At 34.0% G+C, this 207834-nt stretch carries 196 protein-coding genes, 8 tRNA genes and 1 other RNA gene (1 of these 205 cut by a window edge); 107 read left to right on the top strand and 98 right to left on the bottom strand.

Annotation, left to right across the window (positions count from 1 at the left end):
- Positions 1-796: 796 nt before the first annotated feature.
- The 6 genes from K0R77_RS11670 to K0R77_RS11645 all read right to left on the bottom strand — a co-directional run bounded on the left by K0R77_RS11670 (position 797) and on the right by K0R77_RS11645 (position 7097).
- Entirely contained in the window at positions 797-2431 is a 1635-nt protein-coding gene (locus K0R77_RS11670) for a hypothetical protein (RefSeq protein WP_300352402.1), read from the bottom strand.
- A gap of 115 nt (positions 2432-2546) precedes the next feature.
- Positions 2547-3341 (bottom strand): SDR family oxidoreductase, encoded by a 795-nt coding sequence (locus K0R77_RS11665; protein WP_300352400.1) that lies wholly within the window; start codon positions 3339-3341, stop codon positions 2547-2549.
- A complete protein-coding gene (locus tag K0R77_RS11660; protein ID WP_300352398.1) occupies positions 3342-4010 on the bottom strand; it encodes a hypothetical protein in 669 nt (222 codons plus the stop codon).
- Positions 4011-5237 (bottom strand): 3-phosphoshikimate 1-carboxyvinyltransferase, encoded by a 1227-nt coding sequence (locus K0R77_RS11655; protein ID WP_300352396.1) that lies wholly within the window; start codon positions 5235-5237, stop codon positions 4011-4013. It lies immediately after the preceding gene.
- Positions 5238-5302: 65 nt separating this feature from the next.
- Positions 5303-5629, bottom strand: coding sequence for a nucleotide pyrophosphohydrolase (locus K0R77_RS11650; protein ID WP_300352395.1), 327 nt, complete (start codon positions 5627-5629; stop codon positions 5303-5305).
- A 52-nt stretch (positions 5630-5681) separates the two neighbouring features.
- A complete protein-coding gene (locus tag K0R77_RS11645) occupies positions 5682-7097 on the bottom strand; it encodes a hypothetical protein (protein WP_300352394.1) in 1416 nt (471 codons plus the stop codon).
- Between the two features lie 186 nt (positions 7098-7283).
- Between K0R77_RS11645 and K0R77_RS11640 the strand changes: the two genes are divergently transcribed.
- The 7 genes from K0R77_RS11640 (at position 7284) to guaB (ending at position 13665) form a co-directional block, all read left to right on the top strand.
- Positions 7284-7535: a type B 50S ribosomal protein L31 gene (locus K0R77_RS11640; RefSeq protein WP_129535844.1), complete on the top strand. Its 252-nt coding sequence runs from the start codon at positions 7284-7286 to the stop codon at positions 7533-7535.
- Positions 7536-7798: 263 nt separating this feature from the next.
- Complete coding sequence (locus tag K0R77_RS11635) at positions 7799-8959, top strand: GlmU family protein (RefSeq protein ID WP_300352390.1); 1161 nt, start codon at positions 7799-7801, stop codon at positions 8957-8959.
- 97 nt (positions 8960-9056) lie between these two features.
- Positions 9057-9566, top strand: a complete 510-nt coding sequence (locus K0R77_RS11630) for a sigma-70 family RNA polymerase sigma factor (RefSeq protein WP_300352389.1) — start codon at positions 9057-9059, stop codon at positions 9564-9566.
- Positions 9541-10200, top strand: a complete 660-nt coding sequence (locus K0R77_RS11625) for a hypothetical protein (RefSeq protein ID WP_300352387.1) — start codon at positions 9541-9543, stop codon at positions 10198-10200. The genes K0R77_RS11630 and K0R77_RS11625 overlap by 26 nt, the downstream gene beginning before the upstream one ends.
- Before the next feature lie 69 nt (positions 10201-10269).
- On the top strand, positions 10270-11538 hold the full coding sequence (locus K0R77_RS11620) for a DUF4252 domain-containing protein (RefSeq protein ID WP_300352385.1): 1269 nt from the start codon (positions 10270-10272) through the stop codon (positions 11536-11538).
- A gap of 14 nt (positions 11539-11552) precedes the next feature.
- Positions 11553-12053: a DUF4252 domain-containing protein gene (locus K0R77_RS11615; RefSeq protein WP_300352383.1), complete on the top strand. Its 501-nt coding sequence runs from the start codon at positions 11553-11555 to the stop codon at positions 12051-12053.
- A gap of 151 nt (positions 12054-12204) precedes the next feature.
- Entirely contained in the window at positions 12205-13665 is a 1461-nt protein-coding gene (guaB, locus tag K0R77_RS11610) for an IMP dehydrogenase (protein WP_300352381.1), read from the top strand.
- Between the two features lie 71 nt (positions 13666-13736).
- Here guaB and K0R77_RS11605 read toward each other — a convergent pair whose 3' ends face one another.
- The 4 genes from K0R77_RS11605 to K0R77_RS11590 form a co-directional block, all read right to left on the bottom strand.
- A complete protein-coding gene (locus tag K0R77_RS11605) occupies positions 13737-14255 on the bottom strand; it encodes a thioredoxin domain-containing protein (RefSeq protein WP_300352379.1) in 519 nt (172 codons plus the stop codon).
- Between the two features lie 5 nt (positions 14256-14260).
- The gene (locus K0R77_RS11600) at positions 14261-14725 is read right to left on the bottom strand and encodes a redoxin domain-containing protein (RefSeq protein WP_300352377.1); all 465 of its coding nucleotides are present in this window, start codon (positions 14723-14725) and stop codon (positions 14261-14263) included.
- A 28-nt stretch (positions 14726-14753) separates the two neighbouring features.
- Positions 14754-14951, bottom strand: a complete 198-nt coding sequence (locus tag K0R77_RS11595; protein WP_300352375.1) for a KTSC domain-containing protein — start codon at positions 14949-14951, stop codon at positions 14754-14756.
- A gap of 114 nt (positions 14952-15065) precedes the next feature.
- Positions 15066-16136: a DUF4407 domain-containing protein gene (locus K0R77_RS11590; protein WP_300352374.1), complete on the bottom strand. Its 1071-nt coding sequence runs from the start codon at positions 16134-16136 to the stop codon at positions 15066-15068.
- 228 nt (positions 16137-16364) lie between these two features.
- On the opposite strand from K0R77_RS11590, the gene K0R77_RS11585 reads away from it, so the two are divergent.
- Together K0R77_RS11585 and K0R77_RS11580 are read left to right on the top strand one after the other, a co-directional pair.
- Positions 16365-18260, top strand: a complete 1896-nt coding sequence (locus tag K0R77_RS11585) for a zinc-dependent metalloprotease (RefSeq protein WP_300352372.1) — start codon at positions 16365-16367, stop codon at positions 18258-18260.
- A 93-nt stretch (positions 18261-18353) separates the two neighbouring features.
- On the top strand, positions 18354-18761 hold the full coding sequence (locus K0R77_RS11580; RefSeq protein WP_300352370.1) for a hypothetical protein: 408 nt from the start codon (positions 18354-18356) through the stop codon (positions 18759-18761).
- 1 nt (position 18762) lies between these two features.
- Here K0R77_RS11580 and ruvC read toward each other — a convergent pair whose 3' ends face one another.
- Positions 18763-19317: a crossover junction endodeoxyribonuclease RuvC gene (ruvC, locus tag K0R77_RS11575; protein WP_300352413.1), complete on the bottom strand. Its 555-nt coding sequence runs from the start codon at positions 19315-19317 to the stop codon at positions 18763-18765.
- 89 nt (positions 19318-19406) lie between these two features.
- Between ruvC and K0R77_RS11570 the strand changes: the two genes are divergently transcribed.
- Genes K0R77_RS11570 through K0R77_RS11560 form a run of 3 tightly spaced genes read left to right on the top strand, consistent with a single transcriptional unit; the run spans position 19407 to position 21252 of the window.
- Positions 19407-19886, top strand: a complete 480-nt coding sequence (locus tag K0R77_RS11570; RefSeq protein WP_300352369.1) for a hypothetical protein — start codon at positions 19407-19409, stop codon at positions 19884-19886.
- A gap of 2 nt (positions 19887-19888) precedes the next feature.
- A complete protein-coding gene (locus K0R77_RS11565; RefSeq protein ID WP_300352367.1) occupies positions 19889-20545 on the top strand; it encodes a M64 family metallopeptidase in 657 nt (218 codons plus the stop codon).
- Positions 20536-21252 carry a T9SS type A sorting domain-containing protein gene (locus tag K0R77_RS11560; RefSeq protein ID WP_300352365.1) on the top strand — a complete coding sequence of 239 codons (717 nt, stop codon included), beginning with the start codon at positions 20536-20538 and terminating at the stop codon, positions 21250-21252. The genes K0R77_RS11565 and K0R77_RS11560 overlap by 10 nt, the downstream gene beginning before the upstream one ends.
- 55 nt (positions 21253-21307) lie before the next feature.
- On the opposite strand, the gene K0R77_RS11555 is transcribed toward K0R77_RS11560, so the two are convergent.
- A complete protein-coding gene (locus tag K0R77_RS11555) occupies positions 21308-21829 on the bottom strand; it encodes a 2'-5' RNA ligase family protein (protein ID WP_300352363.1) in 522 nt (173 codons plus the stop codon).
- Positions 21830-21917: 88 nt separating this feature from the next.
- Here K0R77_RS11555 and K0R77_RS11550 point away from each other — a divergent pair, with 88 nt between their 5' ends.
- Genes K0R77_RS11550 through K0R77_RS11535 form a run of 4 tightly spaced genes read left to right on the top strand, consistent with a single transcriptional unit; the run spans position 21918 to position 23585 of the window.
- Entirely contained in the window at positions 21918-22241 is a 324-nt protein-coding gene (locus tag K0R77_RS11550) for a PadR family transcriptional regulator (RefSeq protein ID WP_300352361.1), read from the top strand.
- Entirely contained in the window at positions 22238-22849 is a 612-nt protein-coding gene (locus K0R77_RS11545; RefSeq protein ID WP_300352360.1) for a hypothetical protein, read from the top strand. Before K0R77_RS11550 ends, K0R77_RS11545 begins: the two co-directional genes overlap by 4 nt.
- 11 nt (positions 22850-22860) lie before the next feature.
- The gene (locus tag K0R77_RS11540) at positions 22861-23238 is read left to right on the top strand and encodes a hypothetical protein (protein ID WP_300352358.1); all 378 of its coding nucleotides are present in this window, start codon (positions 22861-22863) and stop codon (positions 23236-23238) included.
- A complete protein-coding gene (locus K0R77_RS11535; RefSeq protein ID WP_300352357.1) occupies positions 23235-23585 on the top strand; it encodes a hypothetical protein in 351 nt (116 codons plus the stop codon). Before K0R77_RS11540 ends, K0R77_RS11535 begins: the two co-directional genes overlap by 4 nt.
- A gap of 20 nt (positions 23586-23605) precedes the next feature.
- Here the strand turns inward: K0R77_RS11535 and K0R77_RS11530 are convergent, their stop codons facing one another.
- From K0R77_RS11530 to K0R77_RS11515, 4 genes are all read right to left on the bottom strand, one after another.
- Entirely contained in the window at positions 23606-24316 is a 711-nt protein-coding gene (locus tag K0R77_RS11530) for a diphthine--ammonia ligase (protein WP_300352355.1), read from the bottom strand.
- A gap of 14 nt (positions 24317-24330) precedes the next feature.
- A complete protein-coding gene (locus tag K0R77_RS11525; protein ID WP_300352353.1) occupies positions 24331-25101 on the bottom strand; it encodes a hypothetical protein in 771 nt (256 codons plus the stop codon).
- Positions 25102-25185: 84 nt separating this feature from the next.
- A complete protein-coding gene (locus K0R77_RS11520; RefSeq protein WP_242803615.1) occupies positions 25186-25383 on the bottom strand; it encodes a hypothetical protein in 198 nt (65 codons plus the stop codon).
- 108 nt (positions 25384-25491) lie between these two features.
- A complete protein-coding gene (locus K0R77_RS11515; protein ID WP_300352350.1) occupies positions 25492-28839 on the bottom strand; it encodes a methylmalonyl-CoA mutase family protein in 3348 nt (1115 codons plus the stop codon).
- 336 nt (positions 28840-29175) lie between these two features.
- On the opposite strand from K0R77_RS11515, the gene K0R77_RS11510 reads away from it, so the two are divergent.
- The 4 genes from K0R77_RS11510 (at position 29176) to rpsB (ending at position 31476) form a co-directional block, all read left to right on the top strand.
- Complete coding sequence (locus K0R77_RS11510; protein ID WP_300352348.1) at positions 29176-29508, top strand: hypothetical protein; 333 nt, start codon at positions 29176-29178, stop codon at positions 29506-29508.
- A gap of 169 nt (positions 29509-29677) precedes the next feature.
- The gene (gene rplM, locus K0R77_RS11505; protein WP_047445148.1) at positions 29678-30133 is read left to right on the top strand and encodes a 50S ribosomal protein L13; all 456 of its coding nucleotides are present in this window, start codon (positions 29678-29680) and stop codon (positions 30131-30133) included.
- Positions 30134-30138: 5 nt separating this feature from the next.
- Complete coding sequence (gene rpsI, locus K0R77_RS11500; protein ID WP_047445146.1) at positions 30139-30525, top strand: 30S ribosomal protein S9; 387 nt, start codon at positions 30139-30141, stop codon at positions 30523-30525.
- 183 nt (positions 30526-30708) lie between these two features.
- Positions 30709-31476, top strand: coding sequence for a 30S ribosomal protein S2 (gene rpsB, locus K0R77_RS11495; RefSeq protein WP_047445142.1), 768 nt, complete (start codon positions 30709-30711; stop codon positions 31474-31476).
- A 77-nt stretch (positions 31477-31553) separates the two neighbouring features.
- On the opposite strand, the gene K0R77_RS11490 is transcribed toward rpsB, so the two are convergent.
- The 10 genes from K0R77_RS11490 to tsf form a co-directional block, all read right to left on the bottom strand.
- Positions 31554-31964 (bottom strand): DUF6759 domain-containing protein, encoded by a 411-nt coding sequence (locus K0R77_RS11490; protein WP_300352343.1) that lies wholly within the window; start codon positions 31962-31964, stop codon positions 31554-31556.
- A gap of 2 nt (positions 31965-31966) precedes the next feature.
- Complete coding sequence (locus K0R77_RS11485; RefSeq protein ID WP_300352342.1) at positions 31967-32692, bottom strand: DUF6759 domain-containing protein; 726 nt, start codon at positions 32690-32692, stop codon at positions 31967-31969.
- Positions 32693-32707: 15 nt separating this feature from the next.
- A complete protein-coding gene (gene trmB, locus K0R77_RS11480; protein ID WP_300352340.1) occupies positions 32708-33385 on the bottom strand; it encodes a tRNA (guanosine(46)-N7)-methyltransferase TrmB in 678 nt (225 codons plus the stop codon).
- 94 nt (positions 33386-33479) lie between these two features.
- A complete protein-coding gene (locus tag K0R77_RS11475) occupies positions 33480-34262 on the bottom strand; it encodes a DUF6759 domain-containing protein (protein ID WP_300352338.1) in 783 nt (260 codons plus the stop codon).
- A gap of 168 nt (positions 34263-34430) precedes the next feature.
- Positions 34431-35219, bottom strand: coding sequence for a hypothetical protein (locus tag K0R77_RS11470; RefSeq protein ID WP_300352337.1), 789 nt, complete (start codon positions 35217-35219; stop codon positions 34431-34433).
- A gap of 136 nt (positions 35220-35355) precedes the next feature.
- Positions 35356-38775, bottom strand: coding sequence for a T9SS type B sorting domain-containing protein (locus tag K0R77_RS11465; protein ID WP_300352335.1), 3420 nt, complete (start codon positions 38773-38775; stop codon positions 35356-35358).
- 113 nt (positions 38776-38888) lie between these two features.
- A complete protein-coding gene (locus K0R77_RS11460) occupies positions 38889-41717 on the bottom strand; it encodes a gliding motility-associated C-terminal domain-containing protein (protein WP_300352333.1) in 2829 nt (942 codons plus the stop codon).
- Between the two features lie 141 nt (positions 41718-41858).
- Positions 41859-44939: a T9SS type B sorting domain-containing protein gene (locus K0R77_RS11455; RefSeq protein ID WP_300352331.1), complete on the bottom strand. Its 3081-nt coding sequence runs from the start codon at positions 44937-44939 to the stop codon at positions 41859-41861.
- A gap of 78 nt (positions 44940-45017) precedes the next feature.
- Positions 45018-48917: a gliding motility-associated C-terminal domain-containing protein gene (locus tag K0R77_RS11450; protein WP_300352329.1), complete on the bottom strand. Its 3900-nt coding sequence runs from the start codon at positions 48915-48917 to the stop codon at positions 45018-45020.
- 195 nt (positions 48918-49112) lie between these two features.
- Positions 49113-49940, bottom strand: coding sequence for a translation elongation factor Ts (gene tsf / locus K0R77_RS11445; RefSeq protein ID WP_300352328.1), 828 nt, complete (start codon positions 49938-49940; stop codon positions 49113-49115).
- 147 nt (positions 49941-50087) lie between these two features.
- Between tsf and K0R77_RS11440 the strand changes: the two genes are divergently transcribed.
- On the top strand, positions 50088-50789 hold the full coding sequence (locus K0R77_RS11440; RefSeq protein ID WP_300352326.1) for a DUF6759 domain-containing protein: 702 nt from the start codon (positions 50088-50090) through the stop codon (positions 50787-50789).
- 228 nt (positions 50790-51017) lie between these two features.
- Here K0R77_RS11440 and K0R77_RS11435 read toward each other — a convergent pair whose 3' ends face one another.
- The 3 genes from K0R77_RS11435 to K0R77_RS11425 all read right to left on the bottom strand — a co-directional run bounded on the left by K0R77_RS11435 (position 51018) and on the right by K0R77_RS11425 (position 54733).
- Positions 51018-51974, bottom strand: coding sequence for an acetyl-CoA carboxylase carboxyltransferase subunit alpha (locus K0R77_RS11435; RefSeq protein ID WP_300352325.1), 957 nt, complete (start codon positions 51972-51974; stop codon positions 51018-51020).
- A gap of 47 nt (positions 51975-52021) precedes the next feature.
- A complete protein-coding gene (gene gltX, locus K0R77_RS11430) occupies positions 52022-53749 on the bottom strand; it encodes a glutamate--tRNA ligase (RefSeq protein ID WP_300352323.1) in 1728 nt (575 codons plus the stop codon).
- A gap of 75 nt (positions 53750-53824) precedes the next feature.
- A complete protein-coding gene (locus tag K0R77_RS11425) occupies positions 53825-54733 on the bottom strand; it encodes a glycosyltransferase (RefSeq protein WP_300352321.1) in 909 nt (302 codons plus the stop codon).
- 92 nt (positions 54734-54825) lie between these two features.
- Between K0R77_RS11425 and K0R77_RS11420 the strand changes: the two genes are divergently transcribed.
- From K0R77_RS11420 to K0R77_RS11405, 4 genes are read left to right on the top strand one after another with little or no spacing between them, the layout of a single operon-like run.
- Complete coding sequence (locus K0R77_RS11420) at positions 54826-55170, top strand: phosphomannose isomerase type II C-terminal cupin domain (RefSeq protein WP_300352320.1); 345 nt, start codon at positions 54826-54828, stop codon at positions 55168-55170.
- A 12-nt stretch (positions 55171-55182) separates the two neighbouring features.
- Positions 55183-56364: a glycosyltransferase gene (locus K0R77_RS11415; RefSeq protein WP_300352318.1), complete on the top strand. Its 1182-nt coding sequence runs from the start codon at positions 55183-55185 to the stop codon at positions 56362-56364.
- Entirely contained in the window at positions 56364-57017 is a 654-nt protein-coding gene (locus tag K0R77_RS11410; protein ID WP_300352316.1) for a glycosyltransferase, read from the top strand. Before K0R77_RS11415 ends, K0R77_RS11410 begins: the two co-directional genes overlap by 1 nt.
- 8 nt (positions 57018-57025) lie before the next feature.
- Positions 57026-58249, top strand: a complete 1224-nt coding sequence (locus tag K0R77_RS11405; RefSeq protein WP_300352314.1) for a glycosyltransferase family 1 protein — start codon at positions 57026-57028, stop codon at positions 58247-58249.
- Between the two features lie 7 nt (positions 58250-58256).
- Here the strand turns inward: K0R77_RS11405 and K0R77_RS11400 are convergent, their stop codons facing one another.
- The 11 genes from K0R77_RS11400 to pdxA all read right to left on the bottom strand — a co-directional run bounded on the left by K0R77_RS11400 (position 58257) and on the right by pdxA (position 68797).
- A complete protein-coding gene (locus tag K0R77_RS11400) occupies positions 58257-59468 on the bottom strand; it encodes a glycosyltransferase family 4 protein (protein ID WP_300352312.1) in 1212 nt (403 codons plus the stop codon).
- A gap of 4 nt (positions 59469-59472) precedes the next feature.
- Positions 59473-60417, bottom strand: coding sequence for a hypothetical protein (locus K0R77_RS11395; protein ID WP_300352310.1), 945 nt, complete (start codon positions 60415-60417; stop codon positions 59473-59475).
- Positions 60417-61403: a hypothetical protein gene (locus tag K0R77_RS11390; RefSeq protein ID WP_300352308.1), complete on the bottom strand. Its 987-nt coding sequence runs from the start codon at positions 61401-61403 to the stop codon at positions 60417-60419. Before K0R77_RS11390 ends, K0R77_RS11395 begins: the two co-directional genes overlap by 1 nt.
- A gap of 84 nt (positions 61404-61487) precedes the next feature.
- Positions 61488-62444, bottom strand: a complete 957-nt coding sequence (locus K0R77_RS11385) for a lipopolysaccharide core biosynthesis protein rfaS (RefSeq protein ID WP_300352306.1) — start codon at positions 62442-62444, stop codon at positions 61488-61490.
- 15 nt (positions 62445-62459) lie between these two features.
- Complete coding sequence (locus K0R77_RS11380; RefSeq protein WP_300352304.1) at positions 62460-63467, bottom strand: glycosyltransferase family 9 protein; 1008 nt, start codon at positions 63465-63467, stop codon at positions 62460-62462.
- Position 63468: 1 nt separating this feature from the next.
- Complete coding sequence (rocD, locus tag K0R77_RS11375; RefSeq protein ID WP_300352412.1) at positions 63469-64713, bottom strand: ornithine--oxo-acid transaminase; 1245 nt, start codon at positions 64711-64713, stop codon at positions 63469-63471.
- Positions 64714-64767: 54 nt separating this feature from the next.
- Entirely contained in the window at positions 64768-66123 is a 1356-nt protein-coding gene (accC, locus tag K0R77_RS11370) for an acetyl-CoA carboxylase biotin carboxylase subunit (protein WP_300352302.1), read from the bottom strand.
- A 94-nt stretch (positions 66124-66217) separates the two neighbouring features.
- On the bottom strand, positions 66218-66700 hold the full coding sequence (gene accB / locus K0R77_RS11365; protein WP_300352300.1) for an acetyl-CoA carboxylase biotin carboxyl carrier protein: 483 nt from the start codon (positions 66698-66700) through the stop codon (positions 66218-66220).
- Positions 66701-66824: 124 nt separating this feature from the next.
- The gene (gene rpmF, locus K0R77_RS11360) at positions 66825-67031 is read right to left on the bottom strand and encodes a 50S ribosomal protein L32 (protein WP_047445089.1); all 207 of its coding nucleotides are present in this window, start codon (positions 67029-67031) and stop codon (positions 66825-66827) included.
- 69 nt (positions 67032-67100) lie between these two features.
- Positions 67101-67622, bottom strand: a complete 522-nt coding sequence (locus tag K0R77_RS11355; protein WP_300352298.1) for a DUF177 domain-containing protein — start codon at positions 67620-67622, stop codon at positions 67101-67103.
- Positions 67623-67705: 83 nt separating this feature from the next.
- Positions 67706-68797, bottom strand: coding sequence for a 4-hydroxythreonine-4-phosphate dehydrogenase PdxA (pdxA, locus tag K0R77_RS11350; protein ID WP_300352296.1), 1092 nt, complete (start codon positions 68795-68797; stop codon positions 67706-67708).
- A gap of 49 nt (positions 68798-68846) precedes the next feature.
- On the opposite strand from pdxA, the gene K0R77_RS11345 reads away from it, so the two are divergent.
- The 3 genes from K0R77_RS11345 to K0R77_RS11335 are packed head-to-tail and all read left to right on the top strand — an operon-like array spanning position 68847 to position 71588.
- On the top strand, positions 68847-69443 hold the full coding sequence (locus K0R77_RS11345) for a riboflavin synthase (protein ID WP_300352294.1): 597 nt from the start codon (positions 68847-68849) through the stop codon (positions 69441-69443).
- On the top strand, positions 69433-70887 hold the full coding sequence (locus tag K0R77_RS11340; protein ID WP_300352293.1) for a HAMP domain-containing sensor histidine kinase: 1455 nt from the start codon (positions 69433-69435) through the stop codon (positions 70885-70887). The genes K0R77_RS11345 and K0R77_RS11340 overlap by 11 nt, the downstream gene beginning before the upstream one ends.
- Positions 70887-71588 carry a methyltransferase gene (locus K0R77_RS11335; RefSeq protein WP_300352291.1) on the top strand — a complete coding sequence of 234 codons (702 nt, stop codon included), beginning with the start codon at positions 70887-70889 and terminating at the stop codon, positions 71586-71588. The genes K0R77_RS11340 and K0R77_RS11335 overlap by 1 nt, the downstream gene beginning before the upstream one ends.
- A 46-nt stretch (positions 71589-71634) precedes the next feature.
- On the opposite strand, the gene K0R77_RS11330 is transcribed toward K0R77_RS11335, so the two are convergent.
- Both K0R77_RS11330 and rpmH read right to left on the bottom strand, forming a co-directional pair.
- A complete protein-coding gene (locus K0R77_RS11330; protein ID WP_300352290.1) occupies positions 71635-72345 on the bottom strand; it encodes a cell division ATP-binding protein FtsE in 711 nt (236 codons plus the stop codon).
- A gap of 156 nt (positions 72346-72501) precedes the next feature.
- Positions 72502-72660, bottom strand: coding sequence for a 50S ribosomal protein L34 (gene rpmH / locus K0R77_RS11325; protein ID WP_034679005.1), 159 nt, complete (start codon positions 72658-72660; stop codon positions 72502-72504).
- Positions 72661-72859: 199 nt separating this feature from the next.
- Here rpmH and K0R77_RS11320 point away from each other — a divergent pair, with 199 nt between their 5' ends.
- Positions 72860-73864 (top strand): bifunctional oligoribonuclease/PAP phosphatase NrnA, encoded by a 1005-nt coding sequence (locus K0R77_RS11320; protein WP_300352288.1) that lies wholly within the window; start codon positions 72860-72862, stop codon positions 73862-73864.
- A 105-nt stretch (positions 73865-73969) separates the two neighbouring features.
- On the opposite strand, the gene K0R77_RS11315 is transcribed toward K0R77_RS11320, so the two are convergent.
- The 15 genes from K0R77_RS11315 to tilS all read right to left on the bottom strand — a co-directional run bounded on the left by K0R77_RS11315 (position 73970) and on the right by tilS (position 86410).
- Positions 73970-74761, bottom strand: a complete 792-nt coding sequence (locus K0R77_RS11315) for a patatin-like phospholipase family protein (RefSeq protein ID WP_300352286.1) — start codon at positions 74759-74761, stop codon at positions 73970-73972.
- 47 nt (positions 74762-74808) lie between these two features.
- On the bottom strand, positions 74809-75630 hold the full coding sequence (locus K0R77_RS11310) for a hypothetical protein (RefSeq protein WP_300352284.1): 822 nt from the start codon (positions 75628-75630) through the stop codon (positions 74809-74811).
- Between the two features lie 9 nt (positions 75631-75639).
- Positions 75640-76422 carry an alpha/beta hydrolase gene (locus K0R77_RS11305; RefSeq protein WP_300352283.1) on the bottom strand — a complete coding sequence of 261 codons (783 nt, stop codon included), beginning with the start codon at positions 76420-76422 and terminating at the stop codon, positions 75640-75642.
- A gap of 9 nt (positions 76423-76431) precedes the next feature.
- A complete protein-coding gene (locus tag K0R77_RS11300; protein WP_300352282.1) occupies positions 76432-76959 on the bottom strand; it encodes a hypothetical protein in 528 nt (175 codons plus the stop codon).
- Positions 76960-77022: 63 nt separating this feature from the next.
- A complete protein-coding gene (locus K0R77_RS11295) occupies positions 77023-77547 on the bottom strand; it encodes a biopolymer transporter ExbD (RefSeq protein WP_300352280.1) in 525 nt (174 codons plus the stop codon).
- Positions 77548-77759: 212 nt separating this feature from the next.
- Complete coding sequence (locus K0R77_RS11290; RefSeq protein ID WP_300352278.1) at positions 77760-79832, bottom strand: cytochrome c biogenesis protein CcdA; 2073 nt, start codon at positions 79830-79832, stop codon at positions 77760-77762.
- A gap of 51 nt (positions 79833-79883) precedes the next feature.
- Complete coding sequence (locus K0R77_RS11285) at positions 79884-80936, bottom strand: D-alanine--D-alanine ligase (RefSeq protein ID WP_300352276.1); 1053 nt, start codon at positions 80934-80936, stop codon at positions 79884-79886.
- Positions 80911-81621 carry an NRDE family protein gene (locus tag K0R77_RS11280; protein ID WP_300352274.1) on the bottom strand — a complete coding sequence of 237 codons (711 nt, stop codon included), beginning with the start codon at positions 81619-81621 and terminating at the stop codon, positions 80911-80913. The genes K0R77_RS11285 and K0R77_RS11280 overlap by 26 nt, the downstream gene beginning before the upstream one ends.
- Positions 81622-82134, bottom strand: a complete 513-nt coding sequence (locus K0R77_RS11275) for a DinB family protein (protein WP_300352272.1) — start codon at positions 82132-82134, stop codon at positions 81622-81624.
- Positions 82127-82495: a DoxX family protein gene (locus tag K0R77_RS11270; RefSeq protein ID WP_300352270.1), complete on the bottom strand. Its 369-nt coding sequence runs from the start codon at positions 82493-82495 to the stop codon at positions 82127-82129. Before K0R77_RS11270 ends, K0R77_RS11275 begins: the two co-directional genes overlap by 8 nt.
- A 12-nt stretch (positions 82496-82507) precedes the next feature.
- A complete protein-coding gene (locus K0R77_RS11265; RefSeq protein WP_300352268.1) occupies positions 82508-82852 on the bottom strand; it encodes a DM13 domain-containing protein in 345 nt (114 codons plus the stop codon).
- Between the two features lie 101 nt (positions 82853-82953).
- Positions 82954-83403, bottom strand: a complete 450-nt coding sequence (locus K0R77_RS11260; RefSeq protein ID WP_300352266.1) for a YHS domain-containing (seleno)protein — start codon at positions 83401-83403, stop codon at positions 82954-82956.
- An 86-nt stretch (positions 83404-83489) separates the two neighbouring features.
- Positions 83490-84452, bottom strand: a complete 963-nt coding sequence (locus K0R77_RS11255) for a redoxin domain-containing protein (protein WP_300352265.1) — start codon at positions 84450-84452, stop codon at positions 83490-83492.
- A gap of 105 nt (positions 84453-84557) precedes the next feature.
- Entirely contained in the window at positions 84558-85106 is a 549-nt protein-coding gene (locus tag K0R77_RS11250; protein WP_300352263.1) for a sigma-70 family RNA polymerase sigma factor, read from the bottom strand.
- Positions 85103-86410, bottom strand: a complete 1308-nt coding sequence (gene tilS, locus K0R77_RS11245; protein ID WP_300352261.1) for a tRNA lysidine(34) synthetase TilS — start codon at positions 86408-86410, stop codon at positions 85103-85105. Before tilS ends, K0R77_RS11250 begins: the two co-directional genes overlap by 4 nt.
- Positions 86411-86497: 87 nt before the next feature.
- Between tilS and K0R77_RS11240 the strand changes: the two genes are divergently transcribed.
- From K0R77_RS11240 to K0R77_RS11220, 5 genes are all read left to right on the top strand, one after another.
- Positions 86498-87331: an OmpA family protein gene (locus K0R77_RS11240; RefSeq protein WP_300352259.1), complete on the top strand. Its 834-nt coding sequence runs from the start codon at positions 86498-86500 to the stop codon at positions 87329-87331.
- A gap of 345 nt (positions 87332-87676) precedes the next feature.
- Entirely contained in the window at positions 87677-88324 is a 648-nt protein-coding gene (locus tag K0R77_RS11235) for an O-methyltransferase (protein WP_300352257.1), read from the top strand.
- Positions 88325-88410: 86 nt separating this feature from the next.
- Complete coding sequence (locus K0R77_RS11230; protein ID WP_300352256.1) at positions 88411-89127, top strand: C40 family peptidase; 717 nt, start codon at positions 88411-88413, stop codon at positions 89125-89127.
- A 2-nt stretch (positions 89128-89129) separates the two neighbouring features.
- Positions 89130-89600, top strand: coding sequence for a DUF1648 domain-containing protein (locus K0R77_RS11225; protein ID WP_300352254.1), 471 nt, complete (start codon positions 89130-89132; stop codon positions 89598-89600).
- Positions 89601-89602: 2 nt separating this feature from the next.
- Complete coding sequence (locus K0R77_RS11220) at positions 89603-90841, top strand: glycosyltransferase N-terminal domain-containing protein (RefSeq protein ID WP_300352253.1); 1239 nt, start codon at positions 89603-89605, stop codon at positions 90839-90841.
- Here K0R77_RS11220 and K0R77_RS11215 read toward each other — a convergent pair.
- The gene (locus K0R77_RS11215) at positions 90833-91459 is read right to left on the bottom strand and encodes a deoxyuridine 5'-triphosphate nucleotidohydrolase (protein WP_300352252.1); all 627 of its coding nucleotides are present in this window, start codon (positions 91457-91459) and stop codon (positions 90833-90835) included. The two genes, K0R77_RS11220 and K0R77_RS11215, sit on opposite strands and share 9 nt — an antisense overlap.
- Positions 91459-92211, bottom strand: a complete 753-nt coding sequence (locus K0R77_RS11210) for a glycosyltransferase family 2 protein (protein ID WP_300352250.1) — start codon at positions 92209-92211, stop codon at positions 91459-91461. The genes K0R77_RS11215 and K0R77_RS11210 overlap by 1 nt, the downstream gene beginning before the upstream one ends.
- Before the next feature lie 146 nt (positions 92212-92357).
- Here K0R77_RS11210 and K0R77_RS11205 point away from each other — a divergent pair, with 146 nt between their 5' ends.
- From K0R77_RS11205 to K0R77_RS11155, 11 genes are all read left to right on the top strand, one after another.
- Positions 92358-92831 (top strand): lipocalin family protein, encoded by a 474-nt coding sequence (locus K0R77_RS11205; RefSeq protein ID WP_300352249.1) that lies wholly within the window; start codon positions 92358-92360, stop codon positions 92829-92831.
- Between the two features lie 182 nt (positions 92832-93013).
- Positions 93014-95827, top strand: a complete 2814-nt coding sequence (gene leuS / locus K0R77_RS11200) for a leucine--tRNA ligase (protein ID WP_300352247.1) — start codon at positions 93014-93016, stop codon at positions 95825-95827.
- A gap of 239 nt (positions 95828-96066) precedes the next feature.
- Positions 96067-96930 (top strand): MotA/TolQ/ExbB proton channel family protein, encoded by an 864-nt coding sequence (locus K0R77_RS11195; protein WP_047445039.1) that lies wholly within the window; start codon positions 96067-96069, stop codon positions 96928-96930.
- A gap of 60 nt (positions 96931-96990) precedes the next feature.
- Positions 96991-97599 (top strand): biopolymer transporter ExbD, encoded by a 609-nt coding sequence (locus K0R77_RS11190; RefSeq protein ID WP_300352245.1) that lies wholly within the window; start codon positions 96991-96993, stop codon positions 97597-97599.
- A gap of 12 nt (positions 97600-97611) precedes the next feature.
- Positions 97612-98181 carry a biopolymer transporter ExbD gene (locus K0R77_RS11185; protein ID WP_300352243.1) on the top strand — a complete coding sequence of 190 codons (570 nt, stop codon included), beginning with the start codon at positions 97612-97614 and terminating at the stop codon, positions 98179-98181.
- A 24-nt stretch (positions 98182-98205) separates the two neighbouring features.
- Positions 98206-99048, top strand: coding sequence for an energy transducer TonB (locus K0R77_RS11180; protein WP_300352242.1), 843 nt, complete (start codon positions 98206-98208; stop codon positions 99046-99048).
- 72 nt (positions 99049-99120) lie between these two features.
- Positions 99121-99318: a C4-dicarboxylate ABC transporter gene (locus K0R77_RS11175; RefSeq protein WP_367182736.1), complete on the top strand. Its 198-nt coding sequence runs from the start codon at positions 99121-99123 to the stop codon at positions 99316-99318.
- Entirely contained in the window at positions 99311-100180 is an 870-nt protein-coding gene (locus K0R77_RS11170) for a PstS family phosphate ABC transporter substrate-binding protein (RefSeq protein WP_300352240.1), read from the top strand. The genes K0R77_RS11175 and K0R77_RS11170 overlap by 8 nt, the downstream gene beginning before the upstream one ends.
- Before the next feature lie 91 nt (positions 100181-100271).
- Positions 100272-101921 carry a tetratricopeptide repeat protein gene (locus K0R77_RS11165; RefSeq protein WP_300352238.1) on the top strand — a complete coding sequence of 550 codons (1650 nt, stop codon included), beginning with the start codon at positions 100272-100274 and terminating at the stop codon, positions 101919-101921.
- Positions 101922-102003: 82 nt separating this feature from the next.
- Positions 102004-102723, top strand: coding sequence for a bacillithiol biosynthesis deacetylase BshB1 (gene bshB1 / locus K0R77_RS11160; protein WP_300352236.1), 720 nt, complete (start codon positions 102004-102006; stop codon positions 102721-102723).
- A 37-nt stretch (positions 102724-102760) separates the two neighbouring features.
- A tRNA-His gene (locus K0R77_RS11155) sits at positions 102761-102837 on the top strand.
- A 98-nt stretch (positions 102838-102935) separates the two neighbouring features.
- Here the strand turns inward: K0R77_RS11155 and K0R77_RS11150 are convergent.
- On the bottom strand, positions 102936-103271 hold the full coding sequence (locus K0R77_RS11150; protein ID WP_029295477.1) for a DUF3276 family protein: 336 nt from the start codon (positions 103269-103271) through the stop codon (positions 102936-102938).
- A gap of 99 nt (positions 103272-103370) precedes the next feature.
- Complete coding sequence (locus K0R77_RS11145) at positions 103371-105032, bottom strand: ABC transporter ATP-binding protein (protein WP_300352233.1); 1662 nt, start codon at positions 105030-105032, stop codon at positions 103371-103373.
- Positions 105033-105122: 90 nt separating this feature from the next.
- Here K0R77_RS11145 and K0R77_RS11140 point away from each other — a divergent pair, with 90 nt between their 5' ends.
- The 5 genes from K0R77_RS11140 to K0R77_RS11120 all read left to right on the top strand — a co-directional run bounded on the left by K0R77_RS11140 (position 105123) and on the right by K0R77_RS11120 (position 109532).
- The gene (locus tag K0R77_RS11140) at positions 105123-106028 is read left to right on the top strand and encodes a transcription antitermination protein NusB (protein ID WP_300352232.1); all 906 of its coding nucleotides are present in this window, start codon (positions 105123-105125) and stop codon (positions 106026-106028) included.
- Positions 106029-106039: 11 nt separating this feature from the next.
- Positions 106040-106546, top strand: coding sequence for a DUF1573 domain-containing protein (locus K0R77_RS11135; RefSeq protein ID WP_300352231.1), 507 nt, complete (start codon positions 106040-106042; stop codon positions 106544-106546).
- Between the two features lies 1 nt (position 106547).
- Positions 106548-106907: a preprotein translocase subunit YajC gene (yajC, locus tag K0R77_RS11130; RefSeq protein ID WP_300352230.1), complete on the top strand. Its 360-nt coding sequence runs from the start codon at positions 106548-106550 to the stop codon at positions 106905-106907.
- A 215-nt stretch (positions 106908-107122) separates the two neighbouring features.
- On the top strand, positions 107123-108673 hold the full coding sequence (locus K0R77_RS11125; RefSeq protein ID WP_300352229.1) for a hypothetical protein: 1551 nt from the start codon (positions 107123-107125) through the stop codon (positions 108671-108673).
- 124 nt (positions 108674-108797) lie between these two features.
- A complete protein-coding gene (locus K0R77_RS11120; protein WP_300352228.1) occupies positions 108798-109532 on the top strand; it encodes an SDR family NAD(P)-dependent oxidoreductase in 735 nt (244 codons plus the stop codon).
- Here the strand turns inward: K0R77_RS11120 and K0R77_RS11115 are convergent, their stop codons facing one another.
- The 9 genes from K0R77_RS11115 to K0R77_RS11075 all read right to left on the bottom strand — a co-directional run bounded on the left by K0R77_RS11115 (position 109533) and on the right by K0R77_RS11075 (position 117527).
- Positions 109533-109880, bottom strand: coding sequence for a hypothetical protein (locus K0R77_RS11115; RefSeq protein WP_300352227.1), 348 nt, complete (start codon positions 109878-109880; stop codon positions 109533-109535).
- Positions 109881-110096: 216 nt separating this feature from the next.
- Positions 110097-112010: a DNA ligase D gene (gene ligD / locus K0R77_RS11110; RefSeq protein ID WP_300352226.1), complete on the bottom strand. Its 1914-nt coding sequence runs from the start codon at positions 112008-112010 to the stop codon at positions 110097-110099.
- A gap of 38 nt (positions 112011-112048) precedes the next feature.
- Positions 112049-112651, bottom strand: a complete 603-nt coding sequence (locus K0R77_RS11105) for a DNA polymerase ligase N-terminal domain-containing protein (RefSeq protein ID WP_300352225.1) — start codon at positions 112649-112651, stop codon at positions 112049-112051.
- Positions 112651-113436, bottom strand: coding sequence for a Ku protein (locus tag K0R77_RS11100; protein ID WP_300352224.1), 786 nt, complete (start codon positions 113434-113436; stop codon positions 112651-112653). The genes K0R77_RS11105 and K0R77_RS11100 overlap by 1 nt, the downstream gene beginning before the upstream one ends.
- Positions 113437-113507: 71 nt before the next feature.
- On the bottom strand, positions 113508-114239 hold the full coding sequence (locus tag K0R77_RS11095; RefSeq protein WP_300352222.1) for a carbon-nitrogen hydrolase family protein: 732 nt from the start codon (positions 114237-114239) through the stop codon (positions 113508-113510).
- A gap of 44 nt (positions 114240-114283) precedes the next feature.
- Positions 114284-116038, bottom strand: coding sequence for an aspartate--tRNA ligase (gene aspS / locus K0R77_RS11090; protein WP_300352220.1), 1755 nt, complete (start codon positions 116036-116038; stop codon positions 114284-114286).
- A gap of 142 nt (positions 116039-116180) precedes the next feature.
- A complete protein-coding gene (locus K0R77_RS11085; protein WP_300352218.1) occupies positions 116181-116618 on the bottom strand; it encodes an ankyrin repeat domain-containing protein in 438 nt (145 codons plus the stop codon).
- Between the two features lie 111 nt (positions 116619-116729).
- Complete coding sequence (locus K0R77_RS11080) at positions 116730-116933, bottom strand: helix-turn-helix transcriptional regulator (protein WP_300352216.1); 204 nt, start codon at positions 116931-116933, stop codon at positions 116730-116732.
- A 3-nt stretch (positions 116934-116936) separates the two neighbouring features.
- Positions 116937-117527: a DUF2975 domain-containing protein gene (locus K0R77_RS11075; RefSeq protein WP_300352215.1), complete on the bottom strand. Its 591-nt coding sequence runs from the start codon at positions 117525-117527 to the stop codon at positions 116937-116939.
- A gap of 126 nt (positions 117528-117653) precedes the next feature.
- On the opposite strand from K0R77_RS11075, the gene K0R77_RS11070 reads away from it, so the two are divergent.
- Both K0R77_RS11070 and K0R77_RS11065 read left to right on the top strand, forming a co-directional pair.
- Positions 117654-119048 (top strand): MATE family efflux transporter, encoded by a 1395-nt coding sequence (locus K0R77_RS11070; protein ID WP_300352213.1) that lies wholly within the window; start codon positions 117654-117656, stop codon positions 119046-119048.
- An 87-nt stretch (positions 119049-119135) separates the two neighbouring features.
- Complete coding sequence (locus tag K0R77_RS11065) at positions 119136-119249, top strand: 30S ribosomal protein THX (RefSeq protein ID WP_300352212.1); 114 nt, start codon at positions 119136-119138, stop codon at positions 119247-119249.
- A 60-nt stretch (positions 119250-119309) separates the two neighbouring features.
- On the opposite strand, the gene K0R77_RS11060 is transcribed toward K0R77_RS11065, so the two are convergent.
- Both K0R77_RS11060 and K0R77_RS11055 read right to left on the bottom strand, forming a co-directional pair.
- Complete coding sequence (locus K0R77_RS11060; protein WP_300352209.1) at positions 119310-119966, bottom strand: DUF937 domain-containing protein; 657 nt, start codon at positions 119964-119966, stop codon at positions 119310-119312.
- A 121-nt stretch (positions 119967-120087) separates the two neighbouring features.
- Entirely contained in the window at positions 120088-120597 is a 510-nt protein-coding gene (locus tag K0R77_RS11055) for a DUF2480 family protein (protein ID WP_300352207.1), read from the bottom strand.
- Positions 120598-120706: 109 nt separating this feature from the next.
- Here K0R77_RS11055 and lpxB point away from each other — a divergent pair, with 109 nt between their 5' ends.
- The 12 genes from lpxB (at position 120707) to K0R77_RS10995 (ending at position 142062) form a co-directional block, all read left to right on the top strand.
- A complete protein-coding gene (lpxB, locus tag K0R77_RS11050) occupies positions 120707-121813 on the top strand; it encodes a lipid-A-disaccharide synthase (RefSeq protein ID WP_300352205.1) in 1107 nt (368 codons plus the stop codon).
- A gap of 56 nt (positions 121814-121869) precedes the next feature.
- On the top strand, positions 121870-123639 hold the full coding sequence (locus K0R77_RS11045) for a ComEC/Rec2 family competence protein (RefSeq protein WP_300352203.1): 1770 nt from the start codon (positions 121870-121872) through the stop codon (positions 123637-123639).
- Between the two features lie 144 nt (positions 123640-123783).
- Positions 123784-124446: a succinate dehydrogenase cytochrome b subunit gene (locus K0R77_RS11040; protein WP_300352201.1), complete on the top strand. Its 663-nt coding sequence runs from the start codon at positions 123784-123786 to the stop codon at positions 124444-124446.
- Between the two features lie 15 nt (positions 124447-124461).
- The gene (locus K0R77_RS11035; protein ID WP_300352199.1) at positions 124462-126474 is read left to right on the top strand and encodes a fumarate reductase/succinate dehydrogenase flavoprotein subunit; all 2013 of its coding nucleotides are present in this window, start codon (positions 124462-124464) and stop codon (positions 126472-126474) included.
- A gap of 24 nt (positions 126475-126498) precedes the next feature.
- Positions 126499-127266 (top strand): succinate dehydrogenase/fumarate reductase iron-sulfur subunit, encoded by a 768-nt coding sequence (locus K0R77_RS11030; protein ID WP_300352197.1) that lies wholly within the window; start codon positions 126499-126501, stop codon positions 127264-127266.
- A gap of 137 nt (positions 127267-127403) precedes the next feature.
- Positions 127404-128936: a TlpA disulfide reductase family protein gene (locus K0R77_RS11025; protein ID WP_300352195.1), complete on the top strand. Its 1533-nt coding sequence runs from the start codon at positions 127404-127406 to the stop codon at positions 128934-128936.
- A gap of 157 nt (positions 128937-129093) precedes the next feature.
- The gene (rlmD, locus tag K0R77_RS11020) at positions 129094-130500 is read left to right on the top strand and encodes a 23S rRNA (uracil(1939)-C(5))-methyltransferase RlmD (protein WP_300352193.1); all 1407 of its coding nucleotides are present in this window, start codon (positions 129094-129096) and stop codon (positions 130498-130500) included.
- A gap of 41 nt (positions 130501-130541) precedes the next feature.
- The gene (locus K0R77_RS11015; protein WP_300352192.1) at positions 130542-133016 is read left to right on the top strand and encodes a zinc-dependent metalloprotease; all 2475 of its coding nucleotides are present in this window, start codon (positions 130542-130544) and stop codon (positions 133014-133016) included.
- 7 nt (positions 133017-133023) lie between these two features.
- Positions 133024-133488 carry a DUF6452 family protein gene (locus tag K0R77_RS11010; protein WP_300352190.1) on the top strand — a complete coding sequence of 155 codons (465 nt, stop codon included), beginning with the start codon at positions 133024-133026 and terminating at the stop codon, positions 133486-133488.
- The gene (locus K0R77_RS11005) at positions 133454-134113 is read left to right on the top strand and encodes a DUF6048 family protein (protein WP_300352188.1); all 660 of its coding nucleotides are present in this window, start codon (positions 133454-133456) and stop codon (positions 134111-134113) included. Before K0R77_RS11010 ends, K0R77_RS11005 begins: the two co-directional genes overlap by 35 nt.
- 226 nt (positions 134114-134339) lie before the next feature.
- On the top strand, positions 134340-137300 hold the full coding sequence (locus tag K0R77_RS11000) for a reprolysin-like metallopeptidase (protein WP_300352186.1): 2961 nt from the start codon (positions 134340-134342) through the stop codon (positions 137298-137300).
- Between the two features lie 316 nt (positions 137301-137616).
- Complete coding sequence (locus K0R77_RS10995) at positions 137617-142062, top strand: GEVED domain-containing protein (RefSeq protein WP_300352184.1); 4446 nt, start codon at positions 137617-137619, stop codon at positions 142060-142062.
- 137 nt (positions 142063-142199) lie between these two features.
- On the opposite strand, the gene coaE is transcribed toward K0R77_RS10995, so the two are convergent.
- The 4 genes from coaE to ruvB are packed head-to-tail and all read right to left on the bottom strand — an operon-like array spanning position 142200 to position 145269.
- Entirely contained in the window at positions 142200-142829 is a 630-nt protein-coding gene (gene coaE, locus K0R77_RS10990) for a dephospho-CoA kinase (protein ID WP_300352183.1), read from the bottom strand.
- A 2-nt stretch (positions 142830-142831) separates the two neighbouring features.
- Positions 142832-143698: an MBL fold metallo-hydrolase gene (locus K0R77_RS10985; protein WP_300352181.1), complete on the bottom strand. Its 867-nt coding sequence runs from the start codon at positions 143696-143698 to the stop codon at positions 142832-142834.
- Between the two features lie 14 nt (positions 143699-143712).
- A complete protein-coding gene (locus K0R77_RS10980) occupies positions 143713-144243 on the bottom strand; it encodes an FMN-binding negative transcriptional regulator (RefSeq protein ID WP_300352180.1) in 531 nt (176 codons plus the stop codon).
- Between the two features lie 3 nt (positions 144244-144246).
- Positions 144247-145269 carry a Holliday junction branch migration DNA helicase RuvB gene (gene ruvB, locus K0R77_RS10975; RefSeq protein ID WP_300352178.1) on the bottom strand — a complete coding sequence of 341 codons (1023 nt, stop codon included), beginning with the start codon at positions 145267-145269 and terminating at the stop codon, positions 144247-144249.
- 288 nt (positions 145270-145557) lie between these two features.
- Between ruvB and hutI the strand changes: the two genes are divergently transcribed.
- The 4 genes from hutI to K0R77_RS10955 all read left to right on the top strand — a co-directional run bounded on the left by hutI (position 145558) and on the right by K0R77_RS10955 (position 150234).
- A complete protein-coding gene (gene hutI / locus K0R77_RS10970; protein WP_300352176.1) occupies positions 145558-146784 on the top strand; it encodes an imidazolonepropionase in 1227 nt (408 codons plus the stop codon).
- Between the two features lies 1 nt (position 146785).
- Positions 146786-147886, top strand: a complete 1101-nt coding sequence (locus tag K0R77_RS10965; protein WP_300352175.1) for a DUF695 domain-containing protein — start codon at positions 146786-146788, stop codon at positions 147884-147886.
- 14 nt (positions 147887-147900) lie between these two features.
- On the top strand, positions 147901-148815 hold the full coding sequence (gene hutG, locus K0R77_RS10960) for a formimidoylglutamase (protein ID WP_300352173.1): 915 nt from the start codon (positions 147901-147903) through the stop codon (positions 148813-148815).
- 126 nt (positions 148816-148941) lie between these two features.
- Positions 148942-150234, top strand: coding sequence for an aldehyde dehydrogenase family protein (locus K0R77_RS10955; protein ID WP_300352171.1), 1293 nt, complete (start codon positions 148942-148944; stop codon positions 150232-150234).
- Positions 150235-150291: 57 nt separating this feature from the next.
- Here the strand turns inward: K0R77_RS10955 and pyk are convergent, their stop codons facing one another.
- From pyk to K0R77_RS10920, 7 genes are all read right to left on the bottom strand, one after another.
- Positions 150292-151737 carry a pyruvate kinase gene (gene pyk, locus K0R77_RS10950; protein WP_300352170.1) on the bottom strand — a complete coding sequence of 482 codons (1446 nt, stop codon included), beginning with the start codon at positions 151735-151737 and terminating at the stop codon, positions 150292-150294.
- Positions 151730-152203: an IPExxxVDY family protein gene (locus K0R77_RS10945; RefSeq protein ID WP_300352168.1), complete on the bottom strand. Its 474-nt coding sequence runs from the start codon at positions 152201-152203 to the stop codon at positions 151730-151732. Before K0R77_RS10945 ends, pyk begins: the two co-directional genes overlap by 8 nt.
- Positions 152181-152945: a ribonuclease III gene (gene rnc, locus K0R77_RS10940; protein ID WP_300352166.1), complete on the bottom strand. Its 765-nt coding sequence runs from the start codon at positions 152943-152945 to the stop codon at positions 152181-152183. The genes K0R77_RS10945 and rnc overlap by 23 nt, the downstream gene beginning before the upstream one ends.
- 11 nt (positions 152946-152956) lie before the next feature.
- On the bottom strand, positions 152957-154201 hold the full coding sequence (fabF, locus tag K0R77_RS10935) for a beta-ketoacyl-ACP synthase II (protein WP_300352164.1): 1245 nt from the start codon (positions 154199-154201) through the stop codon (positions 152957-152959).
- A gap of 30 nt (positions 154202-154231) precedes the next feature.
- A complete protein-coding gene (locus tag K0R77_RS10930) occupies positions 154232-154471 on the bottom strand; it encodes an acyl carrier protein (protein WP_002976354.1) in 240 nt (79 codons plus the stop codon).
- A 328-nt stretch (positions 154472-154799) separates the two neighbouring features.
- The gene (locus K0R77_RS10925; protein ID WP_300352163.1) at positions 154800-156581 is read right to left on the bottom strand and encodes an alkaline phosphatase; all 1782 of its coding nucleotides are present in this window, start codon (positions 156579-156581) and stop codon (positions 154800-154802) included.
- A gap of 24 nt (positions 156582-156605) precedes the next feature.
- On the bottom strand, positions 156606-157733 hold the full coding sequence (locus K0R77_RS10920; RefSeq protein WP_300352161.1) for an alkaline phosphatase: 1128 nt from the start codon (positions 157731-157733) through the stop codon (positions 156606-156608).
- A gap of 276 nt (positions 157734-158009) precedes the next feature.
- On the opposite strand from K0R77_RS10920, the gene K0R77_RS10915 reads away from it, so the two are divergent.
- Positions 158010-160784 carry a SusC/RagA family TonB-linked outer membrane protein gene (locus K0R77_RS10915; protein ID WP_300352159.1) on the top strand — a complete coding sequence of 925 codons (2775 nt, stop codon included), beginning with the start codon at positions 158010-158012 and terminating at the stop codon, positions 160782-160784.
- Between the two features lie 24 nt (positions 160785-160808).
- The gene (locus K0R77_RS10910) at positions 160809-162545 is read left to right on the top strand and encodes a RagB/SusD family nutrient uptake outer membrane protein (protein ID WP_300352157.1); all 1737 of its coding nucleotides are present in this window, start codon (positions 160809-160811) and stop codon (positions 162543-162545) included.
- A gap of 92 nt (positions 162546-162637) precedes the next feature.
- Here the strand turns inward: K0R77_RS10910 and K0R77_RS10905 are convergent, their stop codons facing one another.
- On the bottom strand, positions 162638-162808 hold the full coding sequence (locus K0R77_RS10905) for a lmo0937 family membrane protein (protein WP_117584646.1): 171 nt from the start codon (positions 162806-162808) through the stop codon (positions 162638-162640).
- 303 nt (positions 162809-163111) lie between these two features.
- On the opposite strand from K0R77_RS10905, the gene K0R77_RS10900 reads away from it, so the two are divergent.
- The 4 genes from K0R77_RS10900 to K0R77_RS10885 all read left to right on the top strand — a co-directional run bounded on the left by K0R77_RS10900 (position 163112) and on the right by K0R77_RS10885 (position 166762).
- Positions 163112-164407, top strand: coding sequence for a phage integrase SAM-like domain-containing protein (locus tag K0R77_RS10900; RefSeq protein ID WP_300352155.1), 1296 nt, complete (start codon positions 163112-163114; stop codon positions 164405-164407).
- Between the two features lie 248 nt (positions 164408-164655).
- Positions 164656-164937, top strand: a complete 282-nt coding sequence (locus tag K0R77_RS10895; RefSeq protein ID WP_300352153.1) for a helix-turn-helix domain-containing protein — start codon at positions 164656-164658, stop codon at positions 164935-164937.
- A 170-nt stretch (positions 164938-165107) separates the two neighbouring features.
- Positions 165108-165455: a hypothetical protein gene (locus K0R77_RS10890; protein WP_300352151.1), complete on the top strand. Its 348-nt coding sequence runs from the start codon at positions 165108-165110 to the stop codon at positions 165453-165455.
- Positions 165456-165535: 80 nt separating this feature from the next.
- The gene (locus K0R77_RS10885; protein ID WP_300352149.1) at positions 165536-166762 is read left to right on the top strand and encodes a BT4734/BF3469 family protein; all 1227 of its coding nucleotides are present in this window, start codon (positions 165536-165538) and stop codon (positions 166760-166762) included.
- Between the two features lie 33 nt (positions 166763-166795).
- On the opposite strand, the gene K0R77_RS10880 is transcribed toward K0R77_RS10885, so the two are convergent.
- The 8 genes from K0R77_RS10880 to K0R77_RS10845 form a co-directional block, all read right to left on the bottom strand.
- The gene (locus K0R77_RS10880) at positions 166796-168721 is read right to left on the bottom strand and encodes a hypothetical protein (RefSeq protein WP_300352148.1); all 1926 of its coding nucleotides are present in this window, start codon (positions 168719-168721) and stop codon (positions 166796-166798) included.
- Positions 168711-169229: an ABC-three component system middle component 5 gene (locus K0R77_RS10875; RefSeq protein WP_300352147.1), complete on the bottom strand. Its 519-nt coding sequence runs from the start codon at positions 169227-169229 to the stop codon at positions 168711-168713. Before K0R77_RS10875 ends, K0R77_RS10880 begins: the two co-directional genes overlap by 11 nt.
- Positions 169216-169794 (bottom strand): ABC-three component system protein, encoded by a 579-nt coding sequence (locus K0R77_RS10870; RefSeq protein ID WP_300352145.1) that lies wholly within the window; start codon positions 169792-169794, stop codon positions 169216-169218. The genes K0R77_RS10875 and K0R77_RS10870 overlap by 14 nt, the downstream gene beginning before the upstream one ends.
- On the bottom strand, positions 169794-170153 hold the full coding sequence (locus K0R77_RS10865; RefSeq protein WP_300352143.1) for a hypothetical protein: 360 nt from the start codon (positions 170151-170153) through the stop codon (positions 169794-169796). The genes K0R77_RS10870 and K0R77_RS10865 overlap by 1 nt, the downstream gene beginning before the upstream one ends.
- Positions 170154-170622: 469 nt before the next feature.
- Entirely contained in the window at positions 170623-170970 is a 348-nt protein-coding gene (locus K0R77_RS10860; RefSeq protein ID WP_300352141.1) for a hypothetical protein, read from the bottom strand.
- 17 nt (positions 170971-170987) lie between these two features.
- On the bottom strand, positions 170988-172076 hold the full coding sequence (locus K0R77_RS10855; protein ID WP_300352139.1) for a hypothetical protein: 1089 nt from the start codon (positions 172074-172076) through the stop codon (positions 170988-170990).
- Positions 172077-172312: 236 nt separating this feature from the next.
- The gene (locus K0R77_RS10850) at positions 172313-173359 is read right to left on the bottom strand and encodes a hypothetical protein (RefSeq protein WP_300352137.1); all 1047 of its coding nucleotides are present in this window, start codon (positions 173357-173359) and stop codon (positions 172313-172315) included.
- A gap of 2 nt (positions 173360-173361) precedes the next feature.
- The gene (locus K0R77_RS10845; protein WP_300352135.1) at positions 173362-174615 is read right to left on the bottom strand and encodes a hypothetical protein; all 1254 of its coding nucleotides are present in this window, start codon (positions 174613-174615) and stop codon (positions 173362-173364) included.
- A gap of 382 nt (positions 174616-174997) precedes the next feature.
- Here K0R77_RS10845 and K0R77_RS10840 point away from each other — a divergent pair, with 382 nt between their 5' ends.
- A complete protein-coding gene (locus tag K0R77_RS10840) occupies positions 174998-175540 on the top strand; it encodes an antirestriction protein ArdA (RefSeq protein WP_300352133.1) in 543 nt (180 codons plus the stop codon).
- 58 nt (positions 175541-175598) lie between these two features.
- Positions 175599-176081, top strand: coding sequence for a recombinase family protein (locus tag K0R77_RS10835; RefSeq protein ID WP_300352131.1), 483 nt, complete (start codon positions 175599-175601; stop codon positions 176079-176081).
- A gap of 355 nt (positions 176082-176436) precedes the next feature.
- On the opposite strand, the gene K0R77_RS10830 is transcribed toward K0R77_RS10835, so the two are convergent.
- Positions 176437-176859, bottom strand: coding sequence for a very short patch repair endonuclease (locus K0R77_RS10830; RefSeq protein WP_300352129.1), 423 nt, complete (start codon positions 176857-176859; stop codon positions 176437-176439).
- 293 nt (positions 176860-177152) lie between these two features.
- Here K0R77_RS10830 and K0R77_RS10825 point away from each other — a divergent pair, with 293 nt between their 5' ends.
- The 5 genes from K0R77_RS10825 to K0R77_RS10805 are packed head-to-tail and all read left to right on the top strand — an operon-like array spanning position 177153 to position 182651.
- Entirely contained in the window at positions 177153-177395 is a 243-nt protein-coding gene (locus K0R77_RS10825; RefSeq protein ID WP_300352127.1) for a helix-turn-helix transcriptional regulator, read from the top strand.
- Entirely contained in the window at positions 177382-178623 is a 1242-nt protein-coding gene (locus K0R77_RS10820; protein ID WP_300352125.1) for a DNA cytosine methyltransferase, read from the top strand. Before K0R77_RS10825 ends, K0R77_RS10820 begins: the two co-directional genes overlap by 14 nt.
- Positions 178624-178632: 9 nt before the next feature.
- Positions 178633-179334, top strand: coding sequence for a hypothetical protein (locus K0R77_RS10815; RefSeq protein WP_300352123.1), 702 nt, complete (start codon positions 178633-178635; stop codon positions 179332-179334).
- 3 nt (positions 179335-179337) lie between these two features.
- The gene (locus K0R77_RS10810; RefSeq protein WP_300352121.1) at positions 179338-180876 is read left to right on the top strand and encodes an AAA family ATPase; all 1539 of its coding nucleotides are present in this window, start codon (positions 179338-179340) and stop codon (positions 180874-180876) included.
- Entirely contained in the window at positions 180876-182651 is a 1776-nt protein-coding gene (locus tag K0R77_RS10805; RefSeq protein ID WP_300352120.1) for a hypothetical protein, read from the top strand. The genes K0R77_RS10810 and K0R77_RS10805 overlap by 1 nt, the downstream gene beginning before the upstream one ends.
- A gap of 171 nt (positions 182652-182822) precedes the next feature.
- Here K0R77_RS10805 and ssrA read toward each other — a convergent pair.
- Positions 182823-183222, bottom strand: a transfer-messenger RNA (tmRNA) gene (gene ssrA / locus K0R77_RS10800).
- A gap of 159 nt (positions 183223-183381) precedes the next feature.
- On the opposite strand from ssrA, the gene rpsU reads away from it, so the two are divergent.
- The 10 genes from rpsU (at position 183382) to K0R77_RS10750 (ending at position 186913) form a co-directional block, all read left to right on the top strand.
- Positions 183382-183579: a 30S ribosomal protein S21 gene (gene rpsU, locus K0R77_RS10795; RefSeq protein ID WP_034702010.1), complete on the top strand. Its 198-nt coding sequence runs from the start codon at positions 183382-183384 to the stop codon at positions 183577-183579.
- Between the two features lie 78 nt (positions 183580-183657).
- On the top strand, positions 183658-184545 hold the full coding sequence (locus K0R77_RS10790) for a tyrosine-type recombinase/integrase (RefSeq protein WP_300352118.1): 888 nt from the start codon (positions 183658-183660) through the stop codon (positions 184543-184545).
- The gene (locus K0R77_RS10785) at positions 184542-184832 is read left to right on the top strand and encodes an HPF/RaiA family ribosome-associated protein (protein WP_300352116.1); all 291 of its coding nucleotides are present in this window, start codon (positions 184542-184544) and stop codon (positions 184830-184832) included. Before K0R77_RS10790 ends, K0R77_RS10785 begins: the two co-directional genes overlap by 4 nt.
- Before the next feature lie 97 nt (positions 184833-184929).
- Positions 184930-185010, top strand: a tRNA-Tyr gene (locus tag K0R77_RS10780).
- A gap of 85 nt (positions 185011-185095) precedes the next feature.
- Positions 185096-185168: transfer RNA gene (locus K0R77_RS10775), tRNA-Gly, on the top strand.
- 89 nt (positions 185169-185257) lie between these two features.
- Positions 185258-185338 (top strand) — tRNA-Tyr (locus K0R77_RS10770).
- Between the two features lie 85 nt (positions 185339-185423).
- Positions 185424-185496 (top strand) — tRNA-Gly (locus K0R77_RS10765).
- Positions 185497-185538: 42 nt separating this feature from the next.
- A tRNA-Thr gene (locus tag K0R77_RS10760) sits at positions 185539-185610 on the top strand.
- A gap of 198 nt (positions 185611-185808) precedes the next feature.
- A complete protein-coding gene (locus tag K0R77_RS10755; protein ID WP_300352114.1) occupies positions 185809-186615 on the top strand; it encodes a hypothetical protein in 807 nt (268 codons plus the stop codon).
- A gap of 210 nt (positions 186616-186825) precedes the next feature.
- Positions 186826-186913: transfer RNA gene (locus K0R77_RS10750), tRNA-Ser, on the top strand.
- Positions 186914-187062: 149 nt separating this feature from the next.
- Here the strand turns inward: K0R77_RS10750 and K0R77_RS10745 are convergent.
- Positions 187063-188295 carry a hypothetical protein gene (locus tag K0R77_RS10745; RefSeq protein ID WP_300352113.1) on the bottom strand — a complete coding sequence of 411 codons (1233 nt, stop codon included), beginning with the start codon at positions 188293-188295 and terminating at the stop codon, positions 187063-187065.
- A 10-nt stretch (positions 188296-188305) separates the two neighbouring features.
- Entirely contained in the window at positions 188306-189649 is a 1344-nt protein-coding gene (locus tag K0R77_RS10740) for a DUF4270 family protein (RefSeq protein WP_300352112.1), read from the bottom strand.
- 227 nt (positions 189650-189876) lie between these two features.
- Here K0R77_RS10740 and K0R77_RS10735 point away from each other — a divergent pair, with 227 nt between their 5' ends.
- The 6 genes from K0R77_RS10735 (at position 189877) to K0R77_RS10710 (ending at position 195243) form a co-directional block, all read left to right on the top strand.
- Positions 189877-190860, top strand: coding sequence for a kelch repeat-containing protein (locus K0R77_RS10735; protein ID WP_300352110.1), 984 nt, complete (start codon positions 189877-189879; stop codon positions 190858-190860).
- On the top strand, positions 190853-191158 hold the full coding sequence (locus K0R77_RS10730) for a DUF4907 domain-containing protein (RefSeq protein ID WP_300352108.1): 306 nt from the start codon (positions 190853-190855) through the stop codon (positions 191156-191158). Before K0R77_RS10735 ends, K0R77_RS10730 begins: the two co-directional genes overlap by 8 nt.
- 76 nt (positions 191159-191234) lie before the next feature.
- Positions 191235-192278, top strand: a complete 1044-nt coding sequence (locus K0R77_RS10725) for a sensor histidine kinase (RefSeq protein ID WP_300352107.1) — start codon at positions 191235-191237, stop codon at positions 192276-192278.
- 2 nt (positions 192279-192280) lie between these two features.
- Complete coding sequence (locus tag K0R77_RS10720) at positions 192281-192991, top strand: LytTR family DNA-binding domain-containing protein (protein ID WP_300352105.1); 711 nt, start codon at positions 192281-192283, stop codon at positions 192989-192991.
- Between the two features lie 206 nt (positions 192992-193197).
- Positions 193198-193878 carry a response regulator transcription factor gene (locus K0R77_RS10715; RefSeq protein ID WP_300352103.1) on the top strand — a complete coding sequence of 227 codons (681 nt, stop codon included), beginning with the start codon at positions 193198-193200 and terminating at the stop codon, positions 193876-193878.
- Positions 193879-195243 (top strand): ATP-binding protein, encoded by a 1365-nt coding sequence (locus tag K0R77_RS10710; protein WP_300352101.1) that lies wholly within the window; start codon positions 193879-193881, stop codon positions 195241-195243.
- 3 nt (positions 195244-195246) lie between these two features.
- On the opposite strand, the gene K0R77_RS10705 is transcribed toward K0R77_RS10710, so the two are convergent.
- Positions 195247-196086 carry a GLPGLI family protein gene (locus K0R77_RS10705; RefSeq protein WP_300352099.1) on the bottom strand — a complete coding sequence of 280 codons (840 nt, stop codon included), beginning with the start codon at positions 196084-196086 and terminating at the stop codon, positions 195247-195249.
- Positions 196087-196224: 138 nt separating this feature from the next.
- Between K0R77_RS10705 and K0R77_RS10700 the strand changes: the two genes are divergently transcribed.
- The 3 genes from K0R77_RS10700 (at position 196225) to K0R77_RS10690 (ending at position 201858) form a co-directional block, all read left to right on the top strand.
- Positions 196225-197466 (top strand): TolC family protein, encoded by a 1242-nt coding sequence (locus tag K0R77_RS10700; RefSeq protein ID WP_300352097.1) that lies wholly within the window; start codon positions 196225-196227, stop codon positions 197464-197466.
- A gap of 2 nt (positions 197467-197468) precedes the next feature.
- On the top strand, positions 197469-198551 hold the full coding sequence (locus K0R77_RS10695) for an efflux RND transporter periplasmic adaptor subunit (RefSeq protein WP_300352095.1): 1083 nt from the start codon (positions 197469-197471) through the stop codon (positions 198549-198551).
- 208 nt (positions 198552-198759) lie between these two features.
- On the top strand, positions 198760-201858 hold the full coding sequence (locus tag K0R77_RS10690) for a CusA/CzcA family heavy metal efflux RND transporter (protein ID WP_300352094.1): 3099 nt from the start codon (positions 198760-198762) through the stop codon (positions 201856-201858).
- Positions 201859-201947: 89 nt separating this feature from the next.
- On the opposite strand, the gene K0R77_RS10685 is transcribed toward K0R77_RS10690, so the two are convergent.
- Complete coding sequence (locus tag K0R77_RS10685; RefSeq protein WP_300352092.1) at positions 201948-203447, bottom strand: DUF4394 domain-containing protein; 1500 nt, start codon at positions 203445-203447, stop codon at positions 201948-201950.
- 246 nt (positions 203448-203693) lie between these two features.
- Here K0R77_RS10685 and tuf point away from each other — a divergent pair, with 246 nt between their 5' ends.
- The 7 genes from tuf to rplJ all read left to right on the top strand — a co-directional run.
- On the top strand, positions 203694-204908 hold the full coding sequence (gene tuf / locus K0R77_RS10680) for an elongation factor Tu (RefSeq protein WP_047444879.1): 1215 nt from the start codon (positions 203694-203696) through the stop codon (positions 204906-204908).
- Positions 204909-204963: 55 nt separating this feature from the next.
- Positions 204964-205034 (top strand) — tRNA-Trp (locus K0R77_RS10675).
- 13 nt (positions 205035-205047) lie between these two features.
- Positions 205048-205251, top strand: a complete 204-nt coding sequence (gene secE / locus K0R77_RS10670) for a preprotein translocase subunit SecE (protein ID WP_267599498.1) — start codon at positions 205048-205050, stop codon at positions 205249-205251.
- Positions 205252-205269: 18 nt separating this feature from the next.
- Positions 205270-205812: a transcription termination/antitermination protein NusG gene (gene nusG, locus K0R77_RS10665; protein ID WP_047444878.1), complete on the top strand. Its 543-nt coding sequence runs from the start codon at positions 205270-205272 to the stop codon at positions 205810-205812.
- Between the two features lie 328 nt (positions 205813-206140).
- A complete protein-coding gene (rplK, locus tag K0R77_RS10660) occupies positions 206141-206584 on the top strand; it encodes a 50S ribosomal protein L11 (RefSeq protein WP_047444876.1) in 444 nt (147 codons plus the stop codon).
- An 11-nt stretch (positions 206585-206595) separates the two neighbouring features.
- Entirely contained in the window at positions 206596-207288 is a 693-nt protein-coding gene (gene rplA, locus K0R77_RS10655) for a 50S ribosomal protein L1 (RefSeq protein WP_162088343.1), read from the top strand.
- Between the two features lie 17 nt (positions 207289-207305).
- On the top strand, positions 207306-207834 hold the 5' portion of the coding sequence (gene rplJ / locus K0R77_RS10650; RefSeq protein WP_300352088.1) for a 50S ribosomal protein L10. 68 nt of this gene lie beyond the right edge of the window; the window shows 529 of its 597 coding nt (coding positions 1-529); it begins with the start codon at positions 207306-207308; its stop codon lies off the right edge, out of view.

Below are 207834 nucleotides of genomic sequence, written 5' to 3'. Positions count from 1 at the left end.
TTTTAAGTCTCATACTGTATTGTATGAGACTTTTTTTTGGTATCAACTTAATTGACAATATAATTTAATAGATTGAAGATGTAGGATAGACCTATAAATTGATCTAAACCTTTTTTTAAAATCAAGTAGTAATTAATAATTCATCATTCCATATTTAAAATGAAAAATACATGAAATTGTATGATAGATGCTGTTATCCAATTTTGTCAGAAAATTAGATTTGGTTAAATCTCTTTCAGAATAGATTTTACTAAATCTTTTAATAATCTTTATTACAAGTTTCTAAAGCGATATGTATTTGAAAGCGGTTACTGGTGTCAGAAGAAGTTTAGGCGGATAAGTTCATACACTATATCCTATTCTGATGTAATTATGTTCATTAGAATAATTTCTGTTATTTTTCATTTATAGTAAAGATTAAACTTTCAGAAATGTTTTATCAACTCTAAATGACTACCCCAGCATGAGATTGGAAGAAAGTTCTTGTAAAGTAAATGTTTTTAGATTTTCTGATGAAGTTTTAATATTTTAATAAATATATTTCTGTCTTTCAACAGAGAATTTATAATCTGTAACCTCGTGATGAGATAAATTGAGACCAGTTTATTTGATACAAAACAAAATAATATTATAGTAAATTTAGGGCTTTACGGCTTAACTTGCGAATATTGTCTTCAAATAATCTTCTTTAAAATTTCTTCTAACAAATTTTTTTTATCATTTTTTTGAGCCGTAACAAACTCATATATTTCTAACAAAATCGACAAAATATTAAGGTTGTCAGAATCAAAGATGACTAAAATCTACTCAGAATCCCCCAATGGATCTTAATATCATTGAACTTAAAAGGATTTCCGAATTCATTACCGTTTGACAACTGGAAACTCATCAAACCAATTGGGATAAAGAAGTTAAAACCAAGCCCGACGCTATACAATTTTGGCTTCACATTGAGTGATTTGTTGTTAAGCTGTCCATATTGCCCAAAAACATCAAAAAATGCCTGATTTCCGATGAGATAGCGATATTCTAAGCTTCCGTAATAGTAAAAATCTGCAGCAAGAGAACTTTCATTGAAACCCCGAAGAGAATTCCAGCCACCAAAACGGTAGAGTTCGTTAGCAGAAAAGTCAATTTTAGAATCCATCATTGCGCCTTCTGCTTTGATGTTGAGAAAGTGATTTCCGTTGATATGATAATTATGTTCACCAAAAAAATAGAACTGATTTTGTGGAGCTGTGATATTATCTTTGGTATAAACGGTCGTAAGATAATCGTAACCACCGTTTATTTTTGTCTTGTAAAGAAATAAATCAATGTCAGTAGGTTCCACCATTTCAAACCAGATTCCGATTCCTTTTTTGTTATAATCTTTTCCCTGAACGTAAAGAGAGTCGATGATTGTTGAGCTTTCAAAAGTTCCTCGCAGACCGATTTTGTTTCGGCTGTTCAGGTGGTAATATAATGCTGGAAGTGCCTTTACGTTGGCAAAAGTTGAATCTTGTCTGAATATATTTACTTTCATATTCAAGCCAACATTAGATTTAAAAAGATAAGGAATATCCGTCTGAAGATCAAAATTTTGACCTTTATCCGGATTTCGTTGCCAATATAAATTGACGGTTTCAAAACCGTTGAACATATTTCTGAAATTGACATTCAGCGTTCCGTTTAAAGTGAATTTTTCTGTTTTATCGTTCCCAAAACCAATGACACCATCAAAACTGTTGGTCTTCTTCTTTTCCATAAAGAGATAAATCTGGGTAGAATCTTTCGTAAAAAGTGTTTGTGGTGGTCGTTCAAGACTTACAAATGCATGACTTTGGAAATTTTTATTAATGGCAATTAAATTTTTATCATCGTAAGTTTTTCCTTTAAATTCTTTCTCAAGATTTTTCATAAACCTTTTGGGAACTCTTGAGTAGCCTTTTACTACAAAACCATCAATCGTTCGTTTGTCATTTTTATTGATGTCAAGTTCTACAATTGGATAGCCATCTTTTTGACCTTTGTATTTTGATTTGATCCTGCTGAATGCAAAACCTTCATCAATATATTTTTTGTTGATGACTTTTTTGGTTGAATCTAAATTTTTAGTAAAAAATTCTTTCTCGATTTTGTGTCTGTTCACAATAGAATCAGAAAGTGTGACAAATGTTTCGTTGAAGTTTTTTCCTTTGTTGTAAAAGATTTCTGTGCTGTCTCCTTTTATTTTTACTTCTTTCAGTTCTGTGAAAAAATAATTGCTTTGCGCCAAAGAATCGAGAAATTTGGCGGCTGAAAGCGAATCTTTGACCTTTTTTTTGACTTTTGTGTCAGAATCGATCAGGAAATAATGCTTCTTCTGCGCTTGTACAAAAACGCAGAACAACACAAAAAATATGTTTAGAAATAACTTCAACGAATAGAAAATATAATTTTTGTTTGTCATTCCGTAGGAATCTAAGCAACGGTTTTTAAAATAAAAAGTTTAGATTCCTAAGGAATGACAAAAATGCTGTTTTAATTTGGGAATTTTTATTTTAAAACTTGTTTAATAACTGAATCTATGACAGTTTATTATATTTCTTCATTAAATTCTCATAAGTTCCCTGCGGAAGAATCCATTTCAAAGGAACTCCGATTTTCTGACCGAATTTACCGAAATAATAATGAGCTTTCCACTTATTTTTAGTTAAAAGTGTATCAACATATTCTGCAACTTCCGAAGGTTCTGTTCCGTCACCGACATGAGAATTCATCAAAGCGTAAACTTTATTAAAAACAGTTGCATAAGGTTCGGAAACTTCTGTTTTCACTCTGTTCTCTGCAATATTGGTTTTAATATCTCCTAAATGAAGGGAACACACCTCAATATTCCAAGGATAAACTTCATATCTCATTGCTTCGGTTACTTTGTCTAAAGCAGATTTTGAAGCAGAATAAAATCCACGGAAAGGTAATCCCATCTCACTTCCAATGCTGGAAATATTTATGATTTTTCCAAATTTATTCTCTCTCATTTTAGGTAAAACAGCGCTCATCATTTGAACAGCTCCGACAAGATTCAGATTAAATAATTTAAGAATATCTTCTTTCGTAGAATCTTCTACAGCACCTACCATTCCCATTCCAGCATTGTTGATAAGAACATCGATTCTAGTTTCCGTTTTCAGAACTTCAGCAATTGCATTCTGAACGGCATCGTTATCTGTAATATCGGTTGGGATTGATTTAAAATGTTGACTTTCGGTAAATTTTCGGCTCAAACCGTAAACTTGGTGACCTTTCTTCCCGAAATATTCTGCTAAAACGAAACCGATTCCTGAGGAAGTTCCGGTAATGATGATTGTTTGTGACATTTAATAATAGAAATATTTATTTGAATTAGGAATTTTGAATTTATTTTCTCCTGGTGTAAAATTATTCATTTTTACAAGAGAACCGAGTTTATGAATGAATTCTTTGTGATAATCATTGGGCTCAGTTTCATTTTCTCCACAAGAAGAATATTGTTCATCAATAATTGTTTTTCCAGTTGAAAAATTAATTTCATTTAAAATGTAAAATTTACAAGTGTCATCAAATCTGTTTATAGAACCAATCAGATGAAAATCATTATTTTGAAAACGGAATGTATGTTTATATCTCTGCGTATGTCTAGAATTTGTCATAAATTCCTGATCAATAACTAAACGATTATTTTTCACTGAGAGAGTAAGCACATTGTATTTTGGATCAAAACCAGTTTCGGAAGCAAAAAGGACTGTTGAATTTTTTTTCCATATTTTCAGTTTCCCATTGATTTTTTTTAAAATGAAAAGTTCTCTTTGATCACCTTTACTAAAATTGAGATCAATTTTTTTATCAGTATTAGAAACAATGACGATTTCATCTTTTCCATCTTTATCGAGATCTCCTTTGATCTCGAGCATTTTTTTATAACCTTTCGGAATGACAAAGTTTTTCAATTCCTGAGAGTAAGAAATTGTGAAGAGAAAAATTGTAATTAACGAAAATAAATTCTTCATTTAATTTGAATTTAAAATCTCTGCTAAATCTTCCCAAAACATTGGGTAAGATTTTTCTACTACATTTCCATCTTCAATATGTATTTCTTTGACTAAACAAAACGGCGCAAAACTCATCGCCATTCTGTGATCCTGATACGTTTTAATTGAAATATTTTTTTCCGCATCCTTAAACGCTAATGATTTTATCGTTGAATCTGTAATTTCAGTTTCTGTTCCTAATTTTTTTAATTCGTTATGTAAAGCTAAAAGTCGGTCAGTTTCTTTTACTTTCAAAGTTCCCAGTCCTGAAATTTCAAAAGGTATTTTTAATGCTGCTGCTGTTACACAAAGTGTTTGTGCGATGTCCGGGCAATTATTCATGTCCAAAACAATTTTTTCCGGAAAAGAAAAATCCGGGTATGGCTGAAGCGTAAGTTGATGGGTGTTTTCAGAAAAAATGGTTTTAATTCCAAAAAAGCGTTCATAGATATCAGCAATCGCAGAATCCCCTTGTGTAGATTCTTTGTAAAAGCTTTTAAGATGAATTGTTTCTCTTCCAATCGCAGCAAAAGAGTAGAAATAAGACGCAGAACTCCAGTCACTTTCCACTTCATAATTGATTATTGTTGAATGATTATTGGTAAATGATTCTACTTTGATTGTGTTACCTTCAAAAGTATTTTTAATTCCGAATCGGGTTAAAATATCCAAAGTCATTTCAATATAAGACCTTGAAGTAATTTCCCCAACCAGATTGATTACTAAACCGTTTTCTAATTTCCCGGCAATCAATAGAAGAGAAGTGATAAACTGACTCGAAATATTTGCCGGAATATCTACTTTCGACTGAATAATGTTCTTTCCTGTAATTTTCAGAGGTGGGAAACCTTCATTTTCTAAATATTCAATGTCTGCTCCCAAATTTTGCAAAGCTGAAACAAGATTTTTGATCGGTCGTTCTTTCATTCTTCCGGAACCTGTGAGGATAGTGGTTTTTCCTTCCTGAATCGAATAATAAGAGGTCAAAAAACGCATCGCCGTTCCTGCGTGATGAATATCAACGGTCTCTAAGTTTTGGCTTAATGCTTTATTAAGCAATTGTGTATCCTGAGAATTGGATAAATTCCCGATTTTTATATTTGAAAATAAACTTTCCAAAATCAACAAACGATTCGAAATACTTTTCGAACCGCTGATTTGAATGGTTTTATTTCCTGTTAATTTTGATTTTTCAAGCTTCTTCATTATTTCTTCTTTTTAGACTTAAATATCAGATCTTAGACTAATATCTAAATTCTAACATCTAATTTCTATTTCAATTTCTCATTATTCTGATGGCGTTCTTTATCGCGGTCAGTTTTTACTTTCATTTTTTTATCGAAAGCTTCCTGCAGATTGGTTCCGGTTTGATTGGCTAAACATAAGGTGACAAATAAAACATCAGCCAACTCTTCGCCCAGATCTTTGGTTTTGTCGCTTTCCTTTTCGCTTTGTTCTCCATATCTTCTGGATATAATTCTTGCAACTTCGCCTACTTCTTCCGTCAGCATTGCCATATTGGTCAGCTCGTTAAAATAACGGACACCAATAGTTTTAATCCATTCGTCGACTTGCTGTTGCAGATTTGTAATTTCCATTTTTTTAAAAACCAGGCTAAAAGTTTAAAGGAACAAGTTAATTTCAATTATCTTACTGATAAGCTCCTAATGTTGGATTAGTAGTTCTCGTAACACCTACAATATCTGTCGGAACTGTTGCAGCGATTAAAACCGAACCCTTATTTCTAGCAGGGGAATCTGCTTTTACACGTAAGTTCATTTGTGCTACGAAATAATTAACAAATTTAGGATCTTCATTCTTAACGCTTTGAATAACGCTATTTGTAGGGTTGTTTTCAAACATATATCCGGCACCGGAAACTCCACTGTATTTTATGGATGAGTTTTGAATTAAGTACTGAAACTGGTTCATACCAACTTTTTCCAGAACTATTGAATTATCTCTGTCCGAATAAACAATACTGTTGAGAATATTTAAATTTTGCAATGCTCCGTAAACAGTTTGCCCGTTTTCTTCTTTAAATTCATTGGTGGCAAAAATTCCCAATCTGTTAAGAGAGCCCATTGTTCCGGAATAATTGGCAATCGTTGCGTGGGTGTAAGAATGATTTCCTCCTTTGAAAATTCCGATAGCAGATTCTCCACAGTTATTCATGACTAAATTACTTGCATTGACCGTCGATGCAACTGCATAAATTCCGTATTCCTGGAATGTATGGATGAATGAATTTTTAATCGTTGCGGTGCTTTCTCTTAAATCCAAACCATTTGTTCCTCCGAAAAGTCTGGTGTGATTCATATTTAAAAGAGAACCGGCTGCCATTCTGATAGAGTTCCAGTTTTTTGGAATTGTATCGTAATAGGGATCATTTCTGTCTCCCCGCATGATTACCTGCTCACTCTGAGTTCCATTAATATTTAGAATACCACCTGCGGCAACTTTCATTCCACTGTTTTTATGAAAATAAACTTTTGTTCCTGCCTGAATATCTAAGGTAATGTTTTGATCTATTGTAAGATCACCATATATTATTTTAGCTTTATTATTTGTCCAGGTTGTATTACTGCTTAAGATATTAGGATTCGAAGGTGTCTGAATAAAAAACTCAGCATCCTGAACCACAGAAAATAAAGTAACGTGTTGCTGACCAACCGGACTTGTAAAAATCACGCGGTCCTCAGCAATTGCTTCCGGACCTGTCGCTTGTGGTGCAATTTCAACGAAAATATACAGACTGTCTTTCTTTCTCAAAGGCACATTGGTAAATTCATGTCCTGTTTTTCCGTCAACATTGATCTTATATAAAGAAGCAGCACCTTTTTCAAGATTGATTTTCGGGATCATGATGTCTTTGTCTTCGTTATTATAAACTTTCACAGCATAGGTTTCAGATCTCACCTGGTGATAAACCGTATCACAAAATACGGTATCTCTTGAAAAGCTAAGTTCCTGAGACGGCGCATCAAAAGAAATCTCATCTTTATTACAAGAAACTGCAAAAACAAGCATCCAGAAAGAACAAAACAGAAGTAATTTGAATTTCATCGAAAGTAAAGTTTAATATAGATTTCAAATTTAACGAAAATACTTCAATTTTCATATCCTTAAAAAATTATTGCTCAAGTATTTGTATATTATAAAAAATATTGTATTTTTGCAACCTAAAATTTAGCAGAGAAATACCATTACTATTTCGAAAGCAAAACTTTAATTTTTTAAAAAAATTGTATTATGAAAAAAGGAATTCACCCAGAAAATTATAGACTTGTTGTTTTCAAAGATATGAGTAACGACGAGGTATTTGTAGGAAAATCTACTGCTGAAACAAAAGACACTATCGAGCACGAAGGTGTAGAATACCCATTGATCAAAATGGAAATCTCTTCTAGCTCTCACCCTTTCTACACAGGAAAGACTAAATTAGTTGATACTGCAGGTAGAGTAGATAAGTTCATGAATAAATACAAAAAATTCTCTAAGTAATTTTTTGTTTTAAAAATATTTAAAGTCTCCCAAATTTTGGGAGACTTTTTTTATTATCTTTTTATTGATGAATTCTTTAAATTAACGCTTTTTTTAATTTTTAAAGTAATGTTTGTCATTCCGGAGGAATCTAAATTCTGTAAATTATTTAATGCTTAAATCATAAGAATAACTGAAGTTTTCCCTTTTACTATTTTTAGTATTTGTATTTTTGTTGAACATTGAATATCTCAAATTATAAACTTTAAATTTAAAACTGAACGATGCAATTAGTATTTTCAGATGCACAATATTGGGAAGATTTTCTTCCGCTTACTTTCACCCGTCCTGTTGCAGAAATGCGATGCGGAATTCTTACGTTCTCCGAAAGATGGCAGAAAATCTTAGAAAAATCAGAAGTTTCTTACTTTACCGAAAATTATCTTCAGGGTAAATTTAAAAATCCGGAAGATGTTGAAAGTTTGTTTTTGGTAACGAATTTTTTACCGAATGAAACAGTGATTCAGCAAATTAAAGATTTGAAATTGGGTGAAGCTTTGGTTTATGAAGATGAATTGATTGCTGCAAAAATCAATATGAAGGGTTTTTCTCTGAATCAAATAGAGAAAATGACTGACATCAAAGAAGAATTGATTTTCTTTAAAAAGCCAACCGACCTTTTTACTTATAATGATAAAGCAATTGATTTTGATTTTGAATTATTAACGAAAGGAAAAACTTCTCAGGAATTGTCTTCCACTAACGGATTTTTGGGCGACAAAAAAGATTTGTTCATAGAAGAAGGTGCACAAATTGAATTTTCAACAATCAATACAAAAACCGGAAAAATTTATATAGGCAAAAATGCAGAAGTGATGGAAGGTTGCAATCTTCGCGGTCCGATTGCGTTGTGTGAAGAATCCAAATTTAATTTAGGAGCAAAAATTTACGGAGCAACTACGATTGGTCCGCATTCTAAAGTGGGTGGCGAGGTTAATAACATCATTATTTTCGGATATTCTAACAAAGGTCACGATGGTTTTGTAGGGAATTCTGTAATCGGAGAATGGTGTAATCTTGGTGCAGATACGAATTCTTCAAATCTGAAAAATAATTATGCTAACGTAAAACTTTGGAATTACAGAACCAAACATTTTGAAGATACTGGTTTGCAGTTTGCTGGTTTAATTATGGGAGATCATTCTAAAACTGCTATCAATACCCAATTAAATACGGGAACGGTGATTGGCGTCGCTTCCAATATTTTCAGAGAAGGATTTCCGCCAAATTTAATAGAAAACTTTTCTTGGGGCGGATTTAAAGATGATGAAAGATTTAAATTAGACAAAGCCTACGAAGTTGCCGAGAAAGTAATGGCAAGAAGAAAACTGCCTCTAACAGACGATGACAAGGCAATTTTGAAACATATTTTTAATGAATATTAGACCATATAATAATGAAACTTCAAACTTTTTTGAAGTTTTTTTGTTTTAGATGTAATATATTTCAGTTTTTAGATGTCTTACTTATAGAAACAAACTTATGACCCAAGAGACTTTCAAGAATACGGTTTTCACTCTCAAAGATGAGATGTATCGTTTTGCGAAAAGGTTTGTCATGAGCAGCGATGAGGCTGAAGATGTAGTGCAGGATTTAATGATCAGGTTTTGGCAGAAAAAAGAGGAGTTGGAACAGTTTGGAAATTTAAAATCCTATGCATTAAAATCTGTCAAAAACGAATGCCTCAACCGATTGAAACACCACGATGTGAAGTTAGGCTTTGCAGATTTGCAGCTTCACCGGTCGGAACTCTACAGTATGGATGTGAATAATCTGAAGGAGCATATTATTGGTTTTATCAATCAGCTTCCTGAGAAACAGAAAATGGTCATTCATTTGAAAGATGTAGAAGAGTATGATGTGTCTGAAATTTCTGAAATGCTGGAAATGGAAGAAAATGCAGTAAGAGTCAATCTTATGCGGGCAAGACAAAAAGTAAAAGAACAAATCTCACAACTGATGAGCTATGAGCAACGAACAATATCAGGATAAATATAAAGAAGTCTTAAACGACTTAAAAGAGGAAAAAATGAATTGGGATTTTGAAGATTTTCTTCAAAAAGCAGAAGGTAATACACATAATGAGGCAGAAATTATTCCCATCAGCAAAGCCAAGCCTTCATTTCCAAAATGGTTTTGGATGGCAGCAAGCGTAGTTTTGATTTTTTCTGTCGGTTTTATTTTTAATAATAACCAAAATGCAGAAGTAGAAAATCAGGCGCAATTGGTTGCAAATGAAATTCAAAAGCAGAAATCTGATTTTATTAAAGAAAATCATGAACATCAGACTCAGGTTGCAGTCCTTAGCAGTGACTCAATTTCAGGAGCCAAAAAAGATTCCATTTTTCAGGAAAGTTCTCTGGCTGAAGTAGATGTTTTAGATAAAATTCTTTCTAAAAAAAGCAGAATTAAAAAGGAAACAAAGCCAAGATATGTCAGCAATACGGCTGTTAAAAGTATAAAAGATTCCACAGGATACAGAGATTCTTATGTTATCGTCAACGGTAAAAGAATCGATAATATGGAAGAAGCCATTAATGTTACAAAATATTCGTTTCAGGTTGTTGCAAACAATGTCAATCAGGCATTGGCACAGCCGAAAGTAATGGATAATGTAGAATACTAATAGAACAATCAATATAGATTACGCAACTGATCAGGCGGATGGTAATCAACTAAAATTTAAATTAAAGTCATGAAAAAAATATTCATCATATTCGCACTCGCTTTTTCACATTTTTTCAATGTGTATGGGCAAAAGGAAAAACTGGATCAGCTTTTTGATAAATACCAGGAAGTAGAAGGTGTCACTTCAATCAAAATTGCAAAACCAATGTTTGGGATGCTCAGCAATCTCAATATTGCAGATTCTGAACTGGATCAGATTAAACCTTTGCTTGCCAAAATCAATGGCTTGAAAGTTTTAATTACCGAAGATTCGGACAATGCAAAAAATCTTATCAATATTTCTCAGTTAAATAAAGAAATCACGTCTTACCTCAAAAACATGAATTACAACGAAATCATGTCGGTGAATAATGGCGAAAGCAAAATCAAATTTCTTTCTTCTGAAGCTAAAGACGGAATTCTTGAAGATATTCTGTTGAGAATTGACAGTGGTGGAGGCGAAAATATTCTGGTAATGCTGGATGGTAAACTTTCGATGGATGATGTCAATAAAATCATCAATTCAAGTGAAACCCATACAACTTCATCTACAACTTCTACAACAAGAAGCAACTTTAATTCAGAAAGTACGTCGTCTTATCTTAACGGAGAAAACAGAAATGTGGGTGATTTTTCAGGAATCGACGTAAGCACAGGAGTAAATGTGGTTTTCAAACAGGAAAACGCAACCAACGTAAAGGTTTATGCAGATTCGGATAAGCTTCAGAATATCATTACAAAAGTTGAGAACGGTGTTTTGAAAGTCTATATCGATAACAAAGGTGCAAAAAAAATGAAATTTAAAAACCTGAGCGTTAATATTTCTTCTCCAAAAATGGATGGTATAAAAACATCTTCAGGCTCTACTTTTACGGTTGTGAATTCTATTAAAGAAAACAATCTGAGAATTGATGCTTCATCAGGGTCTAGTGTTGTGGGAAAATTTACGGTCAACAACACAACAGATCTTACCGCAAGTTCGGGTTCTAATGTGAAAGCCAATATTACTTCCGGAAAGATTATGTTAAAAAGCTCAAGCGGTGCAAGTGCAAATGTTGAAGGAAATGCAGATTTCGGGATGTTTGATGTGAGCAGCGGAGCGGTTTGTAAAGCAGAAAATCTTCGTGTAAATGTAGCAGAGGTAGAATCTACATCAGGGAGCAGTGCTTCGGTAAATGTACAGGTTAAAATGAGAGTAAAAGCGTCTTCTGGTGGATCGGTAAGATATAAAGGAAACCCAAAAATTGATTCTGATGTCAGTAAAGTATCTGGCGGAAGTCTTTCATCAATCAACTAAATAATTCTAAAGCCATGAAAATCTTAAAATCAATCTTCGTTGCCATTTGTACAATGTTTCTGATGCAATCGTGCATCGTTTCAGAAAAACCGAATATGGCATTTTTCTCAAAGTCAGAATATGATTATAAAGGAGCAAAATTCGTAAGCATCAATGTACCTCTATTTTTAGCTAAACCATATATCAAAAAAGCTTTGAGGGAAGAAGGTGACAATGAAGCCGTCATTGCATTGGTGAAAAAAGTCTCTAAAATAAAAGTGCTCACCGTAGAAAACGGAAACAAAAAAATGCTGAAAGATTACGCCAGTTATTTAAACGATAACAATTACGAAGAGTGGGCAACCATAAAGCATGATGGTAATAACGTCAATATCAGAGTAAAACAAAATGGTGAATCTATCAAGAATATGTTGATTACCGTAAATTCAGATAAAGATTTGGTTTTTGTGGATGTCAAAGGAAGTTTCACTCCAGATGATATTTCTCAAATGATCAGTCATGTTTCAGATAAATAATTTCATATTAACTTATTTTATATTAAAAAAGTTGCAGTCATTAAGATTGCAACTTTTTTAATATAATTTACTAATTGTTAAGTTTTATTTAAACTATTAAAAAGCATTTTCGTATCTCACTAAAAAATCTTAATTTTGCAAGAAAGTAAAGATGTCTATTCATAACAAAATTGTAGAGACAGCCATCACTTTCGATGACGTTCTTCTCGTACCTTCTTATTCAGAAGTTTTACCTAACCAGGTTTCTTTAAAATCAAGACTTACCGATAAAATCACGCTTAATGTTCCTATAGTTTCTGCTGCGATGGATACTGTTACAGAAGGCGAACTGGCTATTGCACTGGCAAGAGTTGGAGGTTTAGGTTTCATACACAAGAACATGACGATTGCTGAGCAGGCTGCACAGGTAAACCGTGTAAAGCGCTCGGAGAACGGAATGATCTCTGATCCTGTAACTCTTACAAAAGACCATACTTTGGCTCAGGCTAAAGAAACAATGGCTAAATATAAAATTTCTGGTCTTCCTGTTGTAAATGCAGATAATGTTTTAATAGGAATTATTACCAACAGAGACGTGAAATATCAGGAAAATCTAGATATGAAAGTGGAAGAGATTATGACGAAAAATAATCTGATCACTTCTGATAAAAATACGAATCTTGAGAAAGCTAAAGAGATTCTTCTTAAAAACAGAGTGGAAAAACTTCCTATCGTTGACAAAGAGAATAAGTTAGTTGGTTTGATTACCATTAAAGATATTGATAACCAGTTAGAATATCCAAACGCAAACAAAGACGAAAATGGCCGTCTGATCGTGGGAGCAGGAGTTGGAGTAGGTGAAGATACAATGGACAGGATCGCTGCTTTGGTAAAAGCCGGAGTTGATATTATTGCCATTGATTCTGCACACGGTCATTCTAAAGGAGTTTTAGATAAAATTTCAGAAATCAGAAAGGCATATCCGGATCTAGATTTGGTAGGAGGAAATATTGTAACAGCTGAAGCTGCAAAAGATTTGATCAAGGCCGGTGCAAACGTTCTTAAAGTAGGAGTTGGTCCAGGTTCTATCTGTACAACAAGAGTTGTTGCGGGTGTTGGAGTTCCTCAATTATCAGCTATTTATAACGTTTACGAATATGCTAAATCTAAAAACGTAACGGTAATTGCAGATGGAGGTGTTAAACTTTCGGGTGATATTGTAAAAGCAATTGCAAGTGGAGCAGGAGCCGTAATGGTTGGTTCTCTTTTAGCTGGAACTGATGAATCTCCGGGTGAAGAAATTATTTACCAGGGAAGAAAATTCAAAGCTTATCAGGGAATGGGAAGTCTTTCTGCAATGAAAAGAGGCGGAAAAGAAAGATATTTCCAGAGTGAAGCTAAGAAATTTGTTCCGGAAGGTATAGAAGGAAGAGTTCCGCACAAAGGGAAGTTGGAAGATGTGATTTTCCAGTTGACAGGAGGTCTTAGAGCCGGAATGGGATATTGTGGCGCAAAAGATATTGAAGCTTTACAGAAAGACACCAAAATGGTGATGATCACAGGAAGCGGATTGAAAGAATCTCATCCACATGATGTTATTATCACTCAGGAAGCTCCGAATTATTCTTTATAAAACTAAATTTTAAGATAAATAAAAACTCACAGAATTCTGTGAGTTTTTATATTTTGCTGAAACTGGAATTTTTAATTTGAAAGTAAAGAAGAAAGAGAAGCCTCGGTTCCGTCATACCCTTCCCATTTTTCGCCATTCACGAAAAATGAAGGTGTTCCGTTGACTCCGCTTCTTACACCGCTTTCGAAATCTTCTTCGATTTTCTTTTGTAATTCGTCACTTTTGATGTCTTCATTCAATATATCATCGTCAAGTCCAACAGTTTTTACCAGTTCTTCTAAAGATTCTTTGTCAACACTACCGTGATTTTGAAAAATTAGATCATGCATTTCCCAAAATTTCCCTTGTTTTGACGCAGCTTCGGCTGTCACAGCGGCAGCCATTGCGTTTGGATGAGCATCTTTCAAGGGGAAATTTCTGAAAACAAAAGCGACTTCCTTTATATTTTCATCAACAAATTTTTTAACGATTGGAAAGGCATCTCCGCAATGAGCACACTCATAATCTCCATATTCTACCAAAACTATTTTTGCGGTATTAGGATCTCCGACGATATGATCATTTTCATTTACTGGAATAGTTAAAGACATATTTTCTATTTTTTGGTTAATGTTTCTAATGCTTCGATAATGCCGTCCGCACCGGGATTTATTCCATCCGGAGACAAGTAACTCCATTGAATGATTCCTTCACTGTCGATTACAAATAAACCTCTTTGGGAGGTTCCGTTTTCTTCATTATAAACTCCGTAAGCTTTGGAAACTTCGCCTTTCGGGTTGAAATCTGCTAAAAGAGGATAATGCAGTTTTCTGTCTGAGCTGAAAGCATCGTGACACCAAGAGCTGTCAACCGAGATTCCTACAATATCTGCATTGTATTTATGGAAAATACTGAGCATTTCGTTATATAGCACAACCTGATCTCCACAAACAGGGCTCCAATCAGCAGGATAAAAAACTAAGATTAAATTTTTGCCTAAAAAATCAGAACGTTTAAGTTTCTGATCCGGAGTTGCGTTTAATTCAAATTCAGGTGCTGAGGTTCCTTTTTCTAGTATCATAATATTTTGTAATTGGTTTAAATTTAATTCAGGATATTTTTCTGAATCTGAATTTTCGTTTGATAACTGCATTCAGAAACTGTCCTTTTGATTTTGCCGCTCTGAATTTCTCGAAAATCTCCTGCGGAACTTTTAAGTAATCATAAATCGAGCCTGACTGATATATAATTCGTAATATTTCAGTTTCGGGAAAATAGAAATAATGATTGACGACACTTGAAGGCATAATTTGTTGTCTGCAAATAATATTCCTTTCACAAGATTTAGAATAAATTTAATGTTGAAGTTTCATTGATTGAAACAAAAAAGCCTTTCAATTATTGAAAGGCTTGTATTAAAATTATTTTTTGAGATTATCTTTAAAATCATCGATCCGGAAATCGGTTAGGAAATTACCTTTTTCAATTTTTTCTTTTGAATACAATCTGAAATCATTTTCAGTTTTTTCTAAAAGGTAATCATAAGGTCCGACCTGGGAAATTAATTTAACTAAAACCGGAGAAATCTCAAGACAGATAAAAAGACCCATAATAAATGCGGCGGCTGTTGCAATAATGGCTGAATTTTTTCCTAATTCATCCAAAGCCTGAAGTCTCGCTGCAAAACCATTAAATTTATCCTCAATAGTTTCTGTTGATTTTCTTTCGGTTTCCAAATTAGTATAGACTTTTGAGATTTCTTTGTCTAAATAGTCTAATCTTGGAGCTGCCTGTTTCTGGTAATTTTCAAGATCAACCCTGCGTTGTTCTTTCAGTTCCTGTTTTCGTTTGGCATTGGGTCCGAAGCCTTCTTTCCCGCTCGTCAAACCTGACTGTTTTCCTAAAATTTCTTTTTCAAGTTCTACTGCTGCAGAATCGTATGACTTCTGATATTGAGCGATTTTTTCTGTAATTTGTTTTTTCTCTGTATCAAATGGTCCGCTTTGCTGAAGAATTCTTCCGCTCATCTCGCCCTGAAGTTGCTTTTTGTTTCTCTGAATAATGGTATTCAGTTGCTTATTCACTTCTTTTTCGAAAATTTTAAGCTCTAAAGGTTTCGAAATAATAATTCCTAAAAATGTCGCCAAAATCAATCTCGGAATTGACATTAAGATCTGATTCCACCACGTACCGGTTTTTTTAATAGATGAAACAATATACCGGTCAAGATTAAAAATCATTAGACCCCACAAAACTGCGAATCCAACAGAAATCCAGATATCATCGAATATCGTATACATTGCATAACCTGCAGACAATGTTGCAAAAATTGCAGTAAATAATACGATACCGCCGATACCGGAGAATTTATTCCATTCGCTGGGCGTTTTTCTGAGGATATGTATGTTTCCTCCTGAGCAGATCATCAGAAATTTTTGAAACCAATTAATTTGATGACTGTTCTGATTTATAGTTTGTTGAATGTTTTTCATTATTGAAAATTTATACAAAATTAGTATTAAAAATCATACCATTGTTACAAATAGTAATATGTTTTACCAAGTATAGAGAAATTGCTATTTAAACGATTAAATTTTAATTTAATATCTATTAATTAATGTTAAATATTAAGATATCTTTAAATTTTATCACTTTATATAATTAATAATTGGTAAAAAAATGATAGGTTTGCAGCCAAATATTTAAAAATAATAAGAAAAATGAAAAGAATCAGTACCATTTTAGTACTTATGTTTTTTATTAATTCATTTTCACAGGATTTACATAAAGACTGTGGCTTTGATGTGGTAATGAAAAAAAATGATGAAAGATATCCTGATTTAAAAAGGAAAAGAATAGAAGCTGACCAAAAATTTTACGATGATAAACAATCTCTGCTTGCAAAATCTGGCGCTACCACATCATGGAACGGGCTTTACACCGGGCAGGTTTATGAAATTCCTGTCGTAGTACACGTTATAGAATCTCAAGCTGCGGCAAATACTAACCTTGCAGTTACTGATCAGGAAATTATTGATTGGATTGGCAGAGCAAACAGTATGTATGCCACAACTTTTGGTAATGGGTTCTATCCGGAAGGGAATGGTCCTACAGGAGGAGCAGTAATGCCTTTCAGACTTGTACTGGCAAAAAGATCACCGAGCTGTATGCCAACTACGGGAATCATAAGATATAATGGAAGCACAATTCCTTTGTATGATACGAGAGGTGTGAAAATGTCAAGTAACAGTGGTGCGAGTGATTATGCTATCAAAAATCAGTTGGCTCCACATTGGCCGGAAAATTCTTATTTTAATATTTATGTAGTAATCGGTTTTGATGGGCAGCAGCAATTATCATACGGATTAATGGGATATGCAATGTTCCCGGATTCTTATGATTATAGTTACGAAAGTTTCATGAAAGTTGCAACAATCAAGAATACTAATGATACAACGCTTACTCACGAGCTGGGTCATGCTTTTGGTTTGTATCATACCTTTCAGGGGGTTGCTTACACCAACCAAACCAGCTGTCCTGTAAACAATAATTGTGCAACAGATGGTGACAGAGTGTGTGATACCTCTCCATCAAGAAGTATGTATGGCGTGAATGTTCCAAATAATAATGCCATCGATCCTTGTACAAGCCAGAATTATGACGGAACACAGTATAATATTATGAATTATACGAATGTTGAGCGAAAATTTACCGATGGGCAACGTGACAGAGCAGTTTTGATGATGATGGAATACAGAAAAAATCTTCTTAATTCACTAGGAGCCAAAGATCCGGCGACAGTTATTCCATCACCAGTTTCGGTAGTAAATGCGCAATGTAATCCTGTAGGTATTGTGAATGCCGCTAATAATAATTTTGCGATCGGACCGTACAGAGTGGTTTTCGGAAATATCAACAGCCTTACAAACGGCTATGATTCTGATGAAGCAAATCCTGTTTATTATGCAGATTATGCAAATGCAACTTGTATAAGACCAGCTTATGCTACAGAAATTCCTGCTACAACTGCAACTCCTTTAAAGATTACTTTTATGAATGGTTTTAATCAGGCAGATAAATTTAGAATTAAAGTCTGGATTGATTATAACAATAATGGATCCTTTGAAGATGCGGAATTGGTTACCAACACTTTGTCTGGTGTTATGACAGCAGGTGCGGCAAGTACGCTTACTGTGAATGTAATTCCATCAGCAACTGCAGTACAAAATACATATTTAAGAATGAGAGTTGGGGTTGATGCAGCTACATTAAATTCTGTAGTTCTTCCTGAGTTTACATCTTGTTCTCAATTACAGTATGGTCAGGTCGAAGATTATGCGGTTAAAGTATTAGGATCCTTATCAACTTCTGAGATTAAAAATCAATCAGAAACTAAGATTGTTTATGTAAAAGCAGATAACAAACTTCAGCTTTTTGGTAACAGCAATGCTAAGTTTCGTGATTATCAAATCTATGATATGAGCGGAAAACTGATACAGAAAGGAAATTCTAAAACAAATGAAATTCAGATCAACCAACAGTTAGCTAAAGGAACATACATTGTCAGTTATGCTGACGGCGATCAAAAAGGATCAAAGAAATTCCTTAATAATTAATTTACAAGAAGCCCTTTTTTTAAAGGGTTTCTTTTTTATATCTAAATTAGCAATATGAAAAAATTGTTGAGCATATTATTTTTTAGCTTACTTATGATTAGCTGTCAATCGCAGAAGATTGCAATTAATACAACAGATGAAAATAAAGCAAAATTTTTCTTAGGTTCCTGGAAGTTTGTACAGAAAAACTATAAAGAGGGAAATGAAACAAAAATTTATCCTCTTCATGAATGTATGAAAAAATATGAACTGGTTTTTAAAAATGAAAATCAAAAAACACTGATGACTAAAATATTTGCGACAGGTAAAGATTGTAAAATAAAAAGCCAATCTGATACCGTTTTAGTAAGCATAAGCGAAAGTAATTTTTCGTATGCAGAATATGATCTTAAGAAAAACGAACAGTATAAGATCTACTCACAGGATAAGTTTTCAGTTATTTACAATGATATTATTAATGGCAAAGTGACAGAAATTGAAGACGTTTATCAAAGAAAATAATTTACTTCAACCGATCAGGGTTTTGCTTCAAAAAGCTATCCCAACCCGTGTAAGATTTTATATCGGCAATGGTTCCCGAGTTGAAATGATGACAGACGGCAACTGCCAATCCGTCGGAAGCATCAAGATATTTGGTGGGAAATTCTTTTAAATTTAAAAGGCTTTGAAGCATTCCTGCAACCTGTTCTTTACTTGCATTCCCATTTCCGGTGATTGCCATTTTTATTTTTTTTGGAGAATATTCAGTAATAGGAATATTTCTATGCAGACTTGCCGCCATCGCAACACCTTGAGCACGACCTAATTTCAACATCGACTGTACGTTTTTGCCAAAGAAAGGAGCTTCCAGTGCTACTTCGTCCGGATGAAACTCGTCAATAAGAGCCAATGTTTTGTCGAAAATATATTTAAGTTTTGTTTCGTGGTTCGGATATTTTTTCAAAATAAGCTCGTGAATAGAAATCATTTCCATCTTCCCTTTTTTTACCGAAATCAGACCAAAACCCATAATGGCTGTTCCCGGGTCAATACCTAAAATTATTTTCTCTGTTGGAATCATTGGGTCAAAGATATAACATTCTTCATTTTTATTAATTATTTCAATCAACATATCCATACTTTTTATAAATTAGTAAAAAAACTACCATGATAAAATTGATTAGTTTATTGACTGTCAGTGTTTTGTTTTTATGCGGAACAGGTTATGTTAAAAGCCAGTCTCAGACTGTACAAAAAACAGGTACTAAAAGGGAAAATCAGATTTCTTATTTCTTTTTTAAGATCTATAAAGACAGTTCCGGTTTAGAAAAAATTTCTTTAGTGGAAAGAAAAACCGTTCAGGGGAAAATGAAATCAATACCTTTTTTTAATGCTGATGAAGTAAAGCACGGAGATTTATTGGTCACCTTGACTGATTCAAGAGGAAAAGAAATCATAAGACAAAATATTGAAGATCCTTTGAATCCTGAATTGGAAAGCTTTGGTGATAAGATGGAACGACACAAATTGAAACTGAACGAAAGTGAATTTAGCATACGATTTCCATATTCCGAAGAGATAAAGTCTGTGAAAATTGAAAAAATCACCGATTCTACGAAACAATTACTTTTCACTCAAAACTTTTAATCATGAAAAAATATTTATCGATTCTGTTGATGAGCAGCTCATTTTGTTTTTCGCAGACATTTGACACTGTACCATTATTACAAAACGGATCAAATGATAAACGAATTAATATAGCGGTTTTAGGAGATGGTTTTACCTTGGCTCAACTTCCTGCTTTCGTGACTTCAGCCCAAAGTACTGTTGATTATCTGTTTACAAAAAGTCCTTATACGGAATATAAAAATTATTTTAATGCTTATGCTGTAAAGGTGATTTCTGCTGAAAGTGGTGTGAAACATCCCGGAACAGCAACGGATGTTAATGAACCGGTAATTCCGGTATCAAATCCTAATAATTATTTAGGATCTACGTTTGATGTGAATGTTCACAGATGTATTTACAGTAATACCACAAACAAAGTTGCTCAGGTTTTGGCAGCGAATGTTCCGGATTATGACATTACTTACGTTCTTGGAAATTCTACTGAATACGGTGGTTGTGGCGGAACTTATGCTTTTGCATCGTTAGCTTCAGCTGCAAACGAAATTGTAGTGCACGAATTAGGTCATTCTTTTGGAAATTTAGCAGAGAATATTGGTTTTCCGGTACCGGAGAATCTCCCAATAAAACTCAGAATTCAAATCCTGCCACCATCAAATGGAAAAATTGGGTGGGTTTAAATTCGGTAGGTGTTTTTGCTCATGCTGAAAGCCCGACATGGTTCAGACCGCACCAAAGTTGTGAGATGAGGTATCTTAATCAGCAGTTTTGCTCAGTTTGTAAAGAAAGAATCATTGAAAAAATTCATACATTGGTTTCTCCTGTAGATTCTTACACTCCTGCGAATACGAGTACAGTCAATGCAAATGCGAACGTTACTTTTACTGTGAATGAAATCCTTCCGATTCCAAATACATTGGTCAACACATGGACTTTGAACGGAACCATTCTAGCTGCAACAACGAATACTTTAACAATTACTCCTGCTCAGCTTAATAACGGAAACAATACCTTGCTTTTTTCAGTTACAGATAATACTGCATTGGTGAAAACCGACAATCACAGTACTGTACATTTTACCAACGTTTCCTGGATTTTAAACAAAACAACTTTAGGTACCGCAGAAATAAAAGCGGAAGAAAGAAGATTTACAATTTATCCAAATCCCGCAAATACAGAATTTTTCATCAGAGGAAAATCAGATTTTTCTAAAGATTTAAAAATTAATCTATATGATGCATCCGGAAAAATGATTCCCGCAAAATTTGAGTTGAAAGACGCAACAACAGTTTATGTAAATATCCAAAATCTTCCTTTAGGAGTTTATACAATGACAGCAACTGAAAATAAAAATTTAATTATTTCTCAGAAAATTATCAAAGAATAAAATTTTTAGATATAATTAAAACTAAAACCGACTTTTCAGGTCGGTTTTTTCAATGCTAAGAAAATTTCTTTTCTGCAATTGGAACCCATTTTCCGTCGTGACGAAGAAGTGTGATTTTATCAACGAAGAATTTAGTTTTAAATTCTTTTTCTTTATAAATTTCCCAGGCTTTCAGATAATTTTCCCAGGTCAGATCTCTGTAACCAACTGTAACGTGAGGGTTAAAAGAATAATTTTTAAAATTAAATCTTTCTTTTACCTTTAAATATAAATCCTTTAGACTTTGATTTTCTTCCGGTTTTACAAATAAAACAGGGTTTTTGGGATTCGGAAAACTACCGAAGCCATTTAATGTAATTTCAAAAGGCGAAATATTGGTGTCAATTTTTTGAAAAGCTTCATGAATATCATTTTCTAAATCCAATTCTCTTTCGAAAGGCGGAAATAAAGTGATATGTGCATCATTTTTCAATGCTTTGGAATTACTAAAATTTAAAGCTAAATCTTCTTTAAAAACCTTTACCTCATCAATAATTTCCTGATGCGGATAAATAGCGATGAAATACATTTTTTTCATACTATAAAAATAAACTTTTTAAAATTATTGATTAAAATTTCATACATAAGAAAATTATACATAAATTTGTTATGTATAAACTCGAAAATTGAAAAAGAACAGTCTTTACAAGGGAACATTACAAAACATCATTTTGAAATTACTTTCAAAAGAGGTAAAAATGTATGGTTACCAAATGACTCAACGTGCAAAAGAACTGACAAAGGGTGAACTTGAAATGACAGAAGGCGCACTTTATCCTTTGCTGCATAAGTTGGAAGGTGACGGTTTGATTACTTCTGAAATTCAGAAAATCAACGGAAGAGACCGGAAATATTATCTTTTAACAGATAAAGGAAAAAAACAGCAGGCTACTCAGGAAGCCGAAATGAAAACCTATCTTTTTAACCTTAATACTATTTTCAATATATGATCAGCATTATTCAACAGCAGGAAATCAAATCTTTTCTTCAGAAAAGGAATCTGAGTCCCGTTATTTCTAATGAAATTTACGACCATTTTATTGTTCAGATTTCAGAACTTATGAAAAATAATCTGAGTTTTCAGGAAGCATTTCTCAAAACAAAACTCGATTGGCAATCTGAACTGGAGATGGTAAAAGCAGATCTTTTTTCGTTCAAAAAAATTGCGAAAATTGAGAAAACCGTTTTACAGTCAAGATTCAGAAATATTATTCTTTCATCAACAGTTTTTACGATGTTTGGATTTGCGGTATTATTTTTTTTGAATGATTATTTTTATCTGATGCAGATTGGTCTGCTGGTTACACTGGTTTGCCTTCTTCTTTATAATTTTATTTTCAAAAAAATGAAATTTAGAGAGTATTATGAGTTGAGCTTTCATCCGTTAATTTTACGAAACCTTATTTTAGGATCTGTTTTGTTTTTTGGAGTAGGCTATTTTACTCAAAGTATGAATTTTTGGGAAGTGGGGATCAACAAAATATTTCTGATTTATGCAATAGCAGTACAAATTCAATTATTGTATTTCAGAACTAAAAAAGTAAATGTTTTATTATAAAATTTACAATAATGAACTCTGCAGAAGAAAGAGAAATTGATGATTACCTGATTCTAAACAGACTTCCACTTGATATTTTGCTGGAAGTGCGTGACCATATGATTTCACAGGTTTCAGATCTTCAGGTCAGAGAAAATCTCGATTTCGAGAAGGCTTTTTTAAAAACTAAAATTGCCTGGGAGCCGGAATTTAAAATGACGAAGTATTTCTTTTTTTATACAGAAGAAATTTCTGTCCTCGAGAAGAAAATTGTAAAAACTAGATATAATTATATTTTAAGGAAATCTTTTGCTATTGCATCTTTGTTTTTTGTGATCAATTTACTTACGATCTTTTTTCTAAAACACAGGATTTTTATGGTATTCTATTTAAAATACAAAACGGATTGATCTTTTTTGTTCCAATTGCACTTTGGCTTCTAAACTATAAGAGCAGAAAATTTTTCAGAACTGATTACAAATATAAAGGGAAATTATTTTATACAATATATCAGCAAAATATTACACTGCTTATAGTTTGTCTTTCTTCAATGGGACAGATTGTTATGCATAAAGGAGGATCTGCGTTCCAATTTTTTAAAACTGATCTTCCGGTAGACATTGTTTCTGTTTCATTAACTCTTTTAATTCCTTTTTTAGCACATACTATTTTGATTTTTGGAGCAATTAATTTATTTGAGCATAACAAAACTTTAGAAAAAATTCAGAGTTTCATTAAAATTTCGGAAACTGATTAAGTATAAAAAGTAAATCTTTTTTATTTTGAAATCAAATCACAAAACCAGAATACATATTCTTCGTTATGATCTTGAAGATTTGATTTTGGTTTCGGGTATGTTTTTTTAACGACTTCTCCAATTTCAAACAGAATTGGATTTTTAAAAATCGGTCCGTCAAAAGTGAAGGTATGAAATTCTCCGTTTTCTCCGCAAGGATCAACATTTTTTGGTAAATCTTTAATGAAATTTTTATCAATAATTCTTCCGGCAAAACTTTTATCAAGATATGTTTCGTTGACACAAGTGACAATTGTTTTAAAGCCAAGATCTAAAAACTCGTTGATAAGGTTGGTGGTATCACTTTTCCAAAGGGGGAAAACGGCTTTTATTCCGATGGATTGTAATTGATCTTCACGATATTTTCTTAAATCTTCGAGAAAGATATCTCCGAAAATAGAATGACTTACACCTATGGATTGTATTTCTTCCATTGTTTTACTCATAATTTCACGGTATTCTTCCATGGAAGGGTCTTTCGGCAGTTCCATTTTAATTAAATTTAAACCTAAACTTTCAGCTTGTCTTTCTAAAAGAGAAGCACAAACACCGTGCATAGAAATCCGCTCGAATTCCTTATTAATGCTTGTCAGCAAAGAAATGACTTCAAATTGGTCTTCCTTTAAAATTTTATATAATGCAAGCGCAGAATCTTTTCCGCTGCTCCAGTTGAAGATGGCTTTGGGCTTCATAAATCCATTGTGTTTTATTTTGCATCATTCATTTCTGCCTCGAACTGTGCTAATCCAGCTTTCGTACTTCCTTTGTCAGTACCTTTTTGCCATTCTTTCTCTGCTTTTACTTTATCACCCAAGCTGTAGTAATAACTTCCTAAAGCTGTATGGCCTTCCACTTCGCCCATACTGATGATTTTCTGTCCCAATTTGATGATTTCAGGATTTTGTTTTGGCTTTTTTGTTTTGCTCGTCAAGACTGCACCCATTCCGCCAATATCTTCCATCACCATCAGTCCAAATTTCTCCATACAGGCTTTTGCTAAACCTCTATTGCATAAATCGTCAATGGTTTTGGTATAATTCCCCATTGCACTTTCGTCAAATAGTTTTTCCAGATCATTGCTTTTAGCTCTGGTCTTCTTGTAATATTCATACAGAAGTTGCGCATTTCTTTTAGCTGAAGCATCGTCTTTTCTGTTATTTTCTGCAATGCTGTCTTTCTTCAAGTCCCATTTTGTGTTTTTTACCCAACTTGAATTACCGCTCAAACGGTTTTTAGCAATTTTAAATATAAAAATATCCTTATCCGGAAATACTACCACAGAATCGCCTTTTACAAAATAATCACCTTTTCCGTATCCTGCGATATCCACTTTCCCATTGCCATCAAAAGCAAAATAAGAATATAAAGATTCTTTAGATTGGGTCATAAAATAACCTTGAAGATTGTTGTCAGCTTCTTGTGCATTCAATAGTACGCTGGAAATTATTCCCATCAGTAATAAAATATATTTTGTCATTTGAAAATTTATGAGAGTAAAAGTAAGAAAAAACATCAAAGAAATTTCTTGAAGGTTTTCTGTAGTGACAAAGTTTAAATTAAGCTATTTGCTTGGTGGTTTTCCAAAATTATTTAGATTACTAATCTCTGTTTTTTCACGTTCCGCAGCCTGTCTTTTTTGCAGTTCTTCAGAATTTCTATCGACATCGCTTTTTTGAGGAACTTCCATCGGATAAGATTTACACGAGACAGCAGATCCCATTAAGTAAATTGCTGAAATTGTTCTGATAAAACTTTTCATTTTTAATATTTCTTAAAGTAAAAGTACAAAAAACCTCAAAGAAACTTCCTTGAGGTTTAATTTATATTTAAAACAGTTAGCAGTTAAAGCAATCTGCCTGACACGGGCCTACATATTTCTACGATATTTACCGCCTACTTCAAACAAAGCATTGGTAATCTGCCCAAGCGAACAGTATTTCACGGCATCCATCATGACGTTAAATAAATTCTGCTGATTGATGGCAGCGTGTTGTAAAGTTTTCAGAGCGGCTTCGGATTTATCTTCATTAGATTGTTGGAAGTTGTGAAGCGTTTCAATCTGAACCTGCTTTTCTTCCTCAGTTGAACGGATAACTTCTCCGGGACGAACCGTTGGCGAACCATCTTTTCCTAAGAAAGTATTTACTCCAATGATTGGATACTCTCCTGTATGTTTCAACCATTCGTAATGCATCGATTCTTCCTGAATTTTCGAACGTTGGTACATCGTTTCCATTGCACCAAGAACACCGCCTCTTTCTGTGATTCTGTCGAATTCTGCATAAACCGCTTCTTCAACAAGATCCGTTAATTCTTCAATAATAAATGAACCTTGAAGCGGATTTTCGTTTTTCGCTAATCCTAATTCTTTATTAATAATCAACTGAATCGCCATTGCTCTTCTTACAGACTGCTCAGTCGGCGTTGTAATCGCCTCGTCGTAAGCATTGGTGTGAAGTGAATTACAATTGTCATAGATTGCGTAAAGTGCTTGAAGCGTCGTTCTGATATCGTTGAAATCAATTTCCTGAGCGTGAAGTGAACGCCCCGAAGTTTGAATATGATATTTCAGCATCTGGCTTCTTTCGTCTGCGCCATATTTCAGTTTCATTGCTTTTGCCCAGATTCTTCTTGCTACACGTCCGATCACTGAATATTCAGGGTCGATACCATTGGAGAAGAAGAATGATAAGTTTGGTGCAAAATCATTGATATCCATTCCTCTTGACAAATAATATTCAACATAAGTGAAACCATTTGCCAATGTAAATGCCAACTGAGAAACCGGATTCGCACCCGCTTCTGCAATGTGATAACCGGAAATTGAAACCGAGTAGAAATTTCTTACCTTTTCTGTGATAAAATATTCCTGAACGTCACCCATCAGTCTCAAGGCAAATTCAGTAGAGAAAATACACGTGTTTTGAGCTTGGTCTTCTTTTAAAATATCAGCCTGAACGGTACCACGAACGGTCGCGATTGTTTTAGCTTTAATTTCGGCGTAAGCTTCAGCAGGAATAACTTCATCTCCCGTGATTCCTAGTAATTTTAAACCTAAACCATTATTGGAAGGAGGTAATTCTCCGTTATATTTTGGTCTTTCTAAACCTTTATCGTCGAATTTTGCTTTTAAAGCTTTTTCAACATTCGCTTCCAATTTATGTTCAGCAATATATTTTTCAACATTTTGGTCGATGGCAGCGTTCATAAAGAAAGCCAACAACATCGGAGCCGGTCCGTTGATCGTCATTGAAACAGAAGTCATTGCATTTACCAAATCAAATCCGGAATACAATTTTTTCGCATCATCCAACGTTGCGATAGAAACTCCCGCATTTCCGATTTTACCGTAAATATCTGGTGGAAGAGCAGGATCTTGTCCGTAAAGTGTCACAGAGTCAAATGCTGTTGACAAACGTTTAGCATCCATTTCTGCAGAAACATAATGGAATCTTCTGTTGGTTCTTTCAGGTCCGCCTTCTCCCGCAAACATTCTCGTTGGATCTTCTCCTGTTCTTTTGAAAGGATAAATTCCGGCTGTATAAGGGAATCCTCCCGGAAGATTTTCCTGACCTTTCCATTTAATTAAATCTCCCCAATCGGTGTATTTTGGTAATGAAATTTTAGGAATTTTTAAATGAGATAGAGATTCTGTTGAGGTTTCAACTTTAATTTCTTTTCCACGTACGAAGTATGAATAAAATTCAGCTTTGAAAGCCTCTTTCGTATCGTCCCAATTTTTTAGGAAGTCGATATTTTCCTGTTGAAGGTCTTTTTCAGCTTTTTGATATTCGGCATCTAAAGTTTCGTTAGAAAGGAATTTTTTCACCCCTTCAATGTGATACATTTTTCTTGCTAATTCTGCCTGTTTTTCAACATTAGCATCGTAAATTCTATTATTTTCAACAATTTCAGATAAATAACGAACTCTTTTCGGAGGAATGATCGTGATGTCTTCAGAAACTTCCTGTTCAACAAAACCTTGCAGGTTTAAACCTGAATATTTCTCGTTAACTTTTTCAACTAATCTATTGTATAAATCAGTCGTTCCGTGATCGTTGAACTGTGATGCTTTTGTCGAATAAACCGGCATGTCATCCAACGGACTTTCCCACAACAAATGGTTTCTCTGGAATTGTTTTCTTACCGCCTGAAGTGCGTCAAGCGCGCCACGTTTGTCAGATTTATTTAAAGCAACTAAATCTGCGTAATCTAACATGTCGATTTTTTCCAACTGCGTGGAAGCACCGTATTCAGGAGTCATTACATACATTGAAACATCCGCAAAATCAGAAACTTCCGAACCTGATTGACCAATACCTGAAGTTTCCAGAATAATTACGTCTGGATGAGCCAATTTCAATACATTTAATGCTGAATGAATGAACGGAGAAACAGAAACGTTGTTTTCTCTTGTTGCCATCGAACGCATATAAACTCTAGGATCATTGATTGCGTTCATACGAATTCTGTCTCCCAAAAGCGCACCTCCGGTTTTCTTTTTCGAAGGGTCAATCGAGATGATCGCAATTTTTTTATCTGTATTGGAACGTAAGAAACGTCTTACCAATTCATCTGTCAATGAAGATTTTCCGGCTCCACCTGTACCTGTGATCCCGATAATTGGGATATTTAAATCTTTTGATTTTTCGTCAATTGCTTTTACTAAATCCGGTTTTTCTTCTGAGAAGTTTTCAACAGCAGAAATGATTTTTGCAATACTTGTAGAATTTTCAAAACTGATTGAATCTAAATCATTTGCTGTCACATCTTTTCCTGTTGCGAAATCTGATCTTTTAACCAAATCATCGATCATTCCTTGTAAACCAAGTTCACGACCGTCATCCGGAGAATAAATTCTGTCGATTCCATAAGCCATAATATCCTCGATCTCTTCTGGCAAAATTACACCGCCGCCGCCGCCGAAAATTTTGATTTGCGGAGAGTTTTTTTCTCTTAAAAGGTCATAAATATATTTGAAATATTCGTTGTGACCTCCCTGATATGAAGTTAGTGCAATTGCATTTGCATCTTCCTGGATCGCTGTGTTTACAACCTCTTCAGCCGATTTATCGTGACCAAGGTGAATGACTTCGCATCCCGTTCCCTGAATGACACGGCGCATAATATTGATGGCCGCATCATGTCCGTCGAATAACGATGCGGCAGTCACGATTCTTACTTTGTTTGTTGGAGTATATTTTTGGGTTTCCATATTGATTGTAGAAAATTTCTAAGTTTCCAAATATAACAATTTAATAAAAACTTATTTTAATTATTCAAGATATTGATTTTTAAATAGTTAAATAAAATTTTAGAAATGCAAGTTTCCTGTTTTAAGTTTTAAAAAAAACTTTGTCTTTCATTGAGATTAAAACGCAATGGAAGACAAAGAAAATTAAATGTAATGCCGCAGTCAAGATAAACAAGGCCGTTTCACTTATTTTCGAAATACAAAGTTTTTAAAATGTACAGCGGAAAAGGACTTATTTAATTGTAAGAGTTTCTTCTCAAAATAAAATTCGTTATTTTTGCATCATATTAAAATGGCATGCAGAAAGCACTGATGTATTTCGCTTTGGGAACGGTTCTCAGTTTTGTGATCAATTATTTTTTCATCAGCAGTGAAAATATTGGTTTAGATATTTTTTATGCGATTGCTTTCGGCTTGGCTTGGGGATTGTCTTACTATCTTGATACTCCGAAATTTACTTTAGTTCAAAAATTACTCAGTTCTTTTGCGGCAATGGGACTATTGGTTTTAATTGGTTCGTTGATATTCAATCTAGAATTGGCAATTCCTGCTATTCTGAAATTCTCTACGGTTTTTGTGGCGTATTATTTAATTGCGAGTTTCAGAGCCAATAAGTCTTTGCGTAATTAATATTGCTTCAAAAATTCTTTTGTGAAAAATGGTCTTTACAATATTTGATCTGATCATATATTATAGATGCGGATTTATTAAGTTTAAATATGTTTTCACAATCTAAAAATAATTTGTACCTTTGCACACCCTTATGGGGAAAATTATGTTTAATCTTTAACTAAAACGTGTGAATACATTAAGTTACAAAACTGTTTCAGCGAACAAAGCTACTGCAAATAAAGAATGGGTTGTAGTAGACGCTGAAGGACAACCGTTAGGAAGACTAGCTTCTAAGGTTGCAAAGATTTTGAGAGGTAAGCACAAAGCAAACTTTACACCTCACGTAGATTGTGGTGATAATGTTATTGTTTTGAATGCTGGGAAAGTTACACTTTCCGGAACCAAGTGGGAAGACAAGACTTACATTTGGCATACAGGTTATCCTGGAGGTCAAAAGTCTATGACGGCTACTGAACTTCTAAAGAAAGATTCTTTAAAAGTATTGGAAAAATCTGTAAAAGGTATGCTTCCAAAAACTAAATTAGGATCTGCTTTGTTCAAAAACCTTTATTTATATGAAGGAACTGAGCACAAGCATGAAGCTCAACAGCCTAAAACACTTAATATTAACGAATTTAAATAATTAATATGTCTATAGTTCACAAAATCGGAAGAAGAAAGACTTCTGTAGCAAGAGTTTATGTAAAACCAGGTTCTGGTGTGATTACAGTAAACGGTAAAGATGCTGCAACTTATTTCTCTACAGACGTAATGGTTTATAAATTAAATCAGCCGTTTATCCTTTCTGAGACTGCAGGTCAGTATGATGTTACCGTAAATGTTTTCGGTGGTGGTAATACAGGTCAGGCAGAAGCTATCAGATTAGGTATTTCTAGAGCGCTTTGCGAAATCAATGCTGAGTACAGATTGTTATTGAAGCCTGCAGGTTTACTTACAAGAGATGCAAGAATGGTAGAAAGAAAGAAACCAGGTCAGAAAAAAGCAAGAAAGAGATTCCAGTTCTCAAAACGTTAATTTTCAGACTTCAGATTCAGGATATCAGATTTCAGAATTTTTTCTGTCTGTTGTCTTATATCTGAAAGCTATTTATCAAAACAAAAAAATTGCCCGTTACGTTTAGCATCCAAACACTTCTCCCATCTAAAGAAGTCGTTGATTGTTTAAGAAACGGAAAGTAAACTAACAAAAACAGAAAACATGGCAAAAGCAAATGTAAAAGACCTTCTAGAGGCTGGTGTACACTTCGGTCACATGACTAGAAAGTGGAATCCAAATATGGCTCCATACATTTTTATGGAGAAAAATGGTATTCACATTGTAGACTTACATAAAACAGCTGTTAAATTAGATGAAGCGTGCAGCGCTTTAGAAAAATTAACTTCTGCAGGTAAAAAAGTTCTTTTCGTAGCTACCAAAAAGCAAGCGAAAGAAGTAGTTGCTAAGCACGCTGCTGAACTTAATATGCCTTATATTACAGAAAGATGGCCGGGAGGTATGTTAACGAATTTCGTTACAATCAGAAAAGCTGTAAAGAAAATGAACTCTATCGACAAAATGAAAAAAGACGGTACGTTCGAAACTTTATCTAAAAAAGAAAGATTACAAGTTGACAGACAAAGAGCTAACTTAGAGAAAAACTTAGGTTCTATCTCTGACATGGTACGTCTTCCTTCTGCAATCTTCGTTGTAGATATCATGAGAGAACACATCGCTGTAACTGAAGCTAAGAAATTAGGTATTCCAGTTTTCGGTATTGTTGATACAAACTCTGACCCAAGAAAAGTTGACTTCGTTATCCCAGGAAACGATGATGCTTCAAAATCTATCGATATGATCTTAAACGTAGTTTCAGATTCTATCAAAGAAGGTCAGTCTCAGAGAAAAGCTGATAAAGAAAAATCTAAAGAAGAAGGAGAAGTAGTATCTGCTGATAAAGATGCAGATTTCGACGCTGCTGCTGAATAATTAAAGGTTTTATCTTTAAAATAATAAAATCCGCTAAACTAAGTTTAGCGGATTTTTTATGTTTTTATTTAAAATTTTTAATCTAAAAGCTTTACAGAATAAGAATCTGAAATGAATTTTGAAGTCTGATAAGAAGATTTACAAACCATTCCAGATAATTTATACGTTTGATTTTTAGGAATCATCACTGAACCGATTTTTCCTTTTCCAATCGGGATTCTTTTAAAATAATTATTTCCGCTTACAGTCAAAACCATATTGCAACGTGAAGTATTTTCGACAGTTAATGCTGTTTTAGCTTCTTCGGAAGATGCGCCGTTAAGAAGATAGGTGAGAACTTCCGCAGTTTCAGATTTATAGGTTTTTAAAACTTCCTGATATTCCCGTTCTGTGTTTGACGAAGAATTTGAGCCGGGATAATTATTGTATGTGGGAGCACAACTGTTTAAAATAAATACAATTGCTGAGCATACAAACAATCTTTTCATGTTTACTTTTTCTTCTTTTTTTGTTTGGCTAAATTAGTTTTTTTTATTGGATATTTTTCGTCTGAATCCTTTCTTAGATTACTGTTTAAAGCTAAATTTTTATTTTCATTAAATTGTTTATACTCAGGATTATTAATCACTACCTGAATATTTTTCCTGATCTGTTTTTGTGAGGTATATTTTACATCGCAGACATTTCCGGAAATAGAGTAGTTGTCTTTATCTAAAACAATAAAATTTTCGTTGTGAGAAGGAACAGCCAGATTATAAAACTTTTTACCATTGATTTTTAAAACCATATTGCATTCAGAATTATTTCTGAAAAGCAGAATTGCTTCATTGCTGTTGATGTTTTCATTAAACATCGTATTGAGCAGTTTTATGGTTTTCTCCTTATGCTCGGAAGTAGTTTCGGCGATTAGCTTTTTAAACTCTTCAGAATCATCAGAAATGCTTTTCCCTTTCAGGCTTTGCGGAAACTCTGTGATAATGGGCCGTACTTCCATTGGTTTTGCAGTAAGTGCACCTTTCGTCCATTCTTTATTTCTAAGCGCAATCAGCTTAGATTGCAAAATATGTTTTTTGGGATCTTCGGGATGTGCTTTTTTCAAATATTCTTCAATCTCGGTAATGTTTGTGTTTTTTAAAATATCGTCACTATTTGCGCTTTGTGTTGAACATGATAGTGTGAGAGAGAAGAATAAAATGATGAGGGGATTTTTTTTCATCAAGTTATTTTTTCATTAATTAATTCTGAATTTTATGTATGTAATTGTTTTTCCTTTAGCAGAAAAAAGTTCTTCGTAATAGGTTCTGATGTCTCTTAAATGAGGCGTATTCGGATCATATTCCAATGCTCCGTAAATATCGTGGTGAGCCGAGATAATTTCATAACCGGCACCTTGCAGATAGCCCAAAGTATACCCATGCAGAAATTCTGAATCGGTTTTGAGATGGATGATTCCGCCTGGTTTCAGGAATTTTTTATATCGTTCAAGAAAATCAGGGTGAGTCAGTCTGTGTTTTGTACGTTTGTATTTAATCTGCGGATCCGGAAAAGTGATCCAGATTTCGTCAACTTCATTTTCAGCAAAAAAATGATCTACCAACTCGATTTGAGATCTCAAAAAAGCAACATTGTCCATGCCATTATCGACAGCTTCTTTTGCTCCAAACCAAAATCTGGCACCTTTGATGTCAATTCCGATAAAGTTTTTTTCGGTAAATGTTTTGGCAAGTCCTACTGTATATTCGCCTTTTCCACAGCCTAATTCTAAAACGATAGGTCTGTCGTTTTTAAAGAAATCTTTTCTCCAATTCCCTTTGAGTTCAAAACCGTTAATGGCTTCTTCTCTTGTCGGCTGAATGACGTTTGGTAATATTTTATTTTCTGCGAATCTTGCTAATTTGTTCTTACCCATGTTTAAATATGAAATCCCGCAAAATTAGCAAAAATAATATAGAATTCATTGATATTTAACGCTAAAAGAAAAAAGCTGAATTTGTTTTCAGAAACTACTTTTTTGAAGAACTTCCCAAAGCAACCATCAATGGTTTTTGAATGGTTTTCTGCGATGCATATTGAGCACCGCAAACAATACTTGTCAATAGGTAATCACCTTTTTGTATTACGAGAGAATTATCACCGCCTGCAGGAACCGGAAGTCGGTATTTTGTAGTTCCGACACCTTCAATTCTGACAATGATGTTACAGTCAGATTTATTTTCGATCATGATGATACATTCTTTTGCGTTGGGATCATTATCGAATAAAGAGTTTAGTATTTTAACAGTTTTGTTTTTGTGTTCTATCGGGTTATCTGCCATAAGCATATTAAATTCTGTTGCTTCTGTATCGGCAATGACTGCGGTAGTTTTTGCAACTGTAGGAGATGCTACAAAAACGTTTTTGGGTGAGCTTGGTGTGTAAACAATAGCTGACTGACCAACCTGTAGCTCTCGCTGATATTTTGCGATCTGTTTTTGCTTGATGATGGCATTCATCTCATCAAAAGTAATTTTTGTAGATGGTTTTCTTTTGAGCATAGCCAGCCAATCCTGCATTTGTCTTACTTTCTGATCACCCGGAGCCGCATTTTTGATGTATTCTTTCATAAGATCCATTACTTTTGGTTTCATAACCGATCTTCTAGGATCATCGGGATGAGCGTCTCTCAGGAAAGCATTGATTTCGTATATATTTTTACTTTTCAGAATGTTGCTGTAATCCTTACCCTGTTTTTGGGCAGATAAGCAGATAAATAGGAGTGTTGTAAAAACTAAAAGTAACTTTTTCATTTAATATTACATTAAGGCGATTGAAGTTATGTTTTCTTCAAATATTTGTAAAGAGGTGATGTGATTGGTTCTTAACACCATAAAATTAGACATATTTTTAAAGATTGAAAAAAAAGAAGGCTAAATTTTTAAGAAAAAAATGTTTAAACTTCAAATTCCGGAGATATTTTACTTAACGACCTCCTGTAAGTGTGAATTTCTTAACCTTCTCTGATAGATGGGCATGTATTTTTCGATTGGAAGTTTCACAGCTTCAAAATTTCCGGTTTGTACGTAAACTTCTACATTTTCTGAGGTATAGACGAACTGAAGAAAATTGTCAATCAGATTTTCAGGAATTTTAAATCTTGTGAAGTAGTCTTTTCCTAAGTAATTTTTGATCTGCGTTACAGAATTGGTCATTCTTTCGTAAGCTACATAACGCTGTTTTTTCTTTCTTTCACCCGATAAAATATCAAAAATACTTTCTAAACTGAAAGTAAGACCTCCATCCCTTAAACCGGCAACAGGAAGCTGTGGTGGGGTGCCATCACCTTTCGGCTCGGGAAGACCGATCACTTTCTTCAATGCGTAAGCTTTGTCTTCTTTTCTCAATGAATTGACATCATACCTCAGATTTCCGGTTGGTCGGAAACGGTTGATCACTACTTCCTGGATGTCATGGTAAGCAACTTTTAGCTCAACTAAATTACGGTTGCTGAAACTTTGTGGCGAAAGCTTTATATCTTTCCTCTCGGTAACAATTGATGTAAAACGGATCACATCTTCAGGATTCGCCTGAATGGTAAAATCTCCGTTATAATTGGTAAGTACGGTTTTGTAAGTAGTAAGATTGGTCACATAAACCTGATTAAGATACAATACAGAGTTGTCTCTTAAAAAAACCTGACCCGAAAAAATCTGTGCATTAATTTTAGCAATAAAAATCAATAACAAAAGGGTAATTACTTTATTCATATAATGTGCAAAATTACACAACAAAAGCATCATTATTTAATATTACTCCCTTTGAAACAGGTTAAAATTATATTAAACTTTTATTTAAACTGTTAATGAATGTTATAAAACGGTGATTATCATTTAAAAACTTAGTTTATTTGTCCCACAGACTGTCATTTCTGTTTTTCACCAAGAGCCAACTGCTATATTTTACATTAGTTACATTTCCAGATTCTGTCCAGCTTATAAAATACCAATAAGTAGCTGTAGACACAGGTCTTCCTTTCATCTTTCCGTCCCATGTAAAATTGTTTGAAGGTGCACCTCTGAAAACTTCTGCTCCGTATCGGTCAAAAATTCTGAATTCAAGATTGTCTTTGCTCATCAGTGCTGAATAATCAATATCATCATTGTGACCGTCTCCGTTTGGTGTAATGGTGTTGATCAAATTAATAATAACAAAAGTTTTTTCTACAACGTCACATCTTTGGGAATCTCTGATATAGATTTTATGATTGCCGGTTGTCACATTATAAAAAACATTTGAACTTTGCCAGGTATTGTTATCCAAAGAATATTCGTAAGGTGGAACTCCACCGCTTACGCCGATAGTTACTGTCGATCCGTTAATGTCGATAGATGTAATAACCGGTAAAACAGATTCTGAAACATTCACAAACTGTTTGTAAACACAGCCGTCAAAAGTAAGCTCTACCCAATAATTTCCTGCAGCAACATTCGTAATTGATGGAGTAGTAGCTCCTGTGCTCCAGAGATATGCTGTAAATCCGGAACCTGCATCTAATGTGGTTGTAGTTTTGGGACAGATTAATTTATCAACTAAAATATCAGATTTTTTAGGAGTTTTAAGAGTGATTCTTAAAGTTGCAACATTCGGACAGAATCCTGCTTTTTCAAATCTTATGTAATAAGTCTGTGTTCCTGTAAGTGTTACCGCACCACTGATCGCAGCTGTATCATTCTGGGCATCGGCTAAAGTTGAATGATAGCTTACTGTTACTAAAGGGTCTGCTGTAAACTGTGGTAAAAACTGCGCAAGATTGACAGGTTTAATTCCATCTAAATCATCGTCACAGAAGTTAGTGACTACAGAAGTCGTCAGTAAAGGAAGTCTTGTTCCGACTGTAAAATTGATCGGCTGTATAACGGGTGCACAGCCATCCGGAGAATCTACACGAATATAAATCGTTGTGTTTGCAGTGTAGCTCCAGTTATTGGGAAGAATATTGTTATTTCCGAGATTCGCATCTGTAAGTAATGCATAATATCTTACATTGGTAAAATATGTTGGATTATTCAGAATCAAAAGGGTAATGTCTGATAATACTACATTCACTGTTCCATCAAGATTTTCATCACATTGAGCTCCAAAATTTCCAACTGTAACTACAGCAAGAGGGAATAGATTAAGCGTAATCTGCGCAATATTTTTACAGCCTGTTGGATTTTTAACTACAACATAAACAATTGTTCCATTTGGAGCAGAATAGGTTGTCGGCACAAGAATTTGTCCTGTTGCATTTTCTGTTTGTGCAGCCAATAAACTTGTGTAATAAGTTTTTATGACAGGATTATTTGTAGTGACATTTGCTGTTGTTAAATCAAATATTCCGACGCCATTTACATTACATACTGTTAATGTTGTATTGGTAACAGTTACAGGCTGAATGTTTATCGTTACAGTTACCGATTCGCAATCTGGAAATTCAAGATCGTTTCCGCAGAAAGTGTAAGTAAATGTATCTGTTCCGCCTGCTGAAGGATTGGTCGCTGTGTACGTAATAACTCCCGTTGTAGTATTGATAACAGCAGTTCCCAAAGTTGGTGCTGTAGTAATAGCTACAGTTGATACTACCGGAGTTTGTGTAGAAGTAGTAAAGGTTGGTACAATGGTTTTAACATCACAAATGTTATAGTTTGCAGTGGTTAGTTTTAAACAGTTTAAAACTTTATATTGAGCCGTTACAAGTGGTGCACAACTTCCCATCGTTACAGAACAAGTGTAATATCCAGATTGTATCGGAGTATAAGATGTTCCGGTTGCACCCACAATCAATATTCCGTTTCTGTACCATTGATAAGTTTCGTAAATAATAGGGTCGACTGTTAAAACAATTCCCGGAACGCAGTCTCCTCCTGATTTGATAATAACAGGTTGTGTGGAAAACCCTGCAAAGAAACCTCCATATCCTACGGCGTCACTTCCTGCCGTAATTCCTGCCGTAATTGCTTTCGTAGAAATGACGGTAATCGTTCCTGTCGTATTTGGAATCCCGTAAGTTACCCATGCATTTAAACCTGTCATATCAAAAGGTCCTGTCGTGGCAGGAGGAGTTACCCCATTAACAGTAACAGTTGCACCTCGTTCTGTGACTAAATTTAATTTTGTCGGGATATTGAGTATTCCTGTTGGGTTGACATTAGAATGTACAAAATTTTCATTAATAAATCCGATCTCGTTGATCTGTTTAGGAAGATAACAGCTTAAAGCTGGTATAAAGTTGAATCCACCGGTTGCAATTTCGGTTCCGCTCACAGAATCTCCCGCCAAAAGCTGATATACATATGCATTTTTGGTTGTTCTGATGTACATATTGTAGTGAGTGGTTCCTTGCAGCTGATATTTCGTGTCAGGAACTACATAATACTGTCCGGTATTTAATGTAGTAATCGGTAATCCTTCATTATTAAGGAAAATTTGAGTATTATCCTGAGTTGCAATCACCAAAGCACCTTCCATATTGCTTCCAATGCTTCCATTCCCTTTTACTAAGGCAAACTGAGTTCCCAATTGCTCAACAGGTACAGACTGATCCATTAAAATATCTGAACTTAAAGGTGCATTACCCGAATATTGACCGTTGAAGTTTCCATTGGTAATATTAACGGGTTTATCTGCTGTGATTTTTGCACCGATAAAACCGTCAAAATTTCCTGCAATATCTCCGATACCGTCGATGATATAAGATTGTCCTTTATTGAGAATAAAAGTCATTGTAGGATTTGTGGCTCCGGTTGTTCCGTTAGAAAACTGTACGGTTGGTTTATATCCGGAAACTGTAACTGTAGTATTGTCTTCTGTTGCTAAAACGCTGGTCATAAAATTCAGAATAACATTGCTTACCGTTATAGGAGCATTGGCAACATAGAAATTTTTTCCGGTGGAAGGAATTCCTTTCGAAGTGATAATTTCAGCATGATTAAAAACAGAAAATCTCAGGTTTGCATAAAACGGAAAATCTGCTTTCAGATATAAACCTTTCGTACCCGGAGTAAAAAGATCTGTCTGTAAGGTGGTGATGATATAACTTCTTAAAACATCAAATTTCTGAGGATTGTTTTTACTAATAGTAACGGTTCCTATCACAACGTTATTGTTATAAATAGTTACTGCAAACGGCGTTGTGCGATTTGTGGAAAGATATAAGTTTTGATACGGATTCGGGTTTCCCGTTCTGTCTACCATTGGTGCAAACCAATGTTCCCTATCCAATTGTGCGAAAGAAATAGAGAATATATAAAAAATAAGAAAAAAAGATAGAATTTTCTTCATTCTGTATTTGATTTTATCACAAATTTAATAATAATATGTGTTGAACCATTTAAAAATACATAAAAAAACCACGATTCTGCATCGTGGTTTTAATAATATTTTGAAAAAATTGATTATTCTCTGTTTTTAACTAAGATCCAACCTGAGAATTTGATCGGAGTTTTGTTTTTAGATTCATTCCAGCTGATATTGAACCAGTAATTTCCTGTAGAAACTTTTTTGGTTTTATTGATGGTTCCATCCCATTTATATCCAGTGTCTTTGTTTCCTTCAAAAATCTTAATTCCATATCTGTCAAAGATTCCTAAAACTAAATTAGGTTTATTGGCAAGAGCAGAATAATCTAAGATATCATTTACTCCGTCACCGTTTGGTGTAATTACATTCACAATATTCGGAACGGTAATCGTAACCTCTATCGGTGTACAGTCAAAACTGTCTTTTACATAAACCGTTGTGTCACCTCTCGGAAGATCAGTAAAGACATTAGAATCCTGCCAGTTGATATTGTCTGTTGAATATCTGTAAGGTGCGGTACCTCCTACAACAAATACGGTAATGTCATTGTTGGTAATATCAATATTAGAAATCACAGGCTGCTGCGTAGGATATACTTTTACAGTTTGTCTTGTGATACAGTCTCCTGTTTTTAGGTCTACCCAATATGTGCCAACACTTACATCAGAAATTGTTTGAGTAGTTGCACCTGTGCTCCAGGTATAACCGCTAAATCCAGGACCTGCGTCTAATGTTGTTCTGTTTTCTATACAGATTTCTTTATCAACTAGAACCGCAGATTTCACTGGAGGCAATACAACTAACGTAATCATTGCAACTCTGTAGCAGCCATTGGCATTGCTTACTCTGACGTATACAACACCATTTGGTGCAATATAGTTGGCTGGAGTTAAAATCTCATTCGTCTGATTATTCGCATCCGTCAATGAAGGATAATATTTTTTTGTAACCCCAAGCTGAGTGGTAACGCTTGCATTGGTAAGATTAAATTCTCCTGTTGCAATATTGCTTTCAAGGTAACAGGTTCTTAAGGTTGCATCATTTACAATAGGGCTCTCAGAGATGGTAAGCGTTAATGTGATCTGCTCGCAATCTACAAACTCAGGATCATTTCCGCAGAATTTGTAGGTGATGGTATCTGTACCTGCAAATCCGAAATTCGGAACATATCCGATTACACCTGTCGTAGGATTAATGATTGCAGTACCATTGGTAGGCGGAGTAATAATCTGTACGGTACTTGGAACAAAAGTCTGTGTAGATGAAGTAAATGCAGGAACAATGTTTAAATATCCTTCACATACTGTTTTAGCAGCAGTTGTCTGCTGTAGACAAGTAAATACTTTATATACAGGAGTAATTGCTGGCGGACAAGAACCTACTGTGATTCTTACCGTGTAATTTCCTGATATTACCGGCGTAAATGAGTTGCTATTGGCTCCCGGAATCGGAATGTCATTTCTAAACCATTGATAAGTATCATAGCTGTCATCAACTTCCAAAACCAATCCCGGAATACAGTCTCCTGTTTGTTTTGCAATAAGCGGAATAGAAGAGAAGCCTGCAAAGTATCCTCCATATCCTGAAGTACTGTATCCACCATTGATACCTGCGGTAACAGCTTTATTTGAAACTATTGTTAAATTACCCGTAACGCCTTCTAATGCATAAGTTACCCAGTTGGTATTTCCTGTTACCGGATAGGGTCCTTGTGCCGCAGTAGGAGCGACGTTGTTAACTGTAACGGTAGCTCCCGCTTCTGTTAAAATATTTAATTTAATGATTGTACCAGAAGGCATTACACTAGCTCCACCGGTACCAGTAGGCATTTCGTTGATTTTCCCTATCTCATCAATTTTTCTTGGCAAGAAACAGTTTAGTGGAGGTATATAATTGAATCCGCATGTTGCATTACTTCCATTTACAGACACCAATTGATATAAATACACGTTTTTGGAAGTACTTACAAACATATTTCTGTGAGTGCCTCCCTGTAAGATGTAATCGCTCCCTGAAATTCTATACCATTGTCCTGCGTTAAGAGTTGCTGCAGGTGTAGCAGAACCATTCAGGAAAACCTGTGTGTTGTTTTCTGTTGCAACGACAATTCCTCCTTCAATATCAGAAGCATTAGGAGATCTGCTCTTAACCATTGCAAAGGTATTGCCGAGTCTTTCTACAGGAACAGACTGATCTAAAATAATATCAGCACCCTGGCTGCTTGCGGCTCCAAAATTCCCAAGTACATTGCCATTGGTTAAAGTTATTGGTTTATCTGCAACAATTTTAGCTCCTATAAAACTCTGCATGTTTGCAGCCGGACTTCCCGACCCTGCAAATATGAAAGATTGACCCTTGTTTAGAGTAAAAGTATGCGTATTGGTTGTTGGTGTTGCTCCGTAAAAAGCTACGGAAATAGTATTGCTCCATGTAGCGGTTACGGTCGTGTTGTTTTCTGTCGCTAAAACTCCTGCTGTAAAGTTGTTTCCTGTACTTGTAAAAGGAGATGGAGTGTTGGCAACGAAAAATTCTTTACCAATTCCGGCCTTACCTTTACTCGTGAGGATTTCGGCGTGCGTTGTACTGCTTACAATTCTTAGAGTACAGTAAAAAGGTTTTTCACCATTCAGGTATAATCCTTTGTTAATAACGGTGAAGCCTTCTGAAGTACTTGTTGCAGAAATATTTGCAGCAGATACAATGTAAGTTTGCGGGCTACCTTTACTGATCGTCACTGTTCCCAATGCAATGTTATTGCTGTAAACGGTTACTACAAAAGGAGTTACCGAATCTGTAGATAAGTAAAGGGATTGTGTGACACTGGAGGAAGCGTAAAAAGGAGCTATCCAATGCTCTGTGTCTCTTTGAGCAGAAACATTGATGCCCGTAATCATTAGTAGAAAAATGAGTAGAAATTGTTTCATAAGCTTAGAATTAGGATTTTTACAAAAATAATGTAAAAAACGATATGTTTTCAGAATTTTTTCTAAATATTCTTATTAATGTTTAAAAAATAAGCCACAACGAAGAGTTGCGGCTTATTTTTTATAATAATTAAATGTATTTTATTCTCGGTTTTTTACGAGGATCCATCCTGTATATTTTACAGGGGTTTTTTGCGAATTTGGTTCAGTCCAGTTGATGTGATACCAATAAGTTCCGGTAAGAATTCCTTTTCCTGCAAATTTTCCGTCCCATTTGTAGTTATTTAGCTTATCACCGGTAAATAATTTGTTTCCGTATCTGTCATAGATTACAAATGTAAGGTTTCCTTTATAGGCTAATTCGCTGTAATCCAATACATCATTTACATTATCTCCGTTAGGGGTAATTGCATTGACCAGGTTAGGCACTGTCATTTCTACAGATATAGGAGTACAATCAAGAGCATCTTTCACGTAGAATGTGTGTTGACCTCTTGAAAGATTGGTAAATACATTAGAATCCTGCCATGTTGTAGGTGCATCAATTGCATATTTGTACGGTGCAGTTCCGCCTTCTACAATTACTGTTGCAGTATTATTTGATATTTCAATAGATGTTATAACAGGTTCATTTGCTTTTTTGACACTTACAGACTGTTTGATAAAACATCCTTCATTCTGAAGAATTACCCAATAGTTACCTACAGGAACTCCCTGAATAGACTGAGTCGTTGCGCCATTGCTCCATTCATAAGACTGATATCCTGGTCCTGCATCTAAAGTCGTTCTGTCATCAATACAGATCAATTTATCTTTTAAAACTGTTGACCTCTTTGGAGGAGTTACTTTCAGATTGATTTTAGCAATTGCATAACATCCGTTTGAGTTAAACACTCTAGCATAAACAAAACCGTTACTTGAGATATATACCGTAGGAGTAGGGCTCATAATTTCGTTAGTTCCGTTACTTGCATCTGTGAAAGTTGGATAGTATTTTTTAGTAACCGGAGTTTCATTCGTAATTACTGCTGTAGTAAGATCAAAAGCTCCCTTAGTTTCATTGTTTTCGATAAAACAAACTGTCAATGTTGCCTCGTTCACTACAGGAGTAGGGTAGAAGTCTAAGGTGATTTTTGCAGTACCTACACAACCTTCAGAAGTGGTAACTCTTACATATACAGATCCTGCTCCAGAGAAGTAATTTGTAGGGTTGCTGATTTGATTTGTATTTGCATTAAGATCAGCTAAAGTCGGATAGAATTTTTTAGTTGTCGGTACTGAATTATCTGTGACATTAGCAGTCGTAAGATCAAAATATCCATTTCCTGCATATTGACATGCCTTGATCGTTCTGTCTGTCAATACAAATGGTACTAAGTTTAAATTTAAAGTAATTTGCTCGCAATCAATAAATTCTGGAGCGTTACCACAAAATTTATAAACAATTACATCTGGTCCCAAATATCCTGGTTGAGGAATGTAGGTGATCACTCCAGTTGAAGGATTTATAGTTGCTGTACCGTGTGTCGGCTGAGTAATGATTGTAACAGTACTTCCTAAAGGTGACTGGGTAGAATTTGTGAAAGTAGGTGTGATTACTTTGGTTCCACAAATATAGACTGATTGAGTAGTTTGCGTTAAACAAGTGAAAACTTTAAATACAGGCGTTGTAAGAGGGATACAACTTCCAACTCCGACTATTACGGTATAATCGCCAGCTGCCACCGGCGTATAGATATTTGATGTTGCACCAGGAATTGCTACTCCGTTCAAATACCATTGATAAGTTTCATAACTGTCATCAACCTCAAGAACAATGCCGGGAACACAGTCACCAGACTGTTTAGCAATTACAGGAATTGATGAGAAACCTGCAAAATATCCGCCATAGCCATAAACTCCGCTACCTCCAATAATTCCAGCTGTAACAGCTTTAGTAGATTGAATTGTTAGGTTTCCGGTTACTGCAGGTACGGTATATGAAACCCAGTTTGTAGTACCTGTTACTGGGAATGGTCCTTGTGAAGCTGGAAGAGGAAGCGTGTTTACAAGAACAGTTGCGCCTGCTTCAGTTAATATATTTAATTTTACGTCAGGAGTAATTCCAGGCATTTCTCCAATCTTTCCTATTTCGTCAATTTTTCTGGGTAAGAAGCAGTTTAACGGAGGTACATAATTATAACCAAGCGTTGCGCTATTTGTAGGAACACCGGCAAGTAATTGATATACATACACATTTTTACTTGTTTTTATATGCATATTGTAATGACCACTTGCAAGCTGGTTGATCCACATATCATCATTAATACGATAGCTCTGTCCTTCATTAATAGTGGCAGCTGCTGTTCCGGAACCATTAATGAAAATCTGAGTGTTATCCTGCGTTGCAATGATTAACGCTCCTTCCATCCCTTGTCCTATATTTCCATTTCCTTTTACTAAAACGAATTCATCTCCAAGTCTGTTAACAGGAACTGACTGATCCATAACTATATCTGAACCACCAAAGCTTGTTGCAATGGCAAACTGACCGTTCATATTTCCGTTCGTTACTGAAATCGGCTTATTCGAAACTATTTTAGCTCCTATAAAGCCTGTACTATTTGTTGCATTACTTCCCGAACCTTCAATGATGTAAGATTGACCTTTATTTAAGGTAAACGTTAATGTTGCTGGTGTTGGTGTTGGTCCGGAAAAAACAACAGTTGGGCTATAGCCCGAAACGGTAACAGTCGTAGCGTTTTCTGTAGCCATAATGCCGGTTGTAAAATTATATATGCTGCTGGTTTGTGTTAATGGCACATTAGCTGCATAAAATAATGTACCAATACCAGCTTTTCCTTTAGAAGTAATGATTTCGGCATGACTTGCTACTGAAAATCTTAAAGTTACATAAAATGGTTTAGTACCTTTCATGTACAAACCCATGGGTTTAGCGGTAAAACAGTCAGATGCTGAAGTAGTGATAATCTGAGATCTTTCTGTAATAGGAAAAGTTTGCGGACTACCTTTACTTACGTTTACAGTTCCAATTACAATATTATTATTGTAAATATCAACAGGAAAAGGTGTTACAGAATCTGTAGAAAAGTAAAGCACTTGTTGACCGGTTGATGAAGCTCTGTCCATCATGGGGGCAATCCAGTGTTCTGTATCTCTTTGTGCAAAGAGGGAACTGAACGTCGTAAAAACTAATATAAAACTTAGTAGAAATCTTTTCATAATTATGGAATTAGGATTTCTACAAAATTAGAATAATATTTAATATATTGTTAATAAATGCTAAAGAAAATTTAAAATTTATTCTCTATTCTTAATTAATAGCCATCCGGAATACGAAACTGGTAATTTTGTGTCTGGTTCTGTCCATTTCAAAATATACCAATAAGTTCCGGTTGAGAGGGTTCTTCCGCTGACTTTTCCGTCCCAGATATAATTTTTATCTGAAGATTTATAAACAGGTGATCCATAGCGGTCTACAACTTCAATGCTTACATTTTGTTTTAATCTGAGCTCAGAATAGTTTAAAGCATCATTATGCCCATCACCATTTGGAGTGATTGCATTCACAAGATTGAGAATCAGGAATTCTTTTATTACTGGTCGACAACCATCTGCTCCCAAAACATAAGCCGTATGTGGTCCTCTTGTAAGCCCGCTGAATATGTTTGATGACTGGTAATCAATTCCGTTTAAAGAATATTGGTAGGGAGCTGTTCCTCCTGTAACATTTATCGTAGCATTTGATCCTGTTACCTGAATGCTTGTAATGACGGGTGATTGAGCAGTTGTCACGGTTACCTGTTGTCTGTAAATACAACCGTTAAACCCTAAATCAACAAAATATATTCCTGCACCAACTGTGATTGAAGGTGTTGTGGCACCGGTGCTCCACAGATAAGAAGTAAATCCGGCTCCTGCATTCAAGGTTGCCTTTTCATCAGAACATACAACCTGATCTCTTAAAGTATCTGATTTTTTTCCTGATTTTAAGGTGATAGTGAGCGTTCCGGTATTCGGACAGGCGTTACTGCTTGTGAATCTTATGAAAAATGTTCCGGTATTTGTAATTACCTGTTGTGCGGGAATTGCATTTGTTCCGGCTTGTGCATTGGCTAAAGTCGTATGAAAGGTTAAAGTAACTGCAGGATCTGTTGTAAACTGATTTTTATAGTCATTAAGATTCACATTTTCAGAACCATTGAGATCATTATCGCAAACTTGTGTGTTTACTGTATTTGTGATCAGAGTCACTTTATTGCCGATTGTAAAGTTGATCTGTCCGAAAGCAGGAGGACAATTGGTGTTGTTTTCTACTCTTACGTAAACTGTCGTATTGGCAGTATAAGTCCAGTTTACGGGTAAAGTATTGTTGTTCCCGGCGTTTGCATCGGTTTGATTTAAATAATATTTAACTGTGAAATTGGCAGAGTTTGTTACAATCTGAGGCGTTACAGTACTGAAATTGACAGATATAATTCCATCAAAATTATCATCACAGATATTTGCATTAAAATTAGCAGTATTGATATTAGGAACTGCATTTACTTTTATAGCCAAAGTTCCTGTGTTAAAACATTGAGTGCTATTGACAAATCTTAAATAATAAGTTCCTGTTATACCATTATTTATTGTTTGCGTTACTGCAATAGCGTTTGTTCCTGCCTGTGCATCAGCCAATGTATTGTGGAAGGTTACAGTTGTTGCAGGATCTGTTGTAAATAGATTTTTATAGGTATTTAAATTCACGGTTTCAGATCCGGTCATATCTGTATCGCAAATTTCTGTTGTGTAGGTAGATATAAGTAAAGGAACTTTGTTTTTAAGTTTAAAATCAATTTGTCCGAAAGCCGGAGGACACCCGTTTGTACTTTCGACTCTTACATAAACAGTGGTGTTGGAAGTATAGCTCCAGTTGACGGGTAAAGTATTATTGTTTCCTGCGTTTGCATCCGCTTGACTTAAATAATATTTAACTGTGAAACTTGCCGGGTTAGCAACGATTTGTGGTGTAACGGCAGCAAAATTTATATTGATAATTCCATCATTGTCATCATCACAAATATCTGCATTATAGGTGGTTGTGTTAATGTTTGGAGCAGAATTTACTGTTAAATTGATCTGTGCAGTTTTTGAACATCCGAAAGATGAAGTTACCTTAACATAAACAATTCCCCCGTTTGAAACATAAGAAGCAGGAGTAATTTGTGTGGTTAAAGCTGCATCCGAAAAATAAGTTGCCGTAGTTCCGGAATCAGGCGTCACTACCGCTGTGGTTAAATTAAAAGTTCCGTTGGTTCCGCTGTTTGTACATACGCTCAATGAAGTGTTGTTTACCTGTAGAACGTCAATATTGAGAATGACTTTAAAATATTCAAAAGCAGCAGGAGTTCCGTTACCTTCAATGTAATAAGTGAATGAATCGGTTGTATCATTAGTCAAACCCGGGTTTGGAGTATAAGTAATCTGACCGTTTGCAGGATTTACAGTTGCAGTTCCTGATGTTGGCTGTACAACAACATTTGTATGAATTGGTGCAATTACCTGTGTAGAATTTGTAAATGCCGGAACAATTGTTTTCGTATTACAAGATCCTATGTTGTAAGTTGTCGTGGAGATTGGTGGACACAATGTGTAGTTGTAAACATTAGTGAGTTTAGACTCGCAGTTGTTTTTTGTGACCAGACAAGTGTAATTTCCTGCACCGTAAGTTTCAGGATTGATAAAATAAGTAGTAGCTCCGGGGATAGGATTCCCGTTAAGGAACCATTGATAACCGTCGTAGGTATTATCTACCTGAAGGATAATTCCGGTCAAACAATCTCCGGTCTTTGAAATTACAGGAACCGATGAAAATCCTGCAAAATATCCGCCATAACCAACTGCGCCACTTCCTCCGATGATTCCTGCGGTTACAGATTTTGTGGAGTTTACGGTAATATTCCCTGTGATATTCGGAACAGAATATGATACCCAGTTTGCATTTCCTGTAACAGCATAAGGTCCGTTTCCTGCTGCGATAGGGTTTCCATTAATGGTAACAGTTGCTCCGGTTTGAGTGATGATATTTAGTTTTGTGTTGTAAGCCTGAGATCCTATATTGTTGATAAAGCCAATCTCATCAACTTTATTAGGTAAAAAACAGCTTAAAGGCGGTATGTAATTAAATCCTCCTGTTGCGTAGATTGTTCCGGTTGATACACCCGCCAACAATTGATAAACATACATGTTTTTCGTAGAGGAAATTCCCATATTGAAATTATTATTTCCCTGATTGACATAATAACTCCCCGGAATCATGAAATATTGCCCTGCATTAAGGGTGACTCCGGCTGGTGCACCATTTATATTAAAAGTCGTATTGTTTTCTGTGGCAATTACCAGAATTGTCTCCATGCCCGAAGTTGCGGGACCATTTCCTTTTACTACAACAAAATCTTTACCCAATCTGTCGACAGGAACTGCCTGATCCATCAGAATATCATTGTTGGTGAAATTCTGATTGGTATAAATTGCATTAAAATTTCCGTTGGTTACCGAAATAGGTTTTGTCGCAACAATTTTTGCTCCCACCAATCCGGTGAAATTTTCAGGACCATCGATACTTACAGCATCTAAAATATAAGATTGTCCTCTATTAAGTGTAAACGTTCTTGTAGGAGATGAAATTCCGTCTGCGAAAACGACAGCAGGATTATAGCCAGAAACAACCACCGTTGTATTGTCTTCTGTTGCGGTAACTCCTATTGTAGAGTTGATATAATATTCTCCGGCAGTAAGAGGAGCCATTGCTGCATAAAAAGTGGTTCCTAATCCGGCTAAACCTTTTGAGGTTATAATTTCGGCATGATTGGTTACTGAAAATCTATAGTTTGCAAAGAATTTTTTAGGACCTTTCACATACATTCCCATCGGAACCGGGGTAAAGAGATCTCCCGAATTGGTTGCCAATAAAAAATTTTGCGGAATACTTACCTGTACAGGATTTCCTTTGCTTACCGTTACTGTGTTGTAAAGTGTATTGTTGTTGTAAATCTGGACAGAGAATGGAGTGGTTTCGTTCGTCGACAGATAAAGAAAACTCTGAAGACCTGAAGTTCCTGCTCTTGCCGACATTGGGGCAAACCAATGATCAGTATCCAATTGAGCATTTACCAATAAACAAAGAAATGTACAAATACTTAGTAAAAATTTTTTCATGCCGGATTTAAAAGGGCGACAAATTTAAGTATTAATAATCAAAATATTATATTAATTTTTTAACATATTTTAATGTTTTTTCAAAATGTGAATTTTTTAAAGTAAACTTCATAATTTGTTAATGTTTACAATTTGCATGAAGCAAAAATCCCGATGAAAAATTCACCGGGATTGTATATTTGTTTGAAAGGATGATTAAGCTAAGCTTACTCTTACAAATCCTGTAACTTTCAAGTCTGCGTTTACAGATTTTACGTAATCAGCAACAGAAATAGAACTGTCTTTGATGAAATCCTGGTGTACCAAAGTATTGTCTTTGTAGAATCTCTGCATTTTACCTTTCAGGATATTGTCGATAATATTTGCAGGCTTACCTTCTTCAGTAAGTTTGTGTCTTTCGATTTCCAATTCTTTATCGATAGTTTCCTGAGAAACTTTAGTTTCGTCAAGAGCGATAGGGTTCATTGCAGCAGCCTGCATAGAAACAGCTTTAGCAACTTCGTCAGCACCGTCTACTTTTGCAGAAAGTGAAGTGATTGCAGCAATTTTGTTTCCAGCGTGGATGTAAGCTCCCAGGAAAGGTCCTGTGATTCTTTCGAATGCACCGATCTCGATTTTCTCACCGATAACTCCAGTTTGCTCGATTAATTTCTCAGCAACAGTCATTCCGTGGAAATCTGTAGCCAATAATTCTTCTTTAGTAGCAGCGAAAATAGCCATTTCAGCAATTTCGTAAGCTAACTCGATGAACGCTTCGTTTTTAGCAACAAAGTCAGTCTCACAGTTTAAAGAAATGATAGTACCTAAAGTGTTATCTTCATTTACTCTAGCGATTACAGCACCTTCAGAAGATTCTCTGTCAGCTCTGTTTGCAGCTACTTTCTGTCCTTTTTTTCTAAGGATATCTACTGCTTTTTCGAAGTCTCCTTCTGCTTCAACTAAAGCTTTCTTGCAGTCCATCATACCTGCACCTGTTTGGTTTCTCAATTTTGCTACGTCTGCAGCAGCTGGTGAATAAGACATAATATTTATTATTTTTTTATTTAAAATTATGATTAACTTTAATAGTTTATTTTAAAGATGTGCAAAGATAATGATTTTAATGATAAACTAAAAAATGACTTTTCACGTTATAGTATTATTTAATAAATTTTTAAAGGTTTTTACTACATGAAGAAATTATTTCTAATCTTATTCCTCTCTATATTCTGTCTGGGCTTCTCTCAAAAAAAGAAAAAAGCCAAAACCAAAGTGGTTGCCGAGAAAGAAACGGTCATTATATATACAGAAACTGAAGCTGAAACTTCTAACGAGCCAAGAATCATCGCAGGATTTCTGAAACAGAATCCGGGTCATGCACGCACAGATTTTTTTAAGAAAAGACTGATCACCATTATTATGGCAGATAATTCTCCTGAAGCCAAACCAACAATCAAGCCATTAAGTAAAGATAAAATTGAAAAGATTGTTAGCAACAGTGAGCTTAATAAAGGAAAAGAGATGGCAGCCAATACAGGAAGTGCTGCCAAACCCGAAAGAAATGTGAGCTATGCAAGCTTGGGAAGCACAAGCAAGAAAGCCGAGCCAAGTGATAAAGCAAAGAAAACAGCTAATATGCTTACTCATATTTTCAATCATGATCCCAGTGATAAAGAAGCCTACATTAGTATCAAAAATAAATCAAACTGCCGGTTGATTGTAAAAATAAGCGGCAAAAAATACTATAACATTGATGTTCCTGCCAAAGGGCAGAATTTTATTCTCATAGAAAAGGGAGAGTATGTTTTGACCACAATGGTATGTGATGCCAAATATTCTTCGCTGAAAAAAATTCACAGAGATATTGAGATCCAGCTGGATGTGGCAGAGTAAAAATATAAATGATTTCCAATATTTAATATTCGATTCACTCGCAAAGTTTGTCATTCCGGAGGAATCTCTACAAAATTTGCTTAGATTCCTCCGGAATGACAAACTAAGTGGGTAATAATAAAAAATAAATAAAACATAGAAACATAGATTTAATAGGAGAAGCCTTGCAAATTTGCAAGGCTTCTCCTATTATTAACTTTAAAAATTAATTTATTAAAAATTATTATTTTATCCTTTAAATTGCCCCATCGCAATAAATTTATCTTGTCTTTGGGTTTCCAGTTCTTTGCCTGTGAATTTTGAGAAGGCTTTGATGTTTTGCAAAATCGAAGTCTTTAAATTCAAGTAAGTAGTTTCTGGATCGTAATGAGCTCCACCAAGTGGTTCTTCAATGATTCCGTCGATGAACTTTTCTCTTAAAGCATCTTTTGGGGTCAGATTCAATGCATTGGCAGCATCTTCTTTGTGATCCCAGTTTCTCCATAAGATTGAAGAACAGCTTTCCGGTGCAATTACAGTGTACCAAGTGTTTTCTAGCATATATACTTTGTTACCAACACCAATTCCTAAAGCTCCGCCACTCGCTCCTTCACCGATAATGTAAGTGAAAATAGGAGTTTTAAGCATCGTCATTTCAAAAATATTTCTTGCAATGGCTTCACCTTGTCCTCTTTCTTCAGCTTCCAATCCAGGGTAAGCTCCCGGTGTGTCTACTAAAGTGATCACAGGAATTTTGAACTTTTCGGCTAATTTCATTAGCCTTAAAGCTTTTCTGTATCCTTCAGGATTCGGCATTCCGAATCTTCTGTGCTGTCTTTCTTTGGTCGTTCTCCCTTTCTGGGTGCCGATAATCATGATTTTCTGACCGTCTAAAGTAGCTAAACCTCCGATCATCGCAGGATCATCTGCAAAGTTTCTGTCACCGTGAAGTTCCAGAAAGCTTCCTTTGTCTACCATTCCTTTGATATAGTCGATAGTATAAGGGCGATCCGGATGACGCGATAACTGTACTCTTTGCCAAGGTGTAAGATTTCCATAGATTTCTTTTTTCTTATCTATAATCTTATCCTCGATCTGACTGCATGCTAATTTTACATCAACACCACTTTCTTCTCCTACCAATGAACAGGTTTGATACTGATCCATCAGTTCTTTTATAGGAAGTTCGAAACTTAAATATTCCATTCTTGAAGTAAATTAAATCTTTCAAATTTATGAAAAATTATGCAACTCTATTTAAAATTATTTACAGCATTGTTTATTCTGGCTGTACTTTCTTCTTTACCAACGAGTTCCAAAATATCCGGAACGTCCGGACCTTTCAATTCCCCAACTAAGGCTAAACGCAACGGCATCATCACTTTTCCCATTCCTACACCTTTGTTTTCTGCAAAATCGTGTAAGTTTTGCTTGATATTTTCTGATGTGAATGCTTCGAGTCCGCTCAGCATGACAGAAAATTCAGTTAAAAGGTCTGAGGTTTCATCGTTCCATGCCTTTTTAGACGCTTTTTCATCGTAAGAAGTCGGAGCTTCAAAAAAGAATTTTCCGTTTTCGTAGATGTCTTTCGGGAAAGTGGCTCTTTCTTTCATCAGATGAATGATCTTCAATAATTTTTCGTCCGAAGTATTTAAATTTAAATCTGAATTTTTTAAAATTTCAAGCAATTCTTCATCCGATTTCAATTGAATATACTGATGATTAAACCACTCAGATTTTTCTTTACTGAATCTTGCACCGGCTTTGTGAACTTTATTTAAATCAAATTCTTTTGCCATTTCTTCCAAGGTCAAAATTTCTTTATCATCAGCAGGAGACCAGCCTAAAAGTGCAACCATGTTGATAAATGCTTCAGGAAGATAGCCGTTTTCTCTGTAACCTTGAGAAACATTTCCAGTTGCGGGATCTGTAAAATTTAAAGGAAATACAGGAAATCCGAATTTGTCGCCGTCTCTTTTGCTTAATTTTCCCGAAAGACCCTTCTTCAAAAATTGTTTTAAAGAGGCAGTTACTTCATTGTCTTTCTCATTTTCATTCAACATAGATTTAAATCTCGGACTTTTCACTTCTGAAAAGAATGATTTGATAATTGCAGCTGATTCGTCAAAAGAAAACTGGCTGTTTTTTGTTACAAATTCTTCTGTAAAAGATTTTGTGATGCTGTCAATATTATCTTTATTGATTAACGTTGAAACGTCAGGTTTTAAAATCAAAGAAAGGTGAGCAAACTCAGGAGCTTTCCAACCCATTGCTTCATATAATAAAGTATGTAAACCTAAAGAAGGCAACCATTCTTCACCGCGAATGACGTGGGAAATTTCCATTTCGTGATCATCGATGATGTTGGCGAAATGATAGGTTGGCATTCCGTCATTTTTCACTAAAACTTTATCGTCTAAAGTATTGGTATTCACTGCAGAATTTCCGCGGATAATGTCTACTAAACCTAAAGTTCTGTCAACAGGCATTTTGAATCGTACAACATAGGGGGTTTTTGCATCCAAAAGCTTTTGAACTTCTTCTTCAGAAAGTGCAATGCTGTTTTTTAAACGGTTTCTGGTCTTGTTGTCGTAAGAGAAAACTTCTCCATTGGCTTCAAATTCAGCACGAATGGCGTCCAGTTCTTCAGCAGTATCAAAAGCAATGTAAGCATAATCTGTTTTTAAGATCTGCTCGGTGTATCTGTCGTAAATGTCTCTTCTTTCTGATTGTCTGTAAGGTGCAAATTTTCCGCCTTTTTTGGGGCTTTCATCGGGGATAATTCCGCACCATTCAAGAGCTTCTTCAATATAATCTTCGGCTCCTTCTACGTATCTTGCGGTATCGGTATCTTCAATTCTCAATACAAATTCACCGCCCTGATTTTTTGCAAAAAGATAATCATACAATGCAGTTCTTACACCTCCCAAATGCAAAGGTCCTGTAGGACTTGGTGCAAAACGGACTCTTACTTTATTCATTTCTTTGAAATTAAGGTGCAAATTTAAGCATTTCAAAAAAGTTTATCAGTAAAAGAAAGCCTTTTTTATAAAAAACTATTTGATGTTTTTTAGTAAAATATAATTTTTGTATTCGCCGATTCTTATTTTAAGTAAATCTTCTAAAGGTTGTACCAATTTATCTTTTTTGTCCCAAACTGCCTGAGATTTATCGTGCTCGAAAACAAAATCGTGATTGGCAATTGCCTGCGTCATTACTTTTGGATGTGTTCCTAAAAATTTTCCAACTCTGTCGACTGTATGATAATTGTATTCTTCTTTCGGTGTTTCAACCAATTTTTCATCTTTATGACCGTAGTAATATTCAAAATTATTGGCTTTGAGCATCATTTTTTTTCTTGATCTCACAGAATTATAGTGGTAAATCGGAGCGTCAAGACGCAAAACTTTTAATTTTTCTCCTCTTTCACTGCCATTTAAATAGCCTTCATTAGATTTAAACTTTCTAAAACCTTGTGAATCGATGTAAGATCTGATCTCAGGATTATTTTTAAAAATTCTGATCTCGTTTTTATGTACTGCTCTACTGTTTCTGATGTGATTGTAATCTCCCCAAAAGTGAAGAAATGGCTGTAAAAAGCCTTCGACAACAGGATTGTCATTGTATTTTTTAATATTTTCAAGAATTTTGGGCAAATCATTTTCATGAATAACTTCGTCTGCCTGAATATGAAAAACCCAGTCACCAGTTACATGCTCTAAGCCAATATTGGATTGTTGGGCAAAAATTTTACCGTGCTGCTTCAGATTGTCATCCCAAATGGTATCAACGATTCTAATTTTAGGACTGTTTAAATTTTCAATAGCTTCTCGGGTTCCGTCTGTGGAATCTCCTACAACTGCGATAAATTCATCACAAACAGGTAAAACCGATTGAATGGATTCTAAAAAAGGAACACCATACTGGAAGCCATTTCGTACATATCCGTAGCCGCTAATTTTCATTTTATTAATTTTATGCAAAATTCTTATTTTTTTTTAAATAATACGAGATTTATAATTTAAGTTTTTACTTTTGTATTTAAAGATTAGAGATAATGTTAGAAATTGGTGAAAGACCTTGGGGGAAATATTTTGTTTTGGCAGATGAACCTCATTATAAATTAAAAAGAATAGAAGTTAATCCGGGTCAGAAATTATCATATCAGTATCATCATAAAAGACAGGAACAATGGACGATTATCGAAGGTGATGCTACAGTTGTGCTTGATGATAAGGAGATTTCTTTGTCTTACGGAGAAAGCATTTTTATTCCTTTGGGTGCAAAGCATAGAATGATGAATCTCTCTGACAAACCTGTTGTATTTATAGAAGTGCAAACCGGAACTTATTTTGGAGAGGATGATATTGTGAGACTGGAGGATGAGTATGACAGGAAGTAAGCAAAAAATTTAATGGAACATGATATTTCTTTCTTAGTTGGACTGAAGAATAATTTAGAATATTCTAAATTTTTTTACGAAAATGTGAGAAAATTATACCCGTTTGTAGAAGTTGTTTTTGTGAGCTATGGAAGTACAGACGGGACCAATGAATGGTTAGATAGTTTACAAGATCCCTTCTTGAAATATTATCATCACAACGAGAGCAAAACATTATCAGATACCTACAACAAAGCGACAGAAATATCGACAAAAAAGTTTGTATGTTTCCTTCACAACGACATGGTTGTCGGTGAAAAATTCCTCAATAATCTATCTGAAAACCTTTCAGAGAATGATATTAATTTTTATAAAGTAATAGAACCGCCAATATTCACAGGAGATTTTCGTGATTGGAAGTTGACAAAGGATTTTGGTGATGATATTCATACATTCGATTTTCAGAAGTTTTTTGATTTTGAAAATGAATATATCTCAGGAATAAACAGCTCTAATACTCCTACAGAACACACTTCGTTTTTTTTATGTGTTAAAAGATCTGTATTATTAGAAATCGGTGGATTAGACAATCTGTTTAACCCGATGTTTTGTGAAGATGATGATCTGATTATCCGGTTAAAATTATTAGGTCTGAAAACCGTTCAGCTACATACTGCTTTGATTTACCATTTTGTAAGTAAAACTTCAAGATTTTCGGATGAATACAAAAGCAAAACAGAAGCAATTGAACACAAATCCCAAAGAAATTTTATCAGAAAGTGGGGAAGTAAAAACAATGCGACAATTCCTATAAAATATGATGTAGGGATCGTTTTGAGAAAAGGAAATATTGATCAACTATATCAATTAGAACCTCTGGCAAAAACTGTTTACGTTGATTTTCTATATGATGATTACATCAAGAATGAACAAACTCAGACAAAGTTTGATTTAAAAGAAAGAATAAAGCCACTCACCAAAATTCAAAATCATGATGTAATGATATTTGTTGACGGCAAAGCTTTTAACGGAAAAACACTGAATTCAATTTTAAATCTTTCTCTTCTTATTAAAGAAAATAAAAAGAGTTATCTTAATCCAAATATTTTCATTAAATCGTTTTTGAAAATCGTAAAACCTTACCGTCCGTTAATATTTTTTAACCAACCGGAAAGAATAGAAAAATCACTCATCTTTAAAAACATGGAAATTTAATGAAACTGCTAAGAAAAATATTGCCGCTGCCAAAAATATCCTATGCAATTACTGTTAATAATGAAGCCGAGGAGATTACGAAGCTTTTGGATGTTTTACTTCCTCTCATTGATAAAAATGATGAGGTAATTGTTTTGCAGGATATTACTAAAAAAGATCAGAAAGTCGCAGATATTTTAGATACCTATGGAGAAAGAATTATCAGAATTGAGGCACGTCTCGATGGTGATTTTGCAACATTTAAAAATAATTTGATCAGCACTGCAACAAAAGATTATTTATTTCAGATAGATGCCGATGAAATTCCAAAAGAATCTTTGATAAAAGAAATAAAATATTATCTGTTTAGAAAAAGGAAGAAAGATGTTTTTATGGTTCCAAGAATAAATATCGTCAACGGAATTACAGATGAGCACGTTAAGCAATGGAACTGGCAGGTGAATGATCAAGGATACATCAACTATCCGGATTATCAACACCGTATTTTTAAGCTTAATAAAGGAATTAAGTGGGAAAATAAAGTACATGAAAAGCTTTGCAATTATGAAAAGATTATAGGTTTGCCGGCTGCTGATTACTCTATGTGCCTTTTTCATATTAAAGAAATAAAAAGGCAGGAGCAGCAAAATGCTTTTTACGATACCATTGTATAAATATTCTTATGAGCATAAAAGTAATTTTAGATGCCGATGTCATTGCAGATTTCTACAAAGATAACCGTACTGGAATTTTTCGGGTTGCATTAGAACTCTTCACAAAATTATCCAAGGAAAAAAAGATTAAAACATTTTATTCCCATCTAAGTTTATTCCATAATAATACATCAACAAAAGAACTTGACCGATTTTTTGAAGAAAATTCTATCAAAATAACAGCCGCAAATATTAGGAGCAAAAGAAAGTTTTTGCCACTCAGAAAAGAAAAACTCTTCAGATATCTTTATAAGAAATTGGGAATTTATAATTTTGAAAACAAGCATTTCGAAGATGTTTTCAGAAATGCCCAAATCTTTCACTCTTTTTATTATCCTATTAATGACGGAATTAGAAAGTATACAAATTTAAAGAAGATTGTTACTGTTCATGATTTGATACCCATACTTTTTCCCGAATTACACTTTACTTCAAGTCTCATCAAAGATATTATCGCAAGTATCGGAGAAGATGGTTATGCTGTTTGTGTCTCAGAAAATACTAAAAAAGATTTACTTGAATATGCTCCATATCTCAATCCGGAACATGTTTTCGTGAGCTTATTAGCGGCGTCAGAAGAGCTTTTTTATGTTTGTAATGATGACGAAAAGTTTAATGTAATTGCAGAAAAATATAAACTTCCTGAAAAATATTTTTTGAGTGTAGGTACTTTAGAACCCCGTAAAAATGTAGATCATGTTATCCGTACATTCCTCAAAGTGGTAAAAGAAAATAACATTGATGATCTCGGATTGGTTTTGGTAGGAGCAAAAGGTTGGGATTACGATAAAATTTTTAAGGAATATGATAACGCCGAAGATTTGAAAGATAAAATCATTATTACCGGTAGAGTTCCGGATGAAGATCTTGCAAGTTTATACAGTCATGCTCATTCCTTTTATTATATGTCTCTCTATGAAGGTTTTGGTTTGCCACCTTTGGAAGCAATGCAATGTGGTGTTGCAACCGTTACTTCCGACACTTCATCGTTACCGGAAGTTGTAGGAAATGCCGGAATTGTGCTGAACCCCAATGATGTAGAATCACTTAGTGAGACTATGCTTAATTTGTATAAAGATGATAATTTGCGAGCTTTTTATTCTCAAAAAGGGTTAGAAAGGTCCCAAATGTTTTCCTGGGAAAAATGTGCAGATGAGCATGTCGAAATTTATAAAAAAATAGCAGAAGCTTAATAAGCCCTTAATCAAGCATCTTAAAAATTTCCTCTTTCTGAGCATCAATAGAAAACGGATAGATACCTTTTTCAGAATTAAAATGAAGAGTATTCCACAATTCTTTATCGGTGCAAATCGCTACAATGTTATCTGCAAATTTCTGGTAATCTTCATTACCTGCGATCAATGCGGTAATTCCATTCTCCAAAAACATTCCTTCGGCACCGATTTCGGTCGTTAAAACAGGAAGTGTATATTCCAGAGCCTGACCGATTTTTCCTTTTACACCTGCACCAAATCTAAGTGGGGAAACAGATGCAAAACATTTTTCATAATATGGAATAATATCTTCCACATAACCGGTAACTTCAAATTTTTCAGAGTTCATTTTCTGGATAGATTCCGGAGCCTCAGAGCCAATAATTGTAATCTTTAAATCAGGTAAAACTTTCCATACCAAAGGCATAATTTGGTTGTACAAAACTTCTACAGCATCTACATTAGGATCATGAAGAAAGGTGCCGATAAAGAAAATCCCGTTTCGTTTTTCGAAAGGAGGCATATCTTCCGGCTGTACTTTCAGATTGTGTACGTTGCTTACTGTAAACAGTTTAGATTTATCTACAAAAGCTTGCATAAATTCTTTCTCCTTATCACTGATGACGGCGATTTTGTCTGCTTTTTTACTGAGCTCGGTTTCAATATATTTGTAACGTACTACTTCTTTTGCCCTGTTTTTATCGTACTTTATCTCAAGACCTCTTTCCATTCTCAGGTAATGAATATCCACCATATCATAAATAATCTTTGCCTGCGGAGCTTTATTTCTGAAAAAATCTAAATAATATTCAAATAGTTCAGGTCTGTGACACCAGACAAAATCGATTTTGGGAAGAAGATTGTTGATGAAATATTTTTTACCTTTCAAAATTCCATACTTATTAATGAAGGGCGTATAAACCGTTACATTATGATTATTTAGATTTTTGATGTATTTTTTTGAGTCAACATTCGGGATGGCTTTTCTCCAGTCGACAAGATAGACATTGTAATGTTTTGCCAGAAATTTTGCAATTTCTGTGATTCTGTTTGATGCAGAATCTTTGTCAAACGTAGGGATTTGGCTGTCAACAATAAGAATCGTTTTTTTACTGTCATCATGAGGAATTATCTTTTCAGCTAAAGGATAATACTTTTTGACGTGAATGTAATTTTTTATCTTTCTTTTGATTCCCATTGTTTTATAGTTTAAATATTTTTTTAGTGAAATTCTTCAGACTGTACTTGGCAAGGATATCTTCATGAATTTCTATATAAGAAAGGTCGAGAAATGTTTTAATTTCATCAATGTCAATGTTATTACTGTCAATAACGAGTATATTATTCGGATGATAAAAATCAAAATTCTTTACCGTTTCGTTTGTTGTAATAAGCTTTTTGCGATAGCCTAAACTTTCAAAAGTTCTGAAAGAAAGTCCTTTCTGGTCAGCTCTCTGGAAGTCTATCATTGCTTTCGACTGCGAAATTAATTCTTTTGTTTCAGACAGCGAAATGTATTCTGTAGTTGAAATCAAATGGGGATAATTCAGCTTTTCAAACCAAAATAACACAAAATAGATTTTCAAACCTGCATCATGCAACAATTTTGAAATTTTGTCTATCTCATTGATTCTTGAATCATATGATGAAATATTGAAAATATCATATTTCAGTTTTTGTTGCTCAATTGTTTTATCATAAATAAAATTTGAGGTTTCTATAAAATTATACTTTTCAATATCTTCTTTTTCGTAGGAATAGATTTCATCAAAAAAATGGACAATTTCCAATTGTTTAGGATATTTTGTACAACTATCATAGTAATACGCAATGAAATTTTCTGTTTTATTTTTTAAGTCTTTCAGCAACGAAACATCCAAAAGATCAGGGCGAATTATGAAAATAATATCTTGTTTTTCAGTGATCTGCTGAAGAATTTGATTCTTGAAAAAATCTTTTTTAATGTTTTTGCCAAAAATTTTAGTGATCCCATTTCTTATTTTAACGGCAAGATTTGGATACTTAAATTTGATCGTATCTGTTTTAATATCAGTAACAATCACTTCCGGATAACTTTGCAGTTCTTTGACTACAAAATCGATGTATCCGTAAGCAAAAGGATATATTAAGGTGATTTTCTTTGACATTATCTAAAAATTTCTTTCAGCTTCTCCTCAAATACAGCTTCTTCATTCAGCACCACGTTTTTATATGTTTTAAAATTAAGAATATGACGAGAATAATTGTCAAAAATACATTGTATCTTATTCAGAATAGCCGGAATTTTTTCTGAACTAAAATCAAATTTATACTCATCCGGAATCATCAGGTCTTCATAATAAGCTGAAGAACCATTTCTTCCCGAAATAATGCAACAGTCCTGAGAAACGGACTCGCGAAGCATTTTATCGCGACCCGGATTCTCGCCGAAATCTACATATAAAAGTGACTTTGCCATCAAATCTTTTATTTGATTGGCATTCATATTCTGAATGGGAATCCACGTCAATTCAAGGGAATTTTTAATCAGTTCTGAAATCTCGTTTTTTCCTTTTTTAGGATTGTACAGTATGGTTTTATTGGAAAGATCTTTATTTATAACTTGATCTTTATTTAAAAATATCGGATTGATGTAATCACACACATAATCGATCTGATTTTCCGGAATATTGTGATCTTTCAGATAAACGCTTGATCTGTATGACTGCGCCCACTGAAAAACATTCGGAATATTTTCAAAATGATATTCTTTATCATCCTGTTTGTAAAATAATTTTGTAAAAAAACTCTGTTTTCTTATTCTGTAATCCATCAGGATCTTGTAAAAGTCAACACTTAACCACCAAATTACTTTTTGACTTTTCGGGTATTTCTTTATTAAAAACGTCATCGATTCCGGAATGATCAGAATATTTTCGGGACTGTCTTCGAATTTATGTATTTCCTGAGTTTTATAAATGTCATAATTTTTCGCTTTTGCATTTTTTCTTTGAGGAATATAATGCATAAAAACGTTGTCATAGTTTAACTCATACAACTTATTGGAAAGCTGATGCAGAGCTTCCGGACCACCTGTAACTTTTCTCGGAGGGCAGAATATGATGATTTTGGAAGTGCTTTTATAAGAAATCATAAAGAAAATCAGTTAATAATTTTGCAGTATCACAAGCAATTTATGCCTGTTTCGATACCATTAATTTTGTAAAATTACGACATATTACTCAACCAGTTCGTCAACCCAGTTTTTGATAAGATATTTATTTAAAATATTTGGTGGAATATCAACGTAAGACGTTTCAAAAAAAGCAGCAGGAATTTTAATATCGTCTGTATTTTCGATTACAAATATATTGTCAGGATTGTAAAAATCATAATTGACAATATCTTTATTTGTGGTAATCAGTTTTTTCTTTAAACCAAGACTTTCAAATACCCTGAAACTCAATCCTTCCTGACCGTTTCTGCTTACATCGAGCATTATTTCTGATTCTTCCAAAAGCTGATTGTTTTCCTCGATTGACAGAGGCTTTTTTGAAAATTCAATATATGGTTCTCCGTTTTCTTTTGATGTGAAAATAATAATTTTACTTTTTATATTCATATCATACAACACTTCGGCTATTTTTTTTATAATTGGATACCTATTATCAAACGAGCTGATATTGAAGACTTTATACGTGTATTTTTCAGGTACGCTGTCAATGGTTTTGTAAATAAAATTGGTCTTAAATCTAAGATTGTACTTTTGGCAGTCCTTTTTTTCAAAAGAAAAAACTTTATCAAAAAGGGAGAGAATATTTTTGGTTTTCGGATATCTGTTGATAGAATCACTGATAATCAATACAGATTGACGGGATTTTTTGTTAACGGCTTGTATCGTTTTTTTAGATAAGAAATCAGCTTTTATATAAATGCTGGTGTCAATTAATTTTATATTTTTAATTTGATCCAAGATAACTTGGTTATAATGAATATGCTTAAGATTTGATATCCCTAAGTTTTTTGTGAAAAAATTGAGTGCTTTATGATAAAAACTCGGGTACCTATACCTGAAACTGTAGAAATTAATATGATTAACTTCATAATTTTTCTTCTCCAAAGCATCGGCAATGTATTGATTAAATCCCCAATTATCGTATGTGATCAGTAATATGATTTTTTTGTCTCTTTGCATTCTTTATTTCAGTTGTTACCCAATAGTGTGATCCAAAAAGTCTTCCAAATCGTTTTTTAAAAAAGTAGGTTTAAAATCGGTATATTTTTTAGAATCCGGTACAAAGTCTGTTATATGCAAAAATTTATCCAATTCCGGTTTGCTGGTCCATGCCCAGTCTGATTTACGGATATGTGGCGAAAAAATAGTAAATGTAGGAATACCAAGAGATTTGCTCACATTTGTTGCTCCGCCTTCATTGCCGATTAGACATTTGCACAAGCTTGTGACAGCAGCAAACTCACGAAGATTTTTAGTGTCAAAATTCTTTACAATTGAGGTTTTTGCCTCTTCAGAAAGCTTAGAATATAAAGTTTCAAAAAGTTCTTTCTGAGAAGGCAAATAATTGCACAGTATTTTTGCAGCAGGTTTATAATGAGCAATATATTCAAGTAATTCTGCCATATATTCGACAGGATATGTTTTCTCGTCTGAGCTTCCAAAAGTGCTTATCATGATCAGATTGTCTGTTGATGATAATCCTTTTTCACTCAGAATTTGATGTGCATTTTTAAGCTCATCTTCCTGTATATAGACTTTTGGAAAAATTTCCTGGAACGGAATTCCCAGCGGCTCCAACATCTGCAAACGATGTTCAATTCCTAAAGTCGTATTTTTTGATTTTACTTTCGTTGATCTTTTTACAGCGTGATTATAAAAAAACTGCGTGTATTTTTTGAAAAAACCGATTCTTGTTTTCGCTCCGGAAAAAAAAGTAATGATAGCCGTCTCTATTTTGGAATACAAATCAATCACCAAATCAAATTTATGCTGATTCAATTCAGACAAAGTTTTGCTGGGCCCATCGCTGCTGAAAAACAGAAAATGATCAATGTAAGGATTCCCGATCAAGATCTGAGCGTGCTTTTCTTCCAAAAGAAAGCTGATTTCAGAGTTGGGATATTTTTTTTTCAGTAAAGGCAGAATTGTGCTTGTCACGAGCACATCGCCCATGAATTTTTTCTGAATGATTAAAATCTTCATATTATCCGCCAAATTCCAAAACCGTTTTTTCGATTATTTTTACACAGTCCAGTAACTGTTCTTCTGTGATAACCAAAGGTGGTGCCAATCTGATAATATTTCCGTGGGTTGGTTTTGCAAGAAGTCCGTTTTCTTTTAATTGTAAACAAAGATTCCAGGCTGTTGAACTTTCCGGAGTATCGTTGATCAGAATTGCGTTTAGTAATCCTTTCCCTCGTACTTTGGTAATCAAATCAGACTTTTCAATTAACTTTTCAATTTCGGATCTGAAAAGCTGCCCCAATTCTTCTGCTCTTTCAGATAATTTTTCATCTTCCACCACATCCAAAGCCGCAATTGCAACTGCACAGGCAATCGGATTTCCACCAAAAGTAGAGCCGTGTTGTCCGGGTTTGATTACATTCATGATCTCATCATTTGCCAAAACTGCCGATACGGGATACATTCCGCCGGAAATTGCTTTTCCAAGGATTAAAATATCAGGTTGCACGTTTTCGTGATGACAAGCTATTAGTTTTCCTGTTCTTGCAATTCCTGTTTGTACTTCGTCTGCAATAAAAAGAACGTTGTGCTTTTTACATAATTCGGAAGCGTTTTTAAGGAAATTTTCGTCCGGAACGTAAACTCCGGCCTCACCCTGAATAGGTTCAACCAAAAATGCTGCAATGTTTTGAGCATCATTTTTTAAAACTTCTTCTAAAGCTGTAAGATCATTATATGGAATTTTTACAAATCCCGGAGTAAAAGGTCCGTAGTTTTTGTTGGCGTCAGGATCGTTTGAGAAAGATACGATCGTTGTCGTTCTTCCGTGGAAGTTGTTTTCACAAACTACAATTTTTGCTGCGTTCTCTGAAATTCCTTTTACTTCATAACTCCATTTTCTGGCTAATTTTACTGCAGTTTCTACAGCTTCAGCACCGGAATTCATTGGTAAAACCTTATCAAAACCAAAAAGAGTAGTGATTTTTTTCTCGTATTCTCCCAAACTCGAATTGTAAAATGCTCTTGAAGTCAAAGCTAATTTTTTAGCCTGATTTACTAAAGCGTCCACAATTTTAGGGTGTGAATGTCCTTGGTTTACAGCAGAATAAGCTGAAAGGAAATCGTAATATTTTTTACCTTCAACATCCCAAACGAAAACACCTTCACCTTTATCTAAAACCACAGGAAGCGGATGGTAATTGTGTGCGCCATATTTTTCTTCGAGTTCGATAAAGTATTGTGAGTTTTTTGTTTGAAGTCGAATGCATAAAAAAACCGCCTCAAAACTGAGACGGTTCAAATTTATTTTAGAATAATCTTAATGATTATCATATTTCTTATCCATTACAAAACTCTCCATGAATTTTGTCGTGTAGTTTCCTGAAAGATAAGCTTCATCTTCCATCAATTGTCTGTGGAAAGGAATGGTAGTTTTTACTCCTTCTACATAGAATTCTTCCAAAGCACGTTTCATTTTTGCAATCGCTTCTTCACGGGTTTGAGCCGTTGTGATCAATTTTGCAATCATAGAATCGTAGTTAGAAGGAATTGTGTAACCAGAGTAAACATGAGTGTCAACTCTGATACCATGTCCACCAGGAATGTTTAATCCTGTGATTTTCCCCGGAGAAGGTCTGAAATCTGCATAAGGATCTTCTGCATTGATTCTGCATTCGATAGAATGTAATTTCGGATAATGGTTGATTCCTGAAATAGGAGTCCCTGCTGCCAAAAGAATTTGCTCTCTGATCAAGTCGTAATCAATAACCTGTTCAGTAATTGGGTGCTCAACCTGAATTCTGGTGTTCATTTCCATGAAATAGAAATTTCTGTGCTTGTCAACAAGGAATTCGATTGTGCCAACACCTTCATAACCGATAAATTCTGCTGCTTTCACTGCTGCTTCACCCATTTTCTCACGAAGTTCGTCAGTCATGAATGGGGAAGGAGTTTCTTCAGTTAATTTTTGGTTTCTTCTTTGTACAGAGCAGTCTCTTTCAGAAAGGTGGCAAGCTTTACCAAATTGGTCACCTGCAACCTGAATCTCGATATGTCTTGGCTCTTCAATCAGTTTTTCCATGTACATTCCTCCGTTTCCGAAGGCTGCCACTGCTTCCTGAATTGCAGATTCCCAGTGTTCTTTAAGATCTTCTGCTTTCCATACAGCTCTCATACCTTTACCGCCACCACCGGCAGTAGCTTTGATCATTACGGGATATCCTGTTTCTTCTGCTGTTTTTACTGCGTGCTCGTAAGATTCGATCAAACCTTCGGAACCCGGTACACAAGGTACGTTTGCAGCTTTCATGGTAGCTTTAGCATTTGCTTTATCTCCCATTCTCTCAATTTGCTCAGGACTTGCACCAATAAATTTGATGCCGTTTTTCTGACAGATTCTTGAGAAGTTAGCGTTTTCAGATAAAAAACCGTAACCTGGGTGAATTGCGTCTGCATTAGTGATTTCTGCTGCTGCAATAATGTTTGGGATTCTCAGGTAAGAATCTTTGCTCATTGGCGGACCGATACAAACGGCTTCGTCAGCAAATCTTACATGAAGACTGTCTTTATCAGCAGTGGAATATACCGCAACAGTTTTGATTCCCATTTCTTTACAAGTACGTAAAATACGCATTGCGATTTCGCCACGATTGGCAATTAATATTTTTTTGAACATCTCCTCTGAAATTTTAAATTTTAAATTTTGAATTTTAAATTATTTTAAATGAAACAATTTTCATCTAAAATTATAATCTTTCATCTAAAATTCCTTAAGATGGATCTACTAAAAATAAAGGTTGATCGTATTCAACCGGAGTAGCATCGTCAACTAAAATTTTAACGATTTTACCGCTTACTTCAGACTCGATTTGGTTGAATAACTTCATTGCTTCAATTACACAAACAACTTTTCCGTTTGATACCTCATCACCTACGTTGATGAAAACATCTTTATCCGGAGATGGTTTTCTGTAGAAAGTTCCGATCATTGGAGATTTAATAGTTACATATTTACTATCGTCAGAAGCCGCTTCAGTTTTTTCCGTAGATGGAGAAACAGCAGCAGGAGCGTGACCTGGAGCTGTTTGCTGAGGAGCTTGCTGATACATTGCCGGTTGAGCAACATAGCTTACTTCGTTCCCTCCAAGCGGTGTTTTAATAGTAATTTCGAAATCTTTAGTCTTGTATTTTACTTCTGAAACCTCAGCTTTAGATACAAACTTGATAAGATTCTGTATGTCTTTAATGTCCATAAAATTGATATTTGATTTGTCGTCAAAGATACCAAAAAAAGACAAAAAGCAACAAAAAACCACTCATTTTTATTAAAATTGAGTGGTTTTTGTATTAAATAGAGGTTTTTAAGGTAAAAAGCTCTTAGTTTTCTTCTGTAGTAGTTTCTACTGTTTTTTCCAATACTACTTTTCCTCTATAGTATAATTTTCCTTCATGCCAGTGAGCTCTGTGGTATAAATGCATTTCTCCTGTAGTTGCATCTTTTGCCAATTGAGGAACTACTGCTTTGTAATGAGTTCTTCTCTTATCTCTTCTTGTAGACGACTGTCTTCTCTTTGGATGTGCCATTTTGTAATAACTTTTTTAATTTGATGAGCGATGAGATCTTTGCATCATCTCATCATATTATTATTATTTTTAATTTTTATCTTTTAATTTCTTCAAAGCTTCCCATCTCGGGTCAACTTCCTGTTCTTCTTCTTCAACTTCTTTCGGGCTGAATTTTTCAAGAATTGCCAAATCTTCATCACTGATATTCGGTGATATTTTTTTCATAGGTATTGAAAGTGCTACATTCTCATAAATCAAATGTGCTACGTTGAATGCGTGATCGTTTGCAAGGATTGTTACTACATCTTCCTCGCTGTCGTCATATTCTTCTCCGAATTTTACTAAAATACCGATCTGGTTTTCAATGGGGTAGTCAAAATTATCGTTTGTAATGTCACAAACCAATTCTACTGTTCCATTTACTTTTACTTCAAATTCTAAAAATGTAGTGTGTTTGTTTAAAAATACTTCTACATCGATTTTAGGATTTGTAAATTCCTGTTCAGTGTCGAATAATTGAAAGAACTCTTTATCTATCTCAAACCTGAACTCGTGCTTACCGATTTTCAGTCCGGAAAAGCTTATATCGTAGTTTCTTAACTTGTCCATAAAATGAGTGTGCAAAAATATGCATTTATTTTAATATTACAAATAAAATAGGTAACAAAATTAATTTTAATTGAGTCAACGATTTACATTTCGCTTTCTACAGGAAGATCTTCGTCTATTCCGTTGTCTGAAGGCATTCTTCTTGGCTGAAGTCTGTTGCTCATCATTGCTTTATAATCGCTTCTGTTTTTAAAAATCTTAATCGCCATGAAAATTGCTTCCATAAAACTCTGTTCATCGGCAATATTTTTCCCTGCAATATCATATGCAACACCGTGATCGGGCGAAGTTCTTATAAAAGGAAGTCCTGCAGTATAATTTACACCTTCTTCATAAGCTAAAGTTTTGAATGGAGCCAAACCTTGGTCATGATACATTGCTAAAACAGCATCAAAGTTTTGATATTTGCTCGGCTGGAAAAAACTGTCAGCAGGAAATGGTCCGAAAGCCAGAATTCCCTGGTCTGAAAGTTCTTTAATAGCAGGCGAAATAATTTCGATCTCTTCATTTCCGATCACGCCGCCATCTCCGGAATGTGGATTTAAACCTAAAACTGCAATTTTCGGTTTAGAAATAGAAAAATCTTCAATCAAAGTTTGGTTTAAAGCCTTGATTTGTTTCTTTATTTTTTCTTTTGAAATATTTTCAGCAACCTGAGAAATCGGAATATGATGAGTAGAAACGGCAACTTTCAAACCGTCAGTTACCAAAAACATCAATCCTTTTTTGTTGAATTTTTCTTCAAAATAACCAGTGTGTCCTGCGTGTTTGAAACCCATTTTTACCATTTCGTCTTTATTGATCGGTGCGGTAACCAAAACGTCAATTTCACCTTTCATCAAAGCTTCTGTTGCAGCTTCTAATGAGTCAATTGCCATTTTGGTAGATTCTTCTGACGGTTTGCCCAATTCCACATTAGAATTATCTTTCACCAAATTAAGCATATTCAGTTTTCCGTTTTGAGCCTGCGAAGTTTCTGTGATGTAGTTGAAATTCAGATTAAGTTTGAAAATGTTCTTCTGGTAAGTGAATAATTTCCCTGAGCCAAAAATAATTGGGGTAAAAAAGTCGGTGATGGTTTTGTCTTTTAGAGATTTCATGATGATTTCCGGACCGATGCCGTTGAAGTCACCAATTGAAATTCCTACTCGTACTTTATGGTTTTTTGGGCTCATTTTGATTATATTTGAAGATTATAATTTTACAAATTTAGCAAAAAATAATATGTTCACAGGAATTATTGAAGCGATAGGAGTTATTGAAAAAATTGAAGAAAACGGCAGCAATATTAATTTTACTCTAAGCTGTCCATTTACCCATGAATTAAAAATTGATCAGAGTTTGGCTCATAACGGTTGTTGTCTTACGGTAGTTGAAATTACCGGGAGTCAATACGTTGTTACTGCGATCAATGAGACTTTAGAAAAAACCAATTTAGGAAAATGGGAAGTGGGAAGTGTGGTGAATCTTGAGCGTTGCATGATGATGAACGGCAGGCTCGATGGTCATATTGTTCAGGGGCATGTAGATCAAACCGGTGAAATAATTGATATCGAAAACAAAGATGGCAGCTATTTTGTTACTGTACAGTATAATTCAGAAGGAGGCTTCGTAACGGTTCCGCAAGGTTCAATCACAGTAAACGGAATCAGTCTTACTGTTGCCAAAAGTGGTGATTTTCAGTTTTCTGTTGCTATTATCCCTTACACCTGGGAATTTACCAATATGAAAAATGTTAAAATCGGAGATAAAGTCAACCTTGAATTTGATATCGTTGGTAAATACATCGCTAAATTAATTAACAAGCAGAATGTCGTTTAATAAATATAAAGGATATAGTTTAAGAAACCGGGTTTTTTTTGGTTTCTTACTCGTATGTCTTTTGAGTGTTGCTGCTTCCTCATTGGTTCCTTACTTTGTTTTGAGAAATAATTCTCTGCAGCAGAGTAAGATTGATATGCAGGAGAAAACCAATGCAGTGATGAGATTTTTGGATTATGCAGTCAGTCTGTCGACGGTGCATACGGAAGATCTTCCGGCAGTTTTGAAAAACAGAATTTTCGAAATCGCAGATATCAACCAGCACGATATTATTATTTATGATCTTAAAGGAAATTATTTACTTTCCAACAGGGATGAAGCATTAGTTAAACAGAAGAAAATTCCTCTTAAAATTGTTAATAAACTGCTTTCTACCGAATCCAGATATGATTTTAGGGAAGTTGATGAGTCGAAAGATGCTGTTTTTACATCTTCGTATTTGTTGTTGAAAAACAATATGTTGGAGCCTGTAGGGATTATTTATATTCCTTTGTATCATAATGAGTCGGCTTATCTTGATGTGCTTCACAAATATGTGGTTTATATTTTAATTGTAGATATTTTACTGATTGTTTTCAGTATTTGGCTGAGTTGGGTAACTTCTGCAAATCTTGCAAAAAATATTACCAAGTTTTCTGATATGATCACTCGAATAACGCTTTTTGAAAATGAAATGCGTCCTATTAAATATTATAAAAATGATGAGCTGAATGCGCTGGCAAGGGCTTATAACAGGATGATTCTTCAGATTCAGGATCAGAAAGAAAGACTTCGGTTTAAGGCATCTGAAGAAGCTTGGCGCGAAATGGCAAAACAGGTTGCCCATGAGGTGAAAAACCCTTTGACACCTATGAAACTGACCATCCAGAATTTTGAAAGAAAATTTGATCCGCAAGATCCGAATGTCAATGAAAAAGTAAAGCAATTAAGCAAAACAATGGTTGATCAGATCGATTTGATTGCAACTGTAGCTTCAGCATTCTCTGAATTTGCCAAACTTCCAGAAAAAAATAACGAGATCATCAATCTTAATACTGAAATTGAAGATATTCTAAGAGTTTTCAACGATGATCTGATTTTTGTGCATTCTAATAAGAGCAATATTATGATTAATATGGATAGGATTTATCTGTCCAGAATCATTACCAATCTGGTTACAAATGCACAACAGGCACAAAGTGACGACAGAAATCTCCTGGTAAATGTAGATATTGAGCAACACCAAAGAAAAGTAATTATTTCAGTTCAGGATAATGGAATCGGGATTGCTGAAAATATGTTTGAAAGGATTTTCGAGCCCAATTTTACTTCAAAAAATAGCGGAATGGGCTTAGGTTTGTCAATGGTCAGGAAAATGGTGGAAGACTACAAAGGTCAGATCACCGTAAAATCTGAACTTGGAAAAGGCTCTACATTTATCATTACACTACCTACAAATCTTTAGTGAAATCTTTTAAATTTAAACGATTTGAAATTCAACAATCTGCCGACGTTTTCCGGGTGGGAACAGATGGTGTTTTGTTGGGTGCTTTGGCTAATATTGATGTTGCTGAAAATGTGCTAGAAATCGGAACGGGAACGGGTTTGATTTCTTTAATGCTTTCCCAAAGAAATGTATCGGCTGACTTTTTAGGAATTGACATCAATCAAGAAGCGGTACATCTTACAAAACTTAATTTTGAAAATTCTCCATTTAATGTAAGATTAAAAAATATTCTTCAGGATTTTAAAACTTTTGAAACTGACGAAAAATTTGATCTTATTATTTCAAATCCACCTTATTTTGAAACTTCAGATTCTGTAAAAGATAAAATTGCAAGACAAACTGTTGAGCTAAATTTTCGACAATTGATCTCAAAATCAGCCAATTTACTTTCAGAAAATGGGATTTTTTCTGTGGTTATTCCTTTTGAGGCAGGAGAGGATTTTATAGAAATATCAAAAGAAAGTCAATTGTTTCTCAACCGAAAAGTTAATGTTTACGGAATTGAAAATTCAAAAATAAAAAGATTGATTCTTGAGTTTTCTTTAAATGAAAGTGAACTCCATGAATCTGATTTTATCATAGAAAAAAGTCCGAGAGAATACTCGGACCAATATCTTGAACTCACCAAAGAGTTTCATGTTTTTAAAAATAGAAGTTAGATTTTAGAGGATAGAAATTAGTTTAATTTAAATCTCTGACCACTTTTTATTCGAATAATTCTGCTGTATCAAGCACAGAAACTTTTCCGTCTTCACATCTGATTGCTTCTCCCGGAAAGTTCTGAATCATGTGATAATCATGTGTTGCCATTACAACAGCCGCTCCGTTATCGGCAGCAACCTGCTTTAATAAAGTCATGATTTCGTTAGAAGTTTCAGGATCTAAATTTCCTGTCGGCTCATCGGCTAAAATCAGATCAGGATGATTCAATAATGCTCTTGCGATCGCAATACGTTGTTGCTCACCTCCGGAAAGTTCGTGCGGCATTTTGTGCTTCTTGCCTTTCATATTTACACTTGAAAGCACTTCATTGATACGTTCGTCCATCTTTGCTTTGTCTTTCCATCCGGTAGCTTCCAAAACAAATTTCAGGTTTTTTTCAACGGTTCTGTCAGACAGCAGTTGAAAATCCTGAAATACAATTCCCAGTTTTCTTCTCAGATTGGGAACTTCTGAAGCTTTTAATTTGGCTAAATCAAATCCTACCACTTCGCCGTGTCCTGCAACCAACGGAATGTGTCCGTATAAAGTTTTCAGAAGCGAGCTTTTTCCGGAACCTGTTTTCCCGATAAGATAGCAGAATCTGCCTTTCTTGATGTTCAGATTAACATCAGTAAGCACGGTAAAATTTTTCTGTGTAATTTTTGCGTGCTGCAGATTGATGATATTGTCTCCGGAGATATTTGTATGTGGCATAAATTCAATTTTTAGAGGCTTTTTCTAAAATATTTTTTCAGATTTTAAAAATAGAAAAAAGAAGCTTTATAAACCTAAAATTTAGGAAAATTTAACAACAAAAAATGCTTGAAAAAACTTATTTTCAAGCATAATCTGTATATTGTAAGTTAAGAATTATCTCTTAGCTCTTGCAGAACTAACAGTAAGGCTTTTTCTACCTTTAGCTCTTCTCGCTGCCAATACTCTTCTTCCGTTTGGCGTAGACATTCTTTCTCTGAAACCGTGTTTGTTTCTTTTCTTTCTTTCTGATGGCTGGAACGTTCTTTTACTCATTACTATATATTTTAGTCGTAATTATCTATTAATTTTCAGGTTGCAAATATATGTATATTTTTATTAAGTGCAAATATAATCTTAAATTATTTTAATGAACTATGATGTTTCGTGAATACAATCTTCGAAAACGGATTTATACTTTTTAAAGATTCATCCGCATAAAAACTTTATCTTTGAAAACTCAAATTTAAAAAAGATGTTTACACCTGCCGAACTTTTAGAAATCAATCAGCTTCTTATTCCGGAAAATAAAATCGTGATTCTTACCCATTACAATCCGGATGGTGATGCTATTGGTTCAAGTTTAGGTCTAAAACATTACTTACGTGCAAAGGGAATTGAAGCAGAAGTCGTTACTCCAAACGATTTTCCGAAATTTCTGAAATGGATGCCCGAAGCAAAGAAAAACATCATTGGAGAATATAAAAGAAAAGTAGCTTTTGATCTCATTAACGAGGCAGATGTGATTTTCTGTTTAGATTTTAACTCTCCCGCAAGAATCGGAATTTTAGGAGATTGGTTGATGAAAGCAAAGGCGAAAAAAATTCTTATCGATCATCATCAGCAACCTGAAGATTTTGATTTTGTGTACTCTGATACAGTAATTCCTGCAACGTGTCAAATGATTTATCATTTTATTGAGGCGATGGATGATGAAGATTTGGTCAATAAAGAAATTGCCGAATGTCTTTATACAGGAATTATGACCGATACCGGAGGTTTTCGTTTCCGTTCGACGAGTGCAGCGACCCATAGAATTGTGGCAAGTTTAATTGAAAAAGGAGCGGATCCTTCTGTGATTACTTCAAATACCTGGGACACAAACACAGTTTCACGTTTACATTTGTTGGCTTTAGTTTTAGGTAGAATTGAGGTTGTAAATAATGGTACAGTAGCAGTTTTATCTTTAACGAGAAAAGAACTTCAGGAATACGGTTTCCAGAAAGGTGATACAGAGGGTTTTGTCAATTACGGATTAAGCATTGTCGGCGTAAAAATGTCGGCGTTCTTCATGGAAGATCTGTATGAAGATTTTATTAAAATCTCTTTCAGAAGTAAAGACGATATGGATGTTAATCAGTTTTCGAGAAAATATTTCAGCGGTGGTGGTCACATTAATGCAGCCGGAGGAAAATCTATGGAATCTTTGCCAGACACGATTGAGACTTTCAAAGCGAGAGTAGCTGAAGAGAATTTGTAGATAATTTAATCGCCACGTTTGTCATGCTGAAAGCATCTAAATAATATTAAAGTATTGTTGAGATTCCTGCGGAATGACAAACTATTTTTAAATAATAGAATTCACTTAAATTCTCTTATACCCTTTTTCTTCAAGTTCTTTACAAGTGTAATCATAAACTTCTGAAAACATATCATCAAGAAATCTTTTATTGAATAAGCTGAACTTGGTCATTTTCGGCGGATCTAAAAATATATCGCAAGACTGAGCTTTAGAATAAACAGATTTGGCAATGGCTAAATGTAAAATACGGTCAAATTCTTTCATCAAACTCATATTTTCAAGGCTGTCATAGCTGATGGAATTTACGTGGGAGCCAATCAGGAAATCACATTTATCAATAATAGGTTCTATCGGCAAATTGTCTAAAACTCCACCATCTACGTAAATTTTTTCGCCCATTCTTACGGGTGGTAGCACAAAAGGAACACTCGACGAAGCCAAAAGCGGACCGAATAATTCGCCTTCTGAAAAGAAATCAACGATGCCGTGCGTCATTTCTGTAGCTGCAACATAAACGGGAATTTTTAAAACCTTAAAATCATCTTCCGGAAAATAATCCATCAATAATTTCATGATAAATTTTGAACTGAAAATTCCGTTTTTCGAAAGCTTTAAATAAGAACGTGAGAAAAAAGTTGTTTTTTTGACAATTTCCATCATTTCATCAGGAGACGTTCCGATGGAGTAGAATGCTGCAATGATAGAACCTGCACTCGTTCCTGAAATAATTTGAGGCTTCAGATCATATTCTTCCAAAGCTTTGAGAACGGCAATATGTGCAATTCCGCGCATTCCGCCGCCGGATAAAGTAAGACCGATTACCGGTTTTTTTTTGTTGAAAGAGAATAATCCCATTGAGAATTTTAAACGTTACTAATGTACAGATTTTTTATAAAAGAAGATTAAGGTTCATCGCATTCCGAATCAATTTTAATGAACAGGGCATTAAACTCGTTATACATTTTTTCATCATGCAGAGGTCTCTCAATGTAATTATTTGCACAGTTTCCCCAACCAAAAGTGATTAGATCGATCATTGCATAATCTTTCCAGTTTGAGGAAGTGAGATGATTTTCAAATTCTGTGATAATTCTTTGCGGATTGCCGTTTCTTTTACTCATTTCCTCACGAAGTTTTCGCCATTCAGTAATCAGTTCTTCATCGTTTGAGTTTACAGCTTTAGCGAAATTTATACAATTTCCTGTAAATTTATTATTAATCAAAACAGATGGGTCAGAATAACTCACAATCTGAATTTTTTTCTTTTCATAATCTTGATGAAGTTCTGTGTAGCTTAATTTTTTAATGTTTTGCCAATAGGGAACATTGACAATTTTGAGATTTTCGATCATTTTTTTATTTCCGGCAAAATCTTTGTCGAGTTTGGCTAAAATCAAATCTTTATCACGTCGGATTTCTTCTAAATCATTCAGATTAAAAACGGAAGGTGTATTTAACGAAATTCCGCTCATTTGAAACCACAATTTGTAAGTTCCTTCTATTTCTTCACGGGAATATTTTGTAGGATCAAAATAACCTTTACTGTCGCAAAGATCTGTGACGAAAGCAAAAACTTCAGGCTGAGTTGTTTTCGGAGTTAAAGAATCTTCGGTTGTTTTTTGTGCAACAGAAACTGTATCTTTTTTCTGATTGACAGAAGATTTCGCTTCTTTTTTGCAACTTAAAAACGAAATGAAAAGCAATGAAAATATCCAAATTCTCATAAAGGATTTTTATAAAAGAAATTTTTTCGGAAGATGGTGAAGCAATTCTGTGTTGATGATTTCTGCACAAATGCTGGGTTTTTCCCAATGTCCGTTATGTCCGCAATCGAGAAGGTAAGATTTAATGTTTGTCCTATCCGGAAGATTTTTAATGGTGTTTTCAGTTTTCACTGCGTTGTCGTGTTTTCCGGCGAGAATTAAAATTTTTGCTTCCAGATTTTCGAGAACATGCTTTTTGTCTGTTCTTGCAACCATACCTTTTACACAGGCTAAAGCTCCGAGATTATTGGTAGAAAGTGCAATTTCTAAGGCGGTTTCTATTTTTCCTTCAAGAACATCTCTTTCGTTCTGATTAAATAAATTTGGAATTCCCGCTCTTGCATAATGTGCAAAGGCATCTTTAATAATTCTGTAACTTTTTATTCTTTGCTCTTTTTTCTCTTCGTCATCTGCAAAATAGGTTGAAAAGAATAAAGTAAGACTTTTTAGATTTTCAGGGAATTTTTCGGCAAAAGCTAAAGACGTGTAACCTCCCATAGAATGACCGAGAAGGTGGATTTTATCTAAATTTTCATGATCAACTACTTTTTTTACTTCTTCAGCCATGAGTTCCATCGTGTGAACTTCAGCTAAAATATCAGATTTTCCGTGACCCGGAAGATCAATTTTTAATAGAGTAAAATCTTTGGAAAGATGGTTTTCCATATCACTCCAGATGCTGAGGTTTTCCATAAAACCGTGAAGCAAAACCAAAGTTTCTTTTCCGTTTCCTTTTTTTTCGAAGTTGAGCATAACGTAAAGTTAAAAATGAATGTCAATATAATCAACAAAACCCGAGCCATTGACCATATCCTGAAGTCTGTAAGTTTTTCCGCCATCTTTTGACATGAAAGTTTTTGTCCCTTTTCTTGTGTATGGTTTTCCGTTGTCGTTGTCAGAAATACTTTGAGTAATTTCTCCTGTGAAATTCATGCTTTTAGGTGAAAGAACCTGTGCGAATCCTTTTAAAGTAACGGAATTTTTGCCCGATTTAATGTCTCCTGAAAGAGTATAATTGTCTCTTTCGCCATCGATTTTAGTGAAATTTACTGATCCTGAATATTTAGGCGAACTGTCATTCTGATAAACGAATTTGTGACTGCCGCTGAAATCTCTGAAACGGTTTTTGCTGTTTAAAGCTTTTATGCTGTCGTTGATTTTCGTTCTGGCTTCGTTGATAGAATCTACAGTTTTTGTACTGTCGGAAAGTTGACCTGTTTTTTGAGATTCTTTTTTAGAACACGAGAATGTGAGAATTCCTGCAATGGCTATGATTAAAGTTTTTTTCATCAATGAATAAATTATATTCTCAAATTTAAATAAAAAAAGAGCATTATAAAAATGCTCCTCGGTTTATTTTGTTACGTTTTCGTAAACTTTCTTTTCCCAGGGTTTGATGTCGGTGATTCCGTATCGTTCTTTTTTGGAGATTGCAATGTTATCTAATACATCAACGAAATTTTTGTAGTTTGCATCGTCAGTTGGTTTGATGATGATCGTGAAAATTTCTTTCTTAGGAGCTTTGCTATATGCTTCGGAAATAATTTTTGAAATCTGTACTCCACTGAAATCAGTTTCTTTCAAATTATTTGTGGTTAAATCTTTCTCATTACTTTGATGATAGAAAACTCTATTGTCTTTTCCAAGAATAAATGTAACTTGATTTTTATCGCCAATAACTTTATCATTAATTGGAATTGGGTTCGGATCTTTTGCGGGTAAACCAAGATCCATCACGTTGGGTTTTGTAAAGTTGGTGGTAAACATAAAGAAGGTAATCAATAAAAACCCTAAATCCACCATTGGAGTCATATCAACTCTGATTGGTTTCTTTTTTTGTTTTCCTCCTTGTTTTTCTTGTGCAATCACTTCAGCCATAGTAGTATTTTTAATGTTAAACAGATTTTAATAAAGATTGATATATTGTTCTCTATTTTTAAAAATCTATGCAAAGTTTATACCTAAATTTATGAATTGTTAACTATTTTTTATTTAAATGAAATGTTTTGCATAATTGTGAATAAAAAAACTTTGCGTTATAAAAAAACTCACACCTTTCGATGTGAGTTTCTGTTATTTTAAATCTGAAATTATTTATTTTTTTTATAAAAATTGACCCCGCATTCAAGGAATTTTTTGAAATCCTCTTTCGGCATATATCCGGAAACCGGAGTGTTGATTACTTTTCCGTCTGGAGTTATCAAAACATAATGCGGTTGAGAATTATTATTAAAATTTACCTGTTGGAATAGGCTCCATCTGTCACCGATTGTTTTTACTCTTTTCACTTGTCCTTCACCCAAATCAATTTTGGTTTTCTGATCTTCAGGAAGTTCTTCTTTGTCGTCTACATAAAGAGAAGCAAGAACAACATCGTTCTGCAAAATCGGTAAAATATCAGGCTCGCTCCACACGAATTCTTCCATTTTTCTACAGTTTTCGCAACCGTAACCTGTGAAGTCAATCAAAATTGGTTTGTTTTCTTTTTTAGCTAATTCGATGGCGTTAAAGAAATCATGTTCAGGTTTCATTCCAAGAATTCCGTCTTTTTCATCATGGAAATAACTTACGTTCAATGGAGGTAAAATTCCACTTAATAATTGCATTTTTGGTCTTTCTGAAGGAATTAAACCCTGAATTAGATAAATCACAAAACCAATTCCTAAAACTCCTAAAATCTTTCTTGTTAAAGAAATTTTCGGTTTTTTATCATCGTGCGGAAATCTGATTAATCCGAATAAATATAATGCTAAACCGATCCCGACAACGATCCAAATTCCAATAAAAAGTTCTCGTTTAATTAAGAAAGTTTTTGAAACTAAATCTGCCTTTGATAGGAATTTTAAAGCTAAAGCTAATTCGATAAAACCTAAAACAACTTTCACGGTATTCATCCAACCTCCCGATTTCGGAAGACTTTGTAAAGCCTGTGGAAATAATGCTAAAAGTCCGAAAATAATCGCCCAAGCCAAACCAAAACCTGTCAAAGCTAAAGTTAAAAGCGTTGGAATGTGTGATGACCCGGATAAAGATCCTCCTAATAAACTTCCCAAAATAGGACCTGTACAAGAGAAAGATACAATCACCAAAGTCAGAGCCATGAAGAAAATACCGATAATTCCTCCCGCTTCTTCTGCTTTTGAAGATTTGTTTGCAATTGAACTTGGTAACGAAATGTCGTAATATCCAAAGAAACTTCCTGCAAAGAAAATAAAGATGATAAAGAACACTACATTCAGCCAAACGCTTGTAGAAATTTCGTTGAAGATATTTCCTGCAATCCCGTCAATTAAATGGAAAGGGACACTTAATAAAACAAAAATCATCAAAATGAAAAATCCGTAGATCAATGCATCTCTTTTTCCTTTTGCTTTGTTTTGGCTTCCTTTTGTAAAGAATGAAACCGTCAAAGGAATCATAGGGAAAACGCATGGCGTCAATAAAGCGATCAATCCGCCAATGAATCCTAAGAATAAATACATCCAGTAATTTTCAGATGCTACAACCGCTTCATTTCCACAATCTGTCAAAGGTTTTTTGAAATCTATTGACGCTATTTTTAATTGTTTAGGATCAAGTTTTGAAGTTTCTGTTACAGTAATTTCACTTTTTGTTGGATTTTCAACGACAGTTTCCGTAGTTTTTACAGTATCTTTTATCGCTTCAGTTGGCGCAACAGTATCTTCTGAAACTCCTTTTGGCGTAATTTTCTGAGTGAATTCTAAAGTGTTCGGAGCCAGACAAACTCTGTCATCACACGTTTGGTAAGTAATTTCAGCAACAACTTCTCCCGGTTTTGTTCCGTCTTTTAATTTAAATTTCTGTTTAAAACTTGCAGCATTAGAGTAAAAAATGATCGTTCCGCCAAAAGCCTCAGAAAATTCTTCGTGCTTTTTTCCAACTTCCTGGAATTTCCCGATCAGTTCTATATTTTTACCCGAAACGATATATTCTGTTGGAATTCCCGTATCTTCAGGAATGTCTCTTGAATAAATATGCCATCCACTTTCCAAAGTTGCATTTAAAACAGCTTCATATTGATTGTTGCCGATTACATTAATAGTAAACTTAAATTTTACGGGGTTTTTAATTTGTGCCGAAAAAGTAAAAGTAATAAAGAAGAAAAGGAGAAACGAAATTTTATGAATCGAAGAGAATCTCATATTTTTATTTTATGTAAATACTATTATACAAAAGTAGTTGTTTTTTGCAGATTAATCAACTGAAGAAAGCTTCCTCAGCTTTTTTTCTATCGCCAGATTATTTCTCAGAGCTGAAAAACCTTCTTTAATATCCAAGTAAGGAAACCCTTTTTCGTGATTTTTTCTGCTGATTTCCGCCATTATTTTCCAATGTTTGGTAATTTCTCTCCAGGCAAAAAATAAGGAATGTTTTGGGTCGTACATATGTGTTGGTTCGCTTTTAGCTCCATTTATTTCTATGATTTTAAAGCTTTTGCCTTCTTGCAAAAGTTCTAGATTTTCATACATTACATCCAATCTTCCGAAATAAAAACCATTTACTTTGGTGCAAATTTCATCTATTTTTTGCACTAATGTTTCTGTAACCTCGGTTGAAATATCTATAAATTTTGCACCTCTGGTATGACTTCCAAAAGGAATTAAAATAATTTCTTCGTTTTCAGGAACTGTTTTCTGCATTTCGCTTCCCATTTTTTGTTCTATGGCTTTGATTTGGAATGCGCTTCTAGGATTATCCATTACCAGTTCTTTCAATGTTTTTTCACCGTTTCCTTTTACCGATAAAAATTCTTTTTTCACCATTCCTGTGATTTTTCCCGATTTTTGATCTGGAAAACGGTGATAGAAAATGCCGACTTCATTCTGATAATTTATTTTTTCCTGAATCAAAAAATCGCAGTCACTACTGTTCTGATAAATTTTTAATTCATCAAAATTTTTGATTTCGGCAACACCCAAGCCTTTCAACCCGATATTTGGTTTTACAATAATGGGAAAATCAATTTTTTTTGATTGCAATTCAAGCAAAATTCTTCGAAATTGAGTTTCTGAAGATGTGAAAACAGTTTTTGGGATCCAGTTTTTGGGAATCAGATCGTAGATTTCTTTTTTGCTTTCCATTGCCATTCCGCCATATTTTATAGAAGGATTGGCTCCGTGGAAGAACAACAATGTTCTTGCTCTATACGCACAATACAGCCAAACCGGAAAAAGCGGCAGGTAAATGGAAAAAGTAGACCAGTATTCCCAATGTGCAATTTTATGAAGGCGATGTTTGAGATTCATTTTTAAGGGAAATTTTTTCGGGTTGTGAATCTGGGTTGAGTCGGTCGTAATGTTTAATAGTCATTTCAGCGGAAATAACGAGTTGCGTTGTACTGATAGTTTGTATTGTATTTTGCCTTTTAATGGTAATGCCGTTTTCGAGATCATCGGTTTTTTGATGATGAAAATCCCAAATTGTTTCTTCGGAAATTGTTTTTTTTAGAAGAAATTTCTGAAAAATTTGCTTCCTTTTTTCTCTTGCCGATTCATCATACAAAGTAGCGGAAGACCAAATTTGTGGACGATTACTATCTAACATTTTAAAATGTCTTTCCGAACCATTCCAGCGAAATTCTGCCAATTGTTTTTGCTGAAAAATGGCTAATGTAAAAGGTTCAATGTTTTCTAAATCAATTAATTCTATTGAGTTGAAAATGTTTTTTTCCTCTATCAAATCCAAAACAATCAGTCCTCGGCTTTTTCGGTATTCTGCCTGTCTTTGATGATTTTCAAAAGCTCCGTTTAATAAAACGATGGCATTTCCGTTTTCGGAAACCACAAACCACGTTCCGTTTTTGGTGGCATCTTTCGGATAAAAAACACCTTTTTCATGATGGATTTCCTGTGCGGAACGATTGGGTTTTTCGTCCCGGTTGGATGTCAGAACAATCTTATTTTTAAGCGAAAAATACGTTACAGTACACATTTAATTCAGATTTTGAGTTTCTCTGTATTGAATCGTTGAAGGTGCAATTCCGAAATTTTTGTTGAGCAGATGACTCATTTTAATCTCGTTAAAAGCTACTTTTATCAACGCCTGATGATGAATGCAATGCTCAATATTGTACACCATCTCTCTGTAAAAGTTGGTAGGAATTTCGATATGAGTTTCACCTATTGTTTGTTGTAAAATAAGATTTTTATTTGGCAAGTTGATCTTAGAAATAATTTTTGAAATAGCTTCAATGGCTTTTTCCGGATTTTGTTCTAATTCTAATTTCCGCTTTCTCTCATCATAATTAATCACTTTCGTAGAATAAGAATTGAGTAATATTTCTAAAAACTCTATGCTGTGACGGGTGTGTGCGCCAATCGTTGCGCCATCCAAACTTGGGATGGCAAGAGTGTAAATTTCCTGTGATATTTTCCGCAATGCATTTTGCTGTTCGGTAAGAATATCGAGCAGAAGCAGGAAAATCGAAGTGTCGTTGCTATGCATTTTTTGTTTTTTTGAATTTAAACAGTAATACAATGCAAAAGATAAAAACGGTTAACGCCAAGAAAAAAAGTTTTCCGCCATCATTATTCGTCTCAATTCCTATAATGAAAATGTGTGATGCTATTGCTCCGATCATCGTGAAAAACCCTAATAATGCGCCCCAAAATGTGGTTCTTGGATTGAGAATTAAAATTGCTGTGATGAGCTCTAAAACTCCGGAAAACAGTCTTCCAAAAGGTTCTGCATTAAGCTTTGAAAAAATGGCAACAGAATCCGGATGTGCTGTAAATTTGAAGAACAAAGTCTGTAGTAAAATAATAGCGGGAATTAATCGGAACGCCCAATTGATGTAATTTTTCATAGTTGTGTATTGTTATTTTTGTAGTAATGCGTAAGAAAATAAATGGTTGTATTGTTGGCAATGAACAACGACGTATTTGTATTCGTCAAAATTCACTACGCTTGTAAACGTATAAGTTTGTGCGCCGTTTACCGATTTTAGCTTTCCGAGAGAAACGAACTGTGATGGTTGTTGTTCTTTGCTTACATAAACGTACAAATCGGGTCCGTTGTTTACCAAAAAAGCCTCATCAAAAGCTAAAGTAAAAACGCTGTCTTTTTCATAAATTTTGGCTTTTCCCTTCACGTTATTTCCGTAAGATCCCTGCATAAAATTACCTGAATATTTTAAGACTGCATTTTCGGGAGCTATTTCCATAAATCTTCTGTTGCGGTATTTTCTCGGATGCAGGAAACCAGAAGGAATGATGCGAATATTAAGGTGATCATTGTTTTCATAATAGTGTCTTTTAATGAATATTAATTGGTTATTTTTTTCCAGTTTTGGTCAGCGTTTTTTTTCAGCTTGGCTTCGTTTTTATTCCAGGAAGTGAGGGTATTGTTGAATAACTGATTGTAGAACAGGTGGGTTTTTCCATCAATTATTTTAAAAGTGGTAGGATTAATTTCTACTTTTTCGCCATAATCTCCCATCGCAAAAGCACACCAACCACCATAAACAGGTTCGTATTTGGAAGGATCTTTTTTCAGGAGTTCTTTGTTTTTTGCAGACGACGTGTAATAAATAGCTCCGTTTACATTAACGGCAAATTCTTTTTTTCCTTTTACGCCTTTTTTCTGTTCGATATAAGAAACAGGATCATAGCCCTGAATTGCTAGCTTGTTTTCCAAATTTCTATGTTCTGTTTTTTGTGCAAATGCTAAAAAAGGAAGTAAGAAAACGAGAATGAGTGTGATGTAATTTTTCATAAATAGATGTTTTATTTTTATTGATTGTTTTTATTGTTGAATGTTTGTAGTGTGACCATAATGAAGTTCAAGCAGCCAAAAAAAAGTTAGAGTTGATCTAAGATATCTTTCAAAGAAGCTCTTTCTTTGTAGTCGGGATTGAAATGTCGCCAAATGATTTTTTGATTTTCATCTAAAATAAAGGTTGCAGAAACGGGCAATCTGCCAGAATCATCCGAACGGCTTTTCTTAAAATCATCTCCCAATTGTTTTTCGTAGAAATCCAGTGTTTTTTTCTCAGGTGTGTAAAGCACATCAAAAAGTTCTGCGATTTTATAATTTTCATCATATAAAACGGAATATGCAGTTTTGGTTTTGTTGACGGTTTTTGCTATAAATTCTGGTTTTTCAGGAGAAATGATAACCAGTCTTGTGTTGTTCAACTGTAATTCGGGCGCAAGATTTTGAAGGCTCTCGATGTATTTGTTACAATAGGGACACCATTGCCCACGAATAAAAACCAAAACTGTTTTCTTTTTTTCCAGAGACAATGAAAATGTTTTCTCAAACTGATCTTTTGCAGAAAAATCAGGAATGGTTTCGCCTACCATTTTGCCCTTCACTTCGTCTAATGTTGGTGTTTCCTTGTTGGTAGATTTTTTATTGATAACCGATTGTCCTACATTCAGAAATTGTGTGGCGTTGTAATATCCGTAGTCATATTGAACCAATTCTCCATTTTCATCCAAAAATAGGAAAGACGGATAATTTACGATTTTGAATTTTTTGGCTAGTTCTGTTCCTTCTTTTTCGGCATCAATGTAAAGGCTGATGAAATTTTTATTGAAAAACTCTCCCAATTCTGCATCAGGAAATGTATTTTTTTTCATTAGTTTACAAGGACCGCACCAAGCGGTGTACAAATCGATGAAGATGAGTTTGTTTTCCTGTTTTGCTAGTTTTTTTGCTTCTTCTAAATTTTTTGCCTGAAAATTGATTCCGGTTTTAATTTGTGCATTAAACGAAATGACTGCCAAAAAGAAGAATGTATAAATTATTTTTGTGAACATAAGATAAAGTATTTACCTAGAAGTTCCCAAAAACAAAAAAAATCACCCGATCAAAAGGTGATTTTTTTAAATTTTATTTAAATTGTTGATAATCAGATATTAAAATTATCTTCTTTTTTTTATTTTTCTAATTTGTTCTACACATTTGTGCTTTTGATTTTGTGCGTTGTGTTTGCTGGTATACTTATATTTTTCCCTTATCTCTTCGATATCTTTATTTTTCATAAAAATATCGTGGATGAGGTTTTGACAATGCGCTGAAATTCCATTTATATAATCGTTAAGTTTATCCCAATAATCTCTTTCGTTTTCTATGGCCTGGTTGATTTCTTCTTTGTTTTCAAAATAATAAATTTCGTGCATTTCCACGAAAAAGTTTCGGTTGCGAAGTTTTTTCAGCCATAGATTTTTAGAAATTCCGGTAACGTAATTGGCAAGACAAGTATAAGCTTTGAAATCATCCTCGTACAATTTTTCATACAAGATGATCAATGCATCCTGAAAAACATCTTCTGCGTCTTCCATACTTCCTTTGTTGGCAAGAACAAATTTGCGAGTATAGCCGAAATATTTTTTATACAAAACCCCAAAAGCAACATTATTATCTTTCTGGAAATCTTCTATTGCTAAGGAATTGGTTGCTCTTTTATTCATACAATTCTAAGAACTTTTTGTGTTTTTTCTGTCAGGGTATATCTTTTATCTTGTCTAAATGGAATTACACCTAAAACGCTGTCATTTCCATCAGTCAAAATCCATATTTTTTCTTTAGCTAAAATAGATATTTTTTCGTCTCTAAAAAATTTAGCGATTTTTTTTCTACCTTTCATTCCGATAGGATAAAAATAATCTCCATTTTTCTTTTTGCGAAGCTTTAATGGAAAAATCAGTTTTTTAGCATCAAATTCCCATCGAAATGTTTCCGGTATTTCCTGAACTCTGTCAATTATATCAGTTAGATCAATTTCAATGGTGCTTTCATTAAAATCAAATGATTGAATTAAGATAAGATCTTCCGTAATTTCTGTTTTCTTTTTTAATTCGTTGAAAATTAATTCATTTCTATTGATAATTAATTGATAATGAGCAGAAAAGAAACGGCTTCCGGTCTCTGCGGTGAAGATTTTTTTAATCTCCTCCACTTTATTAAAACCACATTTTTTCAGGATTTCAAATTTCACAAAATCGCTTTCAAGATTGAGTTTTTCTTTATCTAAAATTTTATTTTCCTTGTTTGAAATTGTAACTTTTTTTTCAATTTCTACAATCTGTTGCTGAACAAAATCTTTGGTCTGATTTAAATATGATAAAGACTTCTTAAAATTCTCCAGAAAATGATCATTCGTTTCCAGAAGTTTAGGAACCAATTCATTTCTGATCTTATTCCTTAAGTAATCACTTTTTTTGTTCGAAAGATCTTCGCGGTACGCAATATTATTTTCTTTGGCAAAATCATAAATTTCATCTTTAGAAAAATGCAAAAGCGGACGCAAAATTTTATTGTCGTTTGCAGGAATTCCACTCAAGCCTTTAATTCCTGAAGCTTTAGATAAATTAATAATAAAAGTTTCAAGCTGATCATTGAGATGGTGTGCAGTTACTAAAAATTCTAAATTTTCTTTTTCCTGAATTTGCTTAAAAAAATCATATCGAAGTTCTCTCGCCCAAAGTTGAATAGAATTGTCGGGTTTTTTATCTTGTTCTGAAACTTCATATAAATGAAATTTAATCTCATTTTTAAAACAGAAATCTTCGACAACTTTCTGATCAGAATCAGAATCTTCGCCACGTAGTTTGTAATTGACATGCGCAACCTGGAAATTTAAACCTAAAGCTTTGAAAATGAAAGCTAAAACCATTGAATCCGCACCTCCGCTAACTGCTAAAAGATAGTGCTGGTTTTCCGGAAATGCAATAAGATTTTCGAGTTGTTTTTTGAAGGTTGATTTTTCCAGCATGAGGCTCAGAATTTCTTTTGTACAAAGATAAACCATATAATTAAAATGAATTTTCCTAAATTTGGATCGTCTAAAAAAAGATTATTTATGAAGATTATTAAAATTTTAGCAGTTTCTGCAATGGTGTTGGGTGTAACATCTTGTGTAAGTAAAAAGCAGTATGACGCTCTTAGCGGCAACTACAAACAGTGTATCGAAAATATCGGTGAAAGACAAAGAGAAATTCAGGAATTGAAGTCTCAGAACTCAAGTTTGACCGGTGAAAATAATTTATTGAAAAGTCAACATGATGCTTTGAAATCATCTCTGGATGCATGTCTTTCAAATACAGGAAAAAGCTCTGCAAACATTGATAAATTGGTCGGAGAGATCAATTCTTCAAATATGTATATCAAACAGTTGATTTCTTCCAATGCGAAGAATGACAGTTTAAATTTAGCTTTATCAAACAAGCTGAAGAGATCATTGGATAACGTAACTGATGATGATGTTCAGGTGAAAGTATTAAAAGGTGTGGTAATGATTTCTTTGTCAGACAAATTATTGTATAAAACAGGAGATTACAATGTTTTGCCGGCAGCTCAGGAAGTTTTGGGTAAAGTAGCTAAAGTGATCAACGATTACGACAAATACTCCGTATTGATCGAAGGTAACACAGATAACGCTCCGTTAAGCTCTGCAAATCTACCAAGAGACAACTGGGATCTTTCTGCATTAAGAGGTACGGCGATTGCAAAAGTATTGCAAGGTCAGTTCGGTGTTGATCCGGCGAGAATTACTGCAGGTGGACGTTCAGAGTACAATCCTAAAGCGACCAACATGAGTGTTTCCGGAAGAGCGGAAAACAGAAGAACAGAAATTATCATTATGCCTAAACTCGATGAGTTTATGAAATTGATGGATATTGCTCCAAAGAAATAATTGTCAGAAAAATAACAAAAAAGAATCCCGATAAATTTTATCGGGATTCTTTTTTTTTGATCACGTCTTCTTTTTTACTTTTTAAGATTGCCTTCAAAAGCAGATGACGCTCTCTTTTTAAAGGGAATTTTTTTCTGAAGGATCAATTTGTTTCATCACTTAATCTTTAACCAAGTTTTTTTAATAAATCTTTTTTCATCATTGGCTTCTTCGTATGGCAAATCTACCGCTAAAAACGATTACAAAACATCCGTGTTTTTACGGTATTTTAGATTAAATATTGGGGATTATATTTCTTCAAAAATTATTAATATTTAAGTAAATTTGAATCTTAAAATTATCAGAATGAGCTTTTTTGAAGAAGAAAACCCTGAAATGGACAGGTATTTGGAAAATCATGCTTCTGCAGAGCCGGAAATTCTCAGGAAACTGAGAAGAGAAACGTTCCTGAAGACAACACAACCGCACATGATTTCCGGTTATCAGCAGGGAAGATTACTTACTATCATTTCAAAAATTTTACAGCCGAAGAATATTTTAGAAATTGGCACTTTTACAGGTTATGCAGCACTTTGTTTAGCTGAAGGATTGTCTAAAGACGGTAAGCTGACAACTTTGGACGTAAACAAAGATTTGGCATATTTACCGGAAAAATATTTTGCGGAAAGCAATTTTTCTGAGCAGATTCATTTTAAAATTCAGGATGCAAAAGAATTTTTGAAAGAAACGAACGAAGTTTTTGATCTTGTTTTTATTGATGCCGATAAAGAAAATTATGCAGAATATTTCAGATTAATTAAATCCAAAACAAAATCAGGATCGGTTGTGATGTTTGACAACGTGCTTTGGTACGGAAAAGTTTTAGAAGAAAATCCAAAACAGAAATCTACACAGGTCATCAAAGAACTTAATGATTTGGCAGCGAAAGATGACGATTTTGAAAATCTTATTTTACCTTTGCGTGACGGAGTAAATCTGCTTCGCAGGAAATAATTAAAAGATTTAAATATTAAATAATTAAAATATTCACCCCTCTAATTTTTTAATCTTTAAATCATTCAATCTTTTAATATAAAAAAATGGATAAAGGAATTTGTGTTGTGACAGTAGCGCCGATACGTGCAGAAAATTCTGACAAAGCAGAAATCGTTACAGAAATATTGTTTGGCGAAAGTGCAGATATCTTGGAAGTCAATAAAAACTGGACTAAAATAAAGATGCATTACGACGGGTATGAAGGTTGGATGGACACCAAGCAAATAAAACCTGTTGCCGATGAATATCTTACGAGCCGTAAAATTACTTTGATTACAGAAGATTTTGCTTCTATAATGACCAATGATGGGCGTACTTTGCTTTCTATGGGCTCTGAAGTTGAATATCCTGCTGTTGCGTCAAGACGGAGCCATGACGTAAGAGAAAGTATTGCCTTAACTGCAAGAGAATTTCTGAATGTTCCTTATTTATGGGGTGGGAAAAGCTTTTTTGCAGTCGATTGCTCTGGTTTTGTACAGTTGGTTTTTAAAATTCACAATATTAAGCTTCCGAGAGATACTTACCAACAGGCTGAAGTCGGAGAGGTTTTGAGTTTTGTAGAAGAAAGTCAACCGGGAGATCTTGCTTTTTTTGAAAATTCTGAAGGCAAAATTATTCACGTCGGAATTATGCTTGAAAACCAAAAGATTATTCATGCTTCAGGAAAAGTGAGAATCGATACGTTGGATTCTACAGGGATTTTCAATAAAGAATTGAATAAGCATACACACAAATTAAGGGTCATTAAAAATGTAATCTAATAATGAAGACTTCAAGTTTACTTTTATCAATAAATATAATCCTGCTTGTTTTTATATGGGTTTTCGTAGGAGTTAATTATGCAGGTTTACCGGAAACGGTTCCTTCTCATTTTGCGGTTAACGGAAATGTAGACGGAGAAAGTGAAAAACGGGCAATCTGGTTTTTACCGGGGATTGCAACATTTCTCTTTTTACTGCTTGTCGGTATTCCAAGAAATCCCGATTCACCAATGTTGAATGTTCCCGGTTCTTACCGGAATAAAGAAAGTTTGAAACTTTTCGCATACAGCATATTACTTCCGATATTGTTTTTATTAGCAGATACAGTTGTGGAAAGTATTCTTATTGCACAAGGCAAATTGCAGGAAATGAGCAATGCAGTTTTTGTTTTGTTAACTCTTTTATTGATTGTAGTAGGCATACATATTTTCAAAATGATAAAAGAAAGTCAATCAGAAAAATCTAAAATTTAAAATTGAATTTTCTTTACAACATATTCATTTATCTTCTCATCTTCGGAATGAAAGTTTTTTCGTTGTTTAATGATAAAACTAAAAGAGGCGTTGAAGGAAGAAAAGAATCTGTAAATCGCATAAAATCTGCTTTTTCAGCCTCAGATAAAGTTATTTGGATGCATGCGGCAAGTTTAGGCGAATATGAGCAGGGTTTACCGGTTTTAGAAAGGCTTAAGGATGAGTTTCCAAGTCATAAAATTTTGATCACATTTTTTTCGCCTTCAGGTTATGAAAATGTTGTTAAAAAGAAAAGTATTGCCGATGCAATCTGTTATTTACCCTTTGATACAAAGAAAAATATAAGAGAATTTATTTCTCACATTAATATTGAACTATTTTTTACGGTGAAGTATGATTATTGGTATAATCTTCTTGCCGAACTTAAAAATAATGATGTAAAAATATTTGTGATTTCAGCATTATTTTATGAAAGTCAATCATTCTTCACTTCATATGGAAGATGGTTTGTAAAACAGTTGCAAAAAAATGTTGACTGGTTTTTTCATCAGACCCAACATTCTTATCTTTTAGCTAAAAGTATTGGTTTGACAAATGCTTCGGTTACGGGTGATACAAGATTTGACAGGGTGAAACATCTGAAAACCCGGGATAATCATATTGATTTTATTAAAGAGTTTATAGGTGATGAAAAAGCAATTGTCTTTGGAAGTTCGTGGCAGGCTGAAGAGAAAATAGCGAAAATGATTTTTGGGAAAAATCAGGATGTAAAATTAATTATTGCTCCCCACGATTTAAAAAGAGTAGAAAATTTAAAAGAAATCTTTCCAGATGCAATCCTTTATAGTAATTTAAAGAATTCTCAAGCCCTTCAATTCCCGAATTCTCAAATACTTATCATTGACAGCATCGGTTTGCTTTCAAAACTGTATTCTTATGCAGATATTGCAATTGTTGGGGGTGGGTTTCACGATTCCGGGTTGCATAATATTCTTGAGGCAGCAGCTTTTGGCGTTCCTGTAATTTTCGGAAATCATTACATGAAAAATCCGGAAGCGGATGATTTAATCAAATTTGATGGCGGAAAATCTTTTGAACATGAAAATGAAGCTGCAGAATTTGCGCTTTACCTTTTAAATAATGATGAAGAATTAAAAAATATGTCAGAAAATGCCGGAAAGTTTGTGGCTGAACAACCGAATTCTTCAGAGCTTATTATACATAAAATTCTATCACTTTAGAAATCCCTGGCTTTTAATATCTTTCACGAGCAAATCCAAATGGTCAGGAATTTTATCAATCGTTAACCAATTAAAATCAAAACTATTATTGATGCAGAGTTTTTCCAGATATCTGTTCTCATGAATTTTTGATTCTATGCTTTCTAATATTTCGTTAAGCTCCATCCAGTAATCTTCGTCAAGTTTTTTAATCGAAATAATGGCTTTCAGAAGTTTATTGATCAGATAAATATAAAGTTTGTAAATATTATCAAATCTTTGGTGATTAAGTTTGTCATTACTTTCTAAGATTTGATTGACAAGAAATAGTTGCAGATAGATGTCTCCGAACTTATCAGTTGTAATTTTTACGTGCTCGGTAATTTCTGCGCTTATTTTTCTGATCAGAACCAAAAAATATTTAGGATTTCCAATGTATTTTGAGGCCAGAAGAATTCTCTCTTCAATCTGTTCTTCCATTTGGGATCTTTTCTGATCTGTTGTTTCAGTATCAATCAGTTCAAAATAAAGTTTTTTTGACAAAAGTTTATCCTTTTTCAACAAACGGAAAATCAAACGGTCTTTTTCTATTGATGAGAAATTGCTCAGTGCAGCTTTAAATTCTTTCGAATATTCCATTAGTTAAAAATTTTAGAGTATTTCAAAAATCCGTTAAAAGCCCAATTTGCAGTATAATACAAAGATTTTACTGTAGAGAATTTCATGAAATCTTTATAAACCAAATATTGATCTTTTATAATATTCTGTTTTTTCCTTGAAACACTTGTGGGATGCATTCTATATTTTGCCATAGTTTTCGGAAGTGGTTTTCCTTCAGGAATTTTTTTAAGCAGATTGAGCCACATTACATGATCTTCGCGTTTGCTTCCTTCTGGGAAAAATTCTACACCGACTCTTTTAGAATCATACATTGATGAAAGTAAAGAAAGACGACAGGTTTTTAACAAATTATCAAACGTAACAACTTTATCTGCTTTGAAGTCCTCAATTTTAGGTTCTAAATTCTCATCACATCTTGCATAAGTAGAGTAGGCAATCTCAGCATTTTCTTTTTTCATAAAAGCTATCATTTCTTCAAGAAATTCAGGTTCCCAAAAATCGTCGGCATCCAAAAAAGTGATAAATCTTCCGGTTGCGTTTTTTAACGAAATATTTCTTGCGTGTCCTGCACCACCATTTTTTTTTGCTATTGTCAGTTTTATCCTGGGATCGTTGATTTTCTGAATAATTTCTACAGAATTGTCAGCCGATCTGTCATCCGTAATCAGCCATTCCCAATCTGTAAAAGTCTGATTCTGTACAGAGCTGATCGTTTCTTCCAAAAATTTTGAAGAATTGTAGCAGGGTGTTATGATCGAAACTTCAGGCATTCAGTATTTTTTGCAAATATAAGGCTTTGAAAATGGTCTTTAAAAGAGCTGTTTTTGAAAAAATGTAAATTATGATTCCAAAATTCAAAAAAAATGATGGAGTTTTAATAAAAAATCATAATTTTATGCCTTGAAAAATTTGATCTATGAAGAAATTAGCATTATTGTTTGCAGGTTTATCATTAATGGTAGCTACTACCGCATGTAACGATGACGACGAAACTGTGCAGGAGTTTCCAATCGTGGGAACCTGGAAACCGGTAGCAGAAGTGAGAACTGAGGTTGATCTTGACGGTGTCGGGGTTTCTGATGAAATTACTTATACTACCTGTCAACAGCAATCTACATGGGTTTTTAATGAAAATGCTTCCGGGAAAAGAACAGATAAAGACGAAGTGGGTAGTTCTTTGGCTTGTACAACAATCAATCAACGTAACTTCACTTACGTTTATACCAAATCTGATAAGAATTTCGAAATAAAATATCAGGGAACTGTAGTTTCTGAAAAAGGTCAGGTTGTTGATCTTAATGCTGAAACGATGAATATCAAATTTGTGGATGATACCGATCCTACTGTGTACAAAACCACAACACGTACTTTTAAGAGAATTGCTCAATAATATTTAAGAATTTTTATTACAGTCAATCAATCTCATCTTCGGATGAGATTTTTTTATGAATTATTGCTGTAATTAATTAAAATTAAATTTCCAATTCTTTTAAAATCATTAAATTTGTGAATCTTGATTTAGAATTAAAAAATCTAAAGTCTAAAATCTAACATCTAATATCTTATAAAAAAGTGTTTTACGATCATCAGCAGATAGAAAAAAAGTGGCAGAAATATTGGGAAGACAATCAAACCTACAAAACTTCCGATAAAACAGATAAACCGAAATTTTATGTTCTCGATATGTTTCCATATCCTTCAGGAGCGGGGCTTCACGTAGGTCATCCTCTTGGATATATTGCGTCAGATATTTATGCGAGATATAAAAGACATCAGGGTTTCAATGTTCTCCATCCTGTTGGTTACGACAGCTTCGGACTTCCTGCTGAACAGTATGCAATTCAGACTGGGCAACATCCGGCAATTACAACGGAGCAAAACATTACGAGATACGAAGAACAATTAAGAAAAATAGGTTTTTCATTTGACTGGAGCAGGGAAGTGAGAACTTCTGATGCTTCTTATTATAAATGGACGCAATGGATTTTCATTGAATTGTTCCATTCCTGGTATAATAAAAATACAGACAAGGCAGAATCGATCTCAACTTTGATCAGACATTTTGAAGAAAAAGGAACAGGAGAGTTAAGTGCCAATCAAAACGATGAATTAAATTTCACTGCAGAAGAATGGAAAAATGCTTCTGAGATTGATAAAGAAGATATTTTATTAAATTATCGTTTAGCCTACAGAGCTGAAACGACTGTAAACTGGTGTCCGGCTTTAGGAACAGTTCTTGCGAATGATGAGGTAAAAGACGGAAAATCCGAAAGAGGGGGGTTTCCTGTTTATCAGAAAAAAATGATGCAGTGGAGCATGCGTATTTCTGCATATTCTGAAAGATTATTACAAGGTTTAAAAACTTTAGACTGGCCTCAACCATTGAAAGATTCACAGGAATACTGGATCGGAAAATCTCAGGGAGCTCAGGTTAGATTTAATGTTGAAAATCATGATGAGATCGTTGAGGTTTTCACAACTAGACCTGATACAATTTTCGGAGCGACTTTTATGGTTTTAGCTCCCGAAAATCCTTTAGTGGAAACAATTACTACAGCTGAGCAAAAAGTTGAGGTTGATACTTATATCGAAGAAACTTCAAAGAAAACTGAGCGTGATAGAATGGCAGACGTGAAAAACGTTTCAGGTGCTTTCACGGGAAGTTATGCGATCAATCCGTTTAGCGGAGAAAAAATGCCGATCTATATTTCAGATTATGTTTTGATGGGTTACGGAACAGGAGCTGTAATGGCTGTTCCTGCACATGACGAGCGTGATCACAGATTTGCAAAGAAATTTAATTTAGAAATTAAAAAAGTTGTAGAAACTGACGAAGATATTCAGGAAAAATCTTTTGATTCTAAAGATTCTGTGTGTGTAAATTCTGATTTCTTGAATGGCTTAAATTATAATAATGCAAAGGCATTAATTATAGACGCGATTGAGAAAAAAGGAATCGGTCACGGAACGACAAATTACAGACAGCGTGATGCGATTTTCTCAAGACAGCGTTATTGGGGAGAGCCAGTTCCAATCTATTATAAGGATGGAATGCCTTACACGTTGCCGACTTCTGCATTGCCGTTAGAACTTCCTGAAGTTGAAAAATATTTACCGACAGAAGACGGAGATCCGCCATTAGGAAATTCAAAAACTTTTGCTTGGGACGAAGCAAACCAAAAAGTGGTTGCTACAGATTTAATTGATGATAAAACTGTTTTTCCTTTAGAATTATCTACAATGCCAGGTTGGGCTGGAAGCTCATGGTACTTCTTAAGATATATGGATCCGAAAAATCATGAGGTCTTTGCTAATAAAGAGCTTTCGGATTATTGGGGACAGGTAGATTTGTATATTGGTGGAAGCGAACACGCAACCGGTCACTTATTATATTCTCGTTTTTGGAATATGTTCTTAAAAGACAGAGGTTATATTAATCAGGATGAGCCTTTCCAGAAGTTGATCAATCAGGGGATGATTTTGGGGATGAGTGCGTTTGTGTATAGAATCGGGGGGACTAATCAATATGTTTCTAAAAATTTAGCAAAAGATTATCAGACTCAGTCAATCCATGTTGATGTATCTCTATTAAAAGGAACATCTGATGAATTAGATACTGAAGCTTTCAAAGCATGGAGACCAGATTACGCTGACGCAGAATTTATTTTAGAAGACGGAAAGTACATCACAGGTCGTGAAGTGGAAAAAATGTCTAAGTCTAAATACAATGTTGTAAATCCTGACGATATCTGTGAAGAATACGGCGCAGACGGTTTAAGATTATACGAAATGTTCTTAGGTCCGTTGGAGCAATCTAAACCTTGGAACACGCAAGGACTAAGCGGAGTTTATGGCTTCCTGAAAAAATTCTGGAATTTATACTTCAACGAAGATGCTTTTGAAGTTTCAGAAGAAGAGCCGACAAAAGCTGAATATAAAATTTTACATACTTTAATAAAGAAGGTTGTTTATGATATTGAAAATTTTTCTTTCAATACGTCAGTTTCTTCATTTATGATCGCTGTCAACGAGTTACAGAAAATAAAATGCAACAAACGCAATATTTTAGAACCTTTAGCCGTTATTATTTCCCCGTATGCTCCGCACATCTGTGAAGAGGTATGGAATTTGCTTGGTCACAGCGGGTCGATTGAATTTGAAAAGTTCCCGGAACTGAACGAAGAATATTTAATTGAGGACGAAATTAATTATCCGGTAAGTGTAAATGGTAAGATGAAGTTTAAAATTTCTCTTTCTGCTCAACTTTCGGCACAAGAGGTTGAAGTTTTAGTGCTTCAAAATGAAAAAATGAAGGAAATTTTGGAAGGTAAAACCCCTAAAAAGATTATTGTAGTGCCGAAAAAAATAGTAAACATTGTAATTTAAAACAAATTTAACATTGGTAATTTCAAAAAATTAAGCCCTTAATGTTTTTGATTTTTTAATGTATTTTCAATTAATGATAAAAATCAGTAATATTTTTAGATATAATTACAATATCGGAATCGTATTAAATTTTCGTTATCAAAAAAAGACAAAATGTTTATTTAAGACTATTGCATTTTAAGTAATTTTGCCTTTATTTTACAACTTTAAAATTTTTAAACAATATAATTTAGTTAAATATGGAAATGAATGTTTCAAAAAATGATGAGCAAGTAGTTGCTAAAAAAGCAGGGGGTCTTAATCCGGCTGTAATTATTCCTATTCTATTAGTTATAGGAATTTGTATTTATTTATTCGTTCTTGGTAGCCCAGGAAATTTTAAAGATGCAGATAAACTAGGAAGTGGTTCTGTTGCTTTTTCAAGTGTTGAAGGGAAAGACATTCACCCAGAGTCGTTTTTGGGAATTATCTACAAAGGAGGGGTTATCGTACCGATCTTGATTACTTTCATGATCACTGTAATCGTTTTCTCTTTCGAAAGATATTTTATTCTTAGCAAAGCTGCTGGAAAAGGTAACTTAGATAATTTCGTAGTAAAAGTAAGAAGCTTACTAAACCAAAACAGAGTTGATGAAGCTTTAGAAGAGTGTGACAGACAGGAAGGTTCTGTAGGTAATGTAGTAAAAGAAGGTCTTACAACTTACAAGGCTTTATCAAATGATACTACATTAAATAAAGAACAAAAAATGGTTGCTCTTAATAAAGCTATCGAAGAGGCTACTACTCTTGAGATGCCAATGCTTGAGAAAAACATGATGATTCTTTCTACTCTAGGTACAGTTGCAACATTGATCGCACTACTTGGAACAGTAATCGGGATGATCAAGGCGTTCTTCGCATTAGGTTCTGGAGGTGGTACTCCTGATGCTGCTGCACTTTCTACAGGTATCTCTGAAGCATTGATCAATACAGCTTTAGGTATTGGTACTTCTGCAATTGCGATTATGCTTTATAACTTCTTTACATCAAAAATTGATGGATTGACTTACAAGATCGACGAGATCGCAATGAGCATCCAGCAGTCTTTCGCAGAATTCAACTAAGAATTTTGTAGCAAGATATTTGCATTGTAAAAAGAAGTTTAATTAAAAATAAATAATATAATGGCGAGAGTCAAACCAAAAAGACATGGGGTAGTTACGGATATGACGGCAATGTGTGACGTTGCATTCCTTCTACTTACGTTCTTTATATTGACCACTCAGTTTAAGAAACCTGACGTGGAGCAGATCAAACCGCCATCTTCAATCTCAGAAAAATTACTTCCTGATGCTAGTTTAATGACTATCAATGCCACTCCGGACGGAAAATTTTATTTCCAACCTGTGGATAATGCATCAGAAAGAGTACAGCTTTTAGATAAAATGGGACAAAAGTACGGTGTTGCTTTTGATAATAAGCAAAAAGCTGCATTTCAAAGAGTTCAGGCAATTGGGGTTCCTATGAACCAGCTGAAAAGCTATTTGGATTTGCCGGAAGATGCGCAGAAAAGTTTTAAGAGTCCTACAGGGATTCCTATGGATAGTACTAATAAACAATTAGTTGACTGGGTAGAGCAAAGTTTAAGCGTTAATCCTGATTACAAGTTAGCAATCAAAGGTGACGTTACGACGGAGTATCCTAAAGTTAAAAGTTTATTTGAGGGTTTAAGAGATATCGATTTTCTTAAATTTTGGTTGATAACGTCACAAGAAGGTAAACCTAATGAATAATATCATTTAGAAATGGCAGAAGTACAAGTACAGGAAAAAGGCGCCAAAGGCGGCAAGGTACGTTCCAAGAAACAGAGTACCAGAGTTGATATGACTCCAATGGTGGACTTGGGTTTTCTATTGATTACCTTCTTTATGTTCACAACCACATTCTCTAAACCGAATGTTATGGATTTGGGTCTTCCGGCAAAACCGAAAGAAAATACTCCGAAACCACCTCCAACTGAGATTAAACTTTCAAATTCAATTTCATTATTATTAGGTAAAGACAATAAGATTTTTTGGCATCAGCAAGATAATACATCTTTAACTGATCAAAATCTTAACGAAACTACTTTTGATAGAGAAGGAATCAGAAAGATCATAGAGCAAGCAAAGAATAGTGCGGCTGATAGAACTAAATTTACAGTGATTATCAAACCGACTGACGATGCAGTGTATAAGAACTTTGTAGATATTCTTGACGAAATGGCTATTACCAAAAGTGAGCAGTATGGTGTTACTGATCTTAAGCCTTGGGAAAAAGCTATTTATGATAGAAAAGTAGGAAATCCAGCTGGTGCTGCTCCTGCAACAAAGTAATTTAACCATTAAATTTGAATTACAATGGCAGATGAAAATGTATACAGTCAAAATCTTTCGTTAGACGAGATTGTATTTGAAAATAGAAATAAAAGTTATGGTGCGTATGATATCAGAACTCAGTATCCTAGATTACTGACGAAGTCTTTTATCATCGGTACATCATTATTCCTGGTGGCTGCTTTATCTCCTTTTATCTATCTTACTATTAAAAATATGAATGCGGCTGACGAAGTTCAGGTGAAAGCAGATTTAGTAGAGATTTTACAGGAAGATAAAATTATAGAAGAGCCAAAAGAAGAAGAACCACCTCCACCACCTCCTCCAAAAGAGGAAGAAAAAATTGAGGTAATTCAAAACGTAGTTCCGGAACCGGTGAAAGCTCCTAAAATTGAGACTCCACCACCGCCGATTTCTAAGCAATTAGAAACTCAGACTGGATTAGTTGCTCAAGAAGGGGTAAAAGCTCCTGCTTACACACCACCGCCACCGCCACCATCTACAGGGACTAAGGCTTCAACAGCTGAAGTTAAACCTCAGGTGAGTGACACTCAGGTGTATAGTGAGGTTGAGCAGACCGCAGAATTCCCTGGAGGAATCAATGCTTTCAGAAATAAATTTCAAAATAGCTTTGACGGTTCAGCGATGAACGGTGATGAAGGAGCTGTTAAAACTGAAATTACTTTCGTGGTTGAAAGAGACGGAACTATTACCGATGTAAAAGCTAATGGTAAAAATTCAGACTTTAATTCTGAAGCGGTTAGAACCATTAAGTCAATTAAAAATAAATGGACTCCTGCAAAAATCAACGGTCAATCTGTTCGTTACAGATTCAGATTCCCGGTATCAATGAATTTTGAAGGTTAATATTTATCTTAAATACTATTAAAAAAGAGAAGCAATTGCTTCTCTTTTTATTTTTTTTAATACTTTTGTTATATGATGTTCAATTGGTTATCCTTAGTCACAGGATTGTTTTATATAGTTCTCGGAATTGTAATAATTATTTACAAATTCTTCTTTACACTTTTAGAGCCTGCTGTAGCTTATCCGCTTGGCGGATTGGTAATGCTGTATGGTGTTTTCAGAATATGGAGAGCCGTTTCAAAAATTAGAAATACCGATGATCATGAATAATCTGAAATCACTGATATTTTTACTATTGGTTCTCACGGTAAGTTGTTCAAAAAAAGAAGATAAATCCCCGTCTTATCACAAAGGAGATATGACCATATTAACGGATGAATCTTTCAAAAGTGTTACTGAAGCATTGGCTGATGGATATATGATTAATTATCCTGAAACTAAAATTAAAGTAGTTACTAAAAAAGAAGATTTAGGTTTCTTAGATCTTTTGAATGATAAGGCTAGAATTGTTGTAATGTCAAAAGAACTTTCTGCTGAAGAAGTAAAAGCTTATGAGGAGCAGGCAGATCTTAAATTCTTACCCGCAAAATTTGCAGCGGATGCTGTAGTTTTTGTTGTTCCTAAAAATTCTCCGAAAACAAGTATTACGATGGAGGAAATTGCTCAGGGAATGCAATCGGATGATAAAAACTTTATCTATGACGGTGCAAATTCAAGTAATTTAAATTTTGTGGCACAAAAACTTAAAAAACTTCCAAAGGATTTAAAATATTCTATTATTCCCGGAAGTACAAATGTTATTGAGGAATTAAATAAATATCCGGACAAAATAGGGGTAGTGGGCCTAAATACAATCAGCAGACCTTATGATAAAAATGCGGAAAAATTGAGAGAGTTCATCAAGATCCTTCCGGTTGAGACTGGTGGAAAATTGTATTCTCCAGATTTTGAAGGTTTACGCGAAATGAAATATCCTTTTACCAGAGTGTTATACTTTTTAACAAATGAAGGGAATTTTAACATTGCCAGCGGTTTTATAAGATACTCATGCACACAGTTAGGACAAATAATTGTGCAAAAAGAGGGCTTACAGCCGTATAATATTTACAGACGAGAAGTTCAGATGCGTTAAATAATATTAAATTCATCTGATTACCAATTTAATTCGTTTATTTTGGTCTGAAAATTGTGGGTTGATAATAGTTCAATTTAGAAAATATATAATGAAAGATATAATGATTATGAATGTAAAGAAGATTGCTTTTGGAGCAGCGGTTGTATTTTTTAGCAATTTTACGATTGCACAAACATTACAAGACGGTATCAACAGCATCGACAGTGATAAATTTGCTCAGGCAAAAAACAATTTCACTCAGATGATTGCTAAAGAGCCAAAAGCAGAAAATTATTTCTATTTAGGAAATACTTATTTAAGACAATCTGAGCCGGACTTTGCTCAGGCAACTGAAAATTTTAATAAAGGTCTTGCTGCAGACAACAAAAGTTATTTAAATAAACTTGGTTTAGCTACGGTTAAATTAGGTAAAGGTGATAAAAGTGCTATTGCTGAAATTCAGAAAATAGTTACAGATTCAAGAGAAAAAGATGCTGAAGTTCTTTTCAGAGCAGCAGAAGCTTTGACATTGTTTGAAAAAAATAACTCTCCTGATTTAGCAATTCAGTTTTTGAATAAAGCAATCGAAAGGGCAGCTAAGAAAGAAGTTCCTGCAAATTATTACTATACTTTAGGAGATGCTTACAGATTAAAGAGGATTCCTGGTGATGCAATGTCTGCGTACGACAAAGCTTTACCTTTAGCCAAAAACAAAGCTTCGGTTTATACAAGAATCGGAACACTTTGGATGGCAGCTCAACAATGGCAACAAGCTAAAACAAGTATTGAGAAGGCAATTTCTACAGATCCAACATATGCGCCTGCGTACAAAGCGTTAGCGGCTTATAACATCAAATACCAGGAAAATGCAAAAGCAACTCAGGATTTGATTAATTATACAAAATATGCTGATGAAGATCCTTATACTCAGTTGGAGATTGCTAAATTGTATTTTACCAATGAAGATTATGCCAACTCAAAATTGATTTTAGATAAGATTTTTGATAAAATTAATGATCCTATTAAATTCAAATTGAGAGCATATGTAAACTATGCAGACGGACAATATGCAGAAGCAAAACAAAACATGGACACTTTTGTTTCTCAAGCCGAGAAATCGAGAGTGCAGCCTGCAGATCAAGGTTTGCAAGGTCTTATTGCTGCAGGTTTGGCAAAAACAGAAACTGATGCTGCGAAAAAAACAGCTTTAATGACTGAAGCTCAGCAAAAAGTAGCAATTGCTAAAGCGGCAAAAGATGAAACGATGAAGTGGGATATGGAACTTGTAAAAATTGCTGGCGGTGGAGCTTCTCAATCAGCTGTAGATGCAGGACCAACTAATCCTCAAATTGAAGCATTGAAAAAACAGGTTGCTGCAAATGCTCAGGATTCTGATGCTTTGTACAAATTGGCAACAGCTTATCAGGATGTTAAAAACTGGAACGGTGCCATCTTAACGTGGCAGAAAATGAGTACGCTTTTACCGGACTGGGCTCCTGCGTACTACAGTTTAGGATATGCATACCAGCAGGCTACAAATAACGATGCTGCAAAGATTGCTTATGAAAAATATATCACTACAGTAAAACCTGCAGAAGTAGAAGCTAACAAGCAGACTTTAGCTTATGCTTACTTTGCGGTTGCATATTTATCTAAAGATTCTGATGTAGCAAAAGCAAAAGATTATGTTGCTAAATCTTTACAGTTAGATCCTACTTATCAGGATGCTGTAAAATTAAATACAGAGATCAACAAATAATTTAATTTTTAAATTATACATATTAAAACTTCCCATTCTCAATGTTTGGGAAGTTTTTATTTTAAATCTTATATTTGAAACTATGAAAACAGACATACTTGCTTTTGGTGCACATCCGGATGATGTTGAATTAGGTTGTGGCGGAACAATTGCCAAATTAATTTCAGAGGGTAAAACCTGTGTAATTATTGATCTTACTAGAGGTGAACTTGGAACTCGCGGAACTGATGAGATAAGACATAAAGAGGCAACCGAATCTGCAAAGATTTTAGGAGTTTCTGCCAGAGAAAATTTGGGAATGAAAGATGGTTTTCTTGTTAATTCTGAAGCGTATCAATTGGAAATAGTAAAAATGATCCGTAAATACCGTCCGGAAATCGTGTTAGCGAATGCAATTGATGACAGGCATCCGGATCACGCAAAAGCAGCGAAATTAGTTTCAGATGCGTGCTTTTTAGCTGGTTTAAGAAAGATAGAAACAATTGTTGATGGAGAAAATCAGGAAGTGTGGAGACCAAAGCAAATTTTCCATTATATACAGTGGAAAGATATTAAGCCGGAATTTGTAATTGATATATCAGAACATCTTAATAAGAAATTGGAAGCTTGTATGGCTTTTAAAACACAATTTTACGATCCGAAATCTACAGAGCCGGAAACTCCAATCACTTCAAAAGACTTTTATGAAAGCCTGACTTATCGTGCTCAGGATTTAGGTAGGTTATCAGGAGTCATTTATGCTGAGGGATTTACGACTGAGAAGCTGATTGCAATGAAAAATTTTGACGGAATTGTTTTGTAATTAAAAAATATATCCTATATTTGCACCACCAAAAACGGTGATTGTAGCTCAGTTGGTTAGAGCGCCGGATTGTGGTTCCGGAGGTCGGGGGTTCGAGACCCCTCATTCACCCCATAAAAAACACATTTTCTTTTGAAAATGTGTTTTTTTATTCTAAAAAAGCATCTGAAAAGATGCTTGATTTTTTTATATAATAGGTTAGTTTTTTTGATTTAAACTTCGTCGTCAGAATCAATAGTGTAAGTTCTGCTTTTGAAATCTTTATCATGTTTTTCAGATATTACATCTTCACCTTTTTCATTAATGATAAAATCTGTAGATTCATTAAACATTTCCTGAAAGCTTTTAAAATCTTCTTTATAAAGGTAAATTTTATGCTTTTCGAATGTAGCCTCCCCATTCTCCCCGAAATTCTTTTTGCTTTCGGTAATTGTAAGATAATAATCTCCTGCTTTCGTCTCGCGCACATCAAAGAAATACGTTCTTCTTCCTGCTTTTAACACCTTCGTGAAAATTTCATTCTCATGGCGTTCCTTGTATTCACTCATTATTAGATATTTTTTAATCTTGTTAAGAACAAATATAAAATATTTCTTTTAATCACAAAATTTTTTTTATGATTTATTTAACAATTACGAAAGAAACAGCTAAGCGGGTATAAAATTGGTAATTTCAGTAAGATTAATGATTTTATCTGCACGTTGAGCACTAGACTCTCTATGAGTGATAATTATGGAAGTTGCGTTATGAATTTTTGTATCTATATTTTTCAGAATATTCTGTTCGGTTTCCGTATCTAAAGCTGATAGAGAATCGTCAAAAATGATAATATTAGGATCTTTTATTAATGCTCTTGCAATACAAATTCGCTGTTTCTGTCCTCCTGAAAGCATTACTCCACGTTCTCCGACCATTGTTTTATAGCCTTCTTTGAATTCTACAATGTTTTTGTGAACGTCTGCTATTTTAGAATATTCTACCACTTTTTCGTGGGAAGGATTGTCGATTGAAAAGCCAATATTATGCTCAATAGAATCTGAAAACAGGTAACTTTCCTGTGGAATATAACCGATAAAATTTCTGTAATTATCGAGATTATGATCTTTCAGATTTTTCCCATCAATTAAAATTTCTCCTTCTGTCGGATCAATCAATCTGCATAAAAGTAGGGCTATGGTCGATTTTCCGCTTCCGGTTTTACCCATTATGGCTAAAGATTGTCCTGCATCAATTTTAAAACTTAAATTTTCTAAAGCCTTAATTCCTGTATTAGGGTAAACATACGATACATTTCTAAATTCGATATCTCCTTTGATCGGATAATTTTCAAAGTTTTTGTTAACCACTTCAGATTTTTTATCCATGAATTCATTGATTCTCTGCATAGAAGCTTCCGCCCTCTGATTAACCGAAGTTACCCAACCAACCATAGAAAAAGGCCAGATCAGAATATTAATATACATAAAGAAATCTGCAATTTTGCCTACCGTTAATTCTCCTGCAATATATTTTTGTCCGCCGATTAAAATAATGGCAACATTCAATAATCCGATTACAAATAAAATAATAGTAAAAAAATAGGCTTCAGTTTTTGCCAAGTCTAAAGCTTTGTCCTGATAATCTGTGACCTTTGCGCCATAGTTTTTTTTAATATAATTTTCTTTAGCAAAAAATTTAACGACACGAATTCCGGAAAAGCTGTCCTGTACAAAAGTGGAAATTGCAGACTGACTTTTCTGCATGATTTTTGACTTTTTATTGATGATCGAACTGACTTTGAAAATGATGTACGAAAGAATAGGTAATGGAAATAAAGTCCAGACAGTCATCGATACATCTGTTTTCAACATATAAATACAGGTGATTGTCAATAAAACTAATAAGTTCACCACATACATCACACCGGGACCAAGATACATTCTTACTGCTACAACGTCCTCACTCAGACGATTCATTAAATCTCCCGTTGTAGTCGTTTTATAATCTGTTAAAGATAAATCCTGGTAATGTCTGTAGATTTTATTTTTAAGTTCATATTCTATCCTTCTTGATGCCACAATAATGGTTTGTCTCATCATAAAGGTGAAAAATCCTGTAAGAAGCGAGCAGCCTACAATAATAGCTACATAAATAAGCACTTGTTTGTTGAAGCCTAGACTTCCTGTTTTTGTAAGTTCATCTACAGATTTTCCTACAAACTGTACTTTATATATATTGAAAAAATTGCTGGCAATGATGAAGAGTAACCCCCAAAACAATAATATTTTGTGCTTCCAAAAGTAAGGGTTCAGAGTTTTTAAAGCTTTCATAAACTTTTGCAAATTTACAAAAATAGAGTCAGACTAGGAATTTCATAAATTTTAAATTTTGTATCTTTGCACCCATAAAAAGCTCTTTGAATGTTAGGAAGAAGACAAATCCGTGAAAAAGTAGTAGAAAGTGTGTATTCTTACTACCAAAATCCAATAAAATTTGATGTTTTAGAGAAAAACATGTTCTATGGAATAGAGAAAATCTATAATCTCTATATTCTTGAAATCAACTTTTTGGTATCGCTGAAAAATTTAGCAGAAAACCAGATGGAAATTGGTAAGAATAAATACATTAAAACTGATTCTGAAATCAACCCCAATCAAAAATTTATTAATAATCAAGTATTAATAAAATTAGAAGAAAACCCTGAAAGACTTTTCTTCTCCGGGCAGCATGCTGATTTGAAATGGGATTTGCATGATGATTTCTTGGTAAGAACATTCCAAAGAATGACTTCAGGGAAACGTTATCAGGATTTTATGAAAGAAGATGGATATTCTTTTGATGATGATCAGAAATTTATTGGGAAATTATTTTTGAGATATGTTGCAGAGAATGAAGACTTTCATGATTATGTAAGCGACAGAGAGTTGACTTGGGCAGATGATATTCACATTGCAAACTCGATGGTTCAGAAAACTATTGGTTTCATCAAAGAAAATGAAGAAAGCCGAACTTTAATTAAAATGATTAAAGATGAAGAAGATAAAAGCTTTGCCGGCAAACTGTTGAGGGATACGTTAAATAATTGGGAAGTAAATGAGAAAAAGCTTTCTGAGAGATTAGAAAACTGGGATTTGGAAAGAGTGGCATTGATGGATAAAGTCATCCTGACAACAGCTATTTCTGAACTAGATAATTTTCCTTTTACACCTTCAAGAGTCATTATCAATGAATATATTGAGATTGCAAAAGTATTTGCTACAGATCGTTCAAATATATTCATTAACGGGATTTTAGATAAATATTGTAAAGATTTAAACAGAATATAAACAAAATAAAAATGAAAAAGTCGTTATCAATTATCGCTTTGTCTATCATAGGCTTTGGTTTGGTTTCTTGTAAAAAAGAAGAAAACAAAGAACTTCAAAACTCAGAAACAATAGCAAATACATTGTCGGGTGATTCTTTACCTCACAAGACACATACTTCTGTTGCAGGAGAAACTGCTACACCTGTAGCTTCTAATCAGCCACTAACAACAGTTGCTTTGTCAGAAAGTAATTTTGATTTTGGCACGATCAAAAAAGGTGATAAAGTAAATCACGTATATGAAGTAACCAACACAGGGAAAAATCCTTTAGTAATTTCTGAAGTGAAGCCAGGATGCGGATGTACTGCTCCGGAATTTACAAAAGACCCAATTTTGCCGGGTAAAAAAGGAAAAATTACTTTGAGCTTTGATTCATCAAGTTTTGACGGAGCCGTTCAGAAATTTGCAGATGTTTATGCAAATGTTGAAAAATCTCCTATTAAGTTAACGTTCAATGCGAACATTCAACCTAAATAATATGTTAACAGTATTTTTACAAGCCGCACCAGCTGGAGGATCTTCTCCAATGATGCTTATCATGATGGGTGTGATGTTTGTCGGGTTTTATTTCCTGATGATCAGACCTCAGATGAGAAAACAGAAGCAGGAGAAAAAATTTCAGGAAGAGCTTAAAGTGGGAAGCAGAGTAGTGCTTACTTCTGGTCTTCATGGTAGAATTGCTCAAATCCAGGAGGATGGAGTAGTAATTGAAACGCTTTCAGGAAAGCTTAAATTTGAAAAAGCTGCCATCTCAAGAGAATTTACAGATGCTCGTTTCGGAGATAAAGCTACAAAGACTACAGATAAAAAAGAAGTAATAGAAACTGAAAAGAAGTAGTTTCCAGTTTTAAAATCATATTGCGAATCGGCGCGGTGACCAAAGGTCACCGCGCCGATTCTTTTTTGATAATGTCATTCTGAAAATATCGACATTTTAAACTTTTTTTAGCTTTATTTCATGATAATAAAATTGGTTTTATCTGTGAAAATATGGTTGAACTTAAACATAAAAAAATATCTTTACAGACTGAAATTAAAAAAACTAACAAAACCATGAAAAAAACTCTATTCTGCTTTGCTTTTATCTTACTAAACATTATTTCTTTTGCGCAGGGAATTCAATTTCAAATTAAAAAAAGCGATGTTTTCAAAGATGAATACAAGCATTCATCAATCGTTCTTGTGGAAGATGACGGAAAAGATGGAGTAGTAATTGTCCGCTCTTATGTGGGTGGAGTATTTTCATCTGGATCAGGTTACTATTTTGAACATTATGATTCTAATCTAAAGCTGATAAAAGAATTTGAATATGAAATAAAATATTCGAAAGCGGTAAGACAGAGTTCTGTTTTGGGTGTAATCATGGATGGTGATAAGGTAAATATCATCGACTTTATATATGAAAAAGACCAAAAAGCCTATATCTGTTCTGCGATGTCATCAAATGTAGACGATTTTAATTTTAAAAAAACTGAATTATTCCGGGTAAATAGTGATGAAATAAAGCAATTTGTTTTTTTTAATTCAGGAGTTTTTGATGGTGATTCGGGTGCAAGCATGATTGTCAACGAAAATCGTACAGCATTTGCGGTGACGGTAGACATTAAAGATAAAAATGCTGAAACACATCGTATGTTTATTTTTGATAAATCGCTTCAGAAAAATATTGATCATACTTTTAAAAGAGAAATGAAAGACAGAAAATTCGTTTATGAAAATATAGATGTTTCCAAAGACGGAAAAACAATTTACATTCTTGGGAAAGTATATACTGACGAGAAAAAGAAGAAAAAAGAAGGCGGAAAATATCAATATGAATTAACAAGTATAACGAGTGAAAACGAAAAAACACAAGTTTTTGACTCTGATGAACATTTTGCGGCATCCTTAAAAACTATTGTTTATGAAGACCGTTTGGTTTGCCTTGGTTTTTATTCTGACAGAAGAGATTACAGATTTAAAGGTATTTGTTATTTTGAGCTTAATCCCACAACTTTAGAAATCAAAAAGGTAAAATACAATCCGTTTACAGAGCAATTTATGGTTGACAAATACGGAAAAGACAAAGATAAAGAGTTGAAAAACATTTCATTCAGAAAAATAATTACAGATCAAAAAGGAGATATTATTTTCAATGCAGAAGAGTTTTATATTACTTCAAATTATTTTTCGAATCCATATGGAGGAGGTTATACACGTACAATTTATCATTATGACGATATCGTGAGTGCAAGAATCAACCCGAATGGCGAAATTGTCTGGGCAAGAAATATCAACAAAAGACAAAAAACCGACGGAGATGAATCTTATATTTCTTATACTTCAACTGCTGTTGGTAACGATGCCTATTTTTTCATCAATACAGGTGAAAAAGTAAGAAAACTAAGCAACGACAGAATCCAGTTTGGGCAAACCAGCACCAAGAGATCAAATCTTAACATGATCAGAGTCAACCAAAACGGAGATTTTGATTATCAGGAAATTTTAGATGATAAAGACAATGAAGTTCCGTTTATGGTTTCAAATGGCGTTCTTTCAGGAGATTCTATTTTCTTCATTGGAAGAAGAGGAACGAAAAAACAAATTTTGAAAGTGTCTTTATAAAACTAAATTATAGTCAGGATTATTTCGCTTTTTATGATGTCATCTCATTCAGTTATAATCGTTAAGAATTCGTGTTATCGTGAAAATATTTGTAAAATTTGTGTTTAAAAAATATCTTTACCTGATGAATCAAAACACAAACAAAACCGTTCTCATTTTAGGTGCCAATTCAGATGTTGCGAAACAATGTATTTTGCAATATTTAGAAAAAGGATTTTCTATTATTGCAGCTTCCAGAAATACAGAATCTCTAGAGACTTTTATTCAGAAAAATAATTTAGACACATCAAAAATTATGGTTTTGAGTTTTGATGCAGAAGACTTTAATTCTCACCAGAAATTTTATAACGAACTTTTAACAAAACCTCATATTGTAGTTTACGCAGCCGGATTTTTAGTTGATAATGAAAAGGCTTTGAGAGATTTCAAAGGAGCTCAACAAATGATGGTTACCAATTATATGGGAGCCGTTTCTATTTTGAATATCATTGCAATGGATGAGAGCAATAAAAATTTAGAAAGAATCATCGGATTATCCTCACTTTCGGGCGTTCGAGGTAGAAAGAGCAACTTTGTTTATGGGAGCACAAAAGCAGCTTTTACAACGTATTTAGCAGGTTTAAGACAGGAATTAGCTTCACGAAATATTAAGGTTAATGCTTTAGTAATCGGTTATATCAGAACAAAAATTAATGAAGGATTACAATTGAATGAATCTTTAATTATGGAACCTGATTATGTTGCAAAACATATTGTGAATGCCGGAAATTCTTTCAAGATTGTCCCGAATTTTAAATGGAAGATTATTTATTTAATTCTGAAAATTCTGCCGGAAAGTCTGGTGGCGAAACTTCCGTAACTATTTTGATTTTCTTTTCAAAAACTCTAAAATATTGTGATACTGATCTGTTTCTTTCTTCTCCACAATATAGGTAAAAGGGTTACCAATTTCAATCTTTATATAAATGGTTTCATTCGAGACATCATAAGAAACATTTTTCCAGATACTTCTGAGGTCAAACTGTTCACTTTTAATATAGAATGATGCCTCATCAAAATACAGTTCTATTGTCGTGTTAAATTTTTTGAAATCCTCGATATATGTATTGATCTTAGAAATATAATTTGCTTTATTAAAAAAGTATATGACAATATATAAAATACTGATAATAGGTATGAAAATTCCAAGAAACTGTAGAAAATCCACTCTGCTTCTTTCTGGTTTAAAGAGAGTATCTATAATTATTAGAAAAAAAATAATAAACACAAAGTATTTTAATATGGTTGGCAATTTTTTCTTCCAAGAATAGAAATAGTAATTCTTAAGCTGATTTCGCGTAATATTTTCATCAAAGTTTATTAAAACTTTTAGTGAGTTTTCCATTAATAGTTATTTGAGCAAAAATATCAAAAATTACTCATTCTACAACAATTCCAACGCCTTCATCATATCAATTCCCTTACCCAAAACAGGTTTAAACAAATCACCTTTTTCTTTAATTCTTTCCAAGGCATTATGAATATTAAAATCAGTCGGTTTCAAACCGGGCTTCAATTCTTCCCATTCCAATGGCATGGATACAGAAGCTCCTTCTTTTGGTCTTAAACTATAGGCGCTCGCCAACGTTTGTCCGGTTCTGTTTTGCAAATAATCGAGATAGATTTTTTTGTTGTCTCTTTTCTGTAGACTTCTTTCTAAAGTCGTGATTTTCGGAAGCTTTTCATTAACCTGTTTCATCAAAATATGGGCAAAATCTTTCACTTGGTCAAAATCATATTTCCCACCCATCGGAATGTAAATGTGAATTCCTGTACTTCCGGAAGTTTTACAATACCCTTTAATTTTAATAGATTTTAAGACCTCATTCACCTGTAAAGCCGTCTCAATTACATCATCAAAATTATTTTTTTTCGAAGGATCAAGGTCTAAAACCATAAAATCAGGATGCTCCAAATCAGGAAGCGAACTGTTCCAGGGATTGAAATCGATGCAGCCTAAATTATTGAGATAAGCCAAAGTGGCTTTGTCATTACAATAAACATAATCGATGTTTTTATCAGTAGATTCCGAATAAACTTCTGTTGTTTTTATCCAATCGGGAATATTGTCACTTGCATCTTTTTGATAAAAACTTTGCTCTTCAATTCCATTAGGGAAACGGTTTAATGACAATGGACGGTTTTTCAAATGCGGTAAAATATAATTGGCAACAGATTGATAATATTCGATCACATCACCTTTTGTAATGTCATCTTTTGAGAAATAAATTTTATCCTGATTGGTTAATTTTACTTTATGTTTATTCAGTGTGATTTCCTTTTCTTTTTCGGAAGTTGAAGTTTTTTTTGAAGGTGTCTTGGCTTTCATTTCTTTTGGTTTTTCATTAATTTGACTCATTTTATTCGTTGAATCTGCGATTTCTTCGGGATTTTTATCTTCACGGATCGCAACAAAGACAGGATGCCGGAAGATTCCGTCTTTGGTAATTTCGGAATATTTAATTTCGCAGACTAATTCAGGTTTAATCCAGGTTACAGGCGCATTGGTTTTAGGAGTTATTTCAAACGGAGAGGTTTTTAGGATTAATTTTTTTAATCTTTCATAAAGCAGATTCAATGATTCTTTATTAAAACCTGTTCCTGTGTGTCCGGAATAAATCAATTTTCCGTCAATATATTTCCCTAAAATTAAAGCTCCGAACCCTTCCCGGGAACCACGTGGTTCTGTAAATCCACAGATAATAACTTCTTCAGTATTGGTGAATTTTATTTTCAGCCAATCCGAATTTCTGCTATTTTCAATATATAAACTGTCTGCTTTTTTGGCAATCATTCCTTCCAGCTCCATTTTTTTCATTTGATTAAAAAATTCGATGCCTTTTTCAGGAATATGGTCACAATATTTGATGACATCGGTTTCAATCAAGGCTTCTTTTAAAAGTTCTTTTCGCTGAATTAGAGGGATTTCTTCTGTAGAATGACCATTGAGCCAAAGCAAATCGAAAACCTGAAATGTCAAAGCTAAATCAGGATTGTCACCTACTTGCTGAAGTAGTTGAAAGTTTGGTCTTCCGTTTTCATCATAAGCTACAATTTCTCCATCAAGGATCATTGTATGCTTTTGATTTTTAAAATCTAGCGAAACTTTATTGAAGTTTGACAAAAAAGAAATACCATTTCTGGAATAGAAAAGTGGTTCGTCTTTACTGAGATCGGCAACTGCACGATAACCGTCCCATTTTATTTCAAAAATCCAGTCTTCATTATCAAATGCTTTTTCAAAAGATTTGGCAAGCATTGGTTTAATAAAATTCTCTAATTTTTTTTCGTCAATCAAAGAATTGAATCGTTGAAATTTAGGCTTTGTTTCTGAAATTATGATTTCTTTTTGTTGCTTTTCAGGCTTTTTTTTTCCTCTAAAAATTTGGTGACCTGAGAATTTTTGGAAATGTTTTCTTCTGCATCATAATGTTCTTCTGCAAAATCGTCTTTATGTTTAATTAAAAGCCAAGCGTTGTTTTCGGCATTTTTCATTTTAACTAAAGCAAATTCACCTTTCAGTTTTTTGCCGTGCAGAACGAATTTCAATGAACCTGCTTTTAATTCTTTCAACAATTCTTTTTCGTCAGAAAGCTTGCTCGTATCGTCCAAAGGTTCGTATGTTCCGCTGTCCCAGACTTCCACTTGTCCGGCTCCGTAATTTCCTTCGGGAATATTTCCTTCAAAATCTTTGTAATCATAAGGGTGATCTTCTACCATCATCGCCAGACGTTTGTCTTTAGGATCCAGTGACGGACCTTTCGGAATTGCCCAACTTTTCAAGACGCCTTCCATTTCTAACCTAAAATCATAGTGAAGACGTGACGCGGCATGTCTTTGAATTACAAAAATAAGTTTGTCTTTGCTCTTTTTTGCTTTACCTTTGGGTTCGGTGGTTTCGTCGAACTTACGTTTTTCATTGTAATCTTTGAGAGCCATTATGAAGCATTTTTAGATTTTGGACTTTGTAAACTGGCTTTTAATTGAGCCATCAAATCAATCACTTTCCCTTGTTTGGCAGGTTCAGACTTTTTAAGCTTTACGGATTTCCCTTTTGCTTTTTTCTTAATAATTTTCAATAACTCTTCGGAATATGTGTTTTTATAAACAGCAGGATCAAATTTTTCGGATAATTGTTGAATAAGGTTTTTTGCCATTTTAAGTTCGGCAGGTTTCGGAGCTTTCTTAGCAGGAATTTTTAAATCTTTGTAATCTCTGATTTCCTGAGCAAACCGCAATCTGTTTAAAACCAAAATTTCATCGTTGTAAGGACGGATCATTCCAATCGCTTCACTGTCACGAAGAACAAATGTTCCTATACCGACCATTTTGGTTTCTGATAAGGCTTTTATCAGAAGTCTGTAAGCACTTTCTCCATTTTTTTGAGGCTCAAGAAAATAAGGATTTTCAAAATAAACACTGTCAACTTCAGCTTCTTTTACAAAATGTTCTATGGAAAGAATTTTGCTTTTTTCGGGACTTGCTGCTTCGTAATCTTCTTCATCCAAAACGATGTATTTATCGTCCATAAGATAGCCTTTTACAATGTTTGCCCACTTGACTTCTTTGCCCGTTTTTTCGTTGACTCTTTTGAATTTGATATTAGAAAAATCAGATTTATCGAGCATATCGAGATCCAATTTACTGGTTTCTGTCGCAGAATAAATCTTTACAGGAATATTGACTAAGCCAAAACCAATGGCACCGTTCCAAATTGCTTTCATTGTCGTTTATTTTGTGTAAAACGTACAATGATTATGCCGAGTGAAAAAATAGTAAGAGGATAAGTAGAAAATTATATTCTATAAAATTTTTCAACTTGATTACTTTCAGTATTTAAAATTATAATTCCCTCATTTTTATTATCTAGCTGATCTATCAAATTTCCATCATTATTCCAAACACTAGTTTTTCCTGCACAGACATATCCTCCTGATTCACCTACGAAATTTGCCATCAAAACAGTCATGGTATATTTTTTTGCAATATCTGATAATTTTATCAGGTCATCATCTATACCGTTTATAGAATTGAGGACACTTGCAATATAAATATTTGATCCTGCCTCATAAGCTTCATAAGAATGCGTAGGATCAGATATATCATAACATATTGCCAGTGAAATTTTATTTTGTAGTATTTCTAAGTGGCAAAAGCCATTGCCTTTTGAAAAAAATTCTACTTCTGTTGGGAAAAGATTGCGCTTTGAATAAATCTCCCTTCTTTTTTTAGGATGGAACATGATGCAACTTATAAATAATTTACCTTCTGATTTCGTAGGCATTCCAATCCAAATGGAAATACTGTTTTTATCTGAAATATTTTGAAAATTATTTAAAATAGGGTCTTCATAATGAAGTGAAAGCTGTTCGGCTAATCCAGGTTCATAACCTGTAATGGAAAGTTCCGGAAATATAATTAGATCAGTACCATTATTAATTGCAATGTCAATTAATATTTTGTGTTTCTCAATATTACTAAGAATATCTCCTTTTATTGGTTGTATTTGTGCTGCTGCGATTTTCATTTTTCATCATTAAAAAAGCGGAGAAAAAAATCTCCGCTTCTAATTTATGCTTTTAAATTTAATTTCAATTCCAATTCATCGAGTTGTTCGTTGGCAATCGCAGCGGGAGCATCGATCATCACATCTCGTCCTGAATTATTTTTTGGGAAAGCGATATAATCTCTGATCACTTCATTTCCGTCAAGAATCGCTACCAAACGATCAAATCCGAAAGCCAAACCACCGTGCGGCGGCGCGCCGTATTTGAAGGCATTCATCAGGAATCCGAACTGTGCTTCTGCTTCTTCTTTCGAGAACCCTAACAAATCAAACATTCTTGACTGTAAATCTTTATCAAAAATTCTGATAGAGCCACCGCCGATCTCGTTTCCGTTCAAAACCATATCGTAGGCATTGGCTCTTGCTTTTCCCGGATCCGTTTCTAGTAAATGAATATCTTCCGGTTTTGGAGAGGTGAAAGGGTGATGCATCGCATGATAACGTCCGCTTTCTTCGTCAAATTCCAATAACGGGAAGTCAACAACCCAAAGTGGTGCAAATACGTCGCCTTTTCTTAATCCCAAACGGTTTCCAAGCTCCATTCTCAACGCGGAAAGTTGAGTTCTTACTTTATGTTCGTTTCCTGAAAGAATTAGCATTAAATCTCCTTCTTTCGCTCCGAATTTCTCGATGATTTTTGCTAAATCTTCCTCGTTGTAGAATTTATTTACAGAAGACGTTTTCACTCCGTCATTTTGGAATTTAGCCCAAACCATTCCTGAAGCTCCGATCTGTGGTCTTTTTACCCAGTCAACTAGCTCGTCGATTTGTTTTCTTGTGTAATCTGCGCAACCTTCCACATTGATTCCGACAACCAATTCAGCATCATCAAATATTTTGAAATCTTTTCCTTTTACTAAATCGTTCAACTCCACGAATTCCATTCCGAAACGGATATCCGGTTTATCATTTCCATATTTCTGCATCGCATCAGCGAACGTCATTCTTGGGAAAGTTCCGAATTCCTGACCGGTAATGTCTTTAATCAGCGTTTTCGTCATTCCTTCAAACACGTTCATCACGTCTTCCTGCTCTACAAAAGCCATTTCACAATCGATTTGTGTAAATTCAGGCTGTCTGTCAGCTCTCAAATCCTCATCACGGAAACATTTCACGATCTGGAAATATTTATCCATTCCACCAACCATTAACAATTGTTTGAAAGTTTGTGGAGACTGTGGCAATGCATAAAACTGTCCCGGATTCATTCTGCTTGGTACAACAAAATCTCTCGCTCCTTCCGGAGTAGATTTGATTAAAACCGGAGTTTCAACCTCGATAAATCCTTCGTCTGAAAGATAATTTCTCACTTTCTGCGCCATTTTGTGACGGAAGATCAATTTATCTCTTACCGGAGCTCTTCTGATATCCAGATAACGGTATTTCATTCTTAATTCTTCCCCTCCGTCCGTTTCGTCTTCAATGGTGAAGGGCGGAAGTTGAGATTCATTAATAACTTCTAATTTTTCAACTAAAATTTCAATTTCTCCTGTTGGAATATTGGGGTTTTTGCTTACTCTTTCGATGACGCGTCCTGTAACCTGAATTACGAATTCACGTCCCAATTTTTTCGCATTTTCCATCAATTCTGCTGTAGAACGGTCTTGGTCAAAAACCAACTGAGTAATTCCGTAACGATCCCGAAGATCTATCCAAATCATAAATCCTTTATCACGAATGGTTTGTACCCATCCTGAAAGTGTAACTTCTTCATTAAGATGTTGAAGAGATAATTCTCCGTTTGTGTGCGATCGAAACATTTTTTTTAGATGTTAGATATTAGACTTTAGATATTAGGCTTTCAAGTGCCTAATTTTCGTTGGCAAAGATAAGGTTTTTAGGGGGTTTAAAAACAAAAAAAACTTCCCGTAGGAAGTTTAAGACAGTAATATTGAACTGTTTTTATTTTAAAAGACTTGTAAGATTGGCTTTTTCATATTTCACCGAAAAGTCTTTGGCTGTTTCTCCGTTTGCATTTTTCAGATTTTTATCTGCTCCTTTTGTTAATAAAGATTGAGCCATATCTGCTTTTCCGTATCTCGCAGCTACCATCAATGGTGATTGGTTGTTACAAAGTCTGTTAACATCGGTAGTGTTGTTTAGCAAGAAATTGAAAATATTCTTCCTTTCGTATTTTACACTTAGCGCAAGAAGATCATACGAGTTTTCTTTGATGGCAAAACATTTATTAAAGTCATCTTTCTTAAAAACTTTTTTAAAATCCTGAAGATTATCAGTCTGGAAGATTTTCATTTGTTCTTTAGAGACCTGCTGTGCAAATAATCCGTTTGCAAAAATTGAGATCGCAAGAAGTAAAGTAGCCGATATAATCTTTTTCATAAAAACTTATTTTATCAATTAATATACAAATCTAATATTTTTTTTGATATATTTTATGAATTAATTGGCGATTTGATGATGCGGTTCTTTTTTTTTGGAACAGAATTTAAATTACTTTGCATATTCAAGCAAATCTCCTGGTTGACAATCTAAAATTTTACAAATCGCTTCCAAAGTTGAAAGTTTTACCGCTTTAGCTTTTCCTGTTTTAAGTATAGAAAGATTCGCCTGAGTAATTCCTATTTTCTCGGCAAGTTCCTGAGATTGCATTTTCCTTTTCGCCAACATGACGTCTACGTTGATTATTATTGGCATAATTTATATGGTTAAATCGTTTTCTGATTGCAGTTGATGTCCTCTTTTGAAGAATGCTGTAATGAAAAGTAAGATAATTCCTAAAAATAGAAATGCAAATGAAGTCATTAACATACCTCCTTCAAGCCCTGTTCGGAAAATAAAGATCCAAATCAAAAAATACAATGGTGCATAAAGTAAATTGATAATAGAAAAAGTTTTTAAATGCTTAATAATTGTTTCATTAAATAACTCTCTCCGACTTAAATCCCCAAAAGTTTTATAACCGTAAAAGAAAAAAAGACTGAAAAAAATGCTTTGAAATGTGTGAAATATGAATCTGTTCAACGTAAAAAAACCTGTCATCATCTGTTGATCTGAAAAAGGATATTTAAATCTGAAAAATACATATTTTCCTTTTTCATAAGATGCATAATCTATTTCATCATTTACATAAAAAGTTTCTGAAAGAAAATGATGTGAAGTTGTCCAGTTATAATATCCAATTCCAAATCCAAGCGTTTGGTAAATAAGATGAAAGAGAAAAATAATAAATAATACCAAGAATAAATAACTGATAATTGTAGATACTGATTTTTGTCCTAAGAGTTTCATTTGTTTTAATATTTTATTATTGCAAATATATAATTAATTATTGTAAAACAATAATTAATTATTAAAATTATTTTATTTTAAATTAAATTTTTTGAAATCGTATTTTTAAGACCGATTAATTTTAAAATGAAAAAATATTTAAATTTTCTGAAAAAAGCATTTAGTGAAGAAGAAACTGACTATACTAAAATCAGTATCCGAAGTGCTGTTCTTCTTTTAGCAATTCCGATGATGCTGGAAATGGCAATGGAATCTGTTTTTGCTCTGGTTGATCTTTATTTTGTCGGCCACCTCAAAGAAAGCGGTTTCGCCATTCAAACTGTTGGTCTTACTGAATCTGTACTCACGATTATCTATTCGATAGCAATCGGGATGAGCATGGCTGCAACCGCAGTCGTGGCAAGAAGGATCGGGGAGAAAAATCCTGAACAGGCTTCCAGAAGTGCTGCGCAGGTAATTTTGGTATCTTTTGTCATTACTTCTATTTTAAGTTTGCTAGGAGTAATTTATGCAGAAGATATTTTGATTTTGATGGGTTCAAAACCGGATGCTGCAGCTTACGGAAAAGATTTCACCAGAATAATGATGGGGAGCAGTGTGATCATTATGCTTCTGTTTTTAATCAACGGAATTTTCAGAGGTGCAGGAAATGCAGCAATCGCCATGAAAAGCTTGTGGATAGCCAATATCGCCAATATCATTCTTTGTCCGATTTTAATAAGAGGATTGGGTCCGATTCCTGCGATGGGTTTAACGGGAGCGGCAATTGCAACAACGATTGGCAGAAGTACAGGAGTTCTTTATCAGTTGTATCATATTTTTATTGCAGATTCTTTAGTGAGAATTAAAACAATTTATTTTAAACCTGATTTCAAATTAATCACATCCATCGTTAAAATTGCGATGCCCGGAATATTTCAGTTTGTCATCGCATCATGCAGTTGGATTTTTCTTGCGCAATTGGTTGCAACAACCGGCGGTGAAGATGCTTCAGCAGGTTATCAGACAGCACTTCGTCTCATGATGTTTTTTATGCTTCCCGCTTGGGGATTGAGCAATGCGGCTTCAACTTTAGTCGGACAAAATATGGGTGCCGGTGAAATGTTGCGTGCGGAACAGTCTGTCATGAAAACTGTAAAGTACAACGTAATTTTTATGCTTTCTGTAAGTCTTATATTTTTTCTTTTGGGAGATTTCCTTGTTGGATTTTTCACAGAGCAAATTGAAATAAAGAATTATGCTAAAAATGCACTGCACATTATGAGTGTTGGTTTTGTATTTTACGGAATAGGAATGGTAACTATCAACGCTTTTAATGGTGCAGGCGATACGTGGACACCGACCTGGCTAAATTTTTTCGGATTTTGGATGTTTCAGATTCCTTTGGCTTATGTGCTTTCAAAGTATTTTGAATTGGGACCTAAAGGTGTTTTTATTTCAATTCCGGTTGCAGAAACATTCATTACCATCGTGGCTTTTATTTTATTTAAAAGAGGCAAATGGAAAAATGTGAAAGTATAACTTATTTATTATGAAATATTTAACGGTGTGATCTTTTGACTTCTAAGTATTAATTTCTAACTTCGTAGTCAATCAAAATTTATAATTATGGGAAAAGGAGACAGAAAGTCTAGAAAAGGTAAGATTATCTTGGGAAGCCACGGAAAGAAAAGACCGAGAAAAGCTTCAAAACCTTATCCTGCTGAAAAAGCAAAAGACTAAAAACAAAAATAAAAAGACCGAAGATCAATCTCCGGTCTTTTTTTATGATTTAAATTGAAATTATTTTCCTCCGAAAAGCCCGCCAAGAAGATCTCCCAATCCACCTGGTTGTTGCTTTTGCTGCTGTCCGCCACCAAGTACACTTCCTAAAATGTCATTCAAGGGATTTCCTGAAGATTGCGATTGCCCGCCTCCTAAAACGCTTCCCAAAATATCGTTCAAGGGACTTGACTGTTGCTGCTGTGCCTGATTTTGAGCACCACCCAAAATTCCTCCTAAAAGATCACCAAGACCTCCTGCTCCAACATTGTTTTGCTGTTTTTCTTTACCGATGTATCCCATAATGACAGGAGCAAGCATTGCTAAGATCGGACCGATTTTATCGATAGAAATTCCGGTATTTTGTGATAACTGGTTTTCTACAGTATTTTTCTGATTTCCAAAAACGTGAGAAAGAATAGAACCACCTTCATCCTGTCTGTTGTCAAGTAGAGAAGTGTCGTCCAGAATGCTTCCGTCGTGATCTTTATCTAATGCATTGTTCAAAGCTTCAGCTTCTTTTGCATCCTGAGATTTGTTTCGAAGATAAGAAATGACAAGTGGAGTAGCCACTGCCAAAAGCGCAATAATTTGATTTTTGCTAATTCCGAACTTGCTTTCTGCCTGTTCTGCTACCTGATTTCCTGTGTTTCCTGTTAAAAGGTCAATTAGACTCATTGTTTGTGTTTGTTTTATTTGTTAGAATGCCAAAGTTATCAAAAAAAAATCTACCACAAATTATTATGGCAGAATTTTTTACTTAATTCTAAATGATTTTGCAAATATTGAGATTGAGCCTCTAATTTTTAAAAATAGGAACATTCGAACATGCTTCACCAAACATCAGTGATTTTACGATCGGTTTCAGCTTTTCTACCAGTTCAATATACGCATTTTCAGGGATTTCTTTGTCAGAGCATCCTTTTACCAAAACTCTTTTTTCTTTTAAATCAGAAAAATCATGTTGCTGAATTGCATGATGCATCAGAATTACTTCCAAATCTTCTTTGGTGCCGAAAATTATTTTTCTCGTCACATCGGTCAGCTTTGCCGTGATCAGGAAATACGCCCAAAGCGGAACGATTGCATCTGCAGAATTGTAGATGTATACATAATTGTCTGCGTAATAATCAGGATCGATTGCTGCTACTTTTTCACGGAAATCTTTTTCTTTAAGAATCATTTCCATGAAGAGAAAATCTTTCAGATCGATTCCTTTTCTGATTCCCTTCGGAACCAAATCGGTAAGGTCAAAATTTACTAATCCGCTTGATGCAACTTTATTTTTTATTTCAAATTCGTCTGACATTTTTTATCATTATCTTTGAAGCAAATTTACTTAATTATAATTTGAATTTTGATGTTTGAAACTGTCATTTCAATAGATAAAATCATTCATTGTATATCAATTATCATTCATGAAATATTATATCATTGCAGGTGAAGCTTCCGGAGATTTACACGGAAGTAATTTAATGAAATCTTTGAAGCAAAAAGATCCCAACGCAGAATTCAGATTTTGGGGTGGTGATTTGATGGGAAAACAAGGCGGAACTTTGGTGAAACATTACCGTGATCTTGCTTTCATGGGTTTTCTTGAGGTCGCAATGAATTTAAAGACAATTTTAAATAATATTAAGTTCTGCAAAGCTGATATCAGAAACAACAGACCTGATGTTTTGATTTTGGTAGATTATCCTGGCTTTAATTTAAGAATTGCAAAATTTGCTAAAAAGCTTGGAATCAAAGTTGTCTATTATATTTCGCCGCAACTTTGGGCCTGGAAAGAAGGCAGAGTTGAAATTATCAAAAAATATGTGGATGAAATGATGGTGATTCTTCCTTTTGAAGAAGATTTCTATCATAAACACAATGTAAAATCTCATTTTGTAGGTCACCCGTTGCTTGATGCAATTTATACTCTTCAAGATATTGACAATGAGGTTTTTAAGAAAGAAAATAATCTAAACGAAAAAGAAATCATTGCACTTCTTCCCGGCTCCAGAAAACAGGAAGTTGAAAAGATGCTGGAGATAATGCTCTCAGTGAGACCTTATTTTAAAGATTATCAATTCGTTATTGCGGGAGCTCCAAGTCTGGATAAAAATTTCTATCAGAAATATGTAGATGAAAATGTGCATTTTGTTTCTAATAAAACATACGATCTATTGCGATGTTCAAAAGCTGCTTTGGTCACTTCGGGAACGGCAACTCTTGAAACAGCTTTATTAAATATTCCGGAAGTAGTCTGTTACCGTGGAAGCAAGGTTTCTTATGCTATTGCTAAAAGGTTGGTGAAGCACATTAAATATATTTCGCTTGTCAATCTTATTATGGGTAAAGAAGTTGTTAAGGAGTTGATTCAAAGTGAGTTAAATACTAAAAATCTAGTCGGGCAATTGAAGCTTATTCTTGAAGGTGAAAAGAGAAATCTGATGCTTGAAGAATATGAAATTTTGAGAAGTAAACTCGGTGGAAAAGGAGCAAGCGATAATGCTGCAGATATTATTTTAAAAATTAAATAAAATTTTTAGGAATAATTTCAATTTTTTATTACTTTAGTAGTACAAAATGATGAAAATTGAACAAACAGCCACTTCTGATTTTAGTTTGCTGCTTTATCCTTGGAATTTTATTTCAGGATTATTTTTCTTTTAAGCAAAATTTTATTCTCGCTTTTGCGTTGGTTTGTATTCTGATTACAATCTCAACCTTTTTTAAGTCATTTTTCGTAACAAAAATACAGTCTGTTTTACTTTCGATTTTCTTTTTTTGCTTTGGAATTTGTATACATTTTTTGAACTTTCCTCAAGAACCGCAAATTTCTATTAAATCTAATGAAACGATCATTTTTAAGATTTCTAAAAAACTAAATTCTACTGAAAAGAATAAAAAGTATGAAGCAATTGTTGAGGTTGGAAAAGAGAATTTTAATTCTATAATATTAGTTCCAAAAGATAGTAAAGAGCTTGACTTTGAGTATTATTACAAGAGTAAGGTATTGGTAAGCAAACCAGAGTCTCCGAAGTATGATTTTCAATTTGATTATGCTCAATATCTTCATCGGAAAAATATTTTTCATCAATGCTATATTAATGATGAAATAAGTTCTGCATTAAGAAATGATCTTTCGTTTGATGAGAAAATCCGTCAGAAGAGATTGGAGGTTTTACAGAAGATCAATCAGTCTGAGATGTCGCCGAAGAGTCAGGAGTTTTTAAAAGGAATTGTTTTGGCAGACCGTACAGAAATTGATTCTGAGACTTTGCAAGATTTCAACAGGTCAGGATTGGTGCATTTTCTTGCAATTTCGGGAACGCACATTGTTGTTGTTTTCGGAATGCTTTATTTTATTTTAATGAAAATTTTACCATTAAGGTTTAGAAAATTTGTAATTGTTTTGAGCCTGATTTTTATTTGGGTTTTTGCATTATTTATCGGGTTTGGAAGTTCTGTAGTTCGCTCATGTTTAATGCTTACCGTATATTTTATCTACATTTTGCTACAACGGAAGCCTGATCTTCTGCATTCTTTGGCACTTTCTGCGTTTATAATTCTGATTATTGATACACAACAGTTTTTTGATGTAGGGTTTCAGTTGAGTTTTTTGGCGGTTTTGGGAATTTACTGGCTGAATCAGCCTATTCTGAAACATCTGCCGAAACAGGATAATTATATTAAAAAGATAATTTACAATACGGTTTCTATTTCAATTTCGGCTCAGGTGGCGACGCTTCCTTTAGTTTTGTGTTATTTTCATCAGTTTTCTTTTATTTCAGTTATTGCCAATTTTTTTATCGTTCCTTTTTCGGAGATGATCATTATTTTTTCATTTGTAATGACAGGTTTGATGGCTTTAGGATTAGATTTTGGTATTGTTAATATGATTTATGACTTCATTATTGATGTTTTATTAAAAGTTATTCATTGGTTTGCTGATTTTGATTCTTTGTTTTTTGAGAATATTTCAATGAATTGGTGGGAAGTCTGGATATTGTTTGTAGTTATTTATCTTTTGAGATTTGTTGTCATTAAATATGATTTTAAAAATAGCTCTCGATTTTTTTTAGTGGTCTTAATATTTTTAATCTTGAGAGTTTCCTTTTCAATTTTCGAAAACAATCGTGAAGAGGTTCTGATTCACCAATATAAAAAAGATGTAGTGTTTTCGGTAAAAAAAGGAAATGTTGTCTGCTTCTGGATTAAAAATTTTGATGATCGGAACAAAATTCAACGACATATTATTAGCCCTTACAGTTCATCCCGTAGAGTAAAAAATATTATCATTAAAAAACTTCCGGCTTCATCTGAAAAGGTTGTTTTCAATAATAAAATTTATGATTTGAGATAATATTGAATTTTTAAATTTTCCCCGATTTATCTATGTTTTTCATTGTTATTTAGAAAGATTACAAACTGTCTAATAGTGAGATTTCTCACTTTTTAGTTTTGTTGACATTCCTTAATTTTGTGGAAAATCAAATTTAAACTCAATATGGCAGGTTTAACAAGTTCTTCGATAGGTAGAAAATATGCTATGGCACTTTCAGCGATGTTTTTGCTGATCTTTTTGTTGATGCATTTATCTACCAACATGACATCTGTTTTTAGTGAAGATGTCTTTAATTCGGCTTCTCATTTTATGGGCTACAATCCGGCGGTTCAGTTCCTGATGCAACCTATTTTAATGTTTGCTGTGATATTCCATTTTGTGATGGGATTCATTCTTGAAATAAGAAACAACAAGGCGCGTCCTATAAAGTACGCTGATAATAAGGGTTCTGCTAATTCTACCTGGATGTCTAGAAATATGATTATTTCCGGTGCTGTTATTTTAGCTTTCCTTGCTTTACATTTCTATGACTTTTGGTTTCCTGAAATGAACTTCAAGTACATCGAAGCAAACACGCCGGACGAAACGAGATATTGGGCTGAGCTTCATCGCAAATTTCATGATCTTTGGAGAGTGGTATTGTATGTAGTTGCTTTCGGGTTGCTTGGTTTGCACTTATCTCATGGTTTCCAGTCTTCATTCCAGTCAATTGGAGCAAGACATCCAAAATATACTCCGGTTATCAAGGCTTTCGGAAATTGGTATTCAATCCTTATTCCGCTTGGTTTTATTTTTATTGCAATTTTTCATTACGTAACTCAATAATATCAATATACTAATATGAGTAAATTAGATTCTAGAATTCCAGCAGGTCCTCTTAAGGATAAATGGAAAAATCATAAAGACCATATGAACCTTGTTGCGCCTAACAACCGTGATAAAATTGATATTATTGTTGTAGGTACAGGTTTGGCAGGAGGTTCTGCAGCAGCTACTTTGGCTGAGCAGGGATACAATGTAAAAGCATTCTGCTACCAGGATTCTCCAAGAAGAGCGCACTCGATTGCGGCTCAGGGAGGTATCAATGCAGCTAAAAATTATCAGGGTGATGGTGACTCTACATACAGATTGTTCTATGATACCATAAAAGGTGGTGACTACAGAGCGAGAGAGGCAAACGTTTACAGATTGGCTGAAGTTTCTGCAAATATTATCGACCAGTGTGTTTCTCAGGGAGTTCCTTTCGGGAGAGATTACGGCGGTCAGTTAGATAACCGTTCGTTTGGTGGGGTTCAGGTAAAAAGAACTTTCTACGCAAAAGGACAGACTGGTCAACAGTTGTTACTGGGCGCATATTCTGCAATGAGCCGTCAGATTGGTAAAGGCAGGATCAAAATGTACAACCGTCATGAAATGATGGAACTGGTAATTGTAGACGGAAAAGCGAGAGGAATCATCGCAAGAAATCTTGTAACAGGTGAAATCGAAAGACATTCTGCTCATGCTGTTGTAATTGCTTCTGGAGGTTATGGAAATGTATATTTCTTATCTACCAATGCAATGGGATCAAACGTTTCTGCGGCTTGGAAAATTCATAAGAAAGGAGCGTATTTTGCAAATCCTTGTTATGTACAGATTCACCCGACTTGTATTCCGGTTCACGGAACACAGCAGTCTAAACTGACTTTGATGTCTGAATCATTAAGAAACTCAGGAAGAATCTGGGTTCCTAAGAAAATTGAAGATTCAGTAGCGATCAGAGAAGGCAAATTGAGACCTGAAAATATTAAAGAAGAAGATAGAGATTATTATTTAGAGAGAAGATATCCTGCATTCGGAAACTTAGTGCCTAGAGACGTTGCGTCGAGAGCTGGTAAGGAAAGATGTGACGCTGGTTTCGGAATCGAAAATAATGATACTAAAGAAGGTGTTTATTTAGATTTCTCAACGGAGATTATCAAAAAAGGTAAAGAAGCCGCTATCGAAAAACATATTCACAATCCTACAGATCAGCAAATCTATGATTTAGGAAAAGCTTGGATTGAGGAGAAATACGGTAACTTATTTGTAATGTATGAAAAGATTACAGCTGATGATCCTTACAAAACGCCAATGAAGATTTATCCTGCAGTTCACTACACAATGGGTGGTGTTTGGGTTGATTATAACTTACAGTCTACAATTCCTGGATGTTTCGTAATCGGTGAAGCAAACTTCTCAGATCACGGGGCGAACAGATTGGGAGCTTCTGCTTTGATGCAAGGTTTGGCAGACGGATATTTCGTACTTCCTTACACGATTGCAGATTACCTTTCAGCAGACATCAGAACAGGAACAATTCCTACGACTTCTGGTGAATTTGACCAAGCTGAAAAAGAAATTAAAGAGAAAGTAGATTTCTTCTTAAATAATAAAGGAACTCATTCAGTAGATTATTTCCACAAAAAATTAGGACACATTATGTGGAATAAGGTGGGAATGGGAAGAACTCCTGAAGGTTTAAGAGAAGCTATTGCTGAAATTGCTCAGGTGAAAAAAGAATTCTGGAGCGATGTAAAAGTTCCTGGTGATGCAGATGGGATGAACACTGAGCTTGAAAAAGCGTTTAGAGTGGCAGACTTCATCGAACTTGGACAATTGATGGCTATCGACGCATTACACAGAAACGAATCTTGTGGAGGGCACTTCAGAGAAGATCATGCTACTCCTGAAGGTGAAGCAGAAAGAGATGATGTTAACTTTAAATATGTTGGAGCTTGGGAATATCAAACAGATGATATCACAACAGAAGTTCTGCACAAAGAAGACTTGATCTACGAAAACATTGAAGTTAAAGCAAGAAGTTACAAATAATCTCCAACCTATAAATAAATAATTATGAGTGCAAAAAAAGGCCTTCATCTTACCCTAAAAATTTGGAGACAAAAAAATAGCAAAACTAAAGGTCAGTTTGAGACCTACAAAATATCAGATGTTTCTACAGATTCTTCATTCTTGGAGATGTTAGACATTCTGAATGAAAACATTATCAACGAAGGAAAAGAGCCTATCGCTTTCGACCACGACTGTCGTGAAGGAATCTGCGGAATGTGTTCTCTTTACATTAACGGTAGAGCTCACGGTCCGGATACAGGAATTACGACGTGTCAGCTTCACATGAGAATGTTCAAAGACGGTGAAACCATCGTTATTGAACCTTGGAGAAGTGCAGCGTTCCCGGTTATTAAAGACTTAATTGTAGACAGAAGCGCATTCGACAGAGTAATGGCTGCAGGTGGTTTTATTTCGGTAAACACTTCAGGGAATACTTTGGATGCCAATGCAATTCCGGTTCCTAAAGAAGATGCAGACAAAGCAATGGATGCTGCAGCTTGTATCGGTTGTGGAGCTTGTGTTGCTTCTTGTAAAAACGGATCAGCTATGTTATTCGTTGGTGCTAAAGTTTCTCAGTATGCTCTTTTACCTCAAGGTAGAGTAGAAGCAAAACGTAGAGTTCTGAACATGGTGAAAGCTATGGATGAAGAAGGTTTCGGTAACTGTTCAAATACAGGAGCTTGTGAAGTAGAATGTCCTAAAGGAATTTCTCTTGAGAACATCGCTAGAATGAACAGAGAGTACATGGCTGCAATGGCAGACAGAGGATAATGTGTTCAAAAAATATATTTAAGATTTCGTCTTCTTCAATGAAGGCGAAATTTTTAGTTAAATCTTTCATAAAATCAATTATTAAATAGCAGTAAGTTTATTGAAAAACTTATTTTTGCCTAATTAGAAAATCAAAAATGAAAAAATATCTTTTGTTGTTTGTCATTGCAATATTTGTAATGTCTTGTTCAAAAAAAGTTGAAGTAAAAGGAAAAATTGCAGGAAGTGCTCCTCTAGAAAGAGTAGAATTTGTAGAAGCTTCAGGTGTGGCTACTTTGCCATTGATTAACATGGGTCTTGATAAGGACGGAAATTTCGCAGGAACTTTTGAAGCTCCTAAAAACGGAATGTATGTCATCAACTATGCAGGAAAACAAAACCTAATCTTCCTTAAAGGCGGTCAGTCTGTAAACATCTCAGGAAGTGCAGCTACATTTCCGAACGAATATGTTGTAACAGGTGATGCTAAAAATGATAATGATTTCTTCCAGGCTAGTCAGAAATTTCTTTCAACTTACGGTCAGGGGTTGAATATTCAGGAATTGATGGCAGGTGACGAAGCGAAGTATGTAAAAGGAATGCAGAAGATTGAAGCTGATATCAATAAAAATATCGATGAGAATGTAAAAAAATACAATCCGGGTAAAGAAGTAGTAGAGTGGAAAAGAACAGATGCTAAAACGGCAATTCTTAATCTTATGGTTAATTATGAAATGACGAAAAAGCAAATGTCTGGAAACCCTTCTTTCAAACCAGGAAAGGTATTTACAGATTATGAGAACAAATTAAAAGAAAACAATGACGAAATGGTGAAAACAAGCCCTTTCTACAGACAGTATCTTTTAACAAAAATGAGCCCTGATTTCCAAAAATTTGCTGAAGCAAAAAGCAAAGGAAAAACAGATATTACAACTTCAGAATTGTTTAATGATTTCTTGAAGTCTCAAAAAGAGGTTTCTCAAATTACGAAAGATTATCTATTGGCATTTGTAATGGCGCAATCCGATATTCATCCACAAACTCCAGCTAAAACGACTGATAAGATCAAAAAAATTATCGAAGAAGATATTAAAGATGCAGGAATCAAAGCTGATATCAAAAAGATGCAGTTTACAATCAACGGATTTAAGATCGGTGATGACGCTCCAGAAGCTTCATTAGTAAAAGCAGATGGTTCAGCTTATAAATTAAGTGATAACAAAGGAAAGCCTTATGTATTAGTTTTTTATGCATCTTGGAATCCTTACATTGCTGAAGGTACAGTTCCTGTATTGAAAGAAGTGGTGAATTTCTATAAATCTAAAATGAATTTCGTTTTCGTAAACCTTGATGATACCAAAGATCAATTTACGAAAACCAGCAATGCAATGTTGAAGGGAATTCAAGGAACTAATGTTTATGCAGAAGGAGGTCTTAATTCTGATATCGCTAAAAAATACGGAGTGTACGGATTCAAATTGCCAAACTTCATTGTAGTAGATAAAAACGGTAAAGTTGCAAGCAGGTCTTTTGTTAATTTAGGTGATGCAGACTTGATTACTGTTTTAGACAAACAAACAGGTCTTTCTGCTCCTAAAGTTGCTCCTCAGCAGCAAATGATGCCACAAATGAATATGCAGCCCGCTCCTCCAGTGGAAGGTGCTCCTCAGCAACCGGCTCAGACAAAATAATAAAACTTATACAATAGAAAAAAACCTTGTCTTCGGATAAGGTTTTTTTTATTGTATTTTTGCAATGTGAAACCGAATGGTGAATCAGTTTATAGAAAAAATAGAAAATTTACGGAGCTGAAAATAGAAAGTTGACTCCGTAGCGATAGAAATTGTTATGAGAAAGAAGAAAGATGTCATTCTTGAAAATATAAAATTGTTTGCCGCAGGTGCAAAAGGTGTTGCGATCGGAAAAACTGAAGAAGGAAAAACCGTTTTGGTTTCGGGAGCTATTCCGGGAGATGTAGTGAATGCAAGAGTGAAAAAGTCAAAATCAAAATATTTTGAGGCTGATGTAAAAGAGATTGTTGAGAAATCGCCGTTCAGAGTAGAACCGAAATGTATTCATTTTGGGACTTGCGGAGGTTGTAAGTGGCAGAATATGAGCTACGAGAAACAACTTGATTTTAAACAGGAAGAAGTTTACAATAATATTAAAAGAATCGGTGGGATTGATGATTTTGAAACTGTTCCGATTTTAGGTGCAGAAGAACAATATTTCTACAGAAACAAGATGGAATTTTCTTTCTCCAATGCAAGATGGCTGACTCAGTACGAGATTAGTTCTGAGGAAAACTACGGAAGCAGAGACGCTCTTGGTTTTCACATTCCGGGAATGTGGAGCAAAATTCTTGACTTAAAAGAATGTTGGTTGCAGGAAGATCCCTCGAACGCAATTCGTTTGGCAGTTCGAAATTTTGGAATTGAAAATGGCTTAGACTTTTTCGATGTTAGAGAGCAGAAAGGTTTTCTGAGAACTTTAATGATGAGACAAAACTCGAAAGGAGAGTGGATGGTTTTATTTCAGTTGTACAGGGAAGAAAAAGCAAACAGAACGAAACTTTTTGATTATTTACTAGAGTTATTCCCTCAAATCAAAACTTTGGTTTACGCAATCAATCCAAAACAGAATGATTCTATCTACGATTTGAATGTAGAAACTTATTTCGGTGAAGGATTTTTAATGGAAGAAATGGATGGTCTTAAATTTAAAATAGGTCCAAAATCTTTCTTTCAGACCAATTACAAACAGGCTTTAGAATTATATAGAAAAACTCTTGAATTTGCTGATTTGAAAGGTGATGAAATAGTTTACGATTTATATACAGGAACCGGAACGATTGCACAATATGTTGCGAGAAACGCAAAACACGTCATCGGAATTGAATCTGTGCAGGAAGCAATCGATGCTGCAATTGAACATGCTGAATTAAACGGTTTGACCAACACAACATTCTATTGTGGAGATATGAAAAATGTCTTCAATGATGAATTTATGGAAAATCATCCGAAAGCAGATGTATTAATCACCGACCCGCCAAGAGATGGAATGCACCAAAAAGTAGTGGAGCAAATTTTAAAACTAGCCCCTGAAAAAGTAGTTTATGTAAGCTGTAATTCGGCAACTCAGGCAAGAGATTTAGCCTTAATGAAAGATCACTATACTTTGGTGAAAATTTTACCTGTTGATATGTTCCCACAAACTCATCATGTAGAAAATATTGCGTTATTGGTGAAAAAATAATTATTTAAATTTGAATAGATAAAATCAAAATATTATTGAATATGATAAAGAACTGTAAAGCATTCTTCTTATTAGCAGCTTTAGTTTTCTGCCAACAAAACTTATTTTCGCAAGAAAAACCTAAAGATTCTGTTGCTGCAAAAACAGATACTGCAAAAGTAAAAAAAGACGATAAAAAGAAAAGCCTGATCAAACCTTTTAAAGAAATCATTACCGATAAAGCGGTTTCTGATCAAGGGGTTTTTACAGTTCATAAAGTAGACGACAAATATTATTTTGAAATTCCGGATTCTATGTTGAAAAAAGAATTTCTATTGGTGACAAGATTAACGAAAGCTGCTGCGGGAATGCGTTCCGGAACTTCAGGTTATGCAGGAGATCAGATCGGGCAGCAAGTAATTGCTTTTGAAAAAGGTCCAAAAGATAAAATTCTTTTAAGATCAATTTCCCATGTTGATTATGCAAAAGATTCTACTTCAGATATGTACAATTCGGTAACGAGAAACAATGTGCAGTCTATTATAAAATCTTTTGATGTAAAAGCTTACGGAATTAAGAAAAACTCGTCTGTTATTGAAGTAACTGATGTTTTAAATACTGATAACGAACTGACTTCTTTTTCTGTTTGGTCTAAAGATTCTTACAGAGTCGGAGTTTTTCAGAAAGATATGTCATTTGTGAATTTTGTTAAATCTTTCCCGACAAATATTGAAATCAATACCACTAAAACTTTTGCAAGAACTTTAGGAACTCCTGCGACTCCGGCTATTCCGGGGCGACCGGCTCCGAAAATCAGTGGAAATTATACAGTAGAAATTAACTCTTCATTTGTTCTTCTTCCGGAAAATAAAATGCAGTCGAGATATTTTGATCCGAGAGTTGGATATTTTACGGTTGGATACACAGATTTTGATCTTGATCCTCAAGGCGTAAAAAGAATTTCTTTAGTTAAAAGATGGCGTCTTGAGCCAAAACCCCAGGATTTGGAAAAATACAATAGAGGAGAATTGGTAGAACCTGCAAAACCGATTGTATTTTACATTGATCCTGCAACTCCGAAAAAATGGGTTCCTTATTTAATACAGGGAGTAAATGATTGGCAGAAAGCTTTTGAAAAAGCCGGTTTCAAAAATGCAATTGTTGCAAAAGTTCCCGATCCGAAAGTAGATACAGAGTGGAGTTTGGAAGATGCAAGATTTTCGGCGATTGTTTACAAGCCTTCAGATGTTCCGAATGCTTCAGGTCCTTCAATTGCAGATCCAAGAACAGGTGAAATTCTGGAAAGTCATATCAACTGGTATCATAATGTGATGTTGCTGTTGAGAAACTGGTATTTTGTACAGGCTTCGCCAAATGATCCGAGAGCGAGAAAAATTGAATTTGAAGATAAATTAATGGGTGAGTTGATCCGTTTTGTGTCTTCTCATGAAGTTGGACATACTTTAGGTTTGAGACATAACTATGGTTCAAGTTCGACGGTTCCTGTTGAAAAATTGAGAGATAAAAAATGGCTGGAAAAGAACGGTCATACTCCTTCAATTATGGATTATGCAAGATTTAATTATGTTGCACAACCGGAAGACAATATCGGTGATGCCGGAATTTTCCCGAGAATCGGAGACTACGATGATTGGGCAATTGAGTGGGGCTATAAAAGATTTAATCAATTTAAAACTCCGGATGCAGAAAAAGAATACCTGAATCAGTGGGTAATTAAAAATCTTAAGAATGAAAGACTTTGGTTTGGTACAGAATCCAATCCTTTAGATCCAAGATCACAAAGTGAGCAAGTGGGTGATAATGCAATGATTGCAAGTACATACGGAATCAAAAATCTGCAAAGAATTGTTGATAATTTAGAAAAATGGACGAAAACTCCAAACGAAGATTACGCAAATCTTGATATGATGTACGATCAGGTGACAACACAGTTCAGAAGATATTTGGGACACGTCTCAAAATATATCGGCGGACAAATGGAAACTCCGAAAACTGCTGAGCAATCTGGAGCAGTTTATGAAGTTGTAGCTAAAAAAGATCAGAAAGAAGCTATGAAATTTTTAAATGAAAATATTTTCACAACTCCTCAATGGCTAATCAAAAAAGATATTTTTGAGAAAACAGGAAAAACTCCTGTGAAGACAATTGAAGAAATTCAGAATGGTGTTTTGGGAAGAATTTTAAGTCCGATGGTTTTGCAGAATATGTATCAGATGGAAGCCGTTGAGCCGAATACTTATTCTGTGATTGAATTGCTTGCAGATTTAAATACTTCAATTCTTAAAAATGAAAATGCAGATATTTACGGAAGAAATCTTCAGAGAAATTATATCGATTCTTTAATAAAACTCGTTGATAATAAATCCTCAGACAAATCTGATGTTTCTGCTTTGATAAGAGGAAATTTAAATACAATCAAAAAAGAACTTTCAGCAAAACCAGCTTCAGATTTGGTGAATAAATATCATTATGAAGATTTGGTTTTCCGTATTGAAAAGGCTTTAGATCCAAAATAATTTAAAAATGAAAAGATTACTGTCATTTCTTATATTATCACTTATAATGATTTCCTGTGGTGGAGACGACGACATCTGTGAAAGCGGAGAAGGCACGCCGAGAATGAAAATCATGTTTAAAAACGCAGACAAGATCACAACATTAGATTCCGTGAAAGTATATGTTGATTACGGAGTGAGAACTGTTGATCTTGGATGGAGCAGAAATGCAGATTCAATCTTAATTCCGCTTCGTGTTGATGATTCTCCTTACACCGAATTATTTGTGAAAACCCAGAGAAAAGGAGATTCATCAAAAGTGCGTATAAATTACACCACAAAATCAATTTACGTTTCACCAGGTTGCGGAGCTAAGCTAAATTACGAAAATGTAAGCGGACAATTATTAAAAGCAACTCCTGTCGTAAAAATAGAATCTGGACAAAACTTTATTCAAAATGAAGAAAAAACTAATCTTTACCTCGTTTTTTAGTCTTTTGGGACTGCTGTTTTCTGCACAGGAAAAGAAGGAAGCCGTAAAAGAAAAATGGAAATATGAACCCAACTTTATGGTTGGTGTTGATGTTTTGAATACGGGTGTTTCATTTTTCTCAGACAGACAGTTATTTCAGGGTTTTGTTTCATCAAAAATAAAAGACAACATCCACGGAATTGTGGAAGCAGGATTTGAGAAAAATATTTATCAAAAAAATGGCTACGATGCAACTGCGAACGGTCCTTTTTTCAAAATTGGAGCATTTTATATGTTGGCAAAAGACCGCGAAAATGAATTCAATGGTTTCTATGGAGGAGCAAAAATAGGAGGTTCATTTTATAATCAGGAATATTTTGCAATTCCGATTCGTGGTTTTGGTGGAAGTAGTTCATCTATTTCTTTGCCGGCATCATCACAGTCATCTTTTTGGCTTGAAGGAACAATTGGTGGAAGAGTTCAGCTTTTTGAATCCAATTTTTTCATTGACGTAAATATGCAGCCAAGATATTTGATGGTAACTTCAAAACAGGATGAAGTTGTTCCTATGATCGTTCCCGGTTTTGGAAGAAGTTCTTCTAAATTTTTGATGGGATTTTCTTGGAATATTGCGTATAAGTTTTAAAAATATTCAATTATATTAGGTCCGATAGTTAATATATAAGAATAAGTTGTTTTTCTCTTGCAAACTATATATAGATCAATATATAATGTAAGAGATTGCAATATTATAAGATAATTTGAAAAATATTATAATTTTTATTTTGTGATTTTAACATAATTACTAGTATATTTATGTATATGTAGTAATTTAAAAGCAGTATATTTGAAAATTAATAATAATTCATTTTATGAAAAAATTCATTACTACTTTATTTTGTAGTGTAATTGGTGTCTCTGCTTTCGGACAATGGACTTCCACTACAGTAAAGAGAGGGTCTCAAATTGACCCTACACAGATACAATCTCATTATAAGTTAGATCTTAATAAAATTAAAAATCAGCTTAAGGATGCTCAAGAGACGGGACCCAATGCAAAATCTGTTGAAATTTTATTACCAACATTAAGAGGGAAAATAGAGAGATTTGCAGTATACAGTTTCCCTGTAATGGTCAAAGACCTTGCTAATCAATATGATCTGGGATCTTATGTTGGTGTGGGTATTGACGACCCATCAAAATTTTTAAGATTTTCTGTTGCTCCTAATGATTTTCAGTCGATGATTATCAAAGATGGAAAATATGAATTCATTGATGCCCAAAATGCTGACAAAACCATTTATGGAGTTCATACAAAATCTGAAACGCCTAATGGTAAAAGTTTTACTTGTAGCACATCGGAAGATCCTATATCTGTAAATCAATTGGGACAACTGAAGCTTGCCGGACAATCTTTTAACAATCAACCTACAGATTTCGCAAAAAGTTCTGATAAAAAATACAGAACGATGAGATTGGCAATTTCAGCTACTGGAGAGTATACCGCTTTCCATGGTGGAACGGTTGCGTTAGCACTTGCTGCCATCAATGCAACAATGACAAGAGTAAATGGAGTATTTGAAAAGGATTTAGCTTTACATTTAAATATTCAGAATTTTCCAAATATCATTTATACAGATGCTGCTACAGATCCGTATACTGGAAATTTGAATGTTCAATTGCAACAGACATTAACAGCTAATGTTGGTAATGCAAATTATGATATTGGCCATGTTTTCAATGCAGCGGGTAATAACGGAAATGCCGGTTGTATTGGTTGTGTATGTATTAATCCTGCTACATCAACTACTACTGCGAAAGGTTCTGGTTTTACTCAAAGTACAAGTCCTGTAGGGGATACATTTGATATTGATTTTGTAGCTCACGAAATGGGTCATCAATTGGGTGCTAATCACACTTTTGCTCATAGTATTGAGGGATCTGGAGTAAATATGGAGCCGGGATCAGGATCAACAATTATGGGATATGCAGGTATTACAAATGCAAATGTGCAGATGAATTCTGATCCATATTTTCATGTAGCAAGCATTGTACAGATTCAGAATAATTTAACGGCTAAAACTTGTGATGTAGAAACAGTAATTACAAATAATCCTCCAACAATTGCAGCGCTTCCTACTTACACTATTCCGAAAGGTACTGCGTTTGTACTTACAGCTTCAGCAACTGATTTAGAAAATGATCCATTAACATATACTTGGGAAGAGTTTGATGATGCAGGAGCTGTAGTAAATGGAGCAATCACAGGAGGTCCAATTACAGCAGCGAATTTAGGGAATACTACTTATGGAGCATCATTTAGATCATTTTCTCCAACAGCAAGTCCTACAAGATATTTTCCTAAGTTATCATCAGTTTTAAATGGTGTTTTAAATAATGCAAATAATGGATGGGAATCAGTTTCAAATGTAGAAAGATCATCTAGTTTTGCTGTTACAGTAAGAGATAATAATCTCAATCCGTTGGAACAGCAGACTCGGTCTGCACTTCAGACAATCAACGTAGGAGCTGATGGTCCGTTTAAATTGAATGATCAGTTTCAATACGGATATAGTAATTTGTCTTCTCCAATTTTGTGGGATGTAGCAAATACTTCTGTCGCACCATATAATGTGACAAATGTTAAAGTAGATTATACAACTGATAATGGTACAACTTGGAATGTGTTGTTTGCTTCAACTGCAAATGATGGTACAGAAAATTTTATATTTCCTGCTTCTTTAAATAATCAAAATATTAAATTAAGAATTTCTGCAATAGGAAATGTTTTTTATGCAGTAAAATCTGTTTATGTTACAACAAGTGTAGGATGTGGGGCAGCAATAAGTGGTATCAATATTACTAATGTTACTTCAAATTCAGCTGCTATTAATTGGGCTCCCGTAACGGGGGCGGCATCTTATGTAATTAGATATAAAAAAACTACTGATACTGCATGGCAACAAACAACATCTTCTACAAACACGGTAAACCTTGCAAGTTTGACGGCAAGTTCAGTTTATGAAGTGCAAGTTGCTTCAGTATGTGGAACCCAATCTCCATTCTCTGCAAGTACAAATTTCACAACATCGGCTACAACATATTGTACTGTTTCAGCTGTTAATTCGCAGCAATATGAATATATATCTAATGTAACTTTATCTAAAAATTCGGTTCCTTTATTTACAAATACATCAGGACCATCCAATTACACAAGTTATACTGCAAATGTTGCTCTTCAGCCTAATTTGGCTACAAACACTTCATATGACTTATCAATTACAGTAACAGATCCTGATTATGATACAGCTGTTGTGTTCATAGATTTTAATAAAAATGGAGTCTTTGAAAATTCAGAAAGAGTTTTGAATTATCCTGTAGCAGTACCAACAGCACCAATTACAGGTTCATTTACCGTTCCTGGTAATCCGGTTTTAGATCAGCCATTAAGAATGAGAGTGATTTTATATTACGCAGGATCAGCTAATGCAGGAGGTTCATTAGGCACGGCTTTTGCTGGATGCGGAACATTTAATTATGGCGAAGTAGAAGATTATAATGTTGTGGTAAGTAGTGCGCTTGGCACTAATGACTTGAATATTAATCATAATGGAATTCAGATTTACCCTAACCCGGTAAGTGATATTTTGAATGTGACTAAAGTTTCTGACAAAGCAACTTATAAAATTTACAGTGCAGCAGGTCAGTTGGCAAATAGTGGAAATATTATTGACGGGAAAATTAATGTAACCTCTTTAGTTAAGGGTACATATGTAATTTCTATTGAAGATAAAGGAAAAGAAAGTTTCAATTCTAAATTCATCAAGAAATAATAAATTGCTTTTAACAACTAAAAATCCTCAAGTTTACTTGGGGATTTTTATATTATAATCATAACTGGGTTTTTGATGTAGTTACTATAAAAAAAACGAGTAAATATATTACCAAATAATAAAAATTGTTTAGATTTGTAGTTAATTTAAAAATAATTGATGCCTATGACAAAATCGTTTACTTTTTTAATTCCTTTTCTGGCAACAGAACATGATATTCTTAATGGGAGAGGAGGTCTCAAATTACACATTAATACACTAATTAATTAACATATGTATAATTCTTGTATTCTAATCTATTTTAATAATTAATAAGATGAAGAAAATTTTACTAATTCTAACCTTTATGTTGGCTTTTATGCCTAATGTATCAGGTCAGACTGGGCAGATTGGAACCGGTACAGCTTCAATGACCGAGCTTCCTATAAATTCCTGCTGGGGTTACAATTATTCTCAGCAGATTTACACTGCAGCAGAAGTTACTGGAGCTATCGGAACCAGTACTCTGATTACAAAAATCAGATTTCATGTTTCTGCAATTCCTACAGGAACGCAGGCAAACTATAATCAGTGGGTAGTTTACATTGGTAACACTGCTCAAAACGATTTCGCAACGACGACGAGCTGGGTGCCGTTGGCAAACTTATCTCAGGTTTATTCAGGTACATTACCTGCAATGACTGATGGTACTTGGGTAGAATTACCGCTTGCAACTCCATTTACTTGGGACGGAATAAGTAATCTTGTAGTAGCGGTAGACGAAAACTCTGCAAACTGGAGCTGTACTCAGAGTTGGGGAAGTTATACCGCAGGGACAAATAGGGGAATGTTATACCGAAATGATTCAACAAATCCGAATCCTGCTACTCCTCCAACAGCAACTTCAAGACACAATACAATACCAAGAATACAGTTAGTAGCATTTGATCCTGCACCTTGTACAGTGGCACCTCCTACGGGAATAACTGTAAGCAACCTTACATCTACTACTGCTACTGTGTCATGGAATGCAAATGCAAACGCAACATATCAGGTAAGATATAGATCGCTGCCTGGCGGAGCATATACTACCGTTACTATACCGGCTCTTACCAATACGTATACGATTCCAGGTTTGACAGAACTTGGCAATTATGAGGTAGAAGTTGCTACAATTTGTGGAGGTACTCAAGGAGCTTGGTCTGCTGCAGTACCTTTTACAACTCCTGTTATATCTTATTGTACAGGTACTTCTACAAGTGTTGCTGATGGTTATATAACGAATGTTACTGCAAATGCTACCAATTCTTACACAATGAGTAGTAATTCAGGATCATCTTTCTATACAGATTATAGCACAGATCCTACCAGACTAATTACCTTTGTTAAAAATTCTACAGGTAATACGGTTTCAGTGACGAAAACTTGGCCAGGAACTCAGTGGAGTTTTGGTACAGGAGTTTGGATTGATTACAATAGAAATGGAGTTTTTGAAACAACCGAACAGGTTCTAAATTCTCCAAGTAATACAACTTCACCGGTTGTAAGTCCCGGATTTACAATTCCGGCAGGAGTATATAATGGACCACTTACTACTCGTATGCGTGTTGTAATAAGAGAATCTTCTTCAGCAACTGCGTGTGGTTCTTTCACATGGGGTGAAGTAGAAGACTATGCTGTTAGATTTGTTGATTTACAGCCTTGTACTACTGCGCCACCTACTAACATTTCAGTTGGAAATATTACACCTACTTCTGCTACCGTTTCATGGCTGGCTACCGCAGGTGCTACTTATGTAATTAGATACAGAACTGGTACAGGATTGTGGACTACGGTAACGCTTAGTACACCTCCGGTTAATATCTATAATATATCAGGTTTAGCAGAGTCAACCACTTATGAAGTACAAGTAGCTACAATATGTGGTGGAGTTACCGGTGCATTCTCGCCAAGTACAAATTTCACTACTCCTGCAATTACTTATTGTTCAGCAGCAGCTACAAGTGCTGACGAATATATTGCTAACGTAACTGTTACCCCTCTTGGTTTACCAGCTATGGTAAGCAATTCGGTGATGGCTACGGCTGCGCCGTATTATTCAGATTATACGGCAGATCCTGCTAGATTAGTAACACTAATTAGAGGTACGGTAGGAAATAACATCTCTCTTACTAAAGTTTGGCCGGGTACTCAGTTTGCAGCAGCAGCAGCAGCTTGGATCGATTTTAACAGAAACGGTATTTTTGAAACTTCTGAAAGAATTTTAACTGGAGCGAGTAACACTACATCAGTAGTTACCGCATCATTTGGATTCCCTACGACACCAGGTTCTGTATATGGTGGAAACTTAAATACCAGAATGAGAGTTATAATAAGAGAAAATACCGATCCAAGTCCTTGTGGTAACTTCTCATGGGGTGAGGTAGAGGATTATGCTGTTAAATTTATAGACTTACAGCCATGTACAACCGCTCCTCCAACCAATATTACTGTCACTAATATGACTGCAACAACAGCATATGTATCTTGGATGCCTACAGCCAACGCAACATATGTTATTAGATATAGATTAAGTCCTTCAGGTCCTTGGCTTCCAAGTGCTGCTGGTCTTACCTTACCGGCGGGAACACCAACAGGACAAAGTTTTTATACTATACCAGGTCTTACTGAGCAGACCACTTATCAAGTACAAGTTGCTACAATATGTGGAGGTGTTACCGGAGCGTTTAGTTCTTCTGTGAATTTCACAACGCCACCGCTGACGTATTGCCCTATGGTTGGTACAGGTACTAATGATTACATTTCAAATGTTAAAGTTACTCCTGTGAATTTCCCTGTGATGGATAATACTTCTTTACAGACCAATTACATCAGCTACAATACGCCACCAACATTGATTAACTTAGAAGTTGGATCTTTTGGAAATCAATTATCAGTGTCTAAGGCTTGGGTTGGTACAACCTTTTCTGATGCTGTAGATGCTTATATTGATTATAACAGAGACGGGATTTTTGCAGCTAATGAAAAAATCATGACCTCTGCATCAAGCACAACGACTCCTGTAACGGCTACATTCGATGTTCCGGCAGCAGGACCAGCTATCTATGCAGGACCACTTACTACAACAATGAGAGTTATTCTTAAAAGAAATAGCGGATCAGTGATGTGTGTTGATCCGGCAAATGGTGAAGTAGAGGACTATGCAGTTAAATTAAGACCTTGTAGTAATGTTGCTCCAACGAATGTAACTGTTAATTTAATTACTCAAAATTCAGCTTCAGTTAACTGGACATCTGCGCTAAATAATAATGCGTTTGTATTAGAATATAGAGCAGTAACAAACCCTGTTTCTCCATGGATTCCTATTAATGCTTCTGTTTTAGCAGGTAACCCTCCTGTACAACTTACAGGGTTAACTCCTGCAACTACGTATGAGGTTAGAATTGCTGCAAAATGTGGAACAGGTGGCTTAGGAGCTTATACTCCAATTAAGCTTTTCACTACAAGATGTGATCCTACTCCTCCAAATGTCACTATTACAAATATTACTCCAACATCAGCAGTTGTTACCTGGAACCCAATTGTTCCTAGTGCAACATATCTGATAAGATATAGAGTTGTTGGTACAGGAACTTGGATCGCTGTTACAGCTCCGGCTCCTCCTGCAAACTCTGTTACTCTTACAGGATTAAGCTCATTTGTTACCTATGAAGTACAAGTTGCTAATCAGTGTGTAGGTGAAACTACTCCAAACCCATGGTCAAATCCACAGGTATTTACTACGGTTAGGATTTGTGAAATACCTCCTCCAGGATTAACCATCACTACATTGACACCAACAAGTGCTGAAGTAACTTGGACTGCATTTACTGGTGCGGGGGCTACAGGTAGTTATATTTTGAGATACAGAAAAGTAGGTATTCCTAGCTGGACGACTGTGACTGTCAATACAAATACATACACAATTACAGGATTGTTGGAATTAACGAAATATGAGATGCAGGTTGCAAACGTTTGTTCGGGTACACCGGGTAACTTTACTCCTCCTTATTATTTCACAACACCAACAGTTGTTTATTGTCCTATGACGTCAGCAAATTCTGCAACAGAATATATTTCGAAAGTAACTGCGAAGCCTACGGGTAAACCGGAAATGATCAACACAACTCCTGCTTCAAATTATTCAGACTTTACAGGAAATCCTTTGAAGTTTATTGAAATGATTCAGGGATCAGCAGGTAACCAGATTACAATTGATAAGACGTTAACTAATGGTGCAAATGCAGGAGTAGCAGTTTGGATTGACTTCAACAGAAACGGTTATTTCGATATTAACGAAAGAATCTTAGCTGACGGTCCAAACACAAATCCTACAGCAAGTGCAACATTCAATGTTCCTGCTGATGCATTTGTAAGTATGACAGATTACAAATATGTTGTTATGAGAGTGGCAATGCAGAAAGATGGAATTCCTGTAAATTGTACCAACTTTGCGAATGGTGAAGTGGAAGATTATACAGTTAGAATTTCTAAACAAAGCGTTGCAAACGCAGTAAACCAAACGGATATTTTAATCTATCCGAACCCGGTAAGCACTGTTTTAAATGTAAAAAATATCAGCAAAAAAGCTAATTATAAAATTTACAGTGCAGCAGGACAATTGGTTTCAAGCGGATTGATCTTAAACAACAAAATTGACGTTAGCAGACTGATCAACGGATTATATGTTATCGACATAGAAGATGTGAAAGGTACTGTACAAAAGAAATTTATTAAAGAATAATTTAATAACTTCTAAATAATAGAATAAGCTCTCAGAAATGAGAGCTTATTTTTTTTTACGATAATGAATATCTATAAATATTAACAACAAAAAAACTCGCTGATCAGCCAGCGAGTTTTGTTTAATAATCATGAATTTCATTCAATTTCAAAAATGATTTTCTCAGTTTGTTCCCGAAGATCATCAAGATTGGTATTGTTGTAAATGACGAAATCTGCCATTTTTATTTTATCCTTTTCGGGCATCTGATTATTCATTACAGATTCAACTTCACGATAAGTTTTTCCGTCTCTGTCCATCACTCTTTTAATTCGGATATTGTCTTCGGCAGTTACCAAAAGAGATTTGTAACATTGAAGATGAAGTTTCAATTCAAATAATAAAGCTGTTTCTTTAAAAACAAGATATTTTTTCTGCTGAGCTACCCATTGTTCAAAGTCAATACGTACTGCAGGATGAATAATACTATTGAGCTGATGTAATAATTCATCATTATTAAAGACTTTTTCACCAACAAATTTGCGGTTGTATAAGTCATTTTCATCATAAGAGTCATTACCCAAAAGATCTTTGATTCTTTGCTTTAAATCAGCATTGTCATTAACGATCGTCTTAGCTCTGACATCTGAGTAATAAATAGGAAAGCCGCAATCTTCAATGAACTTTGCAACAGTAGTTTTTCCGGAACCAATTCCGCCTGTAAGACCTATAATTTTTGAGGCAGAATCAGGTTCGTCTTTTTTTGTTTCAGTATTTAATTCTTCCATACCTAATAACCAAAAATTTCATTAAAGCTAAACGTTTCATCCAATCGTACACCCTTCTCAGTCATTTTAAGGCTTGCCAATTCATTGTGAGCATCATGTTCAAAAAACAGCAGATAATCATTGTCTACACATTGTTTCAAAAATTTAGCTTTCTCTTCAATCGTCAATAGGGGTCTTGTGTCATAACCCATCACATAAACTTGAGGAATGTGTCCTGCTGTCGGAATTAGGTCAGCTGCAAAAACAATGGTTTTTTCCTGATACTGTATTACAGGAAGCATCTGCTTTTCGGTGTGGCCATCTACAAAGATGACATCCATTTTAAGATCTGGAGCAAAACCATAACTTCCGTTGGCTGGTAATGGTAAGAAACCTAACTGACCGCTTTCCTGAATAGGTAATATATTTTCTTTTAAAAAACTTGCCTTTTCTCTTGCGTTTGGCTCAGTCGCCCATTGCCAGTGATTTTCGTTGGTCCAGAACTGAGCGTTTTTAAATGCAGGTCTGTAGCCGGTTTTGTCATCATTCCATTCGATTGCACCGCCACAATGGTCAAAATGTAAATGGGTTAAGAAAACATCGGTAATGTCTTCTTTTACAAAGCCGTATTTTTTTAAGTTTTTATCTAAATTATCATCGCCCCAAAGAGAATAATGACCAAAAAATTTATCATCCTGCTTATTTCCAAGACCGCAGTCTACAAGAATGAGTTTTTTTCCGTCTTCAATTAATAGAGAGCGGGTTCCCAATTCAATTAAATTTCTTTCGTCTGCAGGGTTGGTTTTTTCCCACAGACTTTTCGGGACGACTCCGAACATTGCGCCGCCGTCGAGCTTGAATTTTCCGCATTGGATAGGATATAGCTTCATATAATAGATGTTATTTAATTTTTTATTGATTTCATTTGATTTGCAATTTTTCTGCTGTTTTCATCCTCAGAATTTTCCAGATTAGAAATAATGTGCTGAAAATCTGCTTCCTTTCTGCTTTGAGAAAGTTTTTGCTGAATAAAAATTTCAGTAGGGAAAATCTTAATACCGAAAGCGCCTTTTATTTCTTTTTCTACAAAATCTTTACCCATATTTTCTACTAAAACCAGACATTTTTGAGCTTTTTCGTATTTAGCTGTAAGTCTTTCAAGATGATCATACCAACTGCTCGAAATGTAAGTGTGTGCTCCTAAAAAATCGCACAGAACTTCATCACCATCATTCAATATTTTTGCTTGAGGATTGGCTTTGGAAATATGGGTTTCTATATAAATCTGTTCCAGATCATTTTCGTTAAGCATCATCATAGAATGAGTTGCTCTTATTTTATCCTTTGAAGAAATGAGCAATGCAAATGCATTTTCTCTGATGATTTTTTTCATCAGATTATGATCTTCACTTCTGTATAATTTAGGAACAAACATAGTTTAAAATAATTCTCCCGGACTTCTGGGAATGGCAATATTCAAATGGCGGTATGCTTTTTCGGTAACTTCACGTCCTCTTGGAGTTCGGATGATAAAGCCTTCCTGAATCAGAAAAGGTTCATAAACTTCCTCTAAAGTCTCCGGATTCTCAGCAATTGAAGTTGCAAGAGCTGAAATTCCTACAGGTTTACCTTTGAAATTTTCAATCATGACACGCATAATTTTATTATCCATTTCGTCTAAACCAAATTCGTCAACATTTAAAGAATTTAAGGCATATGTGGTAATATTAATTTCAATTTCACCATTTCCTTTAATTTCCGCAAAGTCACGAACTCTTCTCAATAAAGCGTTTGCTATTCTTGGTGTTCCGCGGCTTCTTCTTGCAATTTCAATGGCTGCATCTTCATAAATGGTCACTCCCAAAACTCTTGCACTTCTGATGATAATCATCGAAAGAAGCTCAATCGTATAATATTCTAATCTGCTTTGAATTCCGAATCTTGCCAGCATTGGTTTTGTCAGCATTCCGCTTCTGGTGGTTGCGCCAACTAATGTAAAAGGATTCAAACCGATCTGAACGCTTCTTGCATTCGGACCTGTTTCAAGCATGATATCAATTTTGTAGTCTTCCATTGCAGAATATAAATACTCTTCCACAATGGGAGAAAGTCTGTGAATTTCATCAATAAAAAGCACGTCGTTCTCTTCCAGATTGGTAAGCAAACCTGCCAAACTTCCGGGTTTATCCAAAACAGGTCCCGAAGTGATTTTACAGTTTACGCCCAATTCATTGGCAATAATATTGGCTAAAGTAGTTTTGCCTAAACCTGGAGGACCATGCAGTAATACATGATCGAGTGCACCACCACGATTCTTTGCGGCGGCTACAAAAACTTCTAGATTTTCAAGTGTTTTTCTTTGTCCGGCAAAATCTTTGAAACTTTGCGGACGAATTTTCTCCTCCTGTATCAGTTCGTCTTGGGAAAAATTTTCCTTATCAGGATGTAAAAAATCTGGCATTAATTCATTTCATTTACCTCAAAGATAGGAAAAAATGAGGTTAAGATTGAGGATGAGATTAGATTATTTGAAGATAAGTTTTTGATATAAAGACTCATTGCCACAACAAAGCATATGACGAAAAAGAATTGATATATTTTGAGTATTTTTGAGAGAGAAAAATTTTTAAGATAAAAATTTGTATTTACCATTATTAAGATTGTTGCGGAATGAAAACTGTACATTCTTTCAGTGAATCTGGGATGAATGAAAAATAATGCTTTTTATCTAAAACTTAACCCCTATTTAATGAAATTATTTGGACCTTTCAAGCAGCTTGTAACACTTGCGGATCTTCCTTTAAGAGGGAAAATTTCTGATGTGCAACTTGAGATTATTGTCGATGGAGGAATTTTAGTTAATGACAGTAAAATTCAAAAAGTCGGAAACTTTGAAATTTTGAGATCAGAAAATCAAAATATAGAAATTGAACACATTGAAGGCGAACAAATCGTTTTACCTGCATTTGTAGATTCGCACACCCATATTTGTTTTGGTGGAAATCGTGCCAATGATTTTGCCATGCGAAATGCAGGAAAAACATATCTGGAAATTGCAGAAAATGGAGGTGGAATCTGGAGCTCGGTTCAACATACAAGAAATGCTTCCGAAGAAGAATTATTAAAAACTTTACTGGAAAGGATCAATATTTTGACTGATTTAGGAATTACAACTATTGAAGTGAAAAGCGGATACGGATTAGATGTTGAAAATGAATTAAAGATGCTTAGAATCATCAAAGAAGCCCAGTCTCAAACTCAGGCGACTTTGGTTCCGACCTGTCTTTCTGCACATCTGAAACCGAGAGACTTTAAGGGAGATAACAAAGCGTATTTAGATTATATTTTAAATGAAATTTTACCCAAAGTAAAAGAAGAAAAATTATCTGATCGTGTTGATATTTTCATTGAAAAATCAGCGTTTCAACCAGAGGAGAGTAAAGAGTTTTTGTTAAAAACTAAAGATTTAGGTTTCCAAATTACGGTTCATGCAGATCAGTTTACGCCTGGAAGTTCGAGAATTGCCGTTGAAGTTGGAGCAAAATCGGCAGACCATTTGGAAGCGACAATTGATGAAGATATTCAATTTTTAGCACAGTCAGATACGGTAGCTACTGCTTTGCCTGGTGCAAGTTTAGGCTTGGGTGAAAAATTTACTCCTGCAAGAAAATTATTAGATGCAGGTGCAATTTTAGCAATAGCAAGTGATTGGAATCCTGGTTCTGCACCAATGGGAAACTTAATTACACAGGCTTCGATTTTAGCAACATATGAAAAATTGACTACGGCAGAAGTTTTGGCAGGAATGACTTTCCGTTCTGCTTTTGCACTTGGCTTGGAAGATAGAGGAAGATTAGAGAATGGCTTAAAAGCAGATTTTGTGACTTTTAAGACAGATAATTTCCAGAACGTATTGTACAATCAGGGAAGTTTAAAAGCGGAGAATGTTTTTATAGATGGGATAAAAGTAAAATAAGATGAGATTGTTTGATAAAGTTTTCGGTAAAAAAGAGGAAAAGACCAATCATGAAATTTCAACTTATCAGGATTTTTGGCGTTGGTTTTTAACTAAAGAGAAGGAGTTTTATGAAGTAGTAAAAGACCGTGTAAATATCGAGAAAGATTTTTTCGAGGTTATTGCTCCTAAACTTCGCCATATCAATGAAGGCTATTATTTTCTTACCGGAATGAGTGATGATTCTACGGCAGAGCTTATCATCACTGCGGAGGGAGACATTAAAAATATTGTTTTTGTTGAAGAACTCATTGATGCTGCTCCAAAATTAGAAAACTGGAAATTTACGGCGTTAAAACCGGAAATGAATCTGGATAGCGGAATCAGCATGGACGGTCATGAATTCACAACCGAAAATATTTTCTTCTATGCGAATGAAATGGAAGGTTATCCGGACGAGATCGATATTACTTTTGTGTATGAAAATCTGACTGAGAAAAATAAAAATTCTGTTGTAAACGGAGTTTGTATCTTTTTAGATAACTTTTTAGGTGAGTTAAATTTTGCAACGCAAATTGATACATTTAATGTGATCGGAAAAAATGAAGCATCGGAGCAACTCGTTCCTGTGACTAAGCTGAAAGATTTTTTGCAATGGAGAGAAAGAGAATTTACAGAAAAATATAAAAACGTAAAAAATTTTGATGAAGAAGATAAGTTTTCCATTTTTGAGGCGAGTTTGCAAAACGGACTTCCGCTCATTGCCGCAATTAATACTTCATTGTTAGAATATGATTCAAAAGCTTCATATCCATGGATTTCGGTATTGAAAACACATTACAACGGTGAAAATAATAACGGACTTCTGGAGAAAGATGATTATGAAAAATTGACTGATATCGAAGAAAAATTGATCGAGGAACTTAAAAATGAAAACGGACATTTATACATTGGCAGGGAAAGTGCAGATAATATAAAAGAAACTTACTTTGCAAGTAAAGATTTCAGAGAGCCTTCCAAAATTTTTCATAAAATAATGAAAGATAATCCTGAATATAAAATGTCACTTGAAATTTACAAAGACAAATATTGGCAAAGTTTCGAACGCTATAATATCAATTAAATGGATAAAAAAATATGATCTGGCAAGGAAGATTAGACGGAGAAGAACCATTGTTTCACAGACTTTTTCAGCGTGTACAGGAAGCAGAAAATCATGATCTTATTATAACTAATGATTTCGTTTTGCACGGTTTTGCTGTGGATGAAGGTGTAAGAAGAAATAAAGGTAGAGCAGGAGCGAAAGATGCACCGGATATTATCAGAAAAAATATGGCAAATTTTCCTGTCATCATGCCTGATTTTTCTATGCTTGATTTTGGTAATATTACCTGTGAAGATGGGGATTTAGAAAAAGCTCAAAATGCTCTTGCGGATAATGTTGCTCAGGTTTTGGCGAAAGGAGCAAAATCTCTTGTTTTGGGCGGAGGTCATGAAGTTACCTTTGCCCATTATTCAGGAATCAGAAAGGCATTTCCAGATAAGAAAATCGGAATTATCAATATCGATGCTCATTTTGATAACAGAAAACCCGAAGATGGGGTAGGAGCAAGTTCAGGTACAGGATTCTGGCAAATTGCTCAGGAAGAAAATAATCATACGTTGCATATCGGAATTCAGAGGAATTCAAACACGTTAAAATTGTTTGATACTGCTCATCAACTCGGTATGAAATATATTCTTGCTGATGAAATTTTTTTTGAAAATCTTCCTTCGGTTTACGAACGTATCAACGAACTTGTAGAATCAGTTGATGTTTTGTATCTCACGGTTTGTATGGATGTCTTCAATGCTTCAATCGCACCCGGAGTTTCTGCCGCAGCGTACAACGGATTGTTTACAGATGCAGCATTCATGCATTTTTACAAACATATTTTAAAGAGCGAAAAACTTGCCGCATTAGATGTTGCAGAGGTGAACCCCCAGTTTGATATCCAGGACAGAACGGCAAGACTGGCTGCAAGTTTAGTAAATGAGTGGCTGATGATTTGAAAGACATATTTGCAATAGACAATATCATTTTTTTAACAAGAACTAAGGTACATATTTTGTTGCCTTCAATATGCCTATTCCAAAGGCTTAAAAATTCATTTTTTTGAATTTAAATGTAATTACAATATGGAACAATCAATAGAAAATAAACTGATCAAAGCTGATGAAGCTTTTAAAAAATGGAAAAGCGTATCATTTGCAGACAGACAAAAGCTGATTGCAAAAGCTGCAGAATTATTTAAAAATAAATCGGAAGAATTTGGCGAAATCATTACCAGAGAAATGAATAAACCCATTTCACAATCCATCTCAGAAGTGGAGAAATGTGCTTTGATGATGAATTATTATGCCGAAGCTGAAAATGTTTTAAAGTCTGAAAAAATTGATTCCGAATATTCTATCGCAGAAATCCATTATGTTCCGAAAGGTGTAATTCTGGGGGTAATGCCTTGGAATTTTCCGTTCTGGCAAGTTTTGAGGTTTGCAATTCCTGCAATTTTAGCTGGAAATACTGTTGTTTTGAAGCATGCCTCTATTTGTTTCGGAAGTGGCAATGCGATTGAAAAAGTATTCATTGAAGCTGGTTTTCCTGAAGGTGTTTTTCAGAATTTAGAAGTTGGGCATAAAGAGGTAAAAGGAATTCTTGAACATTCTGTTATTAAAGGAGTAAGCCTTACCGGAAGTGAAAAAGCAGGTGCAGAAGTTGCATCGATTGCCGGACAGAAAATTAAAAAATCTTTACTTGAGCTTGGCGGAAGTGATGCTTTTATTGTTTTGGATGATGCAGATTTAGATGAAGCTGCAAAAGTTGGCGCATTGGCAAGACTTCAAAACTGCGGGCAGACTTGTGTGGCTGCAAAAAGATTTATTATTCAAAAAGATATAGAATTTGATTTCTTACCAAAATTTATTGAAGAATATAAAAAGTATGCTCCCGCAGATCCGATGAAGAAGGAAACAAAATTGAGTGGAATGGCAAGAGCAGATTTGGCAGATGACTTAGAGAAACAATATCAGAAAGCTTTGGATAACGGTGCAGAAGCTATTATTCCTTTGGAAAGAATTTCTGACACCGAATTTAATCCGGGTTTAATCAATGTAAAAGAAGGTAATCCTATTTTGCAGGAAGAATTGTTCGGACCACTTGGGATGGTAATGATTTCGGAAAATGATGATGAAGCTTTAGAAATGGCAAACAATATTCCTTTTGGACTTTCAAACTCAGTCTGGACGAAGAATGCAGATCGTCAACAGTTTTTCATCAATGGTTTAGAATCCGGAACTGTGAATATCAATAGGATGACGAGCTCTGATCCGCGATTTCCATTCGGTGGAACAAAATCTTCAGGTTACGGAACGGAACTTTCTTTATTGGCTTTAAAAGAATTTGTCACCGCAAAAACAGTTTTAGGAAAATAGCAACATAAAAAAACTCTCGAAAATATCGAGAGTTTTTGCTTTTTTATATCAAGAAGATTAAATAGTCGTTAATCTCAATGTATTCGTTTTTCCTCCTTCGTATGATGGAGTTGCGTTAATATTGATTACGAAATCTCCGCTTTCAATATAACCGTGGTTATGAGTCAGCATATTCACCTGAATTATGGTTTCATCTGTAGATTTATTCATATCATAATGATAAGCACGAACTCCCCAAAGCAGGTTCAACATTGTAATTACACGTTTGTTGGCGCTGTAAACGATAATGTGAGAATTGGGTCTGTGCGCAGAAATCTGAAACGCAGTATATCCTGAATTCGTTAAAGTAACAATTGCTGAAACGTTTGTGCTTTTTGCAATTCTTACCGCTGCAAGACAAACTCTGTTGGTGATAAATCTCTCGTCGATACAGTTGAAGTCTTTTTCGATCGGTTCATTTTTATGCTGGTAAAAATTAGTCTGCTCAATATTCTGAACGATTTTTGCCATGTTTTCAACCACCTGAATAGGATATCTTCCCACGGAAGTTTCACCTGAAAGCATCACTGCATCTGCGCCATCTAATACAGAATTTGCAACGTCGTTTACTTCAGCTCTTGTTGGTGTCAGACTGTTGATCATCGTTTCCATCATCTGTGTAGCGATGATTACCGGCTTAGAGTAAAATCTTGCTTTCTCAACCAATGTTTTCTGAATAGCAGGAACTTCTTCCATCGGAACTTCTACACCAAGATCTCCACGTGCAACCATCAATCCGTCGCATTCTAGTAAGATCTGATCAATATTTTTTACTCCTTCAGGTTTTTCAATTTTAGCAATGATCGGTGTTTTTAGTTTACCGTTTGGATGCTTAGAGATCAATTCTTTCAAATCAATAATATCCTGAGCATGACGTACAAAAGATAGAGCAATCCAGTCAACTTCCATGTCAAGCATGAAATTGGCATCCAAAATATCTTTTTCGGTCAACGCAGGAAGCGAAACATTGGTATTTGGAAGGTTAACTCCTTTTTTAGAGCTCAATGGTCCTCCTTGGATAGTTTTCGCCTTTACGGTATCTATTTTGTTGGTTTCAAGAACTTCTAAAACAAGTTTACCATCATCAATCAAAATTCTTTCCCCAACGTTTACATCCTGAGGAAACTGCTGATAGGTCATGTAAACTTTTGTAGAGTCTCCTTCGATCTTTTCATTGGTAAATGTCAAGACATCTCCCGGATTCAGGTATGAACCTTCTTTTACTACACCAACTCTTAGTTTTGGACCTTGTAAATCGGCTAAAATTCCTACAGAATATCCGTACTCTTTATTAAGGTCTCTGATGGTTTGAATATTGGTACGAACCAAGTCGTAATCAGCGTGTGAAAAATTTATTCTAAATACGTCAACACCAGCTTTCATTAATCCTAACATTACTTCCTTTGAAGAGGAAGCTGGCCCAAGTGTTGCGATAATTTTTGTCTTCTTTAAATACTTATTCATAATACTGTATTATTTGATAAAGTTCTTCTTCAGAACTCAGATTGTAATCCTGAATTGGAAACACAAGATTTTCAGGCAGCAAAATTACGGAAAAATCAGTAAATTGTTCCGGACTATGCAGAATATATTCTACTTCTGTCTGATTATTTAATAAAAACTTAATGTTTTCTTCTTCTGAGAAGAGTTCAGTTTGTAATTTTTTTTGATTACTTTCTGAAGATTTGTTTGAAATAAATGTGAAGCAAGTCTTTGTAAACTTGTGGTATGCCTCATATCTCGGAAAAAAATAATCATAATAAACACCGTGAAAAACGAGATCCTTAATTCTTGAAAATTTAAGATCGTTACTTTGATTTATTTTAAAAAAAAACTCGTGATCGGGTATATTTTTGGCTAATCTTACCAAACCTATGGTAATATCTTCAAATTCTATATCGTCAAGATCATACAGTTTTTGGATTTCCAAGTATATTTTCTTTTTTATTCAAAATATAAAATGCTCTCTGCGCTGCTTTTTCTTCTGCCTTTTTTTTGGAAGTTTCGGTTGCGTTGGCAATTTTTTCTTCACCCAGCCACACATGGCAGCGGAAAACAATGCTTTTGCTTACCTGAATTTCTTCACAGGTTTCATACTTGATGTTGAGCTTTTTCTTTTGACTCCATTCCAGAAGAAGACCTTTATAGCTCACAATCTTGTTTTCGAGCTTATTGATTTCTGATGGCGTAAGAAGTCTTTCCAATACGATTTTTTTGCATGTATCATATTGAAAATCAAGATAAACAGCTCCCACTAATGCTTCAAAGAGATTTCCTGCGATATTTTCTCCTAAAGCAACAGAAGCGTTGTTTTTTTGTAAAAGACCGGTAAGTTTTAAATCTTCTCCTAATTTATTGAGATTTTTCCTATTTACAATCTTAGATTTCATCTGCGTCATATATCCTTCGTTACCTTTAGGATAAGTGCTAAACAAATGACATGAGACAATTGTACCCAAAACAGAATCTCCCAAAAATTCAAGTCTTTCGTAGTTACTGTCTTGATTTTTAGAAGAACTTTTAATAGAAAAAGCTTCGCGGTAAAAGTTAATATTCTGAACGGGTGTGCCTAAAATTTTGTTAAGCTCCATGCTCAGGAAATAGTCTCTTTCCGATAATACTTTTTTTCTTTGTTTGAGAAGGAATTTAGAAAAGTATTTCTGTAACTCCATTCAGTTGATAATTAGATTTTCTTGAAAAGAACGCAAGCGTTGTGACCACCAAACCCAAAAGTGTTACTCATAGCTACTTTCACATCTTTTTTTACAGCTTTATTGAATGTAAAATTCAATCTGCTGTCGATTTTTTCATCATCAGTAAAATGATTGATTGTAGGAGGAACAATACCGTGGATAATAGATCCCAAAGCAGCAATAGCTTCAATAACTCCGGCTGCACCCAAAAGGTGACCTGTCATTGATTTTGTAGAATTAATCTGAATGTCATAAGCATGCTCACCAAATAATTTTGAAATTGCGCTAGATTCTGCAAGATCTCCTAATGGAGTAGAGGTACCATGCATATTGATATGGTCTACTTCATCAGCAGTTAATTCTGCATCTTCCAAGCAATTTTTCATCACCAGATAAGCTCCCAAACCTTCAGGATGTGGTGCTGTCATATGATGTGCGTCTGCACTCATTCCACCACCCAATAATTCTGCATATATTGTTGCACCGCGCTTTACAGCGTGTTCATATTCTTCAAGAATGATTGCTCCTGCACCTTCACCCAAAACAAAACCATCTCTGTCTTTGTCAAAAGGTCTTGAAGCTGTTTTCGGATCTTCATTTCTCGTAGAAAGTGCCATCATAGCATTGAAACCACCAACACCACTTGCTGTAACGGCAGCCTCAGAGCCCCCGCAAACAATAACGTCTGCCTTTCCTAGCTGGATCAGCATTTTAGAATCAATCAATGCATTTGCAGATGAAGCACAAGCAGAAACAGTAGTGTAATTGGGACCATGGAAACCATATTCAATTGAAATATGTCCCGGTGTAATGTCCGCAATCATCTTAGGAATAAAGAATGGGTTGAATCTTGGAATATCTGTATTTGCCCACCCTAAAACCTCAGTTTCAAAAGTTTCTAAACCACCAATTCCGGAACCCCAGATTACTCCGACTCTGTTTTTATCTACATTGTCTTCCATAATCCTTGAATGTGCAACTGCCTCTCTTGCAGCTACCATACCAAGTTGAGTGTTACGATCCATTTTTTTAGCATCTTTCTTATCGAAATGATCTAACGGATCGAAGTTTTTCACCTCACAAGCAAACCTTGTTTTAAAGTTTGTGGCATCAAAAAGAGTAATCGGAGCGGCTCCGCTCTCGCCTTTTACAAGACTTTCCCAGTATTCATTCGCATTATTACCGATGGGTGTTAAGGCGCCAAAACCGGTTACAACTACTCTTTTTAATTCCATAAACTTTGTAAATTTCTTTGTTGAAGAATATTATTTATTTACTACTTCTTCAATATAAGCAATAGCGTGCCCTACAGTAGTAATTTTTTCTGCTTGGTCATCAGGGATCTGAATGTTAAATTCTTTTTCAAATTCCATGATTAACTCAACGGTATCAAGTGAGTCAGCTCCTAAATCATTTGTGAAGCTAGCCTCTGGAGTTACCTCTGTTTCTTCAACGTCAAGCTTATCAGCGATGATAGCTTTTACTCTTGATGCAATGTCTGACATAGTAAATTATTTTTTTAATTGTTAGATTGTGCAAATATATAAAATTCTTTAGGATAAAACATTTTTTTAGTCTTTTTTGTCGAGCAATACCGCTTATTTTATTGTATCACACTTTAGTATTTTAGTTTTCAGGTGTTTATCATTTAATTTAAATCTACTCCATAGTGATGATATTTTAGTTTTTTAAATATCAAAACATTTTAGTTTAAATTTTTATTAAAATTTACGTCAAAACTAAATTTTTAAGACCTAATTATTTATCTCAATTAATATTTTGCAATGAAAATATAGTGAAAAAATTATCTTTAAATTGTATTTGATCAGACTTCTATTTGATCTTTAAAGCTTTTAATATTTTGTGAAAAATTTCGTTGTTCTCGTATACTCCAATGAACGTTTCTGATTGAGGTCCGTAGGAAAACACAGGGATCAGTGTCGCAGAATGATCCTCTGTCGTAAAATCTCCTTCAATAGTATTGGTTTGTAAGTCTCCGTGCGGAATGCTGAATCCTCCGGTTTCATGGTCTGCAGTAATTATGATCAATGTTCCCGGATTTTGGTCTGCAAACTGTACTGCTTTTGTAATAGCTCTGTCAAAATCAATTCCTTCTGTGACGATAGTTCCGGTATTGTTGCTGTGACCTCCGCTGTCGATCTGTGCAGCCTCAATCATGATAAAGAAAGGTTTGTTTTTGGAATTTAGATATTGTAATCCATTTTCAACGAGGTCAGAGAGAATATTTCCTCTACCTTTTAAAATTGACGGAACAGCATTGTCTGACATGTAATATGCTAAACGTTGTGCCTTATTTTTTCCTATACTTTCAGGTGTTTCTGCGATTGTGAACTGTGGAATATCTGAAACTTTTGATTTTCCGCCTGCGGCAAAAAAGGTGAGTTTGCTTTTTGATAAATCCTCAGCAATTTCTTTTTCCATTCCACGGTCTTTTTGATGAGCGTAGAATGCGGAAGGCGTTGCACCGATGATTTCATCTGTGGTGATCACTCCTGTGTTGAATCCTTTTTTAGATAAAATTTCAGTAATATTTTCAATGGCTTTTCCATTAGAATCTATACCGATGAATCTGTTTTTGGTTTTCTTTCCTGTTGCAAAAGCAGAGGCTCCGGCTGCGGAATCGGTTGAAAAATTATCTGTAGAAGAAGTTTTAATTAAACCGATATTTTTAAGTTGCGTCAAAGTCAGCTGACCATTATTGGCTAAAACTGATGATGAGATTTGCGAAAGTCCGTTTCCGTCGCCGATCAACAGGATGACATTTTTTACAGGAATGTTTTTGTTTTTGTAGAGAAATTTTGGGGTGTAAACTTCTGAGAAAATGTTGTTTTTAAAAGTTCTGGTTTTTAAAGTTGAAATATATTCAACGCAATCTTTCGGTTTGTCGGTATTAATGTAATCAACACCTGCGTTGACAAAAAAGTTCCACGAAGTTTTAGAGTTAGGAATTGCCCAGAAGCGGATCGGTTTTTTGAAAGACTTTGCTTCTTTAATGATGTTCGTTACTTTTGGAAGGTCTTCTTCTGTCAATCCGCCTTTACCGTTCCACTCTGAATATTGTTTGAAATTTAAACTGATCAATGCTACCTTTTCCAATTGTTGAGGAGTAAGGTTTTTAAGATTTTGATAATCAAACTTTATAAATTCAGGATAAGAAATAAATTCTTCTGGTTTCGGCTGATTTCCTGAAATGACAAAACTAAATATCTTCTGATTGATGATTTTTGGATGCTTCTGAATTTCAGAAATGATTTTTCGCAACGTTGTTTTTGCATCGGTTTTAATATCAATTAAAATCTGAACAGGCTGCTGCAAATTCAGATTCATATCTGATGTCTGTTCGATTGGCTTTAAATATAAAATTTCAAACGTTTTTTCTTTTGAAATTGATTTTTTATCGTGCGCCACGAATAATTCGTTGTTTTCTAAAATGACATCTGCTTCTATAGACTGCGCACCAGCTCCCAAAGCGTACCAGAACGGGATTTTCTGTTCATAATCATTGTGAGAGTGCGCTTTTGGAGTTTGTGCTGAAATGTTTATTCCTATTAATAAGAATAGAAGAAAAACTACTTTGTAATTTTTAAATAACATATTTGCTTAATTTAAAATTGAAAACTATTTAATTTTAACTCCCGATTTTTTCAATGCACTGATGAGCTTATGATAAATCGTATTGTTTGGATAAACGCCTGAAAATAATTCTTCACCTTTTCCCATCGCAAAAACGGGAACTAAAGCTGCAGTATGTTGATTATCTATGAAATTAATTTGTACTTTATCTTTTGTGTTTTTCTCTTTTCCGGTTGCAGGATCTTTTTCTATGAATTTTCCGATGCTTGCACCACCTGTTTCGTGATCTGCTGTAACTACAAGAAGTGTATTTGGGTTTTCTTTGATGAATTTCATGACCACCCCAATGGTTTTATCAAAATCAAGAACTTCTTTTACCATCATTTCACCATCTTTTGCATGACCTCCCCAATCGATAAATGAACCCTCCACCATCAAAAAGAATGGCTTTTTGTTTTTAGATAAGTAATCTAAAGCAGTTTGTGTAGCTTCGGGTAAAAAATCTCCTCTTCCCTGAACTTTATTGGGCATTTCATCCTGCGCTAATAAATAAAAGTTGTTTTTGTTATTGACGGGTTTGGAAAGTTTTAGAGTATCAATATTGTAGTTGAGTTTTGCAAAATCATTTAAAAGATTTTTCCCGTCTTTTCTTTTGTTGAAAAATTTTAAACCACCGCCTGCTAAGAAATTGACGTTGGCTTTTACAAGATCAAGTGCGATATCTTCGTGTAAATCTCGGTCTTTTACATGAGCATAATAGGAAGCAGGAGTTGCGTGGGTGATGCTTGTAAGACTTATCAATCCTGTTTGATAATTTTTTTTCTGAAGCTGTTCTAATATAGTTGGGAGAGCTATTGAATCTTTATTAACGCCGATTGCACGTTTGTAAGTTTTTTCCCCTGTTGATAAAGCCGTTGCTCCTGCAGCAGAATCTGTCACCCAATCACTGGTTGAAGAAGTTTCTGAAAGTCCTACAATTTTAAATTTTTGAAAATTAGGTTCTGAATTTCCAAAATAGAATGCTGAAGTGACTTGAGAAACACCCATTCCGTCACCAATCATGAAAATAATATTAAGAGGTTTTTGTGTTTGAGCTTTAAATAATGCTGTAAAAAGAAGCAAAGATAATAATATTACTTTGTTGGATTTAGTAATTGTGTAAATGAATTTCATAATGATTGAATTTTTGATAATTTATTTAATGTGAAATCAGTGTGCAAAATTACTCACCAATCATGTTGCAAAAAATATGATGAGAAGCTTCAAAGCTAATGTTAACAAGTATTTTGCTGATTAAAAGTTTCTTATGGAATATGGTGGTTTAAAAGTTTATGTAAATTTAATTTTCGGCAACAAAATTCACATTGTATTAACTTTTTTATATTCATTTGTTAAAGCTTAATTAACATATTCTGGCGTTTTGCAAAGCTAATTTTGCACAAAAAAAGAATGAAACGTATTTATCTCGTGCCAACTGTTTTGATGAGTTGTGTCAGCTTAACATTTGCGCAAAAAAAAGAATCCGATACTATCAACAGTGAGGGTAAATTGAAAGATATTGAAGAAGTGGTAATGGTAGGATACGGAAGTCAGAAAAGATCTGATGTCACCGGATCCGTAGGATCTGTAAAAAGCGAAGATTTTAATAAAGGAATGGTTGCAAATGTTGGCCAGTTACTTCAAGGGAAAATTGCAGGAGTAAATGTTACCAATATAAGTGGTGAACCGGGAGCCAATCAAAATATTATCATCAGAGGAGTTGGGAGTTTACGTTCTGGAACTACGCCACTTTACGTAATCGACGGTTTTGTAATTGATAACAGCACAACCGGACCCGCTAATAACCCGATGAACTTCATTAATCCTGATGATATTGAATCTATGGATATTTTAAAAGATGCTTCTGCAGCTGCAATCTATGGTGCAAGAGGAGCCAATGGAGTTATTATCATCACTACTAAAAAAGGCAAAAAAGGAAGAACTCAGATGAATTTTTCTTCCAATCTCACTATTTCCAATCTTGCCAACAAAATGAATGTTTTCGGTGCAGATGAATTCAGAAGACAGGTAATTGCTGCCGGAGGAAAATTGGATGATATGGGAGGAAGTACTGATTGGCAGGATGAATTAACAAGAACAGGTGTTTCTAAAAATGTAAATTTTTCAACATCAGGAGCCACAGATACTTCAAATTATTATGCAACTTTAGGATATGAAGATCAGGAAGGAATTCTATATAACAGTAATCTGAAAAGATATTCCGGACGTGTAAATGTTTCACAAAAAGCATTTGACGGAAGAGTAAACATCGATTTCAACTTAAACGGAACGAGAACCGAAAACAACAGACCGAATGCAACGGATGTAGTTTCCACCATGCTTACTTGGAATCCTACTTATCCGGCTTATACCAATGGTGCGCCAACGACGGTGTTCAACAATGGTGCTTTCAATCCGCTGATTCGTCGTGAAATTTATAAAGATTTTACAACAAATAACAGAATTTTAGCCAACATCTCTCCTTCGGTAGAAATCATTAAAGGTTTAACGTATAAATTAAATTTAGGCATTGATTATTCTGCAGCAGAAAGAATTATTCAAAATATTCCCCATGCTATTCCTTTAGAGGCTGGAAATTTAAATCTAAGCAATTATTCCAACAACAACACTCTTGTAGAAAATACATTAGCCTATAAGTTTAAAATCAACAGTCATGATTTTAATGTAATGGTAGGACATTCTTATCAGAAATTACTGCTTACTTCAAGAGGATCGTATTATCAGAATTTTCCAAACAATGGAATAGAACCGCAATATCAAATTCCCTCATTACTTCCCGCAGATTTAACTAAGGTAACATCAACAGTTGTTGCTAATAAAAATGAGCTACAGTCTTGGTTTGGTAGAGTAAACTATGGCTATCAAGATAAATATCTCTTAACAGCTACCTTAAGAGCAGACGGATCTTCTAAATTTGGAGCGAATAACAAGTATGGGTTTTTTCCTTCAGTTGCCGCAGGTTGGAATATTTCTAAAGAAAGCTTCATGGAAAATATAAGCACAATCAATAACTTAAAATTGAGAGCAAGCTGGGGTAAAACAGGAAATCAGGAAATTCCGGGTAAAGTAACAAAAAGAAGTTATCAGGCTGATTCCAACGGAACTGCACAAGCAACTTACCCTCTGAACGATAGTGGAAATTATCCTGTAGGAGTTTATCTGGTAAGAGCCGACAATCCAGAGCTTCAATGGGAGGTAACTACTCAAACCAATATTGGATTAGATTTTGGAATTTTAAATAACAGATTAACGGGTACTGTTGATTTCTTCAACAAAATTTCTGATAATATTATTTCAATAATAAATACTGTAGATCCTGTAGAGCCGGCTCCAACAATGTGGAAGAATATCTCAAATATGAAGATCAAAAATACAGGTTTAGAACTTACGCTGAATTATAATAGTGATACAAGCAAAGCTTTCACTTACAGCGTTGGCGGAAACATGTCTTTCATTAAAAACAAAGTAACAGATTCTCCCTACAAAGTAATTTCTACGGGTGAAGCTCAAGGTCCGGGAACAACTAATGCTGTGATCAACGGATATGTCAATAATGAACCAATCGGAACATTCTACGTAAGAGAATTTTTAGGTATAAATGCCAATGGTACAAACATTTTCAGAGATGTAAACGGAGACGGTATCATTACAGATAACGACAGAGTAGCGGCTGGAAGTGCATTGCCGGATTTCACTTACAATATCAATCTAAAAGCAGCTTACAAAAATTTTGATTTAGGGCTAAATTTCAATGGAGTAGCAGGGAATATGATTTATAACAATACGGCATCTACTTTATTTTCAAGAGGGAGACTGGGAATTTCTCAGAATACTACAGATGCGGCAACTCAGTTTCCTAATGAAAGCTTAAACAACACCAATGCAATCTCTACAAGATATCTGGAAAAAGGAGATTTCTTAAGATTAAACAACGCAACATTAGGTTATAATTTAAATCCTCGATTACTTGGAATTGGTGAGCATATCAGAAACATTAGATTCTCTGTAACAGCTCAGAATCTATTTATCATCACCAAATATTCAGGTTTTGATCCGGAAATCAATACGGGTCTTTCTCAGGGAGGAATTCAGTCATTCGGGATTGATTACGCAACGTATCCTAAAGCAAGAAGCTTTGTTTTTGGCGTAAACGTAGCATTTTAATTAATTATTTAAAAAAAAGAAAAAATGAAAAATAAATTTTTAATCTCAATAATCAGCTTAAGTACTCTTGCTGCAGTAGGATGTACAAACCTTGATGAACAGGTAATCGATGAATCATTGGAGGCAATAACTGCTACGCCTGTAGAATCTTTTATTGCTGCTGCTTACGGTCCGCTTCCTGATGCATTTACCCATACCAAAAATTATGGTCTTCAGTTGATCAGTTCAGATCAGGCGATTCTTCCGCCAAGAGGAAGTGGAAACGACTGGTACGACGGAGGAAAATATATTGAGCTTCACCAACATACAACCACAACTACAAATGTTGTGGTGTCGCAAACTTGGGATGCCATGAGATTGATGATTTCAAGAACAGTTACAGCCATTGAAAAACTTCAGCCTTTAGCGGCAACAGATGCAAATGCGGCAAGAGGAGTTTCTGAAATGCGTGCTTTGAGAGCTTACTATAATATGTTGATGCTTGATTATTGGGGAATTGCATTTAAAAAAGATAACAGCGGTCAAAATTCGGAAATCTTAAGAAGGCAGGAAGCAATTTCTTATATCGAAAGCGAATTTCTTGCGGTAGTAAATAATCTTGACAATACAAAAGGTCCGGGAAGAATGTCTCAGGCTTCTGTTAATGGTTTCTTGGCGCAGCTTTATCTTAACGCAGGAGTTTACAGAAATCCTTACGGAACACCGGTTTTCTCTGCAACGGATATGGATAAAGTGATAGAATATACAAATAAGGTGATTAATTCAGGTTTATTTTCACTTTCTCCGGAATACTTTGCAATCTTTGATGATAATAACCATTCAAATAAAGAATTAATTTTTGCAATTGATCAGCGTCAAGACCTCAACACATCACACAACAGATTAGGTTACTGGTCATTATCAGGAAGTCAATATCCTTTAGCGGCTTTTCCTAAAGCTAACGGAACAGACGGGCCTGCAATTACATCTGATTTTTACAATACTTGGGTTCAGGCTTACGGAAGCACAGATCCGGCTCAGGCAGATGCTAGGTTTTACAAAGAGAACTTTACAGTGCCACAGAATTTGCAGAATTTAACGGGAGTTACTCCTGCGAATGATGCGAATCATTATTTCCTTGTCAATGGTTCTACATATGAAATCAACAGGGGGATTCAGAGAGGAGTTCAATGGGGACTGAGAAATGCTTCAAACGGGCAGCCTTTCCAAACTGTTAATGGACAATATAAAATATATCCGATCATTGAACAGAGAAATGGATTTGTAAATTATGTGAATCATACTCTGGATATTGATCTTGAAAATCCGAATAACAAAGATTATACGGATGGTTACAGGGTTTCAAAATACCAGTTCAGCAGAACGTCGGATACCGGAAGAAACAGAGGGAATGCTGATATTGTTCTTTTACGTTTAGCTGATATTTATTTAATGAGAGCTGAAGCTCAATTAAGAAAAGGAAATGCAGGGGCAGCTTTAGCAGATGTGAATTTGGTAAGGGCTTCAAGAACGGCACGTCCGCAAGTAACTCCACCTGCATTGACTTCAATCAGCCTTGATTTGCTTTACCGTGAAAGAGGTTTTGAATTTTATTGGGAATATTCAAGAAGAACGGATATGATCAGATTTGGACATTATGAAGATATTTATACATCTAAAACCAATACTGACGTAAGAAAACGATTGTTCCCAATTCCTCAATCGGCAATGGACGGTGCTTCAAGTGTTCCTGGTTATCTTGTACAGAATGAAGGATATTAAAATAAATTTTAATTTTTCACTTATACTTTCAAAGAAAAATACCAACAGTATTGTTGGTATTTTTTTTCTTTCTAATAGTTTAGTGTAAATTTTTAATCAAGCGGTTTTCTTCCGCTGATAATATTGTAAAGAACTACAATAATAGCAATTACAAGTAATACATGAACTAAAGAACTTGTACCGATTCCCGGAACGACATTAAGCATTCCTAAAAGCCAAACGATGATACAAATAACTGCGACTAACCATAGTAAACTTCTCATAATAATAATTTTTTGGGTGTTATGATTTATTATTAGCATATACCGTGCCTTTTTTATGACGAGGTGCAATTTGTGGTATGTACAAATAAAAAAGGGAATTCAAAAAAATAAATTCCCTTTAGTTTTAAAGTGGAGTTGGAGGGACTACAATTTTGTGTTTGTATTGATTTTGTTGGTTTATCTGTAGTGTGTTAAATCATTTATTATTAGTATATTAGCAAAGTTAAATAAAATGAAGTTCAAATAGATTCAAAAATTTCGGATACAATTTCGGATACAATTACGTAAAAACATTGATTATATATGGCATCAGTTAGTTACTATTTACGCAGTAAGGTACAAGATAAAGATTGTACGGTTTGGCTACGCTTTAGAGATAAGGGAATAGATTTGAAAGTTCCAGTTCCTTACCTGAGATGTAAACCCAAGGATTGGAAGGATGGTAAATGTAAAATACCATCAAAAAAAATGTCTGCTGAAGATTTAGATACATTAAATGTTCGTCTTTTGAAATTGGAAGGTGATATACTTTCAAAATTTAGTGCAGAGAAACCTGATGATTATATTAAAGAGTGGTTAGAGAATGTTATCGACCCTGTTAAGGCTCTTAAAATTGAAGAGGCTTACTCTGATGAGATCATTGTTTTTATTGACGATTATATAGCTTTAAAAAGAGCTCAGAATACATCAGAATCAACAGTCAAGAAGGCTAATGTTGTAAAGAATTTACTAATTAGATATATCGAAAGCAGAAGACATAATCGTAAGACATTCAAAACTTTAAAATTTAAAGATTTAGATAATTCTTTTAGAGTTGATTTTGAAAAATATTGTAATGATGAACATTATAAGATTTCAACAACCTACAGAAATTTAAAGTTTGTAAAGATGGTCTGCAAAGTGGCGGAATCTTTTGATATTGAAATTAATAGGCATGTATGGGGATGGAAGTTTGAAATTGAGAAGGCTACTAAGGATTTACCAAAATCGATATATCTTACCCAAGCAGACTTGCTTAAAATAGAACAGACAGAGATGCCTCATGAATATTTAGAGAATGCTAAAGACTGGTTAATTATTGCTTGTAATTGTGCGCAACGTGTCAGTGATTATTTAAGATTTACTTCAAATATGATTGTGGTTGATGATGGAGGTCAGAAATATATTGATTTTACTCAACAGAAAACAAAGGCTAAAATGAAAATTCCTTTATTAAAAAAGGTTCAGGAAATTTTAGATAAGCGAGATGGTGAATTTCCTAGACGAATTTCGGATGTAAAACTTAACCTATATATAAAGGAAGTTTGTGAAATAGCTGAGATAAACGAAATGATTTACAATGGAGTTGTAAAAACTAGCGTTAAAGATGGTAAGAATATCACTCGTAAAGTGTTCTCTGAATATCCGAAGTGGCAGTTGGTTACGTCCCATATTGGACGTAAGAGTTTTGCTTCAAATTTTTACGAGATTATTCCTACGACTTATTTACTCAATTTTACTGGGCATAAGACCGAAAAACAGCTACTTAACTACATAAATAAATCAGAGGTAGAGAAAGCTAAATCCACTGCAAAGTTTTTTAGTAATTTAGGATATTGATAGTATTTTGAAAATTTCGACAATTTGGCATGATATTTGTAATTGTATAAATAGACCTAAGCATACTACAGTATAGTATGTATAGGTCTTTTTGTTTTACGAAAGATTCGTGAAACCTTGAGTTTGTTATTACTGCCTTCAAGAGGGTGGTATTTTTTTTAGGAGGAAATTTTGGTAAGTATAAAAAATCAGTTGTATCAAAGTTTCGTCTAACTATAAATTTGTAAAAAATAAATAAATATAATATTATGAGCACAATTACTATGTTACATGTTTTAAGAGAAGAACTAATTAAAGAATTTGGAAGCATGTTAAAAACTGAGTTGCAAAAACTTCAAGTTGAAAAACAACCACAAACTGAAAAAGCTGTTTACACACGACAAGAAGTGAAAGAGCTTTTAAACGTTAGCTATGGAACTCTTTGTAATTGGAATAAGAACGAAGTTCTAAAGCAGGTAAAAATAGGTAGTCGTGTTTATTATTCAAAGGCAGATGTCTTAGCTACCTTTGATAACATTCAAAAAAAATAAAATCATTACAAGAATCTTTGCTAATAAAATATTATATGATTAGTAAATTCTTATAAAATTTAAGCAATTAATGAATTAGTACGTCCATAATTTTAATTATGGAAGGTATTGTCATGTTTAAATTTTAGTTAACAACTGTTTAATAGTCTATAAATCAACAAATTAAATATATGGAAAAACTATATAAAATGCGAAAAAGTATAAAAAAGAGTATATTTCGCCATCCAGTAGAAGTGACGAAAAATCAATTTAAGCAAAATAGTAATCTGAATTTTACAATGGTTAGCAAAACAAAAATTTGGGTTTATAAAAATTTAGATGTTGTTGCTGATATCTATATAAATGAAGAAAATCGAAATAAAATTTATGCTGAAGTCGATATTAACCCATATTCAAATATCAATTTTCAATTAATTGATAAAGAATTCAGGAGTTTTTTGTACGATAAGTGGACACGGAAACAATACAACAAACTTGAAACTATTGAGCTTTTTAGTAAAACGTATTTTGATAATTAATATTAAAAAAGATAAATACTAAACAGGATAAAAATTTTAATAGTTTAAAATAAATATTATCATAACAAAAATTATTCAATATGTTTTCAATTATAAAAAATGTGAGAAATAGAAATATTATTGGGCAAATAAATTCTATTGCGGAATTCGTTGAATTTCTTAAAGATGATAAAAGAGAAGAAGTATCATTAATCATGAAATTACGCAACTTAAAATGTAAGAACAAAGAATATCAGGCAATAAAAGTTGAGTTGCCGTCAATTTGTTTCAACTATAAATTCAAAAATAATTATATTAATACGGAAAATGCGGATAATTCTACAGGGTATTTGTATTTTGATATTGATGGAACAGAAAGCTTTGATTATGATACAACATATATTACGGCATTGTGGAAAAGTGTGGGTGGTAATGGATTTGGATTATTAGTCAAAGTAAAAAACTTAATAAAAGAGAATTTTAAAGTTAGCTACGAATACATAGTTGATTTGTTGGGTATACCTTATGATAAATCATGTAATGATTGTAGTCGTGTGAACATTATAAGTTTTGATACAGAAGCATATTACAACGAGAATGCAAATGAAATTGATTTATTGGAGTTTAATAAGACTATTATATATCCAATTAAAAAACTCCCCCATTATAGTAGTAATAAAATTAAATTTTTAGGTTACGACCATGATGGGGGTAAAATTAGATTCAATAACTTGTCTGACGTTTTAGATGAAAAAGATTTTAAATTTAATAAAGAGGGTTATTATGATTTCGGAAAAGAAAAAGTGGAGTATTGTAAGTGTTATACACCTCATACAGTTGTTCCACAAGGATTAAGGAACAGCAGATTAAGTGCATATGCTTATTGTATTATTTCAATAAATCCCAATGCTAATTTTACCTCTTTTAAACACTATATACAGCTTTTTAATAATAAGTACTGTAATCCTCCTCTTGATATGGCAGAGGTAAATAGTATGGTTACTAAAATTTATAATTCAAGGGGAAAGATTGAACCTAGGAATAATGCAGAAAGAAGAATCATTTATGGTGATGAAATAAAAACCTTTTCTCAAAAGCTAAAGATCAATGGTAAAGTTTTGGGAGAAGATAGGTCTAAGAAAACGTTTAATGAGCTACTAGACTTTGTATTAAATTGGAATCACGAAAAGTATCCGAAAATCACTCAAAAATCACTCATAGAAGTGTCGGGTAAAAATAAAAAAACAGTTGAAAAATACTATCGTAGTGTCCTTAATAAGGTCAAAAGATTAAAGAATGATAGTTTAAGAAATAAAGTAGTAGAGTAATTTTTCCTACTTATATTACATTTAAAACAATGTTTATTTTGGGATATTTTTCAAACTTGGATTTAATTTAGAGTAATATTCACCTACAACTAAATCACTGTTTTCTAATTCCTCCGTAATATAAGATGTTGTGTATATCATTTGATAACTCGATGGATCATAATCCTTCAACCTCTCAATAAGCAAGTGTTGAAGATTTTGTGCTCTTTTCATTTCAATACCTTTGTCTTCCATATTATCAGCAAAAATAAATCTTGGATAGCGCATCTGAGACACTCTCAATGATGCTAAGAATATGGCAAATCTAGCAGATACCTTTAAATAGAAATTAGAACTTGCAGAATATTTAGAATATTTATTTGAGAGAAAAACCAAATTGTTTGAATAATCGATAAAGAAATCACTTGCATTTTTAAATTCATCTTGTCTGTCAAGATCATTGTTTAATAAATAAACGCCTTCTTCTCTTACTATATTGGTAATTTCTTCTTTCAACTTTTCTTGCTTGGCTTCAGTCTGAAAGATATATTTTTTTAAGAAGTTTATTTCATTTTGAAGATGGGCTCTTTTTTGTAAAAGCTGATTGTAGAATTCTGCATTTTCCAACATGGTTCTAAGTTGTAATATTTCCCCCTCAATAAAACCTTTATTACTGTTTAGCTGATCTATCGTTTCTTCACTAAAGGATTTAACGTCTTTCAATGCGTCATTAACTTGTTTCTGTAAATCTTGTAATTTTCCAATTTCAGCGATATATTTTGATTTTAGTTCTAATAAGCTTCTTTTATTGAGCTCCAAAAGCTTTGTTGACTCGTTTATTTGGAACCCGATTTCAATTTCCATTCTTCTTGCTTGAACAACACCAAAAGATTCATCTATTGGCTCTTTACAAAGCTTACAAGCAGATTCGTTGCTCGACTTAATTTTGGATAAACATTCTGGACAATATTCTAAGGGTAAATGTCCTAAAAATTCTCTTGTATTAATAGAATTTTTTAATGCTTTTATTTTTTTGTTTAAAGTTTCTACAAAAAATTCAGAATCTTGTATTTCGTTGTTTAATACATTAATATTACTTTCCAATTCAGAAACAATTTTTCTCTGGATTATGGATTCTTCATTTAGTTTTTGAAATTCTAATTTTGTGTCTTCTTTATAGTTTGCTTCTTTTTCTTTTGTGCGAATTGCAATAATTTCTTCTTGGATTGATGAAATCTCTATCTCCTTATTTTGTATTTGTGTTTCAATATGTGTTGGGTTTAGTGATAAAGCATCAGTAAAGAAATTAGATGTTGCTTTTATCTCGCTTTTAGTTGATTCAAATTCTTTTTCTGCAATTATTAAACGCTTCTTGTTTTCATACAGCTCTTCGCTGTATACCCCCAACAGTAAGTCTGATACTGTTTCTCTAGTAAGTTGACTGTCAAAATGTTCATAGTAGAATAGAGAACTCGTAGGAGAATCTTGATCAATGTACAAAAGCCTAAGAATTTGATGAAATGTTATATTACTATCCCCCTTAACGGTTGGTAAATCAAGAAGGTCAAATAATATATTTGAAAAACTTCTTACATTATCTGTTGTTCTGTATCCGAATTTTTGCCAAGTCTTTCCTTCAAGAGGCGAAAAACTTTCATCCATTGCTCCCCAATAAAAATACATTGGAGTTTGTGTATTGATCTTTCCATCTTCATCTTTGACAAGTTCCCGTTTTACAGTAAAAACAACGTTATTCATTTCAACTTCTGCAATGACAAAAGAACATAAACGTGCTTCGGGAACAAAGTCACCGAAAGCGCCTCCTAAAACAAAAAAAATAAAATGTGTTATTGTTGATTTTCCACTACTGTTATCTCCTCGAATGATATTTATTCCTTTATGAAATTTTTCATCATAAGCAACTTCTCCGAGTTCTGTCAGAATGTAAAGTCTTAATAAAAAAAGATTATTACGCATCATATCTACTTTCCATTAAACTTGTTCTACTTTTCAGTCCATTTTCACCAAATAAAGAGATTTGATTGAAATGCCCTGTCATCAACGAGATGACGTTTTTTTCTTTTGGAGTAAGCTCATCAAAATTATTAACAAATTCAGCTAAAATATCTTTATTTAATATTTTCACTCTTTGTTGATTAATAGATGACTTGTCAATTATTCCGTAAGAAGCAATACAGTTTAAGGCAGCAAGTTGATAAGGTTTTATTTTTTCAAAAACTTTTCTGTTCTCATAAACTTTTTCATAAGGGTTATTTGAATCCTTTATAAATTCTTTACGAAGTTTTCTAATGTCTGATTCTGTTTGTTTTAGTTTGATCTCGTGTATTTTGCTCGGGAATAATAAGTAGAAATCCCAAATTCTAATTCTTTCTACTTCTATTTTAGTTCCATTTTCAAATTTGTTAAGAAAATGAAGAATTCTAAAAATTGTATGATAAAGATCAAAAGCTTGATTATATACTATCATAATTTGTCCAATTTAAATGACATTGTCCAGTTAAATAATAGATCATTCCAAAAATATCTTCAGCATCATAGTTAAGAACTTCATCATTTTCACCTTCAATATTAATCACATCTAAGACAGGTTCAACAACTTTTTTAACAACTTCTTTTAAAATATCATCTTTACAGGTTTGATTGTTGATGAGAGGAAGAATATGGGTTTCAAAATCCATTTTTATTTTTCCAAATAATTGGCTGTCAATCCACTGTGCGGATTCGAAAAATTTGTTTAGCTCTAACTTTTTTGCGTATTTTTCTTTTTTTCTAGTAGCTTCAAGTATCTCACTATCTCTAAAACCTCCATCTTTCAATTTTGTAGGCATATCAATTCCATCCCGACTTGTAAGATAATATTTTAACGATTCCATAATTCCATCATATCTTATATCGGTAGCAACTTCTTTGTTAAGCTTTTCGAATCTTTTTGAAAATCGTGTTTGCCTAATTAAGTAAATTGAACCTTCATTTGACGAAATATTCAATTGTTGCTGGATTGGACTATCTTTATTTTCTACATTCTGACCCATTACATTTGAATGCTACCTGTATTACTTTGAATGTTAATTTGTTTTTGAACTTCGGTGTTATTATTGATATTTTGTTGAGAATATGAATTTAACTGTTGATTTCCATTTTCAATAGCAACAGTTAGTTCTTCTTTATACTGTGTATTATTAGAAAGCTCTTCTTCGATTAGATTAATCAGTTTAGTTTTCTCATCTTCTGAATTAATATTTGTTGGAATTTCGATATGTTTCTTTCCGAAGGGGCGCTTGATGACCTCCCAAAGATCTTCGCCAACTTTTTCTGCTATGCTTTCACCTGTTTTAAGCAGGAATGGAGAAGCTAAAGTTAATGCTGTTGTAATTAATGTAATTGGTTCCATTTTGAGGTTATTGTTTTTAATTGTCCGCTAAAGCGTTAAAGTTAATGAAGGAATTCTGAAGCTTTTTAGCCAAAATTATTAATTACTTTTTGTTGCATCTAAAATATAAATAATTTATTAATAATAATTCGAATGCTTTAGTTTGCAAGTTTACAAATATTTTTATCTAACAAAAAACGGTTTTCCTTAATTTGGATTGATATTTTTATTTCTAATGTAATAGTACTCTTCAAAACGTCAAAACCTGTCGTATTAACACAGGTTTTGAGTTTTTAGCTTTTTTGTTGAATGAAATACTTTTTCAATCTGGTAGTCACGAGTTTTAAACCATACATTAGAAAGTAAGCGCAACCGACATACAAAGCAAAGTATGTTAATAGTATCAAAATAGAAGATACGTCATCCCAAAGGGTGTGTTGCTTAAATTTTAATGCTGGAAAACAATTTGTTTGTGTTTGAAACAGCATTATCATTTTGTGCTATCAAAGGAGTTTTCATAATTTTTAGAAAACACGGAACCCATGCGTTTATATTTCATTTCTTTTCCGAGAATACACACAGAATACAACCCATTCCCCTTCTGCTCAGACATACGCAAGAAAACAACATCTTTTTCATCACAGTCATTTTCAACTGCGATATGCTTTCTAAGGTCACTTATAGTTGCATCTACTTTTTTCAAAAAAGATTGGATTTTCTTGTCAGGCTTCGGTTCTTGATAATTTGTAGGCAAATCACACTTCTTAGCTTTCTGTTTCTCCTGTGCAAAATAAAGTGTTGGTAACGCTAATACAAGCGTAAATAATAATTTCTTCATGATGACATTTTTTATTGTTAATTGTTTTGATTGATATTTAGTATTTTTTCTCGTTCAATACTCGCTTCTGCATAAGAATCAAAAATCTTTAATTCTCTATTGGTGATATTGTAAAAGCTATTTGAATCAAGAAATTTCTCCTTTTGAATTTGGTCTAATTTTTTGTATTTTTCATCTTCCGATATATCGGTGAGTTCAAAAATTTCACTTGCAGTTTTTGTATAGTCATACTGTTCGTAGTATTTGTCTACTATGTAAACACTTTTTGATTGCTTTGATTTTAAATAGAATATAGCAATACCGTAGTAACTTTTATTTTCAGTAATCGGTGATGAGTAAGTAGATGAATCACTCTTAATATTCTCAATCGATGAAGTTGTGTCAACTATAAAATTTCTTTCTTTGGGAATCGAAGTAGAATCAATGGTATCATAAATAGTATTTGCTTCGGCAGATGTATGATTGTTATTACATCCTCTCACAAATAAAATAATTATTCCTCCAACAAATAGACAGATGAGAAAATACTGTAATATTGTAAATGCTGCAGATTTTCCTGCATCAACGATTGTTGTTTTATCTGCTTTTTGTATATGTACTGATTTGTTTCTAATTTTTTTGATGAAGGCGGTCAAAGATTCGTCATTATAACTAAAATCCGCAGGTTTAATATTGTTGTAGTTATTCTTTGGGTTGGTCAACAGATGATATCTGAAATATTCGGCATCATATCTTGACCTTAACTGTGAATCTTTTAAAATTTCATGAGCTTCGTGAATTTCATCAATAACTTTATTATTATTCAACTTTAACAACTTACTGTAAGCAAATTCAATTTCTTTTAGATTCGAACTGCTTGAAATGTCTAAAATATTATAGTAATCTTTAAAACCAATAATGCTTTTATTAACTTTTTTTTCAACGTTGTCATTTGTTGAGTGGTCTTTTTTCCAAATAACAGTTAAAGCTGCTAATAATCCTAATACAATAATGACCCCTAAAACTCCAGGTCTATTATTAGAATTTGTATTTGAAATAGCAGCTATTATTAATGAGGTAATAAATATAGCTCCTACACTGACTAAAATTTTGGCAATCTTGTTCATATGATGCTAGTTTGATTTTAGGCAATAAAAAAAGTGTGAGCAATTCACACTTCGTATAGGAGGTATTTGGCGTAACCCACAAACACAAAAGCAGAACGCCCACACAGTCGTGCGGTGTTCAACTTTTTGCTTTTGTGATGTATTTTTAAAATCGCCAAATTTTCCTATACAAAGCAAATAAGTCTACACTTATTTATTTTTCGTTAATGTCTTGCGCAAAACTACAAATTTTGTTCCTAATCTTTATCTTGTAAAGGTAATTTTCCTTGCACTTGATAAGATGGACTAAAAAATTGTGTTCTGTCAATACTGAAATAATCTAAGAAAACTGATATTATCGCTTTCATAATAGAATCTAAATTGTTAGGAGCAATAAAATCAATTTTAAATGCTATCTGTTCAAAACTTTTTGCCCAATTAAAAACTCCCTTCAATATTTCATTCTTCGAGAAAAATTCACTCAGAATTGCATATTGTGATGAGTTAAGACTGTCATTGTAATAGTTTCGACTTTTCCCAGAAAGAGCTACTGCAATATTAATTATTTCATCGACCCCATCTTTTCCTAAATTTCCATAATTTAAGCCATCTCTTAAATGTTCATTTTTTTTATTTGTTTCTAGGAACGTTATATCTTTAAGGATAAAATCCATCATAATGAGTAAATGCGAAATTATAATATAGGCAAACCTCGTTGCATCTTCTTTTTTTTGCACATCAGTTATAATTGTTTCAAATAGATATTGTAACATGAAAAGATTTGAATTAAATCCTGAATAATCTAATTCATTCAAAAGTTTCGACTTTGAATTTTCGTATAAAAACCTCCAATCCTTATTTGGAAATTTTTTATAGCTTTTATTTTTCGCTAATCTAATTGAAAATTCCTCTTCGGTAAGTCTATCAATTAAGCCATTGTTTTTCAACTTTGAAATGAAATTCCCATCAAGAACAATTGTTTCGTGTAATAAACCAAATTTTTGAACAATAGGTTTGTTGTCTGTCGTTGCAACAATACATTTGTCAAAACCTAATAATTTTTTTAGACCATTTACCCATAAAATTCTTTCAAACGCTTGAGGTGTCTTTTTGTTTTTAATATCAACATTTATTCGTTCTCTACTAAGAGTTGATGACCTGTCGTAGAGAAATAAATCTACATCTGTGATATCATTGTTCTCGTATCTATATTTAATTCCTCTAGAGACGAAATATCCCAAATTAAGAAAATAATTTCTTAATAATTCTTCAAGCAATTCCCCTTTTGAAATTTTATTCTCCATAATTATTTTCTAAAAGTTCTTAAAATATCTTGCACATTTTTCTTTTCAAGTCCAGTTTGTTTTTTTCTATGCAAAGTTCGTTTTTCCTCTGGACCAATGTAATTTGTAACATTACCCGAATAAATGTCCGTTTTAAGCAAGGTATCCTCTGCTGCATCTCCAAACTCCAATACTTTAAGTGCTAATTCTCCAATATCTTTTTTAAGCAAGGTCATATAATACATATTACTAGAAGATGAATGTGACCTTAACTCAATAACTCTCTTTAATTCTAAAATTTTATAATCTTCACCAATGGCTGTTGCTGGTCCTACTTCAAAACCTCGTACTAATTTTTTTATAAGTGCTTGAAGCATTGTTATTTTCCCTCTACCATAAGAACTGAAGTTCATTCCATAATACAAAGATGACACAAAAGCTTTTGCTAAATCTAATGCATCTTCTTCGAACGGATTACCAAATTTAGCAAAAGCTGACGGTTTGGTTACAAATGTTTGCGTTTCTGAAGCATTACTAACTTCATTTAAGTCATAAAATCCTATTGATTGTAATTTAGACATTAGTGTATCACCTAAAATTTGTTCAACTTTTATCTTTGATAAACAACCAGTTGTTGACAACAGTTCGTCTACCTCAGATATGTTTGCAATATCTTCTCTTTTTAAGCTACTTAAAACAATTTGGGTTTTTTGAATGTCATCACGTTTAAATAAATTTCCATTAAAATAAAGTTTTTCTTCCTGTAAATTCTCATGGTCGATAAATCCTATTTCGTCAACTTGGCTAAAAAGATTGTTAGTGTCATTAGAGGACAGGCTATAGTTATCAGATATATATTCTCTTAACGTTTTATCGTTTTTAGGTTGTTCCGAAACATGTTCTGATAAATCTATTAGCGCTCTCTGTAGATTAGTGGGTGATGTATTATCAAAAATATCTGAAGTATGTGAGAGTACTGCTGCTGTCGTTACCCCTAAAACTGATATAGAGCCATCTTTGGCAACATCAATATAATTACCTCTTTCAAGCACTTTTTTAATCGTGTCAATTTCAGTTTTCTTTACATTCGAAACTTTGGCAATTGCATTTACTTTGTCATTAGAAATTTCACTTTCCATATCAGAAGCAGATAAATTTGATAAGAAAAGACCACTCTTTCCTGCTAATTCCACATCTTCAAAATCATATGCACCTGTGATATCAATCAATTTTTTAGTATGGTTTATTAGCCATGCTCCCTTAGTTTTCTTGTTCATGTTATTAATTTGTTTTTATGGTTAGTTTTTTCAAATATACAATATATAAAGATAGAGTAGGTATCTAAGCAAAGACACCCCCTCCTAGGGCAAGTTTTCGATAGTACCCCCCACCTCTGAAAACTCGGTTAAAAGTTTTCGCAACATCTTAAAACCTGTGAACTTTTCTCAATATTTTTAGACTACAATCCAGATTTAGAACGGATTTCAAAACATTTCAAACGCATTCAAAATATTTTAGCTGTTTCATTTAAAAGTATGCTAAATTTAGAACGTTTGGCACGGTTCCAGTAATCTTAAAGCAACAAAAAACCCCATCAATATTGAGACTATTGAATGGGGTACGTAAAATAATCTTAACGCTAATTAAAATTTACTTACAATGACAAAGGTAAAAAAATGTTTAGATACTTTTAGTGTCTACATCGGAACGTACAGCAAGTATTGTTCTGGAAGCATCTACGGAGCTTGGCTTCAATTATCAGACTATTCAAATTATGACGAGCTTTTGCAAGCTATGCGAGAACTTCACCAAGATGAAGACGACCTAGAATTTATGTTTCAGGATTACGAATGCTCTGAGTTTTTTATCAAACAAAAGCTAATTAGTGAATGCCATCTATCGTCAGACATTTATGAAATAGCCGAACAAATCGACAATTCTGATTTTGATTTTGAGGTCATAGAAGCCTATGCAGACTGTATGAGTTACTACCATAAGGACATAGAGCAATTATTAGAGAGCCTTTCAGATTCTTATTACGGAGAATTTGATTCGGACGAAGATTTTGCACAGACTACTTTAGAACAAGATGGTTCAATTCCCGAAAATCTTCCTTCATATATTTATATTGATTGGCAAACTACTGCAAGAAACTTGATGTATGATTATATGAGTTCAAATGGATATTATTTCAGAAATTAATTAACATAACAATCTTTGCACCTTGCTTATTGCAGGGTGCTTTTTAACAATTTTCGGCATGAAGGCAAGATATATTAGAATCAGTACAGGAGCGCAAAACATAGCAAGACAGGAAGAAAAACAATCGAAAGATGAAAAAGTGTACATTGATATTGTTAGCGGTTCTGTACCATTTAAGAACAGGGAACAGGGAAAGGAACTTATAAAAGCAATAGAGAAGAATGAAATAAATTACATTTCTGTAAGTTCGATTGATAGGTTAGGACGTAATCTTTATGACATTCTTACAACTTTGGAATTTTTCAAAGAAAAGGGCGTTATAACCAAAGTAGAGAATCTGGGATTAGAAAGTCTTATAAATGGTAAAGAAAATCAGGCGTTCAAACTTATTATTTCTGTTATGGCTAATATTGCCGAAATGGAGAGGGAAACTATTTTAGAGCGTCAACGTGAGGGTATCGCAATTGCGAAAGCGAAAGGAATCTATAAAGGACGTGAGAAAGGTTGGAGAGTGTTGAAGATTTTCTATCCAAGTATATAGGAGTAATAAAAAGTCTTAAAAAGGGAAACTCGATAAGAGATACTGCCAAAATTTGTTCTGTGAGTATTGGAACTGTTCAAAAAGTGAAAAACTACATGTGATATGAGAAGGGTGAAGCACTCAACAAAGTTATATTTTTCAATAGTGACAGATAAGAAACAACGTCAAAACAAATGTTTTTAACATTTGGAAATGGTAATCTCCTTATTATTCTATATGTTTAAAATAGTACTTTTATTCTGATGAAAAATTTGATGCTTGTTGTGTATTTTTCATAAGATAATATCTGCTCAGAAGTTTTCAATTTTCTTAAATATTTAAATATCGATTAAAATTAATAGATCGGAGATCAAACTTATCTCTCTGTACTAATTATACATTCAATTAGCTTTTCTAGTGTATCCTCTAGTTTATCTTTTTTTAGTTTGCATTCCCATACTGTTATTACTTTCCAACCTGCTGTTATCAGTTTTTCATTATTAATTATATCTCTTTCAATATTTCTATTTATTTTACTAATCCAAAAATCAGTTCTAGTTTTAGGAATAACATAATATTTGCAGTTATTATGTCCGTGCCAAAAGCATCCATTAACGAAAATAATAGTCTTGTATTTTTTTAAAACTATATCAGGTTTACCTGGTAGAGTTTTAACATTTAAACGATATCTAAATCCTTTAGCAAAAAGTTTTTTGCGAAGCAGAATTTCAGGAGTTGTATTAACACTCCTTATTTTACTCATATTAAAACTTCGTTGTTCTTTAGTATGTCTGTCCATATACTTTTTATTTTGTACAAAAACTGTGACAAATAATAATATTAGTTCAATATATTGCACTATTAGAGAGAAATTGTATCTTTACTAATTATAAAATCCGTGAATAAAAACACAAGAAATAAGTCATTTAAATAGATGCTATTGGAGAAAATAAAATTTAAACCAACTTCATTAAAAGATATCACATTAGGAGAATCATAATGTTGTACATGCTATAATAAGATTGGATTAAAAAGTGTAATTAAAGAATTTTGTTTCACTAGAGATATTGGTAAATTCTGAAATTAATTTATATGAAACTAGATGAAGAATTTCTTCTACAGAGAAGAGGAGAGTTAGGTTGTCGTTTGAAAGAAATTAGAGAAAAAAGAAATCTAAAGCAAGAGCAGTTGGCAGATATAATGGAAGTAAATAGAACTACCATTTCTAAGATTGAAAGTGGGAAATTCAATTGCAGTTATGATTACATATTGAAGTTTGCCAATGCGTTGAGTTTTAGTATTATTTTAGAAGAGAGATTTAATGAAGAAATATAATTTTATTGATTTATTTGCAGGTTGTGGAGGGTTAAGCGAAGGATTTTTACAAACAAATAAATTTAATGCATTATCTCACGTCGAATGGGAATTGCCAATGATTAGTACATTACGACATCGTCTCGTTGAGAAGTGGAAGCATTCTATGAATGATAGTTACAAAAAAGTAATTCATTTTGATCTTCAAAAAACAGAAGAGTTATTAAATGGCAATTGGAGTAAAGAATCCTTTGACAGTTATTCAAGTACCAATGATGTCAAATTATCTTTTAAAGGTATGGATGGTATTGTAGGTGACGAAAAAGTTGATTTGATAATTGGAGGTCCGCCATGCCAAGCTTATTCTATTCATGGCAGAGCAACGGATAAAAATTCAATGGATAATGATTACAGAAACTATTTATTTGAATCTTTCGTTAAAATTGTAAATCATTATAAGCCAAAAATATTTGTTTTTGAAAATGTTCCAGGAATGCTTAGTGCTAAACCTGGTGGAGTTAAAATTACAGAAAGAATTTATCAAGCTTTTAGAGATATTGGATATAATATTTTAGAACCCGAGAAATTGTCACAAGCTGTTTTTGATACATCTAATTTTAAGGTTCCACAGAATAGAAAAAGAGTGATTTTAGTAGGATTACCCAGTGATTCTAAAATAAAATTGCAGGAAGTTTATTCTAAAATAAGGTTTAAAGAAGATATAACTAATAAATTAACTGTGTACGATGCTATTGGAGATTTACCTAAACTTTATCCGTTAGAGAAACCAATGAAAATAGATGGTAAAAATTTTTCTCATACGTATGATAATAGTGTTATACCGAACCATATACCAAGATTTCATAACTCAAGAGACATAGAAATTTTTCGAGAATGGGTTGGGAATAATATGAATAACTATTCACAACATCAAAAGATCGAATATTACTACCAGAAGACTAATAAGTCCACCTTATATAGTAAATATAAAAATTTAGAGTGGAAAAAACAATCACAGACAGTTGTTGCTCATCTTGAAAAAGATGGATTAATGTTTATCCATCCAGATGCTGAGCAAGCTAGAAGCATAACAGTTAGAGAGGCTGCAAGATTAATGACTTTTCCAGACGATTTTAAATTTATTGGTAGTACTGCGAAATGTTATAAAATGATAGGGAACGCCGTTCCCGTAAATTTTGCAAAAATAATTGCAACATCAATTAGTGAAATTCTTGATGAAAAATCTTAAATTTAAAGTATGAATGTTTTAATAGCTTGTGAAGAAAGTCAAGCAGTATGTAAGGAATTTAGAAAATTAGGAATAAATGCATTCAGTTGTGATATTTTACCTTCAAGTGGTGGTCATCCTGAATGGCACTTCAAAGAAGATGTTTTTAAAATTATAAATTCGAAAGGTGGTATAACCGAAAATTGTGACAAAGTCAAAGTGAAAAAATGGGATTTGATGATAGCACATCCTCCTTGCACATACCTGTCCGTAAGTGGCGCCAGATGGTTTTATCATCCAGATGATAAGGATTTACCTGTAGAACAAAGAAGACCGCATCCCAGGTTCCCAAATAGGGCATCAGACAGAGAAGATGCTTTGGATTTTTTTATAAAGTTGTTAGAAGCGCCAATTGACATGATAGCTGTTGAAAATCCAGTTGGCATAGTAAGTACAAGATACAGAAAACCCGATCAAACTGTTCATCCCTGGATGTTTGGTGATGAAGCTTCAAAAACTACTTGTTTGTGGCTTAAAAATCTACCACCGTTGGAATCAACAAATATAGTAGGTAAAGGAGAACGGGTTGTATTATCGAGTGGTCGCTCACTTCCCAAATGGTATTCTGATTCGTTCAACACAAAGATTTCAACAGAACAGAGAAGAACATTACGTAGTAAAACATTTGAGGGCTTTGCGAAAGCAATTGCTGCTCAATGGTCAAAATTTTAAGCTATGATATATATTAGAAATATTTTTAGACAAGATTTAAGAGATGGTAAACAAATAGCATTTCCTAAAGAAGTTTCAAACCAATTTTTTAATTTTTCTTATCAAGATGATGATCCTGATAGAAATCTAGTTTTTATCTATAAAGAAAGCAATACTGAAAGTCAGTTTTATATTTTTAATAACACAAATATTACTACCCGATTATACGCTGCTGGAACTGAATCTAGAATTGATGGAGAATTAAAAAGATTTCTAATAGATAAACTAAATGCTGTAATAGATGATAAAGTATTGTTTAGAAAAATAAATGATAATAAATATGAATTTGAATTTATTCCTAGTAGTTTGCCAAAACATGATTTTATAGTAAGCTTAATAGGAAATAAAAATCATGAAGTTTTACTATTGGAATCAGCAGTATCCACTTCCGATGGAGAAGACTCTACAGATCCTATTCTCTCATCTATTTCTGAAGAAAAAAAAGATAGCAAATTTCAGCCGCAAAACAAAATCTATTTCGGTCCCCCTGGTACAGGTAAATCTTATGCAATAAAAGAGTTCCTAAAATCCAATAATGTTCCCGCTTCTAATTATTCAAGGGTAACCTTCCATCCAGATTATGACTATGCATCATTCGTTGGAGGATATAGACCATTTACAGATAAAGACGATGGCAATATAAAATATAAATTTGTTTCGCAGGTTTTTACAGATTTATATGTTAAATCTTGGGAGAATTTCAATAACGAAAACTATTTCTTAGTCATTGAGGAAATAAATAGAGGAAATTGTGCTGAAATTTTTGGAGATATTTTTCAATTATTAGATCGTAATCCTGAATACAATATTGAGCCCTCTTCTGAATTAAGAAATTACCTAATTGAAAAAGAGAAGGAAATAAACAAAAATAAAAAAGAAGGAACAGAGGATATTAAACTATTATTTGATGGCAAATTACAAATGCCCGATAATTTATCAGTTTTAGCATCAATGAATACTTCTGACCAATCACTTTATCCGATGGATTCAGCTTTCAAGCGAAGATGGGATTGGGAATACATCCCTATCAATACCAAATGTCAAAATTCGAATTTTACAATTGAAATTCATAGTAATCATCAGTATTCTTGGTTAGAATTTTTAGAGAAAGTGAATATAAGTATTTATAGCGTGACCAAATCAGAGGATAAACAGTTGGGGAATTGGTTCATCAATGCTGAAAAAACTAAAAAAATTATTGAAAAAGATATATTCATAAATAAAGTGCTATTTTACTTATGGAATGATATTTTTAAAGATGAAGTATATCATCAAGACAATATTTTTGTAAAAAAAAGAGAGGATGGTTCTAAGGATAAAGATATTTCGTTCAACGACTTCTACAATAAAGATGAACAAAATAATCTTTTAATTCATTTATTTGAAAGAGTTTTAAAAATATCTAAAGTTCAAAATGAACCTGAAAGAAATGTAGATAATCAGGAAACTGGTAATACAGAAATAGAAAGTGAAATTGCATCCCAAGAGTTAGATAGTAACTAATGAAAATTTTATTTGAAGGGGGTAAATATGATATCGAGAATCTAAAAAAATGTTTTGGAGATAAATTCTATCATCAAATCGGGAATTTTGGGTATATTGATGTAGTGGGCTATTATCATTCTAATGATAATAAGCTATATTATTTCTTGCCTAAACTTTTTATTACAGAAAATGATTTCTTCTTAAACACTGGCATTCATTACCATACTCTTTTTTATGATAATATTGACGAGCTATTGGAGAGAAATATTACTTTACTAAATTGGTTTCGAAAATTTCTTATTCTTTTCTATAAATCTCTTGCTGAATATAAGAATAGGGTTAATAACAGAATCGTAGAGCTTGGCGAAACTCTGCAGTTGAGTACAAATCTTGAAAACAATGAATTTACTTTTTTGGATCTAGTTTTAACTTTATTGAATTTTTACAAAAAAAATAAAGAATTTTTCATTTTTCATATAAAAGAACAAAAATCAGATAAATATAAAAAAGTTAGTTGGAGCAAAACTATAAAACAGCAGCAACCTATATTCATTGATAATATACCAATTTATAATAATCTAAATACAAAAGCGAAAAAGGTTAATAATGACGAAATATTGATGACTTATTTTTATTCTGTACTAAATCATTTAAAACACGAATATAAGATTGATATTACTATTGATTCTCCATATACATTAATAAAAGGCGAACGTTTTAAAAATCTATTGGAAAATGGTTTGTATAAAATTAAAAAAGTTCGAGATAACTACTACTCAGATAAGCTTAAAGCAATTTACAATTTATTAGTTTTGTTTTTTGAGAAAACATCTGTAGGTAATGCTAGAGACAAAAACAATGACTTTATAGTTGTAAAGCAATATCATAATGTTTTTGAAGATATGATAGATAAGATGCTATCGGATTCATTTTCAGATAGAAAAACGTCAAATGGTGTTTCATTAAGCATTTTAAAGAATAATCAAGATGGTAAAGTATTAGATCACTTATTTGAGTTTGACAGTCTTTTTGACAATGATGAAAGTGTTTTCTACATTGGTGATTCCAAATATTATAAACATAATAGCAGTATTAGTGAAAATTCAGTCTACAAACAATTTACATACGCTAAAAATGTGATTCAATACAATATTGATTTATTACACGAAAATGCTAAAATCCCTTCATTAATTAATAAAAATATTCGATATAGAGACGAGCTTACTGAAGGATACAGTATTTCTCCAAATTTTTTTATTCAAGGTATTATCAAAGATATTAATGATTTCGATACTCATGGGCTTGCTCAAAACATTAACAAAGGGACGGAAAAAAATGCACATTTTAAAGAACGATTGTTTGATAGAGATACATTATTTATTAATTATTATGAAATAAACTTCTTATTTGTTTTAAATGCTTATACTAACTTCTCATCCTCTAACATAATTGAATTAAGAAATTATTTTAAGACTGAATTTAAGAGACATTTTATATCATATTTTAAAAACCATAGTGGTTTCGATTTTTATGAATTTATTTTTGAAAACGAGGGTGATTTAAAACAGTTTGTTGATACTGAATTTAGATATTTAATTGGTAGAATCATTCGCACGTTATCTAGCTCTACTAGATTAATTTTAGCTATGAATCCACGTATAGAAGGTAAATTAGACGATAAAAATTTATTAGAAAAATTTATTGTAAGAAATAATTCCTTGACAAGACGTAAAGAATTTTTCTATATGAGTGAAGGTTTGCCGATACATATTATAAAAGATTTTGAGTTTTAATATGAAGAATCTAGAGATTGCAATGTTTAATATCTTGTATAAGGCATTTAAGCACAATGATACTTAATTAGAAATAATTGAGATTTTCGGATACAAAATCGGATACAAAATAAAAAAGAGAACTTTTAAGTACTTGTTTTACAACAGTATACAAAGTTCTCTTAAGTCTTGAAGTGGAGTTGGAGGGATTCGAACCCTCGTCCAAACAAGCAATACATAAGATTTCTACATGCTTATTTTACTATTGATTTTCGAGTTTAAGCAGAGAGCAAACACCCAACTTAAACCTTAGCTTCTGAAATTTTCGAGTCTTGACCAAAGCTTCCAAAACCTTATTTCTGCATTACTATATCTCAGAATCAAACGCCGCAGAACAGAGCATTTGTGAGACATCTTGCTTCCTTACTATCTTCGGGAAAGCGCTTGAAATCTTACTTTATTCGGATTAAGCTGCAAGAGCGAACTCTTCGTTGCCAGTTAAAAGTTTGTAGCAAGGGATTAAAGAGATCGCACTACGGTTCTCTGCATGCTTACTTACCCATTGGTCTTGCTGTCGAAACCAGTCAACCCCATGTTTTAGTGAAGGCAAAGATACGATATTTTGTTTAAATTTAGTTCATATTAAAAATTGCTTTTAAAAAATGTGAAAATTAATGTCAATTTTAATTTGAAATAATTTGCTAATCAAGAAAAAAGTTCTATTTTTGCAATCCAAAATGAGATGTAAATTATGTTAATAATACCTGTAAAGGATGGTGAATCCATCGATAGAGCACTTAAAAAATACAAGAGAAAATTTGACAAAACTGGTACAGTTCGTCAATTAAGATCTAGACAAGCTTTTATTAAGCCTTCTGTAACTCTTAGACAAGCTAGATTAAAAGCTGCTTATAAGCAAAGAGGATTAAGCAAGGAAGAACAAGCTTAAGAAATTTTCTTAAACACATACTAAATCACTTCTTAAATAGTTATATTTGAGAAGTGATTTTTGTTTTATATATACATTATGCGGGAAAAGTTTTTAGACTATCTACAACTAGAAAAGAGGTATTCGCCTCATACCATTACAAGTTACCGTAGAGATCTTGATGATTTTTATTCTTTTTATCTCAAAACAGAGTCATCAGAAAATATTTCAAAAGCTGACAAAAAAGTGATCAGAAACTTTATTGTTGAGCTGAGTGAAAATAATATTTCAAAAAGAAGTATCAACCGAAAGCTTTCATCACTTCGAAGTTTTTATCTTTTCCTTTTAAGATTGGGTGAAATTGAAGTTTCTCCTTTAGAAACAATTACTTCCCTTAAATTTTATGCAGAGAAGCAAATTCCCATGTCTCAGGAAGAAATGGAGGTTCTTCAGACTGATGTAATGGATAAAGCTGATAATATACTAGATCGATGTATTATTGAGGTTTTGTATCAAACCGGAATTCGTAAGGCAGAACTTTGTGGCTTAATATTTGAAAGTGTTAACTTAGAAGTTCAACAACTAAAAATCTTAGGTAAGGGAAATAAAGAAAGATATATTCCGATATCGGAAGATTTGGCAAATTTGCTTTTAAATTATCTACAGATCAGAAAACCTCAGCAAGAATTCAAATCATATTTCTTCGTCAATAAGAAAGGTAAAAAACTGACGGAAAAATTTGTTTATGTAGTAGTTAATAAGTACCTTAGTCTTGTAACTTCGAAGAGAAAAACAAGTCCTCACATTTTAAGACATAGCTTTGCTACACATGTTTTAGATAATGGGGCAGAGATTTCTAAAGTGAAAAAAATATTAGGTCATTCTAGTCTTGCAAGCACACAGGTGTACACGAATGCCAATATAGAACAGTTGAAAAAAGTGTTTAATCAAGCTCATCCAAGAGCTGTCAAAAAAGAAGAATTATGAAGATTTCAGTACAAGCAATCGGCTTAACTCCGCACGAACCGTTAGAGTCACACGTTGACAAAAAAGTAAGTAAGCTTAATACATTTTATGACAAACTTCAGGAATGCAAAGTGTTTTTGAAAGTTGAGAACAATTCTGATAAAGCAAATAAAACAACCGAGCTTATTTTAGTAGTTCCCGGAGACGATATCGTAGTAAAAAAGACAAGCACAAGTTTTGAAGAGAGTTTGGATCTATGTGTGGATGCTGCTAAGAAACTGTTAATCAAGAAAAAAGAATTAGCTTAGAAAATAAAGTAAAAAAAGTTGACTAAAAAGTTTGAGATTTCAAAAAATCTGTTCTATATTTGCACTCGCAAAAAGGAACATCGATCTTTTGATATCTGGGGAGATTCCAGAGTGGCTAAATGGGACTGACTGTAACTCAGTTGCTTCGGCTTCGCAGGTTCGAATCCTGCTCTCCCCACATTTTATATTAAAAAAAGTCTTGCAGGTTTAAAAGAATTTTTCTAGATTTGCAGACCGTTACCAATGATTTTGGAAACAAAATTGCGGAAGTAGCTCAGTTGGTAGAGCGTCAGCCTTCCAAGCTGAATGTCGCGAGTTCGACCCTCGTCTTCCGCTCAATTTCACACCGCTTTAGGCGTGATTTTTTTTAACTGCTGATGCAGCACAGAGTAGATTTCTCTGATAGCTTTCAGTTTTTAATATCTGGGGAGATTCCAGAGTGGCTAAATGGGACTGACTGTAACTCAGTTGCTTCGGCTTCGCAGGTTCGAATCCTGCTCTCCCCACATTTTATATTAGATAAAACTTGTAAATTTAAAGGGTTTTCCCTAAGTTTGCACAGCGTTTACCAATAGTTTTGGAAACAAAATTGCGGAAGTAGCTCAGTTGGTAGAGCGTCAGCCTTCCAAGCTGAATGTCGCGAGTTCGACCCTCGTCTTCCGCTCAACAAAATCACTCTTCTATAGTGTGATTTTTTTCTTTTAATGCCGACTTAGCTCAGCGGTAGAGTGCTTCCTTGGTAAGGAAGAGGTCACGGGTTCAAGTCCCGTAGTTGGCTCACTTTCATCCCGATTTCTTCGGGATATTTTTTGCTTAAAATTTCCTTTTTAAAGCTTAATGTAACTCAATCTCACAACTTGGCGATGACAATAAAAAATGATAATTTTGCGGAATGCTAAATTAATCAGAACTTCTCGAGTTATTGCTTTCGAAATTTTAATTGATTATTTTGAGATTGCAATTTAAAAAACATATTATGAAAAAAACACTATTATTTTTTGCAGTAATAATCTCATCGATTTTGTTTTCACAATACAGATTCGATGAAAAATATTTTATTGGAGAAAATTTAGATTTATTAAAAGGAAAAACTTTAATACCTCTTCCAATAGAAGACCAATTAAAAGAATTTGGATATGATAATTTTTATAATTCCGAAAAATTGGAACTTAGAGATGTGTATAAGAGTAAAAATGGATATTCAAAATCTAATTACGATGATGTTTACAACAAAAAATTTATAGTTGAAGATTTTTCAAAAACATCAAATATTTTCGGTGATTATATATTAAAACTTAAAGATGAAGAAAGTAGAAATGTTTATTTCCTTTATAGTTCTACAAAACCTTCCAAATTTCCTTTCAAAGTCGATGGCGAATTCAATTTACCTTCTGATTTTTATTGTTCGAAAATAGATGTTCGAAAAGATAAATTTACAGGTAAAATAGTAAAGTATTCTCCTCTATTAGATCCTGTGGCTTTTACAAAGGATAACGGCTATTATTTATCTTTAAAAACCTATGGAAGTACGCCAGTAGTTGACGGAACAGGTGTGATAATTTTATTAACTAATGGGCAAAAGATAAAAAAGAATACTAAAATAGATGTTGAGGTTTCAGATTCAGGTAATTATGAATATTCTGCATTCATTCCATTAAACAAAAATGATATTGCTCTGCTTAGTAAATATGTTGTTGATGATTTTAAATTATACATTTTTGAAAATACACAGAAACTTAACGGGGAAATCTATAAAGAATATCTTAAATGTATAATTAAATAACATGTTTGAAAATGATAAAAGTATTTTTATAATATTAATATGTCGAAGCAATCTCGAAAAATTTCTTTCAAATAATTATTTTATAATGTCTTTGAGACTCTAAAAAATTAAACTGAAATCTTTCTTTTAAATTTTAAAATATATTTTGGGGATTAAAAAAAAACGTTTTATATTTGCACCACCAAAAACAACGATACAATCGGAGTTAATGGAGAGATGGCAGAGTGGTCGATTGCGATAGTCTTGAAAACTATTGACTGTAACAGGTCCGGGGGTTCGAATCCCTCTCTCTCCGCCAGTTGTGAGACAAAAAAAATTAAAAGCCTTTAAATAGTAATATTTAAAGGCTTTTTTGTTATTTATCATACATCAAAATATGATAATAATATATAAAGGATCATAACATTTGTTTCTTCTGGTTCATTTTTAGATACTGACTTATATTCCTTAATCGAGATAACGTTTCTTAAACCAAGTATCAAGAATACTCATGCTGATATTAAGCATATGATAATTTTCTTTTATTGAAACGTTTTTTTGAACTCCGTGAATTCCGTATCCGTAACCTACATTCAGCATAACCTTATTTAAAGGAATACCTAATCCTACAGTTGCCTCTAATTTATCAATTTTCGCTTTGTTGATTTTATAATATCCGGTATCATAATTAACCCCAAAACGGTATATAAATGCTTCAGAAATTTTCTCAATCTGCTTTCTTCCGGGAAGAATTTCAAAACCTAGTCCATATGTGTTTTGTTTGTAATATTGCTCTGAAGTTTCGGTATTTTTTACTTTATCCCAATTACTTTGCGTAAAGTCAAAAGTCATCCGGTATTTTTCGTTTTTCAAAAGACCAATTCCTAATCCCATTTCAAAAGGCAGCGAAGAATCCTTTGAAGAAAGTTTTGAAGTAACACTATTCGTATAGTCTTTATTTTCTGTATATGAAACTTCTCCTTTTGAAACAAGCTTACTCCCAAAATTAACAATACCGCCTAAAGTCAGCTGAAAATTATCTGTAAAGTCTTTTTTGTATTGTGTTCCTAGGTTATAACTGAAGCCGGTATATCTTGTACTTCTACTAATTTCCACCTCAGACGTCGTTGTAATGATTTCGTTACGGACAATTGTTCCAAAATTATTTTTCACTTTCCCTCCTACACTCCAGTTATTATTAATTTTATATCCCAAACTTATCCCCCAATTTGAAATACCACCGCTGCCTTCGTAGGTGACAGGATATTCGCTGGTGGTTCCTTCGATTGGAATTGTAGATGAAATCTTATAGTCGGAAGAAGTTGCAGGTTGCATACCTACACCAACAAAAATATTTTTTGAAATCCTTAAAGCGGCACTGAAATTAGTAAAATTAGAATTCAATCTTTTATCTGATCCTAAATTACTGGAAATTGTATTGTGCTTTAATATTCCGCTTATATCAAAAACTACATTCCTTGTAGAAATACTGGTCATGGCAGCAGGATTTTTTGAATTGATATAATCCGGTGCATCCAAAGCAATACCGGTGTTTCCTAAAGCTATATTTCTGGCATTATCTACGTTATTAAACATTCCTATTCCAAAATATGAATATGGTGAAGAGTTCTGAGCATACGTTTCTGATACAAAAGCATATGAGAATAATATGCTGACTATTATTTTACTTTTTTTATTCATAAATTCTGAATTAATATCCTAAAATATATACTTTAAGCTTGGCGGGATTTGTTTTGTTTTTCTGATCTCCAAATACGGCTTTTCCTGAAAGTACATCGCTATACGAAGAAGGATAAATAAGTGTATTGTAGTTGGAGTTTGCAGATTCTGATAGTATATTGTTAACAAAACTTGTTAAAGAAAAATTATAGACATGCTCATTCTGAAACTCGCTGTCGGCCGATAAATCCGCCGTAATTTCACTGCTCCCGTCAGAAGAAGTATATGCACTTACAATATGGTTTAGTTTGTCACCAACATAATAATAAAGAGGGCTGGGATTATAAAAACTGTTAGAATAATATCCGGCGACAGGGCTTACCGAAAAATTGGCATCAATGATCTTATAATTTTCATATAAATTTTTTAGTGACTTCAAATATGGAATTTCTACCTTAGTGTAAACTCCGATTCCTGCCATAAGATATGTTTTGTTTCCTAAATTAGCGGATGATATCGGGTTTGTAGAAGTGAGACCTGCCAGTTCAGAGCCAGTAAAATTACTTTGCACTTTGTTATACTGATTAGAGGTACTTGGGTTCAGATCTAATGTATATTTTACCACTTCGGTTCCGTTTTGTGATGTGGTATGATAATACATTCTAACGGTGTTTGAAACCTTTTCTTTAGTACTTTTATTAATCTGTACCTGATAAGAAGAATTGATCCCGAAACGCAGCATGGCATTATTATCAGAAGAAGGAATTAACGCAAGACCTTTATAGAAATTCAGAAAATATTCCTGATTATTGACATCGTTATTTTTTAAAGTATTAAAAAGTGTCTGTCCGTAAGATTGATCCAGACGAATTTTCACATAGCTGCTGTCCGTTTTTGGTCTCGGATAAAATTCTGCACTTCCTATAGAATTGGCTGAATAATTAAAATTACTTTTATTATAAAGATATCCATTATTAAGCTTTATTCGGTCAGACATAGGATGAACGTTGAGCCTGAATGTTTTAAGGGTGTCTCCGTAATAAAAATCTGTATTGGTAAGATACATTACAATAGAATCAAAAACCGCAGTGGTGGGTGATGTTAAGGTGTAGCTTGAAGGTGTGAGTTCAAAAAGAGAAGAAGAAGACACCTGTCCAAAGGTTTGATCTTTTATATTCCCTGTCATCATTACACTCTTCCCGGAAGTAACCACAGAGTCCATCATTATCGTAGACATCTTTACTGTAAGAGTATCAATCATCACTATTTTAGACTGAGCATCTATCCAGGAACTTCCTACTTCATAAGTATTAGTTTCATCTTCACAGGAAAATAAAAATAATAACGAAATACATAATAAAAGTTGTTTGTACATTTTTTTTTGCAAACATATAGTAAAGATGCAGTGAGGATAAAATTTATTCTCCCTTTCGTTATTAGTTTTAGACAAAACCAATTTATCTTTAGATAAATGATTAATTTTAAAGAGATTTGTCAACCATCAGAGAAAGTACGGCAATTGACTATAAAAAGCAGCGATTCGTCTAAAAAATTTTTACGGTACGTAAGAATAGAATTCTTTTGCACAAAAAAGAAGGAATAATGAACAGTAAACTTTCAATCTTGGCTCTTACTCTTGTAGGAACTTTTTTAGTATTAAGTTGTCGAAATGATGATGATGAAGATGAACTAATAGGAAACTGGATAAGAGTTTCGGATATGGATGGTAAGCCCCGCTCCAATGCGTCTGCATTTGTTGTAAACGGAAAAGGATATATCACAGGAGGATATGATGGAGAATTTTATTATAATGATTTGTGGAGCTATGATCCTAACCTGAACGCTTGGACTCAAAAAGCAGACTTTTTAGGATCAAAAAGAAGTTCTGCAGTAGGTTTTGCTACCAATTCGTATGGTTATGTAGGAACAGGATATGATGGATTGAATAAATTGAAAGATTTTTATAAATATGATCCTTCATCCAATTCATGGAGCCAAATCGACGATTTTCCTGGAACAGGGAGATATTCAGCTTTGGCTTTCGGGATAGAGAATAAAGGATATGTAGGAACAGGATATGACGGAAGTGAGCTAAAGGATTTTTATAAATACAGTGAGTCTGATGCATCATGGAGTACGATGACAAGTTTGGGGGGCTCCAAGAGAAGAGATGGTGCTGTATTTGTGATCAATAATATAGCCTATGTAGGATTTGGAAGCAATAACGGAAGTCTGGTTTCAGATTTCTGGGCATTTGATCCCTCCTCCGAGACATGGGCAAGAAAAGTAGATACCAGCAATGATGATGATTCTCAAAACCGTGTTTCGACGGCCGCTTTTGCAGCAGGAGGATTAGGATATGTTTCTACAGGATCTTCTAGTGGAGTAGGAAGTACAACCTGGGAATACAATCCTTCTACGAATGACTGGACGGAAAGAACATCGTTTGAAGGGTCTTCCAGAGAAAGTGCATGCGCATTTTCATTAGGAAATTACGGCTATGTACTTACAGGAAATAGTGGCTCATCTTATTTTGATGATATCTGGGTATTTCATCCAAACGAAAGTGAAAATGATGATGATTAAAAAACTTTGGAAATTACTCTTCTGCACAGGGATTTTGTTGATGAGCTGCGAAAAGAAGCACAGTAGTAATCTGCAAATTAAAATTACCAAACAAAATTCAGGATATGGGTATCAAATCTTAAAAAAACAAAAGGTCATCATCAATCAGCCTTACATTCCTGCAATACAGGGAGAAAAAAGTTTTAAATATGAAAAAGATGCACAAAAGACCGCAGATCTTGTTGTAGTTAAAATAAAAAAATATTCATTCCCGAAAATTTCTATACATGAACTGGATTCTATGAAGATAGCATATTAGATACTTTAATTACAATGAAAATTCCTTCAATATTTTATTGAGGGAATTTGTGCAGAAAACAAATAGATACAATTTTATGACAACATTTTTCCGACAAATACAAACAACCTACATTTATCATTGGATTATCTGGAGCATTCTCATTTTCTTTAAACTGATTATGGATTATTCTATTTTCGGAAATTTTCTTCTCCTCATGAACCTGAAAATATTTCTGGTCTCTATAATATTATTTTATATAAACTACTATATATTTTTACCTTTAATTATTCGGCAGACTCCTAAAAAAATTCTCATCATCACGATTTCATTTATTGTGGTATATATTGCTCTTATGATAGTTTTTATGCCGCCGTTACCACAACATCCTCCATTTCTTCCAAAAGATTTTCCGAAAGATGGAAAAATGAAACCATTTAATAATAGCATCAATTTTTCCGACATTTTTTTTAGAATAGGAATCTTTTCAATTATTTTCAGTACTCTGATTTTCTTTGTAGATAAGTGGATAGAAAACAAAAAAAAAATCAGTGCTCTCGAATTCGAAAGACAGTCCAGCCAATTAAAGATTCTGCGTGAGCAAATCAACCCCCATTTCTTTTTTAATGCTCTCAACAGTATTTATTCATTATCCATTACACAATCAAAAGATACCCCCAGAGTTATCCTGATTTTATCTGATATTATGCGCTATGTGCTTAATAATAAAAATATGCAAAGGAATAATCTGAATGACGAAATTACCAACATCAAGAAATACATTGAGATACAATCCATCCGTTTTAGTAAATTCAATAATATTAATTGTAAATTTTATGGTAATTTTGATTCTTATGAAATTGAGCCGCTTCTGCTTTTAACCTTTGTAGAAAATGCATTTAAGTATGCCGATTTGAGAAAAGGACCATTAGATATTAAAATAGTTTTGGAAAACGGACTGCTGGATTTTGACATCAGAAATTTTTATGAGAGAAAAAACAATGAAAAATCTGATGACAGTAAATTGGGCGTAGAAAATACTAAAATGAAGCTTCATCTTCTTTATCCGGAGAAATACAAGCTGGATATTGATGATAACGGATCAGAATATAAAATTAATTTAAAACTTCAATTGAATTAAAGATGAATTGCATCATTGTTGACGATGAAGAATTGGCGCATCACGTTATTGAAGAATATATCTCAAGAATTCCTTTTCTGAATCTTGTGAAAAATTGTTATGACATTCAGGAGACTATACAGGTTCTGCAAAATGAAAATATTGATCTTATCTTTCTGGATATCAATTTACCCAATATTTCAGGAATAGAATTTTTAAAAAGTTTTAATAAAATTCCTGATGTTATCATTACCACAGCTTATGATGATTCTGCAGTACAGGGTTTCGAAATGGGGGTGATTGACTATCTTCTGAAGCCATTTTCTTTTGAGAGATTTCTTAAAGCAATATATAAAAGCTATAAAAATCACAACAATTCGAAAATTCTACAGGAGAAAAACACTCAGAATTTTCTTAAAGAATCATTTATTTTTGTGCGTTTCAATAATGAAGATGTAAAACTGAATTTAAGCGAGATCAAACGCATTAATGCTCTTAAAGATTATATTATTATTTATACAGAAAGCCGAAAACTTATTGTACATCAAACGATGAAATCTATTATGGAAAAAATAGATTCCGAAAACTTTATCAGGGTACATAATTCGCATATCGTTTCGCTTCAATACCTTCAAAGTATCGGGAAAAATAATCTTATGGTCGGAGATGAAAGAATTCCTATAAGTGAAAAATATAAGGCACATCTGAATAAAGTAATAGAAAAATATAAATAAACCAAATAATCTGAAACATCAGATAGAAACATCATGTAAAGGTTTAATATTATTTTAATAAATCATAAAAGAAAATTTAAAATATTTTAACCAATAGCTTTTGGGCACATATTAAGTTAACATTTCTTGGGTGTAACAGTATTCTCAACAGTTTCTATTTTCAACGTCATCATTTTTTCGTTAAATTCGTATCAAATAATTTTTTGATGCACATTCTTCTTTTAGAAGACGATCTCATTCTCTCGGCAGAACTGAGTAAGTTTTTAGAGTCAAACCGATTTACCACCGACAGGATTTATGACGGAGAAACCTTTCTTCGCCAAATAAAAAATAATTCTTATGATTTATACCTTTTAGATATAAATGTTCCAAAGATCAACGGGTTAGATGTCTGCCAAACCATAAGATCGTTTGATAAAAATACCCCCATTATCATTATTTCAGCTTATGGAGATATTTCCGATAAAAAAGATGCCTTCACAAGATTGGCAGATGATTATTTGGTAAAGCCTTTTCAGTTTGAAGAGCTACTTTTGAGAATCAATTCTCTTTTAAGACGGAAAACACCTTCCGAAAATTCTGATCAGGATATTATCAGAATTGATGATCTCATTATCAATAAAACAGAGCAGAAAGTATACAGAGCAGGAAATGAAATTGCATTGACACTTAAAGAATTTCAATTGTTAGCATATCTTGCAGAAGCGCAGGGAAGAACGGTTTCGAAACAGCAGATCACAGAAAACGTGTGGGAACATAATTTTAATACCAATACCAATACTGTTGAGGTCTATATTAATTTTTTAAGAAAAAAAATTGATAAAGATTTTAAAGTTAAACTTATTCATACACGATCAGGTTTCGGATATTATTTAAATCCTTTATAGATGTCTTTAAAAAGGAAAATTGCACTTACCCTCAGTATTTCGTTTTCATTACTTTTTGGTATTGTATTGATCATTGTATATGCCTCTTTTAATGATTTCCGGAAAGAAGAATTTAGGGAAAGATTTGTACGCAGATTAGATTTTACAACCAATTTTATCTCAAAGTCTAAAAATTTTGCAGAAGAAGCCCCGATCTTTTTTAATGAAAATTCTGACAACATCCTTTTAAACGAAACGATTCTGATTTTTAATTCCAAAAAAGAGCTTATTTACAGCACGATAAAAGACAGAGAAGTAACTTGGGATAAAAATTTGCTGAAAGAAGTTGATCGCAAAAAATCTATTCACATCGAAAAAGCATTTCCCGAAGTTTATGCCGCTTTAAGAAACATCAACGGAGAAAATTACTACATTCTCACAAGTGCTTTTGATACCAACGGACAGTCAAAACTAGATTATTTAAAATATCTTCTGATCACGGCATACATCACGAGTACACTTCTCATCGGGTTTTTCAGTTACTATTTTATGGGAAGATTTCTGCGTCCGCTGGAAGATCTTAATAATGAAATTTCGGAAGTTACAGCGCATAAACTCACCACTCAGATTCCCGTAGAGCATTCTAATGACGAAATTAGTATTCTTGCAAGGTCATTTAACACGATGATTGTAAGATTAAACGATGTTTTTCAGTCACAGAAAGATTTTACGGCAAGTGCTTCTCATGAGATCCGTACTCCGATTACGAGAATGGCGTTTCAGCTTGAAAATTTAATTAAACTTACACAACATTCTCCCGAAACTCTTTCCGCATTGAAACAGATGCTGAAAGATGTTTACCAATTGTCTGATCTTACAAATTCGCTTCTTCTGCTTACGAAATTTGATAAAGAAAATATTCAGAGTATCTATGAAGAAGTAAGAATCGATGAGGTTATTTTTGAATCTTTTGAACGCGTACAAAAAAGCTATCCAAACCTTAAAATGGATTTTCTCATCTCTGAAAATGAATCGGAATATGCTTTTCTTACCATTCAGGGAGTTCAATCTTTACTTGATATCGTTTTTATTAATTTATTGAAAAATGCCGCCGTTTACTCTAATGACTCCGAAGTAAAAGTCTTAATTACAGAAAATGATTCTCAATTGATTGTAGATGTTATTTCTTCTGGAAATACCATTTCAAAAGAGGAGCAGCCAAAACTATTTGAAGCTTTCATGCGAGGAAGCAATTCTTATAATACTTCCGGTTCCGGTCTTGGTTTACGAATCGTAAAGCGTATTCTAGAATATCATAAAGCAAATATTTCTTACAGATCAGTTTCAGACAGAGATAATTTTTTTACGGTAGAATTCAGGAAATAAAAATTAATTGGGGAAATGTATCGCTTTATCCAATTCTAAAGGATTATAATATTTTTTAATGATGATTTGCATATTTTTTGTTTCAGCGTTGAGTTCTTCAAGATTGTGAATTTCTTTTCCCCCGATATTGATATGCAGGTCGCTGCCGTTTTTGCTGAAATTCGTTCTTTCAAAAGCAAAAGGATCATTGTAGAATTCGAGCATCAGTTTTTGTATTTGTTTTTCTGAAACCGGAATAGCTTTAGTTCCGAAATTACTTTCGAGAAAATCATTGGTAAGAGGTATTCCTTTAATTTTCTGACTTTTAACTAAATTATAAATAAAATTTTTTTTATCATCCTGAATCTCAAATATCAAACCCGGTAAACCCCGGAATTTGAAAGGTCCTTCATTGATAGGAATTTCTTTATTAAACCATGCCGTCCATTTTCTTCCTCCAAATTTTGCTGTTGCTTTCTGCAAAGTATAATTTTGTACTTTCTTGGTTTCCGAAGATATTTTCCAGTCTATTTTATCAATGGTTTTGAATGAATAATAACCAAATTTTATATTGTTGAAATTCTCATTTTCTGAAGAATCCAATTTTCTTTTTACAATTTGCCCGGTCATATCAATATTTTTGTTATCCATATTCCCAAATTTTTTATTAATAGAATCTGAGATCAAAAGATTATTTCCGTAAAATTTTACATCTTTAGGACTTACATCCAAAATCATATTTACCTTTTGATAATCTTTGCTTGTAGAATCGTATTTGTATTGTAACTCATAGATAAATCGGTGAGTCTGAGCATTTGATGTAAGGAACAACAATATACTAATCAGTATCAATAAATTTTTCATTTGGATATTCATACTTTAATTATGACTAAATATAAGACAATAAATTTTCACTATTCATTTAAAAATTAATTTTATTTTAAGCCCTCTTTAAGTTCGTTTTAATCGAGCCGGAGCATTTTTGTCATCAAACTTGAGAGTATGAACAAAATTGCAGGGCTGTTCGTTGTTATTTCATCTATAATGGCTGCCCAACAGCACATGTCGCTTTTGGATTGCGAAAATGCCTTTCAGAAAAACAATCTTCAGCTTCTTGCCCAACAGTACAACATCAATTTTGCCGACGCAGATATTTTACAGGCAAAAATCTGGGAATTGCCACAACTGAGCGGTTACGTCAATGCTTATAATCCCGAAGACCGAAGAGCTTTCGATGCGGGCAGAGCAAAAGGCGTGGAAGTTTCTCAGCTGATTTATATGGGCGGGAAAAAGAAAAATGAAATCGCTTTTGCAAAGTCAAATAAAGAATTGGCTCGGCTTCAGTTTTCACAGCTTCTTGTTGAACTCAGAACTCAGCTTCATACCAATTATTACAATCTTTATTATGAAAAACTGAAGCTTGAAAATACAAACAAGCAGCTAGGGTACATGAATGATCTTCTGAAAGCGTATAAAGTGCAGTCAGCCAAAGGGAATGTTTCATTAAAGGATGAGGTGAGGTTGCAAAGTATTGTTATTCAGTTAAATAATGACAAAGTTGGAATCAATAAAAATATTCTTGAATTTGAACAGAATCTAAAAGTTCTCACCGGGATTACGGAAAGCATCGAACCCGATATTTCTGATTTGGATGTTAAAAATATCCTTGCATCACAACCTTTCGGAGAAGAAGATGATTTGAAAAAGAAAGCACTCGAAAATAATGCAGATTATTTATTCAATTTAAAACTGATTGACAATAGTAAGCTTTACGCACAATGGCAAAAATCTCTCAATGTTCCAGATTTAAATTTGGGAGCAGGATACGATCAAAATTCAGGCACTTTTAAAAATGAGGTCAATCTGATGGTCGGAATTCCTTTACCCTTATGGAAAAGCAATAAAGGAAATGTGGAAAAAGCCAATTATGCAATTCAGCAGTATCAAAAAAACGCAGATTTTCAGAAATTAAATCTCGAAACAAAAGTACAGTCAGCTTTTCAGATCTGGAAAAATCAATACGATCAGTTAGCGGAAATCAAATCTACAGACTTAGACAATCTTGACTTAGTCTACAACGGAATGTTGAAAAACTTCAGAAACGGAAACGTAAGTCTCATAGAATTCACAGACTTCATGGAAAGTTACCGGCAAACTGCGCTTCAGATTTATGATATGAAAAATGATCTCATTCAGTCTGCGGAACAACTCAGTCAATTAGTGCAAACAAAAATTTTTTATTAAAAATGAAAAATATAATTATATCGGTTTTAACAATACTTTTTTTAAGTTCTTGTTCCAAAAAAGAAGACCCGAAAGCACCGCAATCCAAGGGTTTTGAAATGAGCAATACGATGCTTCAATCAATCACAACAGCAAAAGTTGAGCAACGAAATATAGAAGATGTTTACAGTTTTTACGGAAAAATTTCGGCGGACAGAAACTCATACATCGATGTTTATCCGTTGGTTGGCGGAAATGTGATGAGCGTAAATGTAGAATTGGGAGATTATGTAAAAAAAGGACAAGTTCTCGCAACAATCCGAAGTACAGAATTGGCAGAAGTGCAAAAAGATGTGAGTGATGCGAAGACAGATTTGGTAGTTGCACAAAACAATCTGCGTGTCGCAAAAGAAATGTATGAAGGGAAACTGAATACTGAAAGAGATGTTTCGGAAGCAAAAAGCCAGTTACAAAAAGCGCAGGATCAGATGCAGAGAGCTTCGGCGGTGAGTACGGTTTACAATGTGAAAAAAGGAAATCTTTACAGCGTTGTGGCACCGATCAGCGGATATATTGTTCAGAAGAATATCAACAAAGATATGCAGTTGCGAAGCGACCGAAGCGAAAATATCTTTGACGTTGCCAATACTACCAATGTTTGGGCTATCATGAATGTCAATGAATCTGATATTGATAAAATAAGTCTCGGAATGACAGCTCAGGTTTCCACATTGTCTTATCCCGACAAAGTTTTTGACGGGAAAATTGATAAAATATTTAAAATAATAGATCCCGAAACCAACACTATGCAGGCAAGAGTTGTTTTAGATAATTCCAACGGATTACTGATTCCTGAAAGTAAAGCAACGATCAAAGTTTCAAGTTCAGAAAATAAGATGGCTCTTACCGCACCTTCAAAAGCAGTGATTTTTGATGACAACAGAAGTTTCGTTGTAGTTTTCAAATCAAGAACTGATGTAAAGGTGAAAGAAGTAAAAGTTTTAAAACAATTAGGTGATGTGACTTACATTTCCGAAGGCTTGAATGAGGGAGAGCAGGTAATTACGAATAATCAGTTGCTGATTTATCGCTCTCTGAATAATTAAGATTGTCAATCACATTCAAAACTATAATTTAATCATATAGTTTTAAAAATAATAATACATAAGAAGATAACCATCCACTTTGTCATCGTAATTTTAGATCTAATTTAGATTCTTTTGGCATGACAAAGACTTTTAAAAGTAATTCAATCCTAGCTAATTAACATTAGCTCTAATGCCTAAATCCTAATACCTAACCTCTATTTCTCTCATGAATAAATTCATTAAAAATATAATATCATTTTCCCTGAAAAATAAAGCTTTCACGTTTATTTGGGTAGCGATTTTGGCAGTTACAGGTTTTATCAGTTTCAAAAATATGCCGATCGAAGCCTTCCCTGATGTGACCAATACCCAGATTGTCATCATCACCCAATGGAACGGAAGAAGTGCCGAAGAAGTGGAGCGTTTTGTTACGACTCCGATCGAATTGGCAATGAGTCCGGTTCAAAAAAAAACGAGTGTGAGAAGTACGACCATGTTCGGACTTTCGATTGTTAAAATTATTTTTGACGATGGGGTAGATGATATTTTTGCCAGAAATCAGGTTAATAATCAGTTGAGAAACGTAAGTCTTCCAGATGAAGTTGATCCCGAAGTGCAGCCTCCTTACGGACCGACCGGAGAAATTTTCAGATATACTTTAGAAAGTAAAAAGAAAGATTCCAGAGAATTATTAACGTTACAAAATTGGGTCATCGATCGTGCTTTAAGAGGCGTTCCAAGAGTTGCAGACATCAATGTTTTTGGTGGTCAGGATAAAGTATTTGAGTTGAGTATTGATCCGAGAGCTTTAGATAAATACAATTTAACGCCTTCTCAGGTTTTTGAAGCTGTGACCAAAAGCAATCTGAATGTAGGCGGAGATGTCATTGAAAAAAACGGACAAGCCTATGTTGTACGAGGAATCGGTTTGGTACAGTCGAATGAAGATATAGGGAATATTACCATTCAGAATGACAGCGGAAATCCTGTTTTGGTAAAAAATGTTGCCGAAGTTCACGAAAGTTCGTTGCCGAGAGTAGGACAAGCCGGATTAAACAATCAGGAAGATACCGTGGAAGGAATTGTAGTAATGAGAAAAGGTGAAAATCCGCGTGAAGTTTTGGTGGGTATAAAAGCTAAAATTAAAGAACTCAACGAAAAAATCCTTCCGAAAGATGTGAAAATGGTCACTTTCTACGACCGTGATAATCTGATGGATTTCACTACCGAGACTGTAATGCACAATTTACTGGAAGGAATTATTCTGGTAACGGTCATCGTTTTAATTTTTATGGCAGATTGGCGAACTACTTTGATAGTTTCCATCATTATTCCGCTGTCATTATTGTTTGCATTTTTATGTTTAAAAATGGCAGGAATGAGTGCCAATTTACTTTCACTAGGAGCTGTAGATTTTGGAATTATCATAGACGGAGCCGTCGTCATGGTAGAAGGTATTTTTGTAATGCTCGATCATAAAGCTAAGAAATACGGTCCAGAAAAATTCAACAAAATGGCAAAAGCAGGCTGGATCAAACAAACCGGAACCGGTCTCGGAAAAGCTATTTTCTTTTCAAAATTAATTATTATCACTTCATTAATTCCAATTTTCTCATTCCAGAAAGTGGAAGGGAAAATGTTTTCACCATTAGCTTTTACGCTTGGTTTTGCACTAATCGGAGCTTTGATTTTTACATTGACATTAGTTCCTGTGCTTTCACATTTGCTTTTAAATAAAAATGTGAGAGAAAAGGTCAATCCTTTTGTGAATTTCTGGGACAGAATCGTTTTAAGAGGTTTCAGATTTACATTTAAACATAAAAAATTAAGTTTAATCGTTGCAATCTCATTCATGGCGGTTACTTTATTTTCAGGAAAGTTTTTAGGAACAGAATTTTTACCTCAATTAAATGAAGGTTCACTTTGGATCACCGCCGAAATGCCGATGAGTTCTTCACTAAAAGAATCTTTGAAAACTGCAGATATTCTTAAAAAAGATATCATGAGCGCTCCCGAAGTCACCGATGTTTTGGCACAAACCGGTCGAAGCAATGACGGAACCGATCCAAACGGATTTGGATTTGTGCAGTTTGCTGTCAATTTAAAACCGAAAGATGAATGGAAACGTAAGATCAATTACGAACAACTGGTGGAAGAAATCGATAAAAAACTCAGAAATTATCAGGGAATTACTTTTAATTATTCTCAGCCGATTTCAGATAACGTGGCAGAAGCTGTTGCCGGTTTTAAGGCAGAAAACGGAATTAAAATTTATGGTGATAATTTACAGACTTTAGACAAATTAGCTGATGAGGTTTTAAAATCCATAAAAAATGTTGAGGGCGTAAAAGATGCAGGAATTATTAAAAATATCGGCCAACCTGAAGTGAGTGTAGTTCTTGACAGAGATAAAATGGCTGCTTACGGAGTAGTACCCGATGATGCACAATCTGTTCTTGAAATGGCTTTCGGTGGAAAAACGGCTTCAGAAATGTTTGACGGTGAAAGAAAATTTCCGATCCGTTTAAGATATTCGGAACAGTACAGAAAAGATGAAAAAGATATTGCATCGTTGATGGTTCCTACGCAGGACGGCGCAAAAATTCCTTTAAAGGAGATCAGTACGATTGTGAAAGATAACGGAGCTGCATTTATTTACAGAGATGATATTAAAAGATATATCGGAATTAAATTCTCAATTCGTGACCGAGATTTGGGAGGAACAATCGGCGATGCGCAGAAAGAAGTGGCGAAAATTGAAATTCCGGACGGATATTCTGTGGGTTGGACGGGGCAGTTTGAAAATCAGCAACGTGCTTCTGCAAGATTGGCGCAAGTTGTTCCGATCAGTATTTTAGGGATTTTCTTTTTACTGTTTATCCTTTTCGGAAATATGAAAGATTCACTTTTGGTTCTGGCAAATGTACCTTTTGCATTGATCGGTGGAATCATTGCGCTCCATATTACAGGAATGAATTTCGGGATTTCTGCCGGAGTCGGAATGATTGCGCTTTTGGGAATCTGTATTCAAAACGGAGTTATTTTAATAACAGAATTCCATCAGAATGTTAAAAACGGATTGCAATTGGATGAAGCTATTTTTAATGGAGTCAAATCCAGAACGCGACCGGTGATTATGACGGCTTTAATGGCATCAATCGGGCTCTTACCAGCGGCTCTTTCTACAGGAATCGGTTCAGAATCTCAGAAACCTTTGGCAATTGTGATTATCGGCGGTTTGATCACGGCAACGTTTTTAACGCTGTTGATTTTCCCGATCATCTTCTGGATTTTTAATACATCTAAAAAAACAGAGATTACTTAGATTGTTCTTTCATTTATCTTTATATAGTTGAAGCCCGGAACAGATGAATCTGTTCCGGGCCTCTTTATATGAATATCAAGACTGTATTTTTAGAATCCTAAACCAATTGTAAATCCTTTTACGGGATTTGGGTAAATAGCTAAGGAAGCTGTAGAGCCATTTGTAGTGTTTACAGTATAAATTCTTGTAGTCCCGCCAACGGTTGCAAGTAAATAGGCCTTCTGACTGGTACTTCCTATGTCGAAACCATTTGCCCCGGAAATATTGATTCCTAAAGAACCTCTTTCAACTAAAGTTCCGTTGTTTGGTGGGTTTTGAAGATATAATTTATCTGTATTATGGTCGATTACAAACAGAGAAGTAGTAGTTGCACCCGCAAAATTGTCAGTATAAGCCGCTGCGCCAACAGCTACAGGAGTAGGATTAAGCGCAGTGTCGGTTCCGGTAATTGTTCCGTCTACAGGATTTAATCTTAAATTTTGTCCCATATTGCTTACCACTCTTATTTTATCAACAGTAGGATTGAAATCAAATCCGAATTCGGTTCCGTTAAGCAATGTCGGAAGTTGCGCTCCAACCGCAGTTGCTGCACCTGTACCCAAATTGATCGTATAAATTCTGCTTGAGCTTCCTAAAGCATATAGCTGTCCGTTCAGAGGTCTGAAGTCAATTCCTAAAATTCCTTCACTTGCCTGTAAACCTGTGATTGCTTTTGTAATCGGTACAGGATTATTCGGATCAAAAATCTGTAATGCATTAGCGTTATCAATTGCATATGCAACAGGATTGGTTGGAATAGCCAAATCGATTACTTTTTGAGATAAAGCCCCAATATTGGCTGCTTTGCCGCTATTAAGATCAACAGTGTAAAGATTATTCTGAGAGCCAGTAGTTGCAGCCATTAAAGCCACAGTATTTTCAGGATTAATATCAAAAGCTGCCTGACCTGTAAATGTAATACCTAAACTTCCAACTTCTACCAAAGTTCCGTTGTTGGGCGGATCTTGTTTAAATAATTTTCCAGCAGTTGCATCAAGATCGTACAAAGTTGTTGTTGCAGCACCCGATTTACTGTTTGTATATGCAATTCCTGTAATAGAAGATGATGTCGCAATGCTTGTATCTGTTGCAGCAACAGCACCTGTTTCAGGATTCAAACGAAGGTTTTGCCCTGTATTGGTTACCAATCTGATTCTGTCAACTGTAGGATTAAAATCAATTGAAGCCACTGTTCCTGAAATTACGGGAGTAAAAGAGGTTGTTCCTACAGCTCTTGTATTTGCTGTTGAGGTATTGATAATATAGAATTTGCTTGCATTAGATACGGCATATAGTTCACCAGTAGCCGGTCTAAAGTCGATGCTCATTAATTTTTCCCCGGAAGGAATTCCCGTAATTGTTTTTGTAGAAGCAAAAGATGAAGAATTATTGGCATTAAAATACAAAAGCTGATTGTTCTCGGTCAGTCCGTAAACCATCACATCGGGAGTGGTTACTGGGATTTCAGGCATACTGTTTTCATCATCATCACACGAGAATACCGTGACAAGTGCGAATGTAGCCAGACAAAAGTTGGATAGTTTTTTCATAATATTTATTTTAATTAATAGTTTCGTCTAAATATACGAGAGAAAAAAGATCCCGGATTTGTAAAGTGTTTTTTTTAATTCATTTTTTTGTTATAAATTTGCAATTCCAATATACAAAAAATAGAGGTTTGCAGTTTTTGGATTTGAATATTAAACTTTTTTTCACAAAAAGATTTTAGTATTTAAAAATTCATTATATTTGCACACCGAAAATTTGAATAAACAATAAAATAAATAATTTAAATCATGGCAAAGGAAACGTTTAATCGTAACAAACCACACTTGAACATTGGTACTATTGGTCACGTTGACCATGGTAAAACTACACTTACTGCAGCAATTTCTGCTGTATTGGCTAGCAAAGGTCTTGCTGAGAAAAAAGATTTCTCTTCTATTGACTCTGCTCCAGAAGAAAAAGAAAGAGGGATTACTATCAATACTGCTCACATCGAATACGAAACTGAAAAAAGACATTATGCTCACGTAGATTGTCCAGGTCACGCCGATTACGTAAAGAACATGGTAACTGGTGCTGCTCAGATGGATGGTGCTATCGTTGTATGTGCTGCTACAGACGGGCCAATGCCTCAAACTAGAGAGCATATCCTTCTTTGTCGTCAGGTAAACGTACCTAGAATCGTTGTTTTTATGAACAAAGTTGACATGGTTGATGATGCTGAATTGTTAGAGCTAGTTGAAATGGAATTGAGAGACTTATTGTCTACTTACGAATTTGACGGAGATAACTCTCCAGTAATTCAAGGTTCTGCTTTAGGTGCTCTTACAGCTGCTACTGCTGAAGGAGGTGCTAAAACTGATGATCAATGGTTCAAATCTGTTGAACAATTAATGGATGCTGTTGACGAATGGATCGAGCAACCACCAAGAGATACTGATAAGCCATTCTTGATGCCAATCGAAGACGTATTCTCTATTACAGGTAGAGGTACTGTTGCAACTGGTAGAATTGAAGCTGGTATTATCAACACAGGAGATCCTGTAGATATCATCGGTATGGGTGAAGAAAAATTAACTTCTACTATTACAGGAGTTGAGATGTTCAGAAAAATCCTAGACAGAGGTGAAGCTGGAGATAACGTAGGTCTATTGTTGAGAGGTATTGAAAAAACTGATATCAAGAGAGGTATGGTTATCGCTAAGAAAGATTCAGTGAAGCCACACAAAAAATTCAAAGCTTCAGTTTATATCCTTTCTAAGGAAGAAGGTGGACGTCACACTCCATTCCACAACAAGTACCGTCCTCAGTTCTACGTAAGAACTACTGACGTTACAGGTGAGATCTTCTTGCCAGAAGGTGTAGAAATGGTAATGCCTGGTGATAACTTAGAGATCACTGTAGAATTGTTACAACCAATCGCTCTTAACGTAGGTCTTAGATTTGCGATCAGAGAAGGAGGTAGAACAGTTGGTTCAGGTCAGGTTACTGAAATCTTAGATTAATTCTAATATAATATAAAAGGTTCCGTAAGGAAACTTACGGAACCTTTTTTAATCTACGGGCATCGTCCAATGGTAGGATACCGGTCTCCAACACCGTTGATCAGGGTTCGAATCCTTGTGCCCGTGCAAAAAGAAAATAATGAGCTTAGTAGAATTTTTAAAAGGTTCTTATAACGAATTTAGACATAAAGTAGAGTGGCCCAAGTGGTCTGACTTACAGTCTTCAACTATTGTAGTTACTATTGCAACTGTTATTTTGGCATTGTTTACATTCGGAGTTGATGAGCTGTTTTCTAAAGCAATCAGCAACATCATCGGAATACTAATCAATACCTTCAACTAAAAAAAGTATTTTCCCATAATGAGCGAATTGAAATGGTATGTGCTGAAAGCAATCAGCGGACAGGAAAATAAAGTGAAAAACTATATTGAGACAGAAATCAAGCGTTTAGGGTTTGAGCAGTATGTTACTCAGGTGGTTATTCCTATGGAAAAGGTTATTCAGCTTAGAAATGGGAAGAAAGTTCCAAAAGAGAGACCTTATTATCCGGGCTATCTGATGGTAGAAGCTGAGTTGATGGGGGAGATTCCTCACGTTATCAAGAATATTCCTGGTGTTATTTCTTTCTTAAGTTTAACTAAGGGCGGAGATCCTGTTCCGATGAGAAAATCAGAGGTTAACAGAATGCTTGGAAGAATGGATGAACTTTCAGAATTTGCTTCAGATGCAGAGATTCCGTTCATCGTTGGTGAAAATGTAAAAGTAATCGACGGACCATTCAATGGTTTCAATGGTACCGTTGAAAAAATCTTGGAAGATAAGAAGAAAGTAGAAGTTTCTGTTTTAATCTTCGGAAGAAAAACTCCAATGGAGCTAAGCTTTATGCAGGTAGAAAAAGTGTAATACTTTTTATATATAAAAAAATACCGTTCAGAAATGAGCGGTATTTTTTTATTTAAGAATCCTTTTCATATTTGTAATAAAATCTTTATTAAATTTAAAACCTGTCAATCAAATTGTCGCTTATTGACTTGAATGATGAGGTTTTAATTTCATTTAAATTAAATTTTATATTTTATTCTGAAATTTAATGAGTTAACTATTTGCTAATTAAAAAATATTTCATAATTTTGCAGTCCGAAAAGTAGGTTTACTTTATGTGAGTGCGGTAACCTGCTGAATAATAAATGCTTCCAAACTCATTAATTATTCAATTTTTAAAAAACAAACAATGGCTAAAAAAGTCTTTAAAATGGTTAAGCTCCAAGTAAAAGGAGGAGCTGCAAACCCATCTCCACCAGTAGGTCCGGCATTAGGTTCTGCAGGTGTGAACATCATGGAGTTTTGTAAACAATTTAACGGAAGAACTCAGGATAAGCCAGGTCAAGTTTTACCTGTAGTTATTACAGTGTACGAAGACAAATCTTTTGAATTCGTTATTAAAACTCCACCTGCAGCAATTCAATTAATGGATGCAGCTAAAATCAAAGGAGGATCCGGTGAACCAAACAGAAACAAAGTAGGTGCTGTATCTTGGGCTCAGGTTCAAAAAATCGCAGAAGATAAAATGACAGACCTTAACTGTTTTACTTTGGATTCTGCTCTTTCTATGGTTGCAGGTACTGCTAGATCTATGGGATTAAGAGTAACAGGAACTAAACCAACTAACGCTTAAAACTAAGAGAAATGGCAAAATTAACTAAAAAGCAAAAGGAAGCTTTAAGCAAAGTAGAAAAAGGAAGAATTTATAACCTTGAAGAAGGTGCTGCTCTTGTAAAAGAAGTAAACACTGCAAAGTTTGACGCTTCTGTAGATATCGCTGTAAGATTAGGTGTTGATCCTAGAAAAGCTAACCAAATGGTAAGAGGTGTTGTATCTCTTCCTCATGGTACTGGTAAAGATGTTAAAGTTTTAGCATTGGTTACACCAGATAAAGAGGCTGAAGCGAAAGAAGCAGGTGCAGACTATGTAGGTCTTGACGAATATTTACAGAAAATAAAAGAGGGTTGGACAGATGTTGACGTTATCGTTACTATGCCGGCTGTTATGGGTAAATTAGGACCATTAGGTAGAGTATTAGGACCAAGAGGTTTGATGCCTAACCCTAAATCAGGTACTGTAACAATGGAAATTGGTAAAGCAGTAACTGAAGTTAAAGCTGGTAAAATTGATTTCAAAGTTGATAAATACGGTATTATCCACGCTGGTATTGGTAAAGTATCTTTCGATGCTGCTAAAATCAAGGAAAATGCTCAGGAATTAATTTCTACATTGATCAAAATGAAACCAACTGCTGCTAAAGGTACTTATGTGAAGAGCATTTATTTGTCTTCTACAATGAGCCCGGGTATCGCAATTGATAGTAAATCTGTTAACTAATTATAATCCTTAAGACAATGACAAAAGACCAAAAAGTTGTAGCAATACAAGAGATCAAAGATTTGCTTCAGGATGCTAAAGTAGTTTATGTAGCAGATCTAGACGGTTTGAACGCTGCTAAATCTTCTGATTTCAGAAGACAGGCTTTCAAGCAAAATATCAAAGTAAAAGTTGTAAAAAATACACTTTTGCAAAAAGCAATGGAGCAAATGGAAGGAGTAGATTACTCTGAGATGTTTGAAACATTCAAAGGTAACTCTGCTTTGATGATTGCTGAGACGGCAAACGCTCCTGCAAAATTAATCAAAGACTTCAGAAAAAAAGAAGAGAAGCCGGCATTGAAGTCTGCTTTTGTACAAGAAACTTTCTATGTTGGTGACAACAATCTAGATGCTCTAGTAAGCATTAAGTCTAGAGAAGAAATGATCGGTGAAATCATCGGATTGCTTCAGTCTCCAATTCAAAGAGTTGTTTCTGCTCTTCAAAACAAATCTGAAACAGTAGAAGCAAAAGCTGAGGAAGCTGCTGCACCTGCTGTAGAAGAAA

Origin of the sequence: Chryseobacterium sp. (assembly GCF_029240215.1) — a bacterium.
Classification (GTDB): domain Bacteria; phylum Bacteroidota; class Bacteroidia; order Flavobacteriales; family Weeksellaceae; genus Chryseobacterium.
This window is presented reverse-complemented; position numbering and strand designations above follow the sequence as displayed.

Bases quoted from the DNA above. Each gene is read 5' to 3' on its own strand.
- K0R77_RS10875 (WP_300352147.1), bottom strand. From the start codon at position 169,229: ATGATAGTATATAATCAAGCTTTTGATCTTTATCATACAATTTTTAGA.
- K0R77_RS10900 (WP_300352155.1), top strand. From the start codon at position 163,112: ATGGCATCAGTTAGTTACTATTTACGCAGTAAGGTACAAGATAAAGAT.
- K0R77_RS11150 (WP_029295477.1), bottom strand. From the start codon at position 103,271: ATGAGTGAATACAAGGAACGCCATGAGAATGAAATTTTCACGAAGGTG.
- K0R77_RS11570 (WP_300352369.1), top strand. From the start codon at position 19,407: ATGATAAAATTGATTAGTTTATTGACTGTCAGTGTTTTGTTTTTATGC.
- K0R77_RS10920 (WP_300352161.1), bottom strand. From the start codon at position 157,733: ATGAAATTCATTTACACAATTACTAAATCCAACAAAGTAATATTATTA.
- accB (WP_300352300.1), bottom strand. From the start codon at position 66,700: ATGGACATTAAAGACATACAGAATCTTATCAAGTTTGTATCTAAAGCT.
- K0R77_RS11635 (WP_300352390.1), top strand. From the start codon at position 7,799: ATGCAATTAGTATTTTCAGATGCACAATATTGGGAAGATTTTCTTCCG.
- K0R77_RS10840 (WP_300352133.1), top strand. From the start codon at position 174,998: ATGACAAAGGTAAAAAAATGTTTAGATACTTTTAGTGTCTACATCGGA.
- K0R77_RS11285 (WP_300352276.1), bottom strand. From the start codon at position 80,936: ATGAATCTCAAACATCGCCTTCATAAAATTGCACATTGGGAATACTGG.
- K0R77_RS11490 (WP_300352343.1), bottom strand. From the start codon at position 31,964: ATGAAAAGATTGTTTGTATGCTCAGCAATTGTATTTATTTTAAACAGT.
- fabF (WP_300352164.1), bottom strand. From the start codon at position 154,201: ATGGAATTAAAAAGAGTAGTTGTAACCGGTTTTGGCGCCTTAACACCC.
- K0R77_RS11415 (WP_300352318.1), top strand. From the start codon at position 55,183: ATGGAACATGATATTTCTTTCTTAGTTGGACTGAAGAATAATTTAGAA.
- K0R77_RS11145 (WP_300352233.1), bottom strand. From the start codon at position 105,032: ATGAAAGCTTTAAAAACTCTGAACCCTTACTTTTGGAAGCACAAAATA.
- K0R77_RS10735 (WP_300352110.1), top strand. From the start codon at position 189,877: ATGAACAGTAAACTTTCAATCTTGGCTCTTACTCTTGTAGGAACTTTT.
- K0R77_RS11080 (WP_300352216.1), bottom strand. From the start codon at position 116,933: ATGCCAATAATAATCAACGTAGACGTCATGTTGGCGAAAAGGAAAATG.
- K0R77_RS11300 (WP_300352282.1), bottom strand. From the start codon at position 76,959: ATGAAAAAAACTTTAATCATAGCCATTGCAGGAATTCTCACATTCTCG.
- trmB (WP_300352340.1), bottom strand. From the start codon at position 33,385: ATGGGTAAGAACAAATTAGCAAGATTCGCAGAAAATAAAATATTACCA.
- K0R77_RS11025 (WP_300352195.1), top strand. From the start codon at position 127,404: ATGAAAAAATATCTTTTGTTGTTTGTCATTGCAATATTTGTAATGTCT.
- K0R77_RS10740 (WP_300352112.1), bottom strand. From the start codon at position 189,649: ATGTACAAACAACTTTTATTATGTATTTCGTTATTATTTTTATTTTCC.
- K0R77_RS11230 (WP_300352256.1), top strand. From the start codon at position 88,411: ATGGATAAAGGAATTTGTGTTGTGACAGTAGCGCCGATACGTGCAGAA.
- K0R77_RS10985 (WP_300352181.1), bottom strand. From the start codon at position 143,698: ATGAAGCTATATCCTATCCAATGCGGAAAATTCAAGCTCGACGGCGGC.
- rpmF (WP_047445089.1), bottom strand. From the start codon at position 67,031: ATGGCACATCCAAAGAGAAGACAGTCGTCTACAAGAAGAGATAAGAGA.
- gltX (WP_300352323.1), bottom strand. From the start codon at position 53,749: ATGAATAAAGTAAGAGTCCGTTTTGCACCAAGTCCTACAGGACCTTTG.
- K0R77_RS10725 (WP_300352107.1), top strand. From the start codon at position 191,235: ATGACAACATTTTTCCGACAAATACAAACAACCTACATTTATCATTGG.
- hutI (WP_300352176.1), top strand. From the start codon at position 145,558: ATGAAATTATTTGGACCTTTCAAGCAGCTTGTAACACTTGCGGATCTT.
- K0R77_RS11030 (WP_300352197.1), top strand. From the start codon at position 126,499: ATGAGTGCAAAAAAAGGCCTTCATCTTACCCTAAAAATTTGGAGACAA.
- K0R77_RS11640 (WP_129535844.1), top strand. From the start codon at position 7,284: ATGAAAAAAGGAATTCACCCAGAAAATTATAGACTTGTTGTTTTCAAA.
- K0R77_RS11225 (WP_300352254.1), top strand. From the start codon at position 89,130: ATGAAGACTTCAAGTTTACTTTTATCAATAAATATAATCCTGCTTGTT.
- K0R77_RS10790 (WP_300352118.1), top strand. From the start codon at position 183,658: ATGCGGGAAAAGTTTTTAGACTATCTACAACTAGAAAAGAGGTATTCG.
- K0R77_RS10965 (WP_300352175.1), top strand. From the start codon at position 146,786: ATGAGATTGTTTGATAAAGTTTTCGGTAAAAAAGAGGAAAAGACCAAT.
- K0R77_RS11405 (WP_300352314.1), top strand. From the start codon at position 57,026: ATGAGCATAAAAGTAATTTTAGATGCCGATGTCATTGCAGATTTCTAC.
- K0R77_RS11475 (WP_300352338.1), bottom strand. From the start codon at position 34,262: ATGAAAAAGTTACTTTTAGTTTTTACAACACTCCTATTTATCTGCTTA.
- K0R77_RS10730 (WP_300352108.1), top strand. From the start codon at position 190,853: ATGATTAAAAAACTTTGGAAATTACTCTTCTGCACAGGGATTTTGTTG.
- K0R77_RS11410 (WP_300352316.1), top strand. From the start codon at position 56,364: ATGAAACTGCTAAGAAAAATATTGCCGCTGCCAAAAATATCCTATGCA.
- K0R77_RS10995 (WP_300352184.1), top strand. From the start codon at position 137,617: ATGAAGAAAATTTTACTAATTCTAACCTTTATGTTGGCTTTTATGCCT.
- guaB (WP_300352381.1), top strand. From the start codon at position 12,205: ATGTCTATTCATAACAAAATTGTAGAGACAGCCATCACTTTCGATGAC.
- K0R77_RS11345 (WP_300352294.1), top strand. From the start codon at position 68,847: ATGTTCACAGGAATTATTGAAGCGATAGGAGTTATTGAAAAAATTGAA.
- K0R77_RS11440 (WP_300352326.1), top strand. From the start codon at position 50,088: ATGAAGAAATTATTTCTAATCTTATTCCTCTCTATATTCTGTCTGGGC.
- K0R77_RS11600 (WP_300352377.1), bottom strand. From the start codon at position 14,725: ATGATACTAGAAAAAGGAACCTCAGCACCTGAATTTGAATTAAACGCA.
- K0R77_RS10785 (WP_300352116.1), top strand. From the start codon at position 184,542: ATGAAGATTTCAGTACAAGCAATCGGCTTAACTCCGCACGAACCGTTA.
- K0R77_RS11215 (WP_300352252.1), bottom strand. From the start codon at position 91,459: ATGGAATATTCGAAAGAATTTAAAGCTGCACTGAGCAATTTCTCATCA.
- K0R77_RS11280 (WP_300352274.1), bottom strand. From the start codon at position 81,621: ATGTGTACTGTAACGTATTTTTCGCTTAAAAATAAGATTGTTCTGACA.
- K0R77_RS10710 (WP_300352101.1), top strand. From the start codon at position 193,879: ATGTCTTTAAAAAGGAAAATTGCACTTACCCTCAGTATTTCGTTTTCA.
- K0R77_RS11165 (WP_300352238.1), top strand. From the start codon at position 100,272: ATGAAAGATATAATGATTATGAATGTAAAGAAGATTGCTTTTGGAGCA.
- K0R77_RS10830 (WP_300352129.1), bottom strand. From the start codon at position 176,859: ATGGACAGACATACTAAAGAACAACGAAGTTTTAATATGAGTAAAATA.
- accC (WP_300352302.1), bottom strand. From the start codon at position 66,123: ATGTTCAAAAAAATATTAATTGCCAATCGTGGCGAAATCGCAATGCGT.
- K0R77_RS11625 (WP_300352387.1), top strand. From the start codon at position 9,541: ATGAGCAACGAACAATATCAGGATAAATATAAAGAAGTCTTAAACGAC.
- K0R77_RS11655 (WP_300352396.1), bottom strand. From the start codon at position 5,237: ATGAAGAAGCTTGAAAAATCAAAATTAACAGGAAATAAAACCATTCAA.
- K0R77_RS11250 (WP_300352263.1), bottom strand. From the start codon at position 85,106: ATGAATAAAAGAGCAACCAATTCCTTAGCAATAGAAGATTTCCAGAAA.
- K0R77_RS11180 (WP_300352242.1), top strand. From the start codon at position 98,206: ATGGCAGATGAAAATGTATACAGTCAAAATCTTTCGTTAGACGAGATT.
- K0R77_RS11355 (WP_300352298.1), bottom strand. From the start codon at position 67,622: ATGGACAAGTTAAGAAACTACGATATAAGCTTTTCCGGACTGAAAATC.
- K0R77_RS11190 (WP_300352245.1), top strand. From the start codon at position 96,991: ATGGCGAGAGTCAAACCAAAAAGACATGGGGTAGTTACGGATATGACG.
- K0R77_RS11670 (WP_300352402.1), bottom strand. From the start codon at position 2,431: ATGACAAACAAAAATTATATTTTCTATTCGTTGAAGTTATTTCTAAAC.
- K0R77_RS11605 (WP_300352379.1), bottom strand. From the start codon at position 14,255: ATGTCTTTAACTATTCCAGTAAATGAAAATGATCATATCGTCGGAGAT.
- K0R77_RS11240 (WP_300352259.1), top strand. From the start codon at position 86,498: ATGAAGATTATTAAAATTTTAGCAGTTTCTGCAATGGTGTTGGGTGTA.
- K0R77_RS11270 (WP_300352270.1), bottom strand. From the start codon at position 82,495: ATGAAAAATTACATCAATTGGGCGTTCCGATTAATTCCCGCTATTATT.
- K0R77_RS11455 (WP_300352331.1), bottom strand. From the start codon at position 44,939: ATGAAAAGATTTCTACTAAGTTTTATATTAGTTTTTACGACGTTCAGT.
- K0R77_RS10690 (WP_300352094.1), top strand. From the start codon at position 198,760: ATGAATAAATTCATTAAAAATATAATATCATTTTCCCTGAAAAATAAA.
- rpsB (WP_047445142.1), top strand. From the start codon at position 30,709: ATGGCAAAAGCAAATGTAAAAGACCTTCTAGAGGCTGGTGTACACTTC.
- K0R77_RS11095 (WP_300352222.1), bottom strand. From the start codon at position 114,239: ATGAAAATCGCAGCAGCACAAATACAACCAATAAAAGGAGATATTCTT.
- K0R77_RS11315 (WP_300352286.1), bottom strand. From the start codon at position 74,761: ATGGGATTATTCTCTTTCAACAAAAAAAAACCGGTAATCGGTCTTACT.
- K0R77_RS10905 (WP_117584646.1), bottom strand. From the start codon at position 162,808: ATGAGAAGTTTACTATGGTTAGTCGCAGTTATTTGTATCATCGTTTGG.
- K0R77_RS11260 (WP_300352266.1), bottom strand. From the start codon at position 83,403: ATGAAAAATTACATCACACTCATTCTCGTTTTCTTACTTCCTTTTTTA.
- K0R77_RS11540 (WP_300352358.1), top strand. From the start codon at position 22,861: ATGAACTCTGCAGAAGAAAGAGAAATTGATGATTACCTGATTCTAAAC.
- K0R77_RS10695 (WP_300352095.1), top strand. From the start codon at position 197,469: ATGAAAAATATAATTATATCGGTTTTAACAATACTTTTTTTAAGTTCT.
- K0R77_RS11210 (WP_300352250.1), bottom strand. From the start codon at position 92,211: ATGCCTGAAGTTTCGATCATAACACCCTGCTACAATTCTTCAAAATTT.
- K0R77_RS10885 (WP_300352149.1), top strand. From the start codon at position 165,536: ATGTTTTCAATTATAAAAAATGTGAGAAATAGAAATATTATTGGGCAA.
- K0R77_RS11545 (WP_300352360.1), top strand. From the start codon at position 22,238: ATGATCAGCATTATTCAACAGCAGGAAATCAAATCTTTTCTTCAGAAA.
- K0R77_RS11470 (WP_300352337.1), bottom strand. From the start codon at position 35,219: ATGAATAAAGTAATTACCCTTTTGTTATTGATTTTTATTGCTAAAATT.
- rplA (WP_162088343.1), top strand. From the start codon at position 206,596: ATGGCAAAATTAACTAAAAAGCAAAAGGAAGCTTTAAGCAAAGTAGAA.
- K0R77_RS11265 (WP_300352268.1), bottom strand. From the start codon at position 82,852: ATGGAAATAGCTCCCGAAAATGCAGTCTTAAAATATTCAGGTAATTTT.
- bshB1 (WP_300352236.1), top strand. From the start codon at position 102,004: ATGAAAACAGACATACTTGCTTTTGGTGCACATCCGGATGATGTTGAA.
- pdxA (WP_300352296.1), bottom strand. From the start codon at position 68,797: ATGAGCCCAAAAAACCATAAAGTACGAGTAGGAATTTCAATTGGTGAC.
- rnc (WP_300352166.1), bottom strand. From the start codon at position 152,945: ATGGAGTTACAGAAATACTTTTCTAAATTCCTTCTCAAACAAAGAAAA.
- K0R77_RS11000 (WP_300352186.1), top strand. From the start codon at position 134,340: ATGAAAAAATTCATTACTACTTTATTTTGTAGTGTAATTGGTGTCTCT.
- K0R77_RS11135 (WP_300352231.1), top strand. From the start codon at position 106,040: ATGAAAAAGTCGTTATCAATTATCGCTTTGTCTATCATAGGCTTTGGT.
- coaE (WP_300352183.1), bottom strand. From the start codon at position 142,829: ATGGAAGAATTAAATACTGAAACAAAAAAAGACGAACCTGATTCTGCC.
- K0R77_RS11580 (WP_300352370.1), top strand. From the start codon at position 18,354: ATGATTAGCTGTCAATCGCAGAAGATTGCAATTAATACAACAGATGAA.
- K0R77_RS10805 (WP_300352120.1), top strand. From the start codon at position 180,876: ATGAAAATTTTATTTGAAGGGGGTAAATATGATATCGAGAATCTAAAA.
- hutG (WP_300352173.1), top strand. From the start codon at position 147,901: ATGATCTGGCAAGGAAGATTAGACGGAGAAGAACCATTGTTTCACAGA.
- K0R77_RS11595 (WP_300352375.1), bottom strand. From the start codon at position 14,951: ATGCCTTCAAGTGTCGTCAATCATTATTTCTATTTTCCCGAAACTGAA.
- K0R77_RS10810 (WP_300352121.1), top strand. From the start codon at position 179,338: ATGATATATATTAGAAATATTTTTAGACAAGATTTAAGAGATGGTAAA.
- K0R77_RS11525 (WP_300352353.1), bottom strand. From the start codon at position 25,101: ATGACAAAATATATTTTATTACTGATGGGAATAATTTCCAGCGTACTA.
- K0R77_RS11205 (WP_300352249.1), top strand. From the start codon at position 92,358: ATGAAGAAATTAGCATTATTGTTTGCAGGTTTATCATTAATGGTAGCT.
- K0R77_RS10845 (WP_300352135.1), bottom strand. From the start codon at position 174,615: ATGAACAAGAAAACTAAGGGAGCATGGCTAATAAACCATACTAAAAAA.
- K0R77_RS11275 (WP_300352272.1), bottom strand. From the start codon at position 82,134: ATGCATAGCAACGACACTTCGATTTTCCTGCTTCTGCTCGATATTCTT.
- K0R77_RS11555 (WP_300352363.1), bottom strand. From the start codon at position 21,829: ATGAAAAAAATGTATTTCATCGCTATTTATCCGCATCAGGAAATTATT.
- K0R77_RS11070 (WP_300352213.1), top strand. From the start codon at position 117,654: ATGAAAAAATATTTAAATTTTCTGAAAAAAGCATTTAGTGAAGAAGAA.
- secE (WP_267599498.1), top strand. From the start codon at position 205,048: ATGAGCTTAGTAGAATTTTTAAAAGGTTCTTATAACGAATTTAGACAT.
- K0R77_RS10820 (WP_300352125.1), top strand. From the start codon at position 177,382: ATGAAGAAATATAATTTTATTGATTTATTTGCAGGTTGTGGAGGGTTA.
- K0R77_RS10715 (WP_300352103.1), top strand. From the start codon at position 193,198: ATGCACATTCTTCTTTTAGAAGACGATCTCATTCTCTCGGCAGAACTG.
- K0R77_RS10720 (WP_300352105.1), top strand. From the start codon at position 192,281: ATGAATTGCATCATTGTTGACGATGAAGAATTGGCGCATCACGTTATT.
- K0R77_RS10930 (WP_002976354.1), bottom strand. From the start codon at position 154,471: ATGTCAGACATTGCATCAAGAGTAAAAGCTATCATCGCTGATAAGCTT.
- rlmD (WP_300352193.1), top strand. From the start codon at position 129,094: ATGAGAAAGAAGAAAGATGTCATTCTTGAAAATATAAAATTGTTTGCC.
- K0R77_RS11435 (WP_300352325.1), bottom strand. From the start codon at position 51,974: ATGGAATATTTAAGTTTCGAACTTCCTATAAAAGAACTGATGGATCAG.
- K0R77_RS11460 (WP_300352333.1), bottom strand. From the start codon at position 41,717: ATGAAACAATTTCTACTCATTTTTCTACTAATGATTACGGGCATCAAT.
- K0R77_RS11005 (WP_300352188.1), top strand. From the start codon at position 133,454: ATGAAGAAAAAACTAATCTTTACCTCGTTTTTTAGTCTTTTGGGACTG.
- K0R77_RS11075 (WP_300352215.1), bottom strand. From the start codon at position 117,527: ATGAAACTCTTAGGACAAAAATCAGTATCTACAATTATCAGTTATTTA.
- K0R77_RS10865 (WP_300352143.1), bottom strand. From the start codon at position 170,153: ATGGAACCAATTACATTAATTACAACAGCATTAACTTTAGCTTCTCCA.
- K0R77_RS10745 (WP_300352113.1), bottom strand. From the start codon at position 188,295: ATGAATAAAAAAAGTAAAATAATAGTCAGCATATTATTCTCATATGCT.
- K0R77_RS11450 (WP_300352329.1), bottom strand. From the start codon at position 48,917: ATGAAAAAATTTTTACTAAGTATTTGTACATTTCTTTGTTTATTGGTA.
- K0R77_RS10825 (WP_300352127.1), top strand. From the start codon at position 177,153: ATGAAACTAGATGAAGAATTTCTTCTACAGAGAAGAGGAGAGTTAGGT.
- rplK (WP_047444876.1), top strand. From the start codon at position 206,141: ATGGCTAAAAAAGTCTTTAAAATGGTTAAGCTCCAAGTAAAAGGAGGA.
- aspS (WP_300352220.1), bottom strand. From the start codon at position 116,038: ATGTTTCGATCGCACACAAACGGAGAATTATCTCTTCAACATCTTAAT.
- K0R77_RS10815 (WP_300352123.1), top strand. From the start codon at position 178,633: ATGAATGTTTTAATAGCTTGTGAAGAAAGTCAAGCAGTATGTAAGGAA.
- ruvB (WP_300352178.1), bottom strand. From the start codon at position 145,269: ATGCCAGATTTTTTACATCCTGATAAGGAAAATTTTTCCCAAGACGAA.
- lpxB (WP_300352205.1), top strand. From the start codon at position 120,707: ATGAAATATTATATCATTGCAGGTGAAGCTTCCGGAGATTTACACGGA.
- tsf (WP_300352328.1), bottom strand. From the start codon at position 49,940: ATGTCTTATTCACCAGCTGCTGCAGACGTAGCAAAATTGAGAAACCAA.
- K0R77_RS11255 (WP_300352265.1), bottom strand. From the start codon at position 84,452: ATGTTCACAAAAATAATTTATACATTCTTCTTTTTGGCAGTCATTTCG.
- K0R77_RS11615 (WP_300352383.1), top strand. From the start codon at position 11,553: ATGAAAATCTTAAAATCAATCTTCGTTGCCATTTGTACAATGTTTCTG.
- K0R77_RS11320 (WP_300352288.1), top strand. From the start codon at position 72,860: ATGTTTACACCTGCCGAACTTTTAGAAATCAATCAGCTTCTTATTCCG.
- K0R77_RS11400 (WP_300352312.1), bottom strand. From the start codon at position 59,468: ATGGGAATCAAAAGAAAGATAAAAAATTACATTCACGTCAAAAAGTAT.
- K0R77_RS11310 (WP_300352284.1), bottom strand. From the start codon at position 75,630: ATGAGAATTTGGATATTTTCATTGCTTTTCATTTCGTTTTTAAGTTGC.
- K0R77_RS11590 (WP_300352374.1), bottom strand. From the start codon at position 16,136: ATGAAAAACATTCAACAAACTATAAATCAGAACAGTCATCAAATTAAT.
- K0R77_RS10860 (WP_300352141.1), bottom strand. From the start codon at position 170,970: ATGAAGAAATTATTATTTACGCTTGTATTAGCGTTACCAACACTTTAT.
- K0R77_RS11125 (WP_300352229.1), top strand. From the start codon at position 107,123: ATGAAAAAAACTCTATTCTGCTTTGCTTTTATCTTACTAAACATTATT.
- K0R77_RS11040 (WP_300352201.1), top strand. From the start codon at position 123,784: ATGGCAGGTTTAACAAGTTCTTCGATAGGTAGAAAATATGCTATGGCA.
- K0R77_RS11100 (WP_300352224.1), bottom strand. From the start codon at position 113,436: ATGAAAGCAATTTGGAACGGTGCCATTGGTTTTGGCTTAGTCAATATT.
- K0R77_RS11185 (WP_300352243.1), top strand. From the start codon at position 97,612: ATGGCAGAAGTACAAGTACAGGAAAAAGGCGCCAAAGGCGGCAAGGTA.
- K0R77_RS11650 (WP_300352395.1), bottom strand. From the start codon at position 5,629: ATGGAAATTACAAATCTGCAACAGCAAGTCGACGAATGGATTAAAACT.
- K0R77_RS10880 (WP_300352148.1), bottom strand. From the start codon at position 168,721: ATGATGCGTAATAATCTTTTTTTATTAAGACTTTACATTCTGACAGAA.
- K0R77_RS10755 (WP_300352114.1), top strand. From the start codon at position 185,809: ATGAAAAAAACACTATTATTTTTTGCAGTAATAATCTCATCGATTTTG.
- K0R77_RS11140 (WP_300352232.1), top strand. From the start codon at position 105,123: ATGTTAGGAAGAAGACAAATCCGTGAAAAAGTAGTAGAAAGTGTGTAT.
- K0R77_RS10910 (WP_300352157.1), top strand. From the start codon at position 160,809: ATGAAAAATAAATTTTTAATCTCAATAATCAGCTTAAGTACTCTTGCT.
- K0R77_RS11085 (WP_300352218.1), bottom strand. From the start codon at position 116,618: ATGAAAAAGATTATATCGGCTACTTTACTTCTTGCGATCTCAATTTTT.
- K0R77_RS11175 (WP_367182736.1), top strand. From the start codon at position 99,121: ATGATGTTCAATTGGTTATCCTTAGTCACAGGATTGTTTTATATAGTT.
- K0R77_RS11330 (WP_300352290.1), bottom strand. From the start codon at position 72,345: ATGCCACATACAAATATCTCCGGAGACAATATCATCAATCTGCAGCAC.
- K0R77_RS10895 (WP_300352153.1), top strand. From the start codon at position 164,656: ATGAGCACAATTACTATGTTACATGTTTTAAGAGAAGAACTAATTAAA.
- K0R77_RS11290 (WP_300352278.1), bottom strand. From the start codon at position 79,832: ATGAGATTCTCTTCGATTCATAAAATTTCGTTTCTCCTTTTCTTCTTT.
- K0R77_RS11340 (WP_300352293.1), top strand. From the start codon at position 69,433: ATGTCGTTTAATAAATATAAAGGATATAGTTTAAGAAACCGGGTTTTT.
- K0R77_RS11170 (WP_300352240.1), top strand. From the start codon at position 99,311: ATGAATAATCTGAAATCACTGATATTTTTACTATTGGTTCTCACGGTA.
- K0R77_RS10890 (WP_300352151.1), top strand. From the start codon at position 165,108: ATGGAAAAACTATATAAAATGCGAAAAAGTATAAAAAAGAGTATATTT.
- K0R77_RS11620 (WP_300352385.1), top strand. From the start codon at position 10,270: ATGAAAAAAATATTCATCATATTCGCACTCGCTTTTTCACATTTTTTC.
- K0R77_RS11395 (WP_300352310.1), bottom strand. From the start codon at position 60,417: ATGTCAAAGAAAATCACCTTAATATATCCTTTTGCTTACGGATACATC.
- K0R77_RS11585 (WP_300352372.1), top strand. From the start codon at position 16,365: ATGAAAAGAATCAGTACCATTTTAGTACTTATGTTTTTTATTAATTCA.
- K0R77_RS10915 (WP_300352159.1), top strand. From the start codon at position 158,010: ATGAAACGTATTTATCTCGTGCCAACTGTTTTGATGAGTTGTGTCAGC.
- K0R77_RS11105 (WP_300352225.1), bottom strand. From the start codon at position 112,651: ATGGCTCTCAAAGATTACAATGAAAAACGTAAGTTCGACGAAACCACC.
- K0R77_RS10855 (WP_300352139.1), bottom strand. From the start codon at position 172,076: ATGAACAAGATTGCCAAAATTTTAGTCAGTGTAGGAGCTATATTTATT.
- K0R77_RS11465 (WP_300352335.1), bottom strand. From the start codon at position 38,775: ATGAAGAAAATTCTATCTTTTTTTCTTATTTTTTATATATTCTCTATT.
- K0R77_RS11010 (WP_300352190.1), top strand. From the start codon at position 133,024: ATGAAAAGATTACTGTCATTTCTTATATTATCACTTATAATGATTTCC.
- K0R77_RS11660 (WP_300352398.1), bottom strand. From the start codon at position 4,010: ATGAAGAATTTATTTTCGTTAATTACAATTTTTCTCTTCACAATTTCT.
- yajC (WP_300352230.1), top strand. From the start codon at position 106,548: ATGTTAACAGTATTTTTACAAGCCGCACCAGCTGGAGGATCTTCTCCA.
- K0R77_RS11530 (WP_300352355.1), bottom strand. From the start codon at position 24,316: ATGAAGCCCAAAGCCATCTTCAACTGGAGCAGCGGAAAAGATTCTGCG.
- K0R77_RS11065 (WP_300352212.1), top strand. From the start codon at position 119,136: ATGGGAAAAGGAGACAGAAAGTCTAGAAAAGGTAAGATTATCTTGGGA.
- K0R77_RS11380 (WP_300352304.1), bottom strand. From the start codon at position 63,467: ATGAAGATTTTAATCATTCAGAAAAAATTCATGGGCGATGTGCTCGTG.
- K0R77_RS11515 (WP_300352350.1), bottom strand. From the start codon at position 28,839: ATGGAAACCCAAAAATATACTCCAACAAACAAAGTAAGAATCGTGACT.
- K0R77_RS11425 (WP_300352321.1), bottom strand. From the start codon at position 54,733: ATGAAAATTAGCGGCTACGGATATGTACGAAATGGCTTCCAGTATGGT.
- K0R77_RS11520 (WP_242803615.1), bottom strand. From the start codon at position 25,383: ATGAAAAGTTTTATCAGAACAATTTCAGCAATTTACTTAATGGGATCT.
- K0R77_RS10700 (WP_300352097.1), top strand. From the start codon at position 196,225: ATGAACAAAATTGCAGGGCTGTTCGTTGTTATTTCATCTATAATGGCT.
- K0R77_RS10925 (WP_300352163.1), bottom strand. From the start codon at position 156,581: ATGTTATTTAAAAATTACAAAGTAGTTTTTCTTCTATTCTTATTAATA.
- K0R77_RS11665 (WP_300352400.1), bottom strand. From the start codon at position 3,341: ATGTCACAAACAATCATCATTACCGGAACTTCCTCAGGAATCGGTTTC.
- tuf (WP_047444879.1), top strand. From the start codon at position 203,694: ATGGCAAAGGAAACGTTTAATCGTAACAAACCACACTTGAACATTGGT.
- K0R77_RS10685 (WP_300352092.1), bottom strand. From the start codon at position 203,447: ATGAAAAAACTATCCAACTTTTGTCTGGCTACATTCGCACTTGTCACG.
- K0R77_RS11015 (WP_300352192.1), top strand. From the start codon at position 130,542: ATGATAAAGAACTGTAAAGCATTCTTCTTATTAGCAGCTTTAGTTTTC.
- K0R77_RS11295 (WP_300352280.1), bottom strand. From the start codon at position 77,547: ATGGCTGAAGTGATTGCACAAGAAAAACAAGGAGGAAAACAAAAAAAG.
- K0R77_RS11510 (WP_300352348.1), top strand. From the start codon at position 29,176: ATGCAGAAAGCACTGATGTATTTCGCTTTGGGAACGGTTCTCAGTTTT.
- K0R77_RS10850 (WP_300352137.1), bottom strand. From the start codon at position 173,359: ATGGAGAATAAAATTTCAAAAGGGGAATTGCTTGAAGAATTATTAAGA.
- K0R77_RS11195 (WP_047445039.1), top strand. From the start codon at position 96,067: ATGGAAATGAATGTTTCAAAAAATGATGAGCAAGTAGTTGCTAAAAAA.
- K0R77_RS10980 (WP_300352180.1), bottom strand. From the start codon at position 144,243: ATGTTTGTTCCTAAATTATACAGAAGTGAAGATCATAATCTGATGAAA.
- K0R77_RS11305 (WP_300352283.1), bottom strand. From the start codon at position 76,422: ATGCTCAACTTCGAAAAAAAAGGAAACGGAAAAGAAACTTTGGTTTTG.
- rpmH (WP_034679005.1), bottom strand. From the start codon at position 72,660: ATGAGTAAAAGAACGTTCCAGCCATCAGAAAGAAAGAAAAGAAACAAA.
- K0R77_RS10870 (WP_300352145.1), bottom strand. From the start codon at position 169,794: ATGGGTCAGAATGTAGAAAATAAAGATAGTCCAATCCAGCAACAATTG.
- pyk (WP_300352170.1), bottom strand. From the start codon at position 151,737: ATGAATAAGTATTTAAAGAAGACAAAAATTATCGCAACACTTGGGCCA.
- K0R77_RS10705 (WP_300352099.1), bottom strand. From the start codon at position 196,086: ATGAAAAATTTATTGATACTGATTAGTATATTGTTGTTCCTTACATCA.
- nusG (WP_047444878.1), top strand. From the start codon at position 205,270: ATGAGCGAATTGAAATGGTATGTGCTGAAAGCAATCAGCGGACAGGAA.
- K0R77_RS10835 (WP_300352131.1), top strand. From the start codon at position 175,599: ATGAAGGCAAGATATATTAGAATCAGTACAGGAGCGCAAAACATAGCA.
- K0R77_RS10955 (WP_300352171.1), top strand. From the start codon at position 148,942: ATGGAACAATCAATAGAAAATAAACTGATCAAAGCTGATGAAGCTTTT.
- K0R77_RS11035 (WP_300352199.1), top strand. From the start codon at position 124,462: ATGAGTAAATTAGATTCTAGAATTCCAGCAGGTCCTCTTAAGGATAAA.
- rpsU (WP_034702010.1), top strand. From the start codon at position 183,382: ATGTTAATAATACCTGTAAAGGATGGTGAATCCATCGATAGAGCACTT.
- K0R77_RS11645 (WP_300352394.1), bottom strand. From the start codon at position 7,097: ATGAAATTCAAATTACTTCTGTTTTGTTCTTTCTGGATGCTTGTTTTT.
- K0R77_RS11120 (WP_300352228.1), top strand. From the start codon at position 108,798: ATGAATCAAAACACAAACAAAACCGTTCTCATTTTAGGTGCCAATTCA.
- K0R77_RS11235 (WP_300352257.1), top strand. From the start codon at position 87,677: ATGAGCTTTTTTGAAGAAGAAAACCCTGAAATGGACAGGTATTTGGAA.
- K0R77_RS11485 (WP_300352342.1), bottom strand. From the start codon at position 32,692: ATGAAAAAAAATCCCCTCATCATTTTATTCTTCTCTCTCACACTATCA.
- K0R77_RS11385 (WP_300352306.1), bottom strand. From the start codon at position 62,444: ATGCAAAGAGACAAAAAAATCATATTACTGATCACATACGATAATTGG.
- K0R77_RS11060 (WP_300352209.1), bottom strand. From the start codon at position 119,966: ATGAGTCTAATTGACCTTTTAACAGGAAACACAGGAAATCAGGTAGCA.
- K0R77_RS11565 (WP_300352367.1), top strand. From the start codon at position 19,889: ATGAAAAAATATTTATCGATTCTGTTGATGAGCAGCTCATTTTGTTTT.
- tilS (WP_300352261.1), bottom strand. From the start codon at position 86,410: ATGCTGGAAAAATCAACCTTCAAAAAACAACTCGAAAATCTTATTGCA.
- K0R77_RS11390 (WP_300352308.1), bottom strand. From the start codon at position 61,403: ATGATTTCTTATAAAAGCACTTCCAAAATCATCATATTCTGCCCTCCG.
- rpsI (WP_047445146.1), top strand. From the start codon at position 30,139: ATGTCTATAGTTCACAAAATCGGAAGAAGAAAGACTTCTGTAGCAAGA.
- K0R77_RS11630 (WP_300352389.1), top strand. From the start codon at position 9,057: ATGACCCAAGAGACTTTCAAGAATACGGTTTTCACTCTCAAAGATGAG.
- K0R77_RS11420 (WP_300352320.1), top strand. From the start codon at position 54,826: ATGTTAGAAATTGGTGAAAGACCTTGGGGGAAATATTTTGTTTTGGCA.
- K0R77_RS11055 (WP_300352207.1), bottom strand. From the start codon at position 120,597: ATGTCAGACGAATTTGAAATAAAAAATAAAGTTGCATCAAGCGGATTA.